Source organism: uncultured Eudoraea sp. (assembly GCF_947490415.1).
In the GTDB taxonomy this organism is placed as follows: domain Bacteria; phylum Bacteroidota; class Bacteroidia; order Flavobacteriales; family Flavobacteriaceae; genus Eudoraea.
The window spans coordinates 1-230,686 of the sequence record NZ_CANLGX010000001.1; the positions used below are offsets into that span (position 1 = coordinate 1).

A 230,686-nucleotide genomic window follows, 5' to 3' on the forward strand; every position below is an offset into this window, starting at 1 on the left:
ATAAACTATGAAAATTGTATCCTAACCCTTGTGTTTATTCTTATCTCAAAATAATTCAAATTCTTCTACCTATCTCTCCTAAAAAAAATAAGCAGAAAAACGCTGTCTGTCAATATGTCAATGAACTTTTTTATCAGTAGATCCTATTCACTCTTTAAAAACTTAACCGGTACTACTGCTCAGCTAAGCGGGTGCAAATATAGAGCACTTTTTTTGCTTGCACAACCCTAAATCAAAAAAAATTATCTTCTAAAAATAATTAATTTATAACATACTGAAAATGAAGCTCTCACCATTAAAAATCATTGATAAAATACCCGGATTTTTTAACAAATAATCAATTAGGCACAAAAGAATATCCTGATAATACAGCAGACAAAAGTCAGACCTAGAATCTAAACCTGTATTTATTTGCAGTTTTAATATATCATTAGTAGAAGAAATTCCATACTAACCCAAACCGTATTACAAAATCACGATATGGGTAATCTGGGGCCGCATAAAAAGTATTCCCTGAAAATGAAGAATTAAAATGTTCCGCTTTAAGATATATCCTTGCAGTTCTGACTTTTGCATTTATAAAAAAGTCTAATAACGGAAATGCTCCAAGTTCCTCCCGGTTCTGGGTATAAAATTCTGCCAGTAAAGGATTATAAGCGTCCATATTATAACTGCTAAAATACTTAAAGGTTATTCCCGTTTGTAAGAACATTGCCTTCTTGAAAACATGCTTGGTAAAATAAAGCGTATTTCTTGTGACAAATGTGGGTAGGTTTAATACTTCATTATCCTGTGTGACATTCTGATACATAAAGGTATTGCTCAATGCCCAGTCTCCAAATCTAAATTCTTTGAAGTATTTGACTTTTAAATAATTTACGCTATTCGCTTCCTGAAATGGTTTTATATAAGCATTCTCCAAATTGGCTTCAGCTTGTTCATCATTTGCAAGAGAAGTAAAATAAGTGTAATGGTCTGTTGTTGTATATTTTGCACTTATATTACCCCATACCTGTGATTCCAGATTAAATTGCAGACTGCTCAGACGTTCTTTTTCAAAGTTTTGAGTGTTGTACCAATTGTAGTTTTCATAATCAGACTGATACAATAAGAAATTAAAATCCGGTAATCTGGATGAAGAATGTAAACTGGCACTAATTTTATTCTTTTCATTTATTTGGAAACTGGCTGCAGCATCAATAATATTACCTGTTAACTCTCCCGAGATATTGTAAGCAATCCCGCCATGTAACATAAAACCCCCTATCTGCTTTTTGTATTTTGCACCTATGGCTATCTCCTCCCCTTTCAGCCTATTTGGTATAAAACCCTCATTAGTGGTAATTGTGCTATTGAAAAAATAATTGTAGTTATACAAATTAACAGATGCTTTTAAAACACCCAGGGTTCTGTTAGAAAACTCTGCATTAATCTCATTATACATGGTCTTTAAGTTCGCCCTGTCACCAATAGGACTTACCAGTGCATCTCCAAAAAATTCGTTTTCAGCATCCTGTTGAAATTTGTAACTCTTGGATTCATAGGTAAAAGTGTGTCCAAAACCCAGGTAATTAGATTTGGATCTAGCAGAATCAGTTTCATTTTTAAGCAATCTATATTGGTGCTCGAGAAAATATCTTTTCCCGATTAAGATATTCTCGGCATCGGTAAAAAAAACATCTATTCTGGACCGGTCTTTAAAATCAGGGTCTTTAGATTCAAATTGTAATTCTTTATTAGAAATTCCACCGTTTTCTTCTCCCTCAATTTCCTGAGATGTCCAGTGTGCTCTTAATCTGTAACGCCCATTCTTTGTTACATAATTGGCGGTAGATTTAAAATTTCCAGATTTGACCTGACTCCATTGGTACTTTCCTAAAGACCTGAATCCTTTATATCCTATTGACAAGTTAAATCGTCTTGAGGTGTTAAAGGTCAGCATTGCATCCAACAGCTGACCCTGTTCAAAAGTGGTCTTAAAAAAAAGGTCTGTCAATGGAGTGGCCACATTATAATAGGATATGTCCTCCACCTCATAATAATTAAAATGCCTTGCTTTAGAACCAATAGTTGGGTAAAGGGTATTGCGATCCAGATCGAGACCAAGGTGATTATAAGGCTGACCTACATTGGAAAAAGGCATTAATTCAAAATCATCCCTGCGCAAATAATTGTACTTATATTCCTTATGTATATTAAGAGTGGTATCTAAGTAAGTGGAGTCTCTTGAGTAAGAAATAATTTTGTAATCCTTGATGGTAATTTCCAGCGTGTCTGTCTTTTTGCTCTTTTTAATTTTTTTCATATTGAACCTGGCGGTATCATTCACTATGGAAGATGATAAGGAATCATTCTGGGAAAAAAGTGAATGGCTAATAAAAACCAAGAATAACAAAAGGAGATATCTCATTGAAAAACTTTGGTTACAGTTTTTGAAATGCCGGATTCTTATACAAACGTTTAGAATAATAGAGTAACAACTAATAAATGGTTTATTCTGCTAAAGGCAAAAAATTATTATTTGATCTTGTCAGCAAAGTTAATTTTTTTGTTCCTAACGAAATGTGAAAGTTTTAATGGACATAAAACGTTCAAAAAATCAATAGTCCACGAATTATTGATGTAATAAAATACAAATTAGTGTAGTTTGGCAGAATAAATTGAATATTCCTAGTTTTTTCAGGATATTTACAAAAAAAATTACATGTTAAGAAAATTAGTAGTTCTTCTTCTGCTAACGGGTGCCTATTCGTATGCTCAATTTAATGAAAGTGCACCATGGATGAAAGATTTGAAAAAATCAAAGTCTTCTATAACAACTGCCAGGACCGCAAGTTCCCCGGCAGAGGCCTATACCATATACGAAATATCCGAAGCATTCCATAAGTATTGGGAAGGTAAAGACAGAAACGAAAAAGGAAGCGGTTTTAAACCCTATATGCGCTGGGAAAATTACTGGATGAATTTTGTGGATACTGATGGAAATTTACCTACCTCAGAACAATTATGGAATGCATGGCAAAAAAAGCAGGCTAATACTATTGGTAAAGCTATCAATCCAGTCAGTAATTGGACATCCATAGGTCCTTCCACGCATGGAACTCAGTCAGGAAGTCTCCCGGGACAGGGAAGGATAAATGCAATAGCTGTTGATCCCAACGATGCCAATGTTTGGTATGTGGGTGCTCCGGCCGGGGGCTTATGGAAATCGATAGACGCGGGCAGCAGCTGGATAAATCTATTTGATAATTTTTTACAAATAGGGGTTTCGGGAATAGCAATTGACCCCAACAACTCTAATATAGTTTACATTTCCACCGGAGATGATGATGCCGCGGACTCATACAGTATTGGCGTTTTTAAATCTACAGATGGAGGCACAACCTGGCAAGAAACCGGGCTTAATGTATCTACTAATCCCAATATTAATCTTTTAACAAATGAAATCGTTATAGACCCGACGAATTCCAATATTATATGGGTTGGTTCAAATCGTGGGCTCTGGAAATCAACAGATGCCGGGGTAACGTTTAATGTGCAACGTGTCGGAAATATCACTGATTTTAAGCTTAAACCCGGCGACCCGGAAACAGTCTATGCCGTTTCAGCCTCCTCATTCTACAAAGCTACCGATGGTGAATCTTTTACAAGAGTTGCAAGTGTTGCAGATGTTTTACCTGATGATTCAGGCAGATTGGTGCTTGGGGTTAGCCCGGCCAATCCGGAAGTAGTGTACATCTTAAGCGCAAATACCCAAAGCAACAATTACAGATATCAGGGATTATTTAAATCGGAGGATAGCGGTGATTCCTTTACGGAAACTGCAAACACTACAGATATTCTGGAGTCGAATCAGGCGTGGTTTGATCTTGCCATTGAAGTATCTCCAACAAATGCGGACGAAGTATATATAGGTTGTCTAAATATTTGGAAGAGTTCAGACGGCGGGGATAGTTTTGACCAGCTAAATCAATGGTTCAGAAATACTGCTGCGTATACCCATGCAGATATTCATACCTTGAAGTTCTTCAACAATAAATTGTATTGTGGTAGCGATGGGGGTATTTATGTTTCTGAAGACGGAGGTGTCACTTTTCAGGATTACACAATCAATGGTATTGCGGTAGGACAATTTTATCGTATTTCCGTAGCAAAGGATGACTCCGGTAAAATGGTGGGAGGATTACAGGATAATTCAGGATTTATAAGAAACAATGAAGTCTGGAATGTTTATACCGGTGGTGATGGAATGGATTACGAAGTAGATCCCACCAATAATAATATTGTTTATGGTTTTGTACAATTTGGAGATCCCTTGTTTGTATCCACAAACTCCGGGCAGACAGTGGGAACAATTAATTCTCCTGCGGGTAATGGCAATTGGATAACCCCACTGGCATTAAGTAGTGAAGGCGATGTGTATGCGGGTTATGATGCCGTTTACAAATTAAACGGAAACACCTGGGAAAGACTATCAGATGATCTCGGAAATACACCCATTGACGATTTGGAGGTGGATCCTAACAACCCATTGGTTTTATATGCCGCTGAAGGAAACACCGTCTTTAGAAGTGATGACGGCGGTATAACTTTTACTGAGTTCAACGTATTTGATTCAGGTATCTCGGATATCGCAATCAACACAACGGATGGATCTGCTATCTATGTTACCACTTCCAACCGGGTTGGTTTTGCCCAAAACCAACAACAGGATTTAAGAGGAGTGTTTAAGGTTCCGGTAGAAACAAATGGAGCAGCTGGGGCGGTTGTTGATTTAACTCTAAATTTACCCCAGGACCAGGCTTACTTTGCAATAGTTCATCAAGGTAGAAATGTAGACAACCCCATCTACGTTGCAACAAGCCTGGGTGTCTATAGATTAGATGATACGTTAACAGAATGGGAAGACTACTTTACAGGATTGCCCAGTGTTGCAGTAAGTGATTTAGATATAAATCTGGTTGACGGCATCCTAACAGCTTCCACATATGGAAGGGGTGTATGGCAATCGCCTATTCCAATTAAAGTTCCAGATGATGATTTAGAGGTAATATCCCTTAGCCCTGCTTCCGGCTCAGTACTTTGTGGAGAATTTGCTCCGGAAATAGTAGTAAAAAATAAGGGTTTAAATGCAATTACCTCAATAGACGTTATTTATAGTCTTAATGATGGCGGAGATCAAACCTTTCAATGGACAGGGAATTTGATTGGTGATGCGCAAACCACAATAACTTTACCCATTCAAAATCTAAATTTTACGGGTCCTGTAAACTTAAATGCAGAAGCAAAGATAATAAATGATGCTTTTGCGGATAACAATAAAATCAAAAGTACTTTTTATAGTAATGGATTTGGTTTAGGTGGATTGGTAAACACCTTTGAAACATTAGACGACGCTCTTTTGACATTTAACGACAGAACGGAGGACGTGCTTTGGGAACTAGGGGTTCCAACGGGCACAAAATTAGGTACAGCAGCCTCAGGGACGCAAGTATACGGTACAAGCCTTGGCGGAAATCATCCAGACAATACAAAAGCATTTCTGGTTAGTAACTGCTACGAGCTTTCAAATATCGTAGCTCCTGTGCTTAAATTTAAAATGGCCTTTGACCTTGAACTTAATTTTGATATTGTTTATGTTGAATATTCAACAGATTCAGGTGTTAATTGGAACGTATTAGGTAATATAAATAGTCAACCCAACTGGTACAATAGTGATAGAACCAATGATTCTTCAGGTATTGAGGACGATTGTCAGAATTGTCCGGGTGCACAATGGACCGGGGAAATACCCGATGGACAAACAGGGGAACTACAGGAGTATGCCTACGACTTTATAGCTAATGCAGTCTTAGGTGAAACAGATTTGACGGGAGAAAGCAATGTTATTTTCCGTATCGTCTTCCAGTCCGATCCTGCAGTAACCAGGGAGGGAGTAATAATTGATGATTTTGTTGTAGATGGTTTCCAGGACGATGAAGATGATGACAACGATGGTATTTTGGATGTAGATGATAACTGTCCGTTGATATCTAATTCCAATCAACTAGATACCGACGCTGACGGAGAGGGGGATGTCTGCGATACGGATGATGATAACGATGGAGTTTTAGACATTAACGATAATTGTCCACTTATAGCCAACCCAAATCAAGAAGATGCGGACAACGACAATATTGGCGATGTCTGTGATGACGACAATGATAATGATGGAGTGCCCAATACGATAGATACCTGTCCGAATACTCCACCAGGCGCTGTTGTTGATGTTACCGGATGTACTGTGTTTTCACTACCAAGTACAAATTTCAGGGTATTGTCTATTGGGGAGTCTTGTATTTCCAGTAACAACGGGAGTATAGAAATTACGGCAGAATCTGCTTTAAACTATTCGGCTACACTTACAGGGACAGGAGTTGATACATCCATTAATTTTACGGACGCTACGGTTTTCGAAAATTTGGCCACTGGTAGTTATACCATGTGTATCACTGTTGAGGGACAGGCTGGCTACGAAAACTGCTTTGATGTAACAATATCGGAACCGGAAGCGCTTTCTGTTTCCTCAAAAATAAGTTCCTTTAATAATGAGGTGATTTTAAATTTCAGTGGCGGAAAAAACTATTTTATCACCCTTAACGGCAAAAGATATGAGACTTCTGAAAGTTCTATTACCCTCCCGCTTTCCGATGTTGAGAACACGCTCTCTGTTAAAACAGAGAAGGATTGCCAGGGAGTTTATGAAGAAACTATTGTTTTAACTTCTGAACTTTTCATTTATCCAAATCCTGTATCAAGCGGTGATCTAACCGTTTATATGGGCAATTCCAATAAAACAAAGCAGGTAGAATTAACCCTGTTTACTATTAACGGATTAAAAGTGTTCAGCAAACCGTTTAACGTCATAGATAATGAAGTTAAGTTTAACGTAGATGTTCTTGCCAAAGGCATTTATTTACTTAATGTAAAAACAGAGCATACGTTGTTAAATTATAAAATTATAAGAAAATGAAAATAACATCTAAAGTTTATTCAGTACTAACGCTGTTATTGCTTATGGCCTGTGGTGGAAGTGATTCCAGTACTGATGATACGCCTCCCCCCCCAGCAGTTGCTGCACCATCAGCGGCCACATTGGTTTTTCCGGCTGATAATACCGAATGTAATGAAGGTGTGATTTCCAGTACCGATGAAACGAAAAGTGCTGTGACTTTTCAGTGGAACGCTTCGGAAAATACAGATACCTATGAGGTTAACCTTAGAAATATAAATACCAACACCTCCACGAAATCAAATTCGACCACTAACGATGCCACCATAACAATTGATAGGGGAACCCCGTACGAGTGGTTCGTAGTATCTAAAGCAAACGGCACCAACGAAACCGCTTCAAGTACAAAAGCAAAGTTTTACAATCAAGGACCGGGAATTGAAAACTATGCTCCCTTTCCTGCAGAAGCGATCAATCCGGCAAGAGGAGCAACTATTGCTTCTGCTACCTCCGTGAATTTACAATGGGCTGCCAGCGATATTGACGATGATATAGTAGGATATACCGTTTTCTTTGGAACGGACACAAACCCAACAACAGAATTAGGAACTACAGAAGAAAGCAATTTAGATGCCCCTATAACCTCAGGAGCCATCTATTACTGGTCTGTAATTACTACAGATAGTCAAAATAATACCTCTACTTCTGAAATTTTTCAATTTGCGGTAGAATAGTTCCTCGTTGTAAGTTGTAATACTTAAAACAAGAATTTTAAAACCCTGTTGAATTAGCCGGTTTGTGATTTCGCCTATCCCCTGTTAAGATAAGACATATGATAGCTGAGCTCTTCAAATCTATAGCGTCTTTTTAATTACTCCCTCGAGATATAAAAAGCGTATTCATCAAATTCCATATTCCAATTACAGCGATTATTCTCATAACTGGATTATGCCCTACTACAGCACGATTTGTCCCGAGAGGTGGCAGTATAAGCAGAATCAGAAGACTAATATCCGGAGAATACTATGCACATCTTAAAGGTTTTAGATGTAAACAGGAGTAATTAACAGATATAAAAAAGGGTCGCAATTTACATTGCAACCCTTTCGTTTTAATAATTTGGTGTCTAAGAACCCTTAGTCAATATCTAAGATATTCACAGTTATAGATTTTAAGAAATCTGTACCTCCCCGACCTACTTCTAAAGCTCCTTCAGCATTAGACGCACTGTCCAAAGTTACAATTAATGTCTTATCACCATCGGCTGTATCATCTGGTAAAAGTTCCACAACGATATCATCGTTAATAGGTCTCCCGTCAACAGCAGGGCTATCAGGTAAAGCAATGTCCAAAGTACCACCGGCACTGGTTGCCCCGTCTACGATAAAATCTGTTCCAAAGACAGCTGTACCACTGAAAGAGTAATTTACAGTGACCGTGGATAGCGTTCCAGTAGGCACTTCAACATTTAACTCTAAGGTGCCTTCATCTTCCGTAACTTCTAAAGGACTCGGATTCACATTTGTACCAGGTGAATCAAAAGCCACGTATGCCGGCAATTCTTCAACCGAAAGTCCTCGGTCGTTAAGATCATATTCTTCCGTACATCCAGTTAAAATGAGTACCAACGCGGATGCTATATATACTATTTTTTTCATCTTTTTTACGTTTTTATTAGTTTTCAAACCACATTGGTGTTTCGGTAGGCAAATTAGCTGGCGTATTTGGATTACTGGTTACTTCATCAGGAGGATAGTTAAATCTCCTCAAAGTCGTTCCAATTGTAGACGCTGGTGGTGCATCAAGCACAGGGATCTTATTTCTTCTTACATGAGTCCAAGCCATAACTGGCATCAAGAAAGCAGATAGATATTGTTCATTATAAACATCCTCAATCGTAGGAGCGCTCAAACTGCTTACATAACCTGAGATGTCAGCTTCCGTAAGCGTAGCCAATACCCCGGGAATATCTTGTCCCCACCATCTAAGTGAATTTTCAACACCTGCCCTGTAATTGGCATCTGCAGATCCTGCAGCAGCAAAACCTTCGAGCGCTAATTCCGCTTTATAAAGATCAATTTCTGAAGGCAGCATTAACATATCAGGCAGATCAAATCTAATGATATTGTTACTCAATACAGAAGTTGAATTATCCGGAAAGAAAGCGAGCTCAGGAGCTGGCAAGTCGTTTCTTGCCACCCAAAGGTCGTATCTTGGATCTCCGGAATCTCTTAATAGTTCGTCAATTGGTGGGCCAGGGCCAAATACATTCTGGCTTTCATTATCAGGACCAAAGAATGCAGTAATAATAGTCTGCATTCCATTCTGCTCACCTGGTGCTCCAGAATAGAAAAGATATGCCGCTTCGTCATTGGAGGCCATTAATGGTTGTGCTAATGTTGCATTAATTTGGGCATCCACATTAGCTCCCCCATTACGCAACAGCATTAAAGCCCGCAATTTCAACGAATTTGCCAAAACTCTCCATTTATCCATATCACCGCCATAGAACTGATCACTGCTCGCGTTTATAGCAAACTCTCCATCGAGTTGTCTGCTATCGATAAGAGCGATAGCCTCATCATATAAAGAAACCACACCGTTAAGTACTGACTGCTGATCATCAAAATTTGGCGAAGGAAAATCCTGGCCATTTAATGCCTCAGAATAAGGAACATCTTCCCAAATACTGGTCAGCTCGAAATAAATATGAGCGCTGAGAATAGTGGCTATTGCATTAACATTATTCTGGGTAGGACCAGCTTCCGCAGCATCAGCAATCACCAGAGAAAGGTTACCCAATACCTGATTATACATCATGCCCCATGTATTTCCAGTAAGGAAAATACTGGTGCTACCATTTTTAGGACTATTGAATGTGTTTGATATATATTGTGATACATCACATATTCTGGTTCCTAATTCTGTAACCTTTCTTGAAGAATACTGCACAAAAACAAAAGGAAGTACAGCATTCGGATCAGCACTTGTAGCTGCCAAAGGATCGGTATTTATATCTAGTTTATCATCACAGGATGAAAAGGTACCCGATATAAACACAAAACAAAGTAAAATTAATTTTAGTCTTTTCATGTCTTATAATTTTTTTTTATTAGAATCTTAGCCTTATGTTAAAACCTATACTTCTTGTAGAAGGAACGCTGGCTCTTTCAATTCCAAAACCATCCGCACCTGAGCCGAACAATGTGGCTTCAGGATCTATGTGAGGTACTTTTGAATATAGTAAGGCAAGATTTCTTCCCTCAACCCCAATGGTCAGGCCTTTGATAAAACTTTCTCCCAACAGCTTGGAAGAAAATGTGTATGATAAGCCCATTTCCCTTAATTTAACATAAGTTGCATCATAGATATAAGGTTCTGCAACGCTATTATCATTTAAAGAAGTCCAAAAATCCTCGGCATTTAACAAGGGAACATCATTATCCCTTCTGTCAAAAGTTCCATCACCATTATCTGTTACGATAATACCTTCTGTATCTATAAAAGTTCCTTCCCTGTTTTGAAGGGTTTCTGTAACCAAACCACCGGTCTGTAAACCTTCAACGGTTGATGATTTCATAACACCTCCCCATCTTACATCTACAGTTGCGTTTAAGCTAAAGCCTTTATAAGTAAAGTTATTCACCCAGCCTCCTGTCCAATCAGGAAGAACAGAACCTAATGTTGTAGCCTCTCCTGCTTGTCTTCGACCTGTATTGGGATCTATTATTGGTCTTCCGGTTTCTTCATCCTTAAGATGAGGAATTGCAAATAGCTGGAATTCCTGACCAGGAACAGCAACCACCTGAACACTATTAAAGCCAGATGCTATAACCACACGTTCCAAACCTTCGGTCAAAGAAACCACTTCTGAATCTACCTTAGAGAAATTCACAGCTGTGTTCCATGCAAAATTTCCATTTTTACTTTGTGCAACAAGAGCATCAAGAGCTATTTCAAAACCTTTTTGATCCACTCTACCTACATTTGTCGTCCTAAAAGCAAAACCTGTAGATTCCGGAATAGGAATGTTTAAGATTTGATTCTCGTTTTTATTATTAAAGTAAGAAGCATCCAGGTTTAACCTGCCGTTAAAGAATTTCAGATCCAATCCAAATTCATAAGATGTCTGTTGTTCCGGAACTAAGTTACTAGGCGGTATAGTATTGGTTGCCGAATAGGCCAATGCCCCATTAAATGGGAAATTGTTATTTAAGCTATACTGACCCGTTGCCGTAGTTACAGGATTAAAATTAAAATCCAATAAGTACGGAGTAGTATCATTACCTACCTGTGCCCAACTTGCCCTGAATTTACCAAAACTCAATACATTGCTTTGCATGTTAAAAGCATCGGTAAATACAAACGCTAAACTAGCGGATGGATAAAAATAAGAGTTGTTGTCCTTCGGTAAGGTAGATGAAAAGTCATTTCTTGCTGTTAACGTTAAGATTGCCCAATCTTTATAGTCTATTTCTGCAGAACCATAGATCCCAAACAACGTCCTTAGAGCGTAATCCCTTTCTGCAATTGTTTGTTCCGCATTTCCAGGGCTAAACAGTTCAGGAATTAAAAGATTAACACCTTGTATACGCTGCCTTTCAAAGGTTCTTGAGTTATACTGCATACCACCAAAAACAGTCAAAGACCAATCATCTGAAAAATCGTTGCTGTAGGTAGCAATTAAATCTGAAGTAAGCTCGTTCCTTCTTATGTTATCCGAATTGTAATCACCAAAAAGTCGCTGTATCGTACCCTTTCGGTTTGTAAGTAAACGTCTGTCATCTGCAATGTCAATACCTACTCTCCCTAAAATACTGAAATTTCTCAAGGGTTTCCAGGTAAGCTGAGCGTTACCAAAAACACGATCTTCATCCCTGTCATTCTTATTCTCGTACCTTAACCAAAGTGGGTTATTAGATAATACTCCCTGATTATCAACAATCTGGTTTATTTGATTGCCAGATTCATCTATCCATGGATCGAAGAGTCTCTGATCCAGAGTACTACTGAAAGAATTACTCAAACTAACAATGTTTGGATCATTAGCACCTGTGGCGCCTGTACCCCTGGTTTTAGTAGTAGTATACTGTACACTAAATCTGGATTCCAGTTTTTCACTATGTCTTACCCCGGCATTCATACCAACAGTAATCCTGTCCAAACTAGATCCTGGCAAAATCCCATTCTGGTTAAGAGAAGTAAAACTTAACCTATAATCCATTTTTTCGCTGGCATCGCCTATGGCAAAATTGTTGATCCGTGTTATCCCAGTTTTATAAAAGTCATTTATTCCATTATCCTTTATAGCTTTAAGCTGTCCTGGTGTATTTGTAACTGGCATATTAGGAACAGTTTGTCCTACAATTCTAGGCCCCCAGTCAGTTCCAACGCTACCGGAATCGTACTGGCCATTGGTACCCATCGCATATTCCTGCTGAAAATCGGGTATCCTGAACAAATTATCGAATCTTGTACTGGAATTAAATGATACTGTTGCTCCACCATCTCCGCCTCTACCTTTTTTGGTAGTTACGATGATAGCTCCAGCTGCAGCACGAGAACCATAAAGAGCTGTCGCGGCGGCACCTTTCAAAACGTTGATTGTTTCAACATCATCCGGGTTAACTACAGCGGCTCCATTGGAGAAATCCCTGTTACCGGTTATTCTACTTCCGGTAGGAGTCTGTGAGTTGTTTATCAAAACTCCATCCACCACCCAAAGCGGATTGTTTGCTCCACTTAAGGAAGACACACCACGAATAATGATTTTAGATGACCCACCCAGGTTACCCCCGGTATTGGTTATTTGTACACCCGTTACTTTTCCCTGTAATGAGTTCACAATGTTGGTTTCTCTGGCTTTTACCAACTCTTCACCTTTTACGACATCTGTGCCATATCCCAAGGTTCTGGTACTTTTTGAAATACCAAGAGCGGTAACAACTACTTCCTCCAATGCCTGAGCATCCTCTTCCATTTGAAGGTTGATAGTGTTGTCCGAACCAACTGTCCTGTTAGCGGTCTTTTGTCCAATATAGCTAAAACGAAGAACAGCTCCTTCATTAGCCTGTATTGAATAATTACCGTCAAAATCTGTTTGTGTTCCTGTAGTTGTTGAAACAACTACAATAGATACTCCCGGTAGCGGCAAACCGTTTTGGTCTGTCACATTACCCGAAATCGTTTTCTCCTGTCCATAAGAGAAAGAAATGAATAACACCAAAAGAGGTGTTAACATCCAAGTTAACTTTGATCTCATTTAAATAGAATTTTTGAATTAGTCATCGCAAAAATCATAATTAATTGTTAACTACGCAAGAGATATAAAGGCTCGGAGCTGTTTTTTGTTAAAAAAACACCTATTATTACGATATTTCAACAGTTCGGGGGTAAAAGTTGAATTATGTTTATCTTTTTTAAAAAATTCCTGACCTTATGATAATTGCTCATGGGTTTTGCCAATTATTAAGCTTATAAAATGTTAAAATATTTTAAGGAAATTGAATTTGAAGCCGGAACAGATGAAGCCGGAAGAGGCTGCCTGGCAGGTCCAGTTACTGCGGCTGCAGTCATATTGCCAATCTCATTTGCCGATGAATCGCTTAATGATTCCAAGAAATTATCAGTATCTACCAGAAACAGACTACGCCCTCTTATTGAAGTTAGTGCCATATGTTATGGTGTAGCGCATATTGAAACCGATATAATTGATACTATTAATATTCTCAATGCATCCATCCTTGCCATGCATAAGGCAATAAACAAGCTTTCTAAAGTTCCTGACTTTTTAATAGTAGACGGCAACAGGTTTAAGCCAATTAATGATATCCCATATAAATGTATTGTAAAGGGGGATAGCAAATTTCAAAGTATTGCAGCAGCATCAATATTGGCTAAAACTTATAGAGATGCCTATATGGAAAAAATTCACGAAGAATTTCCGATGTACAATTGGAAACAAAATAAAGGGTATGGTACCGAGGAGCATAGGCAAGCTATAATGGATTACGGCATTACCAAATACCACAGAAAGAGCTTTAAATTATTGCCCCATCAACTAAAGCTTAACTTATAACGTACATCTTCCATATATTCTTTTTGAATTAAATTCCCGGAATGCCATTTCGTATTTTATCATAAATAACTTCCCCGATTACGGCATAGATAAAAGTATATAAAGTTCTAAATTTGTGGCAAAGCATTATACATGAGATTTATATTAGTTTTCACCTTCATTGTTTTTAGCATCCTTTCCTGTCAGAAACAAAAAGAATCTACAACACCACTTTTAAATTATCTCCCCCAAAATGCTTCGGTAATAATTAAAGTTAATAATCTGACGAATTTAAAAAGTGAACTTAAAAACAATGACTTTTTAAAGCCGTTGTATTCAACAACAAATTATGACCATATACTGGGAAGGATGAAAGCACTTGAACTTGTTCAAAGCGATACCAGCGGCATCCTTGCCTTTACTGAAATTGATTCTCTAAATTCCGAATTCATTTATGTTTCTGATAAACCACTGAGCTTTGTTAATCCTGATAAGGATAAAAGCCCTACCATTGAATCAGTCTCTTATGAAGGCAGAAACTATAATAGGTATGAAATAAAGCAAAGTACTTTTTTTAGTATTGAACTGGATCGGCAAATAATACTTGGATCATCTCTAAATCTAATTGATACCATCATTGATAACATGAATACCGAAATTGACCCTGTTCTTAATTCGCTTTTTGAAACTTCGAATATTGATAAATCTGCCTCTGTTTACCTGAATCTGGAACAAAGTAATTGGATAGATGATTATGTTTTTAAAAAAGATACTACAATACAATTTTCAGGTTTTGCAGATTGGGTCACCTTTGACATAGAACCTTCTCAAGACTTCCTGCAATTGAACGGTATATCAATTGCCAAAGAATCAACCAAAAACTTACTTAGCTTATTCAAGAATACAAGACCTGCCATTGGCGACTTAAGTGCAAAGATGCCTGCAAATACGGATGCATTTATTTCCTTTTCTTTTGATAATTATGATGTTTTTGCCCAAAATCAGAAAGACTATTTAGAGGCAGCTTTTAAAAGAGACAGTGTTTTTAATACCGTTGAAGAAATTGGCGTTCTGTTTATTGATGACAAACAAGCGGTTATTTTAAGCACCTATGGCGCAGAAAACATCACGCAGTATCTGGAGGATAAAAGCAGCAACAATGCCATATATATGGGCCGTGAAACTTTCGAACTTGTCAGCAATAAATTTCTTTATGAATACTTTAATCCATTGCTTAAGGAGTTTAAAGCCAATTATTATACTATACTGGAAAACACTTTTATCTTCTCAGAGGAGCTTGAGGTCTTACAAGGGATAATCCGGGACAATAGCAGTGGCTCCACATTTGACAAAAGTATGTTATATGAATCTGCGCGTAAAGTTCTCGCAGATGAATCGAGTATTGTTTTTATGGCTAATGCAAAAGGCATGGAAGATATTCTGGAAATGCATTGCACTAAGGAACTATTAAATGACTTTAATAAAACCGAAGCTTCCAATTATATTTTTGCCGGACAAATTGTGGCCGATGCAAATTTTTATCATACCAATCTACTTATTCAAAAAAAGTATAGGGAAAAAGAGAGCAATACTATTTCTGCACTGTTCCGGGTAGAATTAGATAGTGATTTAGCTACTGACCCTCAATTTGTAAAAAATCACAGGACTAACAAAAAAGAAATTGTGGTACAGGACCAGGATAATAATTTGTATTTAATATCAACACAAGGCAAAATATTATGGAAAAAACAATTGAAAGGGAAAATACAAGGCAAGATAAGTCAGGTAGACCTATATAAAAATGGACGATTACAATTAGCTTTTACCACTGGAAATGAGTTCCTGATTCTGGACAGAAACGGTAAAGAAGTAGCTCCTTTTAATATGAATTTCCCCGGCGGTAACTTAAATGAACTTGCGGTATTTGATTATGAGAGCAAAAAAAATTACCGCTTTGTCATTACTCAGGGATCAAAAGTTTTTATGTATAATTCAAAGGGTAAAACTGTAAGAGGTTTTAAATATACAGATACAGGCAGTCCGGTTCTGTCAGCACCCAAACATATTAAAATTGGCAATAAAGACTATTTGATTTTTATGTTGGAAAATGGAGACCTTAAAATAGTGAATCGCGTAGGTAATTCGAGAGTTAAGGTAACTGAGAAAATTGAATTTTCCTCTAACAACACTTATTTATACAAAAATAATTTTATCGTCACAGATAAAAATGGTACCCTCTACTCTATTGATACCAAAGGAAAAGTTTCGAAAACAAAGTTTAACTATTCTGAAGATCACGGGCTGGACGCTACAAACAAAACCCTGGTTACTAATAATGAAAATATTCTAAGTATTAAAGGAAAGAATATAACACTGGATCTAGGGGTTTATACCCATCCCGTCATATTTTATGTTCATGATAAAATTTACGTCAGTGTAACGGATATTCAAAGTCAAAAGGTGTATCTGTTTGACAGTAATGCGGTGCCAATTCAAAATTTTCCGGTATTTGGATATTCCATGATAGACCTGGATGATATTGATAATGATCGTAAGATAGAATTTGTTTGTAAGGATCAGGAAAATGCGCTAGTCCTTTATAAAATAAACTAAGTCTTTACTGAAGACCATCTGTACAGATTAAAGAGCCAATTATACAATTTTAATCCCTGGAAAGTTATTTTTATTTACTTTTAGTAACGTGCTAATATTTAGATATTTGTAGGTTTTTATGACGTAAAAAGATTGGTAATACTTCCTCTAATATACCTAAAATATCGTATTTTTAAGATATTTCAAACACTTCGGTAATCATGAAAGTACGCAAACAGCAACTTCTTTTTATTCTTCCTCTGCTTCTATTCCTGTTTGCAACTCCGGATGCGGGTGCTCAATTATTAAAAAAATTAGGAAAAGCAGCGGAACGAGCAGCGGAACGCACGGTTGAACGTAGAGTTGAAAAGGAAACTTCGGAAAAAACAGACGCTGTTTTAGACAGTATTTTGGAACCTGGTTCAAAAGGGGAACAATCGCAGGGACAAAACCCAATCTCAAATGATAGTGGTAACAATCCTGATGTTTCCGGGGGGATAAACGGCAGCACTAGCACTCCTAATATGGGAGGCCCGAAACCTATACAGGTGTATAGTAAATTCGATTTTGTTCCTGGTGATAAACTATTGTTCTTTGATGATTTTTCGAATGACTTCATTGGCGATTTTCCTGCCAAATGGAACACTAATGGTGGTGGCGAAGTGGTGACCCTGGATGATTCCCCCGAAAAATGGCTAGAACTTATTTCTGGGTATAATTTGTACTTTATCCCAGATGTGCCTGCACTGCCTGAAGAGTATACCATAGAATTTGATATTGAAACAGTAGGATTGGATAATAAAACCTCATCTACTGCTACCTTAAGGATTTCCTTGAGTGATGATGACATGTTTAAAGAGGGTAGTAATTTTGTTCACTCCCATCTTCCATTTTGTCAATATTCTCCGATAGGAATCAATATGGAAAATCATATCAATAACAAAAGAGAAATCTATAGTACGGTAAAGGCCGATCTCAGGGATGAAGTACTCAATCGGCCCCATATTTCCATTGCAGTGAACAAGCAACGTTACAGGTTATGGGTCAATGAAGAAAAATATATCGACATTCCAAGGATTGTGCCGCAGGGAGGTGTCCTGAATACGTTGAAATTTCACATGAACAATTTTAAGGATGGTAAAGAACGGTTGTTCATCACCAATCTAAAGGTGGCTGAAGGGGGTCTGGATTTAAGAAGGACATTAATTTCCGAGGGTAAAGTATCTACCAATGGCATCTTGTTCGACTCAGGCTCAGCGAATATCCAGCCACAGTCCATGGGGATTATCAGGCAGATCTCACAAGTACTTCAGCAGGAAGGCGGTATGAACCTCAACATTGTAGGGCATACTGATTCTGATGGAGATGACGCAACTAATATTCAACTCTCAAAGAAAAGGGCCGATGCAGTTAGAAGTGCTTTGGTAGATATTTACAACGTTGCCGGAGAGCGACTGAAAACAGAAGGAAAAGGCGAGACAGCGCCCATAGCCGACAATGGCACCACGGACGGCAAAGCCCAAAACAGAAGAGTGGAATTTATTAAAATTTAAACTATGAAAATAAAACTATTTTTAATTGGATTGCTATTCGTTTTAGCAATACCAGTAAAAGCTCAGAATTGCAGTAAATATTACCCTATGGAAGAAGGTACCGTCATGGAGTACACTTCCTTTAATGGTAAGGGTAAAACTCAGGGAACTATTAGTTACACAGTAACTAATGTGACTGATGCGGGCAGTAGCTCCTCTGCTACTATGGTTATGAAATATATGGATGATAAGGGCAAGGAAGCCTTTAATTCAGAATTTACATATACCTGTACCGGAAACACAGTAACGATTGACTACGAATCCTTAATGTCTAATCAAATGCTTCAGCAATTTGACGATATGGAGATGGAGATATCTGGTACGGACATAGAACTTCCTAATGATTTGGAAGTCGGTCAGGTATTACCGGACGCCAATATAGCCATGAAAATGAGCATGAGTGGTATGAGTATGACTTCTAAAGTGGATATGATAAACAGAAAAGTTGAAAAACAGGAAACAATTACTACGCCCGCCGGTACTTTTGATTGCTATGTAATTTACAGTGAAAATCAGTCGAAAATGATGATGGCCCAACAAAACTTTCCTTCGCGCCTATGGCTGTCTGAGGGTGTGGGCATGGTAAAGCAGGAAACTTTTGATAAAAACGGTAAACCTATGTCAAGTACTGTGCTAAGTGCATTCAGTCAATAATATTCAAAATTAAATACCTGGGCTTAGGTCTCGGTATTTTCTTTTATTATCTCGGCCTCAAAAAGCCGGGAAAAATGTTTTAGCAGTCTTTTCTTCACTTCCTCCATTGAGACTTCTTTTTGGCCCAGCTCCACGTTCAAGGAAGTAACCGCCTTACCTTTTATTCCACAGGGGATCATCATATCAAAATACCCTAAATCGGCATTTACATTCAATGCAAAACCATGCATGGTAACCCAGCGGCTGGCCCTTACACCCATGGCACAGATCTTCCGGGCAAAAGGTGTGCCCACATCAAGCCACACCCCGGTTTCGCCTTCGGAACGTTCTGCTTTTAGGCCATACTCAGCCAAAGTCAGGATCACCATTTCCTCAAGTAAACGTAAGTATTTATGAATGTCCGTAAAAAAATTATCAAGATCTAAAATAGGATAACCCACGATCTGTCCGGGCCCGTGGTAGGTGATGTCTCCACCTCTGTTTATCTTGTAGAACTGCGCTCCCCTGGCTGCCAGTTGCTTTTCATCAACCAGAAGATTGGTGATATCCCCACTCTTACCCAAAGTATAGACATGCGGATGTTCCACAAACAGGAAATGGTTAGGCGTCTCTAGGAGGGTTTCCTCCCGCCTGTTTTTAATTTTAAGATCAATGGTTTTTTGAAACAACAACTCCTGGTAGTCCCAGGTTTCTTTGTAGTCCTTTAAGCCCAAATCCTTTGCTGCAACCTTCTTATTCATCACTGGCAAAGATACAACCTTCAGCTGGGATTATTAAGGATCACCAAAGCAGCTATTACTCCGGGAACCCAACCGCAAAAGGTTAAAAGCAGCACAATAAGAAAAGATCCGCAACCTTTACCAATGACGGATAAAGGCGGAAAAATAATGGCCAGTAATACTCTCCAAAAGCTCATAGTGCAGGTTTAATGATTTACCCCGCCTTATTACAGGACAGGTGTGCTTATTGGACGCAATAATTTGTATTATGTTACAAGAAAAAGGCTCAAATTTTAAAAGAAATTTATAATTAATAAGCTATAGGCCCTGTGATTACAGGGCCTATATAAACAATTAAAAAAATAAACAACTTTAAAGACTTCTACGATGAAATTATAAAGAATTTTTATCAGATTCTGACATTATACAAAGACCTTCAAGGGTATCCTCGATATCGCCTGGGGTACTCATTATTTTCATAAATGTACCCATTGTTAGATCTGGCCATGATAAAGCAATGCGGTATTTCCCGTGAAGCATTGTTGCCGTTTTACCCTGAAGAATTATCTCATAAGGCATAGCCGCAATATGATCTTCCCCAATTATTGGCAAGAAATGGGCCTCTCCGTCTTCCTTACTTCTTAAGCCCACACCAAATACGGCTACCTTTTCGTCAGTGTAAAGAATCTTGTAGACCTGTAATGTTTCACCCTTTCCAGCTTTTAGATTGGCTTCAATTACCCTAAGCCCTTCTTCAAATGAAGAAAATTCATTGAGAGTAACAGGATCTGTGAAATACGGCATCATTATTTTATAATGATATTTTTTCAATTTATCGGCTTCCAGAGCACCCCCAAAAGGCGTGAAATCATTACCGACTGATGCAAAAGCAGTTCTTAGATCTTTACTAAATTTATCGAAAGTAAATTTATTCTGGTCATAACTATCTCTTAAATAGGCTCTAAAAAAATAGTCGGGATTTGTATATGAGATACTTACAATATCATTTTTTTGGACCAAACCAATCTTTAAAGCGGCAGCCAGCGCTCCTCTGTCGGCTACTTTAACAACCGTGTTCTTTATATCAGGTCTCGTAAATACTATAACTTTCAGAGAGTTTTTATTTGAAGGGTTATAGGTCCCCAGAATCGTAAATGAATTTTCTCTGAGCGCAGTCAGCACATCCTCTGATACCTGCTGAATACTGTTTTTCGATTTGCCAATTTCAATATAGGGTGCAATTTCCTGACTACTTGATTGTAATGCGAAACCTACCAATGCTACAAAGCTTAATACGATTTTGTTCATTTTTTAAAGAATTTATATAAAAACTAGATTTGGCGTGATTGCCATTTTTTCCTATCTAAGTATAGAGAAACCTCAAAATTTGTCATGCTTTCTTCAACAAAAGCCGTCCATTTGAAATAAAGAGCAAATGAAATGAAGATTGTAGTATTAATCTATGATTTTTATCATGATTAAGAATTAGTTTATTCATCGAAAACCCATTTAATAATAGATTGAAAATATTGGATTGATAGATTAGCTCATTGTACCTATATTTGCAGCTTTAACGACCAATTTATGCAACTTTCTGAGCAAGAAATCGTAAGAAGGGAAAAATTGAACAAACTTCGGGAAATGGGAATTAATCCCTACCCAGCAGCTTTGTTCCCCATAGACAGCACATCTGCAAGTATATCCAATAGCTATGAAGAGGGGAAAAAAGTTATAATTGCGGGGAGGTTAATGTCCAGAAGGATCCAGGGAAAAGCTTCATTCGCAGAATTGCAGGATAGTGAAGGACGAGTTCAGGTCTATTTTAACCGGGATGAAATTTGTCCTGGAGATGATAAAATTAAATACAATGAAGTTTATAAAAAACTGCTGGATATTGGTGACATCATTGGAATAGAAGGAGAACTATTTATTACCCAGGTCGGGGAGAAAACGGTAATGGTTAAAGATTTTACGATCCTAAGTAAAGCCTTGAGGCCTTTGCCCCTTCCCAAAAAAGATGCAGAAGGCAATGTCTATGATGAGTTTAACGATCCCGAGCAACGCTATCGCCAGCGTTATGTAGATCTGGCGGTTAATCCTTCCGTTAAAGATACGTTCATAAAGCGAACTAAAATTACCAATAGTATCCGTGAGTTTTTAAATGATAAGGGATATTTAGAAGTAGAAACTCCCATTTTGCAGCCCATACCTGGAGGAGCGGCTGCCAGACCCTTTATAACCCATCATAATGCTCTGGATATACCCCTTTACCTCAGAATAGCTAATGAACTTTATCTAAAACGACTCATTGTGGGTGGTTTTGACGGCGTATATGAATTTTCTAAGGACTTCAGAAATGAAGGGATGGACCGTACCCATAATCCCGAATTCACCATCATGGAGCTTTATGTTGCTTACAAGGATTACTATTGGATGATGGACACTACGGAACAGTTGTTGGAAAAAGTGGCTATAGACGCCAATGGTTCAACCAAAGTTACTATGGGTGAAAAAGAGATCGATTTTAAGGCGCCCTATCCACGTATTCCAATCCTTGAAGCCATTAAAAAGCATACAGGTTACGAAGTTGCCGGGATGGATGAAAAATCACTCCGCGATGTAGCTATAAAATTAGGTATAGAAGCAGACGAAAGTATGGGGGTTGGAAAGCTCATTGATGAGATTTTTGGTGAAAAATGTGAGCATCACTACATTCAACCCACTTTCATTATAGATTACCCAAAAGAAATGAGTCCGCTTACTAAGGAACACAGGACGAATCCGGCCTTAACCGAGCGGTTTGAACTTATGATTAACGGGAAGGAAATCGCCAACGCTTACTCAGAACTAAATGATCCTATTGACCAGCGTGATCGCTTTGAAGAACAATTAAAACTGTCGGAAAAAGGCGATGATGAAGCCATGTTTATTGATCAGGATTTTATTAGGGCCCTGGAATACGGAATGCCGCCCACATCGGGGATTGGTATCGGTGTAGACCGCTTGGTCATGCTGTTAACAAATAATGCCTCTATTCAGGAAGTATTATTCTTTCCTCAAATGCGGCCCGAAAAAAAGCCCCTGGAATTAAATGAAAGTGAAAAAGCAATTTATAATATCTTAAAAACCCATAAATCCATGCCCTTAGCCGATTTAAAAGAAGCTGCCGGTTTAAGCAATAAAGCGTGGGACAAAAGTCTTAAAGGATTAAATAAATTAGGGTTAACCAAGGTGGTAAAAGAGGACGATACTCTTATTTGTAAATTAAATGAATAATAAAAAGGAAATTTTATTCTTAGTTATTTCATTATCAGCATTTTAAACCTAGTGCATTTCATCGAATGAGTGTTAAATTTTGAAATAAATACTCCGGTATTTTCGTTATAATAATAGAATCCCAAATCTGTTTTTATGAAGAAAATCTACTTTCTGATAATTTTAGCAGCATTTTTTACTTCCTGTTCAAAAGACACATCTCCTTCTGAGCCAGATAATCCTGATCCCAACTCAAAATTAGTGGCATGTTTTGAGATGAGTAAAGAGATCCTTTTGGTAGGCGAAAACCTGCAAATAAGTAATTGTTCCGTAGGAGCTATTGCATACTCTTATAATCTTGGTAACGGAGAAACACGTACAGAAGAAAACCCTACGGTAGTTTACGGAAAGCCCGGAGATTATACTATCGCCTTAACAGTTTCCAATGAAGCTATGGAAACGAAAACATTTTCCCAACAAATTCTGGTGAATGACGCCGTGGTGCAAGACTTTTTTATTTTCCCTGAAATAGCTGATGGGTTTAACGGAATTCCCATGGAAACTGGTGTAAATCAGGTAAACGGTTTAATCTATTCCATTGAACTTTTGGAAGACCTGGCAGGCACTGGAGGTGCTAAATTTTATTATCGGGAATTAGATGAAAATTATTTATCCTCCTCAAATTATTTGGCAGACAAACCTTATAATTCTAATAGTGCTTTTGTTAACTTTTATCCGAGCGGAAATATGAATTTTGTGTTTTCAAGAACACTGGATGGCCTTTATGGAACTCAGGAAGTTACCTATAACAATGCGTGGAATTTTATGAATGGAATTAGTCCATCTACCAAACACAGTTATGGTTTCCTGGCAGAAGGCACGAACTTCTATTACTTTGGTACAGCAGAAGATGTTGGCATCTACAAAGCCGCTGTTGAGACAAGGAATTCTTCAGGCGATGCTTTCGCGGTGGTTCTGAATTCATTTGGGGATGCAGATTCCATGATAGGTGATATGATTAAGGTCGAAAACGGTTATCTTGCTTTTGGAGCAGTTTTCAGTAAAAATGATACCAATCCGAAAATAACAAATTATAAACCCTTGTTAATCTTCTTTGACATTGGTCTAAATGTTACTTCCCATGTTATATATGAGGATTCCGTATTGGACTCTAAAATCAGTTCTGCTAATGACCTGAACGGCAGTTATCATTTAGAACAGCTTTCTAACGGCAATATCGCGATGTATGCTAATGGCGAACTCACTGTTGCTAATGCAACCGGTGCCAAGATAGCATCATCATATTTTGAAGGAACAAAGAATAATCAGGCAATGGTGTCTTTAGGAGATTCCTTTGTATTGTCCAGCGACGAGAATTTAAGAAAATTTGACCAAAATGGTAGTCAAATTAAAGAACTGAATTATCCGGGCAATTATCTACCTGAAATACTAAATAAAAATGGCAATTTATTTTTTATTGCCGGATTTGATATAGAAGGAGAGGTAAAACTGTTATACGGCTTAACAGACAATGACCTGAATCCTATAAATTTGAATGAGTAGCCTTTTACAGCAATTTTAAAAGGGAGCAAGCTTGCTCCCTTTTATTTTTAAAACTAAAGTAAAAGGTATAGTTTAGAGCCTAAAATAAACTGAATGGGCTTTAACAGGAAACTAGGACTTATATCGGGTCCGCTTCTTTTCTTCATTTTTGCAAATTTACCAAACTTTATTCCCGAAAATGAAAGTGCTAATAGCGTTATTGCAGTTGCCTTATGGATGGTTATTTGGTGGATTACTGAAGCCGTTTCCATTTCAGTAACTGCACTTTTACCGCTTGTGCTTTTCCCTGTTATGGAAATAATGTCGATAACAGATGTGGGCGCCAATTATGGAAGTCCCATAATTTTCTTGTTTTTCGGAGGGTTTGTTTTGGCATTGGCATTGGAAAAGGTAAATCTCCATAAACGCATAGCACTCAACATTATTAAAATAACAGGCACTACCCCCAATAAGGTGGTGCTGGGTTTCATGATAGCAACGGCTTCATTAAGCATGTGGATAAGTAATACGGCCAGTACAGTAGTTATGCTCCCAATAGCGATGTCTGTAATTGGTTTACTAATTAATGACAAAGACGGTTATACTAAAAATGATCAGAATTTTGCCCTTAGTGTCATGCTTGGCATAGCTTTTTCTGCGAATGCCGGAGGCATTGCCACTGTTATTGGAACTCCTCCCAACTCTGTTATGATTGGGCTATTAGAAAATGAATATAATATAGAGATTTCCTTTCTAAAATGGATGACCCTAGGGCTCCCTTTCTCTATAATATTATTAATAATATCTTACCTGGTTCTGGTAAAATGGATGTTTCCAAACAGACAACTTAAGTTCAAGGCATCCAAGGATGTAATAAACTCAGAATTAAAAAAATTAGGCCCTATTTCAGGTAAGGAAAAAATGGTTTTGGTTATTTTCGGGATAACTGTATTTCTATGGATTTTCAGAACCCTGATAAACAAAATATTCCCGGGTTTAGGACTTTCAGATACAATAATTAGTATGTTGGCTGCAATTTCTCTTTTTGCTGTTCCCTATAATATCAGAAAAGGTGATTTTATTATCAAGTGGAAAGACACTCAAAAATTGGCCTGGGGCATTCTCATTCTCTTCGGGGGCGGACTGGCCCTTGCAAAGGGAATGTCTGTAAGCGGTATTGTAGATATTGTCTCCAACGCCATTGCTACCAGTGAGATAAGTATTCTGTTTACGGCTTCGCTCCTCATAATCCTAATGCTATTTATGACCGAATTGATGAGTAATGTTGCCCTGGTTGCCGTTTTGGCACCTGTGGTCGCAGGAATTGCCATTGGTTTAGACATACCAATAATATACCTGTTGATCCCGGTGACAATTGCCAGTAGTTGTGCATTTATGTTGCCAATGGCCACCCCACCTAATGCAATTGTTTTTGCCAGTGGTTATATTAAGGTTCACCAAATGGCAAAAGTTGGAATCGTTTTAAACCTTATCGCTGTTGTCTTATTGATACTAGTTTTCCAATATGTAATCCCAATATTGTTTTAATAAAAAAAGCCCCGATACAATGATCAGGGCCTGTTACTATGTTATTGTAAAAATTAATACAAAGAATTATAGTTTATTGAAGAAGTTCTTGAATACGGATTAAAGTCAGCAGGCAAATGCTCTACTGTATCTATCTCCAGGTGTATTTCGTCCATTGGATCAATGTAACTCACATTTCGAAAATCCGACGGATTTGCAAACACATCAAAATGTCTTGGTAAATTTTTTTCAAAATCAATATACACATAAACATCCTCCACATAAGAAATTGAATTCAGATCAAAATAATATTGATAAGGATCAAAATCTTCCGGAAGGTATTCTGATGTATTGAAACCAAGATCAAAATCTTCTTCTTCTATATATTCAATGCTGCTAATATCAAAATGCTTTTCATCACCATTTGGATTCTGAGCATTTATCCCGTTGATAGTTGCTACTATCAAAAAGCTGCTTACTATTGTTTTTAAATATTTCATAACGCTATAAGGTTAAAATTTTATACAAAGTTAGAACATGGAAATGCGCCTATTATTGCTCTTCTGATACTATTAACAATTGATTAATCGGACCTTAAAAGCGAATTTCTCAGTTTCCTGTGATAAAACTTAAGAACAGTTCAAAAGAGCACTGAAAAATTTATCAAGGTCACCTATACTTTTTGCAGTTTTTAACAATTCTATAATTAGCTATTTTAAGTTAAATTTTTGTTAATTTACTTTTAGGCGGAGTAGATAGCTACAAAAAAAGGCAGGCTAATAAAAAAAGCCCTTGCAGAGCAAAGACTTTTATGGCGACTAACCCAATAAATCGATAGAAATAAGATCTTCTATCCCCTTATTATCTTGATAAAGGATCAAATCCAGCTGGTAAATAATCCTCAGTACTAAAATCAAAATCTAATTCTCCTTCATCTTCTATATACTCTACAGAATCCAGATCCAAATAGACATCATAAGGATCAAAATCTTCTGGTAGATATGTTGTTGTATCAAAGCCCAGGTCAATAGCTTCTTCTTCTATGTAACTAATTCCATCTATTCCGTTAGGATTTGTATATGCATTAAAATTTGCTGGTAAATACTCTTCCGTATCAAACCCCAGGTCTGTCATTTCCTCGTCAATGAACTCAATAGCGTTTACATCGAAATAGACACTATAAGGATCAAAGCCTTCAGGCAGATACTCCGCTGTATCAAATCCTAATTCTATAGAAGGCTCTTCTTCAATAAATACAATTTCAGACACTTTTATATCCTCCGGAGCATTTACTGAAATTCTGCTTACAAGTTTAGGAGCTTTCCATATAGTTTCAGTCTCCATAGCAAGTAATTCATGGCTATTTACACCTTCTATACTTACATAAATACTATCTTCCGATGCAGTACAATTTGAAGTCAATTTATTTTCTTGCGGTGTGGTGGTTGTGCCCAGCATTACCAATCCACATAATATTAATAATTTATTCATTTTATAATTTGGTTTTTGTTGATCGTTGTTTGAATATAAGACGGTCGTAAAATCAATTTGTTACACTATTAGCTTTTGTTTAACAATCAAAACTGCCATTTTTAACATTAGTTGCTAATGTGCTATTTCTATTTATATAGCTGTTTACCTGATAGTTATATGCTCATAATTCAACAATGTAAAAAAAAATGTGCTTATGATTAATTAACAATAGTTTTAATTAATTTTTCAGTTCTTTGGCCAATTCGTATCAAAAAACTAACACTTTTAAATGGCAAACAACATTCTCCAACTACTTTTATTGGCAATAGTTGCTTTAGGAATCCCAGGTACTGCTGATGCACAAATCTTTAAAAAGAAAAAGGTTGAAATAGAGCAAACGGAAGAAAAATTAAGTATAAAAAAGGATAAAATACAGCCTTATTCCAAAGTCATTACCAAAGAAGCCATTACGGATAAAGGGCTTTTTTAATGTCCACGTTGTTGAGGATAAACATCTCTATGAAATACCGGATACCCTTTTTAACAGGGAAACTTGATGGTGAGCAAAATTGAATAAACTAAAAAAACTATTCGCAATACCATCCCAAGAACATCTGATAACATGAGTAAATATCATTTACAGGATGTAAAAGAACGCATAGATCAAATACTAAATCCGCTGCCCTCTCGCTAGTAGTTATCGGTGAATTACCTTATTTAAGCTATTAAATGTAAAGTGCTTTTACATAAAATCCGGGTAGAATTGGTACAGACCACAAATAATAGGTTTTTAACACCTATAAAAAAGACATTCACAACAATCTTTCGATCTGGTTTATTATTGGTTATATCTTAGTAATGAATAAAAACCCCGGAATTATGTCTTATAAAATTAAAAGTCTGCTTTATTTTACTTGCTTTGTATTGTCTGCATTTACCTACTATGGTTTAGATAGCAATGAAAATCAGGAACATCAATATACGGCAGTAGAGGTCGTTGATATTACCAATGAAAATTTAAAACCCACATTCTTAATTGAATTTGAAGATCTTAATTAGTAAACAAATCCATATATAAATTCCCAAATCAAAGGGTTCGGTATAAACCGGACCCTTTTTGTTTTTGCGAATTAAAATTTAAAATATTCTGCATTGGATTCACTAAACCATATTCTCAGGGGTGTTAAAGTTTTTATAATATCAGAATGTGATTTAAACCAAATAATGAATTAATAATCCAAGGTGTATTACAAAAACATAAACACATGAAAAAAGTATTAGTAACAACCGTATTATTAATCGGAATGATGGGTTATTCTCAAAGAGGCCAGCATTTTGATAGTGAACAAAGGGGGATGAAAGATATGTCTCCGGAACAAATAGCCATACTTAAGACAAAGAAGATGACTTTGGCTCTGGATTTAAGTACGGCTCAACAAAAGGAAATTCAAACGCTAAATTTGGAAAATGCCAAAGAGCGGGAGGCTTTAATGTTGGAACGGAAGGTGAAAAAGGAACAAGCGGAACAATCCAAACCAAGTACGAATGAACGCTTTAAGTTTCAAAATGAACGATTGGATAGGATGATTGCCCAAAAAGGAAAGATGAAACAAATTCTGTCCGAAGAACAATTTCAAAAATGGGAACGCATAAATCATCATCGCAGAAGTCATAAAAAAGAAGGTAACAGAGAACATAACTCCGGGAGGAGGCATGGCAAATAAGTCTTGAGTCTTGTGGAAAACGGGGTGTAGAATAACGTATAACTATTCTATATTCCGTTTCTTTATTAATACTGCCTTTTATACCAAATCAGGAGCAATCTTCTTTAAGGCTTCAATTGTACTATCCAAATCCTTATAGGTAATAGCATCATTTAAGAAATAGCTTTCAAAGGCACTCGGTGGCAGATATATTCCCTGCTCTAACATCCCGTGAAAATACTTGCGGAATATCTCATTGTTACCTTTGGCAGAACTGCTAAAATCTATCACTGGATTTTCAGTAAAATGAACCGAAATCATCGAACCAAAACGGTTAATTTGATGAGGAATACCATGTTCTGTTAGCACAGAAGAAAGGCCATTATGAAGATAAGCCGTCTTTTGATCAAGGCTATCAAAAATCTCAGGCCGATTATTCAATTCTGTGAGCATAGCAAGTCCGGCACTCATGGCCAAAGGATTACCGCTAAGAGTACCGGCCTGATAAACAGGTCCCTCGGGAGCCAGGTGTGCCATGATTTCGTTGCTCGAGGCGAATGCTCCTACAGGAAGACCTCCACCGATTACCTTTCCGTAAGTAACAATATCAGCATCTATTCCTAAGACTTCTTGTGCCCCACCACGGCCCAGGCGGAATCCCGTCATTACTTCATCAAAAACCAACAGAATATTTTCCTCAGTACAGATCTTTCTAAGTCCGTCCATAAAAGAATCTGACGGAACAATACAACCCATATTACCAGCTATGGGCTCTATAATAACAGCGGCAATTTCACCCTTGTTAGCCGCAATCAGGGTAATCACACTTTCCAGGTTATTATATTCTGCCAATAAGGTATCCTTAGCGGTACCTTTGGTCACTCCGGGGCTGTTAGGACTGCCAAATGTTACGGCACCACTTCCGGCCTGAATTAAAAAGGAATCCGAATGCCCGTGATAACATCCGGCAAATTTTATAATCTTATCTTTTCCTGTAAATCCACGGGCCAGACGAATGGCACTCATGCAAGCTTCTGTTCCGCTATTTACAAATCTAATCTTATCAATATTGGGAACCATAGAAACTGCCAATTGAGCTAGTTCTGTCTCTATTTCTGTAGGCATTCCAAAAGAAGTACCAAGCTTAGCTTTATTAATCACTGCATTAATTACAGGTTCATAAGCATGCCCCAAAATCAGCGGACCCCAGGAAGAAATATAGTCAATTAACTTATTTCCATCCACATCGTATAAATAAGCCCCTTTGGCCCTTTCTATAAAAACAGGATCACCTCCAACTGCCTTAAAAGCTCGGACCGGAGAATTTACACCTCCCGGAATATATTTCTTAGCCTCAGCAAATAAGGCACTGCTTCTCTGATAAATCATACTAATTTATTTTACTCTTTCAGATTTAATCTTCAGCTCCTGTCCAACAGACAAGTTACTGGAGTTCATGCCGTTGAGTTTCATCAACTCATCGACAGAAATAAAATAGGCTCTGGATATAGAATATAAAGTGTCTCCTTTTTGGACAACATGCTTTTTGTAATCATATTTTTTAGGTTCTGCCAGAACCTGATATCCCTGAGCCAAAACTTCCTTGTCGTATTTGTAGAGCTGATACCTTTCAATAAAGGAAATCAATTTTTGAGGATAACTTTTATCAGTGGCATAACCCGCTTTCTTAAGCCCTTTTGCCCATCCTTTATAATCATCCCGCCTTAATTCAAAAAGGGACGCATAGCGAGCCCTTGATGAAAGAAAAATACTATGATCACGAAATGAGTACATTGGATGATTGTATTTTCTAAAACACTCGCCTTTTTCATCATCATCATGATACTCAAACTCACCATCCCAGCTATTATGACATTTAATCCCAAAATGATTATTAGTCTTTATGGTAAGTTTTCCCATTCCATAGCCGCTTTCCAAAATACCCTGAGCCAAAGTAATACTTGCCGGTATGCCATAGGCCTTCATTTCAAATTGTGCTATTTCTGAATAGGTAACTAAATATTCTTCTATCGATGAGGTGGAAAAGTACGTAAACTTTTTGGCATCCTCCGGAAAAGGAAACTTTGTATAATCTTTATTGGTTTTGTTAGATTTTACAACCTCGGATGATGATTTATTGGAATAGGTAGTTCTTTTTTTAGTTCCACAACTTAGAAGTAAAAAAACCAAAACAACTGCCAGCGTAGCGTGTTTCATATATCGATTATGGGTAAATTTTTGCTCTTCAAATATAAATTCATTCCAGCTATTCCTTGCAATCCACCGGTATGAATAGCCAATATTTTAGTATTGGGTTTAAAATAATCGTTAGTAATCATGTCTAATATACCGTAAATCATTTTTCCCGTATAAACCGGATCAAGGGGTATTTCAAGGTTTTGATTCATTTCATTTATAAACGATATTAATAATTCATCAACCCTGGCATAGCCTCCAAAATGGTAATCTGTACATAAATCCCAGTTCCCATTTTCGACAAATTTACAAATATCTTTCTTTAAAAAGTCGCCTTTAAGAGCAGGAAAACCTATTACGCGTTGGTTGGGCGTAGCCGAATTAATAATTCCGGCCAAAGTACCTCCGGTTCCAACAGCGCAGCAGATTATATCAAATTCGCTGTCTTTTGGCGTAAGAATCTCTTCACATCCTTTAACCGCTAATTTGTTTGTACCGCCTTCTGGAACCCTATAGAAATTCCCAAATTCCGCCTTTAAATTATCAAAAAATGCCTTAGTCCCCTTTTTCCTGTAGTCTGTCCTGGAGACAAATTTAAACTTCATGCCTTGCTTATTTGCAGCAGACAAAGTTGGATTACTTGTCCATGAACCCTCTAATTCCTCCCCTCTAATTACCCCTACGGTTTTCATCCCGTTCACCTTGCCTGCGTAGGCAGTTGCGGCAATATGATTAGAAAAAGCACCACCGAAGGTAAGTATAGTATCATACTTCAGTTTCTTTGCCTTAAGCAGATTGTACTTAAGTTTACGATATTTATTACCCGAAATTTGAGGATGTATCAAATCCTCTCGCTTTATATGAAGTTCTACTTTCTTTTTTTCTAAGAGGGGAAGGTATACTTTTTGATTGGTGACCAACACAACTCCCGGGCTTAATGGCTCCAAAAATATTTAATAAAGCTAAAACGTTTTCTCGTTTCAAGGTATTCCATATTTATTTCATTTTGATAGGCCTCGCGTTCAAAACTAATATTTTGATATGCTTTATAGGTGTCAAAATAAAGCAATGATCTAAGCAACCATTCTGAGATATATAAAAAATAAAAAGGAATAATAAGAAGTTCCTGTTGTTGTTGTAAATGAATCCTTTCGTGATTAATTAAAACAGCATCTTGTTTTAACTGAACATTCTTGAGAATAATAAACGGCCATAAAGACAAGCCCACATAATCCTTGTAAAAAAAACGTCTAATTATCACAATCATAAGCAATTGTATTAACAGCTTTAAACAAAGATAAATTTTTAAATTTATTTTAGTCTATAAATCAGCTTAGGTTACCAACTTATACGGTAAGCTGATATCCTTTCGTTTTGCAGCATATTAATGGGTTTTGATCTATTCGGTAATATTTTATTAACAATATTGCCGTAATTTTGCATATATGAAAAAAATATTACCGACGGAAGAAGGTGATTTTTACTTATCTGAAGAGGGCTATCGCGTTTTCACGAAAGAATATCATCTTAAGCGCGGTTATTGTTGCGAGAGTAGCTGCAGGCATTGTCCTTATGGGTATAATGCAAAGACAAATACACAGTAATTTGCCTGTGTATTTGGCATGATAATTGTGCTGTTAATCTTATTCTTAATGGTTGACAAACCCAAATAGTATTATTATGAAAAAGATAAAAATAATAGCTGTTCCAATACTATTCATTCTCTTCTTAAGTTCCTGTGCTTCGGTAAATGTTTTATCAGATTACGACAGGCAAACGGATTTTACGGCATATAAAAGTTATGCATTTTACAAAACGGGAATAGACAGGGCACAGATTTCCGATCTGGACAAGAAACGAATCTTAAGGGCAATTGAAACAGAAATGGATTCTCTTGGTTTTGTTAAGTCTGATAAGCCTGATCTTTTAATAAGTATTTTTACAAATGAAAGAGTGGAGGTAGATGTGTATAACGGCTGGGGTTATGGCTGGGGCTGGGGCTGGCCGGGTTATTACGGCTACTACAATCCCTATTTTTGGGGACCCGGTTATTATGGCAATAATGTAAGTACAAGAACGGAAGGTTCTTTATATATTGATTTTATAGATGCCACAAGAAAAGAATTAGTTTGGCAGGGTAGAGGTGTTGGCACCCTGAATAATACGAAAAATATAGAAAAAAAAGAGAAACGTATTCGCCAATTTGTTTCGCAAATATTACAACAGTATCCCCCGGAGGTTATTGCAGCAAATTAAATTTATAACCGCCCGCTTTGGGCGGTTTTTTGTATCTTTATAAGGCATTAATGAACTATTATGTCCTTTGAAAGTAACCCTATTTTAGATAAACTTCCCACTCATCTTAAACAATATATTAAGCCTCAGAACTATGAGGATTACTCAGCCATAGACCAGGCTGTATGGCGTTATGTTATGCGAAAAAATGTGGACTACCTGAGTACTGTAGCCCATAAATCATATGTAGACGGACTTCATAAAACCGGAATTTCTGTAGATCACATTCCTAATATGTACGGGATGAATCGCATTTTAAAAGAAATTGGATGGGCTGCAGTTGCCGTAGACGGGTTTATCCCTCCGGCAGCCTTTATGGAATTTCAGGCCTATAATGTGCTTGTTATTGCCTCAGACATAAGACAACTTGAACATATTGAATACACCCCGGCACCCGATATTATCCATGAAGGAGCCGGACATGCGCCAATCATAGCAAATCCTGAATATGCAGAATATTTGAGAAGGTTTGGTGAAATAGGATCGAAAGCTATTTCCAGCGCAAAGGATTATGAACTCTATGAGGCTGTCAGATATCTCTCCATAATAAAAGAAGCTGCAGGGACTCCCCTGGTTGATATTCAGAAAGCGGAAAAACACATCGAAGAATTACAGCAAAATATGGGAGAGCCCAGTGAAATGGCCCTTATTAGAAATTTACATTGGTGGACTGTAGAGTACGGGCTAATTGGAACTGTGGAAGAACCAAAAATTTATGGTGCGGGATTATTATCCTCCATTGGCGAGAGTGCCTGGTGCATGACAGAGAAAGTAAAAAAAATTCCATACAGCATAGAAGCAGCACACACTTCTTTTGATATTACCCAACCTCAACCTCAACTCTTTGTAACTCCGGATTTTGCGTATCTGAGTCAGGTTCTTGAAGAATTTGCCAATTCTATGTCTTTAAGAAAAGGGGGGCTTTCCGGGGTAACCAAATTGATCAATGCCAAAGAACTGGGAACAGTAGAGCTGAGTACCGGGATACAGATATCCGGGATATTCAGTATGGTAATCTCAAATGACGATAAACCAGTATATCTTCAGACGCAAGGCGAGACCGCTTTGTCTTACAGGGAAAAGGAACTGGTTGGACATAGCAGGCTTGATCATCCAAAAGGTTTTGGTTCACCTGTAGGGAAGCTTAAAGGCATTAATCTGGCCATAGAAGATATGAGCCCACGAGATCTGAAAGCCTATAAGATCTATGAAGGTGAAACTATTTCACTTGAATTTGAAGGAGATATTAAGGTAGATGGCGAAATTATAACAGGGAAGCGCAATCTAATGGGTAAAATTATTCTGATAACATTCCGAAACTGCACCGTGACCCATGGCAAAGAAGTGCTTTTTACATCAGATTCCGGTTTGTATCATATGGCTGTAGGAGAACATATAGTATCAGCTTTCAACGGCCCTGCAGACCTCAGTAGTTTCGATTTAGTTACCCACAAAATTTCCTCAGAAACAATAAAACCAATAAAATCTGAAGCCCGTAAAAAATTAGAACAGTATTATAAACAGATACGAGACTATCGTGAAGGGAGTAACACAACTATATCAAGAAACAAAGTGTTTAAAGAAATATGTGAGAAGTATCCGAATGACTGGCTTTTATCTATTGAACTCTACGAATTGGCCAAAAACAATAATGACCTTGGATTTGCACAACAAATCCATTCTCATTTGGAGACCGTTAAACTTAATAATCCAAAAGTGGGGCATTTAATAGATGACGGGTTATCATTGGTTGATGGCCAATTGGTTAATTAATAATTAATTATGAGATATTATATCTTATCTGCTTTTGTAATCCTTGCTCTTCAAACTATGAATGCTCAATTTGTTGCTAATTATGACGAATCTAAAGTCCCGGAGTTTGACCTGCCCGATCCGTTGACTACTTTTTCTAAAAAACAAATTCTGACAAGTTCCTCATGGAATGAATTAAGAAGACCCGAACTGATTAATTTCTTTGAATCTCAGGTTTTTGGAAAAGTTCCCGGAACTTTTGATGGTATTACTTTTGAAATTGTAGAAGAAAGCAACTCCGCACTCGACGGACTTGCCAAACGAAGACAGGTAAAGGTAACTATTACAAAAAACGGCAAAACATTAAGCTTCCTGATACTTTTATACCTGCCAAAGGAAGTTTCCCGTGCTCCTGTATTTTTGGGTTATAATTTTCATGGAAATCATACAGTTATTAACGATCCGGCTATAATCATCTCAAAAGCCTGGTCTCTGAATAATGAATCAATAGGCATTACTAACCATACCTTAACTGAAGAAAGTAGGGGATTGCGATCCGGCAGATGGGCGATATCCAGGATGATTGAAGCCGGATATGGTCTGGCAACCATTTACTATGGAGAAATAGATCCCGACAAAAATGATTTTACAGATGGTCTTCATTCATTGTTCTATACTAAAGATCAGAAAAGGCCGGCCAAAGATGAATGGGGTGGCATTGGGGCCTGGGCATGGGCTTTGAGCAGAGCCATGGACTACCTGGCAAATGACATGGAAGTTGATAAATCAAGGGTTATCGTTTTTGGACATTCCAGATTGGGTAAAGCTGCATTATGGGCCGGTGCAATGGATGAAAGATTTGCAGGAGTTATTTCCAACGATTCAGGTTGCGGTGGAGCTGCCTTATCTAAACGCAAATTCGGGGAGACGGTAGCTCAAATAAATGAAAATTTTCCTTATTGGTTCTCTGAGAACTTTAAAAAATACAACAATGCGGAAGAAGAACTACCCGTAGACCAACATGAATTACTGGCTTTAATTGCTCCAAGGCCTTTATATGTTGCCAGTGCACAGGAAGATCAATGGGCAGACCCTAAAGGAGAATTTCTTTCTGCGTACTACGCTACTGCTGTTTATTCATTATTTGGAGAAGCAGGCATCTCATCAAATGTAATGCCCGGCGTGAATTCTCCAATCCAAAATACGGTGGCCTATCATATTCGAACCGGTAAACACGATGTTACTGAATACGACTGGGAACAGTATATCAAATGGGCGGTTGAACAATTTGATTAAGCAATAAATTTTTGGTGCGAATAAAATCAGTTCGGAGAGAAAATTTCGAAAACATCTTCTTCAACAATTTTATTATTATAGGAAAGCGTCCACCCCAATGAATTAGTAAGAATATAAAACTTAGAGAGTTCACTTATTAATCTGTTTTCGGCATTCTTTTGCAAAGAAGAAGCTTCTACTTTTTTTTGAAGGGAAGCTTTTACATTATTCTTGATCTTATTATAATCTTCGGCGTCAAACGGATTAAAATAATCTGCGGTCACATCATAATACTCAAAATCCGGATTAATTTTAATCTCCGGCTCCGGAATATTTATTATCCTTAGGGTTTTGGTAGTTTCGTCTACTTCAAAATTAATCTCACTTAGATCATAAGCCACAGTAACTTCAGCATTCACTACTACTAAAGCTCTTTTATCTGCAGTAAAATAAGGACCAAATAACAGTTGAGAATCTTTATAACTATATACCTCGGAAAAGTGACCTTCGGTGACTATTATCTTGGAAACATTTTTAATCTGCTGTTGAATAAGTAAACTATTCTCCTTTAAAATAGATTTTTCCTCCTTACCCTTGTTCCAGGACTGGAAAATCAAAATCATGGCCATTGCAATAACTATTCCTACTAAAACTCGCTTCATATATCGAAATTCATAAATGTGTACTCCTTTTTCAGAACCAAAATTTTCTCATTTAGCGACTTCAAAAATAATTGATGCTGCTCTGCCTTCTCATTAAAAGGTCTGTGGGCCAATCCTTTCTGAATTTCCTGAACTACTTTCATTACCTGGTCTGCCTTCTGAGAAATCCAGACACTTTTGAATTTATCCCAGATATAGTCAATTGCCAGATTATTGGGGTGCACCATATCCTCAGTATAGAATCTATAGTCCCTTAACTCGTCCAGCATAATTTCATACGCAGGAAAATAATGCAGGTTTTTATTTGATGAGGCTGATTCCACAATCTTGCCAACAGCTGTAATCAAATTTGCTTTACTTCGTTGGTTTTCTACAAAGCCATCCTTTAAGTGCCTCACCGGGGAAATGGTAAAAATCACCGTAGCATTTACATTTACCTTTCTGATAGTTGAAATTATGCTGTTAAGACTTTCTTCAATTTCACTTTCTGTAAGTAACTCTTTTGTAAATTGTTTTTGTGGCAGTTTATGACAGTTGGCAACCCTTTTCTGATTTTCAACATCTTTGTAAACCCAGGCAGTGCCCAATGTAATTAATGTATGAGTGGCCTTACTGAGCTGATTTCTTGTATAAAGGAGGGCACTATTTAAATTGCTAAGCAGGTTCTCTTTAGATGAATCACTCAGGTCTGAATGTGCATCAAAACAGTGCCAGCGTTCATTGTAATAAAAAACATCAGCGTCTGCATAAGCTTTTTCTTCTATTGCACGAATTATCAAGTTTTCTATTGCTATAGGGTGGAACAATATACCAAAAGTGTTTTGAAGGGTTTGAAATTGATAATATTTGAGTTTCTCTCCAATATTTTCAACAAAACAAGATCCTAGAAGCAGCAGAGGGCTTTTATAATCTATCTGCTTATCCTCTGGTTTCAAAGGTACTATTGTTTGAAGTTTCATTCTGTCTTGTACTGGCGTTATAAACAATCGGCAATATGTCCTAACATTGAATTATAATCCGATTCCAGCTGCTCATCTAACTGACTTATAAATCCAAGAATTCGGATAAGCCGATCAATTTCCTGATTTTGCAGCGCCTCAGCAGCCTTATTTATTTCATTTTGGACCAAACGCTGAATATTGTACATATTCTCCAGTTCATAAAGGCATTCATAACCAAACTCATTGGCTATTCCCATATGCCTGGAAGTTTCCCATGCGATTTCTGATAATTCTGTAAGCTCAATATTAATTTTAGCATCTCCAAGATATCTGTATACTGAATCATTAATCCTTACAGAATCTTTTATTTGGAAAAAGCCCGAATATTCCTTTTGGAAATCTTGCATGTGGGATATCTCAGATACGGGATCACCATCACCTTTAAAAACAAATTCTTTATAGTTTGCTATCGCTTTTGGAATTTTAATGTTTATCTGCCTCGCGGCCCGCAATTCTTCTAAATTATTTTGAATTTCATCCTCTATTTTATCCAAAGCAATTTTCTTATTCGTATTTATCTTATTTGCCTCATTCCAGTTGTTAAACCAAATAGCCAGGCTAATTCCGAAGAATATCAATAAGATCTCACCCAAAATATATTTCCAGTTTAGCAGATTGGATTTAAAAAGTCTCATCTGTTTTATTTTAGATACTCCTTTGCTTTTTCCAATGCCAGAGGAATCCCTTCTGAATTTTTACCTCCGGCTGTAGCAAAGAATGGCTGCCCTCCTCCTCCTCCATCTATATATTTTCCTAATTCTCGTACAATCTGTCCTGCATTCAGGTTTCTTGATTGAACCAGTTCTTTGGATATATAGCATGATAAGGTCACTTTACCGCCCTGCTCCGTTGCTAGTAAAAGGAAAAGGTTTTTCCGGTCTTTCCCCATTTCAAAAGAAAGGTCCTTCATGCCTGCAGCATTTAAATCTATTTTATGTGCCAGGAATTGCACCCCATGTATTTCCTCAATTTTTTGGATTAAGGTTGTTTTAAGATTTTTAGCTTTTAGTTTTAGAAGTTCCTGTACTTCCTTCTTGAGTTTTGTATTTTCATCTTGCAAAGATATCAGAGCCTTTAAAGGATCTTTGGTCCCTTTTAATTGATCCTGTATTTCTTGCAAGACTTTATCATTCTTTTCATAAGATTTTCTTACCGCATCACCGGTAATGGCTTCTATTCTTCTTATACCGGCCGCAATAGCCCCTTCGGAAACTATTTTAAAATGCCATATGGAGCTGGTGTTTTTCACATGGGTCCCCCCACAAAGTTCAATGGAATTACCAAAGCGTACACTCCGTACCGTATCACCATACTTTTCGCCAAAAAGGGCCATAGCACCTTCCTCCAGGGCTTCTTTTACCGGGACTTTTCGTTTTTCTTCCAAGGGGATCTGCGCAGATATCCTCGCATTTACAAAATCTTCAACCTCAGCAAGTTCTTCCTCTGTCATTTTAGCGAAATGAGAGAAATCAAATCGTAAATAATTGGCATGTACAGCAGATCCTTTTTGCTCAACATGGTCTCCTAATATTTGTCTCAAACCCTGGTGAAGCAAATGGGTGGCAGAATGATTCTTAGATATTCTTTCCCGATATAGACTATCTACTACCGCCTTCATAGTTTCAGCAGGATGTCTGGGTAGATTTTTTGAAAAATGCAGAATTTCATTATTCTCCTTTTTGGTGTCAAGGATATAAACCACATCGCCATTAGGGGCTTCCAAATAACCTTTATCCCCGGCTTGGCCCCCTCCCTCCGGATAAAATGGGGTTTGGTTAAATACCATTTGATAAAGAGCACCTTCTTTTTTAGATATTACTTTTCTATACTTGACTAATTTCACTGGGGCTTCAATAAAATCATAACCAACAAACTCTTGTTCTGAATCATCCATGAGAATAGTCCAGTCTTCTTTAGATATTTCTGAGGCTGATTTTGAACGATTTTTTTGTTCTTTCATAGCCATCTCAAAACCTGCCTTATCTAATTCAAATCCTTTTTCACTAAGAATCAATTCTGTCAGGTCTATAGGAAACCCAAAAGTGTCGTAAAGTTCAAAAGCTTTTCTGCCATCAATTACCTTTCCCTTAGTACTCTCCAGAACATTATCTAATAAAAACAGACCTTGTTCTAAGGTCTTAAGAAAAGAAGCCTCTTCTTCGCGCATTACATTTTCGATACCATTTCGGGAGTCTATTAACTCTGTATATGTATCTCCGAGGATAGATCCTAAAGACCCAATCAAACGGAACATAAAAGGTTCTTTTGTATTCAAAAAGGTAAATCCATAGCGAACAGCTCGCCTCAAAATTCTACGAATCACATAACCGGCCCCGGTATTACTTGGTAATTGTCCGTCCGCTATCGAGAAGGCTACTGCCCTAACATGATCGGCAATAACACGAATGGCAATATCTGTTTCTTCGTTCTTCCCGTAAGTAGTATTTGTAATCGTTTCAATTTCCCTGATTAGGGGTGCAAAAATATCGGTATCATAATTAGATTGTACGTTTTGCAAAACCATACAAAGACGTTCAAAACCCATTCCCGTGTCTACATGCTTTTTAGGAAGTGGTTCCAGTGTGCCATTTGCCTTTCGATTGTATTGAATAAAAACCAGGTTCCAAATCTCCACTACCTGCGGATGATCCTTGTTTACCAGTGTAGCCCCGTCAATCTTTTCCTTTTCTTCTTTAGAACGTATATCAACATGTATTTCTGAAGAAGGACCGCATGGCCCCTGCTCTCCCATTTCCCAAAAATTATCCTTTTTGTCTCCCTTAATAATTCTGTCTTCAGGCACAATGCTTTTCCACAAATTGTACGCTTCCATGTCCATTTCCAGTTTGTCAGAATCAGAACTACCCTCAAATACAGATACATAAAGGCTATTCTTGTCAATTTTACACACCTTGGTAAGGAATTCCCATGCCCAGCTTATGGCCTCTTCTTTGAAATAATCTCCAAAGCTCCAATTGCCAAGCATTTCAAACATGGTGTGATGGTAAGTGTCTTTCCCCACTTCTTCAAGATCATTGTGTTTACCGCTCACACGAAGGCACTTTTGTGTATCTGCAATTCTTGGATTTTTTATAGGTGAATTGCCTAAAAAAAACTCCTTAAATTGATTCATTCCGGCATTGGTAAACATCAAGGTAGGATCATCCTTGATGACCATAGGTGCAGAAGGGACAATTTTGTGGTTTTTTTCCTTAAAAAAACTTAAAAAATTTGCTCTTATTTCCTTGGAAGTCATCTAATTTGACAAGGTTTTATTAAATTTAATGGTTTGTACAAAACAATTTTTATATTTGTTTGTTTTGATAAGACGAAAGAACAAAAATAGGATAAAATCCATTCATGTCTAAGGTAAAATATTATTACGATCCGGACACCCTTTCATATCGAAAGATAGAGCCAAAGAAATCTCGGCGTTACAGGAATATTTTCCTCTTTTCGCTGGGTTCTGTTATCTCCGGTTTGCTTGGTTTAATTCTTTTGCTAAATACAAATCTCTTAAATACTCCCAGAGAACTTTCATTACAAAGAGAAGCCAAGAACTATGAATTGCAATTTGAGCTTCTAAATAAAAAAATGGAGCAAATAGAGTATGTTCTCGGAAATATTGAAGACAGGGATAATAATATTTACCGGCTTTATTTTGAGGCCAATCCTATTCCGGAAGAACAGCGCAAGGCAGGTTTTGGAGGGGTTAACAGATATAAATCTTTGGAAGGATTTAATAATTCTGAGATGATAATTTCCACTACCAAACGGCTGGATATCATACAAAAACAGATGGTAATTCAATCTAAATCTCTGGATGAAATAACCAAGCTGGCGGAGAAAAAAGAAAAACTTTTAGCGGCCATCCCGGCCATACAACCCGTGAATAACGAAGAACTTACACGTATGGCTTCCGGATTTGGATGGCGTTCAGACCCTTTTACCAAGGCAAGAAAAATGCATCGGGGCATGGATTTTACGGCTCCCAAGGGCACACCTATTTATGCTTCCGGAGATGGTGTTGTGAAACGCGCAGATAATAATGCATCCGGTTACGGCAAGCATATCCGGATAGATCATGGATATGGGTATATGACCCTATACGGCCATCTAAGTAAATACAATGTGAAGAGGAACCAAAAAGTGAAGCGGGGAGACCTTATAGGCTTTGTGGGAAGCACGGGCAGATCTGAAGCACCTCACGTGCACTATGAGGTATGGAAAGAAGGAGAGCGTATAAATCCAATAAATTTTTATTACGGAAGTTTATCTGCCGAAGAATATGAAAACATGCTTAAATACGCAACTCAGGAAAATCAATCACTGGATTAATGTATATAGAATTGCCAGAAAAACGTTATTATGGAATTGGCGAAGTTGCCAGGGCATTTGATGTAAATACTTCCCTTATTCGATTCTGGGAGAAGGAATTTGATGTCATACAACCCAAAAAAAATGCAAAAGGCAACCGGAAGTTCACTCCAAAAGATATTCAAAATCTCCAACTAATATACCATTTGGTTAAGGAACGTGGATTTACGCTTGAAGGTGCTAAAACTCACTTACGCGAAGAAAGACAAAAGACATTATCAAATTTTGAAATTATACAAAAGCTCGAGCGAATTAGGTCAGAGCTGATCAAAATAAAAAGTCAACTTTAAAACAATACTATAACTTAATAACACAATTATGAAAAAATGGTTAATTCCCGTAATTATCCTTGTGGTCTTAGCATTTGGTATTTATCAATGGGCCGTTGGATTTAACAATACCTCAGTAGAATATGAAGCCAATGCCAAAACGGCATGGTCTAATGTTGAAAGTTCTTATCAAAGAAGAAATGATCTGATTGGGAATTTGGTGAAAACGGTACAGGGTGCCGCAGATTTTGAAAGAGGAACTCTGACCGATGTCATTGAGGCTCGTGCAAAGGCCACTTCAACCACTATAGACGTGGATAATCTCACGCCAGAGAAAATGGCTGCGTTTCAGGAAGCACAAACGGGATTGTCTTCAGCTTTATCACGTTTATTGGTTACAGTAGAGAGATATCCGGATTTAAAGGCAAATCAAAATTTCCTTGAATTGCAGTCTCAACTCGAAGGGACAGAAAACCGAATTAATGTGGCAAGGGATAGATTTAATGAACAAGTTAATATCTATGACATCTATACTTCAAAATTTCCCAATAAAATTTTAGCCGGTTGGTTTGGATTTGATGAAATGGCCAGGTACCAGGCGAATCCTGGTTCTGAAAATGCCCCCGATGTGGATTTTGAATTCAAGTAATTCAGCGCTTATGTCCAAAGTAGAAGATTTCTTAACCACTGATGAAGAACAGGAGATTGTAGACGCAATTCTTGAATCGGAAAAAAATACTTCCGGTGAAATCAGGGTGCACATAGAAATTTCGACCTCTCTGGATCATTATATTCGAGCCCAGGACGTCTTTCATTTGCTGAAAATGGATAATACCAAGGAAAGTAATGGGGTGTTAATTTATGTCGCTGTGGGTGACAAGAAATTTGTAATCTGCGGAGATAAAGGGATTGACAAAGTGGTTCCTGAAAACTTTTGGAATTCCACTAAAGACGTTATGCAGAAGAGTTTCAAAGAAGGAAAATTTAAAGAAGGTATTATTAATGGAATCCTCATGGCAGGAGAAGAATTGAAGGCTCACTTTCCTTGGAAACCTAATGATTCAAATGAATTGAGCAATGAAGTATCTAAAGCTTAGTCTTATTCTATTCTTTTTGTCCGGGAGCACTGTTTTTGCACAATTTACAATTCCTGAAAAACCAAAACTCCAAACCAGTGTATATGATTATTATGGATTGTTATCCAATTCGGATAAGAATGCTTTGGAACAAAAATTAATCCGTTATTCCGACAGCACTTCTACGCAAATCGTTATTGCCATAATAAAATCAACGGAAGGTGAAAATATCAACTACCTGGGTGCACAATGGGGAGAAGCATGGGGAATAGGACAGGCAGTTGAGGATAACGGCATTCTGATCCTCCTGGCGAGAGAAGACCGAAGGGTAGCTATTAACACGGGTTATGGTATAGAAGCGACACTTACAGATGCATTGTCAAAAAGAATCATTGAAAACATAATTATTCCTGAATTTAAAGAAGGGGATTACTATGCCGGATTAGATAAAGGATCCGATGCTATCTTTAGTGTATTAACCGGTGAATTTAAAGAAGAACGCCCTCCCGAAGGGGATGGAAACTTTCCTTTTGGAGCCTTTCTGCCCATTATTATTTTTATAGTAATCATCATTATTCTTAGCAGCCGTAACCGAAGAGGTGGCGGAGGCAAAGGTAGAGGCCGAAAAAAAGGCTTGGATCTTTGGGATATCATCATCCTCAGCAATATGGGCAGGGGCGGATATAACTCGGGTTCTTCCGGAGGCGGATTTGGAAGCGGAGGTTTTGGAGGTGGTGGCTTTAGTGGAGGCTTCGGTGGTGGAGGCTTTGGTGGAGGTGGTTCTTCCGGAGGCTGGTAATCAAATAACTAGTACAAGGTCTCACCTTTCTCTATTTTTTCCGCATAAAGACTGTTATTGGCACTCCTGTATAATCAAAATTCTCACGTAGTTTATTCTCCAAAAACCTCTTGTAAGGCTCCCGCACATATTGCGGTAGGTTACAGAAAAAAGCAAATTGCGGATATGGAGTGGGCAGTTGGGTGATGTATTTAATCTTTACATATTTCCCCTTGTATGCCGGTGGTGGTGTATGCTCTATTATGGGCAGCAGCACATCATTAAGTTTTCTGGTGGGAATTCGTTTAGAGCGGTTTTTATAGACTTCTACAGCCGTTTCTATGGCCTTAAAAATACGCTGTTTGGTATGAACCGACATAAAAAGGATAGGAACATCTGTAAAGGGTTCAATGGCCTGTTTAATTTTTTGAGTATAAAGTTTAACTGCATGAGTATCCTTCTCTACTAAATCCCATTTGTTAACCAGGATCACTATTCCTTTGTTGTTGCGCTGTGCTAACCAGAAAATATTCTCTACCTGTCCGTCAAATCCACGGGTAGCATCTAACAAAAGCAAACAAACATCACAGTGTTCAATGGCCCTCACAGAACGCATGACGGAATAAAACTCCAGGTCCTCTTTTACCTTCGCTTTCCGGCGAATACCTGCGGTATCTACCAAATTAAACTCAAAACCAAAGCGGTTGTACTTGGTATCTATACTATCACGTGTGGTACCTGCAATATCTGTAACAATATATCTTTCTTCACCAATTAATGCATTGATAAAAGAAGATTTCCCCGCATTGGGTCTCCCAACTACTGCAAACCTGGGTAGTTCATCTTCAACTTCTTCACTTTCCGGCAATACCTCAACCAGGTCATCCAGTAATTCTCCGGTACCGCTGCCGTTTATACTGGAAAGCGTGTAATAATCTCCTAATCCAAGTGCATAAAACTCAACTGCATCCTCTGCCCTTTTCGCATTATCTACTTTATTAACAGCCAAAAAAACAGGTTTTTTGGCACGGCGCAATAAATTAGCTACATCCTCATCCATACCGGTAATACCGGTTTCCACATCTACCATAAAAATTATAGCATCTGATTCTTCAATGGCCAGTTCTACCTGTTTGTCTATTTCCTGCTCAAAGATATCATCACTCCCCAGTACATAGCCTCCGGTATCTATTAATGAGAATTCCTTACCGTTCCAGTCGCTCTTACCATAATGCCTGTCACGAGTTACCCCACTCACGGCATCTACAATGGCTTCACGTCTTTGTATTAAACGATTAAAGAATGTAGATTTTCCAACATTCGGCCTTCCTACTATGGCTACAATAGCGCCCATACTTGCGAATTAGGCCGCAAAGTTAGTGTTAAAGAAACTAGATAAAAAATAAAAGATAGGGCATCGGACCATGACCTGGTATATTTAGATAACTCTGAGATGGATGTTTCAAAAGAAATAGGTATCTTTTATGAGCAAACAAAACCAGGCATGAAAGCATTACCCAATGACATTGTTCTAAGGCCAAGGTTCCAGCTGGAGCTTCCACAGCCCAAGGAAAGTGTGCTGGAGTCTTTTGAAAATAAAAAGAAGGAACCTTTCCTGATAAATCGAATAGATGATCATGTCTTTATAAAATTCCAACAAAAAGATGTTCATTTTTGGTCACCCCAACTACATTTGGAAATTAACGAAATAGACACTGAAAAATCTAAGGTATATGGCCTGTTCGGCCCCAACCCCACATTATGGACATTTTTTATGTTTTTACATTTTGGGGTGGGAACCTTTTTTATAATCTTCGGAATTTGGGCCTATTCAAGTGCTTCCTTAGACAAATCATATGGACTGCAACTGGGGGCAATGATTTTTATGGTTTTACTATGGTTCGTTCTATACGCTTTTGGCAGAGCGGGAAGAAGAAAAGGTAAACCTCAAATGAACCAATTGTTCCATTTTATGAGAGAGGTTTTACATTTAAGCTGACTTATTTCTGATCATACCCAAACCTGCGAAGTTGATTGGGGTTGCTTCGCCAGTTTTTGTTGACTTTTACATAGAGTTCAATATACACCTGCTTGTCAAAGAATTTTTCCAGGTCTTTTCTGGCGGCTACTCCTACCCTTTTCAATGCAGAACCCTTGTGTCCGATAATTATGCCCTTTTGAGAATCGCGCTCAACCATAATAACCGATCTGATCCGGATTATCTTTTCATCCTCCAAAAATTCTTCCGTTTCAATTTCAACGGAATATGGAATCTCCTTTTTATAATGTTCAAGAATTTTTTCGCGGATGATTTCGTTCACAAAAAAACGCTCCGGTTTATCTGTTAACTGGTCCTTTGGAAAATAAGGAGGTGCTTCCGGCAATAATTCTAAAATACGTTCAAATACTTCCTTAATATTGAAATTTTTCAGGGCTGAAATAGGATGAATTTCCGCTGTAGGGAGTTGTTCCTGCCAATATTGTGTTTGCTCCTCCAGCGTTTGTTGATCTGAAACATCAATTTTATTAAGTAATAGCAATACGGGTATCTTGCTTTCTTTAAGTCTTTCAAGAAAAGAGGCGTCCTTTAATGCTTTCTCACCAATCTCCACCATGTAAATAAGAATATCCGCGTCTTCAAAGGCAGATTTCACAAATTTCATCATGGAATCCTGCAATTCGTAGGCAGGTTTAATAATGCCTGGTGTATCTGAAAGAATTAGCTGGAAATCCTCGCCGTTTACAATACCCAGGATTCGATGTCTGGTGGTCTGCGCCTTTGCGGTGATTATTGAAAGTTTCTCTCCAATAAAAGCATTCATAAGGGTTGATTTTCCCACATTGGGATTTCCTATGATATTCACATAACCTGCTTTGTGAGCCATTATACTTTAATTTTTGAAAAATAGGTTTTCATCGCAATATTTACTCTTGGCGACAAATATAATACTGCAATCATATTGGGAATTACCATAAGTGCAAAAGACAGGTCAATTAAATTTACCACAAGATCTACAGAAGCCACCGCTGCAAAAGTAATACTCCCTACATAAATATAATTATAAAGCTTTCCTACTTTAACATTGGTTAAAAATGAAAGGCATTTGGTGCCGTAGTAAGAATAAGTGAACAGGGTTGAAAGTGCAAACGCAGAAACTATGATCATTAAAAGCACATCGCCATAACCAAAGAGTGACTTCTTAAACGCGATTAGGGTCATGACAATTCCATTACTCTCAGCATCTAAATAGGCTCCACTCAGAATAATAACCACTGCGGTTAAGGTACACACTACAATGGTATCTATAAACGGGCCCAACATGGCAACCAAGCCTTCCTGTATCGGTTCTGTTGTCTTGGACTGCCCATGGTACATCGGCGCATTCCCAACGCCCGATTCGTTGGAAAAAACGGCTCGTCTTATCCCTATAATAATCAGACCCCATAAACCTCCCTGCACTGCCGTTTTAAAATTGAATGCTTCTACAAGAATTAGCTCTAAAGAGGGCCAAATCTGCCCGGCATTCATAGCCATGATAATGATAACAGCCAATAAATATAAAAGGACCATAAAGGGAACAATTGCTGTAGCGACCTTAGCAATTTTTTTAAGGCCCCCGAAAATAACAAACGAGGTAATAATACTCAACACCACACCAATCCCCAATTTCCAATTAAAATCGCCAAATACGGCAATAGTTTCGTTAGGGTTAATCACGCCCATTAATGTTTGGGTAAACTGATTTGTAGTAAAGGCGGGGAGCACTCCAAAAAGACCAGCAATACAAAAGAAAACAGCTAATGGTCTGGCCTTTTTTCCCATTCCCATGGTAATATAATACATAGGCCCCCCTTGTAAGTTTCCCTCACTATCCTTATCACGGAACATAATGGCAAGGCTGCAGGAATAGAACTTTATGCATATTCCTACCAGGGCCGTCATCCAAATCCAAAAAACAACCCCGGGCCCACCGAGGTAAATGGCAATGGCTACACCAGAAATATTTCCCAGGCCAACGGTAGCTGCAACAGCAGAAGACAATGCCTGGAGATGACTAACCTCACCAGGATCATCGGGATGATCATATTTGCCGGAGGTTATTAAAATGGCATGTTTAAAATAACGATAAGGAAGTAATTTGGAGTAAGCAACCAGATAAAGGCCTCCTCCTACTATTAACAAAAGCATTACCCATTCAGTATAAGGAAGAACAGCCGCTAAAAAGTCATTAAATATCTTCATAAACAAACTAAAGCTCCGAAGTTATGGAATTTAACCTTTTTGGGGGCTTGGTTAGGATAAATAATTACAGCACTAAGTTTTGATATAACTAAAAAAGCATCGTATATTTGCCGTCCACATCGCGGGGTAGAGCAGCAGGTAGCTCGTCGGGCTCATAACCCGAAGGTCGCTGGTTCGAGTCCAGTCCCCGCTACAAAGAAAACCAGATATGAAAGTATCTGGTTTTTTTATGGAGCTAATGCGCTGAGCTGGCTCAGCAGCATGAGCGTAATAAAAAATAAATAGCGCTTTGCGCTATTGGTTTTCTTTGTAAAGCTCCCCCCAAGGCCCATTTCGTTGCTCAGCAACGAAATGAATCCAGACCTCTTTTAAAAATTACAAGCACCAAATTCCAAAACTCAATAAATGCAAAAACTACGACGACTTTCTTTGTAAAACCCCTCCCGATAGCTCCTTCTCCATAGTATTACGAAGGAGAAGCTATCGGGACCGTTTCCAAGCCACTGAAGTTTTAACGCAAGTGGAGAGGAAACAATCCAGTTACCTGAAATAATTTAAAACCTCAAAATCCAATTATCCGAAACTAAATCTTTTCCTACCAAGTGCATGATAATCAATTTGTTGGTTAAAATATATTTTTTTAATTTACAGAGAGTTTTAGAAATTCTATATCGATCTTCTTGATTTTAGATTCTCGGTGATGTAGTTCGTAAAAGATCGAATTATAAACTTTGGCATTTTACTCCCCAAAGGTGTCTTAATTTGAAATAAACTTTTATGGATAAATCAATTAGATATGCACTAATTTTTACTTTGTTGCTTTTTGGTAAATCTGCACTGGCACAATCCAGAACAATAAGTGGCACAGTAAAAGACAGTTTTTACAGACCCCTTTTCGGAGTGAATATCCTGGTAGAAGGTACCAACCAAGGGACCATTACAGATCTTTCAGGCTTCTATCAAATACAGCTCACCTCCGGTGAAGCCCTTATTTTCTCTTATGTAGGTTTTAATTCCCAACGGATAGTTATTGGGTCCAATTCCACTATAGATGTAACCTTGCAGCCGGGGAACAACCTGGAAGAAGTTATAGTTGTGGGCTATGGTACAAGTACCCGTGAAGAACTTACGGATAATATCGCCTCTTTAAGGGCAGAGCAGATAAAAGAAATTCCGGTGCCCTCTGTACAGGGAGCCTTAGTAGGTAAAGCGGCGGGGGTCCAGGTTACACAAACAGGTGGCCGGGCGGAATCTGGTTTCAAAATCCGCGTTCGAGGGGTGGCGACCATAAATGGGGATCAGGAACCCCTTTATGTAATAGACGGCATACCTATCGATAAAGTAGACCGCAGTGCCAATAGCTCCCCTATAAATTCTCTTGTTGGCCTTAATCCTGAAGATATTGCCTCAATAGAAATTCTTAAAGATGCATCTGCTGCTGCCATCTATGGTTCCCGGGGCACAAATGGGGTTGTATTGATCACTACCAAAAGCGGTAGCAGTGGTGAAACCCGCTTTTCTTTCCGTTCCTCTTATGGCTTGAGCGAGGCCTCCAACAAACTGGAATGGCTCAATACAAATGAATATGTAGAACTCTACACAGAGGCAGCACTAAATTCGGGCTTTACAGAAGACGATGCAGCTTTTTTCTTCAACCTTTTTTCAGAGAACGAAGAAGACTGGCGAAATGGCGAGGTGGATACGGACTGGCAGGACCTTGCCCTCGTTTCAGGCAGCATACATGATATAAGTTTCAGCGCAAGTGGAGGGGATGAAAAAACGACTTTTTTTCTGTCAACCGGATATAATAGAACCGAAGGTATCATAAGGGGAAATTCCCTGGAACGCTATAGTCTACGTGCCAATATTGACCACCGTGCTAATGAATGGCTGACGATAGGCCTCAATTCCAATGCGAGTAAAACACAAATATCGAGAATTGCAAATGATAATGAGTTTGCCAACCCAATAGGGGCAATCGCCCAGATTCCATTTTCAAAGCCTTATCTGGAGGATGGTATTACACCCAATACCGAGACCACACTCTATTATAATTTCCTGATGGACCAGTTTAACGGGGATCACAAATCCAATGTCTGGCGGGCATTTATGAAATTATATGGCGAGGTAGCCTTTACTAAAAACTTTAATTTCCGCTCAGAACTTGGTTATGATTATAACAATCAGCTGGAAGAGCGTTTCTATGGAAGCCTTACTGAATATGCTTCTACCAATGGCTTTGCAGATGCTTTGAGTTTTATCAACGAAAAATACGTGATAAATAATTATTTCAATTATCAACATTTTGGTAATGATTGGCAACTGGAGGCAACTCTGGGAATGTCCTATGAAGAAAACAAATTCAAATCCCTGTCGATAGAAGGACAGGATTTCCCATCAGACCAATTGCGGAAGCTAGATAGTGCAGGAGAAATTACAGGTGGTTTTACATCAGAAACAGCCTTCAGTTTCGTATCCTATTTTGCCCGGGCCAGTGCTACCCTATTCAATAACTGGCTGCTAAAAGCCAGTGTGCGTGTGGACGGCTCGTCGCGCTTTGGTTCCGAGGTAAAGTACGGAACTTTCCCGGCCGCTTCAATTGGCTGGCTGGCATCTGAAGCCCCCTTTCTAAAGGATAATAAAACCCTGTCCAACCTGAAACTGAGAGCCAGCTGGGGGCTTACAGGAAATGCTAACATAGGAAACTTTGCAAGCCGTACACAGTTTGTTACCAGAAACTATAATCAGAACCCTGGATTTTGGTTGGCGGCCTTAGGAGATCCTAATCTGAGTTGGGAAGAAACCAAACAAGTCAATTTCGGATTGGATCTTGGATTTATCAATAACCGTGTCAATACCAGTATGGATTACTATATCAAGGATACGGAGGGTGCCTTATTCCTGGTTCCTATCCCCTATACAAATGGAATTCGATTTGTAAACCAGAATGCTGCTGATATTGTAAATACCGGATTTGAATTTACCCTCGATACCAAAAATATAATAACAGAGGATTTCAGCTGGAGTACTTCCCTGAATATCGCCATAAACAATAATGAAGTAAAGGCACTACCAGACGGTGCCGATATAGTTCGTGAAGAAAAAATTGTAAGGGAAGGAGAACCGGTAGCTTCATTTTATATACCTGAATATGCTGGTGTGGACCCGGATAACGGGGATGCCTTGTTTTATCGCAATACGGAATTACCGGATGGCAGCCTGGACCGAACTACTACGGCTGACTTTGCGGAAGCCAGCCGCCGGATCCTTGGCAACCCGTTCCCAAATGTGATCGCAGGGATGACGAATAACTTGCAATATAAGGGGATCGATTTTTCTTTTGTCTTCCAGGGGCAATGGGGGGCCCAGTTTTATAATGCCGGGGGTATCTATCAATCCTCTAATGCGGATTTCTTTGACAACCAAACCCGGGACCAACTAAATCGCTGGCAACAACAGGGTGATATTACCAATGTCCCCCAGGCCCGTTTATTTGGAGGAAACGGCACCCAACAATCTTCCCGTTACCTGGAAGATGCAGATTTTATACGCCTTCGGAATCTTACCTTGGGGTATACATTGCCCAAGGATGTCTCAGAAAACCTGGGACTCGATAGAATCCGGGTGTACTTTACAGGGGTAAATCTTTTGATATTTACAGATTTTAAGGGTTGGGATCCCGAATCAACATGGGACTTTCGACAGAGAAACTCCTTGTTCTCGGGAACCGGTTTCTATTCACCTCCTCAGGCACGTACCTACACTTTAGGATTTAATGTGGACTTCTAAAAAAAATGATGATGAAAAATTTATATCTAATCCTTTTTGTTTCAATACTTATCATAGGTTGTGATAATAACCTGGACATTGAACCTACAGATAGCCTTACCCCGGAAACGCTGCTGGAGGACCCGGATAATTTAGACCGTTTACTTTTAGGCGCCTATTCCTTTGCTGATGATCAATACGCCGGGGAATTTCAAACAGTTTCGGAGTTGCTGGCCAATGAAAGTAATCTGGCTTATCGGGGCACCTTTGCACAATTCTTTGAGTTTGAGCGCAAGGAAGTCATTACTACAAATGTCTTTATCCGTCTTCTCTGGGCTAATGCCTACCGCTCAATCAATCTTTGCAACATTGTCCTTGAAAACCTGGAATTGGCGCAAGATCCGGATCAGAGGGCTCAATTAGAAGGGGAAGCCAAATTCATGCGGGGATTGCTCTATTTTGAAATGGTCCGCTATTTTGCCCTCCCCTACGAAGCCGCAGGCAACAACACCCAACCAGGTTTACCTATTATTTTCGATGCAGTAACCGATCTAAGCCAGATCAGCTACCCTGCCAGGGCATCATTGGAGGAAGTATACACACAACTTATCTCCGATTTACAAGTCGCCAATGCGCTCCTGCCTCCGGATAATGGATTCCGGGCCGATGCCTACGCCGCACAGGCCATGCTAGCCAGAGTATATTTACAACAGGGCAATTACGCCGCAGCCCGGGATGCCGCGCACGAAGTCCTGGAAAACAGTGGACATTTTCTGGTTCCGGACCTGGCTTCTGCCTTTAACAACGAAAACGATGGCATTGAGGACATTTTCGCCTGGCAGGTTACCACACAGGATGGAGTAAATGATTTCAATACCTACTGGGCCACTATTGAATTCGGAGGGCGTTCCCAGACTGCAGATGTCACTGTTGAAGCCCCTTTCTTTGATCTATTTACCGAACCAGACGACCGGTCCGGTTTCTTCTACCTGGGCAACGGCACCACGGTAAGCTCCAAATGGCAGGGACAGTTTGCTAATGCACCCTATATCCGTGTGGCAGAAATGCACCTCATCCGCGCCGAGAGCAATTTCCGCGAAGGAACCAACCTGGGTCTGGCACCCGAAACAGAAATCAATGCCTTGAGGGCCCGCTCCAATGCCAACCCAATAATTGGACTCACCCTGCAGGATATCCTCGAAGAGCGGCAGCGCGAACTGGCCTTTGAAGGTCATCGTTTCCATGATGCCAAACGCCTCCTGGAGACCATCGATGGACTCCCTTATGATGCCCCTAACCTGGTAATGCCAATTCCCCAGGACGATATTGACACCAACCCCAACCTGGAGCAAAATCCCGGATACAACAACTAAAAGAAAAAAAGCATTATGAGCAACTTCTTTGAAGAACTTAAACGTCGAAATGTCTACAAAGTAGCTGTAGCCTACCTGGTTACCGCATGGCTCATCATACAGGTGGTCAGCACCGTGGGGCCTAACCTAAACTGGCCGGATAGCATCGCGCCATTGACAACCCGCATCCTGCTGGTAGGCTTCCCTATTGCCCTGGTCCTGGCCTGGCTTTATGAATTTACTCCACAGGGATTGAAGCGTACGGGGGCAGTACAACAAGATACAACGGACAATCGCAAAGCGGGTCGGAGAATAAATCGCCTCATTATAGGCTCTTTAAGCCTGGTGCTGATCCTGATGCTGGTTGAACGGCTCTTTTTGGCAGGCTCAACCCTATACCCTGATAAGCAAATGGCTTCCATAGCGGTCCTCCCCTTTGCGAATATGAGCAGTGAAGAAGAAAATGAATATTTCGCAGACGGATTGACGGAGCAGATCCTGGACGAATTGGCTAATTTAAGTGGGCTGCAGGTTACGGCCCGTACTTCGTCATTTAAATTTAAAAACAAAAATGAAGATGTTCGAAAAATAGCAGAACAATTGACCGTTAATTATGTTTTGGAGGGAAGTGTGCAGTATGATAGCCGGCGTAATAGGATCAAAATAACTGCCCAATTGATCAATGCTTATAATGGCTATCATTTATGGTCAGAAACCTATGAAGATGATTTTGATGAAGTTTTTGGTATACAGGAAGATGTAAGCAGAAAGGTAGCTAAACAGCTAAGAATTCAATTACTCCCGGATGAAGATAAGGTACTTTCAACCAAGCTTACAGAGAATACCGAGGCATACAAATTCTATATAAGGGCACGGCAGTTTTCAGTAAAAAGGGACGACAAAAACCTGGAGCAGGCCATAAGCCTGCTCAACCAGGCCCTGGAAATAGACCCTGAGTTTGCAGAGGCCCATGCCGAGCTAAGTTTTTTATATCCACAACGTTTCTTCTATGGAAACTTAAGTAAGGAAGTCAGGGACGAAAGGATGGATTTTCATCTTAAAAAAGCCCTAAGCATTGCTCCTAACAAACCTGAAGTATTAAAAGCCGAAGCGAGTTACCATCTTAGACTTCGGATTGATTCCAGTAAAGCCATCTCAAACCTTAGAAAAGCTATTGAACTAAAACCTAGTTACGCCGATGCCCATTATGCCCTATTCCAAGCCTTAGGTTGGGCAAAACAGATGGAGTTAGGAATTAAATCTTTGGAACGGGCAGTAGAATTAGACCCGTTAGACTTTTTCGCGACGATATTAGCGATGAATTATTATAGAAATAAAGAGTATGAAAAAGCCTTTAGTATTGTTGATAATATCATTGCTAATGACCCGTCGGCTGGTGCTGCACGCAGAAAAGCACTATGGCTGGGAAATGAACCCTACGGAAACCTTGTCGAGGGATTTAAATTAATCCATGAAGCAGGTAAAAAGGACCCCTATATATTAGATAATCTCATTTCTCATGTAGTATTTCCCCTGAATCTAGATTTATGGCCTGTTTCTGAAAAATATATGAACCAATTGCAAATGCGCTATCCTGATAATATGGCAACATTTTATAATGTTAGCCATATATATGAGCTAAAAAAGGATTATCCTAAATGGGAGGAATGGATAGATTTTTGGGTTTCAGAAAAAAATCTTGATCCGGAAGAAGAGGCAAAAGATAGGGCATGGTTAAACGGTGGATTGCAAAACTACCAAAAGGCCATTTCAATATTGGAACATACCTTTACATATCTTAAAAAAAATACTATAGATGTCGATAGTTTGGAGCTTGAAGAAGCCGAAGTATGGGTTTATTATATAGATTATCTGAGAATGAACAATGAAAATAAAAAAGCCGATTCATTTTCACAGGAAATCTGTAAGTACTATAATAAAATAATTGAAGAAGACTCCTTCACTTCTTATACAAATAATGATATTCAATTGGATTGTTTTTATATCTCCAATGACACCACGAATTTTCTAAAAGCACTGGAAGAGCGCTTTTTCATAAAAAAAGATCGACGAGAAGTCTTCTCCGAGATGAAGTTGGGTATTTATAAACGTTTTAAAGATAATTCCGGGTATAAGGCATTAGAAAAAAGAATTACCGAAGAAGTTCACCGCCAACGAGCGGAGGTTATTGCCTATTTAAAGGAAGAAGGCGACTGGGACCCTGCCTGGGAAAAAGAACTGGGGCTTGAATAATATTCGTATAAAGGATAATACTACTTAAGGCCGCTTCCGATCCAGTTGCCTGAATAAATTTCAAAACTCAAAATCCAAAACTCAATAAATTCACAATGCTATAATGGCTTTCTTTGTAGAGTTAATGCGCTGAGCTGGGTTATTGGAATCTTATAAAAAGTCAAAAATGGTATCCTTGCCGAAAGCATGTTGTCTTTACTACACAATTACCTAATGACCTACAGACCAGTCTATTACTTTATTTAAGGGCCACAGCAAAAAAAATATAGCGAGGGAAGTGTTCGTAAATTTTTACAAAAGAGTTGTCAACGGGCGGGTATAAAAAAGCACTGTACTCCACATACTTTACGGCACTCCTATGCCACGCATCTTATAGAAAATGGTGTTGGATTGCGACATGTGCAGGATTTACTGGGCCATTCAAAAACAGAAACAACGATGATTTATACCCATGTGGCTCAGAAAGATCTGTTGCAGATACAAAGCCCTTTAGATACTGTGGTTCTTGAACTATTGGAATCGGATAAAAATCCCTTAAAAATATCATTATCCGGGAAAAGTAAGGGATAAATAATTATTTTAGTGCGGATATAACAAGTTGTGTGGCATAAGATCAAATTGACAATAACAGAAAATTCACAAGTATGAATAGGGAAATCACTTCATTAATCACTCTACTTCTGGTAATAATTTCTAGTTGTACTCAAAAAACGGAAAATAATTCCGACACCATTGATGCATCAAAAGCAGGAATAACTCTAGAGGAAAGATTCATACCGGATCCTGATACAATTTTCATGAGTAAGGAATTTATACAATCCATGGATCTACTAAGGCCTCCTACAAAAGAGGCATTAATGAATTACCCTAAGAATGCAGCCGAATGGAAAGCGATGCAAAATTCCCGGGACTCTGCGACCATATTGAATGTTGAAAAATTATCTAGTGCATGGTCTATTAATATTGAAAAAAGTGAAATAAATAACGTGACGATATTCTACGTTATCCCCGAAGAGATTGATATGGATTATGAAAGATCCTGGTTCATTCACATTCATGGTGGTGGATATTTCTTAAATGCGGGGAAAGCTGGCACCATGGAAGCAGTTATTTTGGCCCATTACTTAAAGATTCCATTAATATCCATTGATTATGGCCTGGTTCCTGATCATCCGTTTCCTGACGGCTTGAATGATGTATTAAATGCTTATAATGGTATCCTTCAAAAATACCCAGACCATAACCTATTTATGGGAGGAACATCAGCGGGAGGATCATTGGCATTATCTACTGTGTTTGAACTGAAGAGTTATGGCAATCGACTTCCCAATGCTTTGTTTATTGGAACCCCCGGAAGTGATGTAAATAAGACGGGGGATTCCTGGTATACAAATGCTGATGTAGACCGTGTATTAGGGTCATATGAAGGTTTACTTGACGAAGCGACAAGGCTATACGCAAATGGGAAAAACCAAACAGACCCTTTAATTTCACCTGTGTATGGCAATTATCAGGATTTCCCTCCTGCTTTTTTAATCACTGGCACACGCGATTTATTATTAAGTAACACTGTACGGGTAGATATGAAATTACGGGAGGCTGGAGTAAAGACCAAACTTGTAGTAATTGAAGGACATTCTCATGCAGATTATTTACTTGTTCATCAGGCTCCAGAATCACAAGTCGCCTTGAATGACCTAAATAGTTTTCTTAAAAACTACCTGGAATAGTATAATCTAAAAGAAAAATAATACGCCACACAACATTGGCTATTAATGCATGGGGTTATGTGGAACGGAAACGCTTTCGAGTTTTGCAGGCTTTGCCATTAAGAATTAAATTGAAAGCAGCTCGTTGGATAAGAAACTCCTCGGCTTTTTAATCCTCACGACATCATAGCCGGACCGTTAGGAGGAATTTGAAACAATCGATAATAATAAATCTTATAATCATGAAAACTAAAATATTTTTTGCTTGTTTTAGCTTGTTGCTAATTATGATGGCTTGTCAACCCGTAGATGTAAATAATAATGAGGGTAGCTTGGAAAAAGGTGTCATCTCAGATAAAGATATTTCCCTCTACAACTACGCATCGCAAACCATTTCACCTGAAGCAAAAGAAATCATTAATGCTTTTACATCAGCAAAAAGCAAACCGCATGTTCCATTACCAGAAGACAAGGAGCGGTGGAAAACAGTTCAACACCAAGTTGAAATAGCTACCAAAGATCAAAATGAAGCATTCATAGCTCAACTAGGTCTTAAGGTTACAGAACTCAATTTAGGAGGAATCCCTGTTCTAGATATCAAACCTAATAATTGGAAGGATAACGGTAAAGTTCTTGTCTACACCCATGGAGGTGCTTACGTTTTATTTAGTGCTTTGTCTACTATTAATGTTTCAGGGCAGACTGCTCAAGCCACAGGATGTAGAGTTATAGCAATTGATTATACTTTAGCACCTCATGCTAAATGGTTAGAAATTTCTGATGAAATCATAACTGTTTTCAAAGAGTTGCTTAAAGAAGGTTATACCATGGCTGAAATTGGTCTATTTGGAGATTCTGCTGGTGGTGGTTTGGCATCAACAACGGCATTAAGACTCCGGGATGAGGGTTTTGGTTTACCTGCAGCTGTGGTTTTATATTCACCTATGGGCGACCTTTCATGCCCTGGTGAAAGCTTTCAAACTTTAAAAGCAGCCGAAGGTTTTTATGATTATAAAAAACATATTAAACCTTCCTTTAAAGCATATGCTGATACATCAGATTATAAAAACCCATACGTTTCTTCCATCTATGGAGATTTTAACAAAGGGTATGCTCCTACCTTAATACAAGGAGGAACCAAAGAATTATTATTAAGCTCATTTGTAAGATTATATCAAGCAATGGATATTGCTGATGTAGATGTAAAACTGGATATTTACGAAGGCATGCCTCATGTTTTTCAAAGGTATTCTATTCCTGAAACTGAAATTGCTCTGAACAAAGTGAATGATTTTTTTAAAGAGCATTTAATCTATTAATATTAAACTAGCCACAACATTGTATATAGCGCATTGAACACGCCATATACTTACCGTTATATGGTATTTTCTGCAAAGAAATTAAAATGTAGCTTTATCAGATATGAGATTCATAATAAAATCAATTTTTTATAGATGAAAAAGGTAGAAATTATGATTCCCTGTGAAACGAATTGCGTTATAAGAATAACCAATACAGATTTTATAATACTCCATGCTGACCGCGTTTGATAAAACTGTAACACAGCTACTATGTACCAAAAACTTATAAGAAATCCGAAAACTAGACCTAAAATTTTCATGGACGACGGAAAGAGAATAAAGATGATTAAAGCAATGATATAATAAAGCATCGTTTGTCCACTTAGATAAGCAGATAAAGCTAAATTTTCAACAAAATTGGTTCGACGCCCTATAAAAAATAACCAGATCAGGAAACCGTAAATTGGACACATGAGAAGTATAAATACATTGAAATACCTAAAGGTAAAACGCAAAAGCTCAATCTCATTAGTTTCTATCGTGGAATAATTGATTGCGGTATCTTCGAACTTCAAAATAAAAAATAATGCAATCGCTACCATAATTGCCAAAAAACTAAAGGGATTAAAATAGGTCTTTCGCTGCCCTGAAATATAGCCCCGGGCCACTTTACCTGGTCTGTATACTAATTGTCGAACCAATAGCAGAATTCCCCGATCTGTATTGCTAAATGCCATCCATAGGTCTCTTAGCAACTGTTGTAAATTTAATCTTTCAATATCCGATTTCTGACCACAATGCGGACAATACTTATAATCACCCATTATTGGCTCATTACAGTTTTTACATTTCATCCTCCGCTATCTGTTTAGTTTATAAATATTATTGAAGTAGTTCCTGTCTGCCTTTAAGATATTGAATTCTAGGTTACCGGGGTAAGCTTAAAAATTTAATTGCTCAATAAGGTTAATTAACAAATCAGCTAGAAAAAGATACGAGTTTTTACCGGTTTAAATTTGATAATAAGATAATATTATGGCACAAAGCCAGAATCACAAAGCGGTTTAATGCCAAACAAAACACCATATAACAACGGCTATAATTCATCCCTACTCCTCTTGCCCCATTTAAAAATTTACTTACATTAGACTGATAGAAAATCAAACGACTTGTTTTCACCCCTCTCGGGCCGAAATCATAGACGGAACCGTTAGTGACAATGGTGAATATAATTAAGAGATGAGACCTAAAACAAAGTATACCAAAAGTGGAGTGCTAAATATTGCCTATCAGGTCATAGGGAAAGGACGAATTGATCTTGTTTTTGTCCCCGGTTGGGTTTCTAATATTGACTTGATGTGGGGTAAGACAATTAATTATCATGTTCTGCTGCTGACGATTTTATCAGTAGTAGCTTTTTCATGCACCCGGCAAAAAGAAAAAAAACACACTATTTTCTATGGAGGCACCATTCTTACTGTGGATAAGGACTTTTCTGAAGTTGAAGCAGTTGTTTTAGAAGATCAGAAAATTATTGCCACCGGAAATTTTTATGATGTTAAAGAAAAATATGGTGATGTGTCTGACCTTATCGATCTTGAAGGGCACACGATGCTGCCAGGATTTATTGACCCTCATGCACATGTAGTCTCATTTGCTCCTATTGTTTTTTTAACCGAAGATATCGGATTGATAAAATTTAAAACCACGAAAGAGGCTATGGACCATCTTAAGGATATAGCGGCCAAACGTGCCCCAGGCGAATGGATTATGGCAAGTAACTGGGATCCTGCCGTGCAGGAAGGAGTTCCGGCATTAACTTTTAAAGAATTAGATGATATTTCCATCGACCATCCCATATTCATTTTAAATACTTCTGGTCATTTGGCTTACGCTAACTCAAAAGCATTTGAAGCTGCTGGAATTTCGCAAGATGTTAAAAACCCATCTGGTGCAGAATATGTTAGAGATGCAGATGGAAAATTGAATGGTGTAATGAAGAACAACTTGGCGTTCTTACCTATTTGGCTCGCTAACCCCAAGGTTGGTGATTTAGACCTTTCCAAGGCAATTTGCTCCCTGCTAGGTGATTTTAATAAATTCGGAGTTACAACAACCAGCGACTTTTCGTTGGGTGCCGCAACAAGAAGCAGTTCAGAGTTTGGGCTTTTGATCGAAGCATCCAAACGAGAAGATTTTACCGCTCGGGTAATGGCCTATCCCATATATTCACTTAATGAAGAATGGACGGATGCAGGTGTAAAAATGTATGATGGCAATGATATGGCAATGCTTACCGGCTTCAAACTAATCGCTGATGGTTCTAACCAAGGTTTTACTGGCTTGCAAAGAGATGAGTATTATGCGCCATCGCAGAAAGGGAATTTCGGAGTTGAGTATATGTCGGTTGAAGAAATGACCCGAATTGCAGAACAGCGAGCCAAAGAAGGATGGCAACTCGCTTTGCATGGAAATGGAGATAAGGCCATTGACAATATTCTGGAGGTCATGCAAAACCTTAAAAACAAAGGATATGATCTTAGCACTCTTCGTCCCAGAATTGAACATTGCTCAATTCTTCACGATGCTCAAATAGAAAAAATGAAAAAGCTAGGAGTGTCTGCAAGTTTCTTGATTGGCCATGTGCATTATTGGGGCACTTTTATGCGAGACAGCGTCTTTGGCCCAGAAAAAGTTCAACTCTTAGATCGTTGTGCCAGTGTTGAGCAGGCAGGTATTAACTTTACTTTACAGTCAGATTTTGCTGTAGTTAAACCCGATATGCTTAAGATGGTGGAAATTGCCGTAGTTAGAAACACATTTAAAGAACCAGATTACATATTGGCGCCTCAAGAACGTATCTCTGTAGAGGCTGCGATCCGTGCCATCACAAGTGCAGCGGCATGGCAGTTAATGAATGAAGATAAAATTGGCAGTCTTGAAGTTGGAAAATATGCCGATATGGTGATCTTAGAAAATGACCCGCGAAAAGTTGATCCAACCCATATTTCAGAGATCGCTGTATTAGAAACGTGGCTGAATGGTAAGAGAGTGTATAAAAAACCTCATTAAAAAACTGTTGCCAACAATGTATAAAGCGCATTAAAACGCGCCTTATACTAACCGTTGGCAATCATTTGAGTTACTCAGAATGAAAGTTGGACAAGCCGCCAATTACATATAAAAAACTATATGAAGTATTTTTTAGAAGCAATTAAAAACTATGCCGTTTTCCAAGGCAGAGCTAGTAGAAATGAATTTTGGATGTTCGCACTATTTGGACTCTTAATTATCCCTGTGGGGTTAAGATTCCTTTTTGGTGATTGGCTTGAAATTATTTTCCTTACTAGTTATAGTCTTTTCATACTCATTCCCACCTTAGCGATTATGACAAGAAGAATACGCGATACCGGAAAAAATGGATCATTAGTACTTCTTGCTTTAATACCCTTTTTTGGATTTTTGATTATTTTAATTTTATGTCTTCAGGAGAGTTATAATAATGAGAATGAGCTTGAACCTGGTTTTGTAGACAACAACAAACTTGAACCCAATCAGTCCGAAAATCTAAATTTATATTCTAAGACCGATCAATTAGATCAGACATCCCTTGCCAAAAAGGAAAATATGACACCTCAAGAGGCAAGCAAAAATGAAGGTTGTGGATGCGCATTAGCCTCTGGCGGTCTATTTTTTGGCGCCCTGACCGGCGGAATTATTGGATATATTATTGGTGATTCTCAGGCTAAACCAGGGGAAGCTATATTGGCTATTTTATATTTAATAATAGGAATACCAATTGGAGCAATTATAGGAATGGTAGTTGGGGGTATTTTGGGAAATAAAAAAAAGAGTTGATGAATTTTTATTTCTGAGAATGGCTTCATGTATAAAGGAACTCCTACTTTTACTATTTGGTACGATCTCTGAAACTATGGATGCCGAGGTAATGGCTGATATTTCAGAATAGAAAAAAAATTAAAATAACTATTGCCAACAAGATATATAAGCCATTAAGACGGCTCATATACTAACCGTTGTAACCAATAATAAGAGAATAAGAAAAAATAAGATAAATAATGAAAAAAACAAATTTAATTTTAATTGTAACGGCATTAATTACACTTGTGAGCTGTAATGAAAATACGAATTCAAATGAATCACAAACTAAACAAACAGTTGAGAATTTTGATGAAATTTTATCAAAATTCAAAACAGAAATTCCAACCAAAATTTTAACTCCAGACCATATTGATTCTCGTATTGGTGATTTAGAATTTTATGATGGAATACCAACTGATGTGACATTAGAGAAGGTGTATGAAAACCTCGATTTTATTAGAGGTATTGATGTCTTTTTAAACTTTATTCCGGCAACTTCAATTGAAGGGATGCGTTTAGGTATGCTTGAACTTGGACTTGACGATTATAACAAAGTGGTTGTAATGGAAGATCTAATGGATGCTAAATCATTATTTCTAACTGGTAATGCGAGTACGGTTTATGCTTCTGCAATTTTCGATTTAGAACGAGATGGAGCCACTGTAGTTGAAGTGCCTGGAGGTGCTGGTCCAGGTACAGTCAATGATGCTTTTTTCAGATTTGTAGTCGATATGGGAGCACCTGGTCCTGATGCAAAAAAAGGTGGAATGTATATCATTCTCCCTCCCGATTATAATGGTGATTTAAAACCAACCTTGAATGGTATGCAGCACAGAGATAAGGATAGACGTGTAAATGTAATGGTTGGTGGAATAAACAAAAAAGTTTGGATTGCTCAATCTAGAAGCTATTCTAACTGGTTGATATTAAGAGGTTTTTTGGTTGATGGTAAACCAGATGCAGCAACAAAAATGTGGAAAGAAGGATTGAAAATTTATCCTTTAAAAGATGCTAACAATCCAAAGAAAATGGAATTCATTAATGGTTCAGGAAAAGTCTTTAATACTATACATGCTAATAATTATGAGTTCTACGAAGAATTATGGTCTGTTATCCAAAAAGAACCAATAAGTTTTATTGACCCAGAACTAAGAGGTCAAGCATCATCAATAGGAATCATAAAGGGTAAGCCTTTTGAACCGAGCGAGCGTTTGAAAAAAACATTAAAAGATGCTATTACCGTTGGAAATACAACTGCGAGAAGTATTGGTTTTGCACCTCGTGATAAAAATGCATACCTATATGAAGGTAAACAATGGTACACAGGTTTTGTAGGTAAAGATTACCAATGGTTAGATGGCGATGGGAATCAAGGTAGAAATATGGATGCACGTACTCTATTTTTCTATACTGCTACTGTAAACACCCCTGCCATGGCATTAGAAATTGAAGGAGTAGGTTCTAATTATGCATTTGGAGGAAAAGATAAAGAAGGGAAGATACTTTACGGTGAGAAAAATTATAAATTAAACATGCCAGCAAATGTTCCTGCTAAAGATTTCTGGTCTATTGTGGTATATGATCCACAAACGAGGTCTATGCTTCAAACCGACCAAGATTATCCAAATATAAACAGTCAAAAAGACCCGATTGTTTACAACGAAGATGGTTCGGTTGACCTTTATTTTGGACCAACAGCTCCAGAAGGGAAAGAAGCTAATTGGATTCAAACGGTACCAGGAAAAGCTTGGTTTGTTTTATTCCGTACCTATGGTCCATTAGAACCTTGGTTTAATAAAACTTGGCAATTGAATGATTTTGAGAGAATATAATAATTACTGGTTACAACAAAGGCTATACGTAATTTGGGTAATCTGCTAATATTTAAGTTTTAAGCATTAAATATAATTAGTGTTAAATTAAAAATTGATAGTTTCAAAATCCCAAACTACGCATAGCCAAACCGTTAGCAAACATTTAGCAAAGTCAAGTAACACTTTCCTGTTTTGAACGTCATTCTTCTTTAACTTATTCCAATAAATTTGAAAAAGAAACTATTTAAAATCCTTGCTGTAATATTTCTTCCAGTAGTAGTAATTATTATAACAGCTATTTTGTGGCCAATGCCAAAAATAGAACTATCTATTAAGCACGATGTAGTTTTCATAAAATCTATCAATGTTATTGATGTGAAATCTGGTGATATTTTGGAGAATCGGGATATACTCATAAAAAACAATAGGATTAGTGCCATTGACACTGCTGGTGTATTAAAAGTAAATTCAATTGCCTTAATTATTAATGGCTCTAATAAATACTTAATACCTGGTTTATGGGATATGCATACACATTCAAATCAACATTCAGAATGGCTTCATCATCCACTATACATCGCTAATGGTGTAACAGGTGTTCGCGATATGTCGGGTCAACTTAATGAAAGAGATAGTTATTGGGTTGGTAGTAATGAACGTTTAAATTGGAATTCAGAATTAAATAGTAATAAAAGAATAACCCCTAGATATGTTCTGCAAAGTAGTTACCAAATTGACGGTGCTTCTTCTGTTCCTGATAAGTTCCCCGAATTTTTTAAGCTTGAGAAGGACGAACATGTTGATTCTCTTTTAAGTTTTTATAAAAACAAAAAAGTAGATTTTATTAAAGTATATCAACAAATAAAACCCAATATGTACAAAAGGTTGGCTTTAGCTGCACCAAAATATGGATTACATCTTGCAGGCCATAAACCAATGTTTACTAGTCTTGAAGAGGCAGTTGTATTGGGGCAGAGAAGTTTTGAACACGGACGCATTTTTATGTTTGAGGCTTTTCCTAAAGCAGATAGTTTGCGAAATCCCAAAAACTGGAAAGCCTTCTTTTCAAAATCAAAAAAATCAATGGTTAAAGATTTTAATCCAAAAACAGCGATTAAATTAATGACGTTAATGAAAGACAATAATGCATATTGGACACCGACACTTCAAACCCTCAAATTCGAGGCATATGCTCATAAATCCGCATTTATAGACAATCCTAATTTAAAGTATGTTACTTCTATACGAAAAAACTTATGGTGGGGAATAGATGTAAGAAATAATAAGAAAAAGAATTTATCTGAAGAAGGGAATGGATTGAGTTCGGATTTTTACAATGCGGTAAAAAAACAAATTAAAATGGCCAATGATATCGGTGTCCCGATTATGACGGGAACAGATGTAACAGATTCCTATACTTTTGCAGGTTTTAGCCTGCATGATGAATTGGAAGATCTAACAAAAAGCGGTTTATCAAATCTCGAGGCTTTACAATGTGCTACTATTGTTCCAGCAAGATTTGTTGGAAAAGAGAAAGGTTATGGAACAATAGAAAATGGTAAAATTGCAGATTTAATTATTTTAAATAAAAATCCTTTAGAAAATATAACCCATTCAAAAACAATCGATGGTGTTATTATGAATGGAATTTATTATGATTCGGATAAATTAAATAAACTAAAAAAATTTACACAGTCGATTTCTTCAAGTTTTCATATGAACGTCAAAGGTTTTTATAGGCTCTTAAGTAGTCCTCTGATTAGAGTCCAGTTTGCGGATTAAAACGTTTGCTAACACCGTGTATATCTCATTGCGGTGGAAAAAACCGTTGAACATTTTCTGAAACGAGCCATGCACAAGACCGTTGGCAGCAATTACCTATTTTTAGAACAATGTTTGTATTAAATAAGCAAAAGCAATTTTAATTAAAATCAAATATATGAAAACAGTAAAAAATTACTCAACTATTACATTAATGCTAATAGTACTTTTCAGTTTGACATCTAACAGCGCTAAAGCGCAATTAAGAACGCCTAGTTCGGTAGGAAAATATGAAAAAGGCACAGTAACTCTTGAAAATGGGGAAGAGACTAGTGGATATATATTTATGGATATGATGAATCCTCAAGAATTTCAAAAAAGGGTTAACCTTATTGACGAGAAAACCTATACGGCTTTCAGTGAAGGGGAAAATACAGATAAAGACGTTGTTGTGTATGATGCCAACGACTTGCAAAGTTTTACACTTGAAAACGGTAAAAAATTCAAAAAGGCAAGATATGTCAATCTATTTGCTAAAAGAAAACAAGACAAGATTCCTAAAAATCTTATGCTAGAAGTTGTTACTGAAGGAAAGATTACCGTTTATAAAAAGTATCACCACACCCAAGGTATAGTTTCTCCCTACTTACCTGACCGCACTAAAGTTAATGATGCTGAATATGTCGAATGGCAGGAAAACAACTTTGAGATTCTTTCCCAGAAAGAAGGAGAGGAGGCTAAAAATATGTCTACAATCAATTTAAAGTCTCTTGTAGGTGATAATAAAACCGTTTTAACTAATTATGCTAAAGACAAATATGGTTTTAGAACCTTTTTTACTAAAGGACCCGTCTTTGAATCCAGCTTCCAACTAGATGCTTTAGAGGCATTCACTAAAATGGTAGAAGATTATAATAAATAACAATAATTAGAATTTATTGCACTATTAGTAGAGACAACCATTAAAGGTCGTCTCTAATTGTTTTATAAAAACAAGAAGTTATATAAATCAGATTAACCTACCTTATACCATTTCCTTAATGAGCTTACTGTGAGGTTTTATATTCTTTGAATACATTAACTATACCATTGATTAATATGGATAAAAAAAGCCGCTAACAATAACTAAGATCCATATTTGCTCGTGCCTCTCAAAAACGTGTCTTAGCAAATCCGTTAGGTTTCATCAAAGAAAAAATGGAATGTAGTCTCCCACATTCCGCCTAATAGTTTTCAGTATAATTGCCATTTAGTTCCTCTCAAAACCGAAAACGGCAGGAGCAAAAGTAGCGTTAAGTCCCATTCCAGTTGCTGCTTGTTTCATTTCATCAGGCACGTTTCCGCAGAACAGAAATTCACCTGGAGTGGCAATTTGTAGTAAGTTCTCAAAATGCCCTGCAGCAGTTGTCCCCAGGTGAAACCCTACTGCACCTGCATCCGCAAATACATCCAATAGGATCAGCCTGGAGGAGGTTTCGTCAAAGTAGCATTGCACTTTCAACGCACCCGGCTCGTTGGCATTCATTTGCTCCGTCACTTCGGTGTAGATTGCTTTTAATTCTTCTGATTTTCCTTCATTGGCAGTCCATGAATACACTACCATTACTTCTTGATTTTCCATATTTTCCAATTTTAATTGTTTTATTAAAAGATTACAGGACAAATGTAGTGTCGTATTTATACCTTTAAAAGGGCTATTTACGACTATTTAGAGTGTTGTTTTCGACACTGGTTTATTTTACCTTTGTCAGCATGAAACACATTAGCATTCTTGTTCCAGTCGGAAACAGTATCGTTGATACCATTATTGCGCCTTACAACATGTTTAAGATGGCGAATGCCTATCATCAGAAGTTAAATGGAATACCAGAACCACTTTTCACAATTGATCTTGTGAGCGCTAAGGGAGAACCAGTAACGTATCAAAAGCTTTTCACTATAACACCCACAGCAAGTATTGCTACCATTCAAAAAACGGATCTAATTATAATCTCTCCCATCAGTGGCGATCTGGAAAAGGCCACAGAAGCGAATAGAGAATTGGTAGACTGGATAAAAAAGCAACGGATAGAACATCATTCAGAGTTAGCCAGCCTATGTAAAGGCGCTTTTCTTTTGGCTGAAACCGGACTGGTGAATGGTAAAAACTGCGCAACACACTGGACGGCTCACAACCTGTTCCAACAGAAATACCCGAAAGTAAACCTTATCTCAGAAAATATAATTTGTGAGGATAACGGAATTTACTCCAGCGGAGGGGCCTACTCCATTCTCAACTTCACACTCTATTTGATAGAACGATATTTTGGGAGAGAAACAGCGATATGGACATCCAAAATATCCGAAATTGATTTTGACCGAGTTAGTCAGAGTCAGTTCATCATATTTAGTGGACAAAAGGAGCACACCGATGAAGAGATTAAAGCAGCTCAAGAGTTTATTGAAGAACATTACGCTGATAAACTCAATGTGGAATCCATCGCTCAAAATGTGAATCTAAATGTAAGAAGCTTTTTAAGACGGTTCAAAAAAGCAACGTCCAATACACCTCTTGAGTATATCCAGCGCGTAAGGGTGGAAGCGGCAAAACGGAAGCTTGAATCTACCACCGAAACCATACTAGAGGTGATGTTTGGTATTGGCTACAATGATGAAAAAGCATTCCGAAATACGTTCAAAAAACACTCAGGTCTATCACCTAAAGAATATCAAATAAAATACAATAGAGAAATGGCTTATGCATAAATTTGAAAAAACGAAACCTAACAATGTATAAAAGTCATTAACACCTATGCTGAAGCTTCGGCGTAAGCATAAAACGACCGCTTATACGGAACGTTGTGTTTAATGTGTGAAACACACCTAACTAGAATTATTAATTAACCATGAATAGTAAAACACTTTTAATAAAGCACTTGATTTTGCTTTTAATCTTAATAAGTATTAGCGGATGTTCAAACAAGAAAACTGAATTCCAAGATTCTATTACGAATACGGAAGATGCGATGAACTATCTCAGAAATTTAGAAGGAGAATGGATAGCGACACTTGAGAACGACAATAGTCATTATGGCTTTGAATACATTCTAAGTGCAAGAGATAATGTAATTATTGAGAGATTAAGAACAGATATACCAACAGAAATGTTAACGGTTTATAACGTTGAACATAATACATTAAAAGCAAGTCATTACTGTCAATTACAAAATCAACCTAAGCTTATTGCTGTTAATTCAGGTGGAGGAGATATTAATCTATTATGCACTGGAGAAGTTGGTAATACATCCAATCATGATGAATTTCATATGCATGGTTATCATATACTTAATACTGATACTGGTTATATAGTATGGATGGATATGTATAAAGACGGTGAAATAATCATGAACAACAGATATGAACTATTTAGAGTTGATTCTGAAAAAGGCCGAGAATTGATTAGTTTGAAATAAAACACTAAACATGACAATGGATATAAGTAATTGCTTGTTCCCGCCTACTTCTGAATATCCTCGCGGTCCCGATAGTTATCGGGACGCGCAACTACTCATAGCCGAGACGTTGGCACCTATTTGTGGATAAAAAGAATTTAATCACCGAATCGTTCATTTTTCAATTAGCTGTCATTATAAAACTACAAGTAATTAGTATTTGAAATAAGATAACACCCTCTGAAATGGGAGAAGTAAAATGCTGTACGACATCCACAGAAAAATATTTATCTTACATGGATATAAAGTTATCTTCATGTCATGTCTGAATCTCTGGCAAATAGAAAAACAACCATGTGGCCAAAAGGTAGCGGCATTTATATAGAAACAGTTGTTATTATATTACTTGCCATAGTTTCAATGTCCCTCGAGTACGGAAGGCTCGATTCCACTGTTTTGCTAAGCCCTCAGTTGGTAGTGAGGGTCGCTGGAAGCTTATGCATATGGTTTGCGAACAAATTCATACTGGATTATATACTTCAGTCCAGAATTGACTCCAATAAGGTGTCCCAATTCCTGCCATTTGAGATGACTATAGCTTCGGTTGCCGTGACATCAATCATCTACCTTGTTTTTTATCCAATTTTACTCCACCTAAACGATTTGAGTTTTGTCTGGGTCAAATTTCTTTATGGGCTTTTTGTCACCTCCGGTCTCAGTTTACTAATTGTGATTTTTTATGCTGGCATTCATATTTGGAGATCATGGTGGAGCGATGGCGAATTCTTATTCGGGATAAAAAAAAACAGACAAGCTGAAAACGAATGGAAAGACTTTATCACGATAAAAAATTCCAGAGAGACGGTCAATGTTGACCTCACTAAAGTGCACTACTTCATAAGTGAATTTAAGATTGTATTTCTAATTGATACATCCGGAAAAAAATGGATTACCCAATACAATCTCTCTGAGCTTGAAAAGAGCCTCGATGACAGGTTCTTTAGATTGAACCGTAGAATTCTGGTTAGCCGCCAGATTATCTCACATATCAAAAAGCTACCAAATCATCGGCTTCTTGTAACTCTTGGTCAAGCAAATGAAAGTCACAAAGAGACGATTAGCAGATATAAGTCCACGAGATTTAAAAAATGGTTTCAAAGCGAATAGCACTTAGTGATCATTTAGTAAGAATTCAATGACCATTCGGAAAATGATTTACCCTAGCATGAAGAATTAACATGACAGTGTCAGTTATTTGCATCTATAAACAAATCATTTTTACATATGGATAATAATAAAAAAACACTCATCAGTTTAATTGCATTTTTAGCATTCCCTTTTCTATTGCAGTTTTTACGCCTTGACTTAATGTTATTCGAAGTCGGTATGTGGCTACTTCTTATATTAATCATTTTATGGATCTATTTTGTGGAGAAGCGGTCAATTACCTCTATTGGGTGGAAAAAATTGACAGTCAAAACCATTCTATCGGGAATCGGGCTCGGGCTCGTTGTTTTTATTTTATTTGGTATTTTAACAACTGTTATACAAGCCATCGGTCTAGAGCTCAGTCAGGAAACAGCAGAACTGATTGCGGGCCAATCCATTCCTTTTCTCTTGCTGATAGCATTGAGAGCTGCAGTGGTTGAAGAAATGCTCTACCGCGGATATGCCTTCGAGCGGATATACGCCCTTACCAAGTCCAAATGGATTGCCGGACTTGTACCGGTGATCATTTTTACTTTGGTGCACTATTCTTGGGGTGTTGGACATCTCGTGTTTGTATTCTTTGCTGGCAGTTTATTTATGCTCGCATATATGTCAAAAAGAAACCTGGGATTAGTAATGATTGCCCATTTTATAACTGATGTTGTAGCTTTACTCGTATTGCCTATGTTGCTCGAATCTTAGTATAGTCCCATTACTTTAAATTGCTCTAATCATTTCATAATCATTGCCTTATTATGCTGTTGTCATCACATTAATTTATCAAGATTAAATAGGCTTTCTTCATAAAAAAGAAAGCTATATATACCCAGAATCTATTATGCAGCAATGTAAACTGAGGGAGAACGGGTGCTAACAACGGCTATAATTTATTTTGGCCAGGATTAACTTCAAAATTTATCCTGTCTTTAGAACAAAGAACCAGGTTAAACGCTATGAACAGCAGCTTCGCCTTGCCAGGGTTAATTTTTTTTGCCAAGGGCAAAAAACCCGACGCTTGGCTCGCTGCGAACAAAACGATATCATAGACAAAACCGTTAGCCTTCATTATGTTTACCCCAAATTACTACAATAAAATTCTTTGAATTAGTTTGTTGGGAATTACTGTTTAAAATAGCCGGTGGTTTTATATTCTAATCCTATTTTCTTTTCCATAAGTAATACTTCAGGCTTATCTTTTCTTAAAGCAACTTGCCAATTATTAAATATTTCCCAATTATCATTAATAAAGATAGGCTTACCATACTGATTAGTCAAGGCTTTTCTAATTCTATCTTCTTCTCCTTTTCCAGTTAATATCCATACTACATTTAAAATATTATTTCCAAATCGAGTTTCAAATGTTCTTGGAAATCCTAAATAATCAACGCCAAAACAGTTGATTTGAATTTGAGCATTTGAATCAGTTCCATCTAATTCTTCAGTACTTGTAAATTTGCTTTTAGCTTCTAATAATGGTTTTAACTCATCAATGGTTGCGCCCATTTTAATAAATGAAGGTATTTGACTTGAGGATTTAGATTTTGTCTCAAATTTATAATCTAGATTTAGATATGGATTTTCCCAAGCGAACAAATAATTACGCATTGCCTCTTGAGTTAGTATCCAAGCAACATCATCATTTTTTTTTAAAAATAATTTTTCGGTAACATAGGCATCATAACTAAGGTAAGTTCTTGCAGTATCTGTAAGCTTACTAGTTAAAGCTTTGACTACATTTCCTCTTGCTTCTATATATTTAAGTTTGTCATCAGCAAAAGTGAGTACAACTCTATTAATTATTCCATTATCTGTTTTTACTTGTGAGCAAACTAAGTGTTCTTCTTTGCTATTCGCTAATGGAAAACTCGGCTTATCAACGGAAATGATATTTGATTTTTCAGATATTTCGCTTAATTTTTGAGCTACAACTTCCAATGACTGGTTCAATCGAATGTCATTAAATACTGACTCAACCTGTGCAGAAAGCACAAGTGGAAAAATTAGACTTAGAAAAGCTAAAATGTTTTTGTTAATTTTCATTATATTATAATTGTTATATTTCCAATAAGACAACTATTTGCACTAATTGTTACAATGAACATTTGTATTTGCCAAATTAGGTGCATAACCACGCAACGAAATCATACACAAACACATTAGCAACAATTAAGAATGAAATTAAAAATTTAACAAATGGAAGAAGTTTGGGTATTATTAATAGCAGTTTTGATGTTCGCAGTATTCGTTTTCCTTTTTTTGAAGCTGACTAGTAGTGATGCAAAAACAGAATACGGCACAAAAATGTGGAAACATTGGCCAACGAGATTATCCTATTATCAAGGTGTAATATTTTATAGCGCCGGACTTACACTTATTACAATGTTTCTATTAAAATGGGCAAATGTTTTGACTTGGTAGAAAACGAATACGCCTTAAAAAACTTTTGCCAACATTGTGTTTAGTGCATAGCACCCTGGGGGATGCTACGACACCATACACGAACACGTTGGCTGTAATTAGAATGGATGAACATCAAATCATAGAATGGTTGCTTCAAGGTGATGTATCAATACAATATCAGGTTCACCGAGATTTGTTAGGAAATGACCGCAAAGACCTACAAGATAGAATAGCCCATGAAGGTTGGGGAAAACAGTTTTTGTCCAAGCGAAAGTCGAATGGACATTGGGGGAAGAGGTTTTATCAGCCCAAATGGATTTCCTCTCATTACACGCTTTTAGACCTCCGCAACTTGAGCCTAAGTCCTGAAAATGAGAAAGTGCAAGAAACCATTAAGATGATATTGGCTACCTGTAAGGCAGAAGATGGAGGTATTCAATTGGGTCCTTCAACATCTGTTCATAGTGATGTTTGTGTAAATGGGATGTTTTTAAATTATGCAACTTACTTTCAAACTGAAGAACAAGAATTACACCCAGTTGTAGATAGTATTCTGAATGAATTAATGCCAGATGGTGGTTTCAATTGTAGAACAACAAGAAGTGGAGCAATACATAGTTCGTTGCATACTACCTTATCTGTTCTTGAAGGATTAATAGAGTTTCAGAAAGCTAGATATACTTATCGTATGAATGAACTTCAAAGCGCTAGGAAGAGTGCAGAAGAGTTCGTTCTTGTCCACCAATTATTCCTTTCTGACCGAACAGGAGAAATTATTCGGAAAGACTTTTTGAATTTACCTTATCCAAGTAGATGGAAATACAATATTCTTCGAGCGTTGGATTATTTTCAATATTCCGGATGTAAGTGGGATGAGAGAATGAATCCTGCAATCCAGATTTTACTAAAAAAGAGAAATACAGATTCTACATGGAAGCTACAAGCGAAACATCCCGGAAAAGAACACTTTGAGATGGAAAAAACTGGTAACCCAAGTAGATGGAACACATTACGAGCAATGCGCGTATTAAAACATTTTGAAATAGAAACTATGACCAACCATAAACCATGATAAAATTCTTTAGAAAAATACGCTACGACCTTATGGAAAAAAATAAAACTGGTAAGTATTTAAAATATGCGATTGGTGAAATAATTCTTGTAGTAATTGGAATTTTAATTGCATTGCAGATTAATAACTGGAATGAAACCAGAAAAGAACGCCAAGAGGAGCGAGACATTCTTAGCGACCTACAACTTGATATTCGAGTTGATATTGAACGATTAAATTACCAACTCGATTTTAAAAAAGAGATGGTAAGAAACTATAAAAATTGCCTGGAAATATTAGCAGATAAAAAAGAGGCCACCAAATCTGAGTTTATGGAAGGTTTTAAATCCATTCTGCAAGTTGGTGACGTTTCTCTCAATACTACTACATTTAATAATTTACAAACTACAGGTGAAATAAGGCTTATTAAGAATAAAACCTTAGCAAATAGTATTGTCAATTATTACAATACAGATTTAGGCGCATGGCAATCGGCTCTGAGAGAATATACAAGAAATATTACCGCACCTTATGTCTTAAATTTTGATTATCTACCACAAAACACATTTGAAGATTCACGAAACAATTTGCTTACAATGACCGGAGGCCCTGAAGATTTTAAAAAACCAGGAAAAACTCTTGACGATTATAAAGAAGATTATTTTATAATTAATACGCTCAGGCAAAAAACATGGAATCTAGAAGCTTTAATGCTTAGATATAGTGATATTCTTGACCAAGCTAAAAACTTAGACAAAGCCATTCAGAAACACCTAGATAACCAATGATAAAATTCTTTAGAGAAATTATCCTTACCATATTCCTTGTCGGGATAATCAGTTGTAAAACTAATCGTCCTGACGGAACGCTTCAAACAGAAACATTAACACAAGGTGAGACGGAACAAGTTGATATTATACTCAAGAAACTATACCAGTCTTTCTCTTATGGCAAGACAGAGGAACCAAATTGGGAATTGATGCGCTCGGTTTTCTTTGAAGGCGCCCAGTTTGTTAGTGAAACGTCAGCTGGAGAATCACCTCGCCCACAGACTATTGAAGAATTTATTTCGAGTTGGCAGAATTCAATTCGTGATAGCAATTCACCAACAGAAAAAACTACTGAATGGATAATTGAAACCAAAACTACTAAGATAGGCAGATTGATTCGTGTCGATGTAGTATTTCAAGCATCAAAATCAAATGACCCTTCACCAAGAAAAACAGGACTTGACAGCCTCGTATTGGCAAATGTTGATGGTGTATGGAAAATTTTATCTTTTGTCATTCATTATGAATCAAAACTATAACGAGAGCACAACAACGTGTATAGCTCATTGAGGCTGAATTCCTAATCGGAATTCATTGCAATTTGCTATCTTTCGGTTACAGCGGAAAAGTTCGTTGGTCATTTTCCGCAACGAGCTATACACAAGACCGTTAGCTTTTATCATTGATTAACCAACTTATTTAAATAAGAGAATCATGTTAAACCATATGAATTATTTCAGAACTGCTTTTTTACTTGCTCTGCTGATTTCATGTAATGAAGGCAACAAGTCTACCAAAACTAATCTCATTCCTGTAGGTGAGGGAAGGTTGGCAGTGAATGGAGGAAATATATGGTACAAAGTAACCGGTGAGGGGTCCGGCGTACCTCTTATATTATTACATGGGGGGCCAGGATACTCCAGTTTCTATCTCAAACCACTAGAGGAATTGGGCAAGAATCGTCAGGTCATTCGTTATGATCAATTGGGGGCCGGAAAATCCGATGTTGTCGTAGATACCAGTTTATTCACTACCAAACATTTTGTGGAAGAACTTGAGGCCCTCAGACAACATTTAAATGTCGAAAAATGGAATGTTTTAGGACACTCTTGGGGCACTATATTAGCTTTTGAGTATTATAGGAATTATCCTGATAGAGTATCTTCATTGGTTTTGGGTAGTCCTTGTATAAACATGAATGCCTGGGAACAAAGTACAAACCAACTATTGGCGACATTACCAGATTCATTACAAAAAGTAGTGTTGGAGGCAGACGCTACCGGTAATTATGAAAACCCCCTGTACGACTCCGCAATAACCATATTCTATGACAAATATTTGTGGGGTGAAAATCCAAATGAAGAAGAGTTGGACAGTATTATGAGTACTGCCAATCTTGATATTTACCATCATATGTGGGGGCCAAGTGAATTTAGTATAACGGGGACACTTAAAGGGTATGATGCCACTCCTTTATTATCTGATGTAGATGTCCCTATCTTATTTACGGTTGGGGAGTTTGACGAAATTATTCCTGAAATGGTAGAGGAAATGGCATCAATTAATAATTCAGAATTAGTGGTTTTTAAAGGGTCAAGCCATCTGACAACCTGGGGAGCACCAGAAGAGAGCATTAAGGCTATTGAGGATTTCATTTCATCATTGAACTTAAAAAAATAGACAACAGCTAACATTTGATCAAATGTATTGAAACACATTTTATCATGACCGTTAGCAAAAATTTGAAACAAAATTAATAATACAAAATTAACATTATGGAACAATCAAACTACAATGCTATTCGCGAATATGAATTAGATACTTGGTCGAGATGCTCACCTAGTTACAATAAAACCTGGGCTACCTTAACAAATGAAACTCTTCCATTGTTAATAAACAAAACAAATATTGGTTCTAATGTTTCCGTATTAGATATTGGTTGTGGAGCTGGAAATTCAACAAAGAAAATTAGTGAAACAGGAGCAAATGTTATCGGAATTGATTTTTCTGAAAAAATGATTCTCGAGGCTAGTTCAGCCCATAGTGAGATTATATTCAAACAATCGGATGCTGAAAATATTCCATTAGACGATAACTCAATAGATATTGTAATAGCTAATTTTATAGTTCATCATTTACCTGAACCAAATAAAGTTTTTAAGGAAATAAACAGAGTTTTAAAACCAAATGGAAAATTTGCTTTTGCAGTTTGGGGAGCAAAGGAAGAACAAAGTTCATTAGGAGCTTTTTTTCAAGCCTTTGCAAACCATCACGAATTATCCGAACTACCTCATGGACCATTATTTGGTGTTACAGATTTTGATACTTATAATACATTCATATCAAATGCTAGTTTAAAAAATTTCAAATTAGAAAAACTAAACACAACGTGGAATATGCAATCACTTGACCCGTTAATGAATGGCTGCTGGGATTGGGGAAATTTGCACTTATTTCCTGAAAATAAGCAAAATGATATAAAAAGTGATGTAATTAAGAATTGTGATTCCTTTAAAACGGAGAATGGATATTCCTTTCCACATTCGGCTATGATAGGATATGCTGAAAAATAAAAACTTTTGCTAACACCGTGTATAATTTAAAAACATCCTTTTAATGAAACGAAAATTTGAAGAGGTTATAACAAACGAGGATGATTTTCGTGAGATTATGGGACACCCAAGTGAATTAGTAACAAGGAAAACTATAGACTACATAGATGAAAATTGTCGATTATTCATTGAACAATCTCCTTTCATAGTAATTTCTTCATCTGATAAAAACGGAAATTTTGACGCTTCTCCCAAAGGCGACCCTTCTGGATTTGTGAAAATTTTAGATAAAAAAACTCTTGCAATCCCAGACCGATTAGGTAATAGAAGAGCCGACACATTTATGAATATATTACAAAACCCTAAAGTGGGTTTGATTTTTCTAATACCAGGAATAAAAGAAACTTTACGAGTTAGTGGCGAAGCACAAATCGTTAAAGACAAAAAAGTATTGGAGCTACTTTCTCATAATGGTAGACTTCCTAATTTAGCAATGATTGTACACGTAGAAGAAGCCTTTCTGCATTGTGCAAAATGTATAATAAGGTCTAAATTATGGGCAAATATCGATAAATCTGCTGAACGGAAAGCTCCTACTTTAGCCAAATCAATGGTTGACCACGGGAAACTTGATAAATCATATGAGGAAATGGATGAAATAATTAAGAAGGATGAAGAAACACGCTTATATTAAAGAACTACGCACAAAAATGGCTATAATTCATTGTGGTTTTTTACCACACCAGAGTAAAAGGATTAATCAACAGCTGATTTCTCAGCAGAGTAATCCTGCGGATGATTCCAGAACTTAATCATAGCCTTACCGTTATGTGTAATGTTTTGCTCAATTAATAATTGCAATTAAAAATCAATAGCTCCTAATCAGGAATAAGCATGGCATCAAAGACAGTTGATCAGCATCCGTATGAAAAAGCAGGGACGCGTTTTTGGATAAGACTAATTCTTACGTATTTACTGATGCCATTGGTTCTTCTAACAATCGGATGGGACTTGGCTTGGTGGCAGGGATGGTTGTATTCAGTATTGTTTCTGGTAATAGGAATAGGGTCACGGGTTTTAGCCGAAAAAAGGCACCCGGGATTAATGGCAGAACGGAGCAAATTCGGAAAAGATCAAAACGTAAAGCCCTGGGATAAGGTACTTGCTCCCTTAATGGCATTTAGCTTATCCTTTCCATTATTTATTGTAGCCGGACTCGATCACCACTTTGGATGGTCGCCCGAATTTCCGATATGGCTCAACATACTTGGCTTCATACTGATCATACCCGGATATGCTTTTGCTTCATGGGCAATAATAGAAAACCGCTTCTTTTCATCCGTGACGCGGATTCAGATGGATCGTGGGCATATAGTATGTGACAGCGGCCCGTACCGAATCGTAAGACATCCCGGTTATGCCGGAAATATTCCGCCACTGGCGGGAATAGCTTTGGCCTTAGGATCTGTCTGGACCCTTATTCCAGCGATATTAGCATTGATCATTGCCGTTATAAGAACCATTTTAGAGGACCAGACTTTACATCAAGAACTACCCGGATATCGCGAGTATGCAAACCGCGTACGTTATCGATTGATTCCAGGAATATTCTGAGATGATTTTTCTTTGATGTTGGTGTTGTTAATTTCAATTAATAGAAAAGGTAAAGACACATAAAAAAAAACAACTAAAATAACAAGCACATAACACCGTATATAGGCCATAAAACGGCCCATATACAGTATCGTTGGCAGTCATTAACAGAAACAAGATAATATGAAAGAAGAGATTTTAATATTCGCAACAACTATTCTAATATTTAGTCTAACTGTTTGCTCAAGCCAAACGATCCAATTCGAAAACGATAATATGGATGTGATAAATAGAGACATTGTGTCAGTTGAAAACTCCACAAACACCTTGATTTTAAATAGAAAAAATGGAGATGGAATGGCAATAATCAATGACCTGGACTTTAATGAAGGGGTTATTGAATTAGAGCTAAAAGGCGAGAATAACCCTGGAAAAAGCTTTGTTGGGATTGCATTTAATATTCAAAACGACTCTACGTACGAAGCCGTTTACTTTAGACCATTTAATTTTCAATCTGATGAAAAAATAAGAAGAGAACATTCCGTTCAGTATATCTATCATCCTAAATATACTTGGCGATTTTTAAGAACCAACTATGAAGGGCAATTCGAATCAGAATTTCCACGGCAACCAATACCAGATGAATGGTTTGGAGTACAAGTGAAAATTGATAATAAAAAAGTATACGTTTATGATCAAGAAACGAACACGGAATTACTCTCGATTGAACGATTAACAAAACAAGTCTCTGATAGAATTGGACTGTGGACAGGATTTAACTCTAAAGGTGAATTTAGAAATCTGAAAATACAGAAATAGATAACGAACTGCCAACAATGTGTATGAAATCATAGCTCCCATTGGGTCGCTACGCTTCCTATAGTAACCGTTGTGCTTCATTTAAAACGAGAAATATAAAAAATTCATTTTAAAATTGTATTATTTGTTCTTTTAATAATCGGCATAATTTTAGAATGCAAAATAGAAACCTTATGTGCGAAAAAGACAAATCAAAAAAGTCCGACTTACCACCTATGGGTGCCCAAGACTTCTCGGAGATAGAAGACTGGTCAGGATATTTCAATGCCGTTCTAGGAAAAGGAGCGAGAGACACCCTTATTGCAGCCCTTGATTCTTTTGAGCAGGAAGGCTTTTATAAAGGATTTGCAGTTGATTTAGCCGCTGGGGAAGGACGTGATTCACTGGAACTACTCCGTAGAAACTGGAGGGTATTAGCAACCGATAATCACCCAGAAGCATTCCCGCATTTATGGGCGAGGGTGCCAGAGATATTGAAACCCCAATTGACAACAATAGCGGTGAACTTCTGCGATATGAAGTTTCCCGACTGTGACATGGTGAACGCTAGTTTTGCTTTGCCGTTTTGCGAACCACAACATTTTGAAGTTCTGTGGAATAAAATCGCAGCATCGATCCGCCCGGGAGGCAGGTTTGCAGGTCAGTTTTTTGGAAGTAGAGATACTTGGGCATCACTTCCGAATCGTTCTCACCACTCGCTTAAAGAAGTTTTAAAGTTGTTGGAAGGCTTTTCGATAGAGATGATGCGGGAAGAAGAACGAGACGATCCGCCAGAACTCAGGAAACCAAAACATTGGCAAATATTCCATATCGTGGCGCGGAAACATTAAGGATGGAATGAAGGTTAACCAACCTGCCCCTTAACGGAATAGTTTCCTGAAACAATTTAAATTTAAGAAGTGATTAAAGGAAAATCATACCTGAGAGAAAGTCGAAAATATGATTTTAAAACTAATTAAAAAACAACGAAAGCACAACACCGTATAAAATTAATTGCTAATGCAAGCTTACTTACGAAAATCCTCGCGTCCCGATAACTATCGGGATTCTATTCGGTTTGTATTTACTAAATTAGTTGCTGAGACACGCAACGAAATTATACATAAGACCGTTGCAGCTAATTAAAGAATGAACGAGATGACAAAAAATATAAAAGTAGCTGCTGCACAACTTTCACCTGTTTTCTTAAACAAAGAAAAAACGGTTGAAAAGGCCCGTGAAGCGATTTTAGAGGCCGGTGAAAACGGCGCTAACTTAATCGTTTTCCCAGAGGCTTTTATTTCTGGTTATCCAGATTGGGTATGGCTTATTCCAAATAGTAAAGGAGCTGATTTAAATGAGCTTTACTTAAAACTTGTTGAAAATGCTGTTTCTGTACCCGATGATTCTACGAAAAAGCTTTGTGAAGCGGCTAAAACAGCTGGGATTAATGTTGTTATTGGTATGCATGAACGTAATACTGAAACCAGTAGTGGAAGTTTATTTAATAGCTTACTTTTTATAGACGACAAAGGTTTAATTCTAGGTAAACATAGAAAGTTAATACCAACAGGCGGAGAACGTCTTATATGGTCGCAAGGAGATGGTAGCACTTTATGCTCTTATGATACTTCATCTGGAAAAATAGCAGGATTGATATGTTGGGAAAATTTCATGCCTTTAGCAAGAAATGCTATCTACGAATTTGGAACTCAAATATTGGCATCTCCAACTTGGGATAAAAGTCCAAACTGGATTCAATCCATGCAGCATATTGCACGAGAAGGTGGTCTTTTTGTAATAAGTACATGCATGGCTTTAAAAATGGATGATATTCCTGATCAGTATGAGTTTAAAAAACTTTACCCTGAAGGAAGAGAATGGATTAATGTCGGCAATAGTTCTATAATTGCACCAAATGGTAAAGTCATCGCTGGACCACTAGAAGCGAAAGAAGGCATATTATATGCAGATATTAATCTTCAAGACATTATTAAAGCAAAACGAATGTTTGATGTCGTTGGTCATTATTCAAGACCTGATGTTTTTAATTTCAAAGTAAATCAACTAAATGAAAACTAGCTACAACATAGTATTTAATTAATTGCTGGTACCAGCCTACTTACGAAAATCCTCACGTCCCGATAGCTATCGGGATACCATTTCGGTTTTTATTTGCTAAATTTCGTGCTTAATCAAGCAACTACTCATAGCCGAGACCGTTGGGCTTAAGTATGACCAGCCCAAAACAATTAGAAAAATTAACCATAAATATTCTTTGATGAGAAAAATATTACTTTTTATTTTATTCCAGGCAGTTCTACTACCAACCATTGCACAACATAATCATAGTGACCATTCTAAAGAAATAAATCATGTTATGGCATGTAGAAGTGGCGTAAATTATATTGAAAACCTTCCTGCACCAGAACTCATGATTGGTGTTGGATCTTCAACATTAAAAATAAAAACTTCGTCAGAACTTGCGCAAAAGTATTTTAGCCAAGGAGTTAGTCAATTACATTGTTTCTGGGACTTTGAGGCCTATAGATCATTTAAGGAGGCTATAAAGATTGATTCTACCGCAGTTATGCCATATTGGGGCATTCTTCACACAATTTTATTTATTGATAATGAAGAGTTTGATGAAGAGAAAAAAATAGCCGTAGAAAAACTTAAAGTATTAAGTAAAACCGCAGAAGAATATGAAGCCCTTTATAGCAAAGGAATTCTCGATTTTGTTGAAACTAAAAACCCAGAAGGTTATTTGAAACAGTTAGAAAATATCGTTCATCAATACCCACAAGATGTTGATGCAAAACTTTTTTTGGCCCTATTTAACATGTCTGGATATGATGAAAATATGGACCCCCGAAAAGGGACCATCTATAGTGAATATTTGTTACGAGACCTTCTTATTTCAAATCCAGAAAATCATGGTGTTCATCATTATTGGATCCATCAAATGGAAAACTGCTGTCCTGAGGAGGCTTTAGGAAGCGCAGATAAACTGGCAGATTTAGCTCCAGAATCAGGACACATTGTCCATATGCCGGGACACGTCTATTATAAATTAGGTGATTACAAAAAGGCACATGATCAATTCATTAAAGCTATGCAAGTAGACTCAACATATATGGCCAATCAAAATATTAAGGAGATTGATAACTGGAATTATATACACAATCTTAATTATTTGTTAGCCAATTGTGCTCAAGATGGGCGTTATAAAGAAGGTCTGCATTACGCAGAAAGGCTTGAAAAAATGGTCGCTGTTGCAGACAGAGTTGATATGCATCGAGGCGCCTACTTTTATCAAGGAATAATTACCCCCGCAATTATGGAAATGCGCTTTGGATTTTGGGATAAAGCTGTTGAAAAATTTGATAAAATAGTGGATTTAGATTCAATGTATGGAAGGCAAGCCATGGATTACAAAGCTGCGTTTTCTACTTTTTCTTCAGGAATGTCTGCTTTAAAAACCAATGACATTTCTAAGGCCAAATCAAAATTAGATCAACTGGATGCTTTGTTTTGGCGAAATTCACAACTAGAAAATGAAAAGGATAAAATCAATCAATTCCGATTGAAAACACTACTCGTTACTTCCATAGAACTAAAAGGAAATATTTTAATTGCCGAGAAAAAATATGATAAAGGAATAGAAGTCCTGAAAAAAGCTGTTAAAATGGAAAAAGATTTAGGTTATTCAGAACCTCCATATTACCCAAGACCGACCTTGTTAAGTTTAGCAGATGCATACGCTAAAAAAGGTGAGTATGAAAAAGCTGAATCTTGTTACGAAAAAATACTTGACAAACATCCAAATAGTTCTATAGCATATTGGGGACTAATGAAGATTTACAAAAAGATGAAAAAACCAGACAAATATGAAGGGATTAAATCAAAATTTGATCATATAACTCAATATGGTGATAAAGATATTTTTAAATAGGATTAACGAAGTCATATTTAAATCGAATATTAACAAATTAGACGAACACCGTCTATAATTTATTGCTAGCTCTAGCCTACTTACGAAAATCCTCGCGTCCCTATAGCTATCGGGATTCTATTCGGTTTGTATTTGTTAAATTAGGTGCTTAAAACACGCAACAAACCATATACAAACACGGTAAAACCAATTAAGCTAAATTTTTATGAATGAAAACTTAGTCAAACCAAATCGGATACTTTCAATTGATGTATTGAGAGGTTTTGATATGCTATTAATAATTTTTGCAGATCGATTTTTTATTAACCTAAATGAGGGTGCAGGGACTTCTTTTACTGAATCTTTAGCGAAACAATTTGATCATCCTGAATGGTTTGGTTCTACTTTCTATGATATTATAATGCCCTTATTCCTATTCGTTGTCGGTGCAGTAATTCCATTTTCTTTATCCAAAAGGATGCAAGAAAACACATCCATGACCTCTATTTATGGGAAGCTTATCAAGCGTTTTATCATACTTTTTATTCTTGGCTGGATTGTTCAGGGTAATTTATTGGCTCTTGATTCTGCACAGTTTCACATTTTCAGTAACACATTACAGGCCATAGCCGTTGGATACTTTTTTTCATGTATTGCGTATATCCACCTCAAAAGAAAATGGCTCTATTTTACTTTTGCCTCTTGCCTTATTATATATGCATTGATTCTAACAATTCCCTATGTTCCGGGTGTTGGAAAGAGTGTATTGCTGCCAGATCGTAATTTTGCTTTGTACTTTGATCATTTGGTTTTTGGAAAATTTGACGACGGCCTTCAGTATACCTGGCTACTTACCGGATTTGGATTTACAGCCACAACCTTGTCGGGAATCTTTGCAGGTGAATTAATTAAATCAAAACTCCCGCGAAAAAAAGTTGTGCTGTATTTATTTATTTCTGGCATAGTTGGATTGGTATTAGGATTGATCTGGGGAATATGGCATCCTATTGTAAAAAAATTATGGACAAGCTCATTTGTGCTGGCATCATCAGGAGTTTGTTATATTTTACTGGCTTTATTCTACTGGATTATTGATGTAAAAGGAAAAATTAAATGGTCATTTCCTTTAAAAGTAATTGGCATGAATGCTATCACAGCCTATGTACTTTCTCATGTTATTTATTTTCCTAAGATCGCAGACTTCTTATTATTTGGATTAGAGCAATATACAGGAGCGTATTATGGAATGATAATTACAACCGGAGGTTTTGGCCTTCTCTATTTGTTGTTATGGTATATGTATAAAAATAAAACTTTTATTAAAGTATAAAAACAAAAGGAATTTTATACGGCCTCTTTTGATTGGACTTTTACTGATTATGGACCAACATATGCCGCTTTTTCGAACAGTGGACTTGAAGGAGGATTTGAAAAAACGGAAAATGAAATTATAAATGGTGCATTAATTGTTTTATATCATAAAAATCTTGATTTGATAAAAAATAAAATTCTCGAGCTTGGTGGTAAAACCACAAAAAATATTTTTTCTTTTCCGGGTGGTCGCAGATTTCACTTTGTTGACCCCTCTGAAAATGAACTAGCAGTTTGGTCGGACAAATAATAGCATCAAATAATAGCCAGTTTACTCCGCACAAGTATTTCAAACTTGCGCTTTTTTCATACATTTATTCCAGCTCAAAAGTATCGATTTGTAAAACGCTATTTTTAACACACAAAACCATTAGCTATAAACAAAAAAGAATATGAAACTATCCATTTATGCAGTTCTTTTATTATTAATTGTAAAAGTACAAGCCCAGGAAGCACTGACCTATCAAAAACCATCAAAGGAAATTCTTGACCTTGTAGATGTGCCTTTAGCCCCGTCAGTACTTGTTGACGATAACAAGGAATTTATGATTTTCCTATATCGGGATACCTTTAAAAGTATCGAAGAAATATCTCAAGAAGAATTGAGATTGGGCGGGTTAAGAATTAATCCGAAAACCAATATTGGAAGCAGGGTGACTTATTATAATAATTTAAAAATAAAACCTCTCCTAACTAATGAATCGGAGCTAGTTCAAGTAAGTGGACTACCATCAGAACCAAAATTAGCCAACTTCACGTACTCTCCTGATCAGAAGAAGATGGCATTCACAAATACAACATATTCAGGAGTAGAAGTCTGGGTAGTCGATGTCATAAAACAGGCGGCGAAAAAACTAACCGAACCTAGGGTAAATGCCAACCTTCGTGATGTGATAAACTGGTTTGAGGATGGTAATGCAATCCTGGTGAAAATGATTTCTCCGGACAGGCTGGAACTTATTGAAACAAAGAACGCGGTACCTACCGGCCCTACAATCTCTGTGAATGACGGAAAAAAAGCACAAAACAGAACGTATCAGGATTTATTAAAAAATAAAAATGATGAGCATAATTTTGAACAACTTGCTTTATCAGAGCTTTACAAAGTTACATTGGATGGGAAAAGTGAAAAATGGCTTGAAGGTGCTATGTATAATAATATAATGTTTTCCCCGGATGGAGAATACGTCATGGTGACAACTGTTGAAAAACCATTTTCATACCTTGTGCCTTATCGCAGATTTCCTTCTAAAACCGTTATCTATTCGAAGGATGGACAAAAGGTTGAGACAGTTTTAGAGGTTCCTTTGATTGAAGATCTGCCAAAGGGTTTCATGGCTGTCCGTCAAGGGAAAAGAAGATTTAGCTGGAGGAATGACATGCCTGCAAGCCTGGTTTACGCCGAAGCTCTGGATGGAGGCGATCCTGAAAAAGAAGCCTTATACAGGGATGAAATTTTTCAACTAAATGCCCCGTTCAACGGAGAATCCAAGAGTCTGATGAAAACCGTCAACAGATATGACAGTGCGGTATGGGGAGATGAAGATACAGCACTTATTATTGATGACTGGTGGAATACCAGAAATACCAAGACTTATTTATTCAATCCTTCTGATTCTTCTGTCGAACCTAAAATTATTTTTGATAGAAATTATCAGGATAGATACAGTGATCCAGGAGATTTTGTGACAAAGAGAAACAAAATGGGGAGCGATGTCCTGGCATTAAAAGGTAGTTATGCCTTCCTTAATGGTGCAGGGTATTCTGAAAAAGGACAGTTCCCGTTTATTGATAAGATCAACCTTAAATCACTTAAAACGAGCCGACTTTATCAATCAGAATATACAGACAAACTTGAAAACCTTAACAATTATGACGTTGAAAAAAGTGAACTTTTAGTACGCATAGAATCACCTGATGAGTACCCTAATTATTTTATTAGAGATTTGAAGAAAAATAAGCTTGTGCAGCTGACAGACTTTGACAATCCTTTTAAAAGTATACAGGGAATCCATAAAGAAGTAATAACTTATAAAAGGGATGATGGCTTAGAGCTTTCGGGCACTTTATATCTTCCCGTAGGCTACAATAAGGAGAAAAAAGAAAAAATGCCTATGATTTTATGGGCTTATCCCCGCGAATTTAAAGATCAGTCAAGCGCCTCACAGAAGACTTCAAACCCAAATAAATTTACATTTCCTTACTACGGATCACCCATTTTTTGGGTGACCAAAGGTTATGTTGTGCTAGATGGCGCTTCATTTCCCATAGTAGGGGAAGGTGATGATCAACCAAATGATACTTTTCGGACGCAATTAGTGGCAAATGCTAAAGCCGCTATTGATGCAGTAGATGTACTGGGTTATATTGACAGGACACGTGTTGCGGTCGGAGGTCATAGTTATGGTGCATTTATGGTAGCTAACCTGCTTTCCCATTCCAATCTTTTCGCTGCAGGAATTGCAAGGAGTGGTGCTTACAATAGAACCCTGACCCCTTTTGGATTTCAAAGTGAAGAAAGAAACTATTGGGAAGCTCCGGAAGTTTATTATACTATGTCTCCGTTTATGCATGCCGATAAAATGAAGACACCTTTACTTATGACCCATGGTGAAGCAGATAATAATTCAGGAACCTATCCTATGCAAAGTATCCGATATTTTAATGCACTTAAAGGGTTAGGTGCTCAGGTAAGGTTGGTTATGTTGCCAAACGAAAGTCATGGATATCGGGCAAAGGAAACTATTCTGCATCTGCTTTGGGAGCAGGATCAATGGCTGGAGAAATATGTAAAGAACAAACCTCCCGGTAATGCTAAAAAAACGGAATTGAAATGATCAACGCTATAGGTTGTTTTCTGACATAACACGGCTAATTGAAAATCAGTAATATTCATAAAATATTTTAAGTTCTTCGAAAGAGCGGGCTCCGCGTGAAGCAGATAAATTTGTTATTAAAAAAGATGAAATTTGGCCTTATAAAAAATAATGTACAAAGAATTCGAAACAGAAAGAGTACTTATTAAACCTACCTCTGAATTTGATGCGGAGTTTATTTATAAACTTATGAATACGCCAAAGTTTATTCAATATATTGGAGATAGAGAAATAAAATCAGTTGTAGGCGCAAAAGACTATATTAAAACCAAAATGTTGCCACAACTCCAAAGACTTGGATATTCTAACTATACCATTTTTCAAAAGTCAGACAATATAAAAATAGGAACTTGTGGACTTTATGACAGGGAAGGACTCGATGGTATCGATATAGGGTTTGCTTTCCTCCCCCAATATGAAGGTCAGGGTTTTGCGTATGAAGCTGCAAATAGATTGAAAGAAGCTGCTTTTGAAGAATTTGAAATTGAAGAAATAAAGGCAATTACATCAAAAGAAAATATTTTATCACAACGCCTTTTGGAAAAATTGGGATTAGAAATGGTAGATATTATTACATTACCCAATGAAGACGAGGAACTGCTATTGTATAAAATTCAGAAAAAATAACTAATCTATTTAAGCCTGTGTGATAGCAACAGTCATCTGTTTATGCTCCGGTAGCCAAAAAGAAAAAGTAACTATTGAGATCAAGAGAAATAAAATTAAGAGCACTACACTTGTCCGACATATCGCAATTGGCAAAACTTGCCAACAATAAGAATATATGGGATAATTTAAGAGATTCTTTTCCTTATCCCTATAGCGAAGGTGATGCCGAGTTATTTATAAACTTAACTATAAAAGAAAACCCAAAACAAAATTTCGCTATAGAATACGCCGGCGATCTCTGTGGGGTAATAGGATTAATCCTTCAAAACGATGTATACAGTAAATCAGCTGAAATTCGTTATTGGATTGGAGAACCCTTTTGGGGAAAAAGAATAGCAACAACAGCTATTAAATTAATTACTAGTTATGGATTTGCGGACTTAAAACTGATTAGAATTTATGCAGGGGTGTTTGATTTTAATATCGCGTCTATGAAAGCACTTGAAAATAACGGATATAAAAAAGAAGGTGTTTTTAAAAATACAGTATATAAGAATGATAAAATTTTTGATGAGCACAGGTATTTTAAATTAAATCTATGTTAGGGTTAACTCAGAACACCATTTTGTGCTAAAAATAGCAGTATTAAACCTGAATAAGCTTGCTAAACTGCTATAAACTGCAGGTTTTCCCAACATCGGATAGGGGAATACAGCCCAGGTATTCTCCCGGAATAGGATCGTAATTCAGCACATTTTTTCCAATTTCTTCTGAGGAAAAATAACCCCATAAGGCTAGCGATTTAATTGTACGATAAAACCCAACCGGTTTTTGTTCGCCTACCGCTGTTCCCCAGACTTTGCCATTGTATTTCCCAGATGCCGATTCTTCTTCTTTTAAAAATTCTTCTCGATCCTGAACACTTAATTCTGAGAATATGCTGCCGAATTTCTCTTCACAAGTTGTATTAAACTGCTCCATTTGAGCAATCATTGTTTGTTGAGCGGTTTTATTAAACAATTTAGCAAATACCACGTCAATAAATAAATCTACTTTCATATCCAACGCCCCGGGAGTTTCTGTTTTTGGTAATACAGTGTCCACTAATGTTGAGATTAATTCCGCCTGATTTACGGTTAAAAATATGGGCTCCCAACTCAGTCGCGGTTTCTTCTGGCAAGACTGTAATAGCGAAAAAAGTGAAGGAACCAGGGCCGCAGACCCTGCCGCCATGGCTGTTTTTTTTAATGCTGCTCTTCTGTCCATAATCTTAAAGGTTTTTCTTTTTGAGTTCAGAAATTGCGTGATTCGCTGCCCGCGCAGTGAGGGCCATATAAGTTAAAGATGGGTTAACACATGAAGATGAAGTCATGCAGGCACCATCTGTAACAAAAACATTCTTTGCAGCATGGATTTGATTTGTTCCATTCAATATCGAAGTACGGGGATCACGACCCATGCGGGCGGTACCCATTTCGTGAATTCCATAACCCGGTTCATGCTCATTATCAAATCCCACAATATCTTTTACTCCTGCTTTCTCCAGCATTTCTACTGCATCAGACTTAATCTGCCTGTTAATTGCTTTTTCATTTTCTTTGAACTCACAATCAATAGCTAATGTAGGCTGACCCCATTTGTCAACATTCTCCTTATCTAACATAACCTTATTCTCATGATAAGGCAGGCATTCTGCAAATCCGGTAATAAAGAATTCCCATGGGCCCGGCTTCATCAGGCTATCTTTAAAATCTGCTCCAAACTGTTCCTGGTTGGCCCCGGCACTCCAATTACCACGGCCACCTCCACCCTGATAACCAAAGCCTCGTACAAACTTATCTGTTTTCGTTTCTTCATCAATGTTTACATAACGCGGGATATAAATTCCGTTTGGTCTTCTGCCTTTGTAATATTTGTCTTCATAGCCCTCAACCCTGCCCATAGCACCCACTCTATAGGTATGATCCATTAAGTTATGACCCAATTCACCACTGTCATTTCCAAGGCCATTTTCAAACCTGTCGGAAGTGGAATTCAACAAAATCTGAGTAGTGCTTAAGGAAGAGGCATTACAAAAAATAATTTTTGCATAAAACTCTATATACTCATTGGTCTCTGCGTCTATAATTCTGACCCCTGTAGCTTTTCCTTTTTTGTCATCATAAATAATGGAATTAACTATGGAGTAAGGCCTGATAGTAAGATTACCGGTTACATTAGCGGCCGGAAGAGTCACGGCATTACTGCTAAAGTATGCGCCATATGGGCATCCCCTATCACATCTGTTTCTAAACTGGCATTGGCCGCGACCATTCAAAGGTTCTGTAAGGTGCGCTGCCCGGCCAATAGTCATAACGCGTCCGGGAAATTCTTTTTCTATTCTGCTTTTTATATCCTTTTCAACGCAATTGAGTTCCATAGGAGGCAGAAAATGGCTGTCGGGTAGTTGTGGCAAACCAAGTGCCTGACCACTAATCCCTGCAAATTTTTCAACATAGGTATACCATGATTCTACATCCTTATATCGCAAGGGCCAGTCAACCCCATGACCATCTTTGGCATTGGCTTCAAAATCGAGATCACTCCACCTATAACACTGCTTGCCCCAAAGCAAAGAACGCCCACCCATCTGGTGCCCACGAACCCAGAGGAAGGGTTTCACTTCCGTATAGGGATTCTCTTCGTCATTTGCATAAAAATGCTCATTATTTGCGCCGACAAAACCCGCCCGTGCGCCTATCGCGTGTTTTTTAAGATCCTCTGGTCCAAGGGCTCCCCGGAGTTCCAAATCCCAGGGGTCCTTATTCATAGTAGGGTAGTCTACCACGTGCTCAACAATTCTTCCCCGTTCCAATACCAAAGTTTTTAAACCGCCTTCACAAAGCTCTTTAGCAGCCCAGCCCCCGCTTATTCCCGATCCTATAACTATGGCGTCATAGGTCATATTCTTTTTTGCATCTATATTATAGTTGGCCATAAATTATTGTGATTTTCAAGATTTGAATTTAATGAAATATAAGTGAGTGGTGAAAAATATGCTTTGAAAATTTAACAATACGACTACTTTGAGCACACCACAGATTTTATTGCATCCTTTTAATGCGGCAAACAATATTTTAATAATTACATTTTCGTTTGTTGCAATGGAGAATAAATGATTCATCAATATTAAAGTTTTATTAACTTCGGTTTACTAAAACCGTAAAATCAGAAACAGCAAATCAGTAATTTCAAATACCCTAAAAAACATGAAAAAAAAGAACACCATCTCAAACCTAATTAAACTTCTTACTCCCTTATTTGTTATTGCCTTAATAGTTCAAAGTTGCGATCAGGCACCCAAGGAGGCTGAAAAAGTACAAATTGTTGAAGTTGAAGAGCCTGAATATTTTCTGCTCCGTCCGGAAACTGAAAAAGCCTATGGATATTCCCATGCCGTGAAAATTGGTAACGATATCAAAATATCTGGTGCCGTAAGTATGGATAATGACGGTAATCCAACCGCCGTAGGTGATTTTGAACAACAAATGAAAAATTGCTATGCAGACCTGGATAAGATATTAAAGCATTACGGCTGCACTTTTGACGATGTAGTTGTTGAAAATGTATTTACGACCAATATGTCTTTATTTCTGGAACATGCCGCCTACAGGAATACCATTTATACCAAGCAATTTCCTACGGGTTCCTGGCTTGGGGTTAAGGAATTGGCATTACCTGAATTTATGATAGAAATTGAATTGGAAGTGCATAAAACGGAATAGCTCATTTAAATGAACTTAAATCAAATTACCGTTCCATCAGTGGATTTGACTAAATCTATTCTCTTCTATCAAAAGATGGGATTAAAACTAATCGTTAAGGCCTTACCACATTACGCAAGATTTGAATGTCCTGACGGGGATAGTACTTTTTCCATACACCAAACCGAGAAACTGCCTTCCGGAGAGGGTATATATGTTTATTTTGAATGTGAAGACCTGGATACGCACGTAGGTAAGTTACTTACTAAAGGAATTGAATTTCATGAATTACCGAATGATAAACCCTGGTTATGGAGGGAAGCAAGATTAAAAGATCCGGATGGTAATTTGGTAATACTATATTACGGCGGAGTGAACAGGAAGAATCCGCCCTGGAAAATTTAAAAAATTGAATTTGGCTAAGTACTGGTTCAGCCACATTATTCACTTTTTTTTAGTTCGTAATATTTTTCTATTTTTAAAAACTCCCTCGAAGACAGCAACTCCCCTCTAGCTGGTCATATTAGCTTTTTTTTAAGTGAGATTTTTTTTGATGTTTATTAATCAACCTGTTTTATATTCAAAATAATCTAAGATATCATCCTATGAAATTCCTCTTTTATATTACCCTGGCACTTATTTCTTCCAGTATACTTTATGCTCAAGAAACAAAAAATAAGGCGGCTCCTTTTGTAAGAGTATATGACCGGAATGGCGAAAAAATATCCAAAGGCAGAATTGTTAGTGTAACTGACACCTCCCTGATAACTGTTCCCAGGGAAAAACCTGTAAATATTGGAGTGAGCAAAATTGGTTTTATAAAAACAAAACGATCTGTCGGGAATAATGTCCTTTGGGGAGCGGCGATAGGAGCTGGTACCGGCGCAATTTTGGGGTTAGCATCTGGCGGTGAAGGTGAATATTGGGGGAAAGGTGAGGGTGCTGCTGGTTTTGGACTAATTTTTGGAGTTATGGGTGCAGGAATAGGAGGAATCACGGCAATTTTTAAAAAGTCAAATACTTATCCTATTGATGGCGAATCAATAAAATGGAGAGCGTTCAAAGATGATTTAATTAAGTAACTAAAGGCATCTGCTTAGTTCAAGTGCTGATCAATTCTTCTTTAAATCCTGGGTTATTTTTTTAAACGCGTTTAAAATTATGCCCGTATCAACAGCATATGAGATATATTGAACGCCTATTTCCGCCCACTTTTTTGCATCTTCTGCAGTTTCCACAAAAGTACCAACTACCTTACCGCTTTTTCTGGCCAGCGCCACAGCTTCTTCCATGCGTTTTACCACTTTTTCATGGTGCACCTGCCCGGGAACACCGCAGGATTGCGACAAGTCATAGGGTCCTAAAAAAATAACATCAATACCGTCATAGGTGAGAATAGTCGGTAAATTCTCCAAACCTGCAACACCTTCGATATGTATAATAGTTAATATGCTTTCATTAGATTTCCCAAAATGCTCTTCCTTTTCAATGGCTGTGTATTCTCCAGCCCTTACATAGCGGCACATCCCACGTTCTCCCTTAGGATGAAACATTGCAGATTTCACTACCTTCCCTGCATCCTTGGCTGTAGATATCTGAGGAACCTGAATGCATCTTGCTCCCACATCCAATACACGCAGAATTGAGGTCTCACTATTTTCTGTAACCCTAACCACCGCTGAGATGCCTCTGGCTTCTGCCGCTCTTAGCATTTGCTGAACGGTTTCTACACTATATGGCCCATGCTCCATATCAATAATTACAAAATCAAAGCCTGCCAATGCCGCTAGTTCAACAATCGTTGGGTCCAGGATTTTACAGAAGGGCCCAAATACAGTTTTGCCTTCTTCTAATGACTTTTTCAAAATATTGACTTTCATGTTTTTTATTGGTTTAATATTCTATATGTTCTGCGAGTATAATTGAATACCATATTCTTAATTACAACCAGAGCTTTGGGTTGTATAATAAGGGGAAAAATTTACCTTGCATTTTGCTTCCTTTGGGAATTATTGGAACCCCTGTCAAGAGTTCATCATCCGTATTGCTCACGGTACCATCTGCAAACACATTGATCACAAATGCCCGCCTGCTCATTTCAGATTTGTTTTCATAAGAACCATGAACCATCAAAGGATGGTGGAAAGTTCCATAACCCTTTTTCAGTTCTATGGCAACCGGTTTAAATTCCTTTTTTTGCTCTTCAGTGAGATATTCCATTAATCCGTTCATATCGCCCGCAAGAGAAGGTGCATCAAGCAATCCCCATTTATGACTTTTTGGAACATAGTGCAAACAGCCATTTTCAATTGTTGCATCATCCAGGCCTGTCCAGCAGGTTAAATGTTGCATGGCCACTGTGCGCGTCCAATACGAATAGTCCTGATGCCAGGCTACTACACCTCCGTGTTTAGCGGGTTTATAAAATAATTGATCATGCCAGAATCTGACCGGCTTATTTTCCAACAATTGATGTGCAGCCATAACAAATGCGGGATTCCAGAGAATATCGTGAAAACCGCTGGCAATGCGCCATTGTCCCAAAGAATGAAATAAAACCGAATCAGAATCCTCTGATTCATTGCTGTGAAATTCATAGAACAGATGGTGAGCAGGATGTTTGGGATCTATAACCTCAGCTAATTGGTGACGTAAGACTTCAATCTGATCAGCTTCCAATAATTTAATTCCCGACAAATACCCATATTCATGAAAATGAGCTACCTGTTCATCGGTCAATCTGTATTGATCCCATTCTTCGCGCGACTTTGGTTGTTTAAAAAGGTCGGATACCAATTCATGATAATCCGCCAGGTCTTTTATTGCTGCCATATCTAAAATTCTAATGGTTATTTCGTAATCAAATTCATAGAACTAATTTTAAGTTACAAATAGTTTTAGTTATTTGATAAACTTATTAAAAAACCGCAAACTGTCTTTTATGTGTTTTTGCCAATAGTCCCATTCGTGCCCCCCGGCAAATTCCTCATATTCATGGGCTATTTGGGCCTCATTTAATTGATCGTGCAGAAGACGGTTTTGACTAATCAGTAAATCTTCGGTCCCACAATCAAATCTTAAATGGGGTAGATGTTTTTTTCTACTAAGTGCCAACTCTAAAACGGATTCGTCCTGCTTGTTAATCTGCTCGTAATCTTTGATAGATTCCTCTACAAACAAAGACATTTGCTCCAATTCGGTAATTGACGAATGCGCAGATACTGCCTTAAATTTATCCGAGTATTTGATTCCTAAACGCAGCGCCCCGAAACCGCCCATAGAGAGCCCGGAAATATATAGCTCGGATTTCTCACTAACCGAAGCTACGTTATCAATAACCACTTTGGGAACATCTTCCACAATCCACTTTTCAAAATCCAAACCATTGTGCGGCAGATACCCCGAGCCATCGCCCCAAAGTCCGTCGGAGGGCATGGCTATCACCATTGGCTCTATTTCATTTTTTTGAATCATATCCCATGCGGTAAGGTGCACACCCGCCTTTTGCGACCACACCCAGGCACTGCCATATACCCCATGAAGGAGGACCACCAACGGAATGTCTTTCAGGCCTTCTACAGGAGGAACAAAAAGACAAATATCACCCCGACCTTTTAAGTTTTTGGTTTTTACCGTAATAAAACTTAGATGATTGCTTTCAAACGCCGGGTTCGATTTTTCAATAGTTCTGAACATCTTTAAAATTAATCAAATAGAATAACACCTTTGGCATTTCTTCCTGCCAACATATCGTCAAAGGCTTCTTGCAAATGGTCCAAATCGTAGGTTTGGGATATCATTTCGTCAAGCCTTAATTCACCAAATTCATAATGTTCAATGATTTTTAGAAAATCTATCTGAGGGTTACATCCGCCATATAAAGGGTTTATATAAATTTTATCCCATTCAAATAAATTCATGTCTATGGTAATTTCCTCCTCAATTCCACTTACCTGGACCGCCGTGCCGGCATTCCTGACCATCGCCAGGGGTGCTGCTCCGAGCTCCGGAACCGCAGTGCATTCAAAAGCATAATCTGCTCCCCTACCTTCGGTTAGTAACTTTACAGCTTCAGCCGCCTTCAATAAGCCCTTATCTTCTTTACTGGAAAGAATAAGGTCAGTTGCGCCAAACTCTTTGGCCATAGCCAATCTTTGTTCATTTATATCTATTGCGACAATCATGGAAGCTTTACTCAGTTTTGCTCCCTGAATAACGCTTAAACCAACCCCACCCGTGCCTAAAACCACGACAGAACTATTGGGTTTTACTTTTGCAGAATTTATAACAGATCCATATCCGGTCATTACGCCACAACTGATTATACTGGCTGATGCAAAAGACATTTTTTCGGCTGTATTTTTTACAACTGCTGATGCCTTAACAAGTGTATATTCGGATAAAGTCCCAATATTAAAAGAGCGCTCAATAGGTTTGTCTTTCCATAAGGTCCCTTCCAAATGTGCATGTCCATTGGTATATCCATTGGCACCTGCCACAACAGGGGAATTATTTTCACAAATGTGCAGATTACCTAAATTACACTGGAAACAATTATAACATGGAGTAGCCCAATTCAAAATAACTGAGTCGCCCACATGAAGACCTTTAACATCCATGCCGATCGCCTTAACAACGCCGGCCCCCTCATGACCTAATATCAGAGGTTTTCCCCAATTTAATGAATCATAATCTGTGTGGCACAAAGCAGCTGCCTTAATAGCTACCAATACTTCATCCGCCCGTGGTTCATTAACCACGATATTTTCAATAGTGAAATTGCCATTTCCCATTGCAATGGCCGCTTTGCATTTTACAGGCATTTAGATGTTGTGCATTACGTTAATAAAGGGTTTTAGCTTAAATTATTTACTAAAAAAATACTTAGTGAAAGCTCAGATAAGGAAAATTACCGGTCTCCTCAAAGTTCGTTTAAAGTCTTAAATTACAAAAATGTTGAGTTCATCTTCAGTTATATTTGGTTTATATAACTTTATAAGGCAAATAAAATAATTATTTAATTTTTTTGAATTAGTTTAGTAAAGATCGTTCCTAAGAGTGTGTCCTTTAAAAATTAGAAGAGCTATTGATGAAGTATATTGTTTGTGAAAAACCTGGTCAGTTTAAGCTCAGAGAAAAAAGAAAACCTCAAAAAGTGGAAGGACAGGCTATTCTTGGTATAAAGAAAATTGGGATTTGCGGAACCGATTTGCATGCGTATAAAGGTAACCAGGCATTTTTTACCTACCCCAGGGTGCTAGGCCACGAACTGGCCGCTGAAGTAATAGAAATAGAAGAAAATAAGCAAAATATCAAAGCAGGTGATAAAGTAATTGTAATGCCTTATATCAGTTGTGGACAATGCATTGCCTGTAAAAATGGAAAAACCAATTGTTGTACTGAACTTAAGGTACTTGGTGTACATACGGATGGCGGGATGCAGGAGCAGATTTCGGTGCCAATAAACCTTTTGATCCCGGCAAACAAATTAACTTATGCTGAGATGGCAATTGCGGAACCATTGGCTATTGGAGCTCATGCCATCAGAAGGGCTCAAATTCTGCCCAATGAGTATATTGTTGTCGTGGGTTGCGGCCCAATTGGAATAGGCATCATGAAATTTGCACAGATCGAAGGCGCAAAGGTAATTGCAATAGATGTAGATTGTGGAAGATTAAAGTACGCTAAAGATAAAATTGATATTGATCATAGCGTTTTGGCTGGTGATGCAGCAGTGGAAATCATCGCAGAAATTACTAAGGGTGAGATGGCTACTGCCGTCTTTGATGCCACTGGTAATAAGGAGGCCCTGCAGAAAGGATTAAATTATATGGCCAATGGTGGCCGCTATATTCTGGTTGGTTTATCTAAGGCGAAGGTTGAATTTGAGCATCCGGCTATACACGCAAAAGAAGCCACAATAATGTGTAGCAGAAATGCTACCTTGGAAGACTTTGAATATGTAATAGACATTTTAAAAATGGGTAAATTTCCTGTGGATTCTTTCATAACTCATAATGTGAGCTTTGACGAAATGATTCATCAGTTCGATAGTTGGTTAGACCCGACAAACGGCGTGATAAAGGCAACGGTTAATTTTTAAGATAATAAAAACGATTTTTTGAATGAAAAAAGTAGTGACTTTTGGGGAAATTATGTTACGTCTGGCACCTCCGGGATTTTTACGGTTTTCCCAAACAAATTCTTTTGATATAATATATGGCGGAGGTGAGTCTAATGTTGCCGTATCATTAGCCAATTATGGTATTCCGGTTAGTTTTGTAACACGTTTGCCAAAGAATGATATCGGAGAATGCGCTTTGATGGAAATGCGTAAAAGAGGTGTTGGGGTAGATGACATTATTTTTGGTGGAGACCGGTTAGGTATATATTTTCTTGAAACAGGCGCAGTATCAAGGGGAAGTAAAGTAATTTATGACAGAGCTCATTCGTCCATCGCCGAAATTAAATCGGGTATGATCGATTGGGAAAAGGTCTTTGAAGGAGCAGGATGGTTTCACTGGACAGGCATCACACCAGCCATTTCACAGGGAGCAGCCGATGTATGTCTTGAAGCTGTACAAAAAGCCAGTGAAATGGGGATAACCGTATCCACCGACCTGAATTATAGAGCGAAGCTCTGGAAGTACGGAGTTGAACCCGAGGAAATCATGACCGAGCTTACCTCCTATTGTGATATTATTTTAGGAAATGAAGAAGATGCTGAAAAACATTTTGGAATTAAACCCGAAGGTCTGGACATTACTACACAGGGACATGATGTAAAGGCCGAAGCGTTCCTCTCGGTCTGCCAACAAATGATGGAAAAGTTTCCCCGGGCAAAAAAAGTGATCACAACACTTAGGGGCTCACTTTCTGCTTCACACAATACCTGGGCCGGCGTAATGTATGATGGAAAGACTTTGTTTGAATCACCGCAATATCAAATAACCCATATCGTGGATAGAGTTGGCGGAGGAGATTCTTTTATGGGGGGTTTGATCTATGGATTATTAACCTACCCCGAAGATGATCAGAATGCTTTAAATTTTGCAGTGGCGGCATCCTGTTTAAAACACACGATAAAGGGAGATGCAAATTTGGTAACGGTGGAAGAGGTCCAAAAATTGATGGGCGGTGATGCCTCAGGCAGAGTAGCTAGATAATTATTTAATAACGTACAATGGCAAAATATTCAAGATTAGAAGTGGCAATGGCGATGCGAGAAAGCGGGATGATACCCTTGTTCTTTCATTCAGATGTAGAATTAGGCAAAAAAGTACTAAGAGCCTGCTATTCGGGTGGTGCAAGACTGCTGGAATTTACTTCCAGAGGTGATTTTGCACATGAAGTATTTGCCGAACTCAACAAATTTGCACTAGCCGAACTACCAGGAATGATAATGGGTGTTGGATCAATAACAGATGCGGGGGCAGCCTCTTTGTATATGCAGCTAGGAGCCAATTTTATTGTCACGCCTGTTCTTCGGGAAGACATTGCACTAGCCTGCAACCGGAGAAAAGTACTTTGGTCTCCCGGTTGCGGTTCTCTTACAGAAATAGCCAGAGCAGAGGAACTGGGTTGTGAAATAGTAAAGCTATTCCCGGGATCTACCTATGGACCGGGTTTTGTAAAAGCAATTAAAGGTCCATCTCCATGGACAGATGTTATGCCCACCGGAGGTGTCAGCACAGAAGAATCTAACCTCAGGGGGTGGTTCGAAGCCGGAGTCACCTGTGTGGGGATGGGATCTAAATTGATATCTAAGGAAATTCTCGCGCAAAAAGATTTCAAAAAGTTGGAAGAAGATGTAAGAAAGACACTGGATATAATTAAATCAGTCAGGAGCTAATTAACCAAAAGATATGTTCAAAAAATATGTTCAAATAGATCCCAGGGATAATATTATCGTAGCTATTACAGACCTTGAAGAAGGAACCGCGATAGATATCAATGGTGAGAACATTATTTTACGGGAAAATATCAGGGCAAAACACAAATTCGCCTTACATAATTTTAGTATGGATGATGAGATCTATATGTATGGTGTCCTGATTGGAAAGGCTATCATGCCAATACATAGCGGTTGTGCGATAACCATTGATAATGTTAAACATGCATCCTCAGCATATAATAACACAAAAGAAAACTTTAAATGGATAGCACCGGATGTTTCAAACTTTAAAGAAAGAACATTTATGGGGTATCACAGAGAAGATGGCAGTGTTGGTACTGCCAACTATTGGTTAATTATTCCCATGGTATTCTGTGAAAACCGGAATGTAGATGTCCTGGAAGCAGCCCTGTCTGAAGCTTTAGGGTATATAACCAAAAAGGATTTTGCCGTCGATACCCAGGCATTGATAAATAAGTATAATTCGGGGGCGAGTGAAGAAGAAATATACGCCACGTCTATCATTCATACCAAAGATGAAATATCTAAAAACAGAGTGTTTCCTAATGTAGATGGAATAAAATTTTTAAAACATGACGGGGGTTGTGGCGGAGTCCGTCAGGATTCTGAAGCACTATGTAATCTTTTAGCCGGGTATATTACAAATTCAAATGTAGCCGGAGCCACAGTATTAAGTTTGGGTTGCCAGAACGCAGAAGTTGAAATTCTGCAAAAATCGATTCAACAAAAGGACCCAAACTTTTCAAAACCCGTAGTTTACCTGCGGCAGCAAAATAGCAGAAGTGAACGTGAATTTATTGAAGAGGCCGTAAAACGAACGTTTATAGGATTAACAAAGGCAAATAAATTGGAAAGAAAGCCAGCCCCATTGAAGAATTTAGTTTTAGGACTGGAATGCGGTGGGTCTGACGGGTTTTCGGGAATTTCAGCCAATCCGGCATTGGGCTACGCTTCAGATTTATTAGTCGCATTAGGAGGTACCACGGTACTTTCAGAATTTCCGGAATTAAATGGAGTTGAGCAAGAACTTATAAATAGATGTGAGACCGATGAAGCAGCAAAAAAATTTGCAGCGCTTATGGATTCTTATTCCGCAGCAGCTAAAGCTGTGGGTTCTGCTTTTGAGAACAATCCGTCACCAGGTAATATTAAGGATGGCCTTATTACAGACGCTATGAAATCTGCCGGGGCAGCGAAAAAAGGAGGAACTTCGCCAGTTGTTGATGTGTTAGATTATACCGAAAAAATTACAAGACCCGGATTAAACCTCTTGTGTACCCCCGGAAATGATGTGGAAAGCACAACCGGACTGGCTGGTTCGGGATGCAATATTATAGTGTTTACAACTGGTTTGGGGACGCCAACAGGAAATCCAATAGCCCCTGTTTTAAAGCTCTCAAGTAACACCCATTTGTATGAAAAAATGAAGGATATCATAGATATTAACGCAGGTACCGTAATAAGTGGCGAAGATAGTATTGAAAGTATGGGAGAAAAAATCCTGGAGTATTTGATTGCGACTGCGAGTGGGGAACTTGTGGCGAAAGCTGTGATCAAAGGACAGAACGATTTTATTCCATGGAAAAGAGGCATCTCATTATAAGCCTGAAAAAACTGCCTAAGCAGCTCAAGAAACTTATGAACCATTGAAAAAATTAAGCAGAAGCATCGTACGCACCCACTCCTATCCTGAAAGGGTAATACAATTTGGGGAAGGAAATTTTTTGAGGGCTTTTGCGGATTGGATGATTCACGAAATGAATAAAAAAGTGGGCTTTGATTCAGGGGTAGTCGTTGTACAACCCATAGCTAATGGACTTTGCAAAATACTTAGCGATCAGGATGGCTTGTATACCCTGTACTTAAACGGGATTAAAAATGGAAAGGCGGTTAGCGAATATGAAATCATCGATTGTATCCAAAGGGCAATCAACCCTTATGAAAATTATCCTTTTTATTTGGCTAATGCTGAGAATCCGGATTTAAGATTCGTTATTTCCAACACTACGGAAGCCGGAATTGCTTATCATAAAGATGATCGGTTAGAAGATGCCCCACAGAAAAGTTATCCGGGAAAACTGACAGCACTGTTATACAGAAGATTCCAGTTTTTTAAGGGTGCTTCAGATAAAGGGCTAATCATATTACCCTGTGAATTAATAGACAGAAATGGAGATAACTTAAAGAAAATAATTCTTCAATATGCAGTAGATTGGGAACTGGGTACTGCATTTATCCGGTGGATTAATGAAGATAATTTTTTTTGTAATACTTTGGTAGACAGAATAGTACCCGGCTATCCAAAAGACAAAATAGACGTCATCACAGAAGAATTAGGTTATAAAGATAATTTGGTAGTTGAAGGCGAACAATTTCATTTATGGGTTATTGAAGGACCGAAAGAAGTGAAACAGGAGTTTCCTGCCTCACAATGTGGATTGAATGTTGTTTTCACAGACAATATGGAACCATACAGAACCAGAAAGGTGCGAATATTAAATGGAGCACATACTTCACTAGTCCCGGTTGGATACCTGTATGGTATAGAAAAGGTGCGGGAATCTTTGGAAGACGCTGTAGTTGGTAGATTTTTAAAAAATGTCATATTTAATGAAATATGCCCAACCCTGGACCTCCCTGAAGAAGAATTAATTAAGTTCTCCAATGATGTTCTGGACAGATTTAAAAACCCATATTTAGAACATGCCCTGATGAGTATTTCACTTAATTCCATTTCCAAATACAAGACAAGGGTTTTACCTTCTGTATTGGAATACATAAAAAGAAAAAATGCGCTTCCCAATCATTTGTTATTCTCGCTTGCAGCATTGATTGCTTTCTATAAGGGGGATCGAAATGGTGAAATAATTAATCTTGCTGATGATCCGGAAGTATTGGATTTTTTTAAATCCCAATGGTCACAGGTAGATGGTTCCGAAAAGAGCATAGCCAAAGTCGTTAATAGCGTGTTATCTAATACAAATTTGTGGGGCATAGATTTAGCTAAGATTAAAGGTGTGGAAATTGAAGTTGCTTCGGCGCTGGATGCAATCATTAATAAAGGAATGAAAAAGGCCATTTTAAATGCATAACATTTTAGCCCCTGACCAAATTTGAAACATACAAGAATAATTTTATAATCTAAAACTCAAGTATATGGATTTAGGATTAAAAGAGAAGGTGGTTGTAATATCCGGAGCTGCAGGACTGGTTGGCAGCATTGGGGAAACCATTTTACAGAATTTGGTAAAAGAAGGGGCTATTCCTGCCATTATTGACAGGAATGACAGAGGCTCTAAATATGTTGAGGAAATTCAGAAAAAAGGTATTGATGCCATCTTTTGCAAAACAGATGTGACTGATCCTGAACAAATTCAAAATGCCATCGAAATTATCGCCAAAAAGTATGGAAGGATAGATGTGGTCATTAATAATGTAGGAGTGAATGATGGGGTAGGATTAGATGCGTCTTATGATGAATTCATGAATTCATTAAAACTGAACATGGTAAGCTTTTTTTTGATAGTCAAACATGCCTTACCCTTATTAAAAGAATCAAAGGGGAACATTCTTAATATCGGCTCTAAGGTAGCCCTGACAGGTCAGGGAGGAACATCTGGCTATGCCGCTGCTAAAGGCGGCGTTTTGGGACTTACGCGTGAATGGGCGGTAGACCTTATTCAATATGGAATACGCTCAAATGCCATAATTATTGCGGAAAGCTGGACCCCCTCATACGACACCTGGATAAAATCTATTAAAAACGGAGACAAAAAACTCAAGTCTATCATAAAAAATATTCCATTGGAAAACCGTATGACGACCCCACAGGAAATTGCAGACACATGTTTGTTTACTATTTCAGAAAAATCATCGCATACTACCGGGCAGTTCATTACTGTTGATGGGGGTTATGTTCATCTGGATAGATCACTATTAACACAAGAAAATGACTAATCCAGCCAGGAAATAACCATTATGGAAAACGAGAAGAAAATACCGGTAGTCTCTAAGCAAGTGTTAGTCCCTTTTATATTAATAACTTCTTTATTCGCATTATGGGGATTTGCTAACGACATTACCAATCCCATGGTATCTGCCTTTAAGAAGATCTTGGAATTGAACAATACCCAGGCTTCCTGGGTTCAAATGGCTTTTTATGGTGGATACTTTACTATGGCTTTTCCGGCGGCCATGTTTGTTAAAAAATACACCTATAAAAAAGGAATTATTTTAGGTCTGATTTTATATGCTTTTGGTGCCTTGTTATTTTACCCGGCTGCCGCCTACGAGGAATTTGGTTTTTTTCTTGCCGCCTTGTACATTCTGACTTTTGGTTTGGCTTTTCTTGAAACCACAGCAAATCCGTTTATTTTATCTATGGGTGATGTAAAAACAGCCACCCGCAGATTAAACCTGGCTCAGGCCTTTAATCCTATTGGGGCCTTAACTGGTCTATTTATAGCGCAAACATTTATTTTGGGCTCTCTGCAGTCAGACGACCTGGATGCGCAGGGCAATGTAATATATGATACCCTTACTGAAACGGCAAAAACAGCTATAAGAGCATCTGATTTAATGGTTGTGAGAAACCCCTACGTCATTCTTGGATTGTTTGTATTGTTCATGCTTGTACTTATCGCACTCGTAAAGATGCCTGAGAAAAAAGAAGAAGCCGGGGGTTCAGTGACTAATGCAGTAAAACGTTTGTTTCAGAATAAAAAGTTTGTCGAAGGCACAATAGCTCAGATGTTCTATGTTGGGGCTCAGATTATGTGTTGGACCTATATTTATCAATATGCGGAGACTTTGGGAATTGACAACCGAAGTGCTGTGACCTATGCGTATTGGGCATTGATTCTCTTTTTAATAGGACGTTGGATTGGCACCTATTTATTAAAGTACATCCGTTCGGGTAAATTGCTGATGTATTTTGCGTTGGGGGCAATAATCTTTACAATTGGGGCCATTTTTATTCCGGGTATGACAGGTTTATATTCCCTGGTTGGTATTTCATTGTGCATGTCAGTAATGTTTCCAACCATTTACGGAATTGCTTTGGAGGGTGTTGGGGAAGATGCAAAGTTTGGAGCAGCTTTTTTAGTAATGGCCATTGTGGGTGGTGCCATTATGCCTGTTCTCCAGGGTTCAATTTTGGATCTGGGAGGTTCCGGATATACCGATATCATAATACTTGGCGTTCCGGAAGTGAACTTTTCATTTGTGTTGCCACTTATATGTTTTATTGTTGTGGCAATCTATGGCTACAGAACTTACAAAGTTCATGCTAATTTAAACCAGATCTGGTCATAATAACAACCTGGGTTTATTTTTCTTACTGATTTTTTCTATAGAATTTTCATGTTTTTCCGGACTCATCACTAAGCACGCTGGTTCTTACAAAACACTCTTTTTTCTTATATAACTGATATCCAAAGTATCGTTCAATTCTTGTTGCAAGCCTAATAAATCCTGAAAAAGATCATCAACTTTTGACTTATAAGCTGGTTTATCAGAGAGATCATTCATTTCCTCCGGGTCATGAGCCATATCATACAATAAAACCTTCTCCAACTTTGGATAAACAATAAGTTTAAAACCATCCTTGCGTATCATTCTTTGTAAATCTACATATGCACCGTAAATGGCATTGTAATGACCTTTGTCCTGTTTTCCTTTCGCGATATCCATCACACTATTGAAATACACATATTCTGGTTTCTTTACACCCGCCAATTCCAGGCTTGTAGCCATCGCATCTTGCAAATAAATATCCGAAGAAATTAGTTTCCCTCTGGGTACATTTGGTCCCATTATGACAAAAGGTGCCCTGATACTATGATCAAATTGACTTTGTTTTCCCAATAACCCATGCCTGCCCATTGCCAACCCATGATCTGCCGTAAAAATGACATAGGTATTTTGCATTTGTCCACTTTCTTCCAGTCCATCTAAAATGGCCCCTATTTGATCATCCAAATGGGATATAAGCGCATAATATTCCTGAATATGTTTTTTTGTGGCATATTCCGTTCTTGGAAAAGGGGCTAAAGCTTCATCTCTTAAACCCGGACCATTTCCAATACTATCTTTAAAGGGATATTCAGGCATCCAACTTTTTGGAATGCTGATATTTTCTAAAGGATATTTATCCAGGTATTCCTGAGGTGCCTGCCTGGGGTCATGAGGTGCATTAAAGGCGAGATACATAAAAAAGGGATTATCTCTGTTTTTAGTATTGGTAATGAACCCAAGTGCATCATCCTTTAAAACTTCACTCCAATGCTTTCCACCCTCCCAATAGCCTCCATATTTAGGATCCGAGGCTGACCAGCTTAAATCATCCTCGCCAAGCGGCCGGTTGTAACCAACAGGCATAAACTTTGCTGGTGATATTTCAGTGCCTTCAATACTTCTTAAATTTTCCACCATTTCGTCATTTTTCCATGCATCACGGGGCATACCCGGCCTTACATGAACCACATTCTGAAAAACACTTTCTGCCTTAGCATCAACATGCCATTTTCCGGTCATATAGGTATCGTATCCGGCACCTTCCATAAGTTTACCCCATGTTTTGTCCATACCCTTACCCACCAGCCATTCCTGACGGAATCTATCCGCATTCCATACACTTCTACCCGATATCATCATTGCCCGTGAAGCCACACAAACGGCACCGTTCCAGGCACCCATATTGTAGGCATGACTAAAGGTGGTCCCCTCGTTTACCAATCGGTCTAAGTTAGGAGTCCGTATTTCCTTATTCCCAAAAGCATTAATTGCAGTATAGGTTAAATCATCAGCAAAAATAAAGACGATGTTAGGTTGCCCGTTTTCTTCTTTTTTTTGTTCAAAACAAGAAACAAATAAGGATAGCCCTGCCAATAAAATTATTTTTTTCATGACTTTAATTAGTTCGGTTAGACAGCTTCCATAGTGGTATAATATGCCGATTTAAAAATTAATTTAACAATGGAAATAATTGTGATTCTACTCTCGCATCCTTCATTAATTGATTCATTTTACTCACTATTTCCGGATGTTCGGAGGAGATATCATTGTTTTCCCATTCATCTTCTGCAAGGTTATAAAGCTGAACTTTGGGATTGGGATCTTTTTGCAAATCGTATACTATAGCTTTCCAATCACCCATCCGGATAGCTTGTCGACCACCTCTTTCACTAAATTCCCAGTAGAGATATTCATGCTTTTTTTGAACCGTTTGACCCAATAATTCGGGTAAAAATGAGATTCCATCAGTTTCGGATATTAATTGAACCCCGGCAATTTCAGCACATGTTGGCATTATGTCCCAAAATGCGGAAATATGATTTGAGGTTGATCCGGCCTTTACTTTGTCCGGCCAAACTACGATCATAGGTGTGCGAATACCTCCTTCATAGAGATCCCGCTTTACTCCCCGCAAGCCACCTGCGCTATTAAAAAAATCAGGATTTGCGCCACCTTCCTCATGAGGACCATTATCACTTGCGAACATAATTATTGTATTCTTCTTAATTCCAAGCTCTTCCAATTTAGTTACTATTTGTCCTACATATGCATCCAGGCGAGTGACCATAGAAGCAAAAACAGCATAAGGAGAATCCTGAGAACAATATTGATGTGGTATAATGCCCGGACCATAATCAGAAGTATATGAATTTGCAGGCAAATAAGGTTTTTCTTCAAATTTCCCTTCAAATTGCTGCAAGAGCGAGTCATTAGGTGAAATCAATTCGGCATGAGGCAATACCAAGGGCACATATGCAAAAAATGTTGTGTCTTTATTTTCTTCAATAAACCGCAAGGTGGCTTCCTGGATTTTATCCGGGGCATAAGTAACTGTATTGGTCCAATCATTCCCATTTAAAAATACTTTTGTTCCATTTTGCCATAAATAGGGCGGATAATACCTGTGTGCCATGCGCTGGCAATTATAACCATAAAACTCATCAAATCCCTGTTTATTGGGATCTCCCTCATGGCCAATAAAGCCCAGACCCCATTTACCAAAAGCTCCTGTTTTATACCCTGCTTCTTTGAGTAATTCGGCAATAGTTAAAGAAGATGCTGGTAAAGAACTTTGCCCCTCAATTTCCAGCTCCTTGTTACCGCGAATAGGTGTGTGTCCTGTATGCAACCCAGTCATTAAAGAGGAGCGGGAAGGTGCACAAACAGTGGACCCACTATAATGCTGTGTAAATTTCATGCCTTGTCTGGCAAGATTATCCAGGTGTGGTGTATGAAAGTTTCGCTGTCCATAGCAACTCAAATCACCATAACCCAAATCATCTGCCAGAATATAAATGATATTGGGCTTTAATTCTTTCTCCTGCTTCACTTCCGAACAGGATAACACAATAAGTGAACTCAGGAGGAATATTATAGTTTTCTTCATTAGTTAGCCTTCCTTAAATGTTCCAAAAATTCCTCATCTGGTCTATTTCTCCATTGCCCTGTTTTCCAATAACTTTCATATTCTTCCATAAACTGAGGATTAGTTTTTGGTACTTGCGCATTTACATCTTTTCTCCAGGTATTTAAATCATTTTGAAGTTCAACCACCTTTTCCGGATATCGTAATCTCAGGTTGTTCTTCTCACCAATATCTTCTTTAAGATTATAAAGCTCCAGCTCCCTATTTTCAAAAATCTCAATTAGCTTCCAATCGCCTTTGCGTATTGCACTATAAGGCTTTGCTCCCTCCAAATGATAATGTGGATAATGCCAGTATATTGCGTCCCTATGAATATCAGCCCCCGAAGTTAAAAGAGGTGTGAAATCTATCCCATCTATATTTTCAGTGGATTGCTCTTTTATCTTAATACCTGTTAATCCAAGAATTGTTGGAAAAATATCTGCAGAAATTATGGGAGTATTAGCAACTTGTCCTTCCAAAATATTATTGGGCCAATGAACAATAAATGGTACCCGAACACCTCCTTCATAAACATCTCCTTTTCCTGAACGCAATGGTAAATTTGAAGTAACTTTTTTCCTGTTATTTTCATAATTCCCCCTAAGTCCTCCATTATCACTGGTAAAAATAACAATGGTATTCTCAAGCATCCCGCTTTCCTCAAGCTTGTTTAATACTTTACCAACAGCATCATCCATATGTTCCACCATGGCAGCATATACCGGATTTTGATGATTGGCGCCTTGCTTAATCTGTTTTTCGTACTTTTCTATCTTATCATCTTTCGCCTGTAGGGGGGTATGTACGTTATAAAACCAGAAGTTCATAAAAAATGGTGCCTTCTCCTGCTTATTTTCTTCAATAAATTCCAACGCTGCATCTCCTAATCGTTCGGTAAGGTATTCTCCTTCCGGTCCATCACTCAACCGGGGGTTTAAATAAGGTGGGAAGTAGCCATTTCCTCCATTCCTTTTTTGTGGGGCACCCATTGACCAGCCACCTATATTGATGTCAAATCCCTGAAATTCAGGCCAGTATTTCTCTTCTTCTCCCAAGTGCCATTTCCCTATATGGATCGTTTTATAACCTGCCTTTTTGAATACCTCAGCCAATGTGGTTTCCTCCTGCGCCATATATTGGGTCCAGTCCGGAATTTTCAATTTGGCAAAGGGTTTTTTATGTCCGCTTATCCAGTCTGTACAATTGATTCGGGCCGGATATTTACCGGTCATTATGCTTGCTCTGGACGGCGAACACACCGTGCATGTAGCATATGCATCTGTAAATAACATACCATTATTGGCAAGCCTGTCCACATTTGGGGTCTGATATAAATCGCTACCATAACTCGACAAATCAGTCCAACCCAGATCATCAACGACAAAGAGTACTACATTGGGTTTATCTTCTTCTACTGATTTGCAGCTAACTATAATAATTAATAAGATCAGGAGTAATGAACGCATCTACTGTCATTTTATAAATTTTTCATATTTAATCTTATTAATTTCATCCGGCAGCCCAAATCTACAATGCAAGAGTACTAAATGAAATCATGATATATCCTACAATTGCAATAATCAATACCGATGTAATAATATCCACCCAATTATAACTTGCCTTATTCTCAGCCCTTTGTTCAGGACTAATAGTTCCGAAAGTGAGCCCTTGCAGTTGTGCCTGGGAAGGAGCCGGGTACATCATACTAACCACTACTGCTATACCTATGCACAGGGCAAAGAAATAAGCTCCAAAAACCAGCCAGTTTATATCGGCTATTGCATAAATAAAGCTCCCCTCAGTAAAACTCGATTTCACAATCTCCAGGGTAAGCTTGCCAAAACCAATTATAAAACCTCCAATCAGGGTAGCAATAGCGCCATTGGCATTAATTCGTTTATAAAAAATACCCAATAAGAAAACTGCTGCTATTGGCGGGGAAATATAGGCCTGTACATTTTGAAGGTATTCATAAAGTCCATCGGAAAGTGTCGTAATAATTGGAATCCATAAAAGACCAAGTCCTACCACAAAAAAGGTGGCAATTCGTCCTGTTTTTACCAATTCTTCTTCTGGTTTTTCCGGTCTTAGTTTTTTATAAATATCCAGTGTAAATAAAGTAGAACAAGAATTAAAAACTGAAGCCAGAGAACTCATCAAAGCAGCCAATAAGCCGGCTGCAACCAAACCTCGAAGTCCGGAAGGCATTAAATTACTCATTAGTACGGGAAAGGCTTCATCCGGACTATCCCAGTGAAGTTTCCCCTGCATTTTAAGTGCCAGTGCAATAACACCCGGTATTAAAAAAAGGAATACCGGCATAAGCTTCAAAAGCGCTCCAAATATACTTCCTCGCCTACCCTCCTTAATGTTTTTTGCAGAAAGCACCCTTTGCACAATTACCTGATCTGTACACCAATACCAGATACCAACAACCGTACTGGTGATAAAAAGCGGGAGCCAGGGATAATCCGGGTCAGAATTTGGGCGCCACATATTAAAATATTCCGGCCCTATAGTCTCTTTTAGCTCACCCCATCCCCCTACGGCGTCCAAACCCAGAAAAGTTAATATTCCTGCACCTAGAACCAAAACAACGGCTTGAATGGTTTCTGTATAAACAACGGCCCTCATCCCTCCAAGTACAGTATATATCCCTGTAAGTACTACTGTGGCTACAGCTCCAATCCAAAAAGGAATACCTAACAAAGCAGAAACCACTACACCTCCCGCATAGATAGTAACGGAAACTTTGGTTAGAATATAGGCTATTAAGGACACAACAGACAAGACCCATCTGGATCTGGAATCAAAGCGTTTTTCAAGGAATTCGGGCATGGTAAATACTCCACTTCGTGCATAAAACGGTAGAAAAACCCAGCCAAGCATTAATACAATCCAGGCATGTAACTCGTAAATAAGCAGCGGCATTTTGTCTCCGGCGCCATTTCCTGCAAGCCCTACAACATGTTCAGAACCTATATTTGAAGCAAAAATAGAGGCCCCAACGATAAACCATCCAATATTCCGGCCGGCAAGGAAATAATCCTCAGTATTCTTCTGCTTTTGCTTAATAACCCACCAGGCTACCGCCAGTAATATAAGGAAGTAAGCCGTAATTACCACCCAATCTAATGAATCAAGTCCTTTCATAAATTACACTTTTATTGCGTATCTGTTCAAAAAGAAAAACGGAATATTACTTCTGATGCAATTTTCCAATTGTTAAGATACTTAAAACCGATTAACCAGATACTAATTATGAATATACCTGGAATACTGAGGTGATAATTAGAGATCAAGTAAAGAGATGAAATTAAATAAAAATCGGGTAATTATGGGTATTGTTTTGAGAAGTAATCATTGTTCCAGATTATTGGCCTGGAAACTTTCAAGATCGTTGTTAATAAATTCTATTGATAATTCTATAGGATTACAGCAAATCTCGCAATCTTCAACGTAACTCTGCTGCCGAATAGAGGGGTCTAGCAACATTGATATTTCGTCCCAACAGTATGGGCACTGAAAATAGTGTTCATACATAAAAGAGATATAAATTTTAATTTATAAATGACCTCTCTCAAATTAAGGAAACAGTATTAAAAATCTACATTCAATAATTGTCCCGTTAATTGTAACAGTTGTAATTCTGCCAGTTTAGCATCGTATTTTGCAAGATTTTTAGTTGTTTGAGCAGTTAAGAGATTAATCTGAGCCTGTCTGAATGTTATTGACGTAATCCTACCCAGTTGGTATTGCTCCCTTGATCGTTCAAAATTATTCTGATTGGTAATGACAGCTTTCTCCTGAATTTCATAAATCATTAATCTGTTTTCGTAAGTTTCCAGTGCATTCTCAATATCCCTTGCAACCTCAAGTTCAACCTGCTTTTTTAATAACTCCTGATTTTCATAAACTATTTTAGCGTTTCGAACCCTGGTTATTGTAGTTCCCCCATCAAAAAGGTTCCAGGTTAGGCCAGCGCCAACGGAGAAGTTTTTATTGTTATTAATGGTGCCCGGAAAGAAGGCGGAGGCAGGATTTTGGTTTAAATTCCAACCATATGAACCTGTCAAGCCAATCACAGGCAAATAACCCGATTTGCTTACTTTGATATCATATTCATTTATAGCCAAATTCCTATCTGTTTGCAGAAGGACGAGGTTATTCATAGGAACATCATCTATCATTGCCTGTAGTTCCAGCATAGGGATAAAATTTATTAAGGTATCCACTTCATATGCATTTGAGAGATCCCGATTTAATACGACATTTAAATCTCGTTTCGTATTTTGTAATAATTGCTGTGTATTCAGGAGGATTATGCTGTCATTCGTAACATCCACCTCTGCGTTCAAGACATCAAGTTGTGTATTTTGCCCATACTCAAAGGCGTATTGCGCCCTTTTGATCCGGTCTTTAGAAACCTCCAACGCCTGTTTCTGCGCATACTCATTTTCAGATAATCGGGCAACTTCAAAATAGATACTCAATAACTGAAGTATGGTGTTTTGAATAGTTTCCCTGGCCTGTAATTCCGTTAATTGGTATTCTTCCTTAAGACGCTTATAATTATAAGTACGTCCCAACCCGTCAAATAATGTATAATTTAAATTTATGCCTGCATTATAACGCTTGGTTTCTGCATTGTTAATATCCAAATCTGGCCGGGAAATTCCGTTTTCATCGACCTGCCCTGGAAATTCTATGGTAGTATTGTCCTCAGCATAACTGGCATTTGCCGTACCGGTAAGTGTGGGTAGAAACCCTGAATTTAAGACGTCCTGATTATTATCGGCAATTTCCACCGTATTCTCGGCAACTTTTATACCAAAATTCTGCTCTAATGCAAGTGCAATAGCCTCAGTTTTTGACAATAATTTTTCCTGTGCAATGGCATTCGTACTCAATGCTAAAAGCACAATAACCCAGATATAATTTTTCATTTATCTTTCGCTTGTAGTTCTTTAACAGTGTCTTCTGCTTCTTGAGAAGCTGATTGACCATTTGATAATTCTGCTACCAATTTATTTACTATTTGATCCTGAAGGTTTTCTTCTTCATGTTGTTCCTTTATAGCCCGCTCCACTTGTTCTTTTGACACTTTATTTCCTGAGACTAACCATTTATTATTTACTTTTACTTTATTACTAAAAGACAGGAAAATTGGCAACATTATCAGTGTTAGAACCGTAGCAAATGCAATGCCATAAGCTATTGAAATAGCCATAGGTATTAGAAATCTGGCTTGCCTGCTTTGTTCCAGCATAAGAGGTGCCAGTCCGGCTATTGTAGTCAATGAAGTTAAAAAGATTGCACGAAAACGAGAACGCCCTGCTTCCATAAGGGCATCATCAAAGAGCATCCCTGACCTAAGATTGTTATTAAATCTTCCTATCAGAACAAGGCCATCATTAACCATTATACCAATTAGTGCAATAATTCCTAACATTGAAATAATGTTAATAGGAAAATCATGAATCCAATGCCCCCAAGCCACGGCAGTAAAACTAAATGGTACCAATATTAATAGCATTAAAGGCTGGCTAAAACTTCGGAAAGTAAAAGCAATGGTCAAATACATAAGAAATAATACGGAGAGACCTACTAAGCGCAATGAACCTATAAGCTTGCCAGCCTCCCTATTTTGTCCCTCATATGAAGGGGTTACCGTTGGATATTTAGACAGAATTTCTGGCATTATTTCTGTACGTATTTCGGTCATCACATCTGTGGCACTAACCACTTTTTCGTCTTTAAGATCTGAGGACAATTGTATCTCACGTTGACCATCTAAGTGATTTACAGCTACATCTCCACGTTCTATACTATAAGTGGCTATTTCCTTTAAAGGTATCCGACTACCGTTAGGGGTAACAATCCGCATTTCATCCAAATCTGTTATAGAAGATCTATTTTCACGATCATATCTTACCCAAACTCGTATTTCATCCTGGCCCCTTTGAAATCGCTGGGCCTGAGTTCCAAAAAAGCCCGCTCTCACCTGATCCATAACCGTTCTTAAGTTCAGGCCTAACAAATAGGCATTTTCCTTGAGTTCTATTTTTATTTCTTTAATTCCTGCAGGGTCATTATCTGAAATATCTTTTAAAGCGGGATTATTCAGCATTGCGGTTTTTAGCTCATCTTTTGCCCCTTTTAATTCCTGAATATTATATCCCAGCAAGGATACTGAAACCGGGTCCCCTCCAAAATTTCTTCCTGAGCCATAGACCAGACTTTCTATCCCAATTACAGGCCCCACCAATTCTCGCAATCGATTAGATACCACATCTGATGTTATCATATTTGGGCGTTCTTCACCCGGTAACAGATTTATGGAAAGGGTAGCCGCCGAAGAACCCGGGCCAACATTTTTAATAACATTTTTGTAAAGAGACTGGCCTGTTCCCTTTAAATATTGTTCCGTAAGTTCCTGGTTAACTATTTCGGCCTTTCCTTCTATTAATGAAATTATAGAATCTGTTACACGCTCATTAGTACCATTTGGCATAAGTAATTCTACCTGAACCTGGTCACTGGCTGTGTTTGGAAAAAAAGTCATGCGAATTATTCCTCCGCCTATAGACCCAAATGTGATAATTAGTGCAAATACAAAAAAGGAGAAGGTTAATAGTTTATAACGCATTGCAAAAGCAAGTGTAGGAGAATATATCTTGTCCCTTAACCAGGACATAACATTGTCTCCCCATTGGTTTATGATCCTTAATTTTGCAAATATTTTAGCAATACCTGTCTTAGGATTTTTATCTTGCCGCCGCAGGGCCTTGGAATGTGCAAGGTGAGCTGGGAGAATTATCATTGCTTCAAGTAAAGAAACCAAAAGAGTGATTATGACAATAACAGATACCTCTGCGAAAAATTCCCCAATTCGGCCATCAAGAAAAAGAAAAATAGAAAAGGCTAAAATTGTAGTTACAATTGCTGTAACTATGGGCGGAATTACTTCCAAGGTGCCTTCAAGTGCGGCCTGAATTGGTGATTTACCTTTCTCATAATGCTGGTAAATATTTTCTGCAATTACTATACCGTCATCAACCAGTATGCCAATTACTATTATCATTCCAAATAAAGAAAGGATATTAATAGTAACATCAAAGAACCCGGCGAATACAAACATGGCCAAAAAAGCTATGGGAAGGCCAAAAGCCACCCAAAAAGCCAAACGCGTATTTAGAAAAATCGATAGAAATATCAATACCAAAATCATCCCCATAATGGCATTTTTGGTAAGTAATTCTGTCCGTTGATTAAGCGTTACAGAAAGATCACGAACAACGTTTAACTGCACATTATTATATTTCTGATTAAAATCTTCAATATAATTTCTTACTTTTTCAGCAGATGAAATAAGATCTTCCGTATTTGTACTTGTAATGGTGGTTGTTACAGATAAATCTCCATTAAAGTAGGCCGCATTGGGTGATTCTGAAAACCGGTCTCTTACAACTGCGACATCTTTTAAACGTACTGTCTGACCGGCCGCATCTGCTCTAATTATCAAATTTGAAAGTTCATCACCATAATAAGACCTATTATTGGCCCTAATTAAATATTCTTCGGCATTGGTTTTAATATTTCCCCCTGTAACCAGAATATTAGCATTTGCTACTGCTTGTGCAACATCCGTAAAAGACATTTCATAGGCAAGTAAATTATTCTCGTTTACTGCTATTTCGATTTCCTCATTCGGGTAACCCGAAATACTTATTTGCGAGATTCCATCAATCCTTCTAATGTCGTTCTCTATTTGGCGGGCGATTTGTTTTAAAGTAGCAAGAGGAATATTTTTTCCGCTAATTGCAAAACTTATAGTTGGCCTAACTGGTTCTAATTTAGAAACTACTAACGGTTCCATGCCCGTAGGAAAAGAGGGCACCCTGTCTACGGCATTCTTTACCTGCAAAAGCATGAAATCAACATCCCTTCCTTTTTCAATTTCCACATTTATTCTACCGCTATTTTCTTTGGAAGTGGAAGTAACTCGTTCTACACCTTCAAGTCCTTTAAGATTATCTTCAATTTTTAATACAATTCCTTCTTCAACTTCCAGAGGGGAAGCTCCGGGATAAGTAATAGTTATAAGAATGTTTTTTGAATCCGCTAGTGGAAAAAATGATGACTTTAAGGATAATGCCCCTACAATTCCAAATATAAATATGGCCAGGACAATGACATTAACTGCGACATGATACTTAATAAAATACTCAATTATTTTTCTCATTCGTTTAGGTTTTTAGCGGTATCATCTTTAAATTCTTTAACCAGCATACCAGCATATGCTCCTACCACTGGTCTTATAATTATCGTTGTCCCTTCCGGAACATCCTTCAATACCACTTTCTTATTAGAAAAATAAACCGGTTTAACATCAATAAGATCAAGAACAGAATCTCTAACCACAAAAATTTGATTATTCTCTAACAGGAGACTTCTATCTATTTCAATGGCATCAGATTCTTGTTTAGCATTTAAATTGGCTTCCAAATACATGCCTTCTTTTAAGTCCGGATCAATAACGTCTATAAATGCCTTTATGGTCTGGGTAGCTACGTCTACATTTCCATTAATCCGGGCAACAAAGCCCTTATAGGTTTTTGTGCGGTCCAAATTCACCAACTCCACTTCCTCATTAACTTTTAAAAGGTCACTAAAAGTCTTACTTATAGATACCTCCATTTCATAGATATCCGTATTTATGAATTCTCCCAATTTTTGACCCGGTCGTACCAAGGTACCTTCAGTAACCAAAGCCTCTGTAAGTATTCCTGAAAATGGGGCCGAGATGCGATACTTTCGCAAACGTTGCTCCATATTTTTAACATTGTAATAGTTTGTCAAAATTCCACGACCTGAAATAAAGAATTTTTCCTTCTCGCTGGTCATTTCCGGAAGGGGCGGAGTAGTTTTATCAAGGTCGAAATTACTTAAATACGCCTGCCATTTTGGAAATACTTCAGGATAATCGAGGCGCAAATCGGGCATGATCGAAGTAATTAAATTGTATAAATTACTCTTGGCCGACTGAACACTGGCGTAGTATTCAGAGGCATCTATTTTGATAATTGTTTCGCCTGTCTTGTAAGGTTGTCCCGCTTTAAACAGTTTATTCCCTTTTTGGAAAACCCCCTGAACTTCAGCATAGAGCTCAACCCTCCTTTTTGCCCTTAAATTGCCATTCGCAGGGACTATAATAGGAATCGTTCCATTGGCCACGGTTTGAGTAAAAACTGTTTTCACCACTTTTTCTACTTTCGCCTTTGGTCTGGACTTACTGTTAGCAATTTGTTTAGCCAAAAAAAATGAGGCTATAATAATTACAATTCCTAATATGGATAAAACTATTTTTCTCATTCGTTTGTTACTAAATTTGGGCCTCTGCCGTGGTAATATTATGTTGAATTCGTTGCAACGTATTTATAAATTGAAATATTTCTTCTTCTGTAATATTTTTTTCCATGATTTCTTTTAGTCCAACTATTATGGGCCTTGTTCTTTTAAATGCAATTCTACCGGCTTCGGTAAGAAAAACCCGGTTTACCCGCCTATCGAAATCATCCTGTTCCCTGCTTATATAGTTTTTACGTTCCATTTTGGCCAGTAATCTTGCCAGAGAAGATTTATCCCTTAAGGTTAGATAAGCCAATTCATTTTGAATAAGTCCATCATTTTCATGTAATTTTTTAAGAACTATCATTTGCTCTTTACTAAGATCAAGTCCTTCGCATTGAAAAGCTTCGTGTAAATAATTATCAACCATCTTAGAGGTACTGCCAATCCAGCGACCTACAGATTTATCAAAATCCACTAAAATGTCTGTATTATTCACCCGGCAAATATAACGTTAAAAATGATTAGTTGCATATGCAACTAATGTTAAATAATTCTTAATTTTTGTTTAAGTATTTTCTTGTTTTATAAAACAAAAGGCATGCAGTCTGCATCCCTTTAACCAAACTAACTAAAGTATAAGCCAACTATTCATTTTCATTATCATCCTCAAATTTCGTATCTGCCATGCGGGTTTTAGAAAAATTGACATCCTTAAAATCTAATTTTAAATCACCCTTATCATAATCAAAAACCAGAAACTCCCTGGTGTCCATAAGTTCAAGGTTTTTATATGAATTAAATTTGTTATTCTGAATTTGTAAGACCTTAAGACTAGCCAACTGACCAAATTCTGCAGGGATCTCCCCTCCTAATTGATTATTTGCCAGTACAAGTTCCTTGAGTAAAACAAGTTGTCCTAAGTTTCGCGGGATATCACCCTCCAATCTATTCTCAAAAAGACCCAGACTTTCTAGTCTGGTCAGATTTCCTATTGCATCTGGTATATGGCCCACAAAATTATTACTGGACAGGTTTAACACCCGCAGGTTAACTATATTTCCTATACTATTTGGAATGGTTCCTGAGAAAAAGTTGTTAAAAGCAGTAAGCTCCAATAAATTTTCCATGTTTCCTATCTCGTCTGGAAGATTCCCTTTAAACCTGTTCATCTCTATTTTAAGAACCTCCAGGCTTTGTAACTGTGTAAGAGTATTGGGTAACTCTCCACTCAAGGTGTTAAATGCCAGATTAAGAATTCGCAAGTGATTTAAGTTGCCAAGGCTTTCAGGAATTGGACCAGAAAGATTATTGCGAAATAAATTTATCTCCACCACATGATTTCCTTCAACCTTAACCCCATACCATTCTGATACCGGCTGGTCTAAATGCCATTGTTTTAACCAGGAAGTTCCATTAGTGCTTTCATAAAGATCTATTAAAGCCATTTTTTCAGCTTTACTGACCTTCGCATTTATCACCTGATTTACAGTTATTGAAAGAACCAGAATAAGGAGCAGCTTTTTCATAAGATTCAACTTTAAGAAATAGTTGTATATTTATTAAATAAAAACACCACTTTACTAAAGAATTACCCTACAAAAATACTATTTTATATAGATAAACAACCCATATAATCGATGAAGTGCTCGTTTTTGTTGTGAAAGCCCTCTTTTCCGTTGTGAAAAAATTTTCGCGCCACATTTTATCCCTCCATCTCACTATTTTCAAGCTCTAAAGTGACATTTTCCCACTTTATCATCAACTCCTCCAGCTGCTTTTTTTTAGCCTGATAAATGTCGAAAAAATCCGGAATCGCTATTGTAGTATCATAATCCATCAGCAGGTCGTGATCTATTTTAGCGATCTCCTTCTCTAACCCGGCTATGTTACTTTCAAGCGTACTTAACTTATTCTTAAGCGACTTTAATCGTTTCTGACCTTCATAATCTGAAGGCTTGCTGGTACTTTTTTCTTTCTTTTTCTGATCTTTTTGTTTCTTTTCAATTTCCCGGAAATCTTCAACTTTCCGCTGATCAAGAAAATAATTGATGTCCCCTAAATACTCTTTTATTCTTTTTTCCTTAAACTCATAAACCTTATTGGTAAGTCCCTGCAAAAAATCCCTGTCGTGTGAAACTACAATCAATGTACCTTCAAACTGTTTCAATGCCTCTTTTAAAACATGCTTGGATTTAATATCGAGATGATTTGTTGGCTCATCCATAACAAGCACATTAAAGGGTTGCAGCAACATTTTAGCCAAAGCCAACCTGTTCCTTTCTCCACCAGACAAAACCTTTACATATTTATCTACATCGTCACCGCTAAATAGAAAAGACCCTAATATATCCCTTACCTTACTCCTATTCTTCTCATTGGCAGCATCAATCATAGTATCAAGAATGGTTTTATTGCCATCCAGATATTCCATTTGATTTTGGGCGAAATAACCTATCTCAACGTTATGGCCGGATTTTAGCCTGCCCTGGTATTCCAATTCCCCGACAAGAATTTTCGCCAGGGTTGTTTTACCTTGTCCATTCTGACCTACAAAAGCTGTTTTGCTATCCCTTTCCAAAATTATGTCTACTCTGTTCAACACTTCTTTATTACCATAACTTTTGGAAAGGTCCTCCATTTCAAATATCACTTTTCCAGGAGTTACGGAAATTGGAAACCGCAGTTTCATCGCACTAAGGTCATCCTCGTCTACCTCAATGCGTTCCATCCTATCCAGTTTCTTAATAAGTGATTGAGCCATAGTAGCTTTCGAGGCCTTGGCCCGGAATTTGTCTATTAGACGCTCTGTTTGTTGAATTTCTCTATCCTGGTTTTTTTGGGCACTTAGTTGTTGTACTTTGATTTCTTCCCGCAGCTGCAAATATTTAGAATATGGTTTGTTGTAATCATAAATTCTTCCAAGGGAAATTTCTATTGTTCTATTTGTGACATTATCCAAAAACATTCTATCATGCGAAACTATCACCAGTGCACCGGGATAATTAAGAAGAAATTGTTCCAGCCAAAGTATAGAATCGATATCCAAATGATTGGTAGGTTCATCCAATAAGAGAACATCGTTATTCTGTAAGAGTAATTTAGCTAATTCTATACGCATCCGCCATCCACCGGAGAATGTATCTGTGCTTTTATCAAAATCTTCCCTTTTAAAACCAAGACCTAAAAGGATTCTTTCTGTCTGTCCCTGATAGTTGTATCCTCCGTGAACTTCATATTGATGGGTTAAATCATTTAAGTCTATTATTAGTTGATTGTATAAGTCACTCTCGTAATCGGTCCTTTCTGCCAGTTGCAAATTTATATGCTCCAACTGCTGTTCTAATGCTTTTAATTCAACAAAAGCCTCATAGGCTTCATCAAGGACCGATCTTCCATGCTCAAAATCGAGATCCTGCTTAAGACAGCCTATTTTTATATCTTTTTCCATAGCCAATGTCCCGGAATCAGGACTCATCTCCTTAGAAAGCAATTTAAGCAAGGTAGATTTCCCTGCGCCATTTTTTCCAATAAGCCCAACCCTATCCCCGGCATTTAATCTAAAGGCGATTTCTTTAAACAGGTATTCTCCTCCAAAAGAAACAGAAAGATTATGAATATTTAGCATTTTTGTGATTGGTGTTACAATTAGAAACTTTGCAAAATCGTAGTTTTGCCTAAACTTTTGCAAATGTTAAAAAAAGGAAACAAACTCTACAGTATTTTAACAGGAAGTTGTCCAAGATGCCATAAAGAAAGTATGTATACAGATAATAACCCTTACCACCTGGGCTCTCTTTTTAAAATGCAGGTACGTTGTTCCCACTGCAATACCAAGTATAAAATTGAACCTTCCTTTTTCTATGGGGCTATGTATGTAAGTTATGCTGTTGGAATAGCCTTTGCCGTGGCGGCCTTTGTAATTGCTTTTTTAATACTTGGTATGAGTTTACTAAATACATTTATTGTAATCGTGATTACTATGGTGGTCTTTTTACCTTTTATTATAAGGCTTTCCAGAAATATATGGATCAACATCTTTATAAAATACGACCCAGGAACTATTCAAATAGATTGAACTTTAAGATAGGCTTTTTTAAATCTTGAGATATCCATTTCGGGGTCTATAGGCACACCTCTCTCTATATATTCATATAACTGGTTTGAAGCATAAGGGGAAATCATGACACCCCTGGAACCAAAACCATTTAACACATATATGTGATCCAAAACAGGATGTTTACCTACCAAAGGCCTCCTATCGGCCACCGTTGGCCTAATTCCTGCAACATGGTTCACTATTTTGTATTCACAATTTAAAAAGGTTTCGAGCTTTGTAAGGAGTTCTAGTCTGGCCTCAGAAGTTGGCTCATTGTTTTTATCCTTCCATTTATAGGTAGCCCCGATTCTGTATAGATCATTCCCTATAGGAATTATAAAGACGGAAGATTTAATGACCCTCTCTTCCTTAAGAAGCGGAGCCTTTATAGTTAAGAGTTCTCCTTTTGTTCCGTTGAGGGGTAAGTAATTAAAATAGCTATTCTTTTTTAGTCCAAATCCTGTAGCAAAAACAATTTTTTTGGCACTAATGCCTCTATAGCTAAGCCCGTTTGTTCCTGTCTTTAATTCCTCAAAGTTGAAAGTCTCTGCGTATAAGAGCTTTTTTTTAGATAAATAGCCGGAATAAGCTTTCACCAACTTCTGTGTATCTACTCTTCCTGTATGCAGGACCTCCCCAAAACCGAACGGGGCTTTTAGGCATGGATTATCATTAAGGAGCAATTTTGTAGAAAGGTAGGGCTGTAATTTTTCTTTATCAGCCGCCTCAAACCAAAGGTTTTGCTCCTCTACAGACGCAAATATTCTTAAAACCGGTACTTTATGATCCAGGGGTACGCCCAGTTTATCCTCTAAGCTTTTGTAAAAGTTCTGAGCCAGACCCAGTTGTTCATCAGCTTTCCAGGCAAGATTAAACCTTTTTAAAATTACAGGATTATATAAGCCCCCAGCAATATTAGAAGATGTTTGAGAGGCATCATTAATCACTATGAAGGTTTTACCATGCTCATCAAGCTTTTCACAAAATGCTATCCCGGCCAGTCCAAGGCCTACTATTAAGTAATCTACCATAGTGTAAAATTAAAAAACGCTGCACCAAATGGCGCAGCGTTTTTTAATTTATATCTGAATTGGAATTTAAAGCTTGCTTCTAATATGCCCACATGTCCTGTTCCCTGTCTCGTATTGTTTCTTTAATACGATCTGCTTCAAGCAACTGGAATAGTGCATTGTCTGCTATGTAATCATTAATTATTCGATCACCCTGAACATTGTCCTCTCTATAGATCAGACCATTAAAACGTCTGGCATTCAACAACATATCAAAAGATATTGGCTGAGCCGAGTTTTGTTGGTTAAAAACCTTGGCTCTGTGTAATACCTCTCTGGCACTCGGATACCACACCCAAAAGAGTTCAACTTTATTCTCATTGGGATCCATAGATTCATCATCTACAAAGTTGACATCGGGTGCTACCGGGGCAATACCCAACAGTCGATACTTCAATTCGCCCTGCCGCTTATCAAAATACCATATCCCTTTGATACGATATTCTTCAATATCCGCCGCCGTAAGTTCCCTCTGGTTAATATATTCGGGGGAAAGTTGTTCACCGGCATTGATTTGCTCATATCCAAGATCTGTGGTATCAACTTTTTTCAAAGTAGCTTCCAGGTCACTGAAATTTCTTTTTTCCGTAAAATAGGAATCCACATATACGTCAGTAAGTTTACCGTTTTTAATGTTTTTCATAAAAACATCATATAACGATCTTCTGTCCGCACCGATATCAATGGTGTCAAGCGGATAATACAGTGGAAAATTTACTCTTTCATCAAGATCAATTATCTCCCATACAGTCTTAGACCAAAGGATATCCCTGTCATCCACATAGCCGTATGGCAGCGGAGAATCATTATCCGCCGCTATTTGCGCTTCTGTCTTTTTTCCAATTTCCTCAGGCAACTTGGCATTTAAAATATTAGCCTGTGCCATCATAGATATTGGTAGTAGCGCTACAGCTCCAGCAATTAAAACATTCTTCCAATTCATAAAATTATAATTTATTACTATTCTTAGTTCGTAATCTCCACAATTACCGGAGATACTTTCTTCAGTTTATAGCTTTTGTTATTCGTGATATACGCTTGAATATCGAATACCTGAACAGCATCACCTCTTTTGGCTCTTTTTAAGGCCGATTTAGCTCTTGAATCCAGTTTGTTGCCATCTACACTTACGGTAGGTTGCCCAGGCACTTTGAATTTAAATCCACTAATTGCAAGATTCAAGTCAAAATCAAAATCTTCAAGTAATGCACCAATTGTTGCAATTTCAAGATTTCTTCTAGGCATCTTGGCACTTCCTGTTTCTCCTCGAATAGATCCGGATGGTCTTGGAATATCCTTGATTCTGAACTCAGATTTTGAGGAAACACGTTGGCCGTCAGGCAATGTACCAGATGCGACAATTGTAACTGTTCTTCCCGTTCCCGGGTTCATGATATACTTACTGCCTTCTCTTTTCTTAAGACCTGGTGCCGATGCACTCACCTTGTTATTTGGAATTCCAGGAATCGAAATCGACATAGGGTTAGAAACCCCGCGATATACCACATTCATCTTATCTGCTGCAATTAATGCTGCATTAGGCTTAGTGATCGTGGCAAATGTTTGAGAAACAGGAACTTCCGTTCTCTCACCATCCTGAATAAATACCAGGTTACCGGCAATCTTGTGGTCTCCGGGAGCTCCGGCACTAACTAAAAGTTTTACCTGACCATTTTTGATCTCATAATCCTTACCTTCATTCAGCTTTCTTCCATCTAAAGTAAGATTTACCTCATTTGGTCTTGTTGTAGCATCTTTACGACCTAATACAACTGCCCCTGAGAATTTCTCACCAGCATAAAATGCCGATTTTTCCTGCTCCAGTAGCGTGGTATAATTAGTCATAGAAACTTCACTGGTCAGCTGACCTTCTAACATAGACTTTAAAGCATCCTGCTCTGTAGCCTTAACATCAGATTGTATCTGAGTTATTTTAGTTAGAGAAGCAACAACCGGAAAACCTTCGAAATGATAGTTGATCCAATCCTGTTTTGTTCCATCTCTTTTCTCAACTTTACCATTAGCATCACCAGTTTCAAATCTGGTTTGAACAGAAGCCTTAACTTCATTCATGCTTTCCGGTAAAATAGCCGAAACTTGAGTACGGTAATCAGTAATCCTCTTTAAGAATTCTTTTCCTTCCGGAGCCAGGTTATCACCTTGAAAAAATTTCTGATCTAAATAATCAGACTTATCCATAACCTGATAGTCTTTAGGATCTTTAATCTCGGTTAACATTTTACCTTTAAGGGCCTCCAGATAGTCATAATAATCCTGGGACAATTCCTTAATCTTTTTGGCATCTTCCAGTAGCGGACCAAATTTTTCCGCATTTTCAGATGCTTTAGTTTCTAAACCATTTAAGAACGCTACGTTGTTCTCCGTGGTTTTTGCGTTAGAAGCTTCCAACTTTTCATTCATAAGACCGAATGCAGCTAGAACTTCCTTGCTCATATTTAACGCCAGCATCGCGATGAAGATCAAATACATTAAGTTTATCATCTTCTGACGTGGTGACAATTTTCCTCCTGCCATGTTTTCTAATTAGTTTTGATTAAAATTTTGATTTGGGTTTACTAATTCACTAATTAGTTTTTACTCATTGCAGATAACATACCTCCATATACTCCATTTAAGGAAGAAAGATTGGAAGCAAGAGATTCCATTTGGTCTTTAAGAGCACTTGCATTTTGAACAACTTCTTCATTTACAGAAGCCTGTCTGCTAGCGCTTTCCAATTGTACTTTATACAAGCTGTTTAAAGACTCCATTTGAGACGCTGCCTCTACCATTTCATCTGAATATTTTTTGGTAGATTCCATTGCATCTACTGAAGGAGCAATACCTTTTGCAGCACCTTCAAAATTGCGAATGCTTTCTCCAAGGCTTTCCATAAGGTTAGCGTCTATGTTTGCTTCTTTTAAAAGCTCATCTAATTTTCTGGACAATATGCCTTCTGCTTCTTTCGCATCCTGAACATCATTTTTGTTACCAGACATACCGCCTGCTAATTCAGGGTATACCAGAGACCAATCGTATTCGTCATCTACCGGTTCAAATGCACTAATTGCAAAAATAAGAGCTTCTGTAATAAGACCTACCGCCAGAAGAAGACCACCTGTTAGAGGTCCAAATTCCCAGTGAAGGATTTTAAATAACGCACCAATGATAACCACCGATGCTCCCAGGCCATAGGCCATGTTAAATAGTTTCTTTGTTGATTTTGACTGTGCCATAATTCTAAATTTAATTTAAGTTTAATGTTAAAAATAAGTATTTGGTTTATTGTTTGATTTATTTATATACGGAAAAACTATTGTGTTGAGTCTTCCTCGCCCATATAATCTTGTACGGTCCTAAAACCGATATAACTTCTGGCGGAATCTCTATACTCATAATCTCTGGTACTTACCTGTAGGAAATAAGCAACATCTTTCCAGGAACCTCCGCGTATAACTTTTCTTTTATTACCATAATCACCGCCATTGGGATTCATAGTAGATACGTAATCGTATGAATTTGCGTCATAGCTGGAATTAGTCCATTCAGAAACATTCCCTGCCATATTGTAAAGATTGTAATCATTTGGCTCATAAGACTTGGCTTCTACTGTATACAAAGCTGCATCAGCTGCATAATCACCTCGCTGTGGTTTAAAGTTAGCCATAAAACAGCCCGTATCGCTAATCACATAAGGACCACCCCAGGGATAAGTTCCACTTTCGATTCCACCTCTGGCGGCATATTCCCATTCGGCTTCTGTAGGTAACCTGAATCCGTTAACAAATTGTCTGCCTCGGCTCTTCTGGTCATCATTTTTAAATTTTGTTCTCCAGTTACAAAAAGCCTGGGCCTGCTGCCATGAAACTCCAACAACCGGATAATCACTATAGGCATCGTGCCAGAAATAGTCATTATGCATTGGTTCATTATAGGAATATTCAAAGTCTCTTATCCAAACTGTCGTATCCGGATAGATCTCCAATTCCTCATGTTTAATAAAATCCTTTCTTCTTGCATCCCTTGAACGTGCAGCTGCCTCAATGTCCATCCAGCTGTAACTGTATTTAAGCTTTGTAACATCTACGGTGCGCTGACCGTTATATGATTCCTCTTCAGGAATATATATTGAATCCATTATTTCTGTATAGTATTCATCAGGATATTCCGAAGTGTCCCAGACCAAATCCTGATCTCTATTTAGGCTTCTTCCTTCATAACCAGTCTCACCCATCCCTGAATAATTATCCAGCATATACTTGTCATAAGTAGACATTTGGGTAGTATCTGCATCCTTAAAGGCATATTCGCCGATACCTTCATCCTCCGGACCCATTCCTAATTCATCAGCCAGGATGGCCAACTTAGTTCTTACGATGGAATCTTTCACCCATTCTACAAACTGGCGATATTCACTGTTTGTTATTTCCGTATCATCCATATAGAATGATCTTACGGTAACAGTTTTGGTTGGAGCGTTAAGAACCTTCCCTACGTCTTCCTCACTTTTACCCATGATAAATGATCCTCTAGGGATCAGTTCCATTCCATAAGGTTTTTCCGGATACCACTTTTTACCCTGGACTCCGACTAGTTCTCCTTTTGTCTTAGACCCACAACTAGTGAGCAAAAAAACAAACGCTATAGATAATAACAATAGCTTCTTCATACTTTAGGTTAAATTTCGATTAAGACTATAAACAGTATTCACAATTATTATTCTCTAAAACTGCATTTTGAATAATTTATTGTATAAAACTGTCTATCCTTTAAAATAATTTAGTGTTAGTTAAAACCTTTCTTATAGGCCTTGAACCACCTTTCGGGAATATTTTGGTTACATGCGTCTAAATAGTCCTGTTCAGTGCATGGTAATAACGCAGGTGAATTTATTTTATTATGTGAAGATAAAATTGATGGAATCTCAACCCACCACCTTTCGGTAAGTAAACTTTTATAAAAAATCAATTGTTCGGTTTCCGTAGGCACATTAAACTTGTTGAAGTCCTTGCTTTTAGCACTCGGTAACTCTTTTATTCTAAAATTATATCCTTCTATAAAATACCATATTATCTGTGATATTAATTGAAAGGATTGTACGGTATTCTCGCTTTCATATATTCCAAATATTGCGACATTATCACTCATTCCCGCATATCTGGCTATTGCACATATTTCTCTTCCATTAAATCCATTTGGTGAAAAATTCTTAGACCCATCAATCTCGCCTGCTTTAATTGCCCTGGCATCCATACTTACAATATGTGCGTTTCGCAATACGGGTTCTGCCAGTGAAATGTCGGAGGTTATTTCTCCCAGCCTGTATGCATCAAAAAATAGGCGGTCCATCAGATCTATTTCTTCCTGAGCATTAAAGTAGCTTTGATAACCAATATTAGAAAAATTGAAAAGATTGTTGGGCTTATCAGTAATTATTTTACTCATATAGGAATGCGAAGAAATAAGTTCCTCATCTGCCCCGAAATCGAACCTGCTGTCTATTGACACCAGATTTACCATATCCTTAATTTTATCAAATGCCCTATAGGTAGGGTACGTAATATCCTGAGTCGCACCAATTATAATCGGAATTACATTTTCTTCCAGTAATTCGGCTACAATTTCCTTTACAACAAAATAGGTATCTTCAACCGATTCGCCTTCTTCTATATCACCGAGGTCGACAAAGACTGAATTCCAATTACCCATCATTAGCTTGTAAAGCTGAATTCTGATCTCAGTAGTATCTAGGCGCTCTGTTTTCTTTTCAAATGCATTTCTTGATTCCAGAACTCCCATTAAGGCAAATGAAGCATTGGCAAGGACTGGCAGTCCTTTTTTCTCTGTATGCTTGTGAATATTCCTGCCAAGAGATTGTGGGGGTAATAGCTCACAGTGCGCGAGGGCCATTTCATCTACAGGAAGTAAAAAATCAAACGCCATATTGGTACGCTAATCTTAGGTTTTCTTAGTCTTCTTTTTCGGTTTTTTCTTTTCGAGTAATGCTTTTGCCTCTTCCAGGGAAACATTGGCAGCATCTACCTCTTTGGCAAGCTCAACCTTGGTCTTGCCTTTAATAATTGTATGCCTTCCCCATCGCGCCTTTTCAATCCGAATGCCTTCATCAGACCATTCCTTGATAAGCTTCTCTGCTTCTTTTTGCTTTTTAGATTCTATCAACTCAATAATATCAATTTCCGAAAGATTATCAAAATCATATTTTTTATTCACATTAATGAACATACCATCCCATTTGATAAAAGGTCCGAAACGACCTTTACCTTTTATTACATCTTTATTTTCATAAACCGCAATAGGGGCATCTGTCTTTTGCTTTTCGCGAATTAATTCTATTGCCCTTTCAAGATCGACATCAAAGGCACTCTCACCTTTGTCCAGAGAGACAAATTTTTTGCCGAATCTAACATAAGGACCAAATCTGCCAACATTGGCCTCTACTTCTTCTCCTTCAAATACTCCTAACTTTCTGGGTAGTTGGAATAGCTCCATTGCTTCCTCATAGGTAATCGTATTAAGGGATTGTTCAGGGAGTAAACTGGCAAATAACGGCTTGTCCTCTTCCTCGACCGTACCAATTTGAACCATAGGGCCAAATCGTCCCAAACGAACAGCAACTTGTCTTCCCGTTTTAGGGTCTTTACCCAGGACACGTTCTCCGCTTGCACGTTCCGCGTTTTCTTCAACGTCCAGTACTTTGGGGTGAAAGTCCTTGTAAAAATCCTTCATTACCTTTTTCCAATCTTCCTGACCTTCAGCAATTTCGTCAAAATCTTTCTCCACTTTGGCAGTAAAGTTATAATCCAAAATATGCGCAAAATGATTCACTAAAAAATCATTGACAATCATCCCTATATCTGTGGGTACCAATTTGCCTTTATCTGACCCTATCACTTCCGTGAGAGATTTTTCCTCAACTTTATCTGATTTTAAAATCAGTTGTGAATACTTTCGTTCTTCACCTTCAATACTTCCTTTTTCCACATAACCCCTGTTTTGAATGGTCGAAATTGTTGGGGCATAAGTTGAGGGTCTTCCAATACCCAGCTCCTCCAGTTTCTTTACCAAAGTAGCCTCTGTATATCTATACGGGGGTCTTGTAAACCGTTCTGTTGCGGTTATATAATTATAGAATAACTGATCGCCGGTTTTCATTGCGGGAAGCAAACCTTCCTGCTCTTCAGCTATATCCTCTTCGTCCTTACCCTCAAGATAAACCTTTAAAAACCCATCAAATTTAATGACTTCACCATTCGCGGTAAATTCTTCCTGATAAGAGTTCGACTTGATTTTTACATTAGTACGTTCTAATTGTGCATCGCTCATTTGTGAGGCAAGTGTACGTTTCCAAATCAATTCATATAATTTAGACTGATCCCTTTCCAGTGAAGGAGATTGCAAATTCATATCCGTGGGTCGTATCGCCTCATGTGCCTCCTGAGCTCCTTTAGATTTGCCCTTATAATTTCTGACTTTACTGTACTTTTCACCATAATTCTGAATAATGGTGTCTTTGGCAGCCCCTATTGCCTCCCCGGATAAATTTACGCTGTCTGTCCTCATATACGTAATCAGACCAGCTTCATATAAACGCTGGGCAACCTGCATAGTTCTCGCTACTGAGAAATATAATTTACGGGATGCCTCCTGTTGTAAAGTGGAAGTAGTAAATGGTGCGGCCGGCGATTTTTTTGCGAGTTTTTTATCCAGACTTGCAACATTAAATAGCGATCCTGCATTTTTATTTAAAAATACCTGAGCCTCCGCTTTCGTTTGGAAGCTCTTCCCAAGTTTTGCTCCAAATACATTCCCATTCACTGTTTTGAATTCCGCCACTACTTTATAGGAAGCTTCAGGATTAAAAACCTCAATGTCCCGTTCCCTCTCAACAATTAAACGAACAGATACAGATTGAACCCTTCCTGCAGATAAACCGGGTTTAATTTTTTTCCAAAGGACAGGTGATAACTCGTATCCAACCAACCTATCAAGAACTCTTCTTGCCTGCTGGGCATTTACCAGGTTATAATTTATTTCTCTGGGGTTTTCAATGGCCTTTTGAATAGCTGATTTGGTAATGGAATTAAACACAATACGTTTAGTTTTGGATCGATCAAGGTCCAGTGTCTCCGCCAAATGCCAGGAAATAGCTTCTCCTTCCCGGTCTTCATCACTCGCCAGCCATATAGTATCCGCTTTTTTAGCAAGGTCCTTCAGCTTTTTAACCAGGGCCTTCTTGTCCTCGTCAACAATATATTTGGGTTTAAAATCATTTTCGACATCAACTCCTAACTCTTTGGAAGGAAGATCGGCTATATGGCCAAAACTGGATTCAACTTTAAAGTCTTTTCCCAGAAATTTTTCTATTGTTTTGGCCTTTGCAGGCGACTCTACGATTACTAAATTCTTAGCCATTCATCAGTTTTTGAAGAAACAAAAGTATGTCAAATTTTTTATTTCTGTTGCTACAATGCAAAACCCAAGTCATTTATTAGTCGAAAGTAAGGGGTATTTTATACCTTATATAATGCCAATAGGATTTGTTTTTAATTGGCGAAAAGATGTAAAAATTGTGTTATTTTTATGCAAATCGCTAACCCATAAATTATGTTTCAAAAGATCTCTATCCTGGTTTTTTTCCTTTCTCTAATAATTCCTATAACTTCAAATTCGCAAAGAAAAACTAAAGACAAAAACACCAATATATATAATGAAGCCCTTTACAATTCCATAGAATGGCGATTAGTAGGGCCGTTTAGAGGAGGGAGGTCCGGAACCGTAACGGGTGTAAAGGGTAATGATTTGCTTTACTATATGGGAACCGCCGGTGGCGGTGTTTGGAAAACTACTGATGCAGGAAGTACATGGGAATGTATTTCTGACGGCTTTTTTGGAGGCTCCATAGGGTCGGTTGCTGTTTCAGAATCCGACCCTAATGTAATTTATGTAGGGGAAGGGGAACAAACGCTACGGGGAAATGTCTCTTCTGGAAACGGGCTATGGAAAAGTGTAGATGCCGGTGAGACATGGAAATTTATTGGCCTGGAGGGGTCCGAACACATTGCCAGAATACGCATTCACCCTACCAATCCGGATATTGTTTATGCTGCAGCCATTGGAAATCTATGGATTCCTAATGAGACCAGAGGAGTTTACAAAAGTCTTGACGGTGGTTCTTCTTGGGAAAAGATACTTTATATAAGTGATAAAGCCGGAGCAGGTGATCTCATTCTAGATCCTAATAATCCTAGAATTCTTTATGCCTCAACCTGGGAAATGAAGAGAAACGGATATAGAATGGACAGCGGTGGGCCAGATAGCAAACTATATAAAAGCACTGATAGTGGCAATACGTGGACTGACATTTCAGACCATAATGGGCTTCCTTCGGGACCCTGGGGCATTGTGGGTATTACAGTATCGCCGGTTGATTCAAATAGAGTCTGGGCAATAATAGAAGCGGAAGATGGTGGGCTTTTTAGATCTGATGATGCAGGCAAGACCTGGGAAAAAATTAACGAGAACAGAGCACTACGACAAAGAGCCTGGTACTACAGTAGAATCTATGCAGATACCCAAGATAAGAACAAAGTTTATATAATGAATGTAAGTTATGGGGTATCTACAGATGGCGGCAAAACTTTTACATTGAAAAATGCCCCTCACGGAGATCATCATGATTTGTGGATAGACCCCGATAATAATCAGCGAATGGTTATAGCGGATGACGGTGGGGCCCAGGTATCAAATGATGGGGGAACCAATTGGACAACCTATCACAATCAGCCTACTGCGCAATTCTACCGCGTTACCACAGATACGAATTTTCCATATAGAATTTACGGGGCACAACAAGACAACTCTACTGTTAGAATCTCCCATAGAAGCTCCGGAAGCAGCATCGGAGAAAAAGATTGGGAGATAACTGCGGGAGGCGAGAGTGCTCATTTAGCTGTTGACCCAAAGAACAATGATATAGTCTATGGTGGCACTTATAAAGGATATATGATGCGCTATGACCATTCATTAGATCAGACAAGGTCTACAAATGTTTGGCCAGACAATCCTGCGGGTTCTGGTGTAGAAATTATGAAGTATCGTTTTAATTGGAATTATCCTGTTATGTTCAGTATACATGACAAAAATCGACTATATGCCGGATCGAATTTTTTACATATTTCTACAAACGAAGGACAATCCTGGGAGGTAATCTCTCCGGATTTGACCAGAGGTCTGCCAGAGACAATAAAATCTTCTGGAGGCCCCATTACCCAGGATAATACCGGGGCAGAGTTTTATTCTAACATTTTTGCCATTGCAGAATCGTCCTTGGAGAAAGGGGTTATTTATGTAGGGAGCGATGACGGCCTGGTACATATAACTAAAGATGACGGGAAAACCTGGAAGAATATCACCCCCCCATCTAACCTATCACCCAAATTAAATATGATTAATTGTATAGAACCAAGTCCTTTCAAAGAAGGCGTTGCCTATTTGGCTGCAACGTCCTACAAGTTTGGCGACTATACCCCTTACCTTTATAAAACTACTAATTATGGTGAGAGTTGGACACTCATCACCAATGGGATAAAGAATAATCACTATACAAGAGCTATCAGGTCGGATAAAGTTAGAGAGGGATTATTATATGCAGGTACCGAATGGGGAATGTACATTTCTTTTGATGATGGAAAACAATGGTCTTCATTTCAACTAAATCTTCCTATGACCTCCATAAGGGATTTAGCCGTTCGGGATAATGATCTTATTGCCGCCACACATGGAAGAAGTTTTTGGATGATTGATGATTTGACCCCCTTACATCAGCTCACAGAAGAAATGGCTAAAAGCGATTTTTATCTTTATAAACCTGATATTACGTATAGAACACAACAGTCCTCGGGTTGGAGCAAACCCGACATGAGGTTAGAAGGTGAAAACCATCCTAATGGGGTCATTGTAAATTATTATATAAAAGACAAAAAGGAAACAGATACTATTGCCCTTGAGATATTGGACGCTAATGGAGCGTTAGTTCAAAAGTATAACACGAATGCTAAGGTGGACAAACAGGATCCGTCGGCGACAAAACCTTTAAAAGTTGTTACGGGAGGAAATCGTTTTATCTGGGATCTAAGATACCCCGGCTTCAAAAGCTTTGAAGGAATGGTTTTATACTCTTCTCCTAATGTAGGTCCAAAAGCAGTTCCCGGCACCTATAGAGTAAGACTTACTTATAATGGAATAGCATCTGAAAAGGAATTTACAATAGTAAAAGATCCAAGACTCCCAAATACAGTGACCGATTTTAAAAATCAATTTGATTTCCTCATAAAAGTACGGGATCAGGTTAACAGAGCCAATCAGGCAATTATTGATATCCGCTCTGTAAAAAAGGATTTGGCTTACGTAAAGGAAAAAGTTACAACTGATGAGGATCTCAATAAACTTGTAGAAGAGTTCGAAACCAAGTTAGATAAGGTTGAAAATAATATCCATATGACGAAAAACCAAAGCAGGCAAGACCCGTTAAATTACGGCATAAGAATAAACAACAGGTTAGCATTTCTGATGTCAGATTCTCAAAGAGGGGATTACCCTCCAACAGATCAGTCACTTGCTTTTTTTAAGGAAATTAAAAAGGAATTAGACATAGAGATAGACAGTTTAAATGATTTGTTTGAGGCTTATGTGAATAAAATTAATAGTCAAGTATCAGACAAACAGATAAAAATGATTTCTACTAACTAATACTTATCTAGATATCTCTGTAATTCAAATACCTCCTTCTACTTATCCGAATTAAGTTCTGGAATAAGTAAATAGATGTTTCTTGGAACTATTAATATTGACAAATAATTAACTGTCAATTTGTCACTTGTTTGCAGAATATACTATCTTTGCAAACTGTTTGAGATATCGCAGAAGAGACAAGAGAATGGAGAAAATTATTGAGGAAAAAAATCAGGGTACCGCACTTACACTGGATAAAGACCAGAAAAACACCCGTAATTTATACATTGAAAGCTATGGCTGTCAAATGAATTTTTCTGACAGCGAAATTGTTGCCTCTATTTTAGCGCAAGAAGGATTTAATACCACTAATTCTTTGGAAGAAGCAGACCTTGTTTTGGTTAACACATGCTCTATTCGGGAAAAAGCGGAGCTGACTGTAAGAAAAAGGCTTGAAAAGTTTAACGCCATAAAGAAGACCAGGCCCCACATGAGGGTAGGTGTTCTCGGGTGTATGGCAGAAAGACTGAAGAGCAAGTTACTGGAAGAAGAAAAGATTGTGGATATGGTGGTTGGACCCGATGCTTATAAGGATCTGCCAAATCTTATCCGAGAAGTAGACGAGGGAAGGAATGCAGTTAATGTTATACTTTCCAAGGATGAAACATACGGTGATGTGGCCCCGGTAAGATTAAATTCAAATGGGGTAACAGCCTTTGTATCCATTACTCGTGGCTGTGATAATATGTGTACTTTTTGTGTTGTTCCCTTTACAAGGGGTAGGGAGCGCAGCAGAGATCCTCATTCAATTGTTAATGAAGTAAATGAACTCTGGGAAAAAGGATTTAAGGAAGTTACCTTATTGGGCCAGAATGTTGACAGTTATTTATGGTATGGCGGAGGTTTAAAAAAGGATTTCGACGCTGCATCAGCAATGCAGAAAGCCACAGCCGTGAATTTTGCCAATTTATTGGAATTGGTTGCGCAAGCACAACCCAAAATGAGGGTTCGCTTTTCTACTTCAAACCCACAGGATATGACCCTTGATGTTATTGAAACCATGGCCAGGTTTAAAAATATATGTAATTACATTCACCTGCCAGTACAGAGTGGAAGCGACAGAATTTTAAAGGCAATGAACAGATTGCACACCAGAGAAGAGTATTTTGATTTAATAAATAATATAAGGAACATTTTGCCGGACTGTGCCATAAGCCAGGACATGATTACAAGCTTCCCAACCGAAACCGAGGAAGATCACCGGGATACTTTATCCTTAATGGAATATGTAAAATATGATTTTGGTTTTATGTTTGCCTATTCCGAACGGCCTGGTACAATGGCCGCGAGAAAACTTGTTGACGATATCCCTGAGGAAGTAAAAAAAAGAAGATTAAATGAGATTATTGATCTGCAATTAAAGCATAGCTTTTTTAGAACAAAACAACACTTGGGTAAAGTTGAAGAAGTTCTTATTGAAGGGACATCCAAAAAATCTGATTTAGAATGGATGGGGCGTAATTCTCAAAATACCGTTGTGGTTTTTCCTAAAGAGAACTATTCTGTTGGAGAATTTGTAATGGTACGAATAGAAAATTGCACCTCTGCCACTTTATTGGGCAAAGCAGTTGGTTATTCTGAAAACAATTAAGCATGGAAAGTGTACAGGCAATAAAACAACGTTTTGAGATTATAGGCAATGATCCAAAGCTCAATCGTGCCCTAGAAAAGGCTATTCAGGTTGCTCCTACAGACATTTCTGTCCTGGTCACAGGTGAAAGTGGTGTTGGAAAAGAGGCGGTGCCAAAAATTATTCACTCTTTATCCCATAGAAAACACGCAAAATATATAGCCGTAAATTGCGGGGCCATTCCCGAAGGCACTATAGATAGTGAGCTATTTGGCCATGAAAAAGGGGCCTTTACCGGCGCAACCCAAACCAGAAGGGGGTATTTTGAAGTTGCAGATGGCGGTACTATCTTTTTGGATGAAGTAGGAGAACTTCCACTTACCACTCAGGTGCGACTACTCAGAATATTGGAAAATGGGGAATTCCTGAAAGTGGGATCTTCTCAGGTCCAAAAAACCAATGTTCGCATTGTGGCTGCCACTAACATGAATATGATAGAGGCCATCAAAGAAGGAAAATTCAGGGAAGATTTATATTATAGATTAAGTACTGTAGATATTCATATTCCACCTCTTAGAGAACGAAGGGAGGATATTCATTTATTGTTCAGAAAATTTGCTTCGGATTTTGGGCAGAAATACAAAATGCCCACTATAAGGCTTCAGGATGATGCTATACAACTTCTCACGAAATACAGATGGCCGGGAAATATCCGTCAATTAAGAAATGTTGCTGAACAAATATCTGTTTTAGAAGTGGGAAGAAATATTAGTTTATCTACTTTGAACGAATATTTGCCAAATGCCAGCGATTCTAATCTTCCCGCCGTTATTGGAAGGCAAAAAAAAGAAAATGACTTTAGCAACGAACGAGAGATACTCTACAAAGTCTTGTTTGATATGAAATCAGATCTGAATGATCTCAAAAAACTTACTTTGGAAATGCTTCAAAACAAAGATTCGGCTAAAGTACAGAAGGAAAATGAAAATTTAATCCGTAAGATATATGGCACCAATGGGGAAGATATCGAGGATATTGAGGAAGAAAAGAGTAAGGCATTAAAAGTCTTACCCCTTCCGGAAGCCAGAATAGAAACGAAACCTGAAATACTACAGGAAGATAAATATCATTTTGCCGAGGAAATACAAGAGGAAGAAACACTTTCTTTACAGAAAAAGGAAATTGAATTAATCCAAAAATCACTGGAAAGAAATAGAGGAAAACGAAAGGCGGCGGCGGCAGAATTGGGAATTTCTGAAAGAACACTTTATAGAAAGATAAAACAATATGATTTGTAACTAATTTTTTTGAATTGAACTATTCTGATAACTCTTTGAACTATATCTTTTGAAAAAAACATTTAACAGTATTCTTAGCATCTCCCTGATGTTTCTATTAATGGGTTGTGGAGCTTATAACTTTACCGGTGGTGATGTAGGTACAGCCACCTCATTCCAGGTAAATTATTTCCAGAATTATGCTTCCCAAAGCCCGGGATCTACTTTTGAACCAGGTTTGGACAGGGATTTTACTTTGGCATTACAGGATCTGATTCTTAACCAAACAAGTTTAGATTTGCGGAATTCAGACGCAGATTTGATATATGAGGGCGAAATTGTAGAATTCCGGATATCTCCAATGACAGCGACCGCACAACAGCGAGCCGCACAGAATAGATTAACCATGGGCGTGAATGTTCGCTTTTTTAATCGAACAAAAGAAGATGTAGATTTTGAACAGCGATTTTCATTTTTTTATGATTACGACGCGAATACACAATTCTCATCGGTAAGAGATGAAGCACTACAGGCCATTTTTGAAAGAATAACCCAGGATATTTTTAATGCATCGCTGGCAGACTGGTAATACCTTTCGAAATATAAAAGGTGTATCCCATAATATGGGTGATACAAAAAATAGTGATTTATTAGTTAATTGATATGAACGTAGCAGATTTTACATTCTTATTACAGAATCCGGATAAGGTTTTAGAACCTGTTCAGACAAATCAATTGGAAGATATCCTAAATGAATATCCGTACTTTCAGGCCGCCCGTGCACTTCATTTAAAAGGACTCAAGAATCTAAATAGCTTTAAGTATAATAGCGCACTAAAAGTGACAGCGGCTTACACCGCCGACAGGGATATACTTTTCGATTTTATTACTTCTGAAGTATTTCTTCAAAATTCAATTGCGGACACTATTTCCGGTAAAACCTTACCCCTGGCTGACAAGGAGATCCTCTCCGAAGAAGTTGAACCTAACCTGGATATCGATACTCACCTTATTGATGATTCACAGGATCATCCTTTACCACAGAGTGCCAAGGATGCAGATAACATCCTTGATCCTTTACTTTTTTCATCAAAGGATCCTGAAGTAGATAAATTCATAGCTGCCGAAAAAAAGGCAGAGGAAGAGTTAGAACTCGGCAAACCCCTCCCATTTACAAAACGAGAGAAACATTCTTTTGGGGAATGGCTGCAACTTACTTCATTTAAATCAATAAAAAGGACTAAGGAAAAATATGAAGATGTAGAAATGGAGAATATTCCTTTTCCATTGGAGGAGGACATCCTGAAAAAGAAAAAATTTGAGTTAATAGACAAGTTTATAGAAAACAAGCCCAGGATAGTCCCAACGGAAAATCTGACTTCAAACGTTAACATTAAAGAATCAACTACGCTTGACAAAAATGAGTTGATGACTGAAACACTGGCGAAGGTTTATCTGGAGCAAAAAAAGTATAAAAAAGCCATTCAGGCATATAAGATTTTAAGTTTGAAATATCCAGAAAAAAGTAGTTTCTTTGCAAACCGAATAAAAGCAGTACGAAAGCTACAGCAAGAAAACACAAAATAAATGAGCACATTTTCAATCTTTTTGGTCCTTATCATAGTGGTTTGTTTACTGCTGATATTGGTTATTATGGTGCAAAACCCTAAGGGAGGCGGATTATCTTCTTCATTTGGTGGAGGAGGAACTCAAATTGTTGGGGGTGTAAAAAAAACTGGTGATTTCCTGGATAAAAGTACCTGGACTTTAGCTACGCTATTGATAGTTCTTATTCTATTATCCAATGTAGCACTAAAAGGAAATTTTGGGGAAGCCGAATCTAAATTATTACAAGGTGATGACATAGAAAATGTGGTTCCCGAAACGGTTCCTGAGGAAGTACCTGAGCAAGTACCTTCAACTGATGGAAGTAATCCTGCAGATACAATTCAGTAGTATATAAGAAACAAAAAATATCCAAATGCCAGCAAAAATGACAAGCTGGCATTTTTATTTTAACATTATGTCAGTTTTTAAGAAATGGCATAATTTCTGCCCTTTAGAAGAGGAAATTTATAAACTAAAAACTAAATAATATGGCTAAAGTAAACATTAAACCACTTGCCGACAGGGTTCTTATTGAGCCTATGGCAGCGGAGACCAAGACGGCATCTGGTATATATATCCCGGATACTGCCAAAGAAAAACCACAAAAAGGGAAAGTGGTGGCAGTTGGACCGGGTACTAAAGATGAGAAAATAACCGTGAAAGTCGGAGATACGGTACTTTATGGAAAATATGCAGGTACTGAACTTAAACTTGAAGGTTCCGATTACCTTATGATGCGTGAAAGCGACATTTTAGCAATTATTTAATAATCAAAAATTACGAATAGAAAATGGCAAAAGATATAAAATTTGATATTGAAGCAAGGGATGGCCTAAGAAGAGGTGTTGACGCTCTGGCTAACGCAGTAAAAGTAACCTTAGGACCTAAAGGAAGAAACGTAATTGTTAGTAAATCGTTTGGGGCTCCTATTGTAACTAAAGATGGGGTTACCGTAGCTAAGGAAATAGAATTAGCAGATGCTTTGGAAAATATGGGGGCACAAATGGTAAAAGAAGTTGCTTCCAAAACCAATGATCTTGCAGGTGACGGAACTACTACAGCCACAGTTTTAGCACAGGCTATTGTTAAGGAAGGCCTTAAGAATGTTGCTGCAGGTGCAAATCCAATGGATCTTAAAAGAGGAATTGACAAAGCCGTTGAGGCCATTGTTGAAAACTTAACCAAGCAAGCCAAAAAAGTAGGTGATTCCTCAGAAAAAATTAAACAAGTTGCAACTATTTCATCCAACAATGATGAAAATATAGGGGAACTTATTGCACAAGCTTTCGGAAAGGTTGGTAAAGAAGGTGTTATAACAGTTGAAGAAGCAAAAGGTACAGATACATATGTAGATGTTGTTGAAGGGATGCAATTTGACAGGGGATATCTTTCTCCTTATTTTGTCACCGATTCAGACAAAATGATTGCAAGCCTTGAAAACCCTTATATCTTGTTGTTTGACAAAAAGATCTCAACAATGAAAGACCTGTTACCAGTTCTGGAACCGGTAGCACAATCAGGGAAACCTTTATTGATTATTTCAGAAGATGTTGATGGAGAAGCTTTAGCTACTCTAGTAGTTAATAAATTAAGAGGTTCCTTAAAGATAGCAGCCGTTAAAGCTCCGGGATTTGGAGATCGAAGAAAGGCGATGTTGGAAGATATAGCCATTTTGACTAATGGTACCGTAATTTCAGAAGAAAGAGGATTCTCTCTTGAAAATACCACGTTGGATATGTTGGGGAGCTGTGAAAAAGTGACCATAGACAAGGATAATACAACTATTGTCAATGGAGCCGGAGCAGCAAAAAACATAAAGACAAGAGTCAATCAAATTAAATCTCAGATTGAGACCACAACTTCTGATTATGACAAAGAAAAGCTTCAGGAACGTTTGGCAAAATTGGCCGGAGGAGTTGCAGTACTTTACGTTGGCGCAGCCTCTGAGGTAGAGATGAAGGAAAAGAAAGACAGAGTAGATGATGCACTTCATGCCACAAGAGCGGCGGTTGAAGAAGGTATTGTTGCCGGTGGTGGTGTTGCCTTTATCAGATCAAAATCTGTTCTTGGTAAAGTTTCCGTAGAGAATTCAGATGAAGAAACAGGGCTGCAAATTGTTGCAAGGGCCATAGAAGCTCCATTGCGAACAATTGTGGAAAATGCTGGAGGAGAAGGTTCTGTAGTCGTGGCAAAAGTATATGATGGTAAGGGTGATTTTGGATATGATGCAAAATCTGAGACCTATGTTAATATGCTTGAGGCAGGAATCATAGATCCTAAAAAGGTTACCAGGATTGCTTTAGAGAATGCCGCTTCTGTTGCAGGAATGATTCTGACCACAGAATGTGCTTTAACTGACATCAAGGAAGATATACCTGCAGGTCCACCAATGGGTGGTGGTGGAATGCCGGGCATGATGTAAGAATATAAAACAATGAATCATAAACCACTCTTGAAAAAGGGTGGTTTTTTTATTCCGGAAGTTTTTTTATTCGTCTTTATTCCAGTATTATATAATACCGGAATTAAAAAGCAGCACCCTATAAAGACAGACGCTGAATTTAGATACTATAGTCTTTAATATACAGGGATAATAAATTAATAGCTAGTTATGACTCTCATGGCCTGTCTTTACTTTTTCCGCTTTTTCGTTCATCATAGATTTTTTACCTTTTAGCTGGGCCGCTGCATCCACTGTAAATGTTCCATTAGTAACAATATCATCGCCATTTTGCAAGCCATTTAAAACAATGTACCCTTCATTGAGCATATCTCCCAGAGCTACTTCCCGCATTTCAAAAACTGGTTCATTTGGGTTAGTCCTGATGTAGACCACCGAGCGTTCCCCCGTCCAAAGAACAGCACTTTCTGGAATAATGATAGTATCGTCTTTTTGACTTGAAATCATTTGAATTGTCCCCTTTACGAACATCCCGGGTTTTAGTTGCCCATTTTTATTCTCAAGTTCTGCTCTAACTTCAACAGTGCGTCGGGTAGCGTTCAAAATAGGATCTATAAATACTATCCTGGCTCCTAATATATTGTTAGGGTATGCATTGGTAACAATATTAATTTTTTGTCCCTTTTTCAACAGGGAAACCTGATTTTCATAGGCATCAAAAACAGCCCATACCGAGCTTAGATTCGCTAGCTTAAACAAAGGTTGCCCTTGTTTTACATAATCCCCCTCTTTTACCATAATCATGGAAACCGTACCTGATACATTTGCATAAATAGGGAAATATTCCAGTACTTGACCTGACTCCTCCATCTGTTGGATTTGTTTTTCAGTTAGTTTCCAAAGTTTTAGCTTGTTACGCACAGCTTGGTATAAAGCCGGTTGGGATCCTTTTAGGCTTGCCGCTGTTATCAATTCCTGTTGTGCGGAAACAAGTTCGGGGGAATAGATGGTTGCCAGTTGCTGCCCGCTTCTGACCTCCTCCCCCTCAAAATTAACATACAGCTTTTCTATACGACCTTCAAAGTAAGCCGCCTGGGTTGCAATAGCCTTTTCGTTTTCCACGATAGTTCCCGAAAGTTTTAGCGTATTGTCTCCGGAGGTGCCTGAACCGACAGTCGTGGTTCTAATATCGGCCAACGCCATGGCATTCTTGGTCATTTTGAACTGATCCAGTGCCAAACCATCGGCATCGGATTCAGCGGGTATGAGGTCCATACCACAAATGGGGCAGTCGCCTGGTTCAGGTTGCATGATTTGAGGATGCATCGAGCATGTCCACATTTCGCCCGATTCCATTTCCTGGCTATGGTCATGTTCTTCGGCTGAAACTTTATTTGGGTTATTTCCAAAAATCAGGTATCCGGCCAACAAGCCCCCTATGACTGCCAATCCGATGTAAAGAATATTATTTTTCATAATGCTGAAATTTACTTTTTTTCTTTTAATCATGGGTTTAATCTATCGTTGCATTTCTTAATCTGAGCGAATTAGCAATGACAGAAACAGAGCTAAAACTCATAGCCGCGGCAGCTATCATCGGGGAAAGCAATATCCCGAAAAAGGGATAGAGCACTCCCGCAGCAATCGGTACCCCAAGGGTATTGTACACTAGGGCGAAGAACAGGTTCTGTTTGATGTTCTTCATTACCTTTTCGCTCAGGTTTCTTGCCTTGACAATTCCATGCAAATCGCCCTTTACCAAAGTAATGGCCGCACTCTCAATAGCTACGTCTGTTCCTGTGCCCATGGCTATACCTACATCACTTTTCGCCAGTGCCGGGGCATCGTTTATACCATCTCCTGCCATGGCAACTACTTTTCCATTTCCCTGAAGTCGCTCTACTTCGTTTAACTTATCCGCAGGGAGCATTCCCGCTTTAAAATCAGCCAGATTGAGTTCGCCTGCCACCGCTTTCGCGGTATCGTGGTTATCTCCTGTGAGCATTATGACTGTGATTCCTTTGCCCTGTAATTCCTTGATTGCCCTGGCACTGGTCCCTTTTATTTTATCGCCAATAACAACATAACCTACGGCCTTTTGATCAATAGCCAGGTAAGAAACAGTTTTACCTTGTTTTTGATAGGTCTGGGTTTCGTTTTCCATTGCCTCCAAAAGAGTTGCATTGGCCTGTTCCATCATTTTAGTATTGCCCAGAGTCGTTTTCCTTCCGTTCACATTGCCTTCAACGCCTTTACCTGTTACCGCATTGAAACCATCAGCTTTGAGGAATACCACCTCCTGTTCTTTACCATATTTTATGGTGGCTTCCGCTAAGGGATGTTCACTCAAACTGTTCAGCGATACGATGTATTGTAACACCTCTTTTTCGTTAAGACTATCCCCGAATGCACCAACTTTTTCAACCGTTGGTTTTCCTTCCGTAATGGTTCCCGTCTTATCTATAATCAAAGTATCTACCTTATCCATCTTTTCCAGGGCTTCGGCATTCTTGATAAGTACCCCATTCTGTGCTCCCTTGCCCACACCAACCATCACCGACATCGGTGTAGCTAATCCCAACGCACATGGGCAAGCGATTATCAATACCGCAATCGCATTGACGAGGGCATAGACATAGACAGGTTCCGGACCCCAAACCGCCCAGACTATAAAAGTGATGATCGCTATAATAACGACCACCGGAACAAAATAGCCCGAAACTGTATCCGCTAACTTCTGAATAGGTGCACGGCTACGACTCGCATCATTGACCATTTGGATAATTTGGGAGAGTAAGGTATCTGATCCAACTTTTTCTGCCTTCATCAAAAAGGACTGATTACCGTTGATAGTTCCGCTACTTACTTTGTCGCCAGGGCTTTTGTTCACGGGAATGGGTTCGCCCGTAATCATGGATTCATCAATGGAGGTCTCGCCTTCCGCAATTACACCATCCACAGGAATTTTGTCGCCTGGTTTTACCCTTAATATATCGCCCAATTGTATCTGATCTATGGGAACTTCCTCTTCCTGATCATTGACAATCCTAACAGCCTTATTGGGTGCCATCTTCAACAATTCCTTTACTGCGGAATTTGTTTTACTATGTGCCCTTGCCTCCAATACTTGCCCTAACAATACCAAGGTAAGAATGACAGCAGCGGCTTCAAAATAGACGTGAACGCTTCCCGATTCCGTTTTGAATTGAGCAGGGAAAAAGTCTGGAAAGAGCATTCCGAATACACTAAAGAGCCAGGCCACCCCTGCTCCTATTCCTATTAGGGTAAACATATTGAGATTCCAAGTCTTGATGGAGCGATAAGCTCGTTCAAAGAACATCCATGTTGCATAGAACACTACAGGAATGGAAAGTGCGAATTGGATCCAGTTCCAGTTTTTCTGCTCCATGACATCATAAAACGGATTATCAGGCAACATCTCGGACATCGCAATCACAAAGATGGGCAAGGTGAAGGCCAATGCTATCCAAAACTTTTTGAGCAATTTTTTATAGGACTTTTCCTCAGCTGAAAGGTCGGGTTCGATCGGAACGAGATCCATCCCACAGATAGGACAACTACCCGGTTCATCCCTGACGATTTCAGGATGCATAGGGCAGGTGTATTGGTTTGAAGCTGTGAGCGGGACATTTTGTTCCTCTATTAAATCCATTCCGCAGACAGGACAATCCCCGGGATGATCATAGGTCTTATCGCCTTCACAATGCATCGGGCAATAAAATGTCCCTGTACCTTTTCCATTGGGTATTTCCGTTTTATTTTCTTCTGTATGTTGATGTTTGCCCTGTTCATAGATGCTATATCCACCTCCACCATTTTTCAACGCCTCTTGCAACTTGTAGATGGGAATGTGATTTTCCATCTCAATGGTTGCCTCCTCTTTTTCTAAATCTACTGAAACCACGGTTACACCCTTCACTTTTACAAGTGTTTCCTGAACATGGTTTCTGCAGCCATTACAGGTCATTCCGTATATGTGATAGGTGTGTTTCAAATTTTACTTTTTTATGGTTTCAGTGACTTTTCCACATTTCAGCATCTTCTCTCCGTAATACGGATTCCTGATTTCTTCTGCATTGGAAATCCAATAGCCCCCTTTCCCTTCAAAGGCCATAGGGCAAAACTGCTTGTAGATGGCGCCTTCAGAAATAGATTCTTTGAACAATGGTTCCACCTTCTCTGTAAACTGGGAAAATAGCTCCCTTTGTTTTTCAATGTCTTTGGCATCGGCCATGGCTATGGCCATCGACTTCATTTCCTCCCATTCCCCGGCAAAACTTTCAGCAAGATTTCCGGCAGCAAGGTTCACCTCATCGGGGTTAGAGTTGACCAAAGCCACTCGAATCTGCTGATAATTTTGAAACACCTTTCCGGTCATTCCATCTGAAAAGGAGGCATCGGCTATTTCAGGGGTGCTTTCTTTTTTAGCCTCGATTCCTGCTGGTGAACTCATTTTATTATCCTGCTTTTTCGTTGCATCACCACACGAGGATAAAGAAATAACAATAATAGTTGTGATTGTTAAGGTTACATTTCGTTTCATCTTCTTATTTTTTAGGGTTTAAATTTAAAATTGATACTGATAATTATGTAATTGTATTTTTTATTGATTAGTTAAATAATTGATTATGGTCATTTGAACATAATAATTTTTGACGGCCTCTATAAGGTTTATCTGAAAGCGCAATTGCAGTTCCTGGATGTCAAGTACATCATTGAAATCTATTGTTCCTGTTTCATAGTTTTTTATAAGAATTTCCTCCGCATTTTTAGCCTGTTCCAAATTCCTTAGTTGCGTTTTGTATTTAATATAGGATGCTTCCTTATTATTGAGGGCATCGCTCAAAATAGTTTCCAATAGATTTCTTTGATTCGCTTTTTGTGCATTGATTTCCTCTTGTCGCAATTCATTCTGTACGGTTCTCGATTTATAATTATTGTTGAAAATGGGAATGGACAAGGAAACCATCGGCATTAGAATATCTTTCCCATTATCACTAAAGTCCATACCTGGTCTCTTCGCTACGGGTATATAATCCAACCCAAAACCGAGATTGGGATTTGCCTCCTTTTGATTTAAAACTTCGGAATGTGCTACCGATTCATACAGCCTATCATATTTTTCTAATTCTGGATGCAGTTCTAATTGAACCTGCTGGATTTCAATAGGTTCTTCTACCGATAAGGCATCCACAACGGCAATAGAAGTATTTTCATTCCGGTTCAAGAAATTATTGAACTGCGTTTGGACTGCCTTATATTCCTGCTCCAATACCTGTTTGGCTTCTTTAAGTTCATTCTGTCTTATCTGGAGTCTTAGAACATCTACGGCAGATGCGCCACCGACTTCAACCGAGGTCAAGGCCAACTTTTCATAAGTATTCAGGAGTTGAATGTTTTCCTCTAATACCACTTGTTTCTCCTCAATGGCGTATAGTTCATAATAGGATTGTGATACCGATAATCGCAATTTTCTTTTGGTAATCACAATGTCCAAATAATCTACTTCGGCCAGAGAACTTGCATAGTTTTCCCGCAATGTAATAGACCCAAACCAGGGAAGCATCTGTTTCACCGAAAACCGCGCTTTTTGTGCGCCAGTTCTCGTTTCAGGTTCGCTTACAAAAACACCTGCGCTTACTTCCGTTTTGGGGAAGGCATCTGCTTCTTCCACTTTCTCCTTCGAAATATTGTACCTGAGTTCAAATGCCTGCACTTCGGGATTGTTGTTTTCAGCCTCCTGAATATAGGCGTCCAGGGTTTGGGCTTTTAGAGCCGTAACCATTAATAATCCTATTACTATGTTTATTATATTTTTCATGCATTTATTCTTTTAAGTTGCCACTCGCTTTTCCAACTAAACAATACCGGAACCACCAAGAGGGTTATCAGGGCAATCAGCATACCACCGAAAGAGGGTATTGCCATGGGAATCATAATATCGCTTCCCCGACCTGTAGACGTTAACACTGGCAATAAAGCCAGTATGGTCGTTGCCGTGGTCATCAAGCAAGGACGTATCCGTTTTTCCCCTGCTTCCACTACTGATGCCCTAACGGCTTCCAGAGTACTGGGTTTGTTCCGTTCAAAGGTCTGGGTCAAGTATGTGGCCATGACCACACCATCATCTGTGGCTATCCCAAAAAGTGCAATAAATCCTACCCAAACTGCTACGCTTAAATTAATAGTATGCATCTGAAACATATCACGTAAATTCTCACCAAAGAAATTGAAATTTAAAAACCAATCCTGTCCATAGAACCAAATCATAATAAAACCTCCTGCAAAAGCCACAGCGATTCCAGTAAAAACCATAAGCGAAGTGGATACCGAACGGAACTGGAAATACAGAATCAAAAAGATAATAAGCAAAGCCAATGGCACGACTACGGATAAAGTTTTTTCTGCCCGTAGCTGATTTTCATAGGTACCTGTAAATTGATAGTTGATGCCATTGGGAACTACCAGTTCTCCGTTGTCTATTTTTTGTTGGATAAGGGCCTGCGAATTCTCTACTACATTGACTTCGGCAAAACCGTCCAACTTATCGAATAACACATAGCCCACTAAAAAAGTATCCTCGCTTTTGATGACCTGAGGCCCTTTTTCATAGCGGATGTTAACCAGTTCGCTCAAAGGAACAGAATTGCCCTTTGCCACCGGAACATAAATGTTCTTTATGTCAGTCGGGTTTTCCCGGAGCTCCCTTGGGTAGCGTACCCGAACCCCATAGCGTTCCCTGCCCTCCACCGTCTGGGTCAATATCATACCACCAACAGCTACTTCTAAGACCTGCTGCACATCTTCGATTTGGATTCCATATCTGACCAGAGCCTCCCTATCAATATCTATTAGCAGGTAAGGTTTACCAACTATCCTATCGGCAAATACTGCTTCATCCTTGACCCCTTCTACCTCTTTCAGGATATTCTCCAGTTGGATGCCAAAGGCTTCAATTTGCCGTAAATCCTGACCCTTGACCTTGATACCCATCGGTGCGCGCATTCCTGTTTGTAGCATAACCAACCGGGTTTCGATAGGCTGTAATTTGGGAGCAGATGTAACTCCGGGCAAACGCGTTAGACGGATAATTTCGTTCCAAATATCATCGGGGGATTGTATTTCCGGTCGCCAATTACGGTAGTACTCCCCATCGGGATCGGGAATCAAATTATCAAAACCGATTTCTGAGAAATCTTCAAGATCGGTTTCCTCATATTCATGGGCTTTTTCTTCCAGTAACGTATTCGGGTTTAAAATAAAATTGCCGTCATTTAATACGAATAGTCCATCATTATTTACCTTAAAACGCTGCTGTTTGCCAGCTTCGTTTAGCATGTATTCAGGTTTGTACTGAATCATATTTTCGTACATGGATAATGGCGCAGGATCCAGTGCGGATTCCGTTCGCCCCGCCTTACCAACTACAGTTTCGATTTCAGGGATAGTGGCTACGGCCATATCCAATTGTTGCAACACCCGTTTATTTTCTTCCACCCCGGCATGGGGAAGGGATGTAGGCATCAACAAAAACGAACCTTCGTTTAAGGAGGGCATAAACTCCTTGCCTGTATTTTGCATGATAAGTACTCCGAAAACGACGATCACAGTTGGAATGAACAGGAACAGCAATTTGTTACGCAAGGCCCAACTCAAGATGCTGGTGTAATATTTACGAAAGGTTATAAATACCGCCAAAAGCCCAAAGCAGATTAGCGATACAAAAACCAAATTCCACAAAATATTCTTGTCCAAACCCAAAGGCCGCCAATATTCTGCCAGAAGAAAAATGATGACCAAAACCGAGATAACGATATTGATGAGATTTGCACGTTTTTCGGTTAAAGAGAACCCGTTGAACAAACGTGATGCCAGTTCAGGATTCTTTAACAGCCCGACTATTCCAAATGCAATTAATACTAATCCTGGCCAGTAACCATAGACAACGGCCAGAAGCCCTAGAAAGGCAAAAATTCCGTTGATGACATAACCCAAGGTCTTTTTACCACTTTTCTTTCTAAAGAGGAAGGCGGCAAAAGGAGGTATGAGAAACAAAGCGACTATTATGGATGCAGTCAAAGCAAAGGTTTTTGTAAAAGCTAACGGTCGGAATAGTTTTCCTTCAGCCCCTATCATCGTAAATACCGGAATGAAACTGATAATGGTGGTCATAACCGCCGTAAGGATAGCACCCGAAACTTCGGCCGTAGCATTATATACAACCGTGTTTATGGGCAGTTTTTCTCCATTCTCGTCCAGATGTCGGATGATATTTTCGGAGAGGATGACACCCACGTCCACCATGGTTCCGATTGCAATTGCAATTCCGGAAAGTGCCACTATATTGGCATCCACACCAAAAAGTTTCATAGCAACGAAAACCATCAAAACCGCCACTGGCAACAATCCTGATATAAGAATAGAAGCCCGTAAGTTGAATACCATGATAATGATGACCAAAATGGTAATCAGTATTTCCAGGGTTAACGCTTCATTGAGCGTTCCCAGGGTTTCCTGTATCAGTTCCGTACGATCATAAAAAGGCACTATGGTCAATTGAGATGTACTGCCGTCTGCCAATTCTTTGGATGGTAAACCCGAACTTAGTTCCTTTATTTTTTCCTTTACATTATTGATAACCTCTAACGGGTTTGCTCCATATCTGGCCACGACAACACCGCCAACAACTTCTGCACCTTCCTTATCGAGAATACCACGGCGAACTGCAGGGCCGAGCGAAACACTGGCAATATCCTTTATACGAATGGAAGTATAATCCTCCGAAGTGACTACGGCATTTTTTATGTCTTCCAAAGATTCAACATAGCCAAGACCTCTAACCAGGTATTCAGCCTGATTGATTTCCAAGGTCTGGGCACCAATATCACGATTGCTCTTTTTGACCGCATTAACCACATCATGAAGACCTATATTATACTGCTTCATCAATTCAGGATTAACATCAATCTGGTATTCCTTTACATAACCACCGATAGAAGCTACTTCGGAGACCCCGCTTGCGGCGGAAAGGGCGAATTTTACATAGTAGTCCTGAACACTTCGCAATTCCTGTAAATCCCAGCCGCCTGTAACATTTCCTTCTTTATCCCTGCCTTCTAATGTGTACCAGAAAATTTGTCCCAGGCCCGTTGCATCAGGCCCCAGGGCAGGGTTTACTCCCTCCGGCAATAAATTACCAGGTAGCGAGTTCAGTTTTTCAAGAATTCGGCTGCGGCTCCAATAGAATTCCACATCCTCTTCAAAAATTATGTAGATGCTCGAAAACCCGAACATAGAGGAACTGCGTATTGTTCTGACTCCCGGTATGCCCAATAAAGATGATGTTAACGGATATGAAATCTGGTCTTCAATATCCTGGGGAGAACGACCGGGCCATTTGGTAAAAACAATTTGTTGGTTCTCGCCTATATCCGGAATAGCATCCACCGCCACGGGATTACTTGGTAAAAATCCAATGTCCCAGTTAAACGGTGCGTTCACAATTCCCCATCCTACAAAAAGGACAAGCATCAGAACAGCAATCAGTTTGTTATTTATGAGAAATTTAATGCCCTTGTTTAGCATATGAATCGATTATTAAACAGTTAGAATCTGAAGTTGACCAATAGTATAATCAACAGCTTAAGCCCAAAAAACAGCAAGAACTGTCGGGCCTTAATTTCAATGTTTAAAAATCAAATGAGAAAAGTCTGATCGAGAATTTGTATATCCCTGATCAGGAGGGGTGGGGAATACTCTTTGAAAGAAATGAGGTTTTTATCAACCGTTTCAAATAAGTTAACATAAGTGTCATAGAATGTTGAGATAAAGATCTGCTGCTCAAAAGTGAATTGGTCAAATGAAATTTTCAGATCATCCTGACCTTCCAGAACTATTTCCAAATCGGTGCAGCAATCCATCTCCATTTCCATAATGGAAGTCTCTCCTGTTGCTTTAGAAGAACTGGCTTTCATTGAACAGTTTTCTGCAGTTTTATAAAAACTGAAATCCACCAACTGGTCACCACAATAATGCATATCTACCGTAAAAGACATGGTAGAGAATAACACCAAAAGTGCCATGGTAAAAGATACTATTTGACGCAAAGTTTCCTTCATCAGTAATACAAAACTACGAAAATTTGTCTTTTATTGTATTGGTTAACAAAAGTTTAAATATTCATTCGCTCTAATTTAGAAGATCATTTCGCTAAGATTTGTTTAAAACGCCATTATTAAAATCTACATTTTGAATACTTTTACAAAAAAATAATATGTTAAGTCCATTGCGGCCAAAAATAGAAGCTATTGTAAATAACGAAAATGTTGAAATAAAGATACGCCTTCAACAAATCTGTGATCTGTTGCGAGAAAATATTTCATATTATGACTGGGTAGGCTTTTACTTTAAGAATGGAACTAAAGACGAGTTAAAACTTGGTCCTTATTCGGGTGAACCTACAGACCATACGATAATACCTTTTGGCAAGGGAATTTGTGGACAGGTTGCCCTTAGCAATGAAAACTTTGTGGTCCCGGATGTAAAAGCTCAGGATAATTATATTGCCTGCAGCATTAATGTAAAAGCAGAAATTGTTGTTCCCCTGTTTGTGAATGGAGAGAATATTGGCCAAATTGATATAGATTCCAATACCGCAGACCCTTTTAATAAGGATGATGAGGAATTTTTAGAATTCGTTAATAAAGAGGTAGCTAAAATTCTTTAAAACTTTAACTCTTTTGTTAATAACACGATCTCATTTGTAGCTTCAAAAAAATTACATTTGTGTCCTTTAGGATTTCTATTTAAGCAACACAAAATGAGCACGACAAAAAAAATTAACTCAGCATTAATTTCTGTATTTCACAAAGACGGACTTGAACCCATTGTAAGGAAATTTGACGAGCTGGGAATTTCCATTTATTCCACAGGAGGTACTGAAAAATTTATAAGAGAATTGGGTATTGATGTTATTCCTGTAGAAGAGGTAACCAGTTATCCCTCTATTTTGGGCGGAAGGGTAAAAACATTACATCCAAAGGTATTTGGAGGTATTTTAAACAGACAGGATAACGAAAGTGACGTTGCTCAATTAGAAGAATTTGATATCCCCCAATTAGATGTTATTATCGTGGATCTCTATCCCTTTGAAAAAACGGTAAGTGATGGTGCTTCTGAACAGGAAATCATAGAAAAGATTGATATAGGTGGGATCTCCCTGATACGTGCTGCAGCAAAAAATTATAAGGATGTTTTATGCGTTTCTTCAATGGAAGATTATACAGAATTCTTAGAATTAATTAATACTAAAGGAGGAGAGAGCTCAATTGAAGACAGAAGACATTTTGCCACAAAGGCATTTAATGTTTCCTCCCATTATGATACCGCCATTTTTAACTATTTTAATAAGGATCACAGGGAAACTGCTTTAAAGATTAGTGAAACCAGGGCTAAAGTTTTGCGTTATGGCGAAAACCCACATCAAAAGGGATTCTTTTTTGGTGATTTTGAGGCCATTTTCACTAAACTCCACGGTAAGGAACTATCCTATAATAATTTATTGGATGTTGACGCCGCTTTGAATTTAATGAATGAATTTAAAAACGACGATCCTACTTTTGCCATTCTAAAACACAACAATGCATGTGGATTAGCTACAAGAAGCACTATCCACCAGGCATATGTTGATGCATTGGCAGGAGATCCAGTATCCGCTTTTGGAGGCATCTTAATGAGCAATGTAAAAATCGATGTTCCCACAGCTCAGGAAATTCATAATTTATTCTGTGAGGTAGTTATTGCCCCTAGTTATGATGATGAGGCATTAGCTATTTTAAAGGGTAAGAAGAATAGAATTGTTCTGATTCAAAAAGAAACACCTCTCCCAGATACTCTTGTCAGGACTTGTTTGAATGGTATTCTTGTTCAGGATAAAGATTTTAAAACGGATACGCTGGAGGATTTGGAATATGTGACCACCAGGAAACCAAGTCAGGAAGAATTAGATGACCTCATTTTTGCTTCCAAGTTATGTAAGCATACAAAATCCAACACCATTGTCCTGGCAAAGAACAAACAATTATGTGCAAGTGGAACAGGGCAAACTTCAAGGGTAGATGCTTTAAACCAGGCCATTCACAAGGCAAAATCCTTTAATTTTAATTTAGATGGAGCGGTAATGGCCAGTGATGCATTTTTCCCTTTTCCCGATTGTGTCGAGATTTCAAATAATAATGGTATTAAAAGCGTTATTCAACCAGGAGGCTCAATTAAAGATCAACTGAGCATCGATTATTGTAACGAAAATGGAATGTCAATGGTAATGACCGGCACTCGTCATTTTAAGCATTAATTTTACTACTTTTGTCGATGAAATACACCTTTTAAACCGAAACCAAATTAACGCGAATGGGATTTTTTGATTTCTTAACTGAAGAAATAGCTATCGACCTGGGCACTGCAAATACGCTTATTATCCATGATGACAAGGTAGTTGTGGACAGTCCGTCTATTGTTGCAAGAGACAGGATAACTGGTAAAATAATTGCAGTGGGTAAGGAAGCCAATATGATGCAGGGAAAAACCCATGAAAATATTAAAACCATCCGGCCACTAAAGGATGGGGTGATCGCAGATTTTGATGCTTCTGAAAAAATGATCAATATGTTCATTAAGAACATACCTGCCCTGAAGAAAAAATGGTTTCCACCCGCATTGAGGATGGTAATATGTATTCCTTCAGGTATTACAGAAGTGGAAATGCGCGCAGTAAAGGAATCTGCGGAGCGGGTAAATGGAAAGGAAGTTTACCTTATACATGAACCTATGGCGGCAGCAATAGGTATTGGCCTGGATATTATGCAGCCTAAGGGTAATATGATTGTGGATATAGGTGGTGGAACGACGGAAATAGCGGTAATTGCTTTAGGAGGAATAGTTTGTGACAAATCTGTTAAAATAGCGGGCGATGTATTTACGAATGACATCATCTATTATATGCGCACCCAGCATAATCTATACGTAGGGGAAAGTACAGCAGAGAATATTAAAATAACCATAGGTTCTGCTACGGAGGATCTTCAATCTCCACCAGATGAGATGTCTGTGCAAGGTCGGGATTTGCTTACAGGTAAACCAAAACAGGTTTCTATTTCATTCAGAGAAATTGCCAAAGCCTTAGACAAGTCTATTTTACGGGTTGAAGATGCTGTAATGGAAACTTTATCACAAACTCCTCCGGAATTAGCGGCAGATATTTATAATACGGGTATTTACATGGCCGGTGGCGGATCAATGCTTCGTGGATTGGATAGAAGGTTATCCCAAAAGACAGATCTACCTGTTTATATTGCAGAAGACCCATTGAGAGCTGTTGTAAGAGGAACCGGCATAGCGCTTAAAAACCTGGAACGCTATAAAAGTATTCTTATTAAATAACCTGAATTCGGTGAGGATTTAAGTTAAGACTTGGCATCTCATTTTAAACGCTTAACATAACAAGTGAATGCAGCAGATAATCAATTTTATCATTAGGTATAAAACCTCGCTGCTTTACTTATTATTGCTGTTAATTTCTCTGGCCTTTACCATTGATTCTCATTCTTATCATCGGTCGAAATTCTTTAATTCTTCAAACCGAATATCCGGTTCTATCTACAATACTGCAGATGGTATTACACAATATTTTAACCTGAATGAGGAAAACAAAAAACTGGTTGAAGAAAACAAGAAGCTGCGAAATTTACTTTTCAATTCAAATATTGAAGACAGTGTACAATTAGATACAACCAAATTGGATTTTGCAATTACTGCCGGAAGAATTATTAAAAACAGTTATTCAAGTCCGAATAATTATATAACTATAAACAGGGGAACAAACCATGGCATTAAACAGGATATGGGTGTAATTACAGCCAACGGAATTCTCGGAATTGTTGAACATACCACAAAAAATTATGCCTCTGTTCAAAGTATATTAAATACTAAATCTAATATAAATGCCAAAATTAAGAATACGAATTATTTTGGATCTTTAGTTTGGGACGGACGAGGCTATAACCAGGTAAAACTGGAAGATATTCCCAGATTGGTACCTCTATTAGTTGGTGATACCATAGTTACAGGGGCCATGTCTAGTATTTTTCCGGAGAATATTCCAATTGGGACTATTAAAAAATTCGACCTGAATGTATCAAAAAGTTTTTATAGCATAGATGTAGAACTTTTTAACGATATGTCCAATGTTAAAAATATCTATATCATTAATCACAAAAACAGACCTGAGATCCTAGAGCTCGAAGCTAAAATTGCCAATGACCAGTAGTTATTACTATATCAATTTTATTAGATTCGCCTTACTTGTCCTCGTTCAGGTCTTAGTATTTAACAGGCTGAATTTTTTTGGCTTTATAAATCCAATGGTCTATATTCTTTTCCTCTATTGGTATCCAATAAAGGAAAATAGATCGGTTTTTATTTTTACAGGATTTTTACTGGGTTTGTCCATTGATTTTTTTTCAGACACTATGGCTTTACACGCGGCATCTACTGCTACTATAGCTTATCTGCGACCTACTGTTATGCGTTTTGTTTTTGGGGTCAATTACGAATTTCAAAGTTTTAAATTATCTAATACTACCAGGGTACAACAAATTACTTTTTTGACGTTATTAATTATAGTCCATCATGTTATTTTCTTTAGTTTGGAAATTTTCAGTTTATCAAATTTGCTGCTAATTTTAAAGAAGGTTATTTTTACCGGAATTGCCACACTTATACTGTGTTTACTTTTTGGTTCACTTTTCAGTATAAAGAAAGAATAATAGGCATTCCAGCGAAATATTGAAAGCTAAATTTCAATGAAAAAAATATTATTATCGTCAATAATCGTCCTTATCGGAATTACCTTTATTGGTAGACTGTCCTATTTGCAAATATTTAGCTTTTCACCGGATCAGGTTTTGGAAGATCCTGCGATTAAAGCGATCTATGATTATCCGGAGAGGGGATACATATATGACAGGAACGGGAAACTTTTGGTAGGAAATGATCCTGCCTATGATGTTATGGTAATACCAAGGGAAGTGAAACCCTTGGATACCCTTGAGTTTTGTAGCCTTTTAGGGTTAGATAAGGAAAAATTTATACAAAAACTTCGGAAAGCCCGAATATATTCTCCAAGATTACCTTCAGTATTAGTGCCTCAACTTTCAAAAGAAGATTATGCTATGCTTCAGGAGAAAATGAGGAAATATGAAGGATTTTATATTCAAAAAAGATCTTTAAGATATTACGATACTAAAGCTGCTGCTAATGTCCTGGGATATATTAGAGAGGTAAATGAACGTGACCTGGAAAGAAATCCTTATTACGTGCAGGGAGAATTAACCGGGGGTAAAGGTGTAGAGCAGCAATATGAGGAAATTTTAAGAGGTAGAAAAGGGGTGCAATATATTCAGAAAGACAGATTTAACAGAGATATAGGACCCTATAAAGGTGGTATTCTGGACACTCTTCCGGAACAAGGCAAGGAAATAAGCCTCACTCTTGACAAGGAACTCCAGGAATATGGAGAGCTACTTATGGAAGGAAAACGGGGTGGAATTGTTGCAATAGAACCATCTTCCGGAGAAATATTAGCTATGATCTCAGGACCAACCTATGATCCCTCACTACTTGTAGGCAGGGAACGCTCAAAAAACTATAGCAAACTACATTATGATACTATTTCCAAGCCCCTGTTTGATAGATCTATTTCGGCTGAAGGCTCTCCGGGATCACCATTTAAAACATTAAATGCCCTAGTAGCTTTACAGGAGGGGGTTATCCAGCCTGGTACGACTATTCGCTGCTATAATGGATTTTATGTAGGTAAAACAAAGAGGGGGTGTCATTGCGGAGGTGGAATAAGAAATTTAAACAGTGGTATCTATAAATCTTGTAATGCATACTTCGCGGGTACATTTCGGAAAATTTATGAAAAATTTCCAACTACAGATGAAGGTCAGGATGTTTGGGAAAAACATATGAATAGTTTTGGCCTTGGAAATTTTTTAGGATATGATCTTCCTACCGGAAGACCTGGAAGAATTCCAAGTAAGGAGTATTATGACAAATGGTATGGAGATAATCGTTGGGCTTCATCCTATATTATTTCCAATTCCATAGGGCAGGGCGAAGTTGCAGCCACCCCGGTTCAACTAGCCAATATGACCGCAGCAATTGCCAACCGTGGTTATTATTTTACCCCTCATATCCTGAAGCAAGTTGAAGGTAAAGATATAAGCATTCCAGAATACGTCAAACCCAAGCACACTACTATTGATAAAAAGCATTTTAAACCTGTCATTAAAGGCATGGCTGATGTGTATAAAAAAGGCACGGCCAGGTGGGTACAAATACCCGGAATAGAAATTGCCGGTAAAACAGGTACAGTAGAGAATTATACAAAAATAGATAGTGTACGTACTCAGCTTACAGATCATTCAGTATTTGTCGCTTTTGCTCCGGTAGACAATCCAAAAATTGCCTTGGCAGTTTATATTGAAAATGGCTATTATGGCTCAAGATATGCAGGGCATATAGCGTCTTTACTGATAGAAAAGTACCTGAAAGGAAATATTACCAGAAAGGATCTTGAAAAAAGAATGCTCGAAAAAACTCTTGAACATGAATATGCCAAGCCATACAGCGGAGAAGAATTCAAGATAAATGAGTATGTCTGGTAGGAAAGTATTTAAGCGAATTGACTGGCTTACCGTTTTATTTTATCTTTTATTAGTAGGGATAGGTTGGCTAAACATCTATTCCAGTACATTTTCGGAAAACAACTCCTCCATTTTTGATTTTAGTCAGTTGTACGGAAAACAATTGATTTTTATTGGATTAAGCCTGATAAGTATACTGGTAATTCTGGCTTTGGAAGCCGCTTTCTATGAACGTTTTTCCAGTGTTTTGTACATTATTTCTATGGTGCTCCTTTTGGGCCTTTTTATCTTTGGCAAGACCATTGCCGGAGCAACTTCTTGGTACAACCTTGGATTTTTTAATTTTCAACCCTCTGAGCTTGCCAAAGTAGCCACCGCTTTGGCTTTGGCAAAGTATTTAAGTGATATACAGACAGATATTAAAAACCGGAAAGATCAATATTATTCTTTTTTAATTATTTTGATTCCGGCCTTTTTAATCATTCCGCAACCAGATCCGGGCAGTGCGTTGGTATTTTTCGCCCTCGTCTTTGTCCTTTTCAGAGAGGGATTACCCTTGTATTACCTTGGTATTGCCCTTTTAGCTGTTGTGATTTTTATAACAACACTGATGTTCGGAACAATCTGGGTAGGAATTGGCCTGGCTTTAATAATTGCTCTTTTCTTCTTAATGAAAAGAGCCTCTTTTAAAGTTCCCATCTTACCATTAATAAGCCTTTTTGCTATTTCAATCGCCTTTTCATTATCTGTTAATTTTGTTTTCAATAATATTTTTGAGCAACGTCACAGAGATAGATTCAGCCTTTGGCTTCGGTTGGAAAAAGATCCCAATAAACTCGAAGAAATTCGTAAAACCATAGGTTATAATACGTACCAATCTGAAAAGGCTATTGAATCTGGTGGTTTCTTTGGCAAAGGCTTTTTAGAAGGCACAAGAACAAAGGGCGATTTTGTACCTGAACAGCATACAGATTATATTTTTAGTACGGTGGGTGAAGAGTGGGGATTTCTGGGCACAACCATTGTTGTGATCCTCTTTACCATGTTACTTTTACGACTGGTTTATCTGGCCGAAAGGCAAAAAAATGATTTTAGCCGAATGTATGGATACGGAGTAATATCTATACTGCTGATTCATTACTTTATCAATATAGGAATGGTCATTGGCGTACTCCCGACAATTGGCATTCCATTACCTTTCTTCAGTTACGGAGGCTCCGGTCTTTTAGGATTTACAATTCTTTTATTTATATTCCTGAAATTAGATGCTAACAGGCTAAATGAGTGGGGCTAGAAGTTCCAATGCTTTGTATTTATACTTTGTTCCAGACGAGTTTCTATATTTTTATCCATTTTATTAAAAAAATCTATCCCGCTAACCTCCTCCAAATCATCTATGGTCACCAAAAAATTTATAAGCGGTTCCCTGGTATCCTTGTGAGGAATTAGAAAAGCGAGAACTTTTATATCCTTACCCTCTTCTTTGACTACAATTTTATAATACCTTTTCGGGACTGCCACATCTTCTTCTCCAATCGTCGGAAGGCCTTTTTCCAGAATTCCACCAGTAATTATGTACAGGCTCCCATATTGTTTACTCCAACTTCTTATCTTCTTTTCCAATTGGTTCCATATCCCGGAATTAAAATCATTCTTTTGAGGGGTAATATTGCTGGTATAAAAAGTTTCATTATAGGCATAAACTGAAAACCTTCTGTCCCCTGCCGGACAAAGATGCCCCCTGTCATATCCCGAGCCTTTATAATTTCTCCAGTCAGCAGATTTAGTGCTTACTTTAGGATCCTCAATATAATCAGGACGCTCCCTGTCATCATAGGTAAGGTGACTTCGATTTAGCACATATGCTACCCATTCGGCCTGCTCATAACGTTCCTTATAGGAAAGTATATAATTACTATGAATTACTATTTCACCCGAAGTTGAAGCTGGTAATATTCTATCCGGCACTTCAGAAGTTAAAACTTCATTCGGAGGGGCAGAATACAAATCGGGAGTATAAAAATTCTCAAACACCCAAAAACCTGCTATGCAAAGGATCAGCAAAAACATATAAATATTTCTATTCGTTTTTCTCGATCTGCTTTGCCTCATAGATCAAAGTTAATTTAATTTCATTGAATTTTATGTTGAATAGATTGTAAGTTAGCAGCAAGTAATCCGACAAAAATTACTTATTTTCCCTTACAGGGAATTTATAAAAATTAAATTTAAAATACTCACCATAATTGTAATTGGATGTTGACTTGGAAAAACATAATAAGCTTTACAACAAACGGAAATCCCGCCCCGGAAAGGCGCGTTGAAAAAACAGAAAATGAATGGCGTGACATACTTACGCCTGACCAATTTCGGATTACCAGAAAAAAAGGAACTGAAGCCCCTCATTCAGGAGCATTATGCAGCATACATGATGCAGGTAAATATTCCTGTGTATGTTGCAGCACTCCTCTATTTGATTCCTCTATTAAATTTGAATCAGGAACAGGTTGGCCCAGTTTTACACAACCTATAGCAGAAAATGCCATAAAATATGAAAAGGATGTCACATTTGGTATGATTAGGGTAGAGGTCCTTTGTAATACCTGCGACGCGCATTTAGGGCATGTATTTCCAGATGGCCCTGAACCTAGTGGTCTTCGCTATTGTATTAACTCTGAGTCTATGATTATTGAAAAGGAGGTTATTGATGGAAAGTAAAAACTTGGAATTGATAACTCTGGGCGGAGGATGTTTTTGGTGTACTGAAGCTGTCCTATTGGAGGTGAAGGGGGTAGAAAAGGTAGTCTCAGGATATTCTGGAGGGAATGCTCCGGGCAAGCCAACTTATAGAGAAATATGCTCTGGGCTCACGGGTCATGCAGAGGTAATACAGGTAAGCTTTGATCCTGGCGTTATTTCTTTACACGATTTATTAATAATTTTTATGACTACCCACGATCCTACAACACTCAACAGGCAGGGTGCAGATATTGGGACACAATACCGTTCAGTCATTTTTTACCATGACCAAAATCAAAAAGAGGTGGCAGAAGGGGTTCTAAGCGAGATGTCTTCTTATTACGAGAATCCGATAGTAACAGAATTAAGTCCACTAAAAATATTTTATGAGGCCGAGGAATATCATCAGGATTATTATAGGAATAACCAGAGTCAGGGCTACTGCAATTTTGTAATTACTCCAAAATTGGCAAAGCTTAGAAAAATACACGCAGACAAACTTAAAAGTGCTATTTAGGAAAACCAGTTTAAAAACAGCAGGTCAAAGAGATAACCTTAAAATGTAATTTTTAAGACCTATAAATTATAAAAAAGAACAAAAAAAGAGCTCCGGTAAAATTACTGGAGCTCTTTTCTCAACTATAAACACTTATATACTAGTCTTTTACGCTTGCTAATTTACCGTTTTTAATATTATTTATTTTCAAATCCTGAAGCACATTTATTGCCTCTTCTACATAGACATCCTTAGCAAGATTATTATGCCAACGGTCGCGTTTTTCCCTTAAAACAGGATCTTTAGTAAAAAGTTCTTCTTCGTATTTAAGAGATTCAAAGGTCAAATGCGAGTCGTAATCTGAAATAGACTTAAAATAGGTAGATTTTGCTTTATCCTTTTTCTCTTCCTTTTTGTAGATCTCAAAATTCAGAGAAACCACATTTTCATCCTGCTGTTCCTTAAGCCATTTGGCGTTTTCTTCAATTAGCGCAATCTGAGGATTCGCAGCCATCCGTTTGGTACTATTCGCAATAGTAGTTTCATAATCGATATAGCCATCCCATGGCTCGTAATCTGCCGGTGATATTTTGTCCCAGCTTAAAGGGTTACGCTGATCTCTTTCCCCAAGGTCGATATAACTGTACCTATCCGGAACAACAACATCACTTTTAACTCCTTCCAACTGTGTTGATCCACCATTTATCCTATAAAACTTTTGAGTTGTTAGTTTTATAGCTCCAAGATCACCATGCTCATTACTTCTAACAATATTTTCTAAAGGGATCACATTTTGTACTGTTCCCTTACCAAAAGTCTGCTTACTGCCAATCACTACAGCTCTTTTATAATCTTGCATGGCAGCTGCCAATATTTCAGAAGCTGAAGCAGAAAGTTCATTCACTAAAATAACAAGCGGACCATCCCATTGAATTCGTTCATCCTTATCCTCATAAACATCTTTTTCCTTGCCGGAAGACCTAACCTGAACCACAGGACCATCTTTTATGAAAAGACCGGCCATTTCCACGACCGTTTTAAGAGATCCACCTCCATTGTCCCTAAGATCAATTATAAGGCCTTCTGCACCTTCCTGCTTTAAAAGCTCAACTTCTTTGGCCACATCTGTGGCTGCATTTCTTTCAGCATAATCATTAAAATCCACATAGAATTTAGGAAGGTTTATAATCCCGTATTTTTGATTTTCTTTAATAACCGTTGCAGATTTAGCATAACTTTCTTCAAGTTCAACTACATCTCTTGTAATTGAAATTTCTTCGATAGAGCCATCCACTTTCCTAACAGTTAAATCAACCACCGTACCCTTAGGGCCTTTAATTAGTTTAATAGCATCATCCAAACGCATTCCGACAATATTTACCGGTAACTCGCCCTCCTGCCCTACTTTTAATATTTCGTCTCCAACTTCCAGTTGCTGATTTCTCCAAACAGGTCCACCGGAAATGATTTCAACAATCTTAGCGCCCTCTGGTTTTTTCTGCAATCTTGCACCTATCCCTTCAAATTTACCAGACATGCTAATGTCAAATTTATCTTTATCCTCCGGAGCAAAGTAATACGTATGAGGGTCAAACTCATCAACTATTGTATTGATATAGTATACAAACCAATCTTCCCGCTTGAGATCGTCTACAAAGTCGAAATATTCATCCAGCGTCTTTTTAGTAGATTCTCTGGCCTCTGATTCCATTTGCGAAACTGCTATACTCTCATAATCTGAATCATCTTTCTTTTTTTGCTCCTGCTCTTTGAACTTAGAATCATAAGTTCCAATAGTGGCATATTTTAATTGTTTCCTCCAACGTTCTTTAAGTTCATTTCTCGTTGCTGCAAATGTCTGGTCCTTGTAATCTATATTAATAGATTCTTCGATTGTATAATCGAAAGGATCACTTAAAACCTCCGCATAAATGGATTTAGCATTTTCCATTCGCTTCATGAATCTGGCATAAACTATATTAAAGAAAGATATATCTGTATTTCTTATCTGATCATCTATTTGAAATTTGTATTTCTCAAATTCCAAAATATCTTCCTCCAAAAAGTATCTTTTTGTAGGGTCAATAACATCTATGAAATCTTCAAAAACACTAACTGAGAAATCATCATTAATTTCTTTAGGCTCATAGTGCCCGCGTTCCAAAATATATGTAATAAGATCTAAGAGTAATTTATCCTTATCATCATTTTCAAATGACTTATTGGTAAAACTGCATGATGCAACCGCAATAAGTATCACCAAAAATCCAAGTATGAGGTTTCTTTTCATGTATTTTTTTTTAGGTGTGGCTCTTATTAACCCACTTAATAACAAACTTAAATAATATAAAAAAGCATGGCAATGCCAATGAATTCCCTAAGATACTGAAAAAACCATGCCACGTTGCAAGCCAGTAGCATTAATTTTTTGTTAAACATCATTAGGATTTGTTTCCAGCAAGCTTTAATTATCAACCCGTTGCACTGGATTTTTCAGTAAAGAGAAACCGTATTCAAGAACATACCATAACTATTGTTTTTGAACAGGTCCTCCATTCGCGCGCCATAATAACATATTAAAAACGTATTTTTGCCGTAGAAAGTATACAGTATGCAAAAACCCCTTATTCTGGTTACCAATGACGATGGAATAACGGCCCCTGGCTTAAGAGCATTGGTTCGCTATATGAAGGCAATTGGAGAAGTGGTAGTTGTTGCGCCAGATAGTCCACAATCGGGAATGGGACATGCCATAACGCTGGATAATACACTTTACTCCAAGAAAGTTACTATAGATCTTGAAAATGGAGGCCATGAAGAGTACAGCTGCAGCGGAACCCCTGCCGATTGCGTAAAATTGGCGCTTCAGGAAATACTTGGGAGAAAACCAGACCTCTGCGTAAGCGGTATAAATCACGGTTCCAATTCTTCTATAAATGTTATCTACTCTGGAACCATGAGTGCTGCCATCGAAGCAGGAATTGAAGGCATACCGGCTATTGGATTTTCCTTATGTGATTATTCATGGGAAGCAAATTTTAAAACCGCTGAGATAGCAGTAAAAAAAATTACAGAAGAAGCATTAAACAAAGGAATTCCTAAAGGAGTGGTTCTCAATGTAAATATCCCTAAAACCAATGGCGAAGGCATAAAAGGAATAAAAGTATGCAGACAGGCAAGAGCCAACTGGAAAGAAAAATTTGATAAACGAACCAATCCAATGGGCAAAGATTACTATTGGCTTACCGGGGAATTTGAACTATTAGATAAAGGTGAAGATACCGATGAATGGGCATTAAGTAATGGCTATATCTCGGTAGTGCCCACACAGTTTGATTTAACGGCACATCACGTCATACAGGATATAAACAGCTGGTCTTTAAATGAATAATAAAAAGGAAATATTAATTGGTTTCGCAGTAGGAATTATTGCCAATATCATAGGAACACTTTTGTACATACTCATGTTTTCCGATTTTGGGATAATGGAAACGTTTAATGCAGCATTTAAACAAGGGCATATTGGCAGTTTACTAGCCTTGGGGGCAATTTTAAATCTGATCGCCTTTTTTGGCTTTCTGAAATTGAGAAGAGATCAAAGGGCGAAGGGAGTATTAATTGCCACTTTGCTTACTGCTATGGTAATTCTCTATTATAAGATTTTCTAGAATGAAGTATTATATTATCGCCGGGGAAGCTTCCGGGGATCTGCATGGATCAAATCTTATTAAAGCAATTCTTGCTAAAGATACCCAGGCCCAAATACGCTGTTGGGGCGGTGATCAAATGCAAAAAGCCGGCGGTACTCTTGTAAAGCATTACAAGGAGATGGCTTTTATGGGGTTTTTGGAGGTAATTACCAATCTTAACACCATATTTAAAAATATTAAATTCTGTAAGGATGATATTAAATCATATAATCCGGATGTCATTATTTTTATTGATTATTCAGGATTTAATTTGAGAATTGCCAGCTGGGCAAAGGAACATAAATATCGTACTAATTACTACATTTCACCTCAAATATGGGCTTCAAGGGAAGGTCGTATCAAAAATATCAAAAGAGATATTGATGCGATGTATGTCATTCTGCCATTTGAAAAGGAGTTCTATGAAAAAAAACACAACTACCCCGTAAATTTTGTAGGGCATCCATTAATTGATGCAATAGGGCAAATTGATATTGGTAATGAGCAAGATTTTAGAATTGAACATAAACTGGATCCTGATAAACCCATTATTGCCCTCCTCCCCGGCAGCAGGAAACAGGAAGTTCAACAAATGCTTGGCCTGATGTTAAAGATTACACCTTCGTTTTCAGAGTATCAATTTGTAATTGCGGGGGCTCCAAGCCTGGATGTTGATTTCTACTCAGAATTCTTAAAAAATTATCCTGTAAATCTTGTTTTTAATAGATCCTACGAGTTGTTGAGTCATTCACATGCCGCTCTGGTAACCAGTGGCACTGCTACCCTTGAAACTGCTTTATTAAAAGTCCCGCAGGTTGTCTGCTACAAAGGCAATTGGATTTCCTATCAGATTGCGAAAAGAATAATCACTTTGGATTATATTTCACTGGTTAATTTGATTATGAACAAAGAAGTAGTAAAAGAACTGATTCAGGCAGATTTAACCACAAAAAACCTAAAGCAAGAGTTAACCAAAATCCTTGATGGCCCCATGCGCGAAGCACAATTAAAGGCTTATAACGAGTTAGAAAAAAAGCTTGGCGGGAAAGGTGCAAGTGAAAAGGCTGCCGCACTTATTGTAGAAAATGCTTAATTTTGATTCCCAGTAGATCATTTTTGTCTTAGGATGAATAGAAAGTTTTTTATTTTTTTTATCAGTATACTGCTTACCGGATGTGGGATTGTTAAAAAGAAAACCACCTATGGCAAGGAAAGAACCATTACTGTAGCCGCATCAGAAAATGATAGTTTAGTCACAGGAAAGAAGTTACCTGATTCTACAAAAACTGTCGTTGTCCTCGAAAAAGCAGATTTAATTATAAATTCCGCTATGGCGTATTCAGGGGTCCGTTATAAGTATGGAGGGACAACAAAAAAGGGCATGGATTGTTCCGGATTGCTTTATGTTTCTTTTGGAAAAAACGATATTCCGTTGCCCAGGGTATCTAATCAAATGGCCCTTGAAGGAAAGAAGATTAATTTAAAAAAAGTAACCAAAGGCGATCTTTTGTTCTTTAAAACGACTAAGAAAGGAAAAAAAATTAATCATGTCGGACTTGTAGTTGCCGTAGACGGACGTGATATTAAATTTATTCACGCTACTTCTTCAAGGGGAGTCATTGTTTCTTCTTTACAAGAAGGATTCTGGAACTATGCTTTCGTTAAGGCAACCAGAGTTCTTTGATTGCAAACTTCCATTATTATCGGATAGGTTTTTCCAAATTTTATATTTCAATTTACCTTTACTAACTGAACTTAACATTCAGTCCCCAATACTACATTTATAGCCTGTAGAATTAACCTGATAAATTCCATGAAGCTATTGGATTTTATTCCGGTAAAGCTAACTCTGTTTTTGATTTTCGGAATACTTATAGGGTATTATAACAATATTTCCCTTTTGCTATCGACAGGACTTACCAGTGGGTTCATAGTCTTACTGGGTATATCTTGGACGCGGAAAAAAAGACTGGATAATCTGCCCTTTGGTTTCCTTTCCCTATTGTGCACAATATGTATAGGCATGATGTCCGTGGCCCTGACTTTACCTGTTAACAATTCAAAACATTACACCAACTTTAAGCTGCCAACCGAACAATATCTACATCTTAAAATCCATGAAATCCTTAAGCCCAACAGCTATAATGAACGCTTTATGGCTGATGTAATTGAGATTGATGGGATATCAGCAAATGGAAGGATTCTCATTATTACTAAAAAAGACACCCTTAATCAGATATTCAAAGTAGATAACGAAATTTATACCCTGAATCTGCTTGAAGAAATTAGTTTGCCCCTTAATCCATATGGATTTAATTATGCAGACTATCTTAAAAAATTGGGCGTTCTCCATCAACTTAAATTAAACAGTCGGGACTATTTTATTAAAAAGAACGCTACTATAACTTTATTGGGTCTCACTGCGGCCGTAAGACACAAAATTATATCGGGTTTAGTCAAGTCCAATTTTGGAACAGATGAGCTTGGAATTATCCAGGCCCTGCTTCTGGGACAACGCAATGATATTAGTGAAGAAACATACAAGCATTATAAGAATGCAGGTGCGGTGCATATTCTGGCCGTTTCGGGATTACATATTGGAATAGTATTATTGTTATGTCAATTTCTGCTAAAACCTCTGGAACGATTACCCAGGGGAAAGATTATCGCCTTGCTACTTACGGTGATTCTTCTCTGGGGATATGCCTTTCTGGCTGGTTTATCACCTTCTGTAATAAGAGCGGTTAGTATGTTTTCTTTTGTCGCCTATGCCATGTACCTGAACAGGCCAACCAGTACATTTAATATTCTGGCATTATCCATGTTTTTTATTCTATTGACCTATGATCCAATGTTACTGTTTCAAGTGGGGTTTCAATTGAGCTATGCGGCAGTATTTTCAATTTTTTGGCTGTTTTCTAAATTACAACACCTCTGGAATCCGGAAAATATGATCCTTAAAAAATGCTGGCAATTACTATCAATTTCCTTAGCCGCTCAAATTGGGGTACTACCCATTAGCCTTTTCTATTTTCACCAGTTCCCCGGATTATTTTTTATTTCAAATCTCCTCATTGTACCATTCTTAGGTTTAATTCTAGGATTAGGTTTTCTGATCATAGCCCTTATGCTTGCAGGTATCCTTCCAAATAGTTTATCCGTAATATACAATAAGCTTATATACCTTATGAATAATGTTATTGAATGGGTAGCCCAACAAGAATCCTTTATTTTCAGGGATATCCCTTTTGATGCTTCACAACTTGTATTGAGCTATTTGCTAATTTTTACTTTGGTATACAGTCTCACCGAGAAGAAATTTAAAAACATTCTGGCAGCAGCACTATGTATTATAGGCTTACAGCTAAGGCTTATTTCTTCTACAGTAAAAAAAGGAAGGGAACAAAAAATTATGGTTTTGCATAAAACCGGAACCTCGGCTCTTCTATATAAGAAAGGTAATTACTTAGATGTAAATTGCTTAGATTCTGTTGCCGTGATAAAACTGGTGAAAGATCTTGTGGTAGAAGAAAACATCAAAAAAGTTAACTACAAAACGCTACAGAACAGCTATCACTTTAAGGGTCAAAGTCTGTTCATCTTGAATAAGGCTGAGATTATCTCCCAAAAATTCCTGAAAACCGACTATGTAATCCTTGGAAATTCGCCTAAAATAAACCTTAACCGCTTCCTGGACTCCATAAAACCTGCAAGTATCATAGCAGATGGAAGCAATTATAGGAGTGATATCCAAAGGTGGAAAAAATCGTGTTCAGACAGGAAGTTGCCATTCTATTATACCGGTGAAAAAGGGGCATATATACTAGAAATAAAATAAATCAGCGTACTCCATGCATAAGTCTTTTTAAAACGGGGTTTAGTACTATAGAAATGATACCAAAAGCAATAGGCACCAGGGTAAACATTAAAAAGAAGGTACTTAAAGAATATTGTTCTGAAATTTTATCTATCATTCCCCCCATAGTTCCAGCCGCTTTTTGACCTATGGCAATGGCCAGATACCAAATACCAAACATAAAACCGATCATCCTGGCAGGTACCAATTTACTCAGATAAGACAAGCCCACAGGTGAAAGGCACAACTCTCCCATCGTGTGAAGCAAATAGGCCAAAATAAGAAAAATCATACTTACAGAAGCCGTTTTTGACCCTTGCAAAACTCCAGCTGAACCATAAGACAAAATGGCAAATCCAAGACCTAAAAGTATTAATCCCAGACCGTATTTCATGGCAGCACTCGGATTGTATTTGCTTTCCCACCATCTTGAAAAGAAAGGGGCCAGTGTGATTATAAAAAAGGAATTTAGAATTCCAAACCAGGATGCGTCTATCTGATTTCCCTCCTGTGAAAATTTGTCAATTAATCTATAAATAACCAAACCCCAAATGCCAACAAATGCCAATCCCAAAACAATATTTGATAAGCCAATCCTGGAATATGTTTTTCTAAATAACAGATATAAAACCCATGTTATAATCATGAGAGGAACAGTCGTAAGTAGGGCATCCACCACTTTAAAGATCATTGCTGAAGATCCTACTAAATTTCTATTGGTGTAATCTCTTGCAAAGAGTGTCATAGAACCTAAGGCCTGTTCAAAGGCCGCAAAGAAAATTACAGTAAATATCCCAAAGAAAACAACTGCAATAATCCTGTCTCTCACCAAAGGAATATATCTTGAAATCCTTGAAACAAGAAGAATAAGAAACAAAACTAGTGCAAAGAGTACTACAAAATTTGAACCTGATAAACCAAGGACCTCAAAAGGCAATAAATTTTCTCCACTTATCTTTTCAATGGGGTCATTAAAGAGGTAAAGCAATCCACCGATAGCAGAAAGGGCAATAAGTACATAATCAAAAGGCATAAACGGATTTAATTTTTCCACGGCCTTTTCTTCTTCAATTATTTCCGGAGACTCTTCATTAATGTTTTGAGGCAGTTCTACCTCATGGACTTTGCCTGGTTTGCCTCCTATACTCCCAAATAATTTTTTAGCCAATAAAAATTGCATCATTCCAAAAAACATAAAAATACCTGCAAGTCCAAAGCCCCAGGACCAACCAAAATTCTCAGCCAGATACCCACATAGCATCATTCCGAAAAATGCGCCCGCATTAACCCCCATATAAAATATAGTGTATGCACCATCTTTTTTGGATTCTTTGCCTTTATACATTTCTGAAATAATGGAAGTGATATTAGGTTTAAAAAACCCGGTTCCTATAACCAAAAAGGCCAGACCCAGATAGAAGGTCGTGGTAGTCTCTAATGCCATAAAAGCATGACCCAAAGTCATAATAGCACAGCCTATTACAACAGCCATGCGATATCCTGTAATCTTATCAGCTACATAACCTCCTATAATAGGGGTTAAATAAAGTAGAGAAGCATAAGTGCCTATAAGTGCCAGGGCATGTTCTCTTGGCCAATCCCACCCTGGATTATCACTGGCAAATGGGGCAGTAAGGAAGAGTATCAAAAGAATACGCATTCCATAAAACGAAAAGCGCTCCCACATTTCTGTAAAAAATAATACTATTAAGCCTGCAGGGTGGCCTAAGACCTTATCCTTAAACAGATTCTCGATATCGGTATTCATTAGTTTTAGTTTGGTTTGTTAACTTTATATATGATTCATCCCTCCAAAAAACAGAGCCTTAATGTGTCATGGCGTGTTCATCCTCTTCAGCCCCGTGCGTCAGCCTTTTTAAGGGTTTCAGAATAGTGATCACGAGCAGGCCAAAGATGACACAAAAAATAGTAATCCCGGCAAAGATATTGAGCTCACCAGCTTCTGAAGCCGATTCCCCAATTAATCCGGCCACCTTATTTCCCAATCCGGTAGCAGCAAAATAAACACCCATCATGAGGGCACCATAGCGTACCGGAGCCAGTTTCGTTATAAAAGAAAGTGCAACCGGAGAGGCACACAATTCGCCTATAGTGTGGAAAAGATATGCTAAGGCTAACCAATACAGAGCCGATTTACCCAGAGTTTCATACTGCATGGAAGCAAATACCATAAAAACAAATCCTAAGCCCATTATGATAACTCCGTTAGCCATTTTAAAAAGGGAGGAAGCTTCTCTCCCCCTATGCTTCCACCACATCCAGAAATTGGCTACAGGCACAGCAAATATTATTATATAGAATGGGTTGAAAAACTGAAAAGCGGCTGCAGGAATTTCATAACCAAATAAGAATCGGTCTGTCCTGTTCTCTGCATACAAATTCATAAGGCCACCTGCCTGTTCGAAGGCTCCCCAAAAGACAATCACAATAATAAAGGATAGAAGAAGTACCAGATAGCGGTCCTTTTCAATTTGAGAATGAAGGTCCTGATATATAGTGACCATCATTCCCACTACAACGGACAAGAAAATAAAGAAAATTATATACGATAGTTTTTGGTCCTGAATAAAATACCAAGCCACCACACTGGAAGCCAATGCTAGGAATAAGGTGATTATTAACGGGATACGAGTACTGAATTGCTGTATAAAAATATCCTTTATGGATACGTCATCACTATTCTCCTCTTTTTCCTTGGGTTTGTTCCCTACGGTTACAAGGTATTTTTGTCCGGACAGATAAATCACTTGCCCCAGGACCATGCCAATAGCGGCCAATCCAAATCCTGCATGCCAACCCCACACATCGGCTACCCAGGCCACTACCAAGGCGGCCAAGGCGGCTCCAGTATTGATCCCAATGTAAAAAATGGAAAATCCTTTATCCCTTCGTTCATCACCTTGTTTATATAACCCTCCGACCAGTGTAGAAATATTAGGTTTCAGCATACCTACCCCGGCAATGATAAGTCCTAAGCCGGTATAAAAGGCCCACATAAGTTCTATTGATAAAATACCATGACCGGCCACCAATAAAAAGCCACCTATCATAACAGCTCTTTTTTGGCCTATTATCTTATCTGCTATAATACCCCCTGGGATAGAAGCCACATAGACCAGCATTGTATACCATCCGTATAAGGACAAAGCCTCTCCATCTAACCAGCCTAACCCGGGGTTATCACCCCTTGTTTGTGCTGTCAGATACAATACCAGAATACCTCGCATTCCATAGTAAGAGAAACGCTCCCACATTTCAGTCATAAACAGAATATAGAGCCCGGCAGGGTGTCCAAAGAGTTCTTTCTGGTGTACTGGTTTTGTTGATGTAGCCATGGTGTGTTTTGGTTTGTTATAAATTTTTCTGTATAAAAGTGGTCATTTTGGTATATAAATGCAGTCTGGTATTACCCCCGTTAATACCATGGTCTTTGTCGGGATAAATTGCCCAGTCAAACTGTTTGTTGGCCTGAACCAGGGCTTCTATCATTCGCATACTGTTTTGCACATGCACATTATCATCACCGGAACCGTGCACCAACAAATAATCTCCCTTTAAGAGTTGCGGATAATTAAAAGGTGAATTCTCATCGTAACCTCCGGGATTCTCAGCTGGGGTTCTCATGAATCGTTCTGTATATACAGTGTCATAAAAACGCCAACTAGTGACCGGTGCAACGGCAATCGCCATTTCAAAAGTATCGCTGCCCTTTAAGAGGCAGTTTGTAGACATATGTCCTCCAAAACTCCAACCCCATATCCCTGTTCTATCCGGATCTATAAAAGGGTATTCACTTAGTTTTTTAGCTGCAGCAATTTGATCCTCAGTTTCATATTTTACCAAATTCAAATAAGTCACCTTCTTAAAGTCACGCCCCCTAAAACCAGTGCCCCGGCCATCCACACAAGCAACAATATACTCCTGGGAAGCCAGAATCTGATGCCAATAGTCATCTGCGCCCATCCATCTATTGGCTACTTGTTGAGAACCCGGCCCGCTGTACTGAAACATTAGTAAGGGATATTTTTTGGACGGGTCAAAGTCTTTTGGTTTCACCATCCACATATTCAATTCGTTACCATTGACAGACAATGTAGAAAATTCCTTAGGGCTTAACTCATATTGTCCCAGTTTGCTCAATAGGGTATTATTGTCCAAAATGTCTTTTAATTTTTCTCCCGATGTCGCCTTATGCAGAGAAAATTCAGGAGGTATAGTTGAATTAGAAAACTCATTTATGAAATACGTAAAATCTGCACTAAACTTAGCAGAATTGGTTCCTTCTTTGGATGAAAGTCGCTTCTTATTCTTACCACTACTTTCAATACGATAGATATCCCTGTTTATTGATCCGTTTTCCGTGGACTGGAAATAGACTCTATCCTTTTTTTGATCATATCCATAATAATTGGTCACTTCCCAATCTCCCTTGGTAATCTGATTCATTAAATCCCCGCTTTTGGCATGCAGGTAAATATGATTATATCCATCCTTTTCACTGGTCCAGATAAAGCTATCATCGGCCAGAAAAGTAAGGTTATCTGTAATATCTACATAAGCTTCGTCTTTTTCCTCAAGTAAAAGAGATACTGAGTTATTTTCCATGTCAACGGCATATAAATTTAAATTATTTTGGTGCCTGTTTAATGTTTGGACACTTAAATAATTCGGATTATTCATCCGTGTTATCCTGGGAATGTAATAGGCTTCCGGGAGTGAAATTTCTGAAATTTCCCCTGATTCAATATCATAGTTATGCAATGTCACTACAGAATTATTTTCCCCGGCTTTGGGATATTTGAAGATATATTGAAAAGGATATAAGTCTGTTCCATAAACATCCATTGCAAATTCAGGAACAGCAGTTTCATCAAATCTTAAAAAAGCAATTTTTGTCCCGTCTGAGTTCCATTCAAAAGCCCTTACAATTTTAAATTCCTCTTCGTATACCCAATCTGCAATCCCATTAATAATCTTATTCTTCGCCCCGTCTGAGGTTATTTTTGATATTGTTCCATCGGCTATATTAAAAAGATAGATATTATTATTGTTAGCAAAAGCCACCCTTTTTCCATCTGGCGAAAAAGTGGGTTCCTGAATCCATGTATCTGCTATTTGAGTTATCCTTTTAGTGACTACATCATATATATAATAGATCCCCAATTTAGAACGCCTGTAGATAGGAGTCTCTTCTGTGGCCAATAATATTTTTGATTCGTCTGTGCTAAATGCATATGAACTAAATGCCGCTTTTGAAGTTAAATCCTGCGAAGAGACCACAGTTTCCAACTTCTCTAATGTATTATAATCGTATTTATCAATGCTGACAATTCCTTTGGTTTTATCCGTATTTAGAACTGTGTAGTGTTTGCCATTTTTTAAAGGATAAATGCCTTCCATGCCTTCGGTAACATAGGCTCCGGACCAAAGCTCTTCCAGAGAAATCTTTTTTTGTTGAGCAGGTGCGTAATTTAAAAAGCAAAAGGTAAGAAATATAAGAACGAAAGATTTATTCATAAAATCTAGAAAATTGATTATAAACTACCAAGTTTACTAATATTTTTGCGAAAAAAATAACTTTAATCTTAAAATATTCCAACTTTATACCCTGATACCCCGAATGAAGAAACTCCATAGCATAATTGTGTAATCACTATCTTTGCCCTTATAGAACCACAGCTTATGACAACACCGATCCAGGGTTTTTCCAAACTTTCCAAAGAAGAAAAAATCAATTGGATTGCCGATAATTATACTGATAATTCGGAGGCCACAATACAAATACTTAAAAAATACTGGAATACAGATAATGGGTTACAAAAACTTCATGACGAATTCATAGAGAATACGATCAGTAACTATTACCTGCCTTTCGGAATTGCTCCTAATTTTCTTATTAATGATAAATTATATGCCATTCCAATGGCTATTGAAGAAAGTTCTGTTGTTGCAGCCGCCAGTAAAGCTGCCAAATTCTGGCTGGATAAGGGCGGATTTAAGACTAGCGTATTAGGAACCGAAAAGATAGGACAGGTACATTTTATCTTCAAAGGTTCTTCAGAGAAATTGCAAGAATTTATTGAAAAAATAAAACCAATTTTAATTAATGATACTAAGTCCATTACCCGAAATATGGAAAAACGCGGGGGCGGAATAACATCAATAGAACTTAGGGATCAGACGCATAAACTTGATAACTACTATCAGTTGCATTGTAAATTTGAAACCCTTGATGCTATGGGTGCGAATTTTATCAACTCCTGTTTGGAGCAATTGGCTACCACCCTGAAAAGAGAAGCCTGGACTTATAAGTTGTTTAACAAAGATGAACGGCAAATAGAAGTGGTAATGAGTATTCTCTCTAACTATGTGCCGGAATGCCGTGTACGGGCGGAGGTAAGTTGCCCTATTGATGATTTAGAGGTGGAACAATCTGTTTCCCCAAAAGAATTCGCAGAAAAAATGGTGAGGGCAGTTAATATTGCCAACGTTGAACCCTACAGAGCGGTTACCCATAATAAAGGCATAATGAACGGAATAGATGCTGTTGTTCTGGCTACCGGTAACGATTTCAGGGCAGTAGAAGCCGGAATACATGCTTATGCGGCAAAAGATGGATCTTACAGAAGTCTTACGCATGCCTCTTTGGAGGATGGCATTTTTAAATTTTGGATAGAGGTGCCTCTGGCCTTAGGAACCGTTGGCGGGCTTACCAGATTGCATCCCTTAGTAAATCTCGCTCTGGAAATATTACAGAAACCATCAGCCCGTGAATTGATGCAAATTGTTGCAGTGGCCGGATTGGCTCAGAATTTTGCCGCCGTCAGATCATTAGTCACGACAGGTATTCAGGAGGGCCATATGAAAATGCATTTGCTAAATATTCTTAATCAAATGAGTGCATCAGATGATGAAAAGAAGACTCTGATCGCCTATTTTAAAAAGAATGCAGCCACTCATAATGCCGTTGTTGAAGCGCTTCAAAATTTACGGAACAATCTATGACTCAAAGGTACTATAGCAATGGAAAGTTGCTGCTTACCGGCGAGTACGCAGTTCTTGACGGTGCCCTGTCCTTTGCCCTGCCTACTAGATACGGGCAAGATTTAACGGTTAAAGAATTGGATTCTCCGAGACTTTTATGGACAAGCCTGGATGAAAAAAGCGAAATCTGGTTTCACACCTCTCTGCAATTGGAACTTTTTAGGACTACGGATATAGAAATTGCAAATGAACAGGAAAACCATGTGGCATCTACAGATAAGGTCTCCAAAATGCTGTTGAAAATTCTACTGGAGGCAAAAAAACTGAATCCGAATTTTTTAAATGGAAAAAAGGGATATGAAATACATACAAACCTCAGCTTTCCAAGGGATTGGGGACTTGGATCTTCCTCAACCCTAATTAATAATGTTGCGCAATGGGCAAACGTTGATCCTTTTGTTCTTTTATCCAAAACATTTAATGGAAGCGGATACGATATTGCCTGTGCACAACATAATCATCCAATAATTTATCAAATAAAAAACAAGGGACAATTTATAAAAGAAATTGATTTCAACCCTCCATTCAAAGACGCTTTGTTCTTTGTACATCTCAACAGAAAGCAAAACAGCAGAGAAGGGATTACCAGATATAAAGAACAGGAATTTGATAAAGAATCTTTAATACTTAAAATTTCAGAACTAACAGAAGAATGTATTCGTTGTACCGAAATAACCAGGTTTAAAGAATTAATGAACACTCATGAATTGCTTATGGCAGATACTCTTAATCTGACACCTGTAAAGGAAAAACTATTTCCCGACTTTGAAGGGTCTCTAAAAAGTTTAGGGGCATGGGGCGGAGATTTTGTACTTGCCATAGGAGATACTAAAACTCCTGAATACTTTATTAACAAGGGCTATAAGACTATAATTCCGTTTGCGGAAATGATATTATAAAAAAAGCTTCTCATATGAGAAGCTTTTTTTAATATGATTTAATTGGGTTTCTTTTCTAAAAAGTTCTTGGCGATAAACGATATAGTTCTTAATAGAAAGTTGCTCTGTTATCTGTAATCTCTGAATTTTCCTTTAAGGCATTGAATACACTTATATTTACCCGGGTTCCGTTTGAAGCCTGCAAAGAATTGGCAAATGTGGTATAGTTTTCCAGCTTAGGACCCTCTTCTTTTTTGGATACTTCAATTTTAAAAACTCCGGTTTCGCCTTCAATAAGATCTGAAACACTCCCCTCAGCTAAAGCGAATGCAGTGCCCACAACCAAAGGTTCTCTGCCGGCGCCTGGTATTGTAGGAGTCTTAACCGTTAAGGCGGAGGCTGTAGATATATTAGTATTGTTGGCAGACGCAAAATCGTCCAAAGATTTCCCCTGGTTTTGAGAAATAATCCTTGAAGCTTTTTTCCCTTTACGAATTTTTGGAAGCACATTGGCGGAAGCATCTTCAACAGACATTAAACCTTCTTCATACTTCGCCGTTAGCTGGACAACTGCATACCCGTTGCCAATTCCAAACCTCTTAATATCACCTATTTCAGTTTCGTCATTAAATGCCCATTGAACAATAGATCTTTGGTTAGAGAGTCCCGGAAGGTTTTCGTCTAATGCATTTATTTTATTAACAGGTCTTACTAAGTATTCATTTTCTTTTGCTACATCAGAAAAAGACTTTTCTGAAGACGTTGCCGACATTTCAAATTTAGTCGCATCAGTAAATAATTTATTTAATGTTTCGTCAGAAGCCTCAATTGCCCTGCTTAGAGTTGCCAGCTGAACAAGATCTTCCTTATCATCCACCCGTACAATATGATACCCAAATTCTGTTTCAACAAGTCCAATATGGCCTTCCACATTTCCAAACGCAAAATCATTGAACTTAGGTGTCATTACACCTTCCTGAAAATAACCCAAGTCGCCACCCCTTGGAGCAGAAGGCCCGTCGGAATTATCTCTAGCCAGTTGGGCAAAAACGGCTCCTTCGGCTTTAGCTTGTTTTAGTAAATCTTTTGCTTTAGCCTCGGCTTCTTCTTTGGTTCTCTTGATTTCAGGGTTTGCTCTTTCGGCTCCTTCCCACGTAATCAGTATATGACTGGCCTTTACAGATCCATTCGGCTTTTTGCCAACCATTTTGGTGATTTTAAAACTATCACCATCCTGGTAAGGTCCAAATAACTCACCAATATTTAAGGCCATTAGTGTATCTGCAAATTTTATTGGGAGTTCATTTTTCGACTTATAAATAGTATCGAATTTGCTATCTGAATTTCTATCAAGAAAAGCAGCGTTGTCTTTTGTATTTCTAAATCCCGGAATGGTATCTGTTTCATCGCGTTCTTCAAAATATTCTACGGTGTCATCAAGAAGTTTTGTTATTTGATCTTTTATGGCAGCCTCATCTTCAAGAGAAGCTTTATCTTCAAAATAAACAAATTGAATATCTCTGGACCTTTGTTGCTTATATTCTTCCTTATGTGCATTGATGTAGTCCGAAATTTCTTTTTTAGTAATAATAAAAGTACTATCAGGAATGGACGTATAAGGAACTCTTACATATCTGATATCTACTTTATCTGTAGTTAATTTATAATCCAATTCCCCTTCTTTCAAAGTGGCACCAACTCCTGCTCTTATTAAATTAAAATACGTTTGTTCCTTTGCGCCCTGAATAATAGCTTCTTCGTCCTGCAACCAATCGTTATATTGGGCAGGGGCATTGATTTTTAATTCGGCAATAAAATCCCGAAATTTTGTTTCATCAAATACTCCATTCTCATCTGAAAATTGTGGATTCTGAGCTATCCCGGGGCTGGATTTAATAACATTTATTATCTGGTCCTGCTCTATAGAAATACCCAGGTCTTCTATCTGTTGCCCCAAAATAGTGTTTCGTTCTACCTGGTTCCAGACAGAATTTACTAATTGCATAGATGAGGTTGTTGGCCCGGACCTTCTTGATGCCCTCTCAATTTTTCGTCTAAAGTCATCAATAGAAATTTCGTCCCCATTAATTTCACCTACAGAAGACCCAACTTTTCCACCAGAAAAATCATTACTGGTAAAAATTCCAGATATTACGAACGCAAATAAGGCCATCCCAATGATAAGGATTAAAATTGTTGTTCGTTTTCTAATATTCTCTAGAATTGCCATTTTTTATTTGTTTAAAATCAGTTGGCGAAATTAGTATTTTACATTAAGAAATAAAAACTTAAAGCTTTCTATCTGGCTTATATTTATAGGGCTAATCCTTTTCCAGGACTTGAAGTGACACCAAATCTATTTTTGTGCTGGAAACTTCCAGGATGGTAAACAAAAAATGTTCAACCTTTATTTCTGCATTCTGGTCCGGGATCTCACCTGTTTCATTCACTATCAGACCGCCAAGTGTTTCGTATTCCTCGCTTTCAGGAAGCTCCAGCTTGTATTGTTCATTAAGGTAATCTACCTCCAACCTGGCGGAAAATTTATAGGTATTACTGTTTAGTTGCTCTTCCAGTAAATCAGTAGAATCATGTTCATCTTCTATTTCGCCAAAAAGTTCTTCAACAATATCCTCAACGGTCATTATTCCTGACGTACCACCATACTCATCCAGGACCACAGCAATGCTTTTTCGCTTTTTTGTCAGCACATTTAGGATGTCCTGAATTAACATGGTCTCCGGCACAAACTCTACCGGCAGAAGTATACTTTTTATTGTTTTAGGCTTCTTAAATAACTCATAAGAATGGATGTACCCAATAATGTTATCTATAGTGTCTTTAAAGACTAATATTTTTGACAAGCCGGTTTCGGTAAAAAGTTTAGCCAGGTTTTTTGGAGTTTCATGCAATTCTACTGCTATAATCTCAGTCCTGGGAACCATAACTTCCCTTGCCTTTACCGCAGAAAACTCAAGTGCGTTCTGAAAGATCTGAATCTCAGAATCCACTTCATCCTCTTCCTTCACTGTCTCCATTTGTTCTGTGATATAGTCTCCTAATTCAATCTTACTAAATGCCAGTTGCACTTCATCCCCGTCTGTCTTGAAAAAGGTTTTGAGAAGAATATCGGAAACTTTAATGACAAAATCGGAAACAAAAGAGAATAACAAATAGAAAATATATGCCGGAGCCGCAAAAAATTTAAGTAGTTTGTTCGCATAGATCTGAAAAAGCACTTTGGGTAAAAATTCTGCCGTAAGCAAAATTATTATGGTGGAAATTAACGTCTGGGTCAGGAGGCTAAAATCTGTAAACAAAAGTTGAACAAAGCTATTCCCTGATGCCAATTTGGTTTGGAACCAATTCATCAATAACTCCCCCATATACAACCCATAAACCACTAAAGCAATATTATTGCCTATGAGCATGGTAGCAATAAACTTAGAAGGCTTTTTTGTTAACCGAGTAAGTATCTGTGCCAACAGACCTTCCTGTTTCTTTTCAATTTCTATATGAATCTTATTCGCAGAGATAAAAGCAATCTCCATTCCGGAAAAGAATGCAGATAACAACAAACAAATACAAATAATAAGTATGCTAGAGTCCAAGGCTATTGCTGATTATCCCGTTTTCGCTTTTCGAAACGTTTTCTGTAATTACGCCTAAAAATAAACATTCCTATAGAGACGAGTGCAAAGAAAATAAAGATGTAAGTACCTTCTCTGTTTATATTCCAAAGTTCAATTGTCTTATATACAGATATTATTGCGACAACCAGGTACAAGTATTCCGTATATCTTAGTATTTTAATCATGTTTTATCTTCCTTAATTGTGATTAATCCATAAGTCTTATGGGCATTGAAGAAACTAAAGTCTTTATTGAAATCCATTCCCTCACCATCCATAATTGTCCCATCTTCGGGATTGGTAAATTTAAATTTACGCTGCGTAAAAATCCACTCATTTGACTGATCATAAAAAAGCTGAGGAGCTTCAAGCTTTTTTCCATCATGAGATTCGATTACTACGTTACCCTGCAAGTCTATTAAATTAGTGTTGGAATAAATAATCCCGTAGTCGGCCTTAATTGTACTTTTGTTATTTTCAGCATCAAACAAATCCACCTCTAATCCATCCGGAAAAGTCCTAAACTTAAATCTCATATTGTCATAATCTTCACTCAGCGGACTTTTTAAAATGGCTATGATCTTGGAATCTTTGGTATCTTCGCTTCCCAATTTTTCAGGAGTTTCTGTATAAGTAAGCACAAAATTCTGAGCAACCCCCTGGGGATAGATGGTTTGTTGTGCTTCTTCTCCAACCCTTTTGTAATTATCCTTACAGCCAAAAAACAACATTGCCACAGAAAATACCATGGCAATGTTGTTAATTTTATTTCCGTAAGAATTATCCATTGTTATAGATTAGGCACCGTTACGCTGCCTCCCACCCAACAACTAAAGCTGATGGTTTTACCAGCCATTCCAGAATTAAAGATATCTGTTTTTGAGGGTGCTTTGGCACTATAACTGGCCGCAGATTGATTTGCATTGCTGCTCAATGAAGGATCTACTCTACCAGCTCTTCTTGCCATATCTGCCGCTTTCCAATAGATTGCTCTTTTTTCAAATGGTGTACTACCACAATCATTAGCACTTGTAGCATATAAGTTTGCAATAAGAAGGTAGGCTCTCCCATTAGCAGGATTTGCATCTATAGCCTTCTGGGCATAACTTCTTGCAGTTGATTTATTGGTTCTTCTATAGCTTGTTGCTATCTTATAGGCAATATTTGATTTCTTTTTAGAATCTGTCTCCAAATCAAGAGCTTTATTAAAATCTGCTATAGCTCCTTTGGTATCACCTGCCTTTTTCTTTAAGGTTCCTCCGTAAACATAAGCATCCGCAGAAGGATCCAGTGCTAATTGGGCCTCAAATAATTTTTGAAACATAGGATCATCAGTACAATCTTTGCTAAACATTCTTCCTACTGCCCTTTTTACCCAGGTAACGTCGGTTTTTTTGGATTCAAAACTCTTTTGATAAAGAGGAATAAGATTTTCACAATCTGCCAGGGCACCTAATTTGGAATCCACACTCCCGGCAATCTTACCGTAAGATTCAGAATTAGTGGTTGCCACTTTTAACTTTCTCTGATCTTTAGAAGTAAGGGTGCCAGCCTCTTCCTTAGGTAACAATTGGCTAATTACATCTGTTAGTTTATTGTTCTCTTCTTCTATTTTTTCAGTAACGTCATCATAGGTATCAAAAACTGTCTGAAGATCTTTTTTCCCTCCATTATAAAGATCTACAAGACTTGAAAAATAGAGATAAAGTGCTTTTGGGTTTTTAAAATTTGAAGCGTCTTCCTCAAAGGCAACATGAAGCATATTATATAATTCTTCATCAGAAGCCATTTTATTATCATATAAGAGTAAGGCCTTATCTATGGCAACAACCGCTTTGGGAAATTTATCCGGAAAAACTTTCAAACTATTGTCATATAAAGCAAGTAAGTCATTTATATAACCATCTTTTTCGGCGCCGGAACTATTATCTATTTTATAAGCCAGAATTTTTTCACCCAGCGAAAAATTGGCTTTATTTATCGACGGACATGTTTCATATACCATTTTCCATGGTGTGTAAGCAGCATCGTAATTTTTTACTTTTGCATGCTCAGCATAAATAGAAAGATTGGTCATACATTCAGGGTTTTGCGCTTGTGCATTTGCCGTACCCATTATTGCCAGAAACCCAATCATCATACAGTAAAACTCCTTTTTCATGTTGTATAAATTTTAAAGTGGTTAATGTACTAAATTTTTATCAATTTATTTTCCTTTTTTGGAACCATTTATCGTTGAATGATAGTCCTACACTGACTTTGAAATAAGTTTCCTCAATTAAATCCGCTACCGTGGTACCTCGTTTACCATATTCAAAACCAATATTCATATTGGAAAAACCTCCTCCAACTGGTAACCCAAGACCAAAAGTTATGCCAAAATCATTTATCGAGGTATCATTGACTATCAATCCTGTTTTGGAAGTGCGCGCACCAGCCCTGTACGTGATTCTTTTCAAATAACTGGTAAATGATGCATAATCGGGTACAAAATATCCGCCTACTCTAATGGTGTTGGCATCTTCATAGGCTATATTTTCGGGGTCAATAAAAGCATTTCTAAACGAACTCACCGCCTGTAAACTATATTCTGCACCTATAAACCATTTTTTATCCCGACCTATCCCAAGTCCAAAAGTAGTTGTTGTTGGTATTTTCAGTTCTGTGTTCCTAAGATTTGAAGGTTCTAAATTTACATCTCTTACTTCAATTTCCTCTCCTGTACTTAACGAAAAGGAACCCAATCTTTCAGTGTTTGAAGATACCAGATTGGCCTGTGTATTCACGGTAACTGAACTAAATAAAGTGTATTTATTTTTAATCCTGGGGGTATACGTTGCTCCATAATTAAAATCATACCCGCTAATCTCAGATTCACGGATATTTATTGTACCATACTGCACTCCTGAAATACTTTGAACACTCTGGTATTGTATGTTCCCGAAGCTAAAATTTACTGTTGCCCCAACATGCAGGTTTTTAGTAATTTCATATCCAGCTGATAAAAATACTTTATTTAATCCCCCATCCCCGGAAAACTGATTTACAACCGTATCCTGGGTGGCATTAGTTGTTTGAGAAAAAACATTATAACCCACCGCCGTATAAGGAAGAACTCCAAACCCAACTCCAAACTTTGGCGATATTGGAAATGCCAGGGCAATATATTCAAGAGTGGTGACCGAAGAACTTTCTTTATCTGTAAAATCTTTTAATTTTACTTCTTTATGCCCACCTCCTGCGGTATATGTTACTAACCTGAGTTTTCCGTAAGCCGCAGGGTTATTTAGGTTGACATGAATACTATCGGTATACATGCTTAATCCTCCCATAGCCTGATTTTCTATTGTAGTCTGCGGTCTAAAATCTCCTATCCCGCCAAAAGAATAAGGTGATACGGTTCCGTTACCACTCTGGGAGTATGATGCTATCGCCGTTAAGCAGAGTATTAGCAATACGATTTTCTTTACCATCTAGCGTTTGTTGTATTCCAGTAAATAATTCAAGCCTTTTAGGAGAAAATTAGAATGCGCAAATATGGTATTTTTTAATCGTTTAGACAAAATTTGAGCGTCACCGCCTGTTAAAATAACTGTTAAATCTTCAAATCGCGATTGGTATTGGCCTATGACCCCATCTATCTCCCTGCAAATGCCATTTAAAACACCACTATGGATACTTGCATCTGTAGAGTTTCCTATTATATCAATAAAATTCTCCGGTTCCAGCAAAGGCAACTTTGAAGTATGTTCATGCAGTGCCTTATAACGCATACGTAAGCCGGGAGAAATTGCACCTCCCAGATACTCCCCATAGTCATTTATCATATCGTAAGTTATACAAGTGCCTGCGTCAATGACCAGGGTATTAGCATCAGGATTATGGTAGAAGGCTGCTGTGGCGAGCGCCACCCTGTCCATCCCTAAGGTCTGAGGCGTAGCATAGGAATTCTTAAAGGGAATTTTGCTGTTATGACTCAATAAATGTACCTCAACAAAAACAGACAATACCGAAATATATTTTTTGTCTAAAACACCTACTGAAGAAACAATGGCTGCTTGTATAGCAGGATATTTTTTAAATACCTTTCTCACCATCTTTGGAAAGTCCTCTGGTTCAAACTTTTGTTGCCATAACAGGCTATGCCCGTTAAAAACGGCCAGCTTTATATAGGTATTTCCCGCGTCTACAATGAGGTTCATAACACAAAGATTATAAAATGAAAAAAAACAGCGGGCTTTTTTTTCTTTTTTGTTTGTAGTTCCTAAATTTGAAAGTATATTTGCCCCCTCCTTCGCGTTACGCTTTTGCTTACGCTACGGAGGGTGCTGGCCCAAAAATAAGGTACCTTAGCTCAGTTGGTAGAGCAACGGACTGAAAATCCGTGTGTCCCTGGTTCGATTCCTGGAGGTACCACAAGAGTAGCGAGTGGGAGCTACAGCAAAAAGCACGCATTATTGCGTGCTTTTTTGTTTGGCGCCGGCCAAGCGAATCGAGGTCTATGCCGCATAGGCTGAAAGCCGCAGCGGTAATTCCTGGAGGTACCACTTAAAGCGCCAAACCCGCTTCTTGTAACAAGAAGCGGGTTTTTTTATTTCATCGGACGTGGAAAGTTCACTTTCCTAAGGATCGGGGAAATAAAAAAAACCCTGCCGAAGGCAGCGAGGTTTGGCATTGTCAGGAGAGGTTCCTAAGGAACAACGACCCCGATAACTATCGGGGGAGTTAGTCCTGGAGGAAAAAATGAAGTACGAAGAAGGAAAAAATGAGGCGCGAAGTGGGAGGTAATGAAATGGAACCTATAAAAGCCTGCTTTTTTCAGGGTCTGAAAAACAAAAAACCAACTTCAGAAGTCAGGAGGGTTTGGAATTTTCAGGAGAGGTTCCGAAGGAACAACAAGCAAAGCGCAGTTAGCCCTGGAGAAACTCTATAAATTCTTTAGATGAACTTGCTGTAATCCACGCCCAAATAAAAGATAATTACTAACTTCATACTCTACTATTAAGAAAAAGCCCCTGGGCGATAATTAAATCAAGTATGCAAACAATTTTAGGTTCAGGCGGCGCTATTGGAATTGAACTTGCCAAAGCCTTAAAAGAGTACACCTCCCAAATTAGATTGGTGAGCAGGAATCCCAAAAAAGTGCATGAGACAGATGAAGTTTTCCCTGCAGATCTTCTAAATCCTTCTGAAGTAAATGAAGCAATAAAAGGTTCAACCATAGTTTATGTAACTGTCGGATTTCCGTATAATTTAAAAATCTGGAAGGAAAACTGGCCTAAATTCACCGCTAATATAATTGATGCCTGTAATACACATAATTGCAAATTGGTATTCTTTGACAACATCTATATGTACGACCCGGATCATTTAAACGGGATGAACGAGGAAACACCGATTAACCCTCCCAGCAAAAAAGGAAAAATACGTGCCGAAATAGCAGAAATGATCCTATCTAAAGTAAAAGAAGGAAAGCTTACTGCACTTATCGCGCGTTCAGCAGATTTTTATGGGCCGGGAATAAAAAATACGAGTATGTTAACCGAGACTGTTTTTAAACCCCTGAGCAGCGGGAAAAAGGCAAATTGGATGGCTTCCCCAAATTTTAAGCACTCTTTCACTTATACTCCCGACGCAGGTAAGGCAACTGCACTTCTTGGCAATTCTGAAAAGGCTTATAACCAGGTGTGGCACTTGCCAACGGCCGAAAATCCCTTCACCGGACAGGAATGGATTGACACAATTGCCAAAGAAATGAATGTAAAACCTAAAACCCAGACAGCTACAAAATTCATTGTAAAATTGCTTGGGCTTTTTATTCCTTTGATGCGGGAAATGCCCGAAATGATGTACCAATACGACAGGGAGTATGTGTTTAATTCAGACAAGTTTACCAATCATTTTGATTTTAAACCAACCCCCTATTTGGATGGAATAAGGGAAATTATAAAATTAGATTACAGGAATTAAATAGCTTGACATTGAATAAAAATCAAAAAAAAGGCTAAATGGAATGTAAAAAGAAGCTGAACCAGGAGCCTTTGTATATAATTTAAAACTTAAACTAACTTAATACCAATATTTAATTAGTACAGTCATGAGAAAAATTATTTTATATCTATCACTACTCCTTGTTGCTCTTGTTTGTAAGGCTCAGAATGAGCCTGTATTCATAAATCCCAAGGGGTTGGATTGGCTCCCGGAGCGAGAAGATGTACAGGCCGGTGCCATTTTGGTTCCGGAAAATCATGATGAGCCCGATGGTAAACAAATTCAGATTACCTATATAGTTTTAAAAGCCAAAGACAGTATTTCTGCTGCATTTCCGATGATTTTCTTTTCTGGCGGCCCGGGTGGTAATTCTCTGAGTCAGGGTATGGTTGGTTTCTTATTGGAACACCCCATGAGAAATGAACGCGATATTATTCTTTTTGACCAACGCGGCATTGGATATTCCTCTGCCTTGCCCGACATGTCTTTTGATGCCTTTGATATAATGGCCAAAGACGCCGATGAAGAAGAGGAATTGGTATTGATGACAGACTTGATTTTTAAATATAAAAAGAAATGTGAGGCACAAGATATTAACCCGGGGTATTATAATTCAATTCAAAATGCGAAGGATGTAGGAATGCTTTTTAAGCATTTGGATTATGAGAAATACAATCTGTTTGGGGGTTCTTATGGTACTCGTATAGCCAGAGTGGTCCAGGATATGTTCCCTAATTACATTCATTCTTCAGTACTGGATTCACCTTCTCCGCTTAGCGGTGATTTTCTTCTTAATCGCTTAGACAGCTATTCACTGGCTCTAGGGCGAATTTTCGAGTATTGTGAAAATGATCCCGATTGCAAGAAACAATATCCAATGCTAAAAGAGGATTATTTTGAAGCGATTTCGATTTTGGAGCAAAAGCCATTGACAGTCACCATGAATGATTCAATAAATGTAACTATCAATGCCCAGGACGGGGTTTACCTATTGAGAAGGTTGCTGTATCAAAGTAACTCGAGGGAAAAGGCGCCAGAGCTTATAAAAGCTTTAAAGGAGGGCAGCGGAGAGGTTATTAATGAAGTACTGCAGTTTGAATATGAGTTAACCGGAGGACTAAACCTTACTATGTTGTTGTCTGTAGAAAAATTTGAAAATTTTAATCCGGCCAATACAGCAGAAGTCATTTTAGAGGACTATAAAAAATATCCTTTAATACCTGTCAAACTGGGCTTTTTTGATGCTTTTTACATCGCCGGGAAGAAATGGCATACCAATAACTTACCCTTGGAAGAGCGAAAATTCCTGGATTCTGATATCCCAACATTAGTTTTCGTAAATAGATTTGATCCTGTTACCCCTCCAAAAAATGGTGTTTTATTTATGGAAAACCTGAGCAAGGGAAAACTATTAATCCTTGATGAAGGAGGACATGGAAGTGGAAATCAGGAATGCAAAAACCAGGTTATGATAGATTTTATGAATAACCCAAATGGGCAACTTAACACCTCTTGTTTAAATATATATTTGGAGTAAAAGTCTCATTTACCTAAAGTCTAAGAATCACGCCATTTCATAAACACTCTTAAATGACATTTGTAATTTAAAAATCGTTGAGGTGTAAAAAAATTATCGCAAGTTTCAAAAATCCCCGGGTCTCAATGAGTATAAAAATTTTAGTGTAACGTAAGTATTTTTTTGTTTTGAGACTATCTTGCAATAAAATTGTTTTCACCTTGATTTCTATAGATACCAATACCTCGATTAATACTCTTCAGGAATTCCTGGAATCCAAAAACTGGCTGAATGCTGATGAAAAGATACGTGTTATTTCGAAACCTGGGGAGGGTAATATGAATGTTGTGCTTCGGGTAAATACGAATCAACGTTCCTTTATTCTAAAACAATCGCGACCCTATGTACAAAAGTTCCAGCAAATTGAAGCCCCTCTTAACAGGATTGAGGTGGAATATAAGTTTTATGAGGCTGTGCAAGGAGCTTTGATATCAGCCCACATCCCCGCTATTTTAGAATTTGATCAAAAGAATTATTTAATACAAATGGAAGATCTCGGACAGTGTGATGATATGACCTCCTGTTACGCAGACCGAAAGATGTCCTTTCAAATCCTGGAAAAACTAGTAAACATTTCAAAAGCCATTCACAAAGTGGGTAATGTGCAAAACTTTCCTGAAAATTGGGAGCTGAGGCAATTAAATCATCAACATATTTTTGTTCTCCCATTTATGGAAGACAACGGATTTCAATTAGATGATATCCAGGAAGGTCTGCAGGAATTATCGCTCCCCTATAAAAAAGATACAGCCATAAAAACCGAAGTGCACAAACTTGGCGACAAATACCTTTCTAAAGGAAACGTTTTGATCCATGGTGATTATTACCCGGGTAGCTGGATGCAGCTGGAAAATGAGGTTTTTATTATTGATCCCGAATTCAGTTTTATTGGTTTTAGGGAATTCGATCTGGGGGTTATGACAGCTCACCTTATTATGGCCACAATGGATGATTCCTCTTTAGCCACCGTAATGGGACTTTATAGAGGAGAAGTAAATAATAATCTCGTTTCTCAGGTAGCTGGTATTGAAATTATGAGGCGTTTAATTGGCCTGGCACAGTTACCGTTGCAACGAACTATCGAGGAAAAAGACTATCTTTTACAACTTGCAAGAAAAATGATATTAGTATGAAATATAATTTTTTTATTATCACCTTGTTTTTGTCTGTGATCATCTTATCATGCAAGGATCAGAAGGCTGAAATAGATATCCCTGAGCCTAAGAAATCTGCTTACGCCCAGGATTCTCTTGTTTTAAACAAGGAAGAATTATATGACAAGGTTTTGGGCGCCTTAGTTGGTTCTGCCATAGGTGATGCCATGGGTGCTTCTACTGAGATGTGGCACAGATCTGACATTCAGCATAAATATGGTTATATCACAGGGCTTACCCCTGCAGAACGCATACAATCTCCTGAAGGAACCTGGGAGCATAACCTGAATGCCGGTGCTACCACGGATGATACCCGATGGAAGTACTTTATGGTTTCATATTTTGATACCTATTCCCCCGACCTAAATGCAAAACATTTTGCAAAATTTATTACAGATTATTATCAATCTATAGCTTCCAGGCTGGGTGATAAGGAAATTTTAGCTTCTCCTGATGCCCTGGACGCCAGATTAGAAAAGGTAGACTGGATTAAAGAATGGGCCCGGGTAGCTCTGGCTTACCAGAAAAGTACGGGAGATTATCTGGAAGCTCAAAATAGATTTTATGGAGGGGAAATGTCCTGTGCCGGAATGTTATACACGCCTATGTTTGGTTTGATAGAACCTAATCCGGAGATAGCATATCTTGCAGCTTACAAACATTCACTTTTTGATCTTGGATACGCTAAAGACATTTCAGGGCTGGTAGCAGCGATGACCCAAATGGCCATGCGAACCACGAACATGGATTCCATACTTAATACTGCCGTTTTTATTGATCCTATGCGCTATCAAGACAGTAGACTTGTAGGCCGTATTTCCTATAACACAGCAAACGCCACCAGAAAATATGTAAACCTGTCCCGGGAAATTAAAAGTTCAGATTCTCTAAGATTAACGGATTCATTGGAGATAAATATTCCCGATCATTTTAGCGGGACTAAAACCGATTGGGCACAACAGGAATTTGTTTACGCATTATTGGAAAAAGACGAAAAGGCAATTGCTTTTCATGCCGGTGAAATCTGGCAAATTATGATTGCCGGATTGGCCTTTGGGGAAGGTGATTTTGTAAAGAGCATACAGTTTATTGTAAATTACGGGCGAGACAATGATACAGTGGCCGCAGTGGCCGGAATGATCCTGGGGGCAAAGGACGGTTATACTAATTTACCTGTAGAATTAAGCACTGAAGTACTTCGCGTAAACAGAGAGCAATTGGGTATTGATCTGGAAGAACTTGCTTCGAGGATGGTTGGAACTATGTTGCCTGAAACCGTAAATACCAACTAAAATGGCGGTTAATAATTTTATACATGAAGATTTTTTATTGCAGACCCCATTTGCCAGCCGGCTTTACCACGATTATGCCAAAAACTTACCAATCATTGATTACCACAATCATTTGTCGCCTGAGAAAATAGCAAAAGATTTTCAATTTGATAATATCTCTCAGGTATGGCTGAACGGAGACCATTATAAATGGAGAGCTATGCGGACTCTTGGTATTGAAGAAAAATATATTACCGGAAATGCCACAGATCAGGAAAAATTTCTAAAGTGGGGAGAGACTGTACCATATACAGTTCGAAATCCTTTGTACCATTGGACCCACCTCGAATTAAAGCGTTATTTTAATGTAGATGTGCTCCTGGACCAAAATAATGCCCAAAATATTTATGATACTTGCTCTGAACAATTACAACTTCCCTCACGGAGCACTTTAGGTCTTCTGAAGCAAATGAACGTTGAAGTGGTATGCACCACGGATGATCCTTTGGATACGCTTGAATACCATAAAAAAGCGAGACAGAACCAGGGCCTAAGATTATTGCCGGCATTTCGGCCGGATAAAGCGTATGCCGTTGAAAATACCAACGCTTTCCTTAAATATTTAGGCCAATTGGAAGAAGTTACCAATGCTTCTATTCATTCATATACGGACCTTCTGTCCGCCTTGGAATCAAGAATAAATTACTTTCATGAAAATGGCTGTAGATTAGCAGATCACGGCTTGGATTCCCTCCCTATCTACAAAAATGAAAGCTTTGATAGCTCCAAAATCTTTAAAAAATTAAAAAATGGGGAATCACTAAATTCACATGAAGTCGCTTATTTTAAATCTGAAGTATTAAAATTTCTTGCCAAATGCTACCATAAAAATGCATGGGTACAACAATTTCATCTCGGTGCCCTCAGAAATAATAATCAAAGGATGCTTCAACGTTTGGGGCCGGACACCGGGTTTGATTCTATAGGGGATTTTTCGCAGGCACTGTCACTGAGTAACTTCCTGGACACCCTGGATAGTACAAACCAACTTGCCAAAACTATTATTTACAATTTGAACCCTGCTGACAATGAAGTTATTGCTGCGATGGTTGGCAATTTTAATGATGGAAGCGTCAAGGGTAAAATTCAATTTGGTTCTGCCTGGTGGTTTTTAGATCAGAAAGACGGGATGGAAAAACAATTGAACTCGCTTTCCAATATTGGCCTGCTTAGTTGTTTTATTGGGATGTTAACAGATTCTCGCAGTTTTCTTTCATTTCCAAGACATGAATATTTTAGGAGAGTACTCTGCAATCTTATCGGTAAAGACGTTGCAAATGGAGAATTACCGGAAGATGAAAAATGGTTGGGTCAGATTGTATCAGATATCTGTTACCATAATGCAAAGGCTTATTTTCCATTTTAGTTTGAGAAGTACTTTAATAATTTAACTTTCTTAAGTTATATTTGGAAAGACTAATCGGATTCCGGGAATCTTAGTTTTTGCCATTCAAAAATAGAAATATACTTAACATCTTATCATGTCTGAATTGTTTTCTGTAGACGACAAAATTATTGTAATTAGTGGTGCAACCGGTGTTTTAGGTTCGGCCATGACAGCCTATCTGGCAGAACAAGGTGCCAGAGTAGTTGCCCTAGGCAGAAATCCGGATAAAATAAATGCGCTAATCGCAGAAAATAAAGGTAATCGGCATAAAGTATTTCCCCTGATCGCCGATGTAACAAATGAGCGAGATTTAGAGCGTGCAAAATTGGAACTTGAAAATGAATTTGGAAAAATAGATGTCCTGGTTAACCTGGCAGGAGGGAATATGGCAGGGGCAGTAATTACTCCGGAGCAGACCATATTGGATGCCAGGATAGATGAATTAAATAAAGTTATGGAATTGAATTATCTGGGTTCCTTCCTCCCAATAAAAACATTCCTGCCCTTATTTCTAAAAGATTTAAAAGGAAGTATTATTAATATTTCTTCCATGGCCGCTCAAAGGCCCATAACCCGGGTTTTGGGTTACGGTTCTGCAAAGGCCGCTATTGATAACCTGACCAAATGGTTGGCTATTGAGTTTTGCAGCAAACACAGCGCGGATTTAAGAGTAAATGCTATTGCTCCCGGTTTCTTTTTAACCGAACAAAACCGCACTTTACTTACCGAGACAGATGGCAAATTAACAAAACGTGGCAGACAAATTATTGAGAATACCCCTATGGGCAGATTTGGTAATCCGGATGAACTCTTTGGGGTGCTTCAATGGCTTAGCAGCGATGCCTCAAAATTTGTTACCGGGACAATTATTCCGGTAGATGGCGGATTTAATGCATATTCGGGGGTATGAAGACAATGGAACAAACAATGAGATGGTACGGGCCTAATGACCCTGTAACCTTAAGTGATATAAGACAGGCAGGAGCAACTGGCATTGTAACAGCTTTACATGAAATTCCAAATGGAGCGGTATGGACTAAAGAGGCCATACAAAACCGAAAACGTCTTATAGAAAATGCGGGACTCAGATGGTCTGTTGTAGAAAGTGTTCCCGTTCATGAATTTATTAAGAGGCGGAGTGGAAATTTTCAGGAACTTATAGAGAACTACAAGTTAACTATCAAAAATCTTGCCTCAGAAGACATAAACATTATCTGCTACAATTTTATGCCCATATTAGATTGGATACGCACAGAATTGGATCATAAACTACCAAACGGAGCAAGAACACTAAATTTTGAAATGAGAGCTCTGGCCGCTTTCGACTGTTTTATTCTAAAGCGTCAGGGAGCTAAGGAATCTTATCCTCCCGGAATCATTAAAAAGGCCAAAACTTATTACGAAAATTTAGACGCAGCAGCAATTGAAAAACTAAAAAGGACCATTTTAGATAATCTTCCCGGGGCAGAGATAGGTTATACACTAAAGGAGTTTCAGGAGGCCTTAAATAATTACCAAAATATTGACACCCCAACTTTGGAAAAAAACCTGCATCTTTTTCTGAATGAAGTACTTCCTGTGGCTGAAGAAAATAATGTTTTTCTCGCTATACATCCGGATGATCCACCTTATCCCATACTCGGTCTGCCAAGAATTATGAGTACGGCGGCGGACATAAAGCGTATCCTATCGGAAAACGACAGCCCTAATAATGGGATTACATTTTGTACCGGTTCTCTCGGCGTAAGAGAAGATAATAACCTGGTGCAAATCATAAAGGACTATGGAGATCATATTCACTTTGTTCATCTTAGAAGTACCCGAAGGGATGCGGATGGCAACTTTTATGAGGCCTGCCACTTAGAAGGTGATGTGCCCATGTACGGCGTGGTGAAGGAACTCCTTCAATTGCAGGAGAAAAGAAACAAACAATTACCTATGCGCCCGGATCACGGGCAGCAATTGTTAAACGACCTGGATATTAAGACAAATCCGGGCTATTCCGGCATAGGACGTCTAAAAGGCCTCGCGGAATTGCGAGGGCTTATGTATGGAATCTTAAATCAAAATACCTGAATCCCTACCAGATAGATTCTGCCCTGTTTACCTCTAATGCATTAATAGTCAATACTGAGGAAGAGGAATTCTTGAAAATAAGATTTGTATACGATTCATTGGGAAATATTTGCGACGTCATTACATATTGCCCATTATTTATAAAAACTTCTATAGACGACCAATCCATCAAAATCCGCACTTCTATTTCCCCCTCAGGCAAGTTCCTGATCGGCATTTTATGAACACTTTTTGCAAAATCTTCTTTAAACGCGGTTTTGCCCGACTTAGTTCTATCTAATAAAAACAATTCCTGATCCCCGTCTAAGGTCAATACCAGTTTCTCGCCTAAACTATTATTATAAGAAATTTCAAAATTTCGATTCGTGGTTTTAAACCTTATTTCGGATTGATTATAATTGTCAAAAGCGATAGTTTCCGACTCACCCGCTGCCAATTCAAGGTCCTTTTTAAATTCCGATTTAAAGACGGTTCCAAAATCATCCAGGGGGTAATTAGCCAATTCATATGAATTGCCCACTTTAATAAGTGATAACTTTCTTGGAACGGTCATAGCACTTCGCCATTCCTTTGTTGGCGTGTCTCTTGCATAGGCCCAATTACTCATCCATCCGATAAATATCCGCTGGTCATTTGGTTCATTGTTATAAGTAATCCCAGCATAATTATCCGTTCCCCAATCTATCCATTTTTCTGCCTGTTGATTTGAGGTAAATGTGGTCCCGTCAAAATCACCAATAAAATATTGGGTCCCGCTTCCGCCGTTTGGTGCCCCCGGATTTATACTAATAATAAGCACCCATTTTTCCTCTTCCGAGCCAGATACTTTGAGCGGAAACAGATCGGGGCATTCCCAGACACCTCCATGCGCCCCTGATTCTTTACCAAATTCACTTAGATAGGTCCAGGAAATTAGGTCGTCAGACCTGTAAAGTTGTGCGTGGTCACCTGCCACCAATACAAGGATCCAACTTTGAGTTGGTTCATTCCAGAAAACTTTGGGATCTCTAAAATCGCGAATACCCTCATTTCCCAGAACCGGATTATCCTGATATTTAGTCCACGATTCGCCGTTGTCCAGGCTATAAGCTATCCCTTGAGTCTGGAAATCGTTCGAACCATCTTTTTCCTTGTTTATATCATGATAGGTAAAAATAGCTACCAGAGGAGGATTGTCCAGAGTACCCAGACCGGACGTATTATTTTTATCAAGAACAGCACTGCCTGAAAAAATATAACCATTTTCATCCGGAAATAAAGCAATCGGTTTATGCTCCCAATATACCAGGTCCTTGCTTGTGGCATGACCCCAATGCATTGGTCCCCAAACAATATCTTGAGGGTAATACTGATAGAAAAGATGATATATTCCTTCGTTATAAACCAGTCCATTAGGATCATTCATCCACATCTCTGTTGGTGTGAAATGGAATTGTGGCCTGTATGGCTCTTTAAAAAAAGTTGTTTCTGGCATAGAAGTCATTTCTGTATTTTTTTCTTCTTCTTTATTTTTACAGGAATAAAATGAAAAAAATAGTATGCTCAGAAGGCTAAATAGGATATAATTTCTCATAACAAACAGTCGATTTTTATAAAAATACATTTTATTTATTGGACCCGAAAACCACCGTCAGATAGGATAAATTTTTATCCAAATGAGTATCTTTACACCTGGATATAATTCGTAGCGATGCATCTTTTTATCAAATGTTCATGTTTCTTTTTTCTCCTATTCTCGGCTAATGCACAATCAACTATAGACCAGGCTCTTGATTGGTATAATAGTGAAAGTGTCCCTTACATTTCTGTTTCAGAATTACAAAATGAAAAAAACCAAATTATTTTAGACACAAGAGAATGGGAAGAATATGAGGTAAGTCATATAAAAAATGCCGTCTGGGTAGGTTATGATGATTTTAAATTGGCAGATGTGATAACTAAATATCCTGATAAAAATTTAAATATTGTGGTTTATTGTTCCATAGGGGTCAGATCTGAGAATATTGGTGAAGAACTTTTAGAATCTGGTTATTTCAACACAAAAAATTTATATGGTGGTATTTTTGAATGGAGCAATCAGGGTTACCCGGTCTATACTGCTAAAGGTGAAAAAACCAAAAAAGTACACGCCTTTGGTAAGCTTTGGGGGAAATATCTGACCAAGGCAGAAAAAGTATATTAGGATTAATTCATATATGAAGTTGGAAGAAAATAAAGACCGATTACTACTTATTTTTACCAGAAACCCCAAATTAGGAAAGTGTAAGACAAGATTGGCGGCGGCTATAGGGGATCAGGCGGCATTGGATATTTATATGATCTTATTGCAGCATACGGCTAAGATTACTAAAGACCTTAATTGTTCAAAAGAAGTTTATTATTCAGAAGAAATACCCGAAAATGATTTATGGGATAAAGGCAATTACGCAAAACAGTTGCAAGAAGGTAATGATTTGGGAGAACGAATGTATAATGCATTTATATCCGGATTTGAAAGAGGTTATCAAAAGATTATCATTATTGGCAGTGATATTTATGACTTAAATAGTGAAACCATTGAAGCAGGTTTTAATAGTTTGGAAAATTCTGATTTTGTAATAGGTCCGGCAGCAGATGGAGGTTACTATCTCCTGGGAATGAAGACATTGAACAAGGAGATATTCTTAAACAAGAATTGGGGCACAGAAACCGTCCTGGAAGATACCCTCAAAAACTTAAATCATAAAAAGGTAAAACTCCTGCAAATCAAAAATGATATTGACGTCTACGAAGATTTAAAAGAGTTTGATGTTTTTCAATCCTTTGTAAAAATTTGAGCCTATGACCAAAAAACAGCTTGAAGAATCATCCCTTTACCTCAGAAATAAAGGCTTTGAAAGTCCTGAAATAGGGATTATACTGGGTACAGGACTTGGCAGATTGGTAGACCATATAGAATCCGGTGTTGTAGCCCATTACCATAACATTCCATTTTTCCCGTTGGCTACCGTTGAATTTCATAGTGGTAAGCTTATTTATGGCACACTCGAAAATAAAAAAGTAGTGGTTATGCAAGGTCGTTTTCATGTTTACGAGGGCTATGAGTTTGATGATGTTACCTATCCTATAAGGGTCATGCACGAACTGGGAATAAAAAAGTTGTTCATCTCCAATGCAGCCGGGGCTATTAACCTCAACTATAAAAAAGGTGATATCATGCTTATAGATGATCATATTAATCTTCAGGGCGGATCGCCTTTGGCATTTAAAAATGTAGCTGATTTTGGGATTCGTTTTGTGGATATGAGCCAGCCGTATGATATTGAAATGTGTGAAAAAATTAAAGGAATTGCAGTCCGCGAAAATATTACATTGCATAGTGGTGTGTATGCTTCTGTCGTTGGGCCCCAACTGGAAACTAAGGCAGAATATCGGATGTTAAGAACTATAGGGGCAGATGCCGTTGGTATGAGTACAGTGCCTGAGGTAATTGTGGCCAACCATTTAAATCTTCCTGTGGTGGCTGTGTCCGTGCTTACTGATGAATGCGATCCTGACAATCTGCAGCCCGTCCATATTGACGAAATAATTAAGGTCGCAGAAGAAACCGAACCCAAAATGATAAAATTATTTATGGAATTAATAAAGGAATTATAATATGAACTTTAGATATGAGTTCTTAAGTATACCTGATTTGGTGTAAGGTTTAAACTACTAATTCAACTAAAGTTTTAAAATACACAATGCTCCAAATAAGTTACCTGTTTTTATTCTTTCTATTCCAGCCGATTTTGCTCTCGTCGGACACATTGGATTTAGTTCCAATTACCAGTGAACAGATATACGGTGAAGCAGACCACAAAAGCTGGGACAGATTGCTGCATAGCTTCGTTGACGAGAAAGGTAATGTAGACTATCGGGGATTTAAAAAGGAATCAGAAACTCTAAACCGGTACTTAGAGCAATTAGGTAGTAATACGGTAAGTGAAAACTGGTCCAGAGAAAAAAAACTGGCATACTATATAAATCTTTACAATGCCGCCACGGTTAAACTAATTTTGGATAATTATCCTTTGGCCAGCATAAGAGATATAAATAAACCCTGGGACAGAGCGTGGATCGAATATGGCGGAGAATTCATTTCATTAGGAGAAATAGAGCATCAGATCCTAAGAAAGATGAATGAACCCCGTATTCATTTTGCGATCAACTGCGCCTCATATTCATGTCCAAAATTACTAAACGAAGCCTATACGGAAGGAAAGTTGGAGAAACAATTGGATAAGGCTTCGAAAGACTTTGTAAATGACCCCAGCCGAAATAAAATATCTGAAAATAAAGTAGCATTGTCCAAGATCTTCAAATGGTATAAAAAAGATTTTGAAAATAACGGGTCCTTAATAGTTTATTTGAACCAATATTTAAAATCATCCATTAATCCTGATGCGAAAATTGAATATCTTAAATACAATTGGAGTTTAAATGAAATTAAGTAATAAGCCCTCTATAAGTATTATTATTCCTGTTCTGAATGAAGAGAGCTATATAGTTAAGCTTATAGATTATATTCAGAAAAATGGAAGCTCTTCCAACATAAAAGAGATTCTTGTGGTAGATGGTGGCAGTACTGATGCCACGATAGAGGCCGCTTCAAAATTTGATGCCGTTGTACTCAGTTCTGAAAAAGGTCGTGCAAAACAGATGAATTATGCCGCTAAACATGCCGCAGGTGATATTCTGTACTTTCTGCACGTAGACACTTTTCCTCCAAAAAACTTTGACAGGATAATCATAGATGCTATTCAAAAAGGTGATGAAGCCGGATGTTTTAGGATGAAATTTGATAGCAATAGCCGTTTTTTGAGTTTCTTTTCCTGGTTTAGCAGAATAAATCATAAGATATGCAGAGGTGGAGATCAATCCCTTTTTATCACCAAAGCATTATTCCATACTTCTGGTGGCTATGATGAAAGTTACAAAATATATGAGGATAACGAATTCACAAGCCGTCTCTATGAGCTTACTAATTTTAAGATTCTTCCGGATAAAGTGCAAACCTCAGCGCGTAAATATGAGCAAATAGGGAAGCTAAAACTTCAATTCTACTTTGGAATAATTCATCTTAAGAATTATTTCGGGGCAGATCCCGAACAGTTGTACCGCTACTATAAAAGAAAAATTTCTGTGTAATTTATTCCGCGGATTTGCAGGCAACTATTTCGTCTCGTAGTCCAGGATTACTCCTTCTGAAATCCATTTTGCCAAAGCCTGCCTATTATCGTAATCCAATATCCGCCGCTGGTCTTTTTTATTGCGAATATTCCCAATTTCTATAAACGTCATTGCAGGCAAGGTTTTCTTGACCAGGTAAAGATTACTCCGATCTTCAAAAGTTCCCGAATAGCTTCGGTTGGGTTGATACTTTTTGTATTTCTTTTTAAATGTATTGTGAATGCTTTCAGCAAGTTTTTTACCATTACTACTTTTCTCGTGGTAATAGAAAAAAACATCAATATTTTGTCCTTTACTACGACTATCGACATGAGTAACCACGAGGCGTTGATGTTTCCCTTTATGTTTCAGATATAATTTATTTACGGCATCTACACGTTGCTCAAGCCTGTCTTTTTGGTCCAAAGGAATGATCTGGTCAGGTAAGATTAACTCATCCTTATCCATTTCCAGAATTCGTTCATCGCGAATACCGTCATCGGGATCACGCACTATAACATAAACCTGTGCCCCATGGGAAAGTAATTCTCTTGCCAACCTTAGGGTCACGTCGTAAGCATATTCGTCTTCTGAAATAGATTTCCCGGCGTATTGGGTCATAGCGCCTGGATCAGGACCTCCATGTCCTGATATCAAATAATATACTGTGCCTTTTAAACGCTCGCTTTTACCAGTTACCTCGGCATATTTCTCTCCAAAAATATCATAGGAAATTGCTTTTACAGAATTTTTTATTCCTGCTATTTTAGTATCTTCTTTAACGATTTCCAGACTATCTCCTGTTGTTTTAGGAATGACATAGGCCATTCCTTCATACAAATGCAGACTGTCCCTAAGTCTTGGCAGGTTAAGAGCAATAAAATCATCATAGGTAATATAAGGGTCAACTCCCTGCTTGCGAAGCAAAGAATAAATACCATCCCCTTTTTCAGCGACAACTGATTTCAGCGAATCCTGTGCCACCAAAGTTAAGAGCGGAAACCATAGGAGTATTAAAAGTGGTTTTATAAGATTCTGCGGCACAATAATCAATTTTTACAAAGATTATCAAAAATGTTGCCAAATTGCAAGTACATACGAATAGAAAAAATGGAATAAAATATAGTGATCAATTAGATTGATAAAACAATTTAATGATTTCTTCGGCAGGTTTATTTTGAGGCGTGAATCTGTTATCCATTCCCCCTCCTGCTTTTTCGTGATTAAGAAACCACTTCCATACGAACCCTCCTGCAAACCAGTCTTCCTGCCAAAACTCTTCAAAAATAGCTTTCTTGGCATTTACCTGAGCTTCCAGGTTCACGCCTTCCTCATTTCTATCAACAAGCCATGGTTTTTTTGCGGTATAATCCATACTTCTATATCCAAATTCGGTAAAAAGTACTGGACGGGAGGTTTTTTTTGAAAGAGCAGCAATATTATCTTTCCAGGGTTTCCAACCGGCCTTTAACTGCTCTACCGTTGGGGTTTTTGCATCAGATAAAGGAAAATACGCATCGATGCCTATATAGTCAAGGGATTCCCAAAAGGGGGTTCGTTTGTATTCATCCCAGTTTGAAGCATAGGTTAATTTACCTTTATAAATCTTTCGGATTTTTACAATTAAATCTTCCCAATACTTTGGTCTGTTCATCACAAATTGCTCCAGTTCTGTACCAATACAAAGAATTTCAGCTTTAGTATCCTGGGCTAATTTGGCATAAGTAAGCATAAATTTATCGTAGGATGCCTCCAGAATCTTCCAGTCTTCTTCTTTTTCCATCTTTAGACCCCCTGTAAATTCCCCACGCCTTATCCAGATTTGGGGCTTTACCATCACTTTAACGTTGTTTGCCCGCAATAGTTCAATGTACTGTTTAGCACCACCCTGGGTTTCGCCATACCATTGGCGGTCCGTATCAAAAATTATTTCCGGGCTTGAAACATCTCTTATAAAACCAAATGGCATTACGGCTGCATGATCCGCGTGAATATTGAGGAAAGCATCTACATGCTCCTGCACGGCTTTATCCCTGGAAGCAACAAAACTAATTCCATTAATCTTATTTACCGATTGGCTGTTACAAGACAGTTGAAGAATTAACAATATTAGAAACCCGAATCTCTTCATATTTCATATATAAGGATATTTACAAAAATAAGGTAATAAATCTTGATGTAAATTTAAAGAGGGTGTTAAGTTATTATCTTTATATTCGACATAATGCCTATCAACCTTAAACAACATGGAAAATATTGTAATTATTGGGAATGGAGTTGCAGGTGTAACCGCCGCAAGACATATCCGTAAAAACTCGAATAAGAGAATTATAATAATTTCTGCTGAAACTGATTATTTCTTTTCCAGAACAGCATTGATGTATGTTTATATGGGTCATATGAAATTTGAACATATAAAGCCCTATGAAGACTGGTTTTGGGAGAAAAACAAGATTGAACTCCTGCGGGGCTACGTCAGTAAGGTAGATCATGAGAAAAAAGAACTGCAGATTGAGGAAGCCCGAATATTAAAATACGATAAGTTAGTTCTGGCTACAGGGTCAAAACCCAATAAATTTGGTTGGCCCGGACGGGATCTGCACGGGGTACAGGGTTTGTATTCCAAACAAGATCTCGATTTATTAGAAATCAATGCCCCCAATAAAGAAGTTTGCAAACGCGCTGTTATTGTTGGAGGTGGATTAATTGGAATTGAATTGGCTGAAATGCTTCGAAGCAGAGATATCCCAGTTACTTTTCTAGTCCGTGAAAAGAGTTTTTGGAATGTCGTGCTCCCGGATGGAGAATCAGAGATGCTGAATGAACACATTCTGGATCATCATATAGATCTGCGTCTGGAGACGAATTTGACTGAAATTCTGGCCGATGATAGCGGCAGGGTAAAGGCTGTTATTACCGATAAAGAAGAAACCATTGAATGTCAAATGGTAGGATTAACCCCTGGTGTTTCGCCTAATGTCTCATTTTTAAACGACTCCGGAATTGAGTTGGGTAGGGGAATTAAGGTAAACCGATTTCTTGAAACTAACATAAAAGATATTTATGCTATAGGAGACTGTGCAGAACAGCATGAGCCCATTGGCAATCGGAGACCTATTGAAGCTGTTTGGTATACAGGCCGTATGATGGGAGAGACAGTTGCCCAGTCTATTTGCGGAAACAGGACAGAATACAAACCGGGACACTGGTTTAATTCCGCCAAATTTCTGGACATAGAATACCAAACTTATGGGTGGGTTTTTAGTAGCAACGGCAGAGAAGAACATGAACAACATTTTCATTGGAGACACTCCAAAGAAAAAATATGTCTGACAATTGCTTTTCATAAAGAAACCAGGAAATTTCTGGGAATAAATACTTTTGGAATGCGCATGCGCCATGAGATCTTTGATAAATGGCTAAATGAAGGACGAGATGTTACACATGTGATTAAATATCTTAAAGATGCCAATTTTGATCCTGAATTCTATGCAGCGTATGAAAATGAAATTGCAGCTGAATTCAATTTAAAATTTGGCACAGATATTAAGCCTGAAAAGAAAAACTGGAAACGAATTTTTGCAATCGGATGAGTCGTTTAACTCTGGAATAGAATTATTAAAAACTTAATAAAACTGAAATAAGGAATGAGCACTGCGGATAAAAGTATGGCACTAACAGGAGAACCGCCTGCGGCTTTGAGTCGATTTCAAAAATTAGCCGTTTTATTGGGGTTATCAGGTCTTTTCATTGTTCTGCTTGCTGGTTTTAATGTAGACTTTCCCAATAAAGGAATTTGGCTGAGCATTTCCCTCATGGCAATTTTTATCGGAGTATTTTGGTTTACAAAAGAGGCATATAATTTAAAACTGAAGGGAATAAAAAATGACGGTATTTGGTTTAAATCAATATCTTCTAAAGGACTATGGGCCTGGATAACCGGAATTTCGCTTACAGGATTCTATATAGTCCTCTACTTTTTCCCGGAATTTCTGGGACTGGTGAAGAATGGTTCCAATACGGGTATAATTGCATTATTTGACCCACTGAGCAAATTATTGAGCGGTAATCCGGCCAGCCAGTGGTTTGTTTACGGATCACTATATACCGTTGCTATTCTGGCTTTCGGAATTAAATTTATTTGGAAATATCGACATAACCGATACGAAATCATTCGTACCATAAGTGTTATGTTCTTTCAAACAGCTTTTGCATTTATCATTCCCGAAATAATGGCCAGATTAAATGGCAATCTCCCATATTATGATCTGAAGAATATATGGCCGTTAAACTATTCTAATTTTGAGAGATACCGTATCAACGCATTTATAGATTCAGGAGATATTGGCATGGCTATGCTCCTATTCGGTGTATTGTCCGTTTTTGTGATCTCCCCTATTCTGACTTATAAATATGGTAAACGCTGGTACTGTTCCTGGGTTTGCGGTTGCGGTGGATTGGCCGAAACAGCAGGAGATTCATTTAGACAGTTAAGCGATAAAAGTCTATCGGCTTGGAAAGTAGAGCGCTGGGTGGTTCATAGTGTTGTGGTTTTTGTTACTCTGATGACTACAGCAGTAATTTATTCTTATCTAGGCAACGATACCAGCAAATATTGGTTGACTAAAAATTATTTTCTTATTGGTGTAGCCCTGTTATTGACCTTGATTTTCGTTCTGGTTATGGTATTCAAAAGAGAGCAATTTCAAAAAGATGCCCGTTATGGTGCTATTGGATATTTCGCGATAATTATGGCCCTTATTGCTTTTCACTACCTCAGTGGAGATGGCAACGTATTCCTTTTTAAATCTGAAACTTTAAGGAAATCATACGGATTTCTCATTGGCAGTATTTTTTCAGGGGTTATTGGCACAGGTTTCTATCCTATTTTCGGCAACCGGGTCTGGTGTCGCTTTGGGTGCCCTATGGCCGCAATTTTAGGTTTTCAACAACGCTTGTTTTCAAGATTCAGAATAACAACTAACGGTGGCCAGTGCATATCATGCGGCAATTGTTCTACGTATTGTGAAATGGGCATCGATGTGCGTGCTTATGCTCAGAAAGGCGAAAACATTGTACGATCAAGCTGTGTTGGTTGCGGCATATGTTCTGCAGTTTGTCCGCGAGGTGTTTTGAAACTGGAGAATGGCCCATTAAAAGGACGTATTGATGGTAATGAGGTCTTGTTGGGCAATGACGTAGATTTAATGACTCTGGTAAACCAAAAATAGATATTACCTGGTATAGTTAACTTTAATACCGTCTTTAAGTCCTGTTTTTTCAATCTTTCATATTGTTTGTACTCCTATTGTTCTCCTTAAGAAAATGGAATTAAAAAGAATTATTTCAGGTATCGATGGTGCCATAAATAATGATATTTTTGCACCGCACAAGCAGAAGAATATTTCTTCCTGGTTAGAAATGATCGAAATAAATAACAAGTGTGGAGAATAATAAATCATTTTGGAAAGCATGACAGATATCAAGGTCATAATCCCGGCTTATAATGAAGCAAATTCCATTGCAAAGGTCATTGAGGAAATCCCGGCTATAGTTTCTGAAATAATTGTTGTAAACAATAACTCATCGGATGATACGGCAATAAACGCAACAAGAGCAGGAGCTACGGTACTAAATGAAACTCGAAAAGGCTATGGATATGCCTGCCTCCGAGGAATGGATTATATCGCAAAGAAGTCCAGGAAGCCTAATATTATCGTATTTATCGACGGAGACTATTCAGATTACCCGGAAGAGCTAAACAAAATTGTGAAACCTATTCTGGAGGAAAATGTGGATATGGTGATTGGAGCAAGAACAAAAGCGTTAAGAGAGGATGGCTCTATGACCCCGCAGCAAATTTTTGGCAATAAATTGGCCACATTTTTAATGAAGTTGTTTTTTGGGTCAACATTTACGGATTTAGGACCTTTTAGGGCAATTAAATATGAGAAGCTTTTGGAGCTGGAAATGGAAGACAAAACCTATGGTTGGACCATAGAAATGCAGCTAAAGGTACTTAAAAATAAAATGTCATATGTCGAAATACCAGTGCATTACAAGAAAAGAATTGGTGTTTCTAAGGTGTCTGGCACAGTAAAAGGTAGTATATTTGCAGGCGTAAAAATATTGGGTTGGATTTTTAAATACAGTTTAAAATAATATGGGACTAACAATTGCTTACATCATTATTGGGATTTACAGCACATCCTTGTTACTGATCTTTTTTTACAGTCTGGCACAATTGAACCTTTTGGTCAATTATTTAGGGAATAAGAAGATAAATGAGGTTGCTCCTAAATACAATTTACTGGACGCAAAGGAGATTCCCTTTGTCACTATTCAGTTACCCATATACAATGAAGAATACGTCGTGGAACGCTTGCTGGAAAATATTTCCAAAATGGAATACCCTAAAAGCAAACTTGAAATTCAGGTTTTAGACGACTCCACAGATAAATTAACGGTTGAAGAAACAGCAGGAAGAATTAAAGCTCTGCAGGAAACCGGATTAGACATTCAGCACATTCGAAGAGAAAACAGGACAGGTTATAAGGCAGGGGCCCTTAAAGAGGGTCTAAAAATAGCAAAAGGTGATTTCATAGCTATATTTGATGCCGATTTTCTTCCGGAATACGACTGGTTAAAGAAAACAGTTATTTATTTTAAAGATGAGGAAATAGGTGTTGTTCAAACCAGGTGGGGACATATTAACAGAGACTATTCTACGCTTACAAAAATTCAGGCTTTTGCACTAGATGCGCATTTTACACTAGAACAGGTTGGAAGAAATGCAAAAGGTCACTTTATCAATTTTAACGGAACGGCAGGTATCTGGAGAAAAGAATGTATTCTTGATGCAGGAAACTGGGAAGGCGATACCTTAACCGAAGACCTGGACCTTAGCTACAGAGCCCAGTTAAAAAACTGGAAATTCAAATACCTTGAAGATGTCGAAACCCCGGCTGAACTTCCCGTAGTTATCAGCGCTGCAAGATCACAACAATTCAGATGGAATAAAGGTGGTGCAGAAAACTTTAGAAAAACCGTATGGAGTGTTATTACCTCTAAGAATATTTCATTCAAAACCAAATTTCACGGGGTAATGCACCTGTTAAACAGTTCCATGTTCCTCTTTGTTTTTATAGTAGCCTTGTTGAGTATTCCAATGCTATATATAAAGAACATGTATGGTCATTTAGGTTGGATATTTGAAGTAACCAGCTTTTTCATATTAAGTACGGTCATATTATTCATATGCTATTGGTTCACCTATAAAAGTATACAGGGGAGTAGTTTTGATAATTTTGTGGATTATATAAAACTTTTCTTTACATTTTTCTCCGTAGCTCTCGGCTTCTCCTTGCACAATACGGTTGCTGTTCTTGAAGGACATATGGGAAAAAGAAGTGAATTTGTACGAACGCCCAAATTCAATATCAATAATCTAACAGACAGTTGGAAGGGTAATAAATATCTGGCTAAAAAGATATCGCCCAATATGATTCTTGAGTTTGGCCTGATGATCTATTTCCTTTTTGGAATGTATAGTGCTATTCCTTTAAATGATTTTGGTTTGTTCCCTTTTCATTTTATGTTGTTCCTCGGATTCGGTTTTGTCGCACTTAAATCGCTATCTGCTCAAACCTAAGCACTTAATATTAGCTTAAATCATAGAGCGTACAGGGATAACTTTAGACTTTTTTATTGGCACATTTGTACGACATTTAAGTGCTTGAAAATTATCAATTTTTGTGTACTTTGTAGAGACCAAACTATAAAGACCAATGGCTTCAAGGATTTCCTCCTATTGGAATCTCCATAAATTTACAATCCTAATGGTATTGGCAAGTCTCTTGTTCTATACCAGCTTCGCATATGACCTTGTGCGAACAGATTTCATAAAGCTTATCAGCCTTTTTTTTGCCCTCTTTTTCCTCTGTTATAAACTGATTCAATTTGAAAAGTGGAATTTTAATTTTCTACTGATTTCCGGTATTCTTTTTCGTTTGATTTTTCTTTTGGTCGAACCAAACTTGTCTCAGGATTTCTATAGATTTATCTGGGATGGTGAATTAGTCCTCTCCGGTATAAATCCGTATTTACAGTCACCCGATACTATTATGGAAAATGGCGGGATACTTTTGGCCAATGCTCAGGAATTGCATAACGGCATGGGCTCTTTAAGCGCCAGACATTTTAGTAATTATCCGCCTTTAAATCAACTGCTGTTTGCTATTTCTGCCTTTTTGGGAGGGAAGAGTATTATGGGATCTTTAATAGCCATGAGATCTATTATTATACTGGCCGATATTGGCATCTATTATTTTGGGAAGAAATTACTGCGGTACCTAAACAGATCACCATATCTTATTTTTTGGTATTTTTTAAATCCCCTGGTAATCATAGAACTTACAGGTAATTTGCATTTTGAAGGCGTGATGCTATTTTTCTTTATTTGGGGCTTGTGTTTAATTACGCTAAATAAGTGGTTGTTTGCAGCTATCGCATTTGCATGTTCCATTTCAGTGAAACTCGTGCCCTTAATGTTCCTTCCTTTGTTTATTAGCTATTTTGGATTTAGGAAAAGTATGAAATTTTATATAGTGCTGGGATTAGGGATTTTAATGGGTGTTTTGCCATTTTACTCATCCGAATTCCTTAACAATTATACGAATACAGTTGGCTTGTGGTTTTCTAATTTTGAATTCAATGCCGGCATCTACAATTTAATTAAGCAGATCGCAATAAAATTTGATGTAAAACCATGGGAGCTAATTAAAATCTATGGGAAATTAGTTCCATATATAATGATAGGTTTTGTGTTGTTACTAACTTTTTTAAGGGATAATAAAAAAATGCCAATCCTAATAAGTTCTTTGTTATGGGTGCTCGCACTTTATTACTTCCTGTCTTCCACGGTGCATCCATGGTATATAATTTTCCTCATAGGGTTGTCCATTTTTACAGATTACCGTTTCCCACTGGCCTGGTCAGTAGTGATCATTTTAAGTTACTCTGCCTATGAAAACCCTGAATTCAAAGAGAATCTTGGGTTTCTTTTTATTGAATATTTCGTAGTATTTGGATTTATGATTTACGAAATATTTAAATTGAAAGGTCTAAAATTGCTAATTCGTAAAAATTAGAACGCATATTATGATAGTTCAATTTAATTTGTACATTTGATCTGCAATGAAAAAATGCTTAAACATAACTTTGCCTCTTTGGAATTCTATTCCCGTACGCTCCTTTGTACGTCCACGCCCGTAAGGGTGTATTTCTTTCTTGGAAATAGGTGAGTCCATTTCCGCACAATCACATCAAATATTTTTTATCATTTAAAAAAAGCTAGCAATGGAAATATTAATTGCTAACGAATCGCACTTTAAATACGCCAAAATAATTAGTGACACTATTGCCGAATCGGCTAATGTGAGAGGAACCGGTATTGCCCAGCGAACGCCTGAATATATAATTAAACGGCTGGAAAATGGGAATGCTGTCATTGCTTTGGATGGTGATAATTTTGCTGGATTCTGTTATATAGAAGTATGGGGACACCAAAAATTCGTAGCCAATTCAGGGCTTATTGTTCATCCTGATTACAGAAATCAAGGCCTTGCGAAAAAAATTAAAAAAGCAATTTTTGAACTTTCCTTGAAAAAATTTCCGGAAGCTAAAATTTTTGGAATTACAACGGGTCTTGCTGTAATGAAAATGAATTACGAATTAGGATATAAACCCGTTACCTTTTCAGAATTAACTAATGATCCGGCTTTTTGGAAAGGATGCCAAACATGCAAAAATTTTGACGTGCTCACCAGAACCGATCAAAAAATGTGCCTATGTACCGGTATGTTATATGACCCCACAAAGGCCGTAGCCAAAAAAGAAAGGCTAAATGATAAGGCTTTTAAAAGGCTTAAAACAATTAAAGAGCAATTATTTCTTAAAAGAAAGAACAAATGAAAAAATTAGTTTTGGCTTACAGTGGTGGCCTTGATACTTCTTACTGCGCCAAATATTTATCCCAGGAAGAAGGCTTTGAAGTACATGCAGTAAGTGTCAATACCGGTGGGTTTTCCTCAGAAGAAATTGCACTTATTAAAGAAAAAGCTCTTCAGTTAGGCGCTACCAGCTATACTTCTATTGATGCACTGGAACATTTTTATGAAAAGGTGGTAAAGTACCTTATCTATGGTAATGTGTTAAGAAATAATACCTATCCCTTATCCGTAAGTGCCGAAAGAATAGTTCAGGCTATCGAAATTGTGAACCATGCTAAAAAAATAGGTGCTGAGTATATTGCTCATGGGAGTACGGGTGCAGGTAATGATCAGGTAAGGTTTGATATGATTTTCCAGATTCTCGCGCCTAATATCAAAATTATTACTCCCATAAGAGATAAAAGTTTGTCCAGAGAAGCCGAGATTGAATACCTGCAGGAAAATGGAATTGATTATTCCTGGGAGAAAGCCAAATATTCGATAAACAAAGGATTATGGGGTACTTCGGTAGGTGGCGACGAAACGCTTACCTCCCATTTGCCCTTACCGGAGTCTGCATTCCCTTCACAATTAATTGCAACAGATCCAAAAGAAGTTAAACTGGGTTTTTTTAAAGGTGAATTGGTTTCTGTCAACGGTCAAAAAAGCACTCCTATTCAAAATATAATTACCCTCGATGCTTTAGCCTCCAAATATGCCATAGGAAGGGATATACATGTAGGTGATACCATCATAGGCATAAAAGGAAGAGTAGGATTTGAAGCCGCGGCATCACTTATCATTATTAAAGCTCATCATTTGTTGGAAAAACACACGCTTAGCAAATGGCAGCAATTTCAAAAAGAGCAATTGGGCAATTTTTACGGAATGCTCTTACATGAAGGCAATTATCTGGATGAAGTAATGAGGAACATAGAAGCATTTCTAAGTGATACCCAAAGAAATGTCTCCGGGGAGGTTTCAGTAAGCTTACACCCTTATCGATTTGAATTGAACGGTATTAACTCCGGGAATGATTTAATGAATGCTTCTTTTGGTAATTACGGAGAAACAAATAAAGCATGGACGGCAAATGATGCTAAAGGCTTTATTAAAATTCTGTCAAATCCAGGAAAAATAGCTAATCAAATAACTCAAAATGATGATTAGAGCAGGTATTATTGGAGGGTCTGGTTATACCGGGGGTGAGCTTATCAGGCTTTTACAAAATCATCCCCAGGTCACCATAGATTTCGTATACAGTACAACAAAAGCAGGCAAAAAAATTAGTGGGACCCATACAGATTTATTAGGTACTTTGGATTTGACTTTTACAGATTCGGTGAATGCGGAAGTTGATATCCTTTTCCTTTGTTTGGGCCATGGAAATTCCAAAAGCTTTTTAAACAGCCATTCTTTTTCTCCCAAAACAAGAATTATTGATTTAAGCAACGATTTCAGATTAAAGCAAGATGCCTCTTTCGTCGGAAAAGAATTTGTGTATGGTCTTCCCGAATTAAACAGAACTGCCATAAGCAGCGCCAGATATATTGCCAATCCGGGTTGTTTTGCTACATGCATTCAATTAGCTCTATTGCCGCTTGCCAGTACTCAATTATTGAATGCTGATGTACATGTTAATGCGGTAACCGGAAGCACAGGTGCAGGAATAATGCCGTCGGCTACTACACATTTTAGCTGGAGAAATAATAATGCATCCTGGTATAAAGCATTTACACACCAACATCTGGGAGAAATAAATGAAAGTCTGGAATCTCTGCAAGAAACTGTTGGAGAACTTTATTTTATTCCCAACAGGGGAAACTTTTCACGGGGTATTCTCAGCACTGCATATACAAAGTTTGAAGGCAGTGAGACGGAAGCTTATGATTTATTTCACGAATTCTATAAAGGGGCCGTTTTTACACTTATTGCAGAAGAGCCGGTTCACATAAAACAAGTAGTGAATACGAATAATTGTCATATTCACCTGCACAAGTACAAGGATGTTCTTTTAATAACATCTGTAATTGACAATCTGCTTAAAGGGGCTTCCGGACAAGCCATTCAAAACATGAATTTAATGTTAGGTTTTAATGAAAGTGAGGGCTTAAATTTAAAGGCATCCGTTTATTAAAAGAAGTGAGAATTAATAAAACAATTTGACTAAATAAAATAGGTAAACATGAAAATAGCCATTATTGGAGCGGGAAATTTAGGCTTATCGATTGCTAAAGGTATTTTACATAGTAACGGAGCTACCACAATGTATCTGACCAAAAGACATCCCGATAGTATTAAGAACTATGAAAAATATGGAAATGTAACGGTCGGTTCGGACAACAGGAAAGCGGTTGAAAAATCTGATATATTAATATTTGCTGTTCAACCACGAGATTTTGCAATGATTTTGGAACAAGTTAAGGATCTTCTCACCGAAAAACATGTAATAATCTCAACGATAACCGGTTTTAGTATTGAAAAAATGGAAGGCATTCTCGGAAAAGAAAAGCATATTATCCGCAGTATGCCCAATACGGCCATTTCCGTTGGTAAATCTATGACCTGCATCTGCTCCAATACAGCAGGTAATAAACGTATAGATCTTGCAAAAGCCATTTTTAACAGAATGGGCTATTCCCTGGAAATACCCGAAAATCAAATGCAGGCAGCAACTGTAATATGTGCAAGTGGAATAGCTTTTTGGATGCGCCTTATCAGAGCTACTACACAGGGTGCCATTCAGTTAGGTTTCGATGCCAAAGAAGCACAGGAGCTGGCTATGTACACTTGTAATGGGGCGTCCGGCTTACTTATAGAATCGGGGAATCATCCTGAAGAAGAAATAGATAAGGTAACCACCCCTATGGGTTGTACTATTCAAGGATTAAACGAAATGGAGCATCAGGGTTTGAGTTCTTCACTTATCAGGGGAATAGTAGCTTCCTTTGAGAAAATAAATGAATTCAAAACCAATGACTAGCGATTGAGATCTATTACTCGAGAACTGAACTAAAAAACAATTAATGGAACTATTTGATGTATACCCTCTATATGATGTAACCCCGGTTACTGCCAAGGGCATTGTTATCACAGATGATAAGGGAAATAAATATCTCGATTTCTACGGCGGTCATGCCGTTATCTCCATCGGGCATTCCCACCCATATTACATAGAACGCATTAAAAGTCAAATAGATAAAATAGGATTTTACAGTAACTCCGTTAAAAATCCGTTACAAAAACAACTGGCTAGCAGACTGGGGGAAGTATCCAATTGCCAGGATTATAATTTATTTTTGTGCAATTCAGGGGCCGAGGCTAATGAGAACGCCTTAAAACTAGCCTCTTTCCATACAAATAAATCCCGGGTAATTGCATTTACCAATAGTTTTCATGGTAGAACATCAGCTGCAGTTGCCGCAACGGATAATGAGAAGATAAATGCGCCTATAAATAAACAGCAAAAAGTTACATTTTTATCATTTGAGGATATTAAAGCCTTTAAAACTGAAATCAAAAAGGAAGATGTTTGCGCAGTTATTCTGGAAGCCATACAGGGAGTTGGCGGTTTAGACGAGCCATCGGGTATATTCTATCGGGAAATTGCCGCACATTGTAAAAAATATGGCGTAGTTCTAATAGCTGATGAGGTGCAATCTGGTTTTGGCCGAAGTGGTTCTTTTTTTGCCTTTCAACACCACAAAATAAAGCCAGATATAATAACTATAGCTAAAGGCATGGGAAACGGCTTTCCTGTTGGTGGTGTATTAATTCATAAAAACATTCAGGCATCTTACGGGCTACTGGGAACCACTTTTGGTGGAAATCATCTTGCATGTACAGCTGTTTTAGCCGTTTTAGAGGTTTTGGAAAAAGAACACCTTATTGAAAATGCCGAAAAACTGGGTAAATACTTCAAACAAAAAGCTTCAGAGATACCACAGGTTAAGGAAATAAAAGGTAGGGGGCTTATGTTGGGATTAAAATTTGATTTTGAGGTTGCCGATTTGCGAAAACGACTAATTTACAACCAACATCTATTTACCGGAGGAGCAAAAGACAAATATGTACTTAGGGTTCTTCCGGCTCTGACAATTAATGAAAATGATCTGGATCAATTTTTTGAAGCCTTAAAAAATGAATTGCAATGAAACATTATCTTTCAATAAACGACATTGATTCAGTTAATAGATGGGTTGAAGATGCCTTAGCTCTTAAGAAAAAACCATTAGCCTTTAAGAAACTTGGCAGGAAAAGAACTATTGGGTTGTTATTCTTTAATAACAGCTTAAGAACCCGTCTTAGCACGCAAAAGGCCGCCATGAATTTAGGGATGAAAGTCATGATTATGAATTTTGGCAAAGACGGATGGGCACTGGAGTTCGAAGATGGAACTATCATGGATAAAGGAAATGCCGAACACATAAAGGAAGCTGCCCAGGTAGTCTCGCAGTATTGCGATATCCTCGGAATCAGAGCTTTTGCTTCTTTAAAAAACAAGGAAGCGGATGAAGCAGAACTGGTAATTAATTCATTTAAAAAATATGCAAGTATCCCGGTTCTGAATATGGAGAGTTCTGTTGGCCATCCCCTTCAGGCGCTTACAGACCTAATAACTATTGAGGAATACAAAAAGAGTACAGATCCCAAAATTGTATTATCCTGGGCTCCACATCCCAAAGCACTTCCTCAGGCCGTTGCCAATTCTTTCATTGAAATTATGCAATTAAAGAATGCAAATTTTACAATAACACATCCTAAAGGATATGAACTGGATCCAAAGGTTACCAAAAACAGCAGAATTGAGTATGATCAGGAAAAAGCACTGAAAGATGCCGATTTTGTTTATGTTAAAAACTGGAGCAATTACAAAAACTATGGTAAAGTAATTAACCAGGATAAAAATTGGATAATAACCGAAAAAAAACTGGGGAATGCTAAATTTATGCATTGTCTGCCTGTTCGACGTAATGTGGTAGTGGAAGATGCCGTTTTGGACGGGAATCAATCCCTGGTCATAGAACAGGCTAATAACAGAACTTTTGCGGCTCAAATCGTATTAAAAAAGATGTTGGAAACATTGAAATAATTAAATTTTTGCCATATATGCGGCACCATTTAAAAGTTATGAAACAAAAACTTGCCATAGTAAAAATAGGAGGAAACATAATTGAAGATCAGGAATCCTTATCTCAATTTTTGAAACTTTTTGCGCAGTTGGAAGGAAAAAAAGTTTTGGTTCATGGTGGCGGCAAACGAGCTACGGATTTTGGCAAAAAGCTTGGCATAGAATCTAAAATGGTCGACGGCAGAAGAATTACGGATGCCCAAAGCCTTGAAGTTGTGGTTATGGTTTATGCAGGGCTCGTTAACAAAAACATTGTAGCTCAGCTTCAAACAAGTAATTGCAATGCGATTGGACTAAGTGGGGCCGATGCAAATACTATCATTGCTGAAAAACGCCCGGTAAATGAAATTGATTTCGGATTTGTTGGAGACGTTATAGCTGTTAATGCGGAGTCCATATCCCGACTATTAAACGCTGTATTTGTGCCGGTTTTCTGTGCACTGACTCATGATGGACGGGGACAGTTATTAAATACAAATGCAGATACAATTGCTTCCGAAGTGGCCATTGCTCTGAGCCACACTTATGACACGACCCTATATTACTGTTTTGAGAAGAAAGGAGTGCTTCGTACCATAACTGATGAGGATTCCGTAATAAGAAGAATTAATATGGAGAGCTATCAGAAACTGAAACAACAAAAAATCATTGCTGACGGTATGCTTCCAAAATTGGAAAATTGTTTTCATGCACTTAATAAGCGTGTTCAGCGCGTCTGTATTGGAGATCTCTCAATGCTTGAGCCTAAAGCCCAATTATTTACTACTATCACTTTATGAGAACAGATCAAAATTTACTAATTAAAAAAGCAATTGGACTGCTGCAAGAGTTAATTGCCACGCCGTCTTTTTCTTCAGAAGAAGATATGACTGCACAACTTCTTGAAAATTGGTTTCACGAATTTGATATTCCTTATACAAGAGTTAATAACAACGTCTTTGCCTTCAACAAATGTTTTGACAAAGCTAAACCTACCTTACTGCTAAATTCACATCACGATACTGTAAAACCCAACGGGGCCTACACAAAAGACCCCTTTGACCCTCAGATTACAGACGGTAAACTATTTGGTCTTGGAAGCAACGATGCCGGGGGTTGCCTGGTATCACTTATTGCGACTTTTACCTATTTCTACGAATCGGAAAATTTAAATCACAATATAATAATCGCAGCTACGGCAGAAGAAGAAAGTTCGGGGGGTAAAGGTTTAAATAGCCTTTTAAGCATCCTTCCAAAAATTGATGTTGCAATTGTAGGGGAACCAACGCAGATGAATCTGGCTATTGCAGAAAAAGGGCTGGTTATTTTTGACGCCATAGTTAATGGCACTCCTTCTCATGCAGCACATCCAAATTACAACAATGCCATTTATAATACTATTGAAGTGTTGGAATGGTTTAAGAACTATAGATTTCCAAAAACATCGGAAGTTCTGGGTGAAGTTAAATTAACAGTGACACAAATTAATGGAGGTAGCCAGCATAATGTAGTGCCTGCCAACGTTAATCTTGTAATTGATGTACGTGTTAATGATAGATACAACAATAAGGAAATAGCTGATATGTTATCAAGGGAAGCCCCTTGTGAGCTCAAGCCCAGATCTTTAAGATTGAATTCTTCTTCCATAGACAAGAATCATCTTTTGGTACGTTCGGGGGTTGCATTGGGAAGAAGCACTTATGGCTCTCCTACCCTTTCAGATCAGGCAACACTTAGCTGCCCTTCATTAAAATTAGGCCCCGGGGATAGTACACGTTCACATACTGCCGATGAGTATATTTATATTAAGGAAATTGAAGAAGGAATTAATTTATACATTAAAATACTCGATGGGTTTTTAACAAACTAATTAAATTTAAACAGCCTTAAGCAGGAGAAACCACTAAAAATAAGAGCAATGAAACTTTGGGACAAAGGATACAGTACGGATAAAAAAATTGATCATTTTACAGTGGGTAACGATAGGGAATTAGATTTGGTACTGGCTAAGTATGATGTAATAGCCTCCATGGCCCATGCAAAAATGTTAGGTAAAATTGGGTTATTGACAAGTGAGGAAACACTTGTCCTGGTCCGTGAACTGGAGAATATAGGCCAGAGTATTAAAGAAGGAACGTTTATAATTGAAGATACCTTCGAGGATGTTCACTCTAAAATAGAATTTTTATTAACCGAAAAACTTGGCGATACAGGAAAAAAAATTCATACGGCCCGTTCCAGAAATGACCAGGTTTTGGTAGCTATGCAATTATATCTAAAGGAAGAATTATCTGAAATAAAACACCTGACCAAAGAACTGTTTAAATTACTGATTGAACTAGCTGAAAAATACAAAGAACTTTTATTGCCCGGATATACCCATTTCCAAATTGCAATGCCTTCTTCATTTGGATTGTGGTTTTCAGCATATGCGGAAAGTCTTATTGATGACCTTTACTTTATAGATTCAGCTTTTAAAATTGCTGATCAAAACCCACTTGGAAGCGCGGCCGGTTACGGAAGTTCCTTTCCAATTGATCGTTCTTATACAACTACGGAAATGGGGTTTGCAGATATGAAGTATAATGTTGTAGCTGCCCAAATGGGACGCGGAAAAGTGGAGAAAGCAACTGCTTTTGGCATCTCAGGAATTGCCGGCACTTTGTCTAAGCTGGCAATGGATATTTGTCTCTATATGAGTCAGAATTTCAATTTTATATCGTTTCCCGATGCACTAACAACCGGCAGTAGTATTATGCCCCATAAAAAAAATCCGGATGTCTTTGAACTTATCAGGGCAAAATGTAACAGCCTGCAAGCGATCCCTAACCATATTACTCTTATCACAACTAATCTACCCAGTGGTTATCACAGAGACCTGCAAATGGTAAAGGGACTAATAATCCCGGCAATTCAGGAAATAAAATCCTGTTTGGAAATGATGACTTTCAGTTTAAAAGATGTTAAGGTGAATTCCGATATTCTGGATGATCCTAAGTATGATTATCTTTTTAGTGTAGATACTTTGAATCAACTCGTTCTAAGTGGAATACCTTTCCGTGATGCTTATAAACAAATGGGTGCTGAAATTGAAGCAGGGTCTTTTAAACCTAAAAAACAATTAAAACATACTCACGAAGGGAGCTTGGGTAATTTGTGTCTGGATAAGATAAAGGATAAAATGAAGACATAACTTTCATGTTCTCTTTTAAATAAATTTATTTCTGAATTAGACTTAATCACTAAATATTTTATCTTTAGTGCATAAGCTTTTGCAGATTCCTCATTTATCATGTTTTGTCTTGTTTATAGATCGGTTGCCTCACCAACTTTTAATCAAGTTGATGTAAAAGAAATGCTTGAAAAGGCAAGAGATAATAATTCACGTGACAGTATAACTGGTTGTTTACTGTATTATGAAGGAGAATTTATTCAGTATCTTGAAGGTAATCAAATAAAGGTTCTCAACCTTTTTGATAAGATTAAGGAAGATAAGCGGCATAAGGATGTTACCATATTAGCTTATGGTGTTGCAGATACACGGGAATTTAAGGATTGGGAAATGGCCTATGCCGATTTCTTTGGTGACAATGACCAGATCAACTACTTCAAACTATTAATAGGTTCCTATAAAGAAAACCCGGATTCAACCGCTCACTTAAACCCATCTGTTAAAGCTTTCTGGATTGCAGTTCGGGAAAATCTTGGAAAAACATTAGAGTCGCAACCCTAATTTATTGGTTCATCCCTAAATTTATAACTTCTTGCTTAGTTAAATGCCTCCAATGTCCCCTGGGAAGATCTTTTTTGGTTAGCCCGGCAAAAATCACACGATCGAGTTTTTTTACCTCATATCCAAGATGCTCAAAAATACGGCGTACAATCCTGTTTCTGCCGCTGTGTATCTCTATGCCTACTTCGCGCTTGGGAGAATTGTTTATATAACTGACTTCATCAACCTTAATTGGACCATCATCTAAGGTAATTCCTTCCTGTATTTTTTTTAAATCCTCTCCTGAAAGGTTTTTGTTCAATTCAACGTGATAAATCTTTCGGATACCATGTCTTGGATGCGTAAGCTTTTTAGCCAGATCCCCGTCGTTGGTAAAAAGCAAGAGCCCTGTGGTATTCTTGTCCAGCCGTCCAACCGGCACTAATCTCGACTTTGAAGCTTTGGAAACTAATTCCATAACTGTTCTTCTTCCCCTTTCATCACTTGTAGTGGTGATAAAATTCTTGGGTTTGTTTAAAAGCACATATTCCTTTTTTTGTGGGTTGAGCAAACGTCCGTCAAACTTAACAATATCAGTAAGTTTAACTTTGTGTCCCATTTCAGTAATGGTCTTTCCGTTCACCGTCACATTTCCGGCTGTTATATATGTATCAGCTTCTCTTCTGGAGCAAACACCGGCATTCGCTACGTAACGATTAAGCCTTATTAAATCAGGATCTGAAGAAGCAGGATTAGTCTTTTTAGAACTTGTTGCGACACGTCCTTTGGAAAACGGTTTTTTTGTATACTCCTTTCTTTTTCCCGGAGTATTACTTTTCTCTTTATTTGATTGCGGTCTGCGCATTGTCTAAATTTTGAGCAAAGGTAGTAAAGGGAATTGGATGTAGCTTAGCGTAAAAGTCAATATATCTGCAACTTAATCTTCAAGATCGATTGTTGACTGCCGTTGCCTGTTTACCACCAATTTAGTTATATCCGGTCTGGAGTAGTGACCAGCAGGATCAAAATTTTGTCTTTCTTCATAAACTCTGTTGAAATCCAAAGTTTGAAAAATAAGCCCTTCCTTACCTACTACCGGTTCCAGGATCCATTCTCCATCGGGACCTGCTATACAGGATCCGCCATTGGCCAGTATTTCAGGCGTCTTTTTTAATAATAGTTCTACATGTGGTAAATTATTTGGCAAATCCTTTTTGTGCATCAAAGATGAAACAGAGACTACAAAACTCCTGGATTCCCTTGCAATAAAGCGGGTAATATCTCTTGTGTTGTATTCACTACCCGGCCAAACAGCAATATGCAAATTTTCTCCCAAACCATACATTGCAGCCCTTACCAAAGGCATCCAGTTTTCCCAGCAATTTAGCCCCCCTACAGTAAAACGTTTTAAATTGTGAGTCTTCAGACCATGGCCGTCTCCAGGTGCCCATGTAAGTCGCTCGTCGTATGTAGGCTGTAGCTTTCGGTGAACAGATTTTATTTCCCCCTTATTATTAATATATACCAAAGAGCAATACAAGCTATGGCTGCCCCTGTCCGGGGGCCGTTCGATAATTCCCAGATAAATTGCGAGTTCATGTTCACGGGCTAAAGCACATATACCGTCAAGTTCTCCTTTTTCTACTTGAATAGCATTGTGCATATAATGTGCATGTATTTCCTTGTTAATCTTTAAATTCCAGGAAGCACCATCGGTATATGCCAGCCAAAAAGGATATCCCGGAAGAAATCCTTCCCCGAAAATTAAGAGTTCTGCATTCCCCTCAGCTGCTAATCGTATGGTGTCTTTTATTTTAGCAATAGTACCCTTTTTGTCTAACCATACAGGGGAAATTTGTGCCAGAGCTAAACTTAAATGATTTTGCATTAAAATATTCTGTTTAGAACAAGATCTATATCAATCAATAATATACTAAAAACACCAGCAACAATTATAAACTTAAGAATATTGTGAAGCCAAATATAATCTTTCTTGGTCTTGGACTTCCAGAGCAAAATCAGGAATACTAATAAAAAAAGAATACAGGCAATAAAGTAAATATTCATATGACCCACATTATATTTATTAATTAACAAGGAAGCGGGTATCAATGTGAGTAGTATTAAAAAACTAATACCCAGCTTAGAATACAAGGGGCCGTATAAAACGGGAATAGTCTTATAATTTTGAACCAGGTCACCTGTAATATTTTCCATATCCTTAATCATTTCACGAGCCAAAATCAATAGAAACAAGAAGATCGCATGGACAAAAATAACCGTATCAAAATTTCTATAATACACGAAGATTGCAAAGAAAGGGGCAATTATTAATGTGGCTGAAACTATGTTTCCAACAAAAGGTATTTTTTTTAATTTATGTGAATACAACCAAATTCCAAATACATAGGCAGAAAAGAATAATACTGCCCGGAAAGACACGTAGCTGGCCAATAAAACCGCAAGGAAGTTAAAAACAAAATAGGCGCTTAATTTTGTACGTTGATTTACCAATCGGTCCAGCATACTCTTTTGTGGTCTATTGATAAGGTCCTTCTCCGAGTCATAAAAACTATTAATGATATAGCCGGCGGATATTACCAGAGCTGATGCTAATACCAGTACAAATAAATTTGGATCAAATACAACTTCACGTAAGGGAAGGTCCGGAGCCAGTATATAAATAGAAGCAAGATACTGGGCAAGGGTTATCATAAGGACATTATATCCTCTTATTATAGAAAACAGACTCAGGCCTTTTAATAGCAGGAGTTTGTTTTTTCTACTAAGCATTTTTAGGGTCTTAGAAGTTGTATACCACTTCTAAATGATGGTCTTTTAACGCAGTTCTTGCTTTTGCCAAATCCTGAGTGAATCCTAAAATATAACCACCCCCTCCGGATCCGCATAATTTCAGGTAGTAATCATTAGTTTCTATACCGTGCTTCCAAAGTTTATGAAATTCTTTGGGGATCATAGGTTTGAAATGGTCCAAAACCACGTGTGAAAGTTGCTTCAGATTTCCAAAAAGCGACTTCACATTACCACTTACAAAATCCTCAACACAGGCATCAGTATGTTTAATAAACTGATCTTTCAAAACATTACGGAAGCCTTCATGTTTCATTTTATCCATAAAAATTTGCACCATCGGCGCTGTTTCTCCTATGATTCCACTATCCAATAAAAAGACCGCGCCTTTCCCATTCAAATTTTGGGAGGGTATACTGGTAGATTCTATATTTTCTTGTGAATTAATTAGAATAGGTAAGCTGAGATAACTGTTTAAAGGATCCAGACCTGAAGATTTACCATGGAAAAATGATTCCATTTTACCGAAAATCATTTTGAGTTTTAGTAATTTTTCCCGGGTCAGATTTTCGAGTACGGTGATTTTTTCAATAGAATACTTGTCATAAATTGCGGCCACCAAAGCACCACTGCTTCCAATACCATAACCTTGAGGAATAGAACTGTCAAAATACATTCCGGTATCCACATCAGACTTTAAGGCCTTCAAATCAAAAGATAATAGCTCGGGTTCCTGACCTTGTAAATCGTTTAAATAATGAAAATATTTTTTCAGGCTTTCATTAGATTTCTTAGCCGTTTCAGACAGGTTATCGTCCTTCTTAAGGGCACCCTTAAAAAAATTGTAAGGAATAGAGAGTCCTTTGGAATCCTTGATGATTCCGTATTCACCAAACAGTAAAATTTTTGAATAAAAAAGAGGTCCTTTCATCTAAATTCAATTAATTATATCTCTAAGATAGGGTGTATTAGCTTTAATAATGGCTTAAATTACATTTTTTTGGCCCCAAATCCAATTCGGTCGCAAATATACTGCCCATTTTCACAATAAGCAATTAGCTCCTCTTTAATAAATTTATTGACCTCATTTTTCTCATTATTGGGGTAAAGTAGATGTACATTGGCCCCGGCATCTAAGGTAAAACAAAGGTGGTTTTGGGTAGTCCTCCGAAATTCCCAAATTTTCTCAATAATGTTCAGCGTATTAGGTTTCATCAGGATAAAATATGGAATACTGGTCATCATCATGGCATGTAGAGTAAGTGCTTCACTCTCAACCACTTCAATAAAATCATCCAGATTACCTTCGGCGAATATTGAACGTAAACGAATTAGATTGTCGTGAGCCTGTACAAACCGATTTTGAGCGAATGGGTGGCTGTGCATAAGGTCATGACCAACCGTACTGCTAACACTTTTCTTTCCCTTATGTACCAGTAGAATAGTATCCTGATAACTTTTAAACACTTCGCCCACTGGATAAGGATAGGGTATTCCATATAGATTCGTACTCCCAATTATTTCATTGTGTTCCCCCCATTGAACAAGATTACCCTTAATACTTCGGCATGCACTACCTGATCCCAATCGCGCTAAAAAAGATGCTTTTTTATAGAAAAAATCCGGATCCATCTCGGAAACCATTTGTTTTTCTATATCCATGAGACATAAAGCCAAAGCGGCCATACCACTGGCGGAAGAGGCAATGCCGCTGCTATGTGGAAAGGTGTTGGAAGTATTAATGGAGAAATGATAACTTCTAAGAAAAGGAATATACTTTTCAATCCGTTTAAAAAATGTTACGATCTTGGGCTTAAAATCTTCCCTGGATTTTCCTTCAAAAAGTAAATCAAATGAAAATTCTTCATTTATTTTATCAAGCTTAGTAAAGGCCACAGACGTTATAGTTCTGCACTTGTCCAGTGTAAAACTTACTGAGGCATTGGCCGGTATTTGATTTTGTTTCTTACCCCAGTACTTAACTAATGCAATATTACTTGGAGCTTTCCACTGTACCCTACCTTGTTCCTTTAAATACAAATTGGATGAAGGAATAAAGTCGTTTTCGATCATGCACACAACAATTTATGCAAAGATAGTTTTTAACTGCCTTTGCAATAGCCTCTATTAAAATAAATTACTATTTTAGATCACTTACATCAACTAATTTTGAAAAAGAAGCTAACCTATATTACCATTTCAGTAACCATATGTCTTATCATAGGTTTTTTATCTGGGTTTGCAACTCAGTCTTCGGTAAATGATTGGTACCTGGCACTGAATAAACCTAGTTTTAATCCTCCAAATTGGATTTTTGCTCCTGTTTGGACGCTGCTATATATTCTAATGGGTATAGCAGCCGGTATTGTATGGGCAAAGGGATTTTATCATATTTGGGTGAAAACAGCATTGTATAATTTTGGGTTTCAGTTATTATTTAATGCACTTTGGAGTGTCGTATTTTTCGGATTTAAAAATCCATTCTGGGCACTTTTGGTAATTCTGTTTCTCCTTGCCTTAATTTTAGTAACCATTAAATGGTTTAATGTGGTGAGCAGGACAGCAGCATATCTCCTCATTCCCTATTTTCTATGGGTTTGCTTTGCCACCCTCTTAAATTATAGAATTTGGGAATTGAATTAGCTTACAGCTAATTCCATTAATTTTAAAGCTGTTTTATGGTTTCTTGCGGTAGCCTTAACCTGAAATTTTTGCTCAAATAGGTTTGTGTTTAGTTTTGCCTTACCCATTCCACAAAGGCATTTCAGATAGATATAATCCTTACAAATAAAGAACCTTTCATTTTGAAATTTAGTTTCTTTAAATAATTCAACCGCCCTTCTTTTCGGAACATCTTTTAAGAACACATAATATGTTTTGCCCGTGTCATCCCTATCTAACGGTTTAAATGGATTGTCATTTACTATTTTTTCAAGCTTAGATCTTGTTAAAACAATTACAGGTACCAGAAAGCCATAGGCTTTTTCCAGAGCACTTTCTATTTTCTGTTCCAACTTTTTAGTATCAACTTCATTGCTTTGAAATATTACATTCCCACTTTGGATGTATGATCTAACCGCTAAAAACCCTGATTTTTCAAAAATCAGCCTCAAATCAGCCATCATTATTTTTTTGTGACCTCCAACGTTGATGCCCCTTAGCAGGGCTATATATTTAGGCATTGGAAAACGAATTTTTAAACACAGGCAAAAAATACAGCATTGAAGTTAGCAAACTATGAAGTATAAAATAAATCAATTACATTTATTATCTTTCATTTTTTATTCTATAAAATCCACACCGCTAATAGTATGGAAACCTATATCCTTGCTTTTGATCAAGGTACCACAAGCTGTAGAGCATTAATTTTTGATAAAAAAGGAAGTATTATTTCTACTTCCCAGAGAGAATTTACGCAATATTTTCCCAAACCGGGTTGGGTGGAGCATGATGCAATGGAAATTTGGTCTACTCAAGTTGCTATGGCTGCTGAAACCGTTACTAAAAAAGGATTAGAAGCAAAAAATATCGCGGCCATAGGAATTACAAATCAACGTGAAACCGTTGTTGTTTGGGATAAAAAAACAGGAAAACCTGTTTACAATGCCATTGTCTGGCAAGACAAAAGAACAGCCAAATATTGCGACCTTTTAAAAAGTGAAGGAAAATCTCAATGGATGCGTGAAAAAACGGGTCTTGTAATTGATGCTTATTTCTCTGGCACAAAAGTCAAATGGATCTTAGATAATGTAGAAGGAGTGCGGGAAAGAGCCGAGGCCGGTGATTTAATCATGGGAACAATAGATACCTGGCTAATATGGAACATGACCAAAGGGGAATTGCACGTAACTGATGTAACCAATGCTTGCAGAACACTTTTATTCAATATCAACACCCTTGAATGGGATGATGAACTCTTAGAATTATTTACTATTCCGAAAAGTATGTTGCCCAGAGTAAAACAGTCCAGTGAGATTTACGGACATACGGCTCCGGGATTGTTTGCCTGCAGAATTCCAATTTCAGGAATAGCCGGAGATCAACAGGCTGCGTTATTTGGTCAAATGTGCACAAAGCAGGGAATGGTAAAAAACACTTATGGCACAGGATGTTTTATGTTAATGAATATTGGTGATAAGCCAATAGTGTCTAAAAACAATCTTCTTACTTCCGTAGCCTGGCAAATAAATGGTAAAGCTGAGTACGTCCTCGAAGGAAGTATTTTTATTGCCGGGGCTGTGGTGCAGTGGCTTAGAGATAGTCTTAAAATCATTAAAACATCTAAAGAAGTGGAACAACTGGCCAGCTCTGTGTCGGATTCGGGTGGCGTTTATTTTGTCCCTGCTTTTGCAGGTTTGGGAGCTCCGCACTGGAATCAACATGCGAAGGGTACCATATTTGGTCTGACCCGCGGAAGTACAGATGCTCATATAGCAAGGGCTGCCTTGGAATCTATTGCCTTTCAGACTATGGATATTTTAAAGGCAATGGAAGCAGATTCGGGGATATCAATTAAGGAATTAAGGGTAGATGGAGGTGCTACGGTTAACAATCTACTTATGCAATTTCAAGCAGATGTATTAAATACAGTAACTGTAAGGCCTAAAATAGTAGAAACCACAGTAATGGGCGCTGCATTCCTTGCCGGACTGGCAGTAGGTTACTGGGATAATCTGGAACAAATTCAGGAGATTTGGCAAACCGATGTACATTTTAACCCAACAACAGACCGGGTTTTAATAAACAAGCAGATTGATGGCTGGTATAAAGCCATTGAAGCCTTGGAATTTTGGACAAAATAGATAAAAACCAATATTATATATGACACCATTTATCGCTGAAATAATAGGCACATTTCTGTTAATCCTACTTGGGTGCGGAGTCACCGCCAATGTAGTGCTAAAAGATACTAAAGGACACAATAGTGGATGGATTGTAATTACAACCGGTTGGGCCTTTGCGGTTTATATCGGTGTGATTGTTGCTGCACCTTATAGTGGAGCGCATATTAATCCTGCCGTGAGTATAGGCCTGGCCGCTGCCGGAGAATTTCCCTGGGATATGGTCCCCTCCTACTTGCTGGCTCAGTTTCTGGGAGCTATGCTGGGTGCTTTGTTAGTATGGCTGATTTACATAGACCATTTTGACCGAACTGAGGAACAAGGTTTAAAACTTGTAGTGTTTAGCACCAGTCCGGCTATCAAAAATATTTTCGCAAACATACTGGTGGAAATTTCAGGAACATTTGTTCTGGTCTTTGCAGTTCTCTTTTTTACAGACGCTACTATTGTGGAATCGGACGCTGTAATAGGTTTGGGTTCTCTGGGGGCTATTCCCGTTGCCTTTGTTGTTTGGGGAATTGGACTATCTCTGGGCGGCACTACAGGTTATGCAATTAACCCGGCAAGGGATCTGGGGCCAAGAATTATGCATGCTCTGCTACCTATTAAAAACAAAGGTAAAAACGACTGGTCTTATTCATGGATTCCGGTGATTGGCCCTCTTTTGGGCAGTTTGCTTGCGGCTTTTCTTTACCTCGCATTTCCGCTGGTTTAATTAACGGTTTCTACAAAGACTTCGCAATCGCCTGAGCAGCGATATAAGCCCCGGTCCATGCGTTTTGAAAATTAAAGCCCCCGGTAACCGCGTCTATATTTAATACCTCACCTGCAAAATACAAACCGGGGAGAATTTTACTCTCAAAAGTCTTAAAATTTACCTCTTTAAGATCCACACCACCGGCAGTTACAAATTCTTCTTTAAAGGTACTCTTTCCTTCTACATTAAATTCTGAAGCCGTTATAAATTGTCCGAGTCTATCCAGCTGCTTCCGGGAAACATCGGCCCATTTTAAATCCTTAGCTATATCGGATGCAATAACCAATTTGCCCCATAATCTTGCAGGGAGATCAATAGCCTTCGTTTTGTAAATTGTCTTCTTTGGATCGATCTGTTTTATCTCATTAAAAAGAGCTAAAAGTCCCTCCTTATGATAATCGGGCATCCAATTAATTCTCACCCTAAACCTATAGTTGTACTCATTTAATAATCTGGCGGCACGGGCTGAGAGTTTTAAGATAACCGGGCCACTCAAACCCCAATGTGTAATAAGAACAGGGCCTTCGGAAATCAAATTTAAAGTACCACTTTTTCTTTTTTTAAATTTGGTATTGATCTCTTTTCCCATCATCTGTCTGGGTAAAATTTCAATCCTGGCATTAGTGCTCAGCCCGGGAATTCCGGAAATTCTACTATCATTAATATTAAATGTAAATAAAGAAGGTACAGGTGTCACAATGTTATGTCCGAGCTGTTCTAACAAATTCCATATTTTAGTACTGCTCCCTGTTGCAAGTACAATTCTTTTTGCCTGATAAACCTTTTTAACTGATTGCACCTGCCATACCGCCTCTTTACCCAATTTAATATCTTTAAATGGCTGGATATTTATAACTGAGCTACTCTTAAGGAGGGTAATACCGTATTTCTGTATTTCACCAAGAAAACAATCGATAATGGTCTGGGAGGAATTACTTTCAGGAAACATTCTCCCATCTGATTCGGTTTTTATTTTTATTCCACGTTTTTCAAAAAACTGTATCGTATCTGCTGTGGAATAAATGTGAAACGGACCCAAAAGTTCTTTTTCGCCCCTGGGGTAGTTTTTTACCAGTGAAGAGGGCTCAAATTCTGCATGGGTGACGTTACATCGGCCACCACCTGATACCTTAACTTTGGACAGGACTTGTTTTCCACGCTCAAGAATGGCTATTTTCAAACTAGGATTTGCTTCTGCAATATGAATAGCGCAATAAAATCCTGCAGCACCACCTCCTACTATAATTACATCAAACATTAGTTGACCCGCTCCGGGTAATTAGTAAAAACCCCATCAACACCCAATTCTCTCAGCTTCGAAATTTGCTCTGTATCATTTACAGTCCATGTGAAAACTTTAAAACCCTGACTTTTAATTTCCTGGACATTTTCCCTGGTTAAACTAAGGTAATTGGGGTTTATAGCTACTGCATTCAGATCATTGGCAATGGGAATCGCATCTAATGGATCGTCCTCTGTTAGTATGGCAATTTTTATATCCTTATTAATACGGCGCATATTTTTTAGCTCCTCCCAATTAAAACTGGAGATCAGAAAATCATCCAAAGTCCAGCCCTCATTCTCCATATAAGTCTTAATAAGATTCATTACACCTTCAGATGTACCGGGGCCTTTTAATTCAATATTCAAGGGTACCTTATGATTTATTACATCCAAAACTTCGCTTAGCAGCGGAATTTTATGATTCCCTTCAACGGTCAAATTTTTTAGGGCTACTAAATCCAAACTTTCAATTCCACCGCTGCCATCTGTTATGCGGTCAATTTTCTCATCATGGAAAACGACTATTTCACCACTCGCGATTTTAAAGACATCTATTTCTATCATATCTACATTGAGATCTAATGCCTTCTGAATGGAGGCAAGGGTATTTTCTGTCTCGTGTCCCATGGCGCCCCTGTGTCCTATGGTTATTAGTGCGTTACTTTTCTCTTTGCAATTCATAAAAAAAAGTATAAGTAGTACTGGTATAAACCTTCTCATCAAATTGAACTTTTGATTACTCTTTAATCGGAAAGTTTAAAGATAAAAGATTCTAACGGATGAATCTCCACAGTGAATCTACCTATCCCATCACTAACTTTCAGAACCAATTTTGTTTTACCATAAAGGACATCTGAAATATTAAATGAGCCTTCCTTTAACTCCCACTCCTCTATTATTTCCGCTGGAATTTTTAATTCAAAAGAATACGATTTCTCTGCGTCAAAATTAGCAATGACAACAAGCTTCTCATTTTGAGACCATCGCGCATATGAAAGTAATTTGTAGTTGTAATTTTCAGTATTATCCCTATTGTAATAATGTATATCAGCATACTTACCCATTAATGCTTCACTGCCAATTGTAAAGTTGAGTAACCGTTTGTAAAAGTCCCGCAGTTCATTTTCTTCAGGCAGCAATTGGCCTCCATCAAACTTTCTATTGTTTACCCACCTCTGATGATGCGGAACTCCTACATAATCGAATATGGATGTTCGGGTGGGGCTGCCAAAACCTGCGTATTCTTTCCCGGGCTCCCCTACTTCCTGACCAAAATATATCATCGTTGGGGAAGTGCTTATAGTAGCTGATACTACCATTGCAGGTTTCCCCTTTACCGCACTACCCGCAAAATCCGGACTCGCAATTCGTTGTTCATCGTGGTTTTCGAGAAAATGCAGCATCTTATGTTCAATATCCTGCATTCCTTTTTGAACTATTGGAATATGGTCAGTCCATCCATGACCCTGCATAATATGCTTCAGGCTATCGTAGAATTCAACCTTGTCATACAGATAATCCATTTTTCCCTTATGTATAAAAGCCCTATATAAATCTGGGTTATAAACTTCAGCCAATAGAAAAGCATCCGGATTTTTCATTTTAATATGGGAGTTCATAAAGCTCCAGAATTCTATAGGTACCATTTCAGCCATATCAAAACGGA

General features: G+C 37.9%; 194 protein-coding genes, 2 tRNA genes and 2 pseudogenes (1 of these 198 cut by a window edge). 121 read left to right on the top strand and 77 right to left on the bottom strand.

The window, feature by feature from the left end:
• Positions 1–430: 430 nt before the first annotated feature.
• The gene (locus Q0874_RS00005; RefSeq protein ID WP_367275376.1) at positions 431–2,305 is read right to left on the bottom strand and encodes a putative porin; all 1,875 of its coding nucleotides are present in this window, start codon (positions 2,303–2,305) and stop codon (positions 431–433) included.
• A gap of 399 nt (positions 2,306–2,704) precedes the next feature.
• On the opposite strand from Q0874_RS00005, the gene Q0874_RS00010 reads away from it, so the two are divergent.
• Complete coding sequence (locus Q0874_RS00010; RefSeq protein ID WP_299157833.1) at positions 2,705–7,012, top strand: thrombospondin type 3 repeat-containing protein; 4,308 nt, start codon at positions 2,705–2,707, stop codon at positions 7,010–7,012.
• Positions 7,009–7,725: a hypothetical protein gene (locus tag Q0874_RS00015; protein WP_299157836.1), complete on the top strand. Its 717-nt coding sequence runs from the start codon at positions 7,009–7,011 to the stop codon at positions 7,723–7,725. The genes Q0874_RS00010 and Q0874_RS00015 overlap by 4 nt, the downstream gene beginning before the upstream one ends.
• Before the next feature lie 402 nt (positions 7,726–8,127).
• On the opposite strand, the gene Q0874_RS00020 is transcribed toward Q0874_RS00015, so the two are convergent.
• Genes Q0874_RS00020 through Q0874_RS00030 form a run of 3 tightly spaced genes read right to left on the bottom strand, consistent with a single transcriptional unit; the run spans position 8,128 to position 13,253 of the window.
• Positions 8,128–8,649 (bottom strand): hypothetical protein, encoded by a 522-nt coding sequence (locus tag Q0874_RS00020; protein WP_299157839.1) that lies wholly within the window; start codon positions 8,647–8,649, stop codon positions 8,128–8,130.
• Positions 8,650–8,665: 16 nt separating this feature from the next.
• On the bottom strand, positions 8,666–10,084 hold the full coding sequence (locus tag Q0874_RS00025) for a SusD/RagB family nutrient-binding outer membrane lipoprotein (protein WP_299157841.1): 1,419 nt from the start codon (positions 10,082–10,084) through the stop codon (positions 8,666–8,668).
• Positions 10,085–10,103: 19 nt separating this feature from the next.
• On the bottom strand, positions 10,104–13,253 hold the full coding sequence (locus tag Q0874_RS00030; protein WP_299157843.1) for a SusC/RagA family TonB-linked outer membrane protein: 3,150 nt from the start codon (positions 13,251–13,253) through the stop codon (positions 10,104–10,106).
• 219 nt (positions 13,254–13,472) lie between these two features.
• Here Q0874_RS00030 and Q0874_RS00035 point away from each other — a divergent pair, with 219 nt between their 5' ends.
• The 4 genes from Q0874_RS00035 to Q0874_RS00050 all read left to right on the top strand — a co-directional run bounded on the left by Q0874_RS00035 (position 13,473) and on the right by Q0874_RS00050 (position 18,886).
• Entirely contained in the window at positions 13,473–14,069 is a 597-nt protein-coding gene (locus Q0874_RS00035) for a ribonuclease HII (protein ID WP_299157845.1), read from the top strand.
• 132 nt (positions 14,070–14,201) lie between these two features.
• On the top strand, positions 14,202–16,661 hold the full coding sequence (locus tag Q0874_RS00040) for a ribonuclease HII (protein ID WP_299157847.1): 2,460 nt from the start codon (positions 14,202–14,204) through the stop codon (positions 16,659–16,661).
• A 200-nt stretch (positions 16,662–16,861) separates the two neighbouring features.
• A complete protein-coding gene (locus tag Q0874_RS00045; RefSeq protein WP_299157849.1) occupies positions 16,862–18,193 on the top strand; it encodes an OmpA family protein in 1,332 nt (443 codons plus the stop codon).
• Between the two features lie 3 nt (positions 18,194–18,196).
• On the top strand, positions 18,197–18,886 hold the full coding sequence (locus Q0874_RS00050; RefSeq protein WP_299157851.1) for a hypothetical protein: 690 nt from the start codon (positions 18,197–18,199) through the stop codon (positions 18,884–18,886).
• 23 nt (positions 18,887–18,909) lie between these two features.
• On the opposite strand, the gene lipB is transcribed toward Q0874_RS00050, so the two are convergent.
• The 3 genes from lipB to Q0874_RS00065 all read right to left on the bottom strand — a co-directional run bounded on the left by lipB (position 18,910) and on the right by Q0874_RS00065 (position 20,913).
• Positions 18,910–19,626 (bottom strand): lipoyl(octanoyl) transferase LipB, encoded by a 717-nt coding sequence (gene lipB, locus Q0874_RS00055; RefSeq protein WP_299157853.1) that lies wholly within the window; start codon positions 19,624–19,626, stop codon positions 18,910–18,912.
• A 20-nt stretch (positions 19,627–19,646) separates the two neighbouring features.
• Complete coding sequence (locus tag Q0874_RS00060) at positions 19,647–19,802, bottom strand: YqaE/Pmp3 family membrane protein (protein ID WP_083930693.1); 156 nt, start codon at positions 19,800–19,802, stop codon at positions 19,647–19,649.
• Between the two features lie 196 nt (positions 19,803–19,998).
• Complete coding sequence (locus Q0874_RS00065; RefSeq protein WP_299157855.1) at positions 19,999–20,913, bottom strand: hypothetical protein; 915 nt, start codon at positions 20,911–20,913, stop codon at positions 19,999–20,001.
• Positions 20,914–21,189: 276 nt separating this feature from the next.
• Between Q0874_RS00065 and lysS the strand changes: the two genes are divergently transcribed.
• The 3 genes from lysS (at position 21,190) to Q0874_RS00080 (ending at position 25,950) form a co-directional block, all read left to right on the top strand.
• The gene (lysS, locus tag Q0874_RS00070; RefSeq protein ID WP_299157857.1) at positions 21,190–22,881 is read left to right on the top strand and encodes a lysine--tRNA ligase; all 1,692 of its coding nucleotides are present in this window, start codon (positions 21,190–21,192) and stop codon (positions 22,879–22,881) included.
• Positions 22,882–23,016: 135 nt separating this feature from the next.
• Positions 23,017–24,423, top strand: a complete 1,407-nt coding sequence (locus tag Q0874_RS00075; protein ID WP_299157859.1) for a PKD domain-containing protein — start codon at positions 23,017–23,019, stop codon at positions 24,421–24,423.
• A 93-nt stretch (positions 24,424–24,516) separates the two neighbouring features.
• Complete coding sequence (locus tag Q0874_RS00080) at positions 24,517–25,950, top strand: DASS family sodium-coupled anion symporter (protein WP_299157861.1); 1,434 nt, start codon at positions 24,517–24,519, stop codon at positions 25,948–25,950.
• A gap of 53 nt (positions 25,951–26,003) precedes the next feature.
• Here the strand turns inward: Q0874_RS00080 and Q0874_RS00085 are convergent, their stop codons facing one another.
• Both Q0874_RS00085 and Q0874_RS00090 read right to left on the bottom strand, forming a co-directional pair.
• A complete protein-coding gene (locus Q0874_RS00085; RefSeq protein ID WP_299157863.1) occupies positions 26,004–26,429 on the bottom strand; it encodes a hypothetical protein in 426 nt (141 codons plus the stop codon).
• A 361-nt stretch (positions 26,430–26,790) separates the two neighbouring features.
• The gene (locus Q0874_RS00090) at positions 26,791–27,420 is read right to left on the bottom strand and encodes a hypothetical protein (protein ID WP_299157865.1); all 630 of its coding nucleotides are present in this window, start codon (positions 27,418–27,420) and stop codon (positions 26,791–26,793) included.
• 271 nt (positions 27,421–27,691) lie between these two features.
• On the opposite strand from Q0874_RS00090, the gene Q0874_RS00095 reads away from it, so the two are divergent.
• The 4 genes from Q0874_RS00095 to Q0874_RS00110 all read left to right on the top strand — a co-directional run bounded on the left by Q0874_RS00095 (position 27,692) and on the right by Q0874_RS00110 (position 29,126).
• Positions 27,692–27,892, top strand: a complete 201-nt coding sequence (locus tag Q0874_RS00095) for a hypothetical protein (protein WP_299157867.1) — start codon at positions 27,692–27,694, stop codon at positions 27,890–27,892.
• Positions 27,876–27,959 carry a DUF5118 domain-containing protein gene (locus tag Q0874_RS00100; RefSeq protein WP_299160065.1) on the top strand — a complete coding sequence of 28 codons (84 nt, stop codon included), beginning with the start codon at positions 27,876–27,878 and terminating at the stop codon, positions 27,957–27,959. Before Q0874_RS00095 ends, Q0874_RS00100 begins: the two co-directional genes overlap by 17 nt.
• A 322-nt stretch (positions 27,960–28,281) precedes the next feature.
• Positions 28,282–28,461 carry a hypothetical protein gene (locus Q0874_RS00105; protein ID WP_299157868.1) on the top strand — a complete coding sequence of 60 codons (180 nt, stop codon included), beginning with the start codon at positions 28,282–28,284 and terminating at the stop codon, positions 28,459–28,461.
• Between the two features lie 206 nt (positions 28,462–28,667).
• Positions 28,668–29,126 carry a hypothetical protein gene (locus Q0874_RS00110; RefSeq protein WP_299157870.1) on the top strand — a complete coding sequence of 153 codons (459 nt, stop codon included), beginning with the start codon at positions 28,668–28,670 and terminating at the stop codon, positions 29,124–29,126.
• Between the two features lie 78 nt (positions 29,127–29,204).
• Here the strand turns inward: Q0874_RS00110 and hemL are convergent, their stop codons facing one another.
• From hemL to Q0874_RS00130, 4 genes are read right to left on the bottom strand one after another with little or no spacing between them, the layout of a single operon-like run.
• Positions 29,205–30,494, bottom strand: coding sequence for a glutamate-1-semialdehyde 2,1-aminomutase (gene hemL / locus Q0874_RS00115; RefSeq protein WP_299157872.1), 1,290 nt, complete (start codon positions 30,492–30,494; stop codon positions 29,205–29,207).
• Positions 30,495–30,500: 6 nt separating this feature from the next.
• Positions 30,501–31,322 carry a glucosaminidase domain-containing protein gene (locus Q0874_RS00120; protein ID WP_299157874.1) on the bottom strand — a complete coding sequence of 274 codons (822 nt, stop codon included), beginning with the start codon at positions 31,320–31,322 and terminating at the stop codon, positions 30,501–30,503.
• Positions 31,319–32,248 (bottom strand): 1-aminocyclopropane-1-carboxylate deaminase/D-cysteine desulfhydrase, encoded by a 930-nt coding sequence (locus Q0874_RS00125; RefSeq protein WP_299157876.1) that lies wholly within the window; start codon positions 32,246–32,248, stop codon positions 31,319–31,321. Before Q0874_RS00125 ends, Q0874_RS00120 begins: the two co-directional genes overlap by 4 nt.
• On the bottom strand, positions 32,236–32,568 hold the full coding sequence (locus Q0874_RS00130; RefSeq protein ID WP_299157878.1) for a hypothetical protein: 333 nt from the start codon (positions 32,566–32,568) through the stop codon (positions 32,236–32,238). Before Q0874_RS00130 ends, Q0874_RS00125 begins: the two co-directional genes overlap by 13 nt.
• 178 nt (positions 32,569–32,746) lie before the next feature.
• Here Q0874_RS00130 and Q0874_RS00135 point away from each other — a divergent pair, with 178 nt between their 5' ends.
• From Q0874_RS00135 to Q0874_RS00150, 4 genes are all read left to right on the top strand, one after another.
• Positions 32,747–32,905: a DUF5522 domain-containing protein gene (locus tag Q0874_RS00135; protein ID WP_299157880.1), complete on the top strand. Its 159-nt coding sequence runs from the start codon at positions 32,747–32,749 to the stop codon at positions 32,903–32,905.
• Between the two features lie 76 nt (positions 32,906–32,981).
• Positions 32,982–33,557, top strand: a complete 576-nt coding sequence (locus Q0874_RS00140) for a DUF4136 domain-containing protein (RefSeq protein WP_299157882.1) — start codon at positions 32,982–32,984, stop codon at positions 33,555–33,557.
• Between the two features lie 60 nt (positions 33,558–33,617).
• Complete coding sequence (locus tag Q0874_RS00145) at positions 33,618–35,369, top strand: aromatic amino acid hydroxylase (RefSeq protein WP_299157883.1); 1,752 nt, start codon at positions 33,618–33,620, stop codon at positions 35,367–35,369.
• Positions 35,370–35,378: 9 nt separating this feature from the next.
• Positions 35,379–36,644 (top strand): acetylxylan esterase, encoded by a 1,266-nt coding sequence (locus Q0874_RS00150; protein WP_299157884.1) that lies wholly within the window; start codon positions 35,379–35,381, stop codon positions 36,642–36,644.
• Between the two features lie 26 nt (positions 36,645–36,670).
• Here Q0874_RS00150 and Q0874_RS00155 read toward each other — a convergent pair whose 3' ends face one another.
• The 4 genes from Q0874_RS00155 to alaS are packed head-to-tail and all read right to left on the bottom strand — an operon-like array spanning position 36,671 to position 41,542.
• A complete protein-coding gene (locus Q0874_RS00155) occupies positions 36,671–37,285 on the bottom strand; it encodes a DUF4230 domain-containing protein (RefSeq protein WP_299157885.1) in 615 nt (204 codons plus the stop codon).
• Positions 37,282–38,244, bottom strand: coding sequence for a GSCFA domain-containing protein (locus Q0874_RS00160; protein ID WP_299157886.1), 963 nt, complete (start codon positions 38,242–38,244; stop codon positions 37,282–37,284). The genes Q0874_RS00155 and Q0874_RS00160 overlap by 4 nt, the downstream gene beginning before the upstream one ends.
• Positions 38,245–38,261: 17 nt before the next feature.
• The gene (locus tag Q0874_RS00165) at positions 38,262–38,921 is read right to left on the bottom strand and encodes a hypothetical protein (RefSeq protein WP_299157888.1); all 660 of its coding nucleotides are present in this window, start codon (positions 38,919–38,921) and stop codon (positions 38,262–38,264) included.
• 5 nt (positions 38,922–38,926) lie between these two features.
• Positions 38,927–41,542, bottom strand: a complete 2,616-nt coding sequence (alaS, locus tag Q0874_RS00170; RefSeq protein ID WP_299157889.1) for an alanine--tRNA ligase — start codon at positions 41,540–41,542, stop codon at positions 38,927–38,929.
• Between the two features lie 104 nt (positions 41,543–41,646).
• Between alaS and Q0874_RS00175 the strand changes: the two genes are divergently transcribed.
• Genes Q0874_RS00175 through Q0874_RS00195 form a run of 5 tightly spaced genes read left to right on the top strand, consistent with a single transcriptional unit; the run spans position 41,647 to position 44,807 of the window.
• Positions 41,647–42,624, top strand: a complete 978-nt coding sequence (locus Q0874_RS00175; RefSeq protein ID WP_299157890.1) for a M23 family metallopeptidase — start codon at positions 41,647–41,649, stop codon at positions 42,622–42,624.
• Positions 42,624–42,953 (top strand): MerR family transcriptional regulator, encoded by a 330-nt coding sequence (locus Q0874_RS00180; RefSeq protein WP_299157891.1) that lies wholly within the window; start codon positions 42,624–42,626, stop codon positions 42,951–42,953. The genes Q0874_RS00175 and Q0874_RS00180 overlap by 1 nt, the downstream gene beginning before the upstream one ends.
• A 28-nt stretch (positions 42,954–42,981) precedes the next feature.
• Positions 42,982–43,581: a LemA family protein gene (locus Q0874_RS00185; protein WP_299157892.1), complete on the top strand. Its 600-nt coding sequence runs from the start codon at positions 42,982–42,984 to the stop codon at positions 43,579–43,581.
• 10 nt (positions 43,582–43,591) lie between these two features.
• Positions 43,592–44,029 carry a TPM domain-containing protein gene (locus Q0874_RS00190; RefSeq protein ID WP_299157893.1) on the top strand — a complete coding sequence of 146 codons (438 nt, stop codon included), beginning with the start codon at positions 43,592–43,594 and terminating at the stop codon, positions 44,027–44,029.
• Positions 44,010–44,807: a YgcG family protein gene (locus Q0874_RS00195; protein WP_299157894.1), complete on the top strand. Its 798-nt coding sequence runs from the start codon at positions 44,010–44,012 to the stop codon at positions 44,805–44,807. The genes Q0874_RS00190 and Q0874_RS00195 overlap by 20 nt, the downstream gene beginning before the upstream one ends.
• 31 nt (positions 44,808–44,838) lie before the next feature.
• Here Q0874_RS00195 and der read toward each other — a convergent pair whose 3' ends face one another.
• Complete coding sequence (der, locus tag Q0874_RS00200; protein WP_299157895.1) at positions 44,839–46,140, bottom strand: ribosome biogenesis GTPase Der; 1,302 nt, start codon at positions 46,138–46,140, stop codon at positions 44,839–44,841.
• Positions 46,141–46,239: 99 nt separating this feature from the next.
• Here der and Q0874_RS00205 point away from each other — a divergent pair, with 99 nt between their 5' ends.
• Positions 46,240–46,785: a GTP-binding protein gene (locus tag Q0874_RS00205; protein WP_367275377.1), complete on the top strand. Its 546-nt coding sequence runs from the start codon at positions 46,240–46,242 to the stop codon at positions 46,783–46,785.
• A gap of 1 nt (position 46,786) precedes the next feature.
• Here Q0874_RS00205 and era read toward each other — a convergent pair whose 3' ends face one another.
• Together era and Q0874_RS00215 are read right to left on the bottom strand one after the other, a co-directional pair.
• A complete protein-coding gene (era, locus tag Q0874_RS00210; protein WP_299157897.1) occupies positions 46,787–47,671 on the bottom strand; it encodes a GTPase Era in 885 nt (294 codons plus the stop codon).
• On the bottom strand, positions 47,671–49,029 hold the full coding sequence (locus tag Q0874_RS00215; RefSeq protein ID WP_299157898.1) for a sodium:alanine symporter family protein: 1,359 nt from the start codon (positions 49,027–49,029) through the stop codon (positions 47,671–47,673). Before Q0874_RS00215 ends, era begins: the two co-directional genes overlap by 1 nt.
• A gap of 120 nt (positions 49,030–49,149) precedes the next feature.
• Here Q0874_RS00215 and Q0874_RS00220 point away from each other — a divergent pair.
• The 7 genes and pseudogenes from Q0874_RS00220 (at position 49,150) to Q0874_RS00250 (ending at position 59,430) form a co-directional block, all read left to right on the top strand.
• A tRNA-Met gene (locus tag Q0874_RS00220) sits at positions 49,150–49,222 on the top strand.
• A 584-nt stretch (positions 49,223–49,806) separates the two neighbouring features.
• On the top strand, positions 49,807–52,818 hold the full coding sequence (locus Q0874_RS00225) for a TonB-dependent receptor (RefSeq protein ID WP_299157899.1): 3,012 nt from the start codon (positions 49,807–49,809) through the stop codon (positions 52,816–52,818).
• A gap of 11 nt (positions 52,819–52,829) precedes the next feature.
• Entirely contained in the window at positions 52,830–54,170 is a 1,341-nt protein-coding gene (locus Q0874_RS00230) for a RagB/SusD family nutrient uptake outer membrane protein (RefSeq protein ID WP_299157900.1), read from the top strand.
• A 15-nt stretch (positions 54,171–54,185) separates the two neighbouring features.
• Positions 54,186–56,402, top strand: a complete 2,217-nt coding sequence (locus Q0874_RS00235; RefSeq protein ID WP_299157901.1) for a hypothetical protein — start codon at positions 54,186–54,188, stop codon at positions 56,400–56,402.
• A 270-nt stretch (positions 56,403–56,672) separates the two neighbouring features.
• A pseudogene (locus Q0874_RS00240) lies at positions 56,673–56,972 on the top strand (tyrosine-type recombinase/integrase); the annotation flags it as partial.
• Between the two features lie 74 nt (positions 56,973–57,046).
• On the top strand, positions 57,047–58,132 hold the full coding sequence (locus Q0874_RS00245) for an alpha/beta hydrolase fold domain-containing protein (protein ID WP_299157903.1): 1,086 nt from the start codon (positions 57,047–57,049) through the stop codon (positions 58,130–58,132).
• 221 nt (positions 58,133–58,353) lie between these two features.
• Positions 58,354–59,430, top strand: a complete 1,077-nt coding sequence (locus Q0874_RS00250; RefSeq protein ID WP_299157904.1) for an alpha/beta hydrolase — start codon at positions 58,354–58,356, stop codon at positions 59,428–59,430.
• Positions 59,431–59,540: 110 nt separating this feature from the next.
• Here Q0874_RS00250 and Q0874_RS00255 read toward each other — a convergent pair whose 3' ends face one another.
• Positions 59,541–60,266 (bottom strand): DUF3667 domain-containing protein, encoded by a 726-nt coding sequence (locus Q0874_RS00255; protein WP_299157905.1) that lies wholly within the window; start codon positions 60,264–60,266, stop codon positions 59,541–59,543.
• A gap of 385 nt (positions 60,267–60,651) precedes the next feature.
• Here Q0874_RS00255 and Q0874_RS00260 point away from each other — a divergent pair, with 385 nt between their 5' ends.
• The 5 genes from Q0874_RS00260 to Q0874_RS00280 all read left to right on the top strand — a co-directional run bounded on the left by Q0874_RS00260 (position 60,652) and on the right by Q0874_RS00280 (position 67,791).
• Complete coding sequence (locus tag Q0874_RS00260) at positions 60,652–62,484, top strand: amidohydrolase (protein WP_299157906.1); 1,833 nt, start codon at positions 60,652–60,654, stop codon at positions 62,482–62,484.
• A 120-nt stretch (positions 62,485–62,604) separates the two neighbouring features.
• Positions 62,605–63,270 (top strand): DUF805 domain-containing protein, encoded by a 666-nt coding sequence (locus Q0874_RS00265; protein ID WP_299157908.1) that lies wholly within the window; start codon positions 62,605–62,607, stop codon positions 63,268–63,270.
• 221 nt (positions 63,271–63,491) lie between these two features.
• Complete coding sequence (locus tag Q0874_RS00270) at positions 63,492–65,126, top strand: DUF1254 domain-containing protein (RefSeq protein WP_299157909.1); 1,635 nt, start codon at positions 63,492–63,494, stop codon at positions 65,124–65,126.
• Positions 65,127–65,336: 210 nt separating this feature from the next.
• Positions 65,337–66,890: an amidohydrolase family protein gene (locus tag Q0874_RS00275; protein ID WP_299157910.1), complete on the top strand. Its 1,554-nt coding sequence runs from the start codon at positions 65,337–65,339 to the stop codon at positions 66,888–66,890.
• 157 nt (positions 66,891–67,047) lie between these two features.
• A complete protein-coding gene (locus tag Q0874_RS00280; RefSeq protein ID WP_299157912.1) occupies positions 67,048–67,791 on the top strand; it encodes a hypothetical protein in 744 nt (247 codons plus the stop codon).
• Positions 67,792–68,118: 327 nt separating this feature from the next.
• Here the strand turns inward: Q0874_RS00280 and Q0874_RS00285 are convergent, their stop codons facing one another.
• Positions 68,119–68,532, bottom strand: a complete 414-nt coding sequence (locus Q0874_RS00285; protein ID WP_299157914.1) for an antibiotic biosynthesis monooxygenase — start codon at positions 68,530–68,532, stop codon at positions 68,119–68,121.
• Positions 68,533–68,621: 89 nt separating this feature from the next.
• On the opposite strand from Q0874_RS00285, the gene Q0874_RS00290 reads away from it, so the two are divergent.
• The 4 genes from Q0874_RS00290 (at position 68,622) to Q0874_RS00305 (ending at position 72,211) form a co-directional block, all read left to right on the top strand.
• On the top strand, positions 68,622–69,614 hold the full coding sequence (locus Q0874_RS00290) for a GlxA family transcriptional regulator (RefSeq protein ID WP_299157916.1): 993 nt from the start codon (positions 68,622–68,624) through the stop codon (positions 69,612–69,614).
• 140 nt (positions 69,615–69,754) lie between these two features.
• Positions 69,755–70,321, top strand: a complete 567-nt coding sequence (locus Q0874_RS00295) for a hypothetical protein (RefSeq protein WP_299157919.1) — start codon at positions 69,755–69,757, stop codon at positions 70,319–70,321.
• 300 nt (positions 70,322–70,621) lie between these two features.
• A complete protein-coding gene (locus Q0874_RS00300) occupies positions 70,622–71,467 on the top strand; it encodes a LytTR family transcriptional regulator DNA-binding domain-containing protein (protein WP_299157921.1) in 846 nt (281 codons plus the stop codon).
• 300 nt (positions 71,468–71,767) lie between these two features.
• The gene (locus Q0874_RS00305) at positions 71,768–72,211 is read left to right on the top strand and encodes a CPBP family intramembrane glutamic endopeptidase (protein ID WP_299157923.1); all 444 of its coding nucleotides are present in this window, start codon (positions 71,768–71,770) and stop codon (positions 72,209–72,211) included.
• Positions 72,212–72,628: 417 nt separating this feature from the next.
• On the opposite strand, the gene Q0874_RS00310 is transcribed toward Q0874_RS00305, so the two are convergent.
• The gene (locus tag Q0874_RS00310; protein ID WP_299157926.1) at positions 72,629–73,549 is read right to left on the bottom strand and encodes a hypothetical protein; all 921 of its coding nucleotides are present in this window, start codon (positions 73,547–73,549) and stop codon (positions 72,629–72,631) included.
• Positions 73,550–73,970: 421 nt separating this feature from the next.
• Between Q0874_RS00310 and Q0874_RS00315 the strand changes: the two genes are divergently transcribed.
• From Q0874_RS00315 to Q0874_RS00385, 15 genes are all read left to right on the top strand, one after another.
• On the top strand, positions 73,971–74,981 hold the full coding sequence (locus Q0874_RS00315) for a hypothetical protein (RefSeq protein WP_299157929.1): 1,011 nt from the start codon (positions 73,971–73,973) through the stop codon (positions 74,979–74,981).
• A 32-nt stretch (positions 74,982–75,013) separates the two neighbouring features.
• Entirely contained in the window at positions 75,014–75,748 is a 735-nt protein-coding gene (locus tag Q0874_RS00320; RefSeq protein WP_299157932.1) for a DUF6090 family protein, read from the top strand.
• Entirely contained in the window at positions 75,745–76,269 is a 525-nt protein-coding gene (locus Q0874_RS00325; protein ID WP_299157934.1) for a hypothetical protein, read from the top strand. Before Q0874_RS00320 ends, Q0874_RS00325 begins: the two co-directional genes overlap by 4 nt.
• 187 nt (positions 76,270–76,456) lie before the next feature.
• Complete coding sequence (locus tag Q0874_RS00330) at positions 76,457–77,410, top strand: proline iminopeptidase-family hydrolase (RefSeq protein ID WP_299157936.1); 954 nt, start codon at positions 76,457–76,459, stop codon at positions 77,408–77,410.
• 95 nt (positions 77,411–77,505) lie between these two features.
• Complete coding sequence (locus Q0874_RS00335) at positions 77,506–78,303, top strand: class I SAM-dependent methyltransferase (protein WP_299157938.1); 798 nt, start codon at positions 77,506–77,508, stop codon at positions 78,301–78,303.
• A 43-nt stretch (positions 78,304–78,346) separates the two neighbouring features.
• Positions 78,347–78,976 (top strand): MSMEG_1061 family FMN-dependent PPOX-type flavoprotein, encoded by a 630-nt coding sequence (locus tag Q0874_RS00340; protein WP_299157940.1) that lies wholly within the window; start codon positions 78,347–78,349, stop codon positions 78,974–78,976.
• A 200-nt stretch (positions 78,977–79,176) separates the two neighbouring features.
• Positions 79,177–79,896: an isoprenylcysteine carboxylmethyltransferase family protein gene (locus Q0874_RS00345; RefSeq protein WP_299157943.1), complete on the top strand. Its 720-nt coding sequence runs from the start codon at positions 79,177–79,179 to the stop codon at positions 79,894–79,896.
• 162 nt (positions 79,897–80,058) lie between these two features.
• Entirely contained in the window at positions 80,059–80,694 is a 636-nt protein-coding gene (locus tag Q0874_RS00350; protein ID WP_299157946.1) for a hypothetical protein, read from the top strand.
• Between the two features lie 173 nt (positions 80,695–80,867).
• Entirely contained in the window at positions 80,868–81,524 is a 657-nt protein-coding gene (locus tag Q0874_RS00355; RefSeq protein WP_299157949.1) for a trans-aconitate 2-methyltransferase, read from the top strand.
• A 307-nt stretch (positions 81,525–81,831) separates the two neighbouring features.
• The gene (locus tag Q0874_RS00360; RefSeq protein WP_299157952.1) at positions 81,832–82,755 is read left to right on the top strand and encodes a carbon-nitrogen hydrolase family protein; all 924 of its coding nucleotides are present in this window, start codon (positions 81,832–81,834) and stop codon (positions 82,753–82,755) included.
• A 199-nt stretch (positions 82,756–82,954) separates the two neighbouring features.
• Positions 82,955–84,628, top strand: a complete 1,674-nt coding sequence (locus Q0874_RS00365) for a tetratricopeptide repeat protein (protein ID WP_299157955.1) — start codon at positions 82,955–82,957, stop codon at positions 84,626–84,628.
• 205 nt (positions 84,629–84,833) lie between these two features.
• Positions 84,834–85,937, top strand: a complete 1,104-nt coding sequence (locus tag Q0874_RS00370) for a DUF5009 domain-containing protein (RefSeq protein ID WP_299157958.1) — start codon at positions 84,834–84,836, stop codon at positions 85,935–85,937.
• Positions 85,938–86,370: 433 nt separating this feature from the next.
• Positions 86,371–88,815: a prolyl oligopeptidase family serine peptidase gene (locus tag Q0874_RS00375; RefSeq protein WP_299157960.1), complete on the top strand. Its 2,445-nt coding sequence runs from the start codon at positions 86,371–86,373 to the stop codon at positions 88,813–88,815.
• A gap of 150 nt (positions 88,816–88,965) precedes the next feature.
• Positions 88,966–89,481 (top strand): GNAT family N-acetyltransferase, encoded by a 516-nt coding sequence (locus Q0874_RS00380; protein WP_299157963.1) that lies wholly within the window; start codon positions 88,966–88,968, stop codon positions 89,479–89,481.
• Positions 89,482–89,555: 74 nt separating this feature from the next.
• Positions 89,556–90,068: a GNAT family protein gene (locus Q0874_RS00385; RefSeq protein ID WP_299157965.1), complete on the top strand. Its 513-nt coding sequence runs from the start codon at positions 89,556–89,558 to the stop codon at positions 90,066–90,068.
• A gap of 67 nt (positions 90,069–90,135) precedes the next feature.
• Here Q0874_RS00385 and Q0874_RS00390 read toward each other — a convergent pair whose 3' ends face one another.
• Both Q0874_RS00390 and Q0874_RS00395 read right to left on the bottom strand, forming a co-directional pair.
• Positions 90,136–90,729 (bottom strand): gluconate 2-dehydrogenase subunit 3 family protein, encoded by a 594-nt coding sequence (locus tag Q0874_RS00390; RefSeq protein ID WP_299157968.1) that lies wholly within the window; start codon positions 90,727–90,729, stop codon positions 90,136–90,138.
• Between the two features lie 4 nt (positions 90,730–90,733).
• Positions 90,734–92,440: a GMC oxidoreductase gene (locus tag Q0874_RS00395; protein ID WP_299157971.1), complete on the bottom strand. Its 1,707-nt coding sequence runs from the start codon at positions 92,438–92,440 to the stop codon at positions 90,734–90,736.
• 271 nt (positions 92,441–92,711) lie between these two features.
• Between Q0874_RS00395 and Q0874_RS00400 the strand changes: the two genes are divergently transcribed.
• The 3 genes from Q0874_RS00400 to Q0874_RS00410 all read left to right on the top strand — a co-directional run bounded on the left by Q0874_RS00400 (position 92,712) and on the right by Q0874_RS00410 (position 94,288).
• A complete protein-coding gene (locus Q0874_RS00400; RefSeq protein WP_299157974.1) occupies positions 92,712–93,227 on the top strand; it encodes a RidA family protein in 516 nt (171 codons plus the stop codon).
• Positions 93,228–93,236: 9 nt separating this feature from the next.
• Complete coding sequence (locus Q0874_RS00405) at positions 93,237–93,611, top strand: VOC family protein (RefSeq protein ID WP_299157977.1); 375 nt, start codon at positions 93,237–93,239, stop codon at positions 93,609–93,611.
• A gap of 200 nt (positions 93,612–93,811) precedes the next feature.
• Positions 93,812–94,288: a hypothetical protein gene (locus tag Q0874_RS00410; RefSeq protein ID WP_299157979.1), complete on the top strand. Its 477-nt coding sequence runs from the start codon at positions 93,812–93,814 to the stop codon at positions 94,286–94,288.
• Positions 94,289–94,318: 30 nt separating this feature from the next.
• On the opposite strand, the gene Q0874_RS00415 is transcribed toward Q0874_RS00410, so the two are convergent.
• From Q0874_RS00415 to Q0874_RS00430, 4 genes are all read right to left on the bottom strand, one after another.
• The gene (locus Q0874_RS00415) at positions 94,319–95,086 is read right to left on the bottom strand and encodes an aldolase/citrate lyase family protein (RefSeq protein ID WP_299157981.1); all 768 of its coding nucleotides are present in this window, start codon (positions 95,084–95,086) and stop codon (positions 94,319–94,321) included.
• A 61-nt stretch (positions 95,087–95,147) separates the two neighbouring features.
• Positions 95,148–96,038 carry a phytanoyl-CoA dioxygenase family protein gene (locus Q0874_RS00420; protein ID WP_299157983.1) on the bottom strand — a complete coding sequence of 297 codons (891 nt, stop codon included), beginning with the start codon at positions 96,036–96,038 and terminating at the stop codon, positions 95,148–95,150.
• A 69-nt stretch (positions 96,039–96,107) separates the two neighbouring features.
• Positions 96,108–96,902, bottom strand: coding sequence for an alpha/beta hydrolase-fold protein (locus Q0874_RS00425; RefSeq protein WP_299157986.1), 795 nt, complete (start codon positions 96,900–96,902; stop codon positions 96,108–96,110).
• Positions 96,903–96,910: 8 nt separating this feature from the next.
• Positions 96,911–98,029, bottom strand: coding sequence for an alcohol dehydrogenase catalytic domain-containing protein (locus tag Q0874_RS00430; RefSeq protein WP_299157988.1), 1,119 nt, complete (start codon positions 98,027–98,029; stop codon positions 96,911–96,913).
• Positions 98,030–98,295: 266 nt separating this feature from the next.
• On the opposite strand from Q0874_RS00430, the gene Q0874_RS00435 reads away from it, so the two are divergent.
• From Q0874_RS00435 to fucP, 7 genes are all read left to right on the top strand, one after another.
• Positions 98,296–99,309, top strand: a complete 1,014-nt coding sequence (locus Q0874_RS00435; protein WP_299157991.1) for a zinc-binding alcohol dehydrogenase family protein — start codon at positions 98,296–98,298, stop codon at positions 99,307–99,309.
• Between the two features lie 22 nt (positions 99,310–99,331).
• A complete protein-coding gene (locus Q0874_RS00440) occupies positions 99,332–100,372 on the top strand; it encodes a sugar kinase (RefSeq protein WP_299157993.1) in 1,041 nt (346 codons plus the stop codon).
• Between the two features lie 17 nt (positions 100,373–100,389).
• Positions 100,390–101,058, top strand: coding sequence for a bifunctional 4-hydroxy-2-oxoglutarate aldolase/2-dehydro-3-deoxy-phosphogluconate aldolase (locus tag Q0874_RS00445; protein ID WP_299157996.1), 669 nt, complete (start codon positions 100,390–100,392; stop codon positions 101,056–101,058).
• Positions 101,059–101,071: 13 nt separating this feature from the next.
• The gene (locus Q0874_RS00450) at positions 101,072–102,724 is read left to right on the top strand and encodes a UxaA family hydrolase (RefSeq protein WP_299157999.1); all 1,653 of its coding nucleotides are present in this window, start codon (positions 101,072–101,074) and stop codon (positions 102,722–102,724) included.
• Between the two features lie 43 nt (positions 102,725–102,767).
• Positions 102,768–104,213, top strand: a complete 1,446-nt coding sequence (locus Q0874_RS00455) for a tagaturonate reductase (RefSeq protein ID WP_299158001.1) — start codon at positions 102,768–102,770, stop codon at positions 104,211–104,213.
• Between the two features lie 64 nt (positions 104,214–104,277).
• Positions 104,278–105,078, top strand: a complete 801-nt coding sequence (locus Q0874_RS00460; protein ID WP_299158004.1) for an SDR family oxidoreductase — start codon at positions 104,278–104,280, stop codon at positions 105,076–105,078.
• 21 nt (positions 105,079–105,099) lie between these two features.
• Complete coding sequence (gene fucP, locus Q0874_RS00465; RefSeq protein WP_299158007.1) at positions 105,100–106,434, top strand: L-fucose:H+ symporter permease; 1,335 nt, start codon at positions 105,100–105,102, stop codon at positions 106,432–106,434.
• Between the two features lie 84 nt (positions 106,435–106,518).
• On the opposite strand, the gene Q0874_RS00470 is transcribed toward fucP, so the two are convergent.
• The 11 genes from Q0874_RS00470 to Q0874_RS00520 all read right to left on the bottom strand — a co-directional run bounded on the left by Q0874_RS00470 (position 106,519) and on the right by Q0874_RS00520 (position 122,522).
• Complete coding sequence (locus Q0874_RS00470; protein ID WP_299158009.1) at positions 106,519–108,027, bottom strand: sulfatase-like hydrolase/transferase; 1,509 nt, start codon at positions 108,025–108,027, stop codon at positions 106,519–106,521.
• A 58-nt stretch (positions 108,028–108,085) separates the two neighbouring features.
• Positions 108,086–109,522 (bottom strand): arylsulfatase, encoded by a 1,437-nt coding sequence (locus Q0874_RS00475; protein WP_299158012.1) that lies wholly within the window; start codon positions 109,520–109,522, stop codon positions 108,086–108,088.
• Positions 109,522–111,009, bottom strand: a complete 1,488-nt coding sequence (locus Q0874_RS00480) for a sulfatase (protein ID WP_299158015.1) — start codon at positions 111,007–111,009, stop codon at positions 109,522–109,524. Before Q0874_RS00480 ends, Q0874_RS00475 begins: the two co-directional genes overlap by 1 nt.
• 61 nt (positions 111,010–111,070) lie before the next feature.
• A complete protein-coding gene (locus Q0874_RS00485) occupies positions 111,071–112,696 on the bottom strand; it encodes a sodium:solute symporter (protein WP_299158018.1) in 1,626 nt (541 codons plus the stop codon).
• A gap of 207 nt (positions 112,697–112,903) precedes the next feature.
• The gene (locus Q0874_RS00490) at positions 112,904–113,086 is read right to left on the bottom strand and encodes a CPXCG motif-containing cysteine-rich protein (RefSeq protein WP_299158020.1); all 183 of its coding nucleotides are present in this window, start codon (positions 113,084–113,086) and stop codon (positions 112,904–112,906) included.
• 56 nt (positions 113,087–113,142) lie between these two features.
• Positions 113,143–114,489 (bottom strand): TolC family protein, encoded by a 1,347-nt coding sequence (locus tag Q0874_RS00495; RefSeq protein WP_299158022.1) that lies wholly within the window; start codon positions 114,487–114,489, stop codon positions 113,143–113,145.
• Positions 114,486–117,788 carry an efflux RND transporter permease subunit gene (locus Q0874_RS00500; RefSeq protein WP_299158024.1) on the bottom strand — a complete coding sequence of 1,101 codons (3,303 nt, stop codon included), beginning with the start codon at positions 117,786–117,788 and terminating at the stop codon, positions 114,486–114,488. The genes Q0874_RS00495 and Q0874_RS00500 overlap by 4 nt, the downstream gene beginning before the upstream one ends.
• The gene (locus Q0874_RS00505; RefSeq protein WP_299158027.1) at positions 117,785–118,918 is read right to left on the bottom strand and encodes an HlyD family efflux transporter periplasmic adaptor subunit; all 1,134 of its coding nucleotides are present in this window, start codon (positions 118,916–118,918) and stop codon (positions 117,785–117,787) included. Before Q0874_RS00505 ends, Q0874_RS00500 begins: the two co-directional genes overlap by 4 nt.
• A 10-nt stretch (positions 118,919–118,928) precedes the next feature.
• Positions 118,929–119,393, bottom strand: a complete 465-nt coding sequence (locus Q0874_RS00510) for a MarR family transcriptional regulator (protein ID WP_299158030.1) — start codon at positions 119,391–119,393, stop codon at positions 118,929–118,931.
• Between the two features lie 148 nt (positions 119,394–119,541).
• A complete protein-coding gene (locus Q0874_RS00515; RefSeq protein ID WP_299158033.1) occupies positions 119,542–120,423 on the bottom strand; it encodes a hypothetical protein in 882 nt (293 codons plus the stop codon).
• 176 nt (positions 120,424–120,599) lie between these two features.
• Complete coding sequence (locus Q0874_RS00520; RefSeq protein WP_299160069.1) at positions 120,600–122,522, bottom strand: ABC-F family ATP-binding cassette domain-containing protein; 1,923 nt, start codon at positions 122,520–122,522, stop codon at positions 120,600–120,602.
• 63 nt (positions 122,523–122,585) lie between these two features.
• Here Q0874_RS00520 and Q0874_RS00525 point away from each other — a divergent pair, with 63 nt between their 5' ends.
• Positions 122,586–122,972 carry a DUF983 domain-containing protein gene (locus Q0874_RS00525; RefSeq protein ID WP_299158035.1) on the top strand — a complete coding sequence of 129 codons (387 nt, stop codon included), beginning with the start codon at positions 122,586–122,588 and terminating at the stop codon, positions 122,970–122,972.
• On the opposite strand, the gene Q0874_RS00530 is transcribed toward Q0874_RS00525, so the two are convergent.
• The 7 genes from Q0874_RS00530 to topA form a co-directional block, all read right to left on the bottom strand.
• Positions 122,960–124,024 (bottom strand): FAD-binding oxidoreductase, encoded by a 1,065-nt coding sequence (locus Q0874_RS00530; RefSeq protein WP_299158037.1) that lies wholly within the window; start codon positions 124,022–124,024, stop codon positions 122,960–122,962. The genes Q0874_RS00525 and Q0874_RS00530 overlap by 13 nt on opposite strands.
• A gap of 79 nt (positions 124,025–124,103) precedes the next feature.
• Positions 124,104–125,006 carry a gliding motility protein GldN gene (gldN, locus tag Q0874_RS00535; protein ID WP_299158040.1) on the bottom strand — a complete coding sequence of 301 codons (903 nt, stop codon included), beginning with the start codon at positions 125,004–125,006 and terminating at the stop codon, positions 124,104–124,106.
• A gap of 23 nt (positions 125,007–125,029) precedes the next feature.
• Positions 125,030–126,598 carry a gliding motility protein GldM gene (gene gldM, locus Q0874_RS00540; RefSeq protein WP_299158042.1) on the bottom strand — a complete coding sequence of 523 codons (1,569 nt, stop codon included), beginning with the start codon at positions 126,596–126,598 and terminating at the stop codon, positions 125,030–125,032.
• A gap of 53 nt (positions 126,599–126,651) precedes the next feature.
• On the bottom strand, positions 126,652–127,299 hold the full coding sequence (gldL, locus tag Q0874_RS00545; RefSeq protein ID WP_299158045.1) for a gliding motility protein GldL: 648 nt from the start codon (positions 127,297–127,299) through the stop codon (positions 126,652–126,654).
• 77 nt (positions 127,300–127,376) lie between these two features.
• Complete coding sequence (gene gldK / locus Q0874_RS00550) at positions 127,377–128,732, bottom strand: gliding motility lipoprotein GldK (protein ID WP_299158048.1); 1,356 nt, start codon at positions 128,730–128,732, stop codon at positions 127,377–127,379.
• Positions 128,733–128,848: 116 nt separating this feature from the next.
• A complete protein-coding gene (locus tag Q0874_RS00555) occupies positions 128,849–130,006 on the bottom strand; it encodes a formimidoylglutamase (RefSeq protein WP_299158050.1) in 1,158 nt (385 codons plus the stop codon).
• Between the two features lie 15 nt (positions 130,007–130,021).
• A complete protein-coding gene (gene topA, locus Q0874_RS00560) occupies positions 130,022–132,496 on the bottom strand; it encodes a type I DNA topoisomerase (protein ID WP_299158052.1) in 2,475 nt (824 codons plus the stop codon).
• A gap of 192 nt (positions 132,497–132,688) precedes the next feature.
• Here topA and Q0874_RS00565 point away from each other — a divergent pair, with 192 nt between their 5' ends.
• From Q0874_RS00565 to groL, 8 genes are all read left to right on the top strand, one after another.
• On the top strand, positions 132,689–135,832 hold the full coding sequence (locus tag Q0874_RS00565) for a glycosyl hydrolase (RefSeq protein WP_299158054.1): 3,144 nt from the start codon (positions 132,689–132,691) through the stop codon (positions 135,830–135,832).
• A gap of 187 nt (positions 135,833–136,019) precedes the next feature.
• The gene (gene miaB, locus Q0874_RS00570; RefSeq protein ID WP_299158056.1) at positions 136,020–137,465 is read left to right on the top strand and encodes a tRNA (N6-isopentenyl adenosine(37)-C2)-methylthiotransferase MiaB; all 1,446 of its coding nucleotides are present in this window, start codon (positions 136,020–136,022) and stop codon (positions 137,463–137,465) included.
• 2 nt (positions 137,466–137,467) lie between these two features.
• A complete protein-coding gene (locus tag Q0874_RS00575; protein WP_299158058.1) occupies positions 137,468–138,742 on the top strand; it encodes a sigma-54-dependent Fis family transcriptional regulator in 1,275 nt (424 codons plus the stop codon).
• Positions 138,743–138,830: 88 nt separating this feature from the next.
• Entirely contained in the window at positions 138,831–139,310 is a 480-nt protein-coding gene (locus tag Q0874_RS00580; RefSeq protein ID WP_299160071.1) for an LptE family protein, read from the top strand.
• 74 nt (positions 139,311–139,384) lie between these two features.
• Positions 139,385–140,308 carry a hypothetical protein gene (locus Q0874_RS00585; protein ID WP_299158060.1) on the top strand — a complete coding sequence of 308 codons (924 nt, stop codon included), beginning with the start codon at positions 139,385–139,387 and terminating at the stop codon, positions 140,306–140,308.
• A complete protein-coding gene (gene secG, locus Q0874_RS00590) occupies positions 140,309–140,677 on the top strand; it encodes a preprotein translocase subunit SecG (RefSeq protein WP_299158062.1) in 369 nt (122 codons plus the stop codon). It abuts the gene before it with no gap.
• Between the two features lie 140 nt (positions 140,678–140,817).
• A complete protein-coding gene (groES, locus tag Q0874_RS00595; protein ID WP_297705008.1) occupies positions 140,818–141,096 on the top strand; it encodes a co-chaperone GroES in 279 nt (92 codons plus the stop codon).
• A gap of 23 nt (positions 141,097–141,119) precedes the next feature.
• Entirely contained in the window at positions 141,120–142,751 is a 1,632-nt protein-coding gene (groL, locus tag Q0874_RS00600) for a chaperonin GroEL (RefSeq protein WP_299158064.1), read from the top strand.
• Positions 142,752–142,976: 225 nt separating this feature from the next.
• Here the strand turns inward: groL and Q0874_RS00605 are convergent.
• From Q0874_RS00605 to Q0874_RS00630, 6 genes and pseudogenes are all read right to left on the bottom strand, one after another.
• A pseudogene (locus Q0874_RS00605) lies at positions 142,977–144,206 on the bottom strand (efflux RND transporter periplasmic adaptor subunit); the annotation flags it as partial.
• A 37-nt stretch (positions 144,207–144,243) separates the two neighbouring features.
• Entirely contained in the window at positions 144,244–146,745 is a 2,502-nt protein-coding gene (locus Q0874_RS00610; RefSeq protein ID WP_299158066.1) for a heavy metal translocating P-type ATPase, read from the bottom strand.
• Positions 146,746–146,748: 3 nt separating this feature from the next.
• Complete coding sequence (locus Q0874_RS00615) at positions 146,749–147,294, bottom strand: DUF3347 domain-containing protein (protein WP_299158069.1); 546 nt, start codon at positions 147,292–147,294, stop codon at positions 146,749–146,751.
• 60 nt (positions 147,295–147,354) lie between these two features.
• Positions 147,355–148,572, bottom strand: coding sequence for a TolC family protein (locus Q0874_RS00620; protein ID WP_299158071.1), 1,218 nt, complete (start codon positions 148,570–148,572; stop codon positions 147,355–147,357).
• Entirely contained in the window at positions 148,569–152,336 is a 3,768-nt protein-coding gene (locus tag Q0874_RS00625) for an efflux RND transporter permease subunit (protein ID WP_299158073.1), read from the bottom strand. The genes Q0874_RS00620 and Q0874_RS00625 overlap by 4 nt, the downstream gene beginning before the upstream one ends.
• 110 nt (positions 152,337–152,446) lie before the next feature.
• Positions 152,447–152,869: a hypothetical protein gene (locus tag Q0874_RS00630; protein WP_299158075.1), complete on the bottom strand. Its 423-nt coding sequence runs from the start codon at positions 152,867–152,869 to the stop codon at positions 152,447–152,449.
• 155 nt (positions 152,870–153,024) lie between these two features.
• Between Q0874_RS00630 and Q0874_RS00635 the strand changes: the two genes are divergently transcribed.
• The 7 genes from Q0874_RS00635 to rodA all read left to right on the top strand — a co-directional run bounded on the left by Q0874_RS00635 (position 153,025) and on the right by rodA (position 160,751).
• Positions 153,025–153,477, top strand: a complete 453-nt coding sequence (locus Q0874_RS00635) for a GAF domain-containing protein (RefSeq protein WP_299158077.1) — start codon at positions 153,025–153,027, stop codon at positions 153,475–153,477.
• A gap of 93 nt (positions 153,478–153,570) precedes the next feature.
• A complete protein-coding gene (gene purH / locus Q0874_RS00640) occupies positions 153,571–155,103 on the top strand; it encodes a bifunctional phosphoribosylaminoimidazolecarboxamide formyltransferase/IMP cyclohydrolase (protein ID WP_299158079.1) in 1,533 nt (510 codons plus the stop codon).
• Between the two features lie 56 nt (positions 155,104–155,159).
• On the top strand, positions 155,160–156,188 hold the full coding sequence (locus tag Q0874_RS00645) for a rod shape-determining protein (RefSeq protein WP_297705045.1): 1,029 nt from the start codon (positions 155,160–155,162) through the stop codon (positions 156,186–156,188).
• Between the two features lie 67 nt (positions 156,189–156,255).
• Positions 156,256–157,074, top strand: a complete 819-nt coding sequence (gene mreC / locus Q0874_RS00650; protein WP_299158082.1) for a rod shape-determining protein MreC — start codon at positions 156,256–156,258, stop codon at positions 157,072–157,074.
• On the top strand, positions 157,064–157,573 hold the full coding sequence (locus tag Q0874_RS00655) for a rod shape-determining protein MreD (protein ID WP_299158084.1): 510 nt from the start codon (positions 157,064–157,066) through the stop codon (positions 157,571–157,573). The genes mreC and Q0874_RS00655 overlap by 11 nt, the downstream gene beginning before the upstream one ends.
• 36 nt (positions 157,574–157,609) lie before the next feature.
• Positions 157,610–159,478 carry a penicillin-binding protein 2 gene (gene mrdA, locus Q0874_RS00660; protein ID WP_299158086.1) on the top strand — a complete coding sequence of 623 codons (1,869 nt, stop codon included), beginning with the start codon at positions 157,610–157,612 and terminating at the stop codon, positions 159,476–159,478.
• Positions 159,468–160,751 (top strand): rod shape-determining protein RodA, encoded by a 1,284-nt coding sequence (gene rodA / locus Q0874_RS00665; RefSeq protein WP_299158088.1) that lies wholly within the window; start codon positions 159,468–159,470, stop codon positions 160,749–160,751. The genes mrdA and rodA overlap by 11 nt, the downstream gene beginning before the upstream one ends.
• On the opposite strand, the gene Q0874_RS00670 is transcribed toward rodA, so the two are convergent.
• On the bottom strand, positions 160,748–161,569 hold the full coding sequence (locus Q0874_RS00670; protein ID WP_299158090.1) for a DNA/RNA non-specific endonuclease: 822 nt from the start codon (positions 161,567–161,569) through the stop codon (positions 160,748–160,750). The genes rodA and Q0874_RS00670 overlap by 4 nt on opposite strands.
• 144 nt (positions 161,570–161,713) lie before the next feature.
• On the opposite strand from Q0874_RS00670, the gene msrB reads away from it, so the two are divergent.
• On the top strand, positions 161,714–162,175 hold the full coding sequence (gene msrB / locus Q0874_RS00675) for a peptide-methionine (R)-S-oxide reductase MsrB (RefSeq protein WP_299158092.1): 462 nt from the start codon (positions 161,714–161,716) through the stop codon (positions 162,173–162,175).
• A complete protein-coding gene (gene msrA, locus Q0874_RS00680) occupies positions 162,165–162,713 on the top strand; it encodes a peptide-methionine (S)-S-oxide reductase MsrA (protein ID WP_299158094.1) in 549 nt (182 codons plus the stop codon). Before msrB ends, msrA begins: the two co-directional genes overlap by 11 nt.
• A gap of 139 nt (positions 162,714–162,852) precedes the next feature.
• Here msrA and Q0874_RS00685 read toward each other — a convergent pair whose 3' ends face one another.
• Positions 162,853–164,982, bottom strand: a complete 2,130-nt coding sequence (locus Q0874_RS00685; protein WP_299158096.1) for a carboxy terminal-processing peptidase — start codon at positions 164,980–164,982, stop codon at positions 162,853–162,855.
• Positions 164,983–165,303: 321 nt separating this feature from the next.
• Between Q0874_RS00685 and surE the strand changes: the two genes are divergently transcribed.
• The 5 genes from surE (at position 165,304) to Q0874_RS00710 (ending at position 170,219) form a co-directional block, all read left to right on the top strand.
• Positions 165,304–166,083 carry a 5'/3'-nucleotidase SurE gene (gene surE / locus Q0874_RS00690; RefSeq protein WP_299158097.1) on the top strand — a complete coding sequence of 260 codons (780 nt, stop codon included), beginning with the start codon at positions 165,304–165,306 and terminating at the stop codon, positions 166,081–166,083.
• Positions 166,076–166,360 carry a hypothetical protein gene (locus tag Q0874_RS00695; protein ID WP_299158099.1) on the top strand — a complete coding sequence of 95 codons (285 nt, stop codon included), beginning with the start codon at positions 166,076–166,078 and terminating at the stop codon, positions 166,358–166,360. Before surE ends, Q0874_RS00695 begins: the two co-directional genes overlap by 8 nt.
• 1 nt (position 166,361) lies before the next feature.
• Positions 166,362–167,474 (top strand): lipid-A-disaccharide synthase, encoded by a 1,113-nt coding sequence (gene lpxB, locus Q0874_RS00700; RefSeq protein ID WP_299158101.1) that lies wholly within the window; start codon positions 166,362–166,364, stop codon positions 167,472–167,474.
• Positions 167,475–167,507: 33 nt separating this feature from the next.
• Positions 167,508–168,065, top strand: a complete 558-nt coding sequence (locus tag Q0874_RS00705) for a C40 family peptidase (RefSeq protein WP_299158103.1) — start codon at positions 167,508–167,510, stop codon at positions 168,063–168,065.
• Between the two features lie 129 nt (positions 168,066–168,194).
• Positions 168,195–170,219, top strand: a complete 2,025-nt coding sequence (locus Q0874_RS00710) for a ComEC/Rec2 family competence protein (RefSeq protein WP_299158105.1) — start codon at positions 168,195–168,197, stop codon at positions 170,217–170,219.
• Between the two features lies 1 nt (position 170,220).
• On the opposite strand, the gene Q0874_RS00715 is transcribed toward Q0874_RS00710, so the two are convergent.
• The 3 genes from Q0874_RS00715 to Q0874_RS00725 are packed head-to-tail and all read right to left on the bottom strand — an operon-like array spanning position 170,221 to position 175,775.
• Positions 170,221–172,005 carry a peptide MFS transporter gene (locus Q0874_RS00715; protein WP_299158107.1) on the bottom strand — a complete coding sequence of 595 codons (1,785 nt, stop codon included), beginning with the start codon at positions 172,003–172,005 and terminating at the stop codon, positions 170,221–170,223.
• A 58-nt stretch (positions 172,006–172,063) separates the two neighbouring features.
• On the bottom strand, positions 172,064–173,593 hold the full coding sequence (locus Q0874_RS00720) for a peptide MFS transporter (protein ID WP_299158109.1): 1,530 nt from the start codon (positions 173,591–173,593) through the stop codon (positions 172,064–172,066).
• A gap of 16 nt (positions 173,594–173,609) precedes the next feature.
• The gene (locus Q0874_RS00725) at positions 173,610–175,775 is read right to left on the bottom strand and encodes a S9 family peptidase (RefSeq protein ID WP_299158111.1); all 2,166 of its coding nucleotides are present in this window, start codon (positions 175,773–175,775) and stop codon (positions 173,610–173,612) included.
• Positions 175,776–175,940: 165 nt separating this feature from the next.
• Between Q0874_RS00725 and Q0874_RS00730 the strand changes: the two genes are divergently transcribed.
• Entirely contained in the window at positions 175,941–177,263 is a 1,323-nt protein-coding gene (locus Q0874_RS00730) for a hydroxymethylglutaryl-CoA reductase, degradative (protein ID WP_299158113.1), read from the top strand.
• Positions 177,260–178,201: a GYDIA family GHMP kinase gene (locus Q0874_RS00735; protein WP_299158115.1), complete on the top strand. Its 942-nt coding sequence runs from the start codon at positions 177,260–177,262 to the stop codon at positions 178,199–178,201. Before Q0874_RS00730 ends, Q0874_RS00735 begins: the two co-directional genes overlap by 4 nt.
• An 88-nt stretch (positions 178,202–178,289) precedes the next feature.
• Here the strand turns inward: Q0874_RS00735 and Q0874_RS00740 are convergent, their stop codons facing one another.
• The 7 genes from Q0874_RS00740 to Q0874_RS00770 all read right to left on the bottom strand — a co-directional run bounded on the left by Q0874_RS00740 (position 178,290) and on the right by Q0874_RS00770 (position 186,013).
• The gene (locus Q0874_RS00740; protein WP_299158117.1) at positions 178,290–180,410 is read right to left on the bottom strand and encodes a peptidylprolyl isomerase; all 2,121 of its coding nucleotides are present in this window, start codon (positions 180,408–180,410) and stop codon (positions 178,290–178,292) included.
• 91 nt (positions 180,411–180,501) lie between these two features.
• Complete coding sequence (locus Q0874_RS00745) at positions 180,502–181,791, bottom strand: hemolysin family protein (RefSeq protein ID WP_299158119.1); 1,290 nt, start codon at positions 181,789–181,791, stop codon at positions 180,502–180,504.
• A gap of 2 nt (positions 181,792–181,793) precedes the next feature.
• Positions 181,794–181,997 (bottom strand): hypothetical protein, encoded by a 204-nt coding sequence (locus Q0874_RS00750; protein WP_299158121.1) that lies wholly within the window; start codon positions 181,995–181,997, stop codon positions 181,794–181,796.
• A complete protein-coding gene (gene lptC, locus Q0874_RS00755; protein ID WP_299158123.1) occupies positions 181,994–182,599 on the bottom strand; it encodes an LPS export ABC transporter periplasmic protein LptC in 606 nt (201 codons plus the stop codon). Before lptC ends, Q0874_RS00750 begins: the two co-directional genes overlap by 4 nt.
• A 2-nt stretch (positions 182,600–182,601) precedes the next feature.
• Positions 182,602–183,972, bottom strand: a complete 1,371-nt coding sequence (locus Q0874_RS00760) for a hypothetical protein (protein ID WP_299158125.1) — start codon at positions 183,970–183,972, stop codon at positions 182,602–182,604.
• Positions 183,973–184,012: 40 nt separating this feature from the next.
• Complete coding sequence (locus tag Q0874_RS00765) at positions 184,013–185,284, bottom strand: hypothetical protein (protein WP_299158127.1); 1,272 nt, start codon at positions 185,282–185,284, stop codon at positions 184,013–184,015.
• Positions 185,285–186,013, bottom strand: a complete 729-nt coding sequence (locus tag Q0874_RS00770) for a type III pantothenate kinase (protein WP_299158130.1) — start codon at positions 186,011–186,013, stop codon at positions 185,285–185,287.
• A 141-nt stretch (positions 186,014–186,154) separates the two neighbouring features.
• Between Q0874_RS00770 and Q0874_RS00775 the strand changes: the two genes are divergently transcribed.
• The 8 genes from Q0874_RS00775 to uxuA all read left to right on the top strand — a co-directional run bounded on the left by Q0874_RS00775 (position 186,155) and on the right by uxuA (position 195,326).
• Positions 186,155–186,227, top strand: a tRNA-Phe gene (locus Q0874_RS00775).
• Positions 186,228–186,848: 621 nt separating this feature from the next.
• Positions 186,849–187,781, top strand: coding sequence for an NAD-dependent epimerase/dehydratase family protein (locus Q0874_RS00780; RefSeq protein WP_299158132.1), 933 nt, complete (start codon positions 186,849–186,851; stop codon positions 187,779–187,781).
• Positions 187,782–187,908: 127 nt separating this feature from the next.
• On the top strand, positions 187,909–189,339 hold the full coding sequence (locus tag Q0874_RS00785) for an alpha/beta fold hydrolase (protein ID WP_299158134.1): 1,431 nt from the start codon (positions 187,909–187,911) through the stop codon (positions 189,337–189,339).
• Positions 189,340–189,539: 200 nt separating this feature from the next.
• Positions 189,540–190,511: a phosphotransferase gene (locus Q0874_RS00790; RefSeq protein WP_299158136.1), complete on the top strand. Its 972-nt coding sequence runs from the start codon at positions 189,540–189,542 to the stop codon at positions 190,509–190,511.
• Positions 190,508–191,824, top strand: coding sequence for an ADP-ribosylglycohydrolase family protein (locus tag Q0874_RS00795; RefSeq protein WP_299158138.1), 1,317 nt, complete (start codon positions 190,508–190,510; stop codon positions 191,822–191,824). Before Q0874_RS00790 ends, Q0874_RS00795 begins: the two co-directional genes overlap by 4 nt.
• Before the next feature lies 1 nt (position 191,825).
• Positions 191,826–193,229, top strand: a complete 1,404-nt coding sequence (gene uxaC, locus Q0874_RS00800; protein WP_299158139.1) for a glucuronate isomerase — start codon at positions 191,826–191,828, stop codon at positions 193,227–193,229.
• Positions 193,230–193,344: 115 nt separating this feature from the next.
• Positions 193,345–194,160, top strand: coding sequence for an SDR family oxidoreductase (locus tag Q0874_RS00805; protein WP_299158140.1), 816 nt, complete (start codon positions 193,345–193,347; stop codon positions 194,158–194,160).
• A gap of 5 nt (positions 194,161–194,165) precedes the next feature.
• Positions 194,166–195,326, top strand: a complete 1,161-nt coding sequence (gene uxuA / locus Q0874_RS00810) for a mannonate dehydratase (protein WP_299160074.1) — start codon at positions 194,166–194,168, stop codon at positions 195,324–195,326.
• Positions 195,327–195,330: 4 nt separating this feature from the next.
• On the opposite strand, the gene Q0874_RS00815 is transcribed toward uxuA, so the two are convergent.
• Positions 195,331–196,899, bottom strand: coding sequence for a glycoside hydrolase family 32 protein (locus tag Q0874_RS00815; protein ID WP_299158141.1), 1,569 nt, complete (start codon positions 196,897–196,899; stop codon positions 195,331–195,333).
• A gap of 117 nt (positions 196,900–197,016) precedes the next feature.
• Here Q0874_RS00815 and Q0874_RS00820 point away from each other — a divergent pair, with 117 nt between their 5' ends.
• The 5 genes from Q0874_RS00820 (at position 197,017) to Q0874_RS00840 (ending at position 200,495) form a co-directional block, all read left to right on the top strand.
• Complete coding sequence (locus Q0874_RS00820; RefSeq protein ID WP_299158142.1) at positions 197,017–197,508, top strand: rhodanese-like domain-containing protein; 492 nt, start codon at positions 197,017–197,019, stop codon at positions 197,506–197,508.
• A 13-nt stretch (positions 197,509–197,521) separates the two neighbouring features.
• Positions 197,522–198,142 carry a TIGR04282 family arsenosugar biosynthesis glycosyltransferase gene (locus tag Q0874_RS00825; RefSeq protein ID WP_299158143.1) on the top strand — a complete coding sequence of 207 codons (621 nt, stop codon included), beginning with the start codon at positions 197,522–197,524 and terminating at the stop codon, positions 198,140–198,142.
• Positions 198,143–198,146: 4 nt separating this feature from the next.
• Positions 198,147–198,962: a purine-nucleoside phosphorylase gene (locus Q0874_RS00830; RefSeq protein WP_299158144.1), complete on the top strand. Its 816-nt coding sequence runs from the start codon at positions 198,147–198,149 to the stop codon at positions 198,960–198,962.
• An 86-nt stretch (positions 198,963–199,048) separates the two neighbouring features.
• Positions 199,049–199,801 (top strand): DUF547 domain-containing protein, encoded by a 753-nt coding sequence (locus Q0874_RS00835; RefSeq protein ID WP_299158145.1) that lies wholly within the window; start codon positions 199,049–199,051, stop codon positions 199,799–199,801.
• A complete protein-coding gene (locus Q0874_RS00840; RefSeq protein WP_299158146.1) occupies positions 199,788–200,495 on the top strand; it encodes a TIGR04283 family arsenosugar biosynthesis glycosyltransferase in 708 nt (235 codons plus the stop codon). The genes Q0874_RS00835 and Q0874_RS00840 overlap by 14 nt, the downstream gene beginning before the upstream one ends.
• Positions 200,496–200,519: 24 nt before the next feature.
• Here Q0874_RS00840 and Q0874_RS00845 read toward each other — a convergent pair whose 3' ends face one another.
• Positions 200,520–201,560: an N-acetylmuramoyl-L-alanine amidase gene (locus Q0874_RS00845; protein WP_299158147.1), complete on the bottom strand. Its 1,041-nt coding sequence runs from the start codon at positions 201,558–201,560 to the stop codon at positions 200,520–200,522.
• A gap of 85 nt (positions 201,561–201,645) precedes the next feature.
• Positions 201,646–202,647, bottom strand: coding sequence for a glycoside hydrolase (locus tag Q0874_RS00850; protein WP_299158148.1), 1,002 nt, complete (start codon positions 202,645–202,647; stop codon positions 201,646–201,648).
• A 115-nt stretch (positions 202,648–202,762) separates the two neighbouring features.
• Here Q0874_RS00850 and Q0874_RS00855 point away from each other — a divergent pair, with 115 nt between their 5' ends.
• From Q0874_RS00855 to Q0874_RS00930, 16 genes are all read left to right on the top strand, one after another.
• Positions 202,763–204,109, top strand: coding sequence for an FAD-dependent oxidoreductase (locus tag Q0874_RS00855; protein ID WP_299158150.1), 1,347 nt, complete (start codon positions 202,763–202,765; stop codon positions 204,107–204,109).
• A gap of 54 nt (positions 204,110–204,163) precedes the next feature.
• The gene (locus Q0874_RS00860; protein WP_299158152.1) at positions 204,164–205,747 is read left to right on the top strand and encodes a 4Fe-4S dicluster domain-containing protein; all 1,584 of its coding nucleotides are present in this window, start codon (positions 204,164–204,166) and stop codon (positions 205,745–205,747) included.
• 94 nt (positions 205,748–205,841) lie between these two features.
• Positions 205,842–205,970 (top strand): hypothetical protein, encoded by a 129-nt coding sequence (locus Q0874_RS00865; RefSeq protein ID WP_299158154.1) that lies wholly within the window; start codon positions 205,842–205,844, stop codon positions 205,968–205,970.
• 18 nt (positions 205,971–205,988) lie between these two features.
• Positions 205,989–206,678, top strand: a complete 690-nt coding sequence (locus Q0874_RS00870) for a glycosyltransferase family 2 protein (RefSeq protein ID WP_299158156.1) — start codon at positions 205,989–205,991, stop codon at positions 206,676–206,678.
• A gap of 1 nt (position 206,679) precedes the next feature.
• Positions 206,680–208,167 carry a cellulose synthase family protein gene (locus tag Q0874_RS00875; protein WP_299158158.1) on the top strand — a complete coding sequence of 496 codons (1,488 nt, stop codon included), beginning with the start codon at positions 206,680–206,682 and terminating at the stop codon, positions 208,165–208,167.
• Positions 208,168–208,303: 136 nt separating this feature from the next.
• Entirely contained in the window at positions 208,304–209,665 is a 1,362-nt protein-coding gene (locus Q0874_RS00880; protein ID WP_299158160.1) for a mannosyltransferase, read from the top strand.
• A gap of 208 nt (positions 209,666–209,873) precedes the next feature.
• Entirely contained in the window at positions 209,874–210,488 is a 615-nt protein-coding gene (locus tag Q0874_RS00885) for a GNAT family N-acetyltransferase (RefSeq protein WP_299158162.1), read from the top strand.
• A complete protein-coding gene (locus Q0874_RS00890; protein WP_299158164.1) occupies positions 210,485–211,675 on the top strand; it encodes an argininosuccinate synthase domain-containing protein in 1,191 nt (396 codons plus the stop codon). The genes Q0874_RS00885 and Q0874_RS00890 overlap by 4 nt, the downstream gene beginning before the upstream one ends.
• Complete coding sequence (gene argC, locus Q0874_RS00895) at positions 211,668–212,642, top strand: N-acetyl-gamma-glutamyl-phosphate reductase (RefSeq protein ID WP_299160077.1); 975 nt, start codon at positions 211,668–211,670, stop codon at positions 212,640–212,642. Before Q0874_RS00890 ends, argC begins: the two co-directional genes overlap by 8 nt.
• A gap of 48 nt (positions 212,643–212,690) precedes the next feature.
• Positions 212,691–213,488 (top strand): pyrroline-5-carboxylate reductase, encoded by a 798-nt coding sequence (gene proC / locus Q0874_RS00900; RefSeq protein ID WP_299158166.1) that lies wholly within the window; start codon positions 212,691–212,693, stop codon positions 213,486–213,488.
• A gap of 43 nt (positions 213,489–213,531) precedes the next feature.
• Positions 213,532–214,659, top strand: a complete 1,128-nt coding sequence (locus tag Q0874_RS00905; RefSeq protein WP_299158167.1) for an aminotransferase class III-fold pyridoxal phosphate-dependent enzyme — start codon at positions 213,532–213,534, stop codon at positions 214,657–214,659.
• Positions 214,656–215,597 carry an N-acetylornithine carbamoyltransferase gene (locus Q0874_RS00910; protein WP_299158169.1) on the top strand — a complete coding sequence of 314 codons (942 nt, stop codon included), beginning with the start codon at positions 214,656–214,658 and terminating at the stop codon, positions 215,595–215,597. The genes Q0874_RS00905 and Q0874_RS00910 overlap by 4 nt, the downstream gene beginning before the upstream one ends.
• Positions 215,598–215,635: 38 nt before the next feature.
• A complete protein-coding gene (gene argB / locus Q0874_RS00915; RefSeq protein ID WP_299158171.1) occupies positions 215,636–216,415 on the top strand; it encodes an acetylglutamate kinase in 780 nt (259 codons plus the stop codon).
• The gene (locus tag Q0874_RS00920) at positions 216,412–217,485 is read left to right on the top strand and encodes a M20 family metallo-hydrolase (RefSeq protein ID WP_299158173.1); all 1,074 of its coding nucleotides are present in this window, start codon (positions 216,412–216,414) and stop codon (positions 217,483–217,485) included. Before argB ends, Q0874_RS00920 begins: the two co-directional genes overlap by 4 nt.
• Positions 217,486–217,533: 48 nt before the next feature.
• Positions 217,534–218,808, top strand: coding sequence for an argininosuccinate lyase (gene argH / locus Q0874_RS00925; protein ID WP_299158175.1), 1,275 nt, complete (start codon positions 217,534–217,536; stop codon positions 218,806–218,808).
• 99 nt (positions 218,809–218,907) lie between these two features.
• Positions 218,908–219,348, top strand: a complete 441-nt coding sequence (locus Q0874_RS00930; RefSeq protein WP_299158177.1) for a BLUF domain-containing protein — start codon at positions 218,908–218,910, stop codon at positions 219,346–219,348.
• Between the two features lies 1 nt (position 219,349).
• Here the strand turns inward: Q0874_RS00930 and Q0874_RS00935 are convergent, their stop codons facing one another.
• The 5 genes from Q0874_RS00935 to Q0874_RS00955 form a co-directional block, all read right to left on the bottom strand.
• Positions 219,350–220,192, bottom strand: a complete 843-nt coding sequence (locus Q0874_RS00935) for a pseudouridine synthase (RefSeq protein ID WP_299158179.1) — start codon at positions 220,190–220,192, stop codon at positions 219,350–219,352.
• Between the two features lie 72 nt (positions 220,193–220,264).
• The gene (locus Q0874_RS00940; RefSeq protein ID WP_299158182.1) at positions 220,265–221,215 is read right to left on the bottom strand and encodes a carbon-nitrogen hydrolase family protein; all 951 of its coding nucleotides are present in this window, start codon (positions 221,213–221,215) and stop codon (positions 220,265–220,267) included.
• A complete protein-coding gene (locus Q0874_RS00945; protein ID WP_299158184.1) occupies positions 221,215–222,120 on the bottom strand; it encodes a geranylgeranylglycerol-phosphate geranylgeranyltransferase in 906 nt (301 codons plus the stop codon). The genes Q0874_RS00940 and Q0874_RS00945 overlap by 1 nt, the downstream gene beginning before the upstream one ends.
• A gap of 10 nt (positions 222,121–222,130) precedes the next feature.
• Positions 222,131–223,069 carry a mevalonate kinase gene (locus Q0874_RS00950; protein ID WP_299158187.1) on the bottom strand — a complete coding sequence of 313 codons (939 nt, stop codon included), beginning with the start codon at positions 223,067–223,069 and terminating at the stop codon, positions 222,131–222,133.
• A 59-nt stretch (positions 223,070–223,128) separates the two neighbouring features.
• Entirely contained in the window at positions 223,129–224,211 is a 1,083-nt protein-coding gene (locus Q0874_RS00955) for a diphosphomevalonate decarboxylase (protein ID WP_299158189.1), read from the bottom strand.
• Between the two features lie 96 nt (positions 224,212–224,307).
• On the opposite strand from Q0874_RS00955, the gene Q0874_RS00960 reads away from it, so the two are divergent.
• The gene (locus Q0874_RS00960) at positions 224,308–224,781 is read left to right on the top strand and encodes a TspO/MBR family protein (protein WP_299158192.1); all 474 of its coding nucleotides are present in this window, start codon (positions 224,308–224,310) and stop codon (positions 224,779–224,781) included.
• Here the strand turns inward: Q0874_RS00960 and Q0874_RS00965 are convergent.
• On the bottom strand, positions 224,778–225,320 hold the full coding sequence (locus tag Q0874_RS00965; RefSeq protein ID WP_299158195.1) for a DUF1697 domain-containing protein: 543 nt from the start codon (positions 225,318–225,320) through the stop codon (positions 224,778–224,780). The two genes, Q0874_RS00960 and Q0874_RS00965, sit on opposite strands and share 4 nt — an antisense overlap.
• A 129-nt stretch (positions 225,321–225,449) precedes the next feature.
• Here Q0874_RS00965 and glpK point away from each other — a divergent pair, with 129 nt between their 5' ends.
• Positions 225,450–226,940, top strand: a complete 1,491-nt coding sequence (gene glpK, locus Q0874_RS00970; protein ID WP_299158198.1) for a glycerol kinase GlpK — start codon at positions 225,450–225,452, stop codon at positions 226,938–226,940.
• A gap of 19 nt (positions 226,941–226,959) precedes the next feature.
• Positions 226,960–227,694: an MIP/aquaporin family protein gene (locus tag Q0874_RS00975; RefSeq protein ID WP_299158201.1), complete on the top strand. Its 735-nt coding sequence runs from the start codon at positions 226,960–226,962 to the stop codon at positions 227,692–227,694.
• 10 nt (positions 227,695–227,704) lie between these two features.
• Here the strand turns inward: Q0874_RS00975 and Q0874_RS00980 are convergent, their stop codons facing one another.
• The 3 genes from Q0874_RS00980 to Q0874_RS00990 form a co-directional block, all read right to left on the bottom strand.
• Positions 227,705–228,994, bottom strand: a complete 1,290-nt coding sequence (locus Q0874_RS00980; RefSeq protein ID WP_299158204.1) for an NAD(P)/FAD-dependent oxidoreductase — start codon at positions 228,992–228,994, stop codon at positions 227,705–227,707.
• Positions 228,994–229,701: a glycerophosphodiester phosphodiesterase gene (locus tag Q0874_RS00985; RefSeq protein ID WP_299158207.1), complete on the bottom strand. Its 708-nt coding sequence runs from the start codon at positions 229,699–229,701 to the stop codon at positions 228,994–228,996. Before Q0874_RS00985 ends, Q0874_RS00980 begins: the two co-directional genes overlap by 1 nt.
• Before the next feature lie 62 nt (positions 229,702–229,763).
• Positions 229,764–230,686, bottom strand: partial view of an alpha-amylase family glycosyl hydrolase gene (locus tag Q0874_RS00990; protein ID WP_299158210.1) — the 3' portion only. The gene runs 871 nt beyond the window's last position; the window shows 923 of its 1,794 coding nt (coding positions 872–1,794); its start codon lies off the right edge, out of view; it ends in the stop codon at positions 229,764–229,766.

What these genes read in the sequence shown, in the direction of transcription:
- Q0874_RS00005 (WP_367275376.1), bottom strand. Translation starts at nt 2,305, where the DNA reads ATGAAAAAAATTAAAAAGAGCAAAAAGACAGACACGCTGGAAATTACC.
- Q0874_RS00010 (WP_299157833.1), top strand. Translation starts at nt 2,705, where the DNA reads ATGTTAAGAAAATTAGTAGTTCTTCTTCTGCTAACGGGTGCCTATTCG.
- Q0874_RS00015 (WP_299157836.1), top strand. Translation starts at nt 7,009, where the DNA reads ATGAAAATAACATCTAAAGTTTATTCAGTACTAACGCTGTTATTGCTT.
- Q0874_RS00020 (WP_299157839.1), bottom strand. Translation starts at nt 8,649, where the DNA reads ATGAAAAAAATAGTATATATAGCATCCGCGTTGGTACTCATTTTAACT.
- Q0874_RS00025 (WP_299157841.1), bottom strand. Translation starts at nt 10,084, where the DNA reads ATGAAAAGACTAAAATTAATTTTACTTTGTTTTGTGTTTATATCGGGT.
- Q0874_RS00030 (WP_299157843.1), bottom strand. Translation starts at nt 13,253, where the DNA reads ATGAGATCAAAGTTAACTTGGATGTTAACACCTCTTTTGGTGTTATTC.
- Q0874_RS00035 (WP_299157845.1), top strand. Translation starts at nt 13,473, where the DNA reads ATGTTAAAATATTTTAAGGAAATTGAATTTGAAGCCGGAACAGATGAA.
- Q0874_RS00040 (WP_299157847.1), top strand. Translation starts at nt 14,202, where the DNA reads ATGAGATTTATATTAGTTTTCACCTTCATTGTTTTTAGCATCCTTTCC.
- Q0874_RS00045 (WP_299157849.1), top strand. Translation starts at nt 16,862, where the DNA reads ATGAAAGTACGCAAACAGCAACTTCTTTTTATTCTTCCTCTGCTTCTA.
- Q0874_RS00050 (WP_299157851.1), top strand. Translation starts at nt 18,197, where the DNA reads ATGAAAATAAAACTATTTTTAATTGGATTGCTATTCGTTTTAGCAATA.
- lipB (WP_299157853.1), bottom strand. Translation starts at nt 19,626, where the DNA reads ATGAATAAGAAGGTTGCAGCAAAGGATTTGGGCTTAAAGGACTACAAA.
- Q0874_RS00060 (WP_083930693.1), bottom strand. Translation starts at nt 19,802, where the DNA reads ATGAGCTTTTGGAGAGTATTACTGGCCATTATTTTTCCGCCTTTATCC.
- Q0874_RS00065 (WP_299157855.1), bottom strand. Translation starts at nt 20,913, where the DNA reads ATGAACAAAATCGTATTAAGCTTTGTAGCATTGGTAGGTTTCGCATTA.
- lysS (WP_299157857.1), top strand. Translation starts at nt 21,190, where the DNA reads ATGCAACTTTCTGAGCAAGAAATCGTAAGAAGGGAAAAATTGAACAAA.
- Q0874_RS00075 (WP_299157859.1), top strand. Translation starts at nt 23,017, where the DNA reads ATGAAGAAAATCTACTTTCTGATAATTTTAGCAGCATTTTTTACTTCC.
- Q0874_RS00080 (WP_299157861.1), top strand. Translation starts at nt 24,517, where the DNA reads ATGGGCTTTAACAGGAAACTAGGACTTATATCGGGTCCGCTTCTTTTC.
- Q0874_RS00085 (WP_299157863.1), bottom strand. Translation starts at nt 26,429, where the DNA reads ATGAAATATTTAAAAACAATAGTAAGCAGCTTTTTGATAGTAGCAACT.
- Q0874_RS00090 (WP_299157865.1), bottom strand. Translation starts at nt 27,420, where the DNA reads ATGAATAAATTATTAATATTATGTGGATTGGTAATGCTGGGCACAACC.
- Q0874_RS00095 (WP_299157867.1), top strand. Translation starts at nt 27,692, where the DNA reads ATGGCAAACAACATTCTCCAACTACTTTTATTGGCAATAGTTGCTTTA.
- Q0874_RS00105 (WP_299157868.1), top strand. Translation starts at nt 28,282, where the DNA reads ATGTCTTATAAAATTAAAAGTCTGCTTTATTTTACTTGCTTTGTATTG.
- Q0874_RS00110 (WP_299157870.1), top strand. Translation starts at nt 28,668, where the DNA reads ATGAAAAAAGTATTAGTAACAACCGTATTATTAATCGGAATGATGGGT.
- hemL (WP_299157872.1), bottom strand. Translation starts at nt 30,494, where the DNA reads ATGATTTATCAGAGAAGCAGTGCCTTATTTGCTGAGGCTAAGAAATAT.
- Q0874_RS00120 (WP_299157874.1), bottom strand. Translation starts at nt 31,322, where the DNA reads ATGAAACACGCTACGCTGGCAGTTGTTTTGGTTTTTTTACTTCTAAGT.
- Q0874_RS00130 (WP_299157878.1), bottom strand. Translation starts at nt 32,568, where the DNA reads ATGATTGTGATAATTAGACGTTTTTTTTACAAGGATTATGTGGGCTTG.
- Q0874_RS00135 (WP_299157880.1), top strand. Translation starts at nt 32,747, where the DNA reads ATGAAAAAAATATTACCGACGGAAGAAGGTGATTTTTACTTATCTGAA.
- Q0874_RS00140 (WP_299157882.1), top strand. Translation starts at nt 32,982, where the DNA reads ATGAAAAAGATAAAAATAATAGCTGTTCCAATACTATTCATTCTCTTC.
- Q0874_RS00145 (WP_299157883.1), top strand. Translation starts at nt 33,618, where the DNA reads ATGTCCTTTGAAAGTAACCCTATTTTAGATAAACTTCCCACTCATCTT.
- Q0874_RS00150 (WP_299157884.1), top strand. Translation starts at nt 35,379, where the DNA reads ATGAGATATTATATCTTATCTGCTTTTGTAATCCTTGCTCTTCAAACT.
- Q0874_RS00155 (WP_299157885.1), bottom strand. Translation starts at nt 37,285, where the DNA reads ATGAAGCGAGTTTTAGTAGGAATAGTTATTGCAATGGCCATGATTTTG.
- Q0874_RS00160 (WP_299157886.1), bottom strand. Translation starts at nt 38,244, where the DNA reads ATGAAACTTCAAACAATAGTACCTTTGAAACCAGAGGATAAGCAGATA.
- Q0874_RS00165 (WP_299157888.1), bottom strand. Translation starts at nt 38,921, where the DNA reads ATGAGACTTTTTAAATCCAATCTGCTAAACTGGAAATATATTTTGGGT.
- alaS (WP_299157889.1), bottom strand. Translation starts at nt 41,542, where the DNA reads ATGACTTCCAAGGAAATAAGAGCAAATTTTTTAAGTTTTTTTAAGGAA.
- Q0874_RS00175 (WP_299157890.1), top strand. Translation starts at nt 41,647, where the DNA reads ATGTCTAAGGTAAAATATTATTACGATCCGGACACCCTTTCATATCGA.
- Q0874_RS00180 (WP_299157891.1), top strand. Translation starts at nt 42,624, where the DNA reads ATGTATATAGAATTGCCAGAAAAACGTTATTATGGAATTGGCGAAGTT.
- Q0874_RS00185 (WP_299157892.1), top strand. Translation starts at nt 42,982, where the DNA reads ATGAAAAAATGGTTAATTCCCGTAATTATCCTTGTGGTCTTAGCATTT.
- Q0874_RS00190 (WP_299157893.1), top strand. Translation starts at nt 43,592, where the DNA reads ATGTCCAAAGTAGAAGATTTCTTAACCACTGATGAAGAACAGGAGATT.
- Q0874_RS00195 (WP_299157894.1), top strand. Translation starts at nt 44,010, where the DNA reads ATGAAGTATCTAAAGCTTAGTCTTATTCTATTCTTTTTGTCCGGGAGC.
- der (WP_299157895.1), bottom strand. Translation starts at nt 46,140, where the DNA reads ATGGGCGCTATTGTAGCCATAGTAGGAAGGCCGAATGTTGGAAAATCT.
- Q0874_RS00205 (WP_367275377.1), top strand. Translation starts at nt 46,240, where the DNA reads ATGGATGTTTCAAAAGAAATAGGTATCTTTTATGAGCAAACAAAACCA.
- era (WP_299157897.1), bottom strand. Translation starts at nt 47,671, where the DNA reads ATGGCTCACAAAGCAGGTTATGTGAATATCATAGGAAATCCCAATGTG.
- Q0874_RS00215 (WP_299157898.1), bottom strand. Translation starts at nt 49,029, where the DNA reads ATGAAGATATTTAATGACTTTTTAGCGGCTGTTCTTCCTTATACTGAA.
- Q0874_RS00225 (WP_299157899.1), top strand. Translation starts at nt 49,807, where the DNA reads ATGGATAAATCAATTAGATATGCACTAATTTTTACTTTGTTGCTTTTT.
- Q0874_RS00230 (WP_299157900.1), top strand. Translation starts at nt 52,830, where the DNA reads ATGAAAAATTTATATCTAATCCTTTTTGTTTCAATACTTATCATAGGT.
- Q0874_RS00235 (WP_299157901.1), top strand. Translation starts at nt 54,186, where the DNA reads ATGAGCAACTTCTTTGAAGAACTTAAACGTCGAAATGTCTACAAAGTA.
- Q0874_RS00245 (WP_299157903.1), top strand. Translation starts at nt 57,047, where the DNA reads ATGAATAGGGAAATCACTTCATTAATCACTCTACTTCTGGTAATAATT.
- Q0874_RS00250 (WP_299157904.1), top strand. Translation starts at nt 58,354, where the DNA reads ATGAAAACTAAAATATTTTTTGCTTGTTTTAGCTTGTTGCTAATTATG.
- Q0874_RS00255 (WP_299157905.1), bottom strand. Translation starts at nt 60,266, where the DNA reads ATGAAATGTAAAAACTGTAATGAGCCAATAATGGGTGATTATAAGTAT.
- Q0874_RS00260 (WP_299157906.1), top strand. Translation starts at nt 60,652, where the DNA reads ATGAGACCTAAAACAAAGTATACCAAAAGTGGAGTGCTAAATATTGCC.
- Q0874_RS00265 (WP_299157908.1), top strand. Translation starts at nt 62,605, where the DNA reads ATGAAGTATTTTTTAGAAGCAATTAAAAACTATGCCGTTTTCCAAGGC.
- Q0874_RS00270 (WP_299157909.1), top strand. Translation starts at nt 63,492, where the DNA reads ATGAAAAAAACAAATTTAATTTTAATTGTAACGGCATTAATTACACTT.
- Q0874_RS00280 (WP_299157912.1), top strand. Translation starts at nt 67,048, where the DNA reads ATGAAAACAGTAAAAAATTACTCAACTATTACATTAATGCTAATAGTA.
- Q0874_RS00290 (WP_299157916.1), top strand. Translation starts at nt 68,622, where the DNA reads ATGAAACACATTAGCATTCTTGTTCCAGTCGGAAACAGTATCGTTGAT.
- Q0874_RS00295 (WP_299157919.1), top strand. Translation starts at nt 69,755, where the DNA reads ATGAATAGTAAAACACTTTTAATAAAGCACTTGATTTTGCTTTTAATC.
- Q0874_RS00300 (WP_299157921.1), top strand. Translation starts at nt 70,622, where the DNA reads ATGTCTGAATCTCTGGCAAATAGAAAAACAACCATGTGGCCAAAAGGT.
- Q0874_RS00310 (WP_299157926.1), bottom strand. Translation starts at nt 73,549, where the DNA reads ATGAAAATTAACAAAAACATTTTAGCTTTTCTAAGTCTAATTTTTCCA.
- Q0874_RS00320 (WP_299157932.1), top strand. Translation starts at nt 75,014, where the DNA reads ATGGAAAAAAATAAAACTGGTAAGTATTTAAAATATGCGATTGGTGAA.
- Q0874_RS00325 (WP_299157934.1), top strand. Translation starts at nt 75,745, where the DNA reads ATGATAAAATTCTTTAGAGAAATTATCCTTACCATATTCCTTGTCGGG.
- Q0874_RS00330 (WP_299157936.1), top strand. Translation starts at nt 76,457, where the DNA reads ATGAATTATTTCAGAACTGCTTTTTTACTTGCTCTGCTGATTTCATGT.
- Q0874_RS00335 (WP_299157938.1), top strand. Translation starts at nt 77,506, where the DNA reads ATGGAACAATCAAACTACAATGCTATTCGCGAATATGAATTAGATACT.
- Q0874_RS00340 (WP_299157940.1), top strand. Translation starts at nt 78,347, where the DNA reads ATGAAACGAAAATTTGAAGAGGTTATAACAAACGAGGATGATTTTCGT.
- Q0874_RS00345 (WP_299157943.1), top strand. Translation starts at nt 79,177, where the DNA reads ATGGCATCAAAGACAGTTGATCAGCATCCGTATGAAAAAGCAGGGACG.
- Q0874_RS00350 (WP_299157946.1), top strand. Translation starts at nt 80,059, where the DNA reads ATGAAAGAAGAGATTTTAATATTCGCAACAACTATTCTAATATTTAGT.
- Q0874_RS00355 (WP_299157949.1), top strand. Translation starts at nt 80,868, where the DNA reads ATGTGCGAAAAAGACAAATCAAAAAAGTCCGACTTACCACCTATGGGT.
- Q0874_RS00360 (WP_299157952.1), top strand. Translation starts at nt 81,832, where the DNA reads ATGACAAAAAATATAAAAGTAGCTGCTGCACAACTTTCACCTGTTTTC.
- Q0874_RS00365 (WP_299157955.1), top strand. Translation starts at nt 82,955, where the DNA reads ATGAGAAAAATATTACTTTTTATTTTATTCCAGGCAGTTCTACTACCA.
- Q0874_RS00370 (WP_299157958.1), top strand. Translation starts at nt 84,834, where the DNA reads ATGAATGAAAACTTAGTCAAACCAAATCGGATACTTTCAATTGATGTA.
- Q0874_RS00375 (WP_299157960.1), top strand. Translation starts at nt 86,371, where the DNA reads ATGAAACTATCCATTTATGCAGTTCTTTTATTATTAATTGTAAAAGTA.
- Q0874_RS00380 (WP_299157963.1), top strand. Translation starts at nt 88,966, where the DNA reads ATGTACAAAGAATTCGAAACAGAAAGAGTACTTATTAAACCTACCTCT.
- Q0874_RS00390 (WP_299157968.1), bottom strand. Translation starts at nt 90,729, where the DNA reads ATGGACAGAAGAGCAGCATTAAAAAAAACAGCCATGGCGGCAGGGTCT.
- Q0874_RS00395 (WP_299157971.1), bottom strand. Translation starts at nt 92,440, where the DNA reads ATGGCCAACTATAATATAGATGCAAAAAAGAATATGACCTATGACGCC.
- Q0874_RS00400 (WP_299157974.1), top strand. Translation starts at nt 92,712, where the DNA reads ATGAAAAAAAAGAACACCATCTCAAACCTAATTAAACTTCTTACTCCC.
- Q0874_RS00405 (WP_299157977.1), top strand. Translation starts at nt 93,237, where the DNA reads ATGAACTTAAATCAAATTACCGTTCCATCAGTGGATTTGACTAAATCT.
- Q0874_RS00410 (WP_299157979.1), top strand. Translation starts at nt 93,812, where the DNA reads ATGAAATTCCTCTTTTATATTACCCTGGCACTTATTTCTTCCAGTATA.
- Q0874_RS00415 (WP_299157981.1), bottom strand. Translation starts at nt 95,086, where the DNA reads ATGAAAGTCAATATTTTGAAAAAGTCATTAGAAGAAGGCAAAACTGTA.
- Q0874_RS00420 (WP_299157983.1), bottom strand. Translation starts at nt 96,038, where the DNA reads ATGGCAGCAATAAAAGACCTGGCGGATTATCATGAATTGGTATCCGAC.
- Q0874_RS00425 (WP_299157986.1), bottom strand. Translation starts at nt 96,902, where the DNA reads ATGTTCAGAACTATTGAAAAATCGAACCCGGCGTTTGAAAGCAATCAT.
- Q0874_RS00430 (WP_299157988.1), bottom strand. Translation starts at nt 98,029, where the DNA reads ATGCCTGTAAAATGCAAAGCGGCCATTGCAATGGGAAATGGCAATTTC.
- Q0874_RS00435 (WP_299157991.1), top strand. Translation starts at nt 98,296, where the DNA reads ATGAAGTATATTGTTTGTGAAAAACCTGGTCAGTTTAAGCTCAGAGAA.
- Q0874_RS00440 (WP_299157993.1), top strand. Translation starts at nt 99,332, where the DNA reads ATGAAAAAAGTAGTGACTTTTGGGGAAATTATGTTACGTCTGGCACCT.
- Q0874_RS00445 (WP_299157996.1), top strand. Translation starts at nt 100,390, where the DNA reads ATGGCAAAATATTCAAGATTAGAAGTGGCAATGGCGATGCGAGAAAGC.
- Q0874_RS00450 (WP_299157999.1), top strand. Translation starts at nt 101,072, where the DNA reads ATGTTCAAAAAATATGTTCAAATAGATCCCAGGGATAATATTATCGTA.
- Q0874_RS00460 (WP_299158004.1), top strand. Translation starts at nt 104,278, where the DNA reads ATGGATTTAGGATTAAAAGAGAAGGTGGTTGTAATATCCGGAGCTGCA.
- fucP (WP_299158007.1), top strand. Translation starts at nt 105,100, where the DNA reads ATGGAAAACGAGAAGAAAATACCGGTAGTCTCTAAGCAAGTGTTAGTC.
- Q0874_RS00470 (WP_299158009.1), bottom strand. Translation starts at nt 108,027, where the DNA reads ATGAAAAAAATAATTTTATTGGCAGGGCTATCCTTATTTGTTTCTTGT.
- Q0874_RS00475 (WP_299158012.1), bottom strand. Translation starts at nt 109,522, where the DNA reads ATGAAGAAAACTATAATATTCCTCCTGAGTTCACTTATTGTGTTATCC.
- Q0874_RS00480 (WP_299158015.1), bottom strand. Translation starts at nt 111,009, where the DNA reads ATGCGTTCATTACTCCTGATCTTATTAATTATTATAGTTAGCTGCAAA.
- Q0874_RS00485 (WP_299158018.1), bottom strand. Translation starts at nt 112,696, where the DNA reads ATGAAAGGACTTGATTCATTAGATTGGGTGGTAATTACGGCTTACTTC.
- Q0874_RS00490 (WP_299158020.1), bottom strand. Translation starts at nt 113,086, where the DNA reads ATGTATGAACACTATTTTCAGTGCCCATACTGTTGGGACGAAATATCA.
- Q0874_RS00495 (WP_299158022.1), bottom strand. Translation starts at nt 114,489, where the DNA reads ATGAAAAATTATATCTGGGTTATTGTGCTTTTAGCATTGAGTACGAAT.
- Q0874_RS00500 (WP_299158024.1), bottom strand. Translation starts at nt 117,788, where the DNA reads ATGAGAAAAATAATTGAGTATTTTATTAAGTATCATGTCGCAGTTAAT.
- Q0874_RS00505 (WP_299158027.1), bottom strand. Translation starts at nt 118,918, where the DNA reads ATGAGAAAAATAGTTTTATCCATATTAGGAATTGTAATTATTATAGCC.
- Q0874_RS00515 (WP_299158033.1), bottom strand. Translation starts at nt 120,423, where the DNA reads ATGAAAAAGCTGCTCCTTATTCTGGTTCTTTCAATAACTGTAAATCAG.
- Q0874_RS00520 (WP_299160069.1), bottom strand. Translation starts at nt 122,522, where the DNA reads ATGCTAAATATTCATAATCTTTCTGTTTCTTTTGGAGGAGAATACCTG.
- Q0874_RS00525 (WP_299158035.1), top strand. Translation starts at nt 122,586, where the DNA reads ATGTTAAAAAAAGGAAACAAACTCTACAGTATTTTAACAGGAAGTTGT.
- Q0874_RS00530 (WP_299158037.1), bottom strand. Translation starts at nt 124,024, where the DNA reads ATGGTAGATTACTTAATAGTAGGCCTTGGACTGGCCGGGATAGCATTT.
- gldN (WP_299158040.1), bottom strand. Translation starts at nt 125,006, where the DNA reads ATGAATTGGAAGAATGTTTTAATTGCTGGAGCTGTAGCGCTACTACCA.
- gldM (WP_299158042.1), bottom strand. Translation starts at nt 126,598, where the DNA reads ATGGCAGGAGGAAAATTGTCACCACGTCAGAAGATGATAAACTTAATG.
- gldL (WP_299158045.1), bottom strand. Translation starts at nt 127,299, where the DNA reads ATGGCACAGTCAAAATCAACAAAGAAACTATTTAACATGGCCTATGGC.
- gldK (WP_299158048.1), bottom strand. Translation starts at nt 128,732, where the DNA reads ATGAAGAAGCTATTGTTATTATCTATAGCGTTTGTTTTTTTGCTCACT.
- Q0874_RS00555 (WP_299158050.1), bottom strand. Translation starts at nt 130,006, where the DNA reads ATGGCGTTTGATTTTTTACTTCCTGTAGATGAAATGGCCCTCGCGCAC.
- topA (WP_299158052.1), bottom strand. Translation starts at nt 132,496, where the DNA reads ATGGCTAAGAATTTAGTAATCGTAGAGTCGCCTGCAAAGGCCAAAACA.
- Q0874_RS00565 (WP_299158054.1), top strand. Translation starts at nt 132,689, where the DNA reads ATGTTTCAAAAGATCTCTATCCTGGTTTTTTTCCTTTCTCTAATAATT.
- miaB (WP_299158056.1), top strand. Translation starts at nt 136,020, where the DNA reads ATGGAGAAAATTATTGAGGAAAAAAATCAGGGTACCGCACTTACACTG.
- Q0874_RS00575 (WP_299158058.1), top strand. Translation starts at nt 137,468, where the DNA reads ATGGAAAGTGTACAGGCAATAAAACAACGTTTTGAGATTATAGGCAAT.
- Q0874_RS00580 (WP_299160071.1), top strand. Translation starts at nt 138,831, where the DNA reads ATGTTTCTATTAATGGGTTGTGGAGCTTATAACTTTACCGGTGGTGAT.
- Q0874_RS00585 (WP_299158060.1), top strand. Translation starts at nt 139,385, where the DNA reads ATGAACGTAGCAGATTTTACATTCTTATTACAGAATCCGGATAAGGTT.
- secG (WP_299158062.1), top strand. Translation starts at nt 140,309, where the DNA reads ATGAGCACATTTTCAATCTTTTTGGTCCTTATCATAGTGGTTTGTTTA.
- groES (WP_297705008.1), top strand. Translation starts at nt 140,818, where the DNA reads ATGGCTAAAGTAAACATTAAACCACTTGCCGACAGGGTTCTTATTGAG.
- groL (WP_299158064.1), top strand. Translation starts at nt 141,120, where the DNA reads ATGGCAAAAGATATAAAATTTGATATTGAAGCAAGGGATGGCCTAAGA.
- Q0874_RS00615 (WP_299158069.1), bottom strand. Translation starts at nt 147,294, where the DNA reads ATGAAACGAAATGTAACCTTAACAATCACAACTATTATTGTTATTTCT.
- Q0874_RS00620 (WP_299158071.1), bottom strand. Translation starts at nt 148,572, where the DNA reads ATGAAAAATATAATAAACATAGTAATAGGATTATTAATGGTTACGGCT.
- Q0874_RS00625 (WP_299158073.1), bottom strand. Translation starts at nt 152,336, where the DNA reads ATGCTAAACAAGGGCATTAAATTTCTCATAAATAACAAACTGATTGCT.
- Q0874_RS00630 (WP_299158075.1), bottom strand. Translation starts at nt 152,869, where the DNA reads ATGAAGGAAACTTTGCGTCAAATAGTATCTTTTACCATGGCACTTTTG.
- Q0874_RS00635 (WP_299158077.1), top strand. Translation starts at nt 153,025, where the DNA reads ATGTTAAGTCCATTGCGGCCAAAAATAGAAGCTATTGTAAATAACGAA.
- purH (WP_299158079.1), top strand. Translation starts at nt 153,571, where the DNA reads ATGAGCACGACAAAAAAAATTAACTCAGCATTAATTTCTGTATTTCAC.
- Q0874_RS00645 (WP_297705045.1), top strand. Translation starts at nt 155,160, where the DNA reads ATGGGATTTTTTGATTTCTTAACTGAAGAAATAGCTATCGACCTGGGC.
- mreC (WP_299158082.1), top strand. Translation starts at nt 156,256, where the DNA reads ATGCAGCAGATAATCAATTTTATCATTAGGTATAAAACCTCGCTGCTT.
- Q0874_RS00655 (WP_299158084.1), top strand. Translation starts at nt 157,064, where the DNA reads ATGACCAGTAGTTATTACTATATCAATTTTATTAGATTCGCCTTACTT.
- mrdA (WP_299158086.1), top strand. Translation starts at nt 157,610, where the DNA reads ATGAAAAAAATATTATTATCGTCAATAATCGTCCTTATCGGAATTACC.
- rodA (WP_299158088.1), top strand. Translation starts at nt 159,468, where the DNA reads ATGTCTGGTAGGAAAGTATTTAAGCGAATTGACTGGCTTACCGTTTTA.
- Q0874_RS00670 (WP_299158090.1), bottom strand. Translation starts at nt 161,569, where the DNA reads ATGAGGCAAAGCAGATCGAGAAAAACGAATAGAAATATTTATATGTTT.
- msrB (WP_299158092.1), top strand. Translation starts at nt 161,714, where the DNA reads ATGTTGACTTGGAAAAACATAATAAGCTTTACAACAAACGGAAATCCC.
- msrA (WP_299158094.1), top strand. Translation starts at nt 162,165, where the DNA reads ATGGAAAGTAAAAACTTGGAATTGATAACTCTGGGCGGAGGATGTTTT.
- Q0874_RS00685 (WP_299158096.1), bottom strand. Translation starts at nt 164,982, where the DNA reads ATGAAAAGAAACCTCATACTTGGATTTTTGGTGATACTTATTGCGGTT.
- surE (WP_299158097.1), top strand. Translation starts at nt 165,304, where the DNA reads ATGCAAAAACCCCTTATTCTGGTTACCAATGACGATGGAATAACGGCC.
- Q0874_RS00695 (WP_299158099.1), top strand. Translation starts at nt 166,076, where the DNA reads ATGAATAATAAAAAGGAAATATTAATTGGTTTCGCAGTAGGAATTATT.
- lpxB (WP_299158101.1), top strand. Translation starts at nt 166,362, where the DNA reads ATGAAGTATTATATTATCGCCGGGGAAGCTTCCGGGGATCTGCATGGA.
- Q0874_RS00705 (WP_299158103.1), top strand. Translation starts at nt 167,508, where the DNA reads ATGAATAGAAAGTTTTTTATTTTTTTTATCAGTATACTGCTTACCGGA.
- Q0874_RS00710 (WP_299158105.1), top strand. Translation starts at nt 168,195, where the DNA reads ATGAAGCTATTGGATTTTATTCCGGTAAAGCTAACTCTGTTTTTGATT.
- Q0874_RS00715 (WP_299158107.1), bottom strand. Translation starts at nt 172,005, where the DNA reads ATGAATACCGATATCGAGAATCTGTTTAAGGATAAGGTCTTAGGCCAC.
- Q0874_RS00720 (WP_299158109.1), bottom strand. Translation starts at nt 173,593, where the DNA reads ATGGCTACATCAACAAAACCAGTACACCAGAAAGAACTCTTTGGACAC.
- Q0874_RS00725 (WP_299158111.1), bottom strand. Translation starts at nt 175,775, where the DNA reads ATGAATAAATCTTTCGTTCTTATATTTCTTACCTTTTGCTTTTTAAAT.
- Q0874_RS00730 (WP_299158113.1), top strand. Translation starts at nt 175,941, where the DNA reads ATGACAACACCGATCCAGGGTTTTTCCAAACTTTCCAAAGAAGAAAAA.
- Q0874_RS00735 (WP_299158115.1), top strand. Translation starts at nt 177,260, where the DNA reads ATGACTCAAAGGTACTATAGCAATGGAAAGTTGCTGCTTACCGGCGAG.
- Q0874_RS00740 (WP_299158117.1), bottom strand. Translation starts at nt 180,410, where the DNA reads ATGGCAATTCTAGAGAATATTAGAAAACGAACAACAATTTTAATCCTT.
- Q0874_RS00750 (WP_299158121.1), bottom strand. Translation starts at nt 181,997, where the DNA reads ATGATTAAAATACTAAGATATACGGAATACTTGTACCTGGTTGTCGCA.
- lptC (WP_299158123.1), bottom strand. Translation starts at nt 182,599, where the DNA reads ATGGATAATTCTTACGGAAATAAAATTAACAACATTGCCATGGTATTT.
- Q0874_RS00760 (WP_299158125.1), bottom strand. Translation starts at nt 183,972, where the DNA reads ATGAAAAAGGAGTTTTACTGTATGATGATTGGGTTTCTGGCAATAATG.
- Q0874_RS00765 (WP_299158127.1), bottom strand. Translation starts at nt 185,284, where the DNA reads ATGGTAAAGAAAATCGTATTGCTAATACTCTGCTTAACGGCGATAGCA.
- Q0874_RS00770 (WP_299158130.1), bottom strand. Translation starts at nt 186,013, where the DNA reads ATGAACCTCATTGTAGACGCGGGAAATACCTATATAAAGCTGGCCGTT.
- Q0874_RS00780 (WP_299158132.1), top strand. Translation starts at nt 186,849, where the DNA reads ATGCAAACAATTTTAGGTTCAGGCGGCGCTATTGGAATTGAACTTGCC.
- Q0874_RS00785 (WP_299158134.1), top strand. Translation starts at nt 187,909, where the DNA reads ATGAGAAAAATTATTTTATATCTATCACTACTCCTTGTTGCTCTTGTT.
- Q0874_RS00795 (WP_299158138.1), top strand. Translation starts at nt 190,508, where the DNA reads ATGAAATATAATTTTTTTATTATCACCTTGTTTTTGTCTGTGATCATC.
- uxaC (WP_299158139.1), top strand. Translation starts at nt 191,826, where the DNA reads ATGGCGGTTAATAATTTTATACATGAAGATTTTTTATTGCAGACCCCA.
- Q0874_RS00805 (WP_299158140.1), top strand. Translation starts at nt 193,345, where the DNA reads ATGTCTGAATTGTTTTCTGTAGACGACAAAATTATTGTAATTAGTGGT.
- uxuA (WP_299160074.1), top strand. Translation starts at nt 194,166, where the DNA reads ATGGAACAAACAATGAGATGGTACGGGCCTAATGACCCTGTAACCTTA.
- Q0874_RS00815 (WP_299158141.1), bottom strand. Translation starts at nt 196,899, where the DNA reads ATGAGAAATTATATCCTATTTAGCCTTCTGAGCATACTATTTTTTTCA.
- Q0874_RS00820 (WP_299158142.1), top strand. Translation starts at nt 197,017, where the DNA reads ATGCATCTTTTTATCAAATGTTCATGTTTCTTTTTTCTCCTATTCTCG.
- Q0874_RS00825 (WP_299158143.1), top strand. Translation starts at nt 197,522, where the DNA reads ATGAAGTTGGAAGAAAATAAAGACCGATTACTACTTATTTTTACCAGA.
- Q0874_RS00830 (WP_299158144.1), top strand. Translation starts at nt 198,147, where the DNA reads ATGACCAAAAAACAGCTTGAAGAATCATCCCTTTACCTCAGAAATAAA.
- Q0874_RS00835 (WP_299158145.1), top strand. Translation starts at nt 199,049, where the DNA reads ATGCTCCAAATAAGTTACCTGTTTTTATTCTTTCTATTCCAGCCGATT.
- Q0874_RS00840 (WP_299158146.1), top strand. Translation starts at nt 199,788, where the DNA reads ATGAAATTAAGTAATAAGCCCTCTATAAGTATTATTATTCCTGTTCTG.
- Q0874_RS00850 (WP_299158148.1), bottom strand. Translation starts at nt 202,647, where the DNA reads ATGAAGAGATTCGGGTTTCTAATATTGTTAATTCTTCAACTGTCTTGT.
- Q0874_RS00855 (WP_299158150.1), top strand. Translation starts at nt 202,763, where the DNA reads ATGGAAAATATTGTAATTATTGGGAATGGAGTTGCAGGTGTAACCGCC.
- Q0874_RS00860 (WP_299158152.1), top strand. Translation starts at nt 204,164, where the DNA reads ATGAGCACTGCGGATAAAAGTATGGCACTAACAGGAGAACCGCCTGCG.
- Q0874_RS00865 (WP_299158154.1), top strand. Translation starts at nt 205,842, where the DNA reads ATGGAATTAAAAAGAATTATTTCAGGTATCGATGGTGCCATAAATAAT.
- Q0874_RS00870 (WP_299158156.1), top strand. Translation starts at nt 205,989, where the DNA reads ATGACAGATATCAAGGTCATAATCCCGGCTTATAATGAAGCAAATTCC.
- Q0874_RS00875 (WP_299158158.1), top strand. Translation starts at nt 206,680, where the DNA reads ATGGGACTAACAATTGCTTACATCATTATTGGGATTTACAGCACATCC.
- Q0874_RS00880 (WP_299158160.1), top strand. Translation starts at nt 208,304, where the DNA reads ATGGCTTCAAGGATTTCCTCCTATTGGAATCTCCATAAATTTACAATC.
- Q0874_RS00885 (WP_299158162.1), top strand. Translation starts at nt 209,874, where the DNA reads ATGGAAATATTAATTGCTAACGAATCGCACTTTAAATACGCCAAAATA.
- Q0874_RS00890 (WP_299158164.1), top strand. Translation starts at nt 210,485, where the DNA reads ATGAAAAAATTAGTTTTGGCTTACAGTGGTGGCCTTGATACTTCTTAC.
- argC (WP_299160077.1), top strand. Translation starts at nt 211,668, where the DNA reads ATGATTAGAGCAGGTATTATTGGAGGGTCTGGTTATACCGGGGGTGAG.
- proC (WP_299158166.1), top strand. Translation starts at nt 212,691, where the DNA reads ATGAAAATAGCCATTATTGGAGCGGGAAATTTAGGCTTATCGATTGCT.
- Q0874_RS00905 (WP_299158167.1), top strand. Translation starts at nt 213,532, where the DNA reads ATGGAACTATTTGATGTATACCCTCTATATGATGTAACCCCGGTTACT.
- Q0874_RS00910 (WP_299158169.1), top strand. Translation starts at nt 214,656, where the DNA reads ATGAAACATTATCTTTCAATAAACGACATTGATTCAGTTAATAGATGG.
- argB (WP_299158171.1), top strand. Translation starts at nt 215,636, where the DNA reads ATGAAACAAAAACTTGCCATAGTAAAAATAGGAGGAAACATAATTGAA.
- Q0874_RS00920 (WP_299158173.1), top strand. Translation starts at nt 216,412, where the DNA reads ATGAGAACAGATCAAAATTTACTAATTAAAAAAGCAATTGGACTGCTG.
- argH (WP_299158175.1), top strand. Translation starts at nt 217,534, where the DNA reads ATGAAACTTTGGGACAAAGGATACAGTACGGATAAAAAAATTGATCAT.
- Q0874_RS00930 (WP_299158177.1), top strand. Translation starts at nt 218,908, where the DNA reads ATGTTTTGTCTTGTTTATAGATCGGTTGCCTCACCAACTTTTAATCAA.
- Q0874_RS00935 (WP_299158179.1), bottom strand. Translation starts at nt 220,192, where the DNA reads ATGCGCAGACCGCAATCAAATAAAGAGAAAAGTAATACTCCGGGAAAA.
- Q0874_RS00940 (WP_299158182.1), bottom strand. Translation starts at nt 221,215, where the DNA reads ATGCAAAATCATTTAAGTTTAGCTCTGGCACAAATTTCCCCTGTATGG.
- Q0874_RS00945 (WP_299158184.1), bottom strand. Translation starts at nt 222,120, where the DNA reads ATGCTTAGTAGAAAAAACAAACTCCTGCTATTAAAAGGCCTGAGTCTG.
- Q0874_RS00950 (WP_299158187.1), bottom strand. Translation starts at nt 223,069, where the DNA reads ATGAAAGGACCTCTTTTTTATTCAAAAATTTTACTGTTTGGTGAATAC.
- Q0874_RS00955 (WP_299158189.1), bottom strand. Translation starts at nt 224,211, where the DNA reads ATGATCGAAAACGACTTTATTCCTTCATCCAATTTGTATTTAAAGGAA.
- Q0874_RS00965 (WP_299158195.1), bottom strand. Translation starts at nt 225,320, where the DNA reads ATGCCTAAATATATAGCCCTGCTAAGGGGCATCAACGTTGGAGGTCAC.
- glpK (WP_299158198.1), top strand. Translation starts at nt 225,450, where the DNA reads ATGGAAACCTATATCCTTGCTTTTGATCAAGGTACCACAAGCTGTAGA.
- Q0874_RS00975 (WP_299158201.1), top strand. Translation starts at nt 226,960, where the DNA reads ATGACACCATTTATCGCTGAAATAATAGGCACATTTCTGTTAATCCTA.
- Q0874_RS00980 (WP_299158204.1), bottom strand. Translation starts at nt 228,994, where the DNA reads ATGTTTGATGTAATTATAGTAGGAGGTGGTGCTGCAGGATTTTATTGC.
- Q0874_RS00985 (WP_299158207.1), bottom strand. Translation starts at nt 229,701, where the DNA reads ATGAATTGCAAAGAGAAAAGTAACGCACTAATAACCATAGGACACAGG.